Source organism: Flavobacterium longum, from assembly GCF_965137575.1.
Lineage (GTDB): Bacteria > Bacteroidota > Bacteroidia > Flavobacteriales > Flavobacteriaceae > Flavobacterium > Flavobacterium longum.
This window is the reverse complement of the sequence record NZ_CBCRZJ010000005.1, coordinates 114,544-330,374: the sequence shown is the minus strand read 5'-3', so window position 1 is coordinate 330,374 and position 215,831 is coordinate 114,544. Positions and strand designations below refer to the sequence as shown.

The following is a 215,831-nucleotide window of genomic DNA, read 5'->3' as shown; positions in this document are numbered from 1 at the left end:
CACCTACACCATCACCGATCCGGCGGGCTTCGGGGATTATTCGGTGAGGGCGACCACGGCCCTGGGCTGCGTCTCGGTGTCTGACACCTTCACGGTGGTGCAGGCCGGCCCGGCCTCGATAGCGGCGGGCACCAGCGGCTATACGGTGAGCAACGCCTTCGCCCAGGACCAGACGATCATCGTTACGGTGCAGGGCTACGGCACCTACCATTACCAGCTCGACGACGGCCCGATCCTGGACAACGGGGGTGTCTTCACCGATGTGCCTCCGGGCATCCATACCGTGACGATCTACGACATGGAGGGCGATGGCGCAGAGCATTGCGACTCGATCACCATCGGCGGCATACAGACCATCGATTACCCGAGGTTCTTCACCCCGAACGGGGATGGCATCAATGATACGTGGAACATCAGTGGAATTGACCAATTCGCTAAAATTTTCATCTATGACCGATACGGCAAATTGCTCAAGCAAATCAGCCCAATCGGAACGGGTTGGGACGGTACGTTCAACGGACAGGCATTGCCTTCGACAGACTACTGGTTTACGGTGGAATATCCTGAGACGAATACTGCATCTTTGCCGGTGATGAAAGAGTTTAGGGCACACTTCTCTTTGAAACGATAATAGTAATTGGCATTAAAAAAGGCTTCCGAGAGGAAGCCTTTTTTAATTCATTAGTCGCGGCATGTTGAATGATTGACGGATGCCCGCGTTAGCGATTGAAGCGATTGTTTGAGCTCTTTCCCAGGCCTTCGAGGTTTACTTGAGTTAGGATTATTTTGAGGCCTGGAAAAAGCGAGTGCGGAAAGCGCGGCCCGAAGGGACACGAGGCTTGCAAAGCCGACTGCCCGAAGGGAAACGCCCAAAAACTATTTTGAATTGTAAACCTCGAGCGCTTTTTTCAGGATTTCAACCGAACGAACCAAATCTTCCTTTTTAAGGACGTAAGCAATCCGAACTTGATTTAACCCTACATTAGGTGTAGAGTAGAACCCGGCCGCCGGCGCTACCATGACCGATTCGCCGTTGTGGTCAAAAGATTCGAGGAGCCATTGCGCGAAATCGTCGGCGTTGGCGATGGGCAATTCGGCGATGCAATAGAAAGCACCTTTTGGGGTCGGCACTTTTACACCAGGAATTTTGCGAAGTTCGGCGATTAAGATGTCGCGGCGTTCGCGGTATTCTGAAATGACTTCGTCAAAGTAACTTTGCGGCGTGTCGAGCGCGGCTTCGGAAGCGATTTGTTCGAACGTTGGCGGGCTGAGGCGCGCTTGCGCATATTTCATTGCCGTGGCCATGACTTCTTTGTTTTTGGACACGATGCAACCAATGCGGGCGCCACACATGCTGTAACGTTTGGAAACCGAGTCAATCATGATGGCGTGTTGCTCCAAACCTGGCACGTTCATCACCGAGAAATGGGTGTCGCCATCGTAGGTGAACTCACGGTATACTTCATCGGCGATAAGGAACAAATCGTGTTTCTTAACGATTTCGGCGAGTTGCAGGATTTCCTCCTTAGAATAGAGGTAACCAGTTGGGTTGCCGGGATTGCAAATCAGGATGGCTTTGGTTTTTGGCGTAATCAGTTTCTCGAAAGCGGAAATCGGCGGCAAGGCAAAACCTTCGTCAATCGTGGAAATTACTGGCACCACCGTAACGCCTGAGGCCGTGGAAAAGCCGTTGTAGTTGGCGTAAAAAGGTTCCGGGATGATGATTTCGTCGCCGGCATCCATTGTGGTTCCCATAGCGAAAAGCAATGCTTCGGAACCACCAGTAGTGATAATGATATCGGCTGTGTCTACCGGAATACCATGTGCAGTGTAATAGCCGGCAAGTTTCCGTCTATAGCTTTCGAAACCGGCGGAGTGGCTGTATTCAAGGATTTGGACATGGTTATTTCGGACCGCTTCAAGCGCCACTTCTGGCGTTTTTATATCTGGCTGGCCGATATTCAAATGGTAAATTTTGTGTCCTTTTTTCTTGGCGACATCGGCATACGGAACCAATTTCCGGATGGGCGACTCGGGCATCATCTTTCCTTTGTTCGAAACTTTTGGCATGGCATGTTGTTTAAAGATGCAAAGGTGCAATTTTTTGGGATTAATCTTGTCCTTTTTCGGTAGGGAATTTTTGTTACTTTTATGAAAATGCAATTATGAAAAGTACCGGATGGTTGTTGCTTGCCGTGTTGTTCAGCGCGACTGCTTTTTCGCAGGACGGCTTCCATTTTGACAAGCCGGGCAGAAAGAAAGTGACCATTCCTTTTGTGTTGATCAACAACCTAGCGATTGTGACCTTAAAAGTGAACGGCACGGAAATGAATTTCTTGTTGGACACAGGTGTGGATGAAACGATATTATTCAGTCTCGACGACCAAAACAAGTTGAGCCTGAACAACATCGAAAAGATTAAGCTGCGCGGGCTGGGCGCCAACGATGCCGTGGAAGGCTTGAAATCTTCCCACAATAAAATGGCTTTTCCGGGTTATACCGACGACGACCATGAGATATACATCGTCTTGGACCAGAACTTTAATTTTTCGGCCAGTATCGGCATTCCCGTCAACGGGATTTTGGGCTACGATTTTTTCAAGAACAATCTCGTGGAGTTGAATTACGACCGTCGGAAAATAGTAGTTCACAATCGCGAAAGTGTGGGCATCCGAAAAAAGTTAACCAAGCAATTTAAGGCTGCCGACATCGTCATTGAAGGGCACAAGCCTTACATCACCGCCGATGTCTCCATACATGCCGATAACTTTTTTCCGGCCAAACTGCTGATGGATTCCGGCAATACGGATGCGGTGTGGCTGTTTCCGAGTAAGTCTGATAAAATCACGCTGCCCAAGCGTCGTTTCGATGATTTTCTGGGCCGCGGGCTCAGCGGCGATGTTATGGGTTGCCGTGGCAGGATTGAAAAGTTCGCCTTCAACGGCAATGAATTTTCCAACCCCATAGGTGCGTTTCCGGATGCATCGAGTATTAACAACATCACGTTGGCGACAGCGCGTGTAGGTTCGGTTGGTGCTGAAATTATGCGGCGATTCACAATTATTTTTGACTATCGGGACCAGAAAATTTACCTACGGCGAAGCAATCATTACCACCAACCATTTAGTTATAATATGAGCGGATTGGAAGTGCATCACGAAGGTATGTCGTGGGTTCAGGAAAAGGTGTCCGTGGAAGCTTCCCGGAAAAGCGCTTCACAAACGGAGATTGAAATCATTCCCAAGGCGTTCACTTACAAATTCGAGCTTAAGCCTATTTTTTCAATTGCCAACGTGAGGAAAGATTCACCGGCGGATGCTTGCGGAATAAAGAAAGGGGATATTTTGCTCCGAATCAACGGCATGTTGTGTTACCGGCTCACGCTACAGGAAATCAATACGCTGCTGAAATCTGAGGAAGGCAAAACCATCGAATTGGAAATCGAGCGAACAGGGAAGCCAATAAAGTTTTCGTTCAAACTCAAAAACATCATTTAATAAAAAAACCTCCGAATCTGGAGGTTTTCAACTATTGGCTCATCAAGCTTTTCTTTTTTTGTAGTGGGCTTACTTCTTCTTTTACGATGACTTCGCCCTTGATCTTTAAGGGAATTCGCCCTTCAGGCCAGTTGGCCGCATTGGATTCAATTGTAATGGTCTTGCGGATCGGGCCAGGATTCATGTTGTATTTTACTTCGATCTTGTCACTTTTTCCAGGCATGATCGGTTCTTTTGGTTTCGATGGCACGGTGCATCCGCAGGTTGACTTTACGTCGGTGATTACAAGCGGCTCGTTGCCTGTGTTGGTGAATTCGATGCTTCGGATACCATCGTCTGAATCTTTGCTGACCGTTCCATAGTCAATGGTTGTTCCGCCTTTAAACTCAATCTTCGGACCCGATTGTGCGAGGGAAAAACCTCCAGCCATCATCGCGACCAACAGTATGATTTTTTTCATGTTACAACGTTTTGGGTTCGTAAATTTAATTTGTTTTACCACAGCCGCAAATAATAAAACCTTAATTTTTTCTAAGCGACTTAATTCTTTAATTTTGCGGCGCGCGGTTTACAAGAACCAAGCCAAATTCAAAACAATTTTCCATGACGATTCCTGCGCAATTCGAAGCCAAAACGATTGAAGAAAAATGGTACGCCTACTGGATGGAACACAATTATTTCCATTCTGAGCCGGACCATCGTACGCCATATACCATTGTGATTCCGCCGCCGAACGTGACGGGCGTTTTGCACATGGGCCACATGCTCAACAATACCATTCAAGACGTCTTGATCCGTCGGGCGCGGTTGAAGGGTTTCAACGCTTGCTGGGTTCCCGGAACAGATCACGCATCTATCGCGACTGAGGCCAAAGTCGTGGCCAAACTCAAGTCTGAAGGCATCAACAAAAACGATTTGACACGCGAGGAATTCCTGAAGCATGCCTGGGATTGGACCGACAAATACGGTGGTGTCATCCTCGAACAGCTCAAAAAACTTGGCGCGTCCTGCGATTGGGATAGAACCAAATTCACGATGGATCCGGACATGTCTGCATCAGTCATCCGCTCGTTTGTCGATTTGTACAACAAAGGGCTGATTTACCGCGGTTACCGGATGGTCAATTGGGATCCGGAAGCCAAGACGACGCTGTCCGACGAAGAGGTAATTTATGAAGAACAACAAGGGAAACTCTATTTTATCAAATACCAGATTGAAGGCGGATCGGATTTCCTGACCATTGCCACAACACGTCCGGAAACCATTTTGGGCGATACGGCCATTTGCATCAACCCGAACGATGAGCGCTACGCAAATCTGAAAGGGAAACGCGCCATTGTCCCGATTGCCGGACGTTCCATCCCGATTATTGAGGATGAATACGTCGATGTCGAATTCGGTACCGGATGCTTGAAAGTCACACCGGCGCACGACGTCAATGACAAAGCGCTGGGCGACAAACACCAATTGGAAATCATCGACATCTTCAACGAAGACGCCACCTTGAACAGCTACGGCTTGCATTATCAAGGGAAAGACAGGTTCGTGGTGCGTGAGGAAATCTCGAAGGAATTGGAAGCGATGGGCGCGATTGCTAAAATTGAAATCCATCCGAATAAAGTAGGCACCTCTGAACGAACGAAAGCCGTCATCGAGCCGCGCCTGTCAGACCAATGGTTCCTGAAAATGGACGACTTGGTGAAGCCTGCCATTAAATCTGTATTGGAGTCAGACGACATCAAGCTCTATCCGAAGCGTTTCGAGAATACGTATCGTCATTGGCTGGAGAACATCCGCGACTGGAACATCTCGCGCCAACTTTGGTGGGGACAACAAATCCCAGCCTATTATTACGGCGATGGCAAAGAAGACTTCGTGGTCGCCGAAACAAAAGAAGCTGCATTGGAACTGGCGAAAGCCAAGAATGCCAACATCACAGCCGAAACGTTGCGCCAAGACCCGGACGCGCTCGACACGTGGTTTTCCTCATGGCTCTGGCCGATGGCTGTTTTTGGCGGCATCATGGAGCCCGAGAACCAGGATTTCAAATACTACTATCCTACGAACGATTTGGTTACCGGTCCGGATATCCTGTTTTTCTGGGTGGCGCGCATGATCATCGCAGGCTATGAATACGCAGGCGAAAAGCCATTCACAAATGTCTATCTTACCGGATTGGTGCGCGACAAGCAACGTCGTAAAATGTCGAAGTCGCTCGGCAATTCACCGGATCCACTTGATTTGATCGATAAGTTCGGCGCTGACGGCGTGCGGGTAGGCTTGCTCTTGAGCGCATCGGCGGGTAACGATATTTTATTCGACGAGGATTTGTGCGGGCAGGGCAAAGCCTTCACCCATAAAATCTGGAATGCCTTCAGATTGGTAAAGGGTTGGGAAGTCGACCAAAATTTACCGCAGCCCGAAGCATCTGCAAAAGCAGTGGAATGGTTCAATGCCAAGCTGCAGCAGACTTTGCTGGAAATCGAAGACCACTTCGAGAAATACCGTATCTCGGACGCGCTGATGGCCATTTACAAATTGACTTGGGACGATTTCTGTTCTTGGTTCCTGGAAATGATCAAACCGGGCTACCAGCAACCAATCGACGCCCAAACATTTGCCGGCGCTATTGAAGCGCTCGAGAATGTGATGCGTTTATTGCATCCGTTCATGCCATTCCTTACAGAGGAAATCTGGCAGCATATTGCCGACCGCACGCCGAAGGATGCGCTCATCGTCAACTATTGGCCGGAAACCAAGCCGTTTGACGCGCAATTGATCGCCGATTTCGATTTTGCGGCCGAAGTCATTTCAGGCATCCGCGCAATCCGCAAGGACAAGAACATTTCTTTCCGGGATGCGATTGACCTGAAAATCATCAACCATGAAAAGGCATCCGGCCAATTTGATTTGCTGGTCGCCAAAATGGGCAATGTGACCGCCATCGACTATGTGACCGAACAAGTAAGCGGCGCGTTGTCGTTCCGGGTGAAGGCCAATGAGTACTTTATTCCCGTGACTGGTTCTGTAGATGTTTCCGCAGAAATTGCGAAACTCACCGAGGAATTGAACTATACGAAAGGATTCCTGAAATCGGTACAAGGCAAACTCTCCAACGAGCGCTTTGTGAGCGGCGCACCGGCAAATGTCATTGAAATGGAACGCAAGAAAGAAGCCGATGCGCTGTCAAAGATTGCCACAATCGAACAAAGTTTGGCAAGTTTACAGTAAGCTTAATATTACATTTAAAGGAAAAAGCCGCTGATTAAAATCAACGGCTTTTTCCTTTCAGCGAAACGTCCTTTCTCGAACCTAATACTTCTTCGCAATCGCTTCCTCGTATTTTTCGTTGACTTTTTTCCAATTGACGGTATTGAAAAACGCCTCGATGTATTTCTTTCGGCGGTATTGGTAGTTTAAGTAATACGCGTGTTCCCAAACATCGATGGCCATGATCGGCGTGCCTGGAACCGTAGCTTGCGGCATCAAAGGGTTGTCCATGTTCGGCGTACTGGTCACTTGAAGTCTCTTTGCCCGGTCCACCACGAGCCAAGCCCAGCCGGAACCGAATTGCTTTTCGGCAGCATCGGAAAAAGCCGCCTTGAAGTTTTCGAAGGAACCAAAGTCGCGGTCAATGGCTGCTGCCAGTGTGTCTGTCGGTTTTCCGCCTCCTTTAGGGCCCATGCTTTCCCAAAAGATGTTATGGTTGTAATAGCCGCCGGCATTGTTGCGCAGTGCGGTGTTGCTCATGTCCATTTTTTTCAAAATACCTTCAATCCCGGCCACTTTCGCGATGCTGTCGCCCACGAGTTTGTTGAGATTATTGGTATATGTCAGGTAATGTTTGGAATAGTGCAATTCCATGGTGCGCGGGTCGATGCTTTGCGGGAAGGCATCGTATTCGTAAGGCAACTCCAACATTTCGAACGGCCCCGGGTCGGCTTTGGCCTCATCCGGATGAGACAGCGCAGATTTTTCTTCTGCGGTCGGTAGCGGCACTTCCACCACTTCTTTTAGTTTTTTGTCGCGACAGGAAATCATTGCAGCCGCAACAAGGCAAAGCAGGAATGGCGAAATCTTCATGTTATTGGAGCGAATGGATGAGTTCAATATATTTTTCCTTGGCTTCGTCCGGCGATAGATGGCTGATCTGCATCCAGGCGTTGGTCTTGAACGCATTGCGCAAATCGGCATTCGAACTTCCGAAAGACGGCGTCCCGAAAGACGCTTGTTTGTAGAATGCATACAACCGTAATTGTACGTCCTGCGGGAGCTCGGACTGCGTCATACGGTCGGCCAATTCTACGGCTTCCTTGAAACGGGTATCGAGGTCTTTTCCGGGCATCACATTTTGGTGGCGACGATCGTATGGCCGCCCACTGCTTTTTGGTTGAGCTTGACGTTGATTTCAGTTCCGAGCGGCAAATAAATGTCAACCCGTGAACCGAATTTGATGAAACCGGCATCTTCGCCCTGAAGTGCATCGTCGCCTTCCTTGGCGTAGTTCACGATGCGTTTGGCCAGTGCGCCGGCAATTTGTCTGTACAACACTTCACCAAAAACACGGTTCTCTACGACAATGGTCGTGCGTTCGTTTTCGGTGCTTGATTTCGGATCCCAGGCCACAAGGTACTTGCCCGGATGGTACTTGCTGTATTTTACTTTTCCGCTTACCGGATAACGCGTAACGTGCACGTTGATGGGCGACATGAAGATGGAAACTTGTAGGCGTTTGTCCTTGAAATATTCAGCTTCATAGACTTCTTCGATGACGACCACTTTGCCGTCCACGGGCGCAATGACATGGTTGTCGTTGACTTTGGTGACGCGCTTCGGGTTGCGAAAAAATTGTAAAATCATCACCAGGAAGAACAATACCGTCAACATCGCCGACATGCGCAGCCATTCCAAGGTGATGAACTTATCGATCAGCAATAACAGGATTACGGTCGATGTCGTTGCGATAAGGATGATCTTGCCGCCTTCTTTATGAAACATAATACAGGATTTGATAAAACAAAAATACAAAAGGCGCGGCAAAAATCACACTGTCCAATCGGTCCAGTATGCCGCCGTGCCCGGGCATGATGGTGCCGCTGTCCTTCACACCGGCCAATCGTTTGAATTTGGATTCGACCAAATCACCCAGCGTGCCCATAATGCTGACGATGAGCGCGATGGCCACCCAAAAATAGAGCTTCTCATTGGAGAATCTGGTAATGATGGCCGCCACGACAAGCGAAAAGCCGACGCCGCCCACGAAACCTTCAATGGTTTTCTTCGGCGAAATGCGTTCAAAAAGTTTGTTCTGTCCCATGGTTTTCCCAACGATGAACGCGAATGTGTCGTTGGTCCAGATCAAGATGAACATCCCGAAAATCACTTCCGGGTTGTAATAAATGTCCTGAAACGGGATTTTCGTCAGCAAAATGAAGGGCAAAATCACATACCCGATCACAAAGACATATTTAGACATGTCGTCGTCAATCCTGGCCGAATCGTCGAACAGGAAAAAGATGCAACGCGCCGAGACCAACAAGGTAGCCAACAACAGCAAGTGCAGCGTGATAATCGTAGCCGGAAATGTCGCGAACAGCAAATACCCGAAACCTGCGATGAGCAATGGCGCCGTTTTGTTGAGATTGACCAAGTTGCAGAATTCAACCACGGCAATCATCAGGAAAACTCCGAACAAAATCAGGAAACTTTCCTTCGAAAAATAAACAGCCGCCGCCAGCAACACGATGTAAACGATGCCGGACAGTAATCGGGTGAGGGTTTCGCGCATGCTACAAGTCTTCTAAAAGCAAGAGGTAGAGGTTTTTGGGTGCGCTTCCGTATTGCAGGAAATCTTCCTCTTTGGCTTTTTCGAAATATTTTATCGTAGTGATATTGGTAGGATAGTCCTTTTCGTATTTTTTCTTGATGACCCGAAGCCCGTCGCTTTTGCTTTCCAGGATTTGGCTGGTCGTGGCCAGGATGACGATGTTCGACGGCAATTCGTTGGGTTTGTTCTGGCGGATCTGGTTCGATGAAAAAAGCACCGAGCCTTCGTCGGCAATGAGGTTTTCACACGATGCCAGCAAGAATTTCGGGTTGCTCGGACGGTTGTAAGCGATTTTGTTTTCGTCGAGCAAATGATACAATTTCGGCTCAAAACAAACTGCTTCGCTCTCAAACCAATCGTTCTCTTCCAGGATGTTTTCGAATTGTTCCTTTACTTCTTCAAGGTTTTCACAGTAAAGGAATTTTCCGCCGTTTTTCTTGAAATTAAAAGTGAATTTCTCGTCGGCAGGGATGGACAAATCCGAAGGCATGTTGTTATATTCGTTTTGGTTTTCCTCGCCCGCAGGCTCTTGGCTGGAACCAAAAAATTTTCTGAAAAGACTCATACGATGTCACTTTGGGTGATTGACTGAAACCACTCAAAGATAAAAAAAACTTGGTACGGAATAGGTTCCACACCAAGTTTTTTATGAATGTTTTCAACGGGTATTTGTTAATTACGCCGTCTCTTCCTGAAGGTTCTTATCGAACGGTCTTTTGCCGAAAATCGCCTCTAAATCGTCCTTGAAAATGACTTCTTTGTCAATCAGGATGTCGGCCAATTGGTTCAATTTGTCCTTGTTTTCCTCGAGGATTTTGATGGCGCGTTGGTATTGGCCTTCAATGAGTTCCGAGATTTCTTCGTCGATGACCTTGGCCGTTTCTTCCGAATAAGGTTTCGAGAAACTATACTCGCTTTGCCCTGACGAATCGTAATACGTCACGTTGCCGAGTTTCTCGTTCAGGCCGTAAATGGTGACCATGGCGCGCGCTTGTTTGGATACTTTTTCCAAATCACTCAAGGCGCCGGTTGAAATTTTCCCGAAGGTCACGAACTCCGCTGCACGGCCGCCCATGGTAGCGCACATTTCATCAAGCATCTGGTCCGGACGTACGATCAGGCGTTCTTCTGGCAAATACCAGGCAGCGCCCAAACTTTGTCCGCGCGGCACTATGGTTACTTTTACCAATGGTGCGGCATGTTCCAGCATCCAGCTCACAGTGGCGTGTCCGGCTTCGTGGATGGCAATGGCCTTTTTCTCTTCCGGGGTAACAATTTTATTTTTCTTTTCCAATCCGCCTACGATGCGGTCAACGGCGTCCAAGAAGTCTTGTTTGTCAACGGCAGTTTTTTCTTTTCTGGCCGCAATCAGCGCGGCTTCATTACATACGTTGGCAATATCGGCTCCTGAAAAACCTGGCGTTTGCTTGGCCAGAAAATCGGTGTCCAGATTTTCCACTTTCTTGAGTGGTGCCAAATGCACTTCAAAGATTTCCTTGCGCTCCCGGATGTCCGGCAAGTCCACAAAAATCTGGCGGTCAAAGCGTCCGGCGCGCATCAAAGCCTTGTCCAGAACGTCGGCGCGGTTGGTGGCAGCGAGTACGATCACGTGCGAATTCGTGCCGAAGCCGTCCATTTCGGTCAGCAACTGGTTCAAGGTGTTTTCGCGTTCGTCGTTCGAGCCAGAGAAGTTGTTCTTGCCGCGAGCCCGGCCAACGGCATCAATCTCATCAATGAAGATGATGGCCGGCGCTTTTTCTTTCGCCTGTTTGAACAAATCACGTACACGAGAAGCGCCCACGCCAACGAACATTTCCACGAAGTCTGAACCAGATAAGGAAAAGAACGGTACTTTCGCTTCACCCGCAACAGCTTTCGCCAGCAAGGTTTTTCCGGTTCCCGGTGGCCCGACGAGCAACGCGCCTTTCGGGATTTTGCCGCCGAGATTGGTGTATTTTTCCGGGTTTTTCAGGAACTCTACGATTTCCTGTATTTCTTCTTTCGCGCCTTCGAGACCGGCCACGTCTTTAAAAGTGGTTTTGATGTCGGTCTTTTCATCGAACAACCGCGCTTTGGATTTCCCTATGTTGAAGATTTGTCCGCCGCCACCGCCAGCGCCGCCGCCCGACATTCTTCGCATGATGAAGATCCAGACGCCCACGATGACGATGATCGGCAACAGCGTCAGGAAAATATCGGTCCAGTTGTTCTTCATCTGGAAGTTGTATTCCTTGAGTTTGCCTTCTTGTACGGCTTTTTCGAGCTTGGTCTGGAAGATTTCGTCGTTTCCGATCTCAAACGTATAATGCGGCCCTTTGCTTTCGCGGTCGAGCATGTCTTTCGATACTTTTTCGTAGCGTTTGTCGGCCAGTGCTTTCTTGGTCAAGTAAACTTCCGCTTCAGACTTATTGTAAACCACCACGCGATCCACGTCGCCTTGGTCAAGCATGACATTGAACTTGGAAGCGGTGGTCGTGGTTGGTTCCTGAAACGCCGAACCGCCCGTAGCGATACTGATGAAAATAAAAATGAGGACAATGACGCCGTAAATCAGGTACGGGCTCATCCTCGGTTTTGGATTAGGGATATTATCTTTAGCCATTAGGTATTGGTTCTTTAGTATTTATTCTGGATGGTCGTGATTTTGGCATCGCCCCAAAGCCCTTCGATGTTGTAGAATTCGCGGATGTGCTTCTGGAACACATGTACCACGATATTGACGTAATCCATCAAAACCCATTCAGCGTTGTCGGTGCCTTCAACGTGCCAAGGTTTGTCTTTTAGTTGTTTGGAAACGGTTTTCTGTACAGAGTTGACGATCGCGTTGACCTGGGTATTTGAGTTTCCGTTGCAGATGATGAAGTAGTCGCAAACGGCGGTGTCTATGTCGCGCAGATCCAGGATATCAATGTCATTGCCTTTTACTTCTTCTATTCCTTTGATGATGTTGGCCAAGAGCACATCATTGTTGATCGCTTTTTTCGTCATTTAAAATTTCATATTGGGCAAAGTTACCACTTTTTGTATTTATTTTTGAACCTTAACATAAGATTAATCAGCGTAAAATCAAATGCAGACGCCGCCGCTTGTCAAATTAGGTGCCACGACATCCACCAACGATTTCCTTAAGGAATTGTCACAAAATCCGGCTACCGAAAACTTCACGGTCGTAACCGCCGAAAGCCAGTCTGCAGGCCGCGGACAAATGGGTACGACCTGGATGTCCGAAGAAGGTAAAAACTTGATGTTTAGCGTTTTGGTAAAGGATTTCGCTTCTGATGCCAGTCAACTTTTCACCCTGAACGTTGCCGTTGCGCTGGCCGTTTGCGAAGTGGTCGAAAAACATGACATCGAGAGCGTGTCCATCAAGTGGCCGAACGACATTATGTCAGCCGACAAGAAAATCGGTGGGATTTTAATCGAAAACAGCTTCAAGCCAAATGGTGAAATCGTTTCCGTCGTCGGGATTGGCTTGAACGTCAACCAACAGGATTTTTCGGCATTGCCGAAAGCGGCTTCTCTGCACACTGTCAGCGGCCGGACGTTCAATCGGGACGAGTTACGCGAAGGTATTGTGGAACGCATCATCCGCAACGTGCATTTCATCGCCGAACACGCCGATGTTTTGTGGAAGGCATATCACGAAAAGCTCTTTAAGGTAGGCGTTCCTGCTGCGTTTGAACGGGCCGATGGCCATCGGTTCATGGGCATGATTAAAAGCGTCACGCGAGACGGAAAACTGGAATTGCAACTCGAAGACGACAGCCGCAAACTTTTCAATATCAAAGAAATCCAGTTGTTGTATTAATCTTCTGATTCCGTGACCCGAACGCCGATACCGAGCACATTCGGTACAAATTCATAATCAAAGACGTGCGCCACCGAAATCTGGTAGTTGCCGGCTTTGAGTTCTTTTTTGGTGAATACCGGCTCGCGCAAATCACAATAATCGCCGGTGCAGTCGCCGAGTTCATTGCCTTCGCCGTCGCGGAGTTGCATCAGATAATCTACCGTTTCGCGGCTTTGGTCGGGCTTCACGAGTACGACTTTCAGCGGCACGCTTGGGAATTGCGTACCGTAAACATGGCTGAAATCGACTGCGATGTCATACACACCGCTTTCTTCCAGCGTAAAATTGAAGGTTTTCACATCGTTTTTCTGCCAGCGGTTGCCTACCAAGTCGGTTTCGTATTCCTTGTAAACCGTTTCGGTGCAAGAAGCCAACAGCGCACAGGCAGCGAGTAGGAGTAAAGTTCTTTTCATGTCCGTGAATTTGCTGAAAGATAGCAAAAAATCCTACAACATGAATGGCTCACCTTGGTAGAATTTGATAAGCGCGTTCTTGAACATCAAGTCGTATTTGGACTGGATCAATTCGGCCTGTACGTTATTGTAGTTGATTTTTGTCGTGTTCAGCTCGTTGATGTTGATTTTCCCGACTTCAAATTTCAAGAGATCTGCATCATAACTTTTCTGCGAAAAATCCATGGCAATAGAAGAAGCTTCGTTTTTCTTGACGGCGGTTTTCGCATCGTTCACGGCCAGGATGACTTCCTTAGACAGCCGGTTGCGCTCGATTTCGGTCGCCACGACGGCTTGTCGGAACAACATTTTCTGCGTCTTGATCTTGACGTTGTTGCGGAATTGGTTGAAGATCGGAATCGTCAAATAAAACCGGATTTGCTTCGAGGTGTTCTCGTCCAGTTGCTCATCGAACGGTACGGCTTCGCGGATGTTTGAGTCGTAGTTGCTGCGGTACATCAGGCGCATGGTGAGTGTCGGCCAGCGGAGTGCACGCGCCAAAGCCAGTTCGGTACGCTTTTTCTTCATCTCGAGAATGCTCGCCTGAAACGCCGGATGGATGTCTACGGCTTTTTGTGCAATTTCAAACTCATTGCCCGACGGCATCAAGTTTTCGTCCAGTTTCAATTCGGGTTTGAGCAAGATAATTTCCGTATCCAGCGGAATATTCATCAGCTGCTTCAGGCTGATCATATTATCGGTCAGCCGGTTTTTATTGGTGAGCAGGTTTACTTCTTCTGAAGCTTTCTGCGCCTTGATCTTAAACAGTTCGCTTTCCGAAATGACGCCGGCGTTGAATTTCAGGTCGGCCATTTCGAGCTGTTTCGTGCTCGCCGCGATCTGCTGTTCGCCCGCTGCAATGATTTCTTGCAGATACAGGATCGTAATGAACCGCTGCGCCACATCAATCGTAATCTGGTTGCGCAACAATTGGATGTTGGTTCGCGTCAATTCCTTTTCCTGACGCGCCAACTTGATGTTGTTGTGTACGGTCAAACCTTGGAACAGATTGAAATAGGCGTTGAGCGTGCCTTCGTTGTTTCGCAGGTTTTCGCGGGTAAACGTGTTGGTATCCGGGTCAAGTTCCTTTCCCCAGGAATTCCGGTTTTCCCCGTCGGCGGTAATGGCAGGCATCATTTGCCCGTAGCTGCCGCGGTGTTGCGCCAGTGCAATCTTTTCATCAAACGAAGCCGATTTCAATTGAAGGTTGTTGGCCAGGGTCTGTTCCAGGCAATCCGCGAAAGTCATTGCCTTTTGGGCTTGTGCGGCGTAGGTGAAAAAAAGTAGGAGCAGGGCGGTTTTTCTCATGATGTGCTATCGATTTTCGAAAACAACTTCTTCACAATGTATTGGTACAGCGGCATCCGCTCGATGATGACTTCGCCTTTCAGCTTGTAACCTGCTTTGAGGTTGATGTTCTGGTTGTATTGCTCAATGCGCGCCAAACAGTAGAATGTCTGGTTCACATCCGACGGCGACACATACGTGATTTTCCCTTTCACCGCGCCGAAACGATAGTAATTGTAAGCATCGAGTTTGAGGTTGATGGCCTGCCCGTTCTTCACATAAGCCAGGTCTTGTTCGTCGAGTGTTACCTTGGCGTAGAATTTTTCTTTCGTAGGCGCCACGATGGCCAGCAAGTCGCCTTTGTTGATGATCTGCTGGTTCTGTTTGGCGTTGAACAGGTTCGAAATCGTACCGTCATACGGAGACGTGATCACCATTTTCCCCAGTTCATCCGACACATACATTAGGTTTGATTTGGCGTCCTTAATGGCCGTCTCGAGCTCGACGATTTCACGTTTGTAATTTTCGATTTCGTTGTCCACATCTATGATGTTTCGCCTCAAATCGTTGCGCGTACGTTTGTTGTTGTTGTACAGGTTCTGGAAGTCGTAATTCTTGACGTTGTACGTTGACTTTACGTCCACTTCGCCTTTGCGGTCGTTCAGGCTGGTCGCTTTGCTGGCGGTCATTTCGTATTTGGAAATCGCGCCTTTTGCATACAGGAGCGAGTCGGTTTTATACTTGTCCGACAAGATCGATGATTGTTGCGACGACAAATTGAGCTTGTTGTTCAAAGCGGCAATCTCGTACGCGGCTTTCTTGCGGTCGGTCTTGTAGATGTTCGCCTGGATCGACAATAGTTGTTGCAAGGCTTTCTTGCGTTCCATCGTATTGGCCATCAGTTTGTTGATGATGATGACTTTATTTTCCATCGCGGCAATGTCGGCCGTCAGGATTTCATGTTCAGACTGCGTTTTCTTGTTTTCGAGCCGGAACAACGTGTCGCCTTTTTTCACGGCTTGGCCTTCCTTGACCATGACTTGCATGATTCTTACTTCGTTGGGCGCGGTGACTTTCAATTGCGGCGTGTCCGAAAAAATAAGGCCTTCCTTGAAATCCACGGTATCGTTGATGTTCAGCGCGAAGATCAAAATCGTCACGAGCACCACGAACGCCACCAGTATCCGGTTCATGATCCGGATGAAATTAATGGCTTTGGTATTATAGTAGACTGAGTTCTCCATCTGAAATCTTGTATTTCTTGGTAAAATTGATGTTGTTGATCGGTTCGTGCGAAATGATGATGTACGTCTTGTCGTGGTCGGCGTCAATCAATGATTCCACTTTGTTGCGCGATTCGAGGTCCATGCCCGAAAGCACTTCGTCCAGGATAATCAGCTCAGAATCGGCGAACAATGCCCGCAGCAACAGGATTTTCTTGCGCTGTCCGGTAGAGAGGTTTTTGCCGTTTTCGTTGATGATGAAATCCAGTCCGTCGTCTTTGGACGCGATGAAATCGTAGAAGTTGATTTCTTTCGCCTTGTCCAAAATCACGTCGATGGGGATGTCCTTGCCCAGTGCGATGTTGTTCTGGATGGTGTCGTTGAACAAAATGTCTTCGTTGGTCACCAGGATGATTTTCTCGCGGACGGCTTCGGCGTTATAGAATTTCTTGTCGCGGTCGTTCACCAAGACGGCACCCGAATTCGGTTTGTAGAGCGTCGTCAGGATTTTGCTGAACGTCGATTTCCCCGAACCGTTCTGGCCTTCAATCTTGATTTTTTCGCCTTTCCGGATGGTCATGTTGATGTCTTTCAACACGAACTCGTTGGGCAAATAACCGTAGTAAAGGTTCTGGAATTCAATCTTTTCGATGCTGAAATCGCGAATGCCTTTTTTAGACGGCGCCTTCGTGTGCTCGTCAAAATCAAGGTAACGGCGCAAAATCACCTCATTTTCCTGAAGCGTCATGTTGTCGTCCAGGATGCCTTTGAGCGCCGAGAAAATCTTCGACGACAAGGCGATGAACGTCACGATCTGACCCAACGTAATGAGTTGCGTCGTAATGGCCGATTCGGTCAGCAAGACCATAATGGTCACCGAGGAAACCACGACGATTGTGGCCACGACGATTTTGTTGATCAAATCCACATAGCCGTTGCGCATCTGGATTTTCAGGTATTCGTTCGTGCTGGTGAAAATCTTGTTCGAATGGAAATTCTCGATCTTGAAACTCTTAATGACCTGTATGCCTTCGATTTTCTCCATCATCTTCGAGATGAAATCGGCCTTGCGGATGTAACGCAACCTTTCGTTCTGCTTGAGGTATGGCGTAATGATCTTGAACCATAAAGCGAATAAAATCATGACAGCCAATACAATGAGCGTCAGTCCTTTGTCAATGAAGAACAAGATGCCGAGTGAATACAGAGACACGATGACATCCACCAATGTCCCGGTGAAGAACTTCATGAAGAACGTCTTGAGTTTCAGGGAGTCGCTCACGCGTTCCATCAAATCGCCTTTTTTATAGGAATGGATGTAGGCCAAGGACGACCTATTGATTTTCTCATCGAAAGAAAAAAGGAAATGCCGGTCGAGTACATTGCTCAAATGGATCGACACGAAATTCTTGTACACCGTCGTAAACGTGTCGAACATCTTGTATATCCCGAGCCCGATGGCAAACAGGATGAGCGTGTGCAAATTGTATGTCGGCAGGATGTTGTCAATCAATATTTGGTTGGTGAACACCGCAATCTGTGCCGTGGTCGCCGAAAAGAGCGCCGCGAAAATATAGATGTACCACAGTTTTCGGTAAGAACCCAATTGCTTGAAGAGCTGCCAGTACAGGCTGCGCCGTTTTTCTTCGGGATAGGCTGTGGCTTCAGTCGTTTCGGTATCCAACGCCTTGACCGACAAGATCAGCGGCGAGGTATTCTTGATTTTGCCTTTCTCTAATTCAAGGCTTTTGAAATTCTGCGGAATGTTCGAGATGTCCTGGTTTTTGAGCAAATCCAGCAAAAACGCTTTCTCCGCGTCGGCGTCCTTGAACCCGAAATTCCCTTTGATGTATTTAAAGTAGGTCAACTTGTTGAACAGCGCCGCCGGGCCATTTTCCTGTAAGGCTTGTTCGTAGTTGAGTTTGTAGTCGGCCAGATCCTCGGTGCACAGCGACCGGATTTTGTCTTCGGTCTCCGCTAAATCCCAATGGTTTTTGTTGAAGTGCGCCTTTTTCTTGATTTCCTGCAGTGACAGGTAATACTGGCTGCCTTTGGTCGGGTCGTAAATCTTGAGTTGCTTGCCTTTGAGTTGGTCCGCCACCACATAATGCAACCCGTTGTTCTTGTTTTTGATCGGCAAGATAAACGGCAGCATGTCTTCAATGTCTGCCACATTGCCATTCACGTAGTTGGCATCGAGCAACCGATAGCTGGTCTGGAACCCGTGCGAGTTCAGGAAGTCGCCCAAATCGGCCATGCGCGTGCCCTTTTCCTCGATGGGAATGTGCTGCTCAATGTACTTTCGCGAGATGTTCTTACCGTGCAAGTTAAACACGGTCTTTACGGCACTGACGCCGCAATCATTGCTCTTTAATTGTTGATCTGTTCTAGGCATTTTAGGGGCGTTTGAACTGTTTATCAAATAGTTATCAAACAGTTGCTGGATATTTACGACGCAATGTTATTTATAATTTCTTAACATTAAATAAAAAATAGGTAAGAGTAGGGAAAAAGTCGGTAAACGACAGATTTTCTTTTTTTCAGGAGCTGATTCCGGCTATTCGCTCCAATCTTTTACGCCACTCCGCTTCCGCTTCGTGGCGCAAAAGGATTTCCGCTGCTATCCGGGCTAGGGGTTTTGTCGAAGCCGCGACATCCGGCTTTTTTTGGACTTTGTCCAAAACCTGTGTTTCCCGCTGCCGCGGAGGCCTACTTTGCCTGGTCGCAAAGTAGCAAAAGACCGATGCGGCCATGAAATTGGCTAAAAAAATCGAATCGAGCGCGAAAAGAAATTAACTCGCCTACGGCTCAAACAGAATTTCTTTTGAAAGCACGCGCTTTGATACCGATTTTTTCTTCACGCCAATTTCATGCAAGCCGCGACTAAGCGGAATGGGTTTATATTTTCTGCTCGCTGCCGCAGCGCCCGAAATCAAGACGTTTCCATGATTGACTTTCGGTTAGGGAAATTACCGTTGTTTCCAAAATAGTTTCGGTTTGGTTCTTTGGCCTATTTTAATTTGCGTAGATTTTCCGGTTGAAGTTGCGCCCGAAGAAAAATGCTTAAGATTAGTGCGAAAAGCCAGGTGCAGGAGTCGAGGAGTGCGCGACGAGCGGCTCAGCTGGCGTGATGCGCAACGAAACCGCGAAAGTCAAGGAAATTAAAATCAGCCTTGACCTTTTGTTACTTTTGGGTCAAGCCAAAAGTAAACCGCCGGTAGGCAATATTTTGTTTCTTTTTCTAAAAGAAAAAATGCCTCGGTTTGGCCAAAGTCCAAAAAAAAAGCCGGATGTCGCGGCTTCGACAAAACCCTTAGCCCGGATGGCAGCGGCATCCTTTTGCGTAGTGCAACGGAGCAAAAGATACAGCGGACAGCCGGAAACAGCTCCTACAACTTGTTCATGTTGGAGGCCAGCGTCTCCAAAAACTTGGAGATCGGGCCTTTCACCATCATGGCCATCATGGCGTTGAACTCGCCTTCAAAAAATAGTTGTACGTCTGAACTCTCGGCCGATGTTTCGTCTATCTTGGCTTCCAGCGAGAACGGAATTTTGTCGCTGGCAGCGCCCAGCAATACGCGGTTGGGTGCGGTTTTGTCTTTGAGGCGAAGTTTGATTTCGGGCATGCCTTTAAGCCCGAAAATAAAAGAATCGGCATCGGTGACCTCGAACTTGGCGATGCTCTCGGGCATCAGTTTCTCGAAGTTCTTGACGTCGGTAAGTTGGTCAAAAATATATTGTGCGGGTTTTTGTACGGTGGCTTTTGGGCTTGCTAAGTTCATAGTGGCTAGATTTATATATCTGGAGTAGATAAATCATTTTGGATTTTAATTGTCAATTGCGATTCCCCATTCGGAAGGGTTTTTATTCCACTCCAGCAGGGTGTTTTGTTCTTCTTCGGTGATGTATTTCTTGGCTACGGCCAATGACAGCAAGTGCTCGTAGTTGCTCAGCGTGAAGAGGTCGATGTGGGCATTCTTGAAATTTTCATCGGCCACGGCAAAACCATAGGTGAAAATGGCTACCATGCCTTTGACGTTGGCGCCGGCTTCGCGGAGCGCTTCCACGGCCATGATGCTGCTCTTGCCGGTCGAAATCAAATCTTCTACGACCACCACGTTCTGCCCTTTCTGAAGAAAACCTTCCACTTGGTTCTGGCGTCCGTGTTTTTTAGGTTCGGGCCGCACATACACAAACGGCAACCCCATGATTTCGGCCACGAGAATCCCGATGCCTATGGCGCCCGTGGCCACGCCGGCAATCACGTCCGGCTTCCCGAATTGCTTCTCGATGACTTTCTCGAATTCCTCTCTGATATAGTTGCGGATGGGCGGAAAAGACAGCGTCATTCGGTTGTCGCAATAAATCGGCGATTTCCAACCCGAAGCCCATGTAAAAGGATTTTTCGGATTCAATTTAATTGCATTTATTTGCAGAAGCAACTCGGCTGTTTTCTCGGCTGTGTCTTTGTTGAAAATCATACTGCAAATGTATAAAGTTTTTGTAAACGATAAGCCGCTATTCCTGACAAATAAGATACAAAAGGAAACCGATTTCCAGTTGTTTTTGCTGGACAGCATAGACATCAGCAGGCTTGTGGTCAAGATGTTCAACAACAAGGTCAAGAAGGCGTATTTATACCATCCGGACGAGAAGGAAATCATGCGCAAGCTCAAGTCCAAGATGCCAGTGAACAAAGCCGCGGGCGGGCTGGTGTACAACAAGAACGGCGAAGTGCTGTTCATCTTCCGCAACGGGAAATGGGATTTGCCAAAAGGCGGTATCGAAAAAGGCGAGAAGCGGAAAGACGCAGCCATGCGCGAAGTGGAAGAAGAAACCGGTGTCGGGAAACTCACCGTGACCGGGAAACTCACGAAAACCTATCACGTATTCAAGCGCAACGGCAAATACAAGCTCAAGGTGACGCACTGGTATGAAATGAAGTCAAGTTTCTCCGGCGAATTCCAACCGCAGCTTGAGGAAGGCATCGAAAAAGTGGCTTGGCTCAAACCCGAGGAAATCACCGAAGCGCTCCAGAATTCCTACCAGAACATCAAATTGCTCTTCAAGGCCGAAACGGCCAACGGCTAATCTAGAATCCTGTAAATCCGGTACTGCAAATGCGCTTTTTCGTAGTAAGGCGAGTGTTTGTAGACCCAATCCAGTTGCGCTTCCGGGCTGTTGTGCAGTGATTTCGTATTGATCAAATCGCCTTCGTTTTCCCGCAACTTAGATTCGGCCAATGCTGCCTCGAATGCTTTTTTTAGGTCAGGGTTGTCGGCCAACAGTTTCGCGGCTGTGTCCTCAAACACATAATCGGAATAATGTTCTTTTTGTTGCAGCACCGTATCGAAGAAATTCCAGTTGAAGAAGGAATCTACGGCTTCCGGCTCTAGAGTTTCCAACAAATATTTTACGCCGGGCTGGTTGGTCGGGAAAAGCAAATCGCCTTTGGTGAACGTTACTTTTTCAACGGTTTTAGTGACCGATGTATTGCGGTGCAGATAGTGGCCTTCGTACGCATTGGGCGTCGTTTTGTAGTCGGCGATTTTGTAGCTTTCCACTTCTATGACTGTGTCTCGCGCCAATTCGCGAAAAGCCATGCCGTTGGCCTTCAGCAGGTCGATCACATCCCAAAATGCTTTGGGTACGATGTAGGCTTTCGGGATCGTAACTTCCTTTGTCGCTTTGTATGCTTTGTAATACGGAATGTCCTTCTCAAACGGTTTCTTGCGGTCGTAATACAAGCGCTGGCCGTTGGTGACATCGCTTTTCATCATCGCGCCTTCGTAACCGTTGAAGCGCAGTTTTTCCACTTGGGCCGAATCGATTTCCCATTTAATCGGGTAGGCGTTTCCGGGTTGGTAGCTTTCGTGGTTCTTTGCTCTTGATTCCTGTATCGGCTTGACATTCAAATCTGTAAATTCAATCGCCGAAACCATGAATTCATACGTGGCTTTCACCCTTGCCGGATATTTCTTGAGCATGTGCGTTTCCACGACAAACCCAATCGTGTTGAACAAACTGGTATAGCCCGTGGCAAAACGCGGGCTTTCAAAAAACTGCGCAAAACCTTTGTCGGGCGTGTCGCTCCAGGCGTTGACGTAAGGTGTTGACTCGATTTTTTTCCCTTTGAGGTCTTGCACGAGCGCGGGCATCATGTCTTGGTTGAGATATTTGCCCAACACCGGCCCGAGTTTGTGGTGCATCGTCATGATATAGGTGAGCACATACTGGTAGTCTGCGCCGTTGCTCACGTGGTTGTCGATGAAGATTTCGGGGTTTGTCAATCGGAAGATGTCCACGAAGCCTTTGGTGTTTTTCGTGTCCGATTTGATGAAGTCGCGGTTGAGGTCGTAATTGCGCGCATTGCCGCGGAAACCATACGATTCCGGGCCGTCTTGGTTGGCGCGCGAGTGGGAATTCCGGTTCAGCGCACCGCCGATGTTGTAGATTGGAATCACCGCCAGCACAACATTTTTGGGCGCTTTTTTCTTGCCTGTCGCATAATCACGCAGGAGCATCATCGTGGCATCGATGCCGTCCGGCTCGCCCGGATGGATGCCGTTGTTGATCAGGATGACGGCTTTGGTTTGATGGATTTTCCCGAAGTCGAACACTTTATCCGGATTGAAAGTCACCAGATGCAATGGTTCGCCCGAGTCGTCAAACCCGATTTCGCGCATCTCGATGGTTTCAAAAGCAGCGTCAAGTTTCCTGTAAAACGCGATGGTTTCGGCGTAGGTTGCGGTCTGGTTGCCGTTGCCGCTTTCGTAAACGGTGTTGAAATCGTTTTGGGCGATGGCTGAAAATCCGGCCAATAGGAAGAAAATAACCCGCATGGTCATTTTACGCGGACGGCTTCGGGCACCAGCAACGTGTAATCGCCGCCATTGCGGATGACATCGCGTACGATGCTGGAACTGATGTACGAGGTATTCGAGGCCGTGAGCAGGAAAACCGTCTCGATCTTGGAGAGTTTCCGGTTGGTGTGCGCGATGGCTTTCTCGAACTCGAAATCGGCCGGGTTGCGCAGTCCGCGCAGGATGAATTTCGCCCCGAGTTTCCGGCACAAATCCACGGTCAGGCCTTCGTAGGTAATCACCGAAACGCTCGGGTAATCCTTGAGGCTTTCCTCGATGAATTTTTTTCGTTCGTCCAAGGAAAACATGTAACTCTTTTGAGCATTCACGCCAATGGCCACGACAATTTTGTCGAAAAGTGGCACGCTGCGTTTGATGATGTCCACATGCCCAAGGGTAACCGGATCGAACGAACCCGGGAAGACGGCTATCTTTTCCATAGTACTTTGCGTTTTAAGGCCAATTCAATCTCGTTGTCGAGCAAATCTGAAAAAGGCATTCCGGCATGCGCGGCCTGTTGTGGGAATATGCTTTGTGGTGACAACCCAGGGTTGGTGTTCATCTCGATGAAATGTGGTACGCCGTCCATAACGATGAAATCGGTCCGTGAGAAACCGGTCATCCCGAGCGCTTCATATACTTTGGAAGCCGTTTCAATGACGCGCGCTTCCACTTCGGCAGACAATCTCGCCGGTGTGATTTCGTCGGACTTGCCCAAGTATTTCGCTTCGTAATCAAAGAAGTCGTTGTGTGGGACAATCTCCGTAATGCCCATGACTTTCGTCTGTCCTTTGTAGTGGATGACACCCACGGAAATCTCGGTGCCTTTTAAAAAGGACTCGATCAGGATGTCGTCGTCCTCGGCAAATGCAAAATCGAGCGCTTTCTGAAAATCGGCCAAATCATTCACTTTCGTTACGCCCAGGCTGCTTCCGGATTGGTTCGGCTTGACAAAAAATGGCAGCCCGAGTTCGCCCGCGATGGCCTCGCCCGACACGTCATCGCCTTTCGACACGTACACAGACTTGGCCCGCGGAATGTTGAATTTCGACAATACAGACAAGGTGTCGCGTTTGTTGAAGGTCAAAGCCGATTGGTAAAAGTTACAACCGCCGTAAGGGATTTCGAGCAATTCCCAATACGCCTGCATATGTCCGTCTTCGCCCGGTGTGCCGTGGATGGTGTTCAACACGACATCGAAGGTTGTTTTCTGGCCGTTGTATTCAAAGGAAAAATCGGCACGGTTCAACGGGATTTGCTGCCCATCGACCAGCACGTGCCAGCCATCGGGCAAAATATGGACTTCAAAACCTTGGTGTTTAGGGTCGAGATTCTTAAGGATGAGCTGCCCGCTGCGGAGCGAAATGACGGATTCGTCGGAATAACCGCCCATGGCTACGGCTACTTTCATAATGCTTAGTGTTCGTTAGGACAAATGTAGGTTTTTTATTCGAAGAGAAAGTTTCGGGTTTGAAGTTTGAAGTTCAAGGTTCAAAGTTTTATATCTTTGTGCAAACTCAACAAACGCCCATGACTTTCCGCGAATTCATCAAGACCAAAACATTTTTCCTGCAACTTTTTTATGCGCTTTGCATCGTGGTGGCCATCATCCTTGGCTTCATGTACTGGCTTGATTTCACGACCAATCACGGCGAGGAAATCACGGTGCCGAACCTGGCGCGGCTCAATGAAGAGCAGGCCGAGGAAAAGCTGGACGATCTGGATCTGGATTATGTCATCCTCGATACCGTGGATTATCGCAAGGATTTCCCGAAATATAGCGTGGTCGAACAAGATCCGGTGGCTGGTTCAAAAGTGAAGAAAGACCGCAAGATTTACCTGAAGTTGAATGCTTCTGGTTTTGCCTCGGTAAAAGTGCCCGATCTCATCGAAAAAACATTGCGTCAGGCCGAACCAACACTCAAAGCCGTCGGGCTTGAAATCGGGACGAAGGAATACGTGCCGTACTTGGGCAAAGACATGGTGTTGAAGATGAAACAGGGCGGAAAAGTCCTGAAACCGGGCGATAAAGTCATGAAATCCTCAAAGATCGATCTTGTTCTGGGCGATGGCAAAGTAGGTTTCGACGACAGTGAAATAGACAGTCTCGCCAACGAAACGCCCGTGCCTGTGGTTCCGGCCGATGAAGACACCGAATAGCCGATGGAGTATCAGGAACTTGACGACGATTTATTCGAGCATTTCAAATTCACCGTCCCGAAAGGGCAGGCGTTGTTGCGCATCGATAAATTCCTGACGGCGCTCATCCCGAATGCCACGCGCAACAAAATCCAGAACGCGGCCGACAACGGCGACATCTACGTAAACGACATTCCGGTTAAATCCAACTACAAGGTCAAGCCCAACGATACCATCAGGATTTTGCTGGCGCATCCGCCGTTCGAGAATCGGGTAGATCCGGAAGACATTCCGCTGGATATTGTCTACGAAGACGACGCACTCTTGGTCATCAACAAACCGGCGGGATTGGTCGTGCATCCGGGCCACGGGAATTACACCGGCACGCTCGTAAACGCACTCGCTTTCCATTTCAAGGATTTGCCCATGAACAGCAGCGACCGTCCGGGATTGGTGCACCGCATCGATAAAGACACATCCGGGCTGATGGTCATCGCCAAGACCGAACACGCACTGGCACATTTGGCCCGACAGTTTGAATTCAAGACCTCAGAACGCGAATACGTGGCCTTGGTTTGGGGCAATGTCAAGGAAGACGAAGGCACGATTGAAGGCAACATCGCGCGCCATGTCAAAGACCGGATGCAAATGGCTGTATTCACCGATCCTGAAATCGGGAAGCCGGCCGTGACGCATTACAAAGTATTGGAACGCTTCGGCTACGTGACATTGGTGTCGTGTAAGTTGGAAACCGGAAGGACACACCAGATCCGCGTGCATATGAAATACATTGGGCACACGCTTTTTAATGACGAACGTTACGGCGGCCACGAAATCCTGAAAGGCACGACGTTCACCAAGTACAAACAGTTTGTCGAAAATTGCTTCAAAGTGTTGCCGCGCCAAGCGTTGCACGCCAAGACATTGGGTTTTGAACATCCGGTGACGGGCGCGTTCATGCGTTTTGACAGCGACTTGCCAACCGATATGCAGCAATGCATTGAGAAATGGCGGCAGTATTCCAAATCAAAAGATTTGTTCGAAGAGGAAGAATCGTAAATAGATTGCCCAATCCTAAAACCATTAATTATGAAAAATTTCTGTGTCGCCGTGTTGCTTTTGCTCCCGTTGTTAGGCATTGGCCAGTGTGTAAAATGCACCACTTTTACCGATGCACAAAAAGATCCGTCAAAGGTGACATCGATCAAGATGAACTCCTATCTCGCAGATGAGGAAATCACCAAAATCCCAGACAACATAGGTGATTATAGCAATCTTGAAGAATTATTCCTGACCGACTACGGCTTTACCGAACTGCCGGCTTCGTTCGCGAAACTCAAGAATCTGAAGTCGCTCAGTCTGGCCGGAAACGAATTCACGCAATTGCCCGAATCGGTGTTCCAACTTACACAATTGAAAGAGTTGATCCTTTTCAGCAATGCGTTTCCAGATCAATATAAAAAAGACTTGAAAGCACGTATTCAAAAAGAAATGCCGAACACCAAATTGATGATTGACTGATGAAAATCGTTATTTCTCCGGCCAAGACGCTCGATTACGAAACCGCGGTTCCGGTGCAGGAATTTACGGTGCCGTTATTTTTGACGTCGGCAAAAAAAATACACGCGGCACTTAAAAAGAAGAAACCTGTAGAATTGGCGGCGCTCATGGACATTTCTCCGGCGCTCGCCGACTTAAACTGGAAACGCAACCAGGCCAAAGGTTTCGGCGCGAAAGTTCCGGGAGAAAATACCAGACAGGCCGTTTACGCATTCAAAGGCGATGTCTATCTCGGGTTGGACGCTTATTCGATTCCTGCTGAAATGATTGACGTGTTGCAGAACAAACTCCGCATTCTGTCCGGTTTGTACGGATTGCTCAAACCGCTTGATGTGATCCAGCCGTATCGCCTGGAAATGGGTACCGACTTCCCTGTGGGCGAGGCCAAAAATCTTTATGCCTTCTGGAAAGAGAGTGTAACGAAAGCGCTCAACAAGGAACTAAGCAAAGGCGAGTTGTTCGTGAATTTGGCCAGCAATGAATATTTTTCGGCGGTGGATGCCAAGGCGTTGAAAGTGCCAGTCATTACACCGGAATTCAAGGATTTCAAGGACGGAAAGCTCAAGATGATATCGTTTTTCGCCAAGAAGGCGCGCGGCATGATGGTGCGTTACATCATTGACACCGGCGCCGAGACCATCGATGACCTGAAAGGTTTCCATTACGAAGGTTATCGGTTTGATGCCAATCTCTCCAAGGGCAACACGCTGGTCTTTACGCGGTAATCATTTGTTAAACCCATCGGATATCGGCTGTAATACGCTACATTTATCCGTTTAAAAATTGAAAATATGATTAAAAGAAGTCTGGCGCTGTTAGCCATTTTATGTTCACTGCAAGGATTTTCGCAGGATGACCTGATCAAAAAAGTCATCAACAATGCGTCGAGCAACGCAAAATTCATGTTTACCGACATGATTGACCTCGAAGACACATCGGTCAAAAACCAAGGTTCGGCCGGTACGTGCTGGAGCTATTCGGGCAACTCGTTCATCGAGTCCGAAATGATGCGTATGGGCAAGCAACCCGTAGAATTGGCGCCGGTTTACACGGCGAGAATGGTGTATCAGTCCAAGGCACGCAACTATATTTTGCTCAACGGCAACATGGGCTTGGGCGATGGCGGCGAAACGCACGACGCCATCAACATCTACAAGAGATTTGGTGCGATGCCAAAAGTGGCTTACACTGGCGAGGATTACGGCAAGGGTACGGTAAAGTCTGACGAATTCCAGAAAGGTTTTAAGGAAATCCTGGACAAATACCTCAAGAGCGACGACCCGAAAAGAGGCATTTCATGGCAAGAGGAAATCAACCGCTATCTGGATGAGAAACTCGGCAAGTTGCCGGAAACCTTCGCTTACGCGGGTAAAAATTATACGCCGGTGACGTTCTCCAAGGAAGTCGTGGGCATCAACCCGGACGATTATGTCGAATTTTCGTCTTTCAAGGACAATCCGTATTACGAAAAAGTCCTGTTGCCATTCGCCGACAACTGGAGCTACGAAAAAGTATACAATGTCCCGATGACCGAACTTACCGAAATCATCGACAATGCATTGGCCAAAGGTTACACGATTGCATGGTCTTCTGATGTATCTGAACCGTATTTCAGCTGGCGGAATGGTGTGGCAGAAGTGCCCGATCTTGACCTGGACAACATCACGCCCGAGCAAAAGAAGACGTTGTTCGACGGACCGGTCGTAGAAAAGAAAATCACTGAAGACATGCGTTTGGAAGGCATTTATTCCCAGAAAACCACCGATGACCACGCCATGCAGATTGTCGGCATCGCAAAAGACCAAACCGGGAAAGAATACTATAAAGTGAAGAATTCCTGGGGCGAAACCAATGATTTCAAAGGCTATCTGTACGTAACCAAAACGTTTGTGCAGTTGAAGTCCACCGGAATATTGCTCCACAAGGACGGCGTTCCAAAAGGCATCGCCAAGAAACTGAAAAGCTAAAAAAAATCCCGTCAACCGACGGGATTTTTTATTTGTATAAGTATTCGAATTCTTCGTAATCCATATGACTCTCTGAGATGAGTTTGCGTTGGTTGTGCGACAGTTCCCACATGGCATCTACGCCGTTGCGCGCCGTTTGGCTTACCTTGGCGAACCGGGCGGCGAATTCCTCGAGTTTGGTGCTTTCGGCATCGCCCAATTGGGATTTGATGCTTGCCACGAAATCGTTGAATTCCGGCACCACAGACTCATTCGCTTCGTATTCCGAACGGAGTTCGTCCAATTGTTCGTCAATGTCTTTCTTCAGGCCATTTGAGTAGTACTCGTTTTTTTTCTTGAACTGCTCGATAAGCATCTTGGTTTTGTTGCTGAAAAATCCCATGATTTCCAAAAATTGGTTTGACGGATGTGATGCGTAGGGAATCAAATATAACAAAAAATTAATGCGTCAAGCGTATTGGTTACATTATTTTAATGTTATCTTTTTTATTTCAAAATGTTGGATACCAATGGCTTGAGATGTGTTGGGCTGCGTTTTCTCAAGACGAAGTTTTGCTACTCAACCAGTTCTCCAAGATTTTCTTTCCGTCCGGTGTCAGTACGCTTTCCGGATGGAACTGCACCGCACGCACATCAAATTCGCGGTGTTGGAGCGACATGATTTCACCGTTTTCGTCGGACGAAGTCGCCTTTAAAGCCTCAGGAAGGTTTCGGTTGACCGCCCAGGAATGGTAACGCCCGACGGTGATTTTTGAAGGCAAGCCGTTAAAAAGCACGTCGTCACCGAAGATATTGATTGTCGTGGCCACGCCGTGGTAAACTTTGTCGAGATTGGTCAATGCGCCACCGAAGACTTCGGCAATGGCTTGCTGCCCCAGACAAATGCCCAGGATGCTTTTGGTGGCGGCGTATCGGGCAATGAGCGGTTTGAGGTTTCCGGCTTCATCTGGAATGCCCGGTCCGGGCGAGAGCAGGATTTTATGGAATCCATCGACATCGTCCCAGTCAAACGCATCGTTTCGGAGGACCGTGACCTCGGCGCCCAAGTCTTCCAGATAGTGTACGATGTTGTACGTAAAACTATCGTAATTGTCTATCACCAGGACATTCATGGTGCGAAGATAAAAAAACAAAACCCGGAGAAAGCCCCGGGTTCTATGATATTTTTGGTTTAGTTACCAAACCAAGTTTACGCTGACGTCGAAGTCGTCGTAGATGGTTTTGTCGCCCAGGTTTTCAAAGAAACTGCCTGAGCCGTATTTTACGTCGTATTTTGCCCTGTTGATCTTGAAGTCTGTCGTGGCGGCGTTGCCATTCACGGTCATGTCAAAAGTAACTGGGTTGGTTTTCCCTTTAATGGTCAAGTCTGCAGTAACCGTATAAACATTGTTCTTTTTGGCGGCGATGGTCTTGAACACCAAGGTAGCCGTAGGGTATTTGTCCACACCGAAGAAATCTTCGTGCTTCAAGTGGCCTTCGAGTTTCTCTTTGCCTTTTCCGGCTTGTAGGTCGGTCACTTCGATGGAATTCATGTCAACGGTGAAACTGCCGCCAGTGAGTTTCCCGGCTTTGAACACCAACGCGCCGTCTTGCAATTTTACGGTACCGTCGTGCTGGCCTGTTACTTTTTTACCAACCCATTTGATGGTGCTTTTGGTGACGTCAACTTTTTTGGTTTGCGCTGTAACGGCAACGGTAGCGAGCGTGAACAGTGTGAGTGCGATTGTTTTCAGATTTTTCATTTGTAAGTGGATTTAAGCGTGTTTAAAATTTAGTTATTTGGATGAATACGTTCGGAATTTTTCAAGTAAGGTGTTGAGTTGTATCAGTTCGTCGTCGCTGAGGTTTTTGCCGTAGCGGTTTTCGTGGGCATCAACCTGTGGATCGAGTTCGGCCAATAAACCCAGTCCTTTTGCCGTGATCAGGATTTCCATTTTGCGTCGGTTCGCCGGGCAAACTTCCCGGGTGACGAGTTCCTTTAAGAGCAATTTATCAATCAATCTGGTCGTGTTGCTGCTCTTGGCAACCATGCGCTCCTGAAGCGTCGACATGTTGGCGGGGTTGCCTTTTTGCCCGCGTAAGATCCGCAACACGTTGTATTGTTCGCCCGACAAATCATACGGTTTCAGGATTTCGTGGAATTTTTCGGACATTGCATTTTGCGTGTACATAATGTTGAGGACTGTCCGGCGGGGCAGTGGCAGGGGCGACGTCGCTTTTATGATTTCCTCGATTGTCATCTGTATTTACAAAATTTGTAGGTACAAATGTATGATAAATTTCTTCCAAATCGCCACAGCGCTGTTATTTTTTTGTTAAAAGAAAATCAACCCGTAACGATTACTTACCTTTAAGGGTCGAATAAAAATCATGGTGAAGTACTTGTTTTTGTCGGTATTCGTGTGTCTTTCGGCGTTCGCGCAGGAAGCCAAACCATTCGCGCGCAGCCATGCCGGACGTACCGTTTATACCTACAATTTCTCACAGCTCGAAAAGCGGCTTCAGGCGAAATCTGATACGGTTTATGTCGTGAATTTCTGGGCCACGTGGTGCGCGCCATGCGTTAAGGAGTTGCCCTATTTTGACCGCATCGGGACCGAATACAAGTCGCAAAAAGTAAAAGTCCTGCTGGTAAGCCTGGACATGAACAAACAAGTAGAATCGTCTTTGCTGCCTTTTTTGATCCGGAAGAACATCCGACAAGAAGTCATCCATTTACACGAGCCGGATGCCAATGCATGGATTCCGAAGGTAAATGCACAATGGTCCGGCGCATTGCCCGCAACGTTGATTTTTACGGCAGCCGATCGGAAGTTCTATGAGCGAAGTTTCACGTATGAAGAATTAGAACAAGAAGTCAAACATTTTTTAAAATGAACATTATGGTAAAATTAAAGTATGCTGCCCTGTTGGTGGCTTTTGTACTGGTTTGCGCATTCGCTGTTCCGGGCGCGCGCGGTTATAAAGTGGGCGACGTGGCTACCGATTTCAGCCTGAAGAACATTGATGGAAAGTTGGTCTCGCTCAAGGATTTCAATTCCGCCAAAGGATTCATCGTCATCTTCACCTGCAACCATTGCCCTTTCGCCAAGGCGTATGAAGACCGCATCATCGCACTTGATAAAAAGTTCAAGCCGCAAGGTTATCCCGTGATCGCCATCAATCCTAACAATCCGTCAAAAGCGCCGGACGACAGTTTCGAACTCATGCAACAACGCGCCAAGGAAAAGGGATTTACGTTTCCGTATTTGTTTGACGATGGGCAAAAGATCTATCCGCAATACGGCGCTACCAAAACGCCTCACGTATATTTGTTGCAGAGAACCGATCAGGGCAATATCGTAAAATACATCGGTGCGATAGACGACAATTACGAAGACGAATCGGCGGTGAAACAGAGATACGTTGAGCAGGCTATTGAGGCATTGCAAAACGGGAAAGACATCGAAACCAAGGAAACCAAAGCCATCGGCTGTAGCATAAAAGCTTAATCATGAACCTGAATCAAGAGCAATGGGCAGCGCAATTGGCCCACGACGACAATGCGGTAATCCTCGACGTCCGCACCCCCGAAGAATGGTCGCAAGGCATCGTACCTGGCGCAGTGATGATCGATTTCTATACTGGCCCGGATTTCTTGGAAGCCTTGCAGGACTTGGATAAAGACAAAAGTTATTACGTGTATTGTAAAGCGGGCGGCAGAAGCGCGCAGGCATGCGACATCATGAACAATCTGGGCATTATGAAAACCTTTAATCTTAACGGCGGTTTTTCGCAATGGCACGGTGATGTCGCGCAGCCGTAGATCAGGACTCAAATAAAACAAAGCCGTTTCAGAAGGAGCGGCTTTTTTTATGGGAATACTGTAAGGGAAACGTGGAATGCTGTAAACCGCCGCCCGTTAAATTGCGGAACTTTGACAAAAGCCTCCACCATGAATGAGATTTTGTCCGTCCAGACAGATGATTTTGAAACCGGAAATCGGCCGGTAGCCATCAACGATGGATCTTCGGATATTTCGTATGCTGACTTCGAAGCAACGATGACGTATATCGAATACCTCCGGTTCCACGATGACATGTCGTAGAATCGGCTAGGGTTGCCAGTACTGATGGATGTATCGCATCCGAAAATGGGTGTTTTGAATTTTTGTGCTCACTTCGTGATTTTTTTGACAAAAGAGGCTTTTAATACGAATGCCTCTTTTTTTTTTATAACCAAATACAATACAGCGCGATGGAAAAGCCAATTCAACCAGAGAAAGTTACGACACACGAAGGCCGAAAAGCCCTAATCGACCGCTACAACATCAATGATCAGGGGCACGCCAAAAGCAGCCCCGATGATTTCGTGGAGACGGTTTCAGGATTTCGCCACGCCGATGAAAAGCAGGAGACAAATGAACCCTTGCATCCAGACACTTCTAACCAAAAACCAAACGTATGAAAAAGATTCATGAGATGGTTGTGATTGCTTCGCTGATGCTGCTGTCATTCACATCATGTAAAGACAAGCCTGCCAACGACAGCATCGATACCGTACCGGCATAAACCCCAATCGACAATACGGCAACTCCCGAAACTGTGCCGCCGACAGTAGATACCGTTCCGGGCGTAGAATCCGGCATCGGCGACGAGCACGTGCCATAAAAAAAGCCTCTTCATTTGAAGAGGCTTTCCTTTTATTGCCGAAGTAATTAGCGTTTAATCACTCGCAAGGTCTTGGCATTGTCACCTTGGGTAACAATCACGTTGTACACACCTGACGGATAATTTTCTCCAATTTGCAGAGAAGAAACATCGGTTGGTTTTACAGTAGTGTTGCCCAACAGCCTGCCGGTCATGTCATATACTTTCACGTTCACTTCGGCATCGAGCGACGTGGTCACATCGATGTTAAAGTTCTCGGCGAAAGGATTCGGGAAGGCCACGGCGTTGAACACTGCCTTGTTCGCCACGATACGGGAAGCGCCCGGCGTGACAATCGTACAAGTTTTTCCGTAAGGTCCGGCCGGATCAGACAAGTTGAAGATCAAACGCACTTTTACGTTGTACGTTGCACCCGGGATCAATCCGGCGGATGCGAAATCGCTCAACGAGAAGGTACGCACGTTTTTCACGACTTCTACGCCAGCAGGCGGCAAGCCCGGACCAGTCAGCTGAAACGCATAACCAATCGCGCCAGGGTATGAGAAGGCGTACATGAGCGTACTGCTGTTTGGAACGGCGTAGTCATCACACTGTGCATCCTGTAAAGAAGTAGTCGGGAACAAAGGCGTAGTCAATGGACACGCACTTCCGAAACTCATGTAGGTTCCATCGGTGTTTTTCACCGCCACTTCTACATTGTACGTTTTGCCGTACTGGACCACAAAATTGGTGATCATGGTCATCTTGAAATCACGAACCGAACGCTCAAGCGTTTGTGTGTTAATAGGGTTGACCGGATCGGTAATTTTGAAACTATAGCCCGCTGCGTAAGGAACCAGGTTCGCATACACCGCATCGGACAAGTTAGTCAGGGTTCCGCCACATGATGTCAACAATGTTGATGCTGCCGGCGTGCTCACGGTACAAGTCGATGTGGTGAACGGTTGCCAGAAACCGGCAAACAATACGGACAATTCAATTTTGTATTGCGTATTGAATGCATAATTGGTCAGCTGAGTGAGTTTCATTACACGCAGTGCGGTGTCCAGCGTCTGGATTTGACCGTTGTTTGGACCGCTCATCGTAGTTACCCTCCAGCGATAGCCTTGTGCGCCTGAAACGATGTTCGCCACGATTTGCGTATCGATACTGGCCAAGGTCTGGTTGCAGAAGCCACCTTGGATAACTGTCGTTTTTGGCGGGAAGCCTTCGTCGGTCAAACCATCGCAATCGTCATCGATGAGGTTGTAGCCGATTTCGGTTGCGCCTGGATATACGGTGTTTTTCGTGTCATCACAATCGGTGTTGTTCACCGAGTAACCAGACGGAGGCGTTGAAGCATTTACAGCACACAATGTTTGTGGTGCACCGGCGCCAAAGCCATCGTTGTCGGCATCTGCGTAGAACGCGAATGTGGCGTGCTTGGTTATGTCATTGTCGTCACAGTCGGTATTGTCGGCAACATAACCTACAGGTGCGCCTGTACAGCTCAATTGCGTTACGGCAGGATTTCCGTACGTATCACCGTCAGCATCCTGGTAATAGGTCGTGTTTGCAACGATGGTAAAGGTTGCGGCAGTACGACATGATTCGTTCGAGCCACAAGCCGCATAGAACGTAGTAACACCCGGCGTATTGGTATCGGTAATTCCAGATCCAGAAACACCCACAGGGTCAAACGAGTTCGTGGTGGCAATTGGCGACCCGCCCGAAGCAGTAGTATACCAGCTCACTGGAACAGTGCCCGGAAGCATAATCTGGCCACCGCTCGGAGGTGTAACGGTCCAGCCGAAACTTCCCGAATAAGTGCCCGATGAAGCGCCATATGTAGTCGAAACCAAAGTATAGGTCACTCCGGCAGTTAATGTGGCAGTCAGTAAAGGTTCGTCTCCTGCAGTGCCGCTGTCGTCGTCGCCCTTAATCCAGGTGCCGCCGCCCAAGCAGTTGCCCGGAACAAAGGCTCCCGACACAATATAACCCATGCCGTCAAATGAAGCGCTATTGTTCATCTCAAAGGTGTAGCTACCTGTAATGCTTACCTGGAAATTGGTTTTTACATAGTTCCGGGTGATGGCTGCATCAAATGAACAAGTGGCTGTATCCGCGATAGAAGTGGTAGGACGCAAAGCCACTGCGTCTGTACCCGATGCCCAAGCACCTGAAAGGGTTGTGCCCGAATTGACAAATCCGGTACAAGTGCCCGACGCAGTCAAAGCGCCCGATCCGCCAGCGCAGATGCTGATGCTATTTGCTGTTGGCGGAGCAGGATTAACCGTTACGGACACCGCGTTTGATGTTACCGTACAACCTGCTGCGTTGCCGATGACGACATCATAAGAACCTGCATCGGCTTCAGCAGGGTTTGTAATGGTCAGCGTTGCTGTATCTGCACCGCTAAATGGCGCAGTGTTCGAAAGGTTCGATCCGTTTCTTCTCCACTGGTACGTCGTAGCACCAGTCGCAGAAACGCTGATAGAAGCAATGCCCGCTGTTGCACAAACGGCTGCCGGGGCCAATGGTTGCGCAGTGATTATCGGGCGCAAGTCAACAGTGAAAGAAGAACTGCTGGTTGCTGTTCCGCCTGGTGTGGTTACGGAAACGACACCCGATGTGCCCGCGCCAATAACGGCTACCAAGACAGATCCGTTGTTCGAAGTGATCGAGGCGACCGGCGTACCACCAATGGTAACACCGCTTGCCGTAGCGCCATTCAAATCTGTACCGTTAATGGTAATCGATGTGCCTTCGCAGCCAGATGCGCTACCCAGGCTGGTAATGGTTGGTGCCGGCGGCGGCGCGATGTTGACGATATAGTCTTCGGTTTCACCCCAAGTACTGTTCGACGCACCACAAGCCTGTGTGGCAGTAAGTGCGGAATCGTCTCCGCCACGAACACGAAGACGGGTATTACCCAATTCCGCAGTGGCCGGAACGTTGAATACAAGGTTGGCTGTGCCGTTAGATCCAGCATTTCCACCGATTACGGCCTCTGAACTTTCAAACGTACCGTTTTGGTTGAAGTCAATCCAAGCAGCAGAGAATTGGTTGCTGTGCGAGCCCATAGTTACAGAAACCGTCGCGGTGTTGCTCCTGTAAATCGTTGGAACCGTAACCGCATTGTAGAAAGTGTAATATGGAGATGATGACGCGCCAGAAGCGTTAGACAGTGCACCCAAAGTCACATTGGTGATTTGATCTGTCGTGCCAGGACCGTTGCTGTAGGTTGGTGCACAATAATTGAAATTAGAGTTCGTCGTGAAAGATTGAATTACACAACCTGTCGCGTCGCCATTGTTGTTTTTAGGAACAACCTGCCAATAGTACAGGGTATTCGCCGCTAAGGCAGCTGGCGTGTAGCTTGTTGTATTGACATTCGCAACAAACGATGGCGTAGATGAGGTGCCCAAATAAACGTCATAGCTTGATGGTGAACCCGTAGCGGCAGACCAAGTAAGCGTCGTGTTTCTTACGATGTTGGTCGCTGTATCGGCAGGTGTTAAGCCTGTCGCACAATCGGGTGCTACCAATGGAAGCGCTTCAATCGTAAAGTTGTCCACAATGAACTCGATATCGGCGCCTCCGTCAGAGCCACCTTCTACGCCACGGAACGCAAAGTGAACAGTTTGTCCGCTGAGTGAAGACAGGTCAATGCTTTCGGTTTGGCCCAAATGCGAGGGCACGTTGGTATTGTTGTATGTCCTGAGTACCGTCCAGTTAAGGAAATCTGTAGAGTAAAGGACTTCTACGAAATCATCGGCTTCCCAAGGGGTTGTCGGCGGTCCGGTTGAAGTCCACTGGTGTGCAGAGGCGGTATAAGTCATGCGCATGCCCGCGGGAATCGTGTAATACGGTGTAATCATCCAATCGTTATCACCGGTGGCGTCAAGGTTAATTCTTACGGCGCCAGTCGTTCCAACATTTAAAGGGCCATCGGCTACCCAGGCGTCTCCGGCTGTAGTCGATACTGTCACAGGGCCGGCGCTGAGTGTGCCGTTGTTGCCTTCCGTCCAGCACGTTGGCGGATAGCTAGCGAAGTTTTGCGCACTAGGGAAAGAAGTTACAGGTGCGCAAAGCGTCGTAAAAGCCAATACGCTTGAGTTTGCGCTATAGCCACCCAACGGACAGATTTGACGGACATATACTTGATACGCTGTTGAAGCCGACAGTCCAGTAATGGTGAATGGAGAAGTGGTAGAGGCCGAAGCAATGGTTCCGCCTGCGCCAGCTGTAGCTCCGGTTCCAGGTGTGAAGCCTGTTGCGCCATACTCAACAACGTAGTTTCCTGCGCCGGTCCAAGAGATGGTTCCTTTGTCAAATGTGAGATTCGAAACAGTCACGGCAGTTCCGGTGGCACAAACCGTAGCTTGGCTTGACGTGTAAGCCGATGTGCTATAAAAAGGAGCACCGCTACAAGCATCGTTGTAGGAGAAAATATGATAGTAGTAGAGCGTTCCCGCCGTAAGGCCAGTATCTGTGAACGACGTACTGTTGGCCGAAAGCCTGACGTTCGTTCCCGTGCCCAGCGTCGTGTCGCCGATAGCATACGAAGTGCCGTTAACCGGAGTTGGCGGCGTGGCGCTCGTGCTTCTCACCACCAGGTATTTGCTCGGTGCCGGCGAAGCAGCAGTAAAGCTTCCTGAAAGTGAAGTTGTGGTAACCGAGCTGAAAACTGCCGCTGATGCGAGCGCAGACGGTGTTGTACAAGGTGGCAATACCGGAGGCGTCCAGGTAAAGGTCAGTCCGCTGGCGGGTAAAGTTACTGTAGATACGAATGTACAGCTGTCCGTATTGGCAGCGCCAAGTGTTGTTGCAGTCCAATCGGTGGTCGTCGTTCTGCTGTTGAAGTTGGTGTTGGCCGTGCCACGCAAACCAACTTGTGCCGTATTAGATGTTGTCGAAGCGACAACACTGCCATATACAACCTGCACCGTATTGGTGCCTTCGTTCAGGATGTACTGGTAGTCAACGTTATCGGTACCACCGAAACGACGAGAACCAACAAAAGTCATCACGAACTGACGGTTCGGCGATGAACCGAGAACGGCAGCGTAGGTTCCGGTGCGTGGCGTGTAGGTAGCCGATGAGCCGGTAGAACTGGAGTTGATGCTCAAGGTTACCGTACCCGTACCAATGGCGGTGATGATGGCGCCCGAGGTGATTCCGGTGCCGTCAATCCGCATCCCGACTTTAAGTCCTGCCGTTGAGGAAACCGATGTCAATACATTTGATCCACTGGTCCTGTTCGCCGTAAAAGTCGATCCGGTCCTGATCTGTGCGTCCATGTTCCAGGCGGCCACACCGGCATTGGTGACCGTACCGCTGATGTAAACACCATTGGCGTTCGACGTGCCGGCATAAGCAGCGCCACTTCCGTTTCCTGACAATGCCGACCCAAAAACCATGAATCCGTTACTTGAAACGGTCACGGTAGTGTAGTTGGTACCGTCAAAATTGAAGGTAAATGGCAAGGTGTACGTGGCGGAAGAATCATCCCAGCCTGTAGTAAAAATACTCGAGGGAGAAGTGGAAGCTGCGCCCGAAGTGCCAATCAGCCCCGTGGTTGGAGCCGCGAAAGTACCGTTTGTTTGCGCAAAGCTATAACCTGATACTTGAGCTGTTAAATCCTGTCCTGCCAGGATGGAAATTAACATTAAAAGTACGCCCAAACATCGGGCGCGCCAACCCACCGAAAACGACTGCAGGGAGCCGGTTGGATTTTCGGGTCGGGTGTTCCAGGCGGCCGTAAACCCACGGTCACCGGGAGAAGTGTAACTTCTTTTCATACATCAAAATTTAAATTGGAGAGTTCAAGTTAATGGATATTATTTCATCGATTTCCATGCTAAGGCATAAATCCGATGAAAATGAGGTTTCCATCGACCAACGGCGGCACCTATCGAACAAGTGCTACAAAAACGTTATCTGAAAGTTAAGAGATAAAAAAAACCAGCCCGAAGGCTGGTCTCTTTTTCATAGCAAGTTGGGTTAATTTTTCTCGAACGTCAGCAAATCGATGCTGCCATCGCCGCCGCTCACGTGTTCCAGACGCAACTTGGTAGCTGTCCGTTCTAAAATGTGCCAGTCTTCGCTCAGTTCGGCGAAGTTTGCCGGCGAAGCAAACAAGATGTTGAAATCGATGTCGCCGCTGGGGTTGTCGTCATCGCTGCTGTCGTCGCTCGTAACAGACCAATAACCCGTTACAGTGGTGCTGCCATTTACGGCCGTAAGCACGTTAGACGCGCCGAAAGTGAATGCGTAGCCGTTGAAATTGCTGGTTTGGTTGTTTCCGTCTTCGTCAAAAAGCGTTACACGCCAAGTTCCGGAAGACACCGTGTTGGTTACTGCGTTAACATCGTCAGACGACGAAGAATTATCATCTGAGCTACACATCGAGGCCGTATTCAACAGAAAAAGGCACGCGATCATCGGGTAAAAAATGAGTTTTTTCATAACAATTACAATCAATTAGAATTAGTAAGTCCGTTCATTAATAAAACAGGATAAGCCTTAAAAACCCTACCTATACCGGAAAAAAAAGAGGGAAAAAATTCCCTCTTTTCACACAAACAAAACCAACCATTTGTTAGATGGCAAAAAAACTATCTTAAATCGGTATTTCAATTAATAGCACCGCTGCATTTTCTGATTTTGCGATGAACGGCAGGAAATGGATGCCGCTCAAAGTCATGGCATCGCGCGAATGCAACGCCCGGCCATTGAAGTCAAATGAGCCGTTGATGACAAATACGAACAGGCCGTTTTTGCTGTTTTTCAACGTGTATTTTCCATTCCGTCCGTCGTTGTAAACGCCAATGTGGCCAAACACCTCGGCATTGGTCTTCAACACCGGAATGTCATTTTTCCATCCGGCGAAAACCGGAAACATTGTATTGTGTTGCGGCTGTTCAAAATCGCGGGACTTGCACGTGCGGCGAAATTCCTTTTCATCGGCACGCAACCAAATCTGCAGGTAATTCACATGCGCTTCCTCGTATAGATTCATCAGTTCATAGACCATACCTTCCTGAACCGAGAAGATGCCAATCTGTTCGGTCTCGACAATCGCCTGATTGCCCAAACTGTCTTTGTACAGAATGGAACCTGACAAAGGAATGATGACCACATCGGTATAATGGTCAACATGCCGCATGATCTTGTTTTTCGGGCAAAGCGTCTCGTCGTTCATGGCTTCGAGCGCACCAAAGGGCAAATCAGCTTCCTGTTTCGTGTTTTCGAAATTGAAGACCGAGTACCGGCTAAACACCTCCGAACGCACTAAGCCGCGCTCCTGAGATCTGTAAATCTGTGTGTGGCTTTGTAGCATGATTAGAATAGTTTACTGATGAAAAACGTTAGAAACAAAATGGCTCCCCAAATAATGACCTGATTGGCGATATGCTCAGACTTGCTGACGTAAAATTTATCGCCGGGCAGTCGTTTGCGTTTCGGCGCGTATTTCCTCGGGAAAATGGCCATCTGTCAATTCTTTGTAAAATAAATGTACTCGTTGCCGTCGCCGCTGCGCCCATCATCGTGGTCATCCTTCAATCGGAAATTGGTAGGATTGTACTCAGTCACTTTCCAGTAATCATTAGACAAACCTTGCAGCCCGGATTGCGGGAAAAAAAGGTCCATCATGGTGTGGCTGCCGTCTTGGTAAACACTCCAAGTGCCGTTGCTGACGGTATTGTTCTTTACAGCCGTGACCGTACCATTGTCTAAGAAAGTGAAATTGTAACCTTCGTAAATATTCGGTGGCTGCGGGCTTCTAGACATGCGGTCATCACAATACGATATGTGCCAAGTGCCGGACACGGCAATTTGTTCGAGCGTCATCGGTTCCGGGCCTGGGCCGCCCCAATTGTCGTCGCAGTCATCAATGGCGTCTTCAATCGCATCTTCCAGTTCGTGATTGCTGTTAACTGTAATATTCTGGCCCGATGCCAATGTCAGCGTGACCGGATAAACCACAGTAAAAATCTCGGCGCTTGCCAGATTATCAATGAAGTCATAAAAGCCAGCATTGTTGTAGATGGTCACCGTGTTGGCAATCTGGTTGTTCGTGTCGTAGGTGTTTACGTTCACCGGGAAAACAAAGTCCACACAACGGATTTCATGGAAATCGCCATCGCCTGAGCAAGTCAAGGTGTCAAGTTGGGCCTGATTGTTTACGACCAATTGGGCAAAGTCCGGAAATACGACCGTAATCGGAAACTGAAAATGCACGATGTCATCATCGCTCCATGATTCCTGCATGTTTTCCCAAATGTCATGGAAGTCATCTTGGTCTTCCACATTGAAATCTTCGCCATTTACCATGACGTTCACCGGGAGTAAAACACTGTAGCAACTGGATTGGTCAAGGATGTCGTCAACGTGCGTCGGGTTCTGGCACACGCGCGATACCAATGAGGTCAGCGGCGATGTCCTGACGAGCGCATCGCTATTGTTCTGGACGATGGTCGTTTCCTCGCTTTGACAGCCGAAGAGTAACACCCCAAAAAGCACCAGATATATTTTTTTCATTGCCGAATTTTTGCGTAAAACAATTGAGGACAAAAATACCCTACCATGTTTTTTATTTTTATTTTTACCCGCAACTCAGCAGCTCAGTTTTGATGGACAACAACTTCAACGGCCTTTGTGCCGAATCCGTTTTTTCGCATTTTTTTGCCACGCATATCAAGGCGTTGCGGAACTATCTGTACTTCAAATACGGCAACGAGGAGCAAGCCAACGATATGGCGCAGGATGCCTTTATTAAAGTCTGGGAAAACTGCCGGAACATTCCGCAGGACAAAGCAAAATCGTTCCTTTACACGGTAGCCAACAACGCGTCGCTCAATCAGATTGCCCATCAAAAAGTAGTACTTCGGTATGCCCAAACGGGCAACCATGAACACGCAGATCACGTCAATCCAGAATACATGGTCGAGGAAGACCAATTCAAGGACAAACTCGATAAAGCTATCGGAAGCCTGACCGAAGCGCAGCGCACCGCGTTTCTGTTGAACCGCATCGAAGGAAAGAAATACCATGAAATCGCTGAAATGTTAGACATTAGCGTTAAAGCCGTAGAGAAACGAATTTCCGGGGCATTGGCTACGCTCCGAGAACAAATTGAACAAATGAGGTAGGGTTTTTTGCCAATTGCCTGTTTAACCGAATATTGGAAAACATGAAACAACAATACGATTTGGCCAAATGGCTCGCCGGCGAAATGTCCGACACCGAGCGTCAGGCGTTCGAAAAGACGCCCGAATACGCCACGTATGCCAAGATAAAGGACTATTCCGCACAGTTGCAGGCGCCTGATTTCGATCAGGATGCCATCTATCGCAACGTCGTTTCCCGCGAAAAGAAACAGCCTAAAGTAATCCCGTTATACCGTACCGTATTTAGATTTGCGGCGGTATTGGTGATTGCGCTAGGATTGTTTTTCGTTGCCAAGAACATGATGCCGTCCACTGAAACGGCTGAAAATGCGGAGTTCGCGTCTTTTTCCTTGCCGGACGAATCTGAGGTGACGCTCAACGCAGGTTCTGAAATCACCTATAAAAAATGGGGTTGGGACAATCATAGAAGCCTCACGCTTGAGGGTGAAGCGTATTTCAAAGTGGCAAAAGGCAAGAAATTCGAAGTCAATACCTCGCTCGGAAAAGTAACCGTACTGGGTACGCAGTTCGATGTCAAGGCGCGCGATGGACGTTTCGATGTGATGTGTTTCGAAGGCCGCGTCCGGGTAGATTACGGCGAAGCGCAAACCGTCATCACCAAAGGGCAGAGCGTATCTTTCGAGAACGGACAGCCCATCGACGTGCCTCAAAACGACGGCGTCGGTCCGGCTTGGCTGCAGGATAAACTGGTATTCCACAAAGTAAATTTCCCTACGATTGTTGGCGAACTCAACCGCCAATATGACATTAACATTTTAGTGAAAGGTGTTCCGTCGGCGCAGTTGTTTACGGGCGTGCTTCCGCGCAAGAATATTGACGAAGCATTGCAGATCGTAGCGTCAACGTATCACCTGAACCTTTTGAGGCAAGACGGAAAAATCATCCTAGAAGCCCGTTAATGCGCAACACCTGGCTGGTCATCCTTACTGTGTTTTTCAGCATTTCCGCTTGGTCGCAGCAGGGAACGAGGCAGCCTTTGAACCAAATTTTCGAAGTGTTGGGCCAACGGCACCGCGTGACATTCAACTACATCGAAGACGAAATCGTCCTTTACAAGATTGTCCCGCCAAACCCGGATTTGCCTCTGAATGCCGCACTCGATTACATTTCCCGCATCACAAAATTAAAATTCCAGCCCATAGGTGCCTCGGCTTTTATCGTGTCCAACGACGAAAAGCTGGACAAGCCACTTTGCGGTTATTTATTAGACCAAGAAACCAAGCTGCCCATCGAGGCGGCATCGTTGTTTATAAGCGGCACGAATATCTCGGCCATATCGGACGCCCGCGGTTACTTCGAATTGCCCGTCATTTCGCCTGAAGACATTGAAATCAGCCATCAGAACTATGCGCATTTTCGCATCGCACCTTTGGCGTTGTACAAACCCGATTGTCCTCAGATTTTGTTGTCGCCTATTGTCAATGCGCTGGATGAAGTCGCTCCGCAGCGGTTCCTGACGACCGGCATCACCAAGAACGACGACGGTTCATTTAAGATCAACCCGACGAAATTCGGTATTCTTCCCGGACTTAGCGAACCCGATGTGTTGCAGACGATGCAGGAACTTCCGGGTATCGAAAACGAAGACGAAACCATTTCAAACATCAGCGCCCGCGGTGGTACGCACGACCAAAACCTATTTCTTTGGAACGGCATCAGGATGTTCCAGACGGGGCATTTTTTCGGCCTGATTTCGGCGTTCAACCCAGTGTTGCCACAAACCATTTCCATTTCCATCAACGGGACATCGGCGCTTTTCGGCGAAAGCGTGTCGAGTGTCGTGGACATTTCCTCGCGTGACCGGAAGATAGACAAGACGGCATTCATCGTCGCCGCGGACTTGATCAGTTTGGCCGGCTATGCCCATGTGAAAATGTCCGACAACGCGTCGTTTTCCGTATCGGCCAGGCGCTCGTTCACCGATGGTTTTGATTCCCCGACGTACCGCAAGTACCGAAACCGCGTGTTCCAGAATACCATCGTTACCAACAACACGGGCACGGTAAACGTCAATACGGACGAACATTTTTACTTCAATGATGTCACACTGCAATACCGGCAGAAAGTGGCCGATAAGCACGAGTTTTTCATCGACGGCATCGGCATGGGCAACAGCCTGATCATCGACCAATTCCTGGACGGTTCCGGGCAAAACAACGATTTGTCCCAGCGCCACTTCGGGGTGGGCGCAAATTGGACTTCACGTTGGGACGACGACCATGTTACCCGCGTTGAAAGTTATGTGTCCAACTACAAACTCATGGCTTCCACGGAATCTTTGGACAGCAACAATCTCACGACCACACAGGAAAATCAGGTCGTTGGGTTCGGATTTAATTTTTCCCAATCCATGCGGTTGTTGCCCAGTACGACGTTCAACATCGGCTACCAATTCCACGAAACCGGCGTCACGAATATCGATCAGATCGACGCGCCTGCATTCTCGCGGAACATCACCGAAGTCATGCATACGCACGTCGGGATTGCCGAAACGCGCTGGGAATCCGAGAGCGATAAATTCTCGTTGCTGGCGGGTTGGCGTTTCAACTATTTCGAAAGGATCCACGTCTGGCGCCCGGAGCCGCGGCTGCAGTTCGGCTGGCAATTGTCTGGGCCGTTACGGCTTGAAATCCTGGGCGAGATGAAAAGCCAGACACTGGCACAGGTCATAGACCGGCAGCAGGATTTCCTGGGTATCGAGAAACGCCGCTGGACCATGGTTGACGACAACGAAACGCCGCTTCAGGAAAGCATGCAAGTCTCGGCCGGACTGACCTTTAAACGCAACAATTGGCTTTTTACCATCGACAATTATTACAAGAAAGTCGATGGGATTTCCACGGGTTCGCAAGGTTTCCAGAACCAGTTCGAGTTCGTGAAATCGGCTGGCAGCTACCGCGTTTTTGGTTCTGAACTGTTGCTGCAGAAAAACTTCGGTCGGTTTTATTCCTGGATCAGTTACGGGTTCAATGACAACCAATATGATTTTGAGGATTTGACTCCTTCGGCATTCCCGAATAACTTCGAATTGCGTCACACGATGGCAGTGGCCGCCATTTATGAATGGCGCGGCCTGAAACTGGCGCTCGGCAGCAAGTGGCATTCCGGCCGTCCGGTCACGACACCGGCTTCCGAGGAAGTGATCAGTGACAGCAACGGCGATCCGCAAATCCAATACAACGACCCAAACAATACGCGCTTGCCCGACTTTTTCGTCGTGAACTTTTCGGCTTCAAAGTCTTGGGCCATCGGCAAGACAAACCTGCGGGCCAGCGTGTCTTTGACCAACATCTTCGACCGGTTGAATGTGGTGAACCGCTATTATCGCGTAAACAACAGCCAGTCTGTAGAACGCGTCGATACCTACGCTTTGGAACGTACGCCCAACGTCAGTCTATATTTTTCCTTTTAGCATGTTAAAATTGTGAATCGCTATTGCACGGTTCAGTAAAACCAATAACTTTGTAATTCAAAGTACTTTTAAAATTCTAAAAATGTCTTCGAAAAATCACTTTTCATTTTCCCGCCAGGAGCGGAGTAAACTCGTCAAGAATGCTTTGCTGGGGGCAGTCATTGGTTTGGCGTTTATCTCATTGATCATTTTCAACGTCGGTGTACCCAAGCCGGAATGGGGAACTCTCTGGCGCATCAGGCCGATTTTGGTGACTTCGCTGGCGGGTGCTGCAGGCGGTATCTTTTTCTTTTTCATGAATGATTTCACCGCACGACGCGGATGGAACAAAGTCGTCGTGTATGCCTTAAGTTTTTTCGTTTTTACCGTCGGGCTCTGGATTGGCGCCATTCTCGGGCTGGACGGGACGCTCTGGAACTAAATCCTGAAATCTAATGTCATTGCTCGTGAAATTTGACATGTGGCACCGCTGCGCAAGGCAATACCAGTGGTTGTATTATTTTTCGACGTTCCTTAGGATTGTCCTCGCCGTTGGCTTTCTGCCCTCGGGTTTAGTGAAAATCCTAGGTGAGCGTTTTACGGCGCTATCCAACAACCACCCGCTGGGGCATTACCTGCAAGCTTTACACGAGACCGGTTACTATTACACATTTATCGGCATCCTGCAAGTCTTGGCCGCCGTTTTATTGTTGATTCCCCGAACGGCCACAGTTGGCGCATTTATTTATTTTCCGATCATCCTGAATATTTGTGTGTTGTCGCTGTCTGTCGGGTTCGACGGTTCGCTCGTGACGTCGCCTTTGATGGTGCTGGGCTGCCTGTTTCTCATTTGTTGGGATTTCCATAAGTGGAAGTTCATTTTTGGAGGCCCGATTCCCGGTGCAGAAATCTACGCCAAGGAAAACAGGACCAGGCGATTTCCGTGGTTGTTTTTTCTCGGGGTTTTCATTGCGATCTCGCTGGTGTTGGTCTCGGCACGATTTGCCTATACGCTCAAACCGCGAAATACCATCGCCGATTGTATGACGCAATGTGAAGATGCAGCAAACCCGGAAGCTTGTGAAACCTTTTGTGACTGCATCCACGAACAAGGAAAGCCCTATGATGTCTGTCTGGAAGCCTATAAGAAATCATTGAAAAGTCCATCCCATGAGCACTGATCTTTTTGTCCATCAAAATTCCATCGTCCGCCAGATATGGGGAAAGTCGGATACGATTTTATTCATCTTTGCCGGCGCCTCGGCCGAGTTTGCCCTGAACAAAGCCGTTGACTGGCTCTATTTCACTGGGAAATTGCCGTCGGATCCGTTGGGGCGTCTGTTCTCAACGGTTGCTTATGCGCGCACCATCGTTTTTGCCGATACCGAAAAAGCGCACCGTTCCATCGATGCGATGGCTTCTATACATGCGTCGGTAGAATCGTCGCGCGGGATGAAAATCCCCGATTGGGCGTACCGCGATGTATTGTTCATGCTCATCGACTATTCCATCCGGTCCTATGAAGTCCTGGAGCGACCGCTCTCCATGCCTGAAAAGAAAGAAGTATTCGATGTTTTTTACCGTGTTGGCGTGCGCATGGGTTTAACCGGTTTGCCCACCAACTATCAAGATTGGCAACGGTCGCGCGAACGCCACCTGAAGGAGAACCTTGCCCCGAGCCATTACACCGATGATTTGTACAAGCAATACCGCAAACATCTCGGTTTTGTGCGCTACCGACTGCTCTTGCAGGTGCAGGCGCTGGTCGTTCCCGAAACAGTCCGTGAAATGAAGCGATTTCCGTCCGCCATGGCCACGCGATCGCTACTGATGCTGTACCGATGGGGTAAAATTGTCCGTGCCGAAAACGTGCTCAAGGCCTTGTTACTGCCGTCGGCCTATAAGCCGCAAATCAAGGCGATGGATGTTGTTGCCTGATGGTTATTCCCGGCCGATGGCATTTACAAATGTTACCATTTCAGGCGGTGTCATCACGGCATCGGGAGTGAAAGTTTTCAGGGCGTGCGCGGGCATGAACGGAACGTCTGCCGTGTCGGGCGACTGGATGATGGCATAGCCGCCATTTCTGCGGATGGTTTTCAGCCCGATGGTGCCGTCGGCATTTGCGCCCGAGAGTAATATGCCCACGACCTTTTCCCGAAAGGCATCGGCCACGGATTCAAAAGCCACGTCTATGCTGGGCCGGCTGTAATTGACTTTCTCCGAAACATCCAAAGACAAAATATAGTCCTTCTCGAAAAGCAAATGGTAATCCGGCGGCGCCACATGGATCCGGCCGGGTTTGAGTACGGTTTTGTCCTGGATTTCCTTGATGCGCAAACCGCTTTTCATCCGCAGGAGTTCTTCAAGGATGTTGTCGTCGGCGCTGCGGCGGTGCAAGACGATGACGATGGCCAGCCGGTCAATAGGGTCGAGGTTGGGTAGGACTTTCAACAGCACATCGAGGCTCCCGGCGGAACCGCCGATGATGATGATTTTTTGCGGAATCAGTGGAGTTTCTTCCATATTTTTTCCTTTCGAAACTGTTCGTAATTCTTTTGTACCGATGTGTATTTCAGGGTTTCCTTCGTGCCCAGCGCCAGATAGCCCAATCGCGCCAAGCTGTCGTCGAACAACTGGAGCGCGCGGTCCTGCAATTCCTTGTCGAAATAGATCAGCACGTTGCGGCACAAAATCAGGTCGAATTCATTGAACGAATGGTCAGACACCAAACTGTGTTGCGAGAACACCATTTTCCCGGACAGTTTTTCATCGAATTTCGCCAGCCCGTAATTCGCCGTGTAGTAATCAGAAAAGTCGTTCTTGCCGCCTGAATTGCGATAATTTTCAGCGTATTCCTTCATGAGCCGCAACGGGAAAACGCCTTTTCTGGCCGCTTCAAGCACCGAATGATTGATGTCCGTCGCATATATAATGGCCTTGTGCAGCAATCCCAGTTCATGGAGCAAGATGGCCATCGAATACACTTCCTGTCCGGTGGAACAGCCTGCATGCCAAATCCTGATGAATGGCTTGGTGCCCACGGCCGGCAGGATTTCCTCGCGCAACACTTTATAGAATGTCGGGTCGCGGAACATCTCGGTGACGTTCACGGTAATTTCTTCCACGAAATGCCTGAAATAGTCCGCGTCGGTTTTAATCTTCGTCAGGAACGTTGCAAAATCAGGAAATGCATCCAACTGGTACAAACGCTCGATCCGGCGCTTGAACGAAGCCCGGGAATAACCGCCGAAATCGTAACCGTGACGGTCCGACACTTCGGCAATCAGCAAGTCCAGTTGGCTGTCGTCAATCATATCAGATGGATTCTAGTAAGGACAACAAACGGTCAACATCAATGGGTTTTGCCACATAATGGTCTGCGCCCGACGCCAAGCATTTTTCCCGGTCGCCGACCATGGCTTGGGCTGTCACCGCAAATATAGGCAAGTCGCGGCCGGGCGTAATTTCCTTGATCAGCGGAATGGCTTCGTAACCGTCCATTTCGGGCATCATCATGTCGATGAGCACGGCATCGAAAGCGTTGTCCGTTTTGAGTTTGGCCAAGGCTTCGGACGCGCTGGTGCATGAAGCCACATCGAATTGTTTCGCCCGTAAAGTGGCTGCCAGTGCGAAAATATTCCGCGGGTCGTCGTCGATGATTAAAATCCGCTTTTTCATTTCTGGGAATCGTATAGCCAGACGCGCAGCAAAGACAAGAGTTGGTCCACGTCAACGGGTTTGGTGATGTAATCTGAGGCACCGGCGTTGATGCATTTTTCGCGGTCGCCGGTCATGGCTTTCGCGGTGACGGCAATCACCGGAAGCTTCTTTAATTTCTTGTCTTGACGGATGCGTTTGGCCGTTTCGTAGCCGTCCATATTCGGCATCATCATGTCCAGGAGCACGACATCGGTTTGTGGATGCGCGTCCAAAGCCTTGAGTGCTTCGGCACCGTCAATGGCCGTGATGACTTTCATCTGCAACAGTTCCAGCGCCTTGGTCAGCGAATAAATGTTGCGGACGTCGTCGTCCACCACAAGTACGGTTTTGTCTTTGAGTACGTTATCGAGTTGTTTTTTATGGTCGGCGCGTTTAGGCTGGTGCTTTTTGTCTTCCACGATGTGCAGGAACAAAGACACTTCGTCTAGCATGCGTTGGTAGGAATGCGCGGTTTTCACGACAATCGAATCGGCGTATTTCTTGATTTTCATTTCTTCGTTCATCGAAAGGCTTTTTCCGGTGAATACGATGACGGGAATGTGCTCCAAACCCGCATCTCGCTTGATGCCATCCAATATTTCATAAGCCTGTTTATCTGGGATGCCCATGTCGAGGATGACGCAATCCACACCGTCTTTTTGAAGGGTTTCGATGCTTTGCGCGATGTCCGACGAGATTTCAGACTGGATATTGTTGTTGTCCAGGAAAAATGACAGCGCCTGTGCGTGTTTCGAGTTGTCTTCCACGATCAGCACCTTCTGCGATTCACGGTTGACGATGTGCTCGATGCGTTGGAACACTTCCGGGATTTGCTCGAAGGCCACGGGCTTGTCCAGGAAATTCACCGCGCCTTTCAACAGGCTTTCCTGCCGCGCCTTGTGCGATGACATGATGTGCACGGGAATATGCCGCGTCATGGCATCGGATTTCAACTCGTCCATGACTTCCCAACCCGATTTTACCGGCAGTTCAATATCGAGCAAAATCCCGGTAGGGCCGAAGGTTTGTGCCATTCGGAACGCTTCGTCGCCACGCACCGAAACCACACCTTTATAGCCGCGTTCACGGGTAAATTCCAGCAATGATTTTGCGAAATTCGTGTCGTCTTCCACGATCAGGATGACTTTGTCGTTGGCCGAGATGTCGTTGCGGTCATCGGGGACAGCGTCAGGAATGGTAGCGCTGATGAACTTGCGTGAGCTGCCCGTGGCAGATTTTTCGCCATCCTTAGTGACGGAACCAGCCACCGAAGCCGCAATCGGGATGGTCAGGGTAAACGTACTGCCTTTGTCCGGCTCACTTTCAAGTGTGATTTCGCCTTTGAGCAAACGTGCCAGTTCACGGCTGATGGACAACCCAAGCCCAGTACCGCCGTATTTGCGTTTGGTGGAACCGTCGGCTTGCTGGAACGCTTCGAAAATGAGCGGTTGTTGTGCGGCCGGGATGCCGATGCCGGTATCGGTTACGGCAAATGATACGAGTTTGTCCGAATCCGGATGTCGGGCAATGGTCACGGTCACTGCGCCGGCAGACGTAAACTTGATGGCGTTGGAAATGAGGTTTTTCAGGATTTGCTCCAACCGCATGCGGTCGGTCATGATCACCAGCGGTGCCTGCGTCGTATCAATCTCGAAGCCGATGCCTTTTTCCTGCGCCATCAGGGCAAACAGGTTGCGCATGGTCTGGACGATTTCCTCGGTGGGCACATCGACGATTTCGAGTTCCATCTTACCGGCTTCAATTTTCGACAAATCGAGGATTTCGTCGATTAGGCCAAGCAATCCCGTACCCGAACTTTGGATGACTTTCGCGAATTCGACTTGTTCGTCCGTTAGGTTTTTCTCGTTGTTTTCGCCCAAAAGACGGCTCAAGAGCAGAATCGAATTGAGTGGTGTCCGCAATTCGTGCGACATGTTGGCCAGGAACTCAGATTTGTATCGTGTAGAAAGTTCCAGCGCCTCGGATTTTTTCTGGATTTCAACGTTTTGTTCTTCCAGCAGCACGCTGCGTTCGGCAAGTTCTTCGTTGGTTTGCTGGAGTTCTTCCTGTTGTACTTTGAGTTCTTCTTCTGACGCTTGCAGTTTTTCGGTTTGCGCTTCCAGTTCGGCGTTCATGCCTTCCAATTCGGTGTGTTGGGCTTTCAATTCCTCAGATTGCGACTGCGTTTCCTCGAGCAATTCCTGGATGCGACGCCTGTTTTGTGCCGCCCTGAAGGCAATCCCGATGTTGTTGGACACGGCCGCTAGGAAGTTGATTTCCCGCGAGCTGTAGTGGTTTACGGTGCCGAGTTCCACCACGCCAGTAATGCCATTGTCTTCCAACGGCAACGCGACCACATGCGTCGGCTTGGCTTCGCCGAGTGCAAACGAAACCCTGATGCTGTCGTCGTCGGGCATGCGCAACTCGAGCAATTGTCCCGATGCAACGGCCTGTCCAGACAAGCCTTCGCCCGGCTGGATTTGTTTCCTTTCGTTGGATTGGTAGCTGTATCCGGCGGCAAATTGTAACCCGCCATCTTCCAATAAATACAGTACACCGGCTTGGCTGTCTGTATATTTTGCGAGAAAATCCACGACAGATTGGGCCAATTCGTGCACCGATTTTTCCCCGAGCATCGCTTTGTTCAGTTGTGCAACGCCCGATTGCAGCCATTCGTTGTCGGACAATTTCGCAAACGATTCGTCGAGAGCCACGGCCATGTTATTAAGCGATCCGGCCACGCTGCCCAAAGCGTCAGATTCTGTATCGTCAACCCTGACGTTGTAATTCCCGGAGGAAATCTGCTGGGCGATATTGCTGATGACCCGGATGCGCTCGGCGGTTTCGCGGTCTTTGTCCTCGAGTTCGAGTTGCAGATTCAGCCTTGTACGGTAATCGGCCAGGATGCGGAAGAAAAATACCGAGCTGATGATCACGGCAATGAGCGCCGCCACCAAAATCAATATCGAACCGTAGCTGCCGTACTGGCGGGCTTCTTCGGTGCGAAGATGCAGCAACTCGTTTTCACGGGTTTCCATTCGTTTAAAGAGAATCCGCAATTCGTCTGACAATTGCTTGCCGCGGTCCAAATCAAAAACGGTGACCGATTTTTCAAGATCTTTGTCTTCTATGCGTTTCTCCAAGTAGCGGAAAAAGCTGTAAGCCAGCGGGCGGATTTCTTTAATCGTTACCTGTTGCGCCGGGTTGTCCAGCGTAAGTCTTTCCAACTTGTCGAGAAACTCGGCGGTCTTTGCTTCGGCACCCGTGCGTTTGTCCAGGAATGTCCGTTTACCGGTAATCAGGTAACCGCGCATGCCGGTTTGCGCATCGACGATCACGGCCTGCGTCTCGTTGACGTTGTAAATGACTTCCTGCGTATGATTGACCATCGCATTGGTGTCGATCAGGTTTTTAATGCTCAGGTACGACGCCGTGGAACTGATGATTAAAATCAATAACGACGCGCCCGAAGAGAGCAACAGGTTTCTTTTGAAATTTCCGTTCATGTGTTTTTTGGTGTTGCGGGCAGCAGGATGATGAAACTTGCACCGTTGCCCTTGGTGCTTTCGCCCGTGATCAGGCCGTGGTGTTTTTCGATGATTTTCCTTGCGATGGAAAGCCCGATGCCGGTACCTTCATAATCTTCGCGATGGTGCAGCCGTTGAAAAATCGTAAAGATCTTGTCTTTGTATTGGTCGTCGAACCCGATGCCGTTGTCCTTGACGATGATGCGGTGTACGTCGCCGTCGGGATTGGGCGCCGCATCGAAATCCAAACTGGCGATGCGGTCTGTTATGATGTCGATTTCCGGAGCGCGACCGGCCGGGACAAATTTCAGGGAATTGCTGATGAGGTTCTGGAATACTTGCCGCAATTGGCTGGGTACGCCGATGACCGTGGGCAAATTGTCATGGAAACGGATGACGGCGTTTTTCTCTTCGACCAAGTGTTCCAGGTCGGCAATGACTTCGCCCAGGATTTCGTTCAGGTCGCAAGGTTCAGATTCAATCGGCGATGACAGGCGCGAATAGGTAAGCAAATCGTTGATCAAATTGTTCATCCGTTCGGCTGCCGCAATGGTGCGTTTGGCGTACACCGGGCCGTTTGGATCGCCGTTGAGGCAACGCTCTTCCATGAGTTTGACGAAAATCTCGATCTTTCGCACAGGTTCTTTCAAATCGTGCGAAACCACCCAGGCGAATTGTTGCAATTCGTGGTTGGAGAGTTCCAGTTCTTCATTCTTTTCCCGCAATTCCCGCGTGCGTTCAATGACTTTCTGCTCGAGGTTTTCCTGCGCATCTTTCCTTATTTCGATTTCGCGGGCCAGCAGGTCGCGGATGTCCTTGAGCTCGTTTTGTTGCTGATAGAGTTTCAGGAATGTCTTGACCTTCAGGATGAACAGGTCGGGATCGGCCGGTTTGGTGATGTAATCCACGCCGCCGGATTCGTAGCCCTTGGTGATGTATTTCTTTTCCTTGTTGATGGCCGACAGGAAAATGATCGGGATGTCTTTGGTGCGGCTGCTGCCTGCGAGCGTTTCGGCCACTTCAAAACCGTCCATGCCCGGCATTTGCACGTCGAGGATGATCAATGAATAATGTTTCTGGAGCGTTTTCCTTAACGCTTCTTCACCAGACAAGGCCTCTTCCGATTCCAGTCCGTGGAGCGCCAGGATTTTTTTTAACGGCAGTATGTTTTCCCGTTGGTCGTCTACAATTAATATCATAAAAAAACCACCAGCTAAGGCCGGTTGCGTTAATGGTTACGCGTTCTAGGGAAAGTGCGTTCTTTCAAAGTTAGGGAAAAAAAGCTGTACGCACCAAAGGGAAGATGAAAATAATTGGGAGTTTTTGAGCGGTCAATACCCGTATTTGATGTAATCTACGTGAAACACAGCGTATGTGCCGTCGGCTTTGCCCAAATCCCAGGCCGCCGAGACGGTTTCTGGAATCATGACGTCGCCCAGCCGTTTGTAATCAGACAAGAAAGCGACCCAGCGCTTGAGCTTCCTGCCATTGTAGTAGCGGTCGGTTTCCATTTTTTCGATGTAACCTTCGGGGTTGAAATGCACGACATACCGAATAATGTAGCGGTGGTAAAGGTAAACCAATTCGGCCGACGTGTCATCCAGCGGCAGCCACTGTAAATGGTCAGACGGCAGTAAACTCGTCGGGAACCAAACCGCCTCACCCAGCCAACGTTGCAGTTCCGAAACATCGATCTTCGGGCCGCGGCTCAGCACGACACGGATCAAGCCGAGCAACCAGATTTTGAGCCGTCCGTGTTGTTGCATAAAGCTGTCAACGGCGGTGAACCATTTGGTCTTCCCGATCCAGAGGAAACCGGGCCGCGCCGCCGAGAAGTATTCTTCGCCCCGGATGGACATCCAGTTTCCGCCGAAACGCATCCGGAATTTCCCGGTATGCCACAAATAAGCTTTCCTGATGAGTGGTTGTCCTTCCTGGAGCACCAGACGGAAATAGCGTGCGACCGGTTTGGGCAGGCCATCCAATTGGTCGGCATGAAAGGTTTCCCGGTGGGAGCGATGGGAGTTCAACAATGTCTGTCCTTGTTTTCGGAGCCGTTTGTGCAACTGCCGCCGTTCAATGAAGACCAGCGCCGCAAACACGACGATGCCACAACACAACGCGATGACGATCCAAAAAGCCATTTTTCTTAGGTTACGGCAAAGTTGGCCAAACCCAAATCGCTTTTTCCTGATGCGCGTCAGGGAACTAAAATTTAATGGCGTGACGAAACTCATTTTTGCATCGTCTCTTGTCGCGGTACTTTGCGGCATGATGAGGCGTTTCCTTTTTTGTTTCTGCCTGTTGGCGATGGCCGGATGTTCGGCGGTGCATGTGTCAAGAACCTGGCGCGCGCCAGAGGTCGTTCCGCCGAAGAAAGTCTTGGTGCTTGCCGTTTTGCCGACATCCGAACAAGCGTTGCAAGCCAACATCGAGTCGCATCTTGCCGATGACCTGAATTGCATCGGCTATCCTGCGGTGGCATTTCGGGCAGTTAGTCCGGAACTCATCGACCGAAACAACGCATCGGCCACCAAGGCGCAATTGGCCGCCGCCGGATTCAGCGCGGTATTGGTCGTGACGTTGCTCGATGCCAAGGTCGAGAAAAAGACCATGCCGGACGAACTTTGGTGTTCGCAGTACAACAACTACAATCGGGAACTCAATTGTTATTTGGTGTCGTTGCAGCAAAAGACTGCTGATGTTTTAAATCCGAAACGCCGTTACTTGTGGGAAAGTAGTCTGTTCGGTGCCGATTTGAAACTGCTGTACAGCATCCGGTTGTGTCCGGGCCGTCTGGAGAAAGCCAAATCCGACAGATTGGAGTCGTTCCATACGATCATCGCCGATATGGTCTGGCAAGACGTGTTGCCGTTGCCAGCAGATGAAAATGCAAATCTTCAAGACGTGACACATTGATTACAAGCGCATTATCACCGGGGTTATTCCATTATCGCAAAAAGTGCCACAAACGGGCAAACCATCGCCGATACAACGGTTACAAAACCTTATATTTGTGAAGCGAAACCAAACCCATATGGAAAAACTGGCCTTGCTCACCGGTTTTGTCACCAATGCCATAGACGGCATCATCATCATTGACGAGCGTGGCATCATCACGACCATCAACCCATCGGCATGCACGATTTTCGGGTATGAGCCTGACGATGTCATCGGCAAAAATGTTTCTGTTCTGATGCCGCAACCGGACCGCGCACAACACGACAACTACATCGGGCGTTACCAGCGAACGCACCTGCCGCGTATCATTGGCATCGGGCGCGAAGTCATGGGGTTGAAATCTGATGGCACGGTGTTTCCCTTTAGGCTTGGCGTGAGTGAGGTCGAGTACAAAGACCGGCACATTTACGTGGGTTTCATCCATGATTTGACCCAGCAGAAAAAAGACGAAGAGCAGCTCAAGTCTTATGCGTCGCACCTGGAAGAACTCGTGGAAAAACGCACGCAGTCGCTCAACGAATCCATTTCGGAACTGGAAGAAGCCAAGGCAAAATTGACCGAATCGCTTGAACGCGAAAAAGAACTTGGGCAACTCAAAAGCCGTTTCGTATCGATGGCATCGCATGAATTCCGGACACCGTTGCACGCCTTGCAATTGTCCGCATCGCTCATCGGGAAATATGCCGAAAATCTCAACAGTCCGGAGATCGAAAAGCATGTCGGGAAAATCAAGAATTCCGTCGGGCACCTCACTTCAATCCTGAATGATTTTCTGCATCTGGAAAAACTCGAATCTGGCAAAGTGCAAGTACATCTCGCCCCGACCGACATCCGCAAAGTCTCCGACGAAACCGCCGACGAAATACAAGTGCTCGCCAAACCGGGACAAATCATAGCAGTGACGCACAACGGTATCGTTGCCAATGTGCCATCGGATGCCTCACTGCTCAAAAGTTGCCTGCTCAACCTGCTGTCCAACGCCGTGAAATATTCTGAACCCAATACGCCGATTACCATCGTGACAGACGTTGACGATACGCATTACACCATCAGCGTGGAAGACCGCGGTATGGGCATTCCAGAGGAAGATCAGGAACATTTGTTCGAAGCTTTTTTCCGGGCGAACAACGCCAATCTCATTGCCGGAACCGGTCTGGGACTGACCATCGTTACCCGTTATGTCGGGCTGCTCGGCGGCAGCGTCAGCTTTAAGAGCACGTTCGGCAAAGGCACCATTTTCACGTTAAAATTCCCGATTTATGAAGACCATATTGGTGATTGAAGACCACGCTGACATCCGCGAAAACATTGCCGAAATCTTGACGTTGGCAGGCTATAAAGTCCTTTCTGCGCCCAATGGGAAAGAAGGTGTGGCATTGGCGCTCCACCATCCGCCAGACCTGATCCTGAGCGACATTATGATGCCCGAACTCGACGGTTACGGTGTGTTGCAGCAAATCCAGAACAATTCTGACACCAGCGGCATTCCGTTCATTTTCATCACCGCAAAATCCGAACGTCCGGACTTACGCCTCGGTATGGAACTCGGTGCGGACGATTACCTTACGAAACCTTTTGACGACAAGGAGTTGCTGAGCGCGGTGGAAGGCCGTTTCCGCAAAAAGGAAATCCAGCAGAAATATTACAGCAAGGCGCTGAGCCAACTTAATACGCTGATTTCAAAGAAGAAAGGCTTGGATGAATTCCGGGAAATCATCGAGGAAATCAAACCGATGGCGCACAAGAAAAAATCTGTGATCTACGAAGAAGGCGAGCGGATGAAAGGTTTTTACCTGATTGTTTCCGGGCGTTTGAAAACGTCTCGTCTTACCGAGGAAGGCCGCGACATCGTGACCGGGATTTACGGCAAGGACGATTTTGCCGGAATCAACCGTTTGTTTTCTGACGGCCCGTACGCCGAAACCGCAACCGTGCTCGAAGACTGCGAACTCATCTTTTTCCCGAAACAGCAATGTGAAGACCTGATTTCGAAATACCCTGATTTGGCCGGAAAATTCATCAAGATCTTATCGAACGAAATCCAATCGCGTGAAGAACACTTGCTCCAGATTGCGTATCGGTCTGTCCGGCAACGTATCGCCGAGGCCATTCTGCGATACGCCAAACAGCAAGGCAACGCGAACGGCATTTCGGCCAGTCGCGCAGATTTGGCCGCCATGTCGGGCACCGCGCCAGAGACCGTCAGCCGTACGTTGACTGATTTTGTGGATGAAGGCTTGTTGGAAAAAAACGGGAATTTGCTGGTCATCAAGAGCCAGCGCGGGCTTGAGCACGTGTAATCAATGAATCAACAGCGCGTTGCGCACATTTCCCACGCCCGGAATTTCCTGTACGATTTTCTGCGCCAATTGCTGTTGTGCGATGTCGGGCACAGAACCCACGATGATGATGTTGCTGCCGTTGACAATGACATTGATGTCTTCTGAGGTAATGCGATCGTGCGCGCGGATGACTTCAAGGATGTCTTCCTTCCGTAGCATCGTATTAAGCGCATTGTCCACGACCAGATAATCAAGCACGGCACGCGTTTCCTTTAGCGCATCGATGATCTCGAGCGCGGCTTTTTTCTGATAATTCCATTTCACCGTACCGCGTACTTCAATGGTCTTCGGGGTGATGCAAAGCCGGATGCGGTCTGCGGGGATTTCCATTTTCCCTTTGAGCTGGCGGATGATTTCCTTTTTGAGGTTATCGGGAACATCGGTTTCGCCCACCGACAAATTGTCGATTACGGACGTGACACCTGCAATTTTGGACAGTGCCGTTTCGGCCAGCCGCTTGATTTCTTCGTCTTCTACGGTACCGTTGAGCGTCACCACGCCGTCGTTCCATTCAAAACACACGCGGTCATGATAGAGCGGGAGCGCTTGTTCCAGTGCGGCTTTGATTTGACGTTCGGTGAGACTCATGCGGTTCATGATTCGGGAAAGAATTTTCCGGTAAAAATAGCGGCGCAGGTGCTACGCAGAAATGACATTCATCACGGGTTTTCGCAAGTCATGCTTTCCTAACTGACAGCCATCAGTTTCCACGCGGTGTCAATCGGCTAATATTGCGGTAAAATGGTATGGGTATGAAAACAATTGTAATGGGTTTCCTGACGTTGTGGCTTTCCGGTTGCGCGTCGGCCAAAATGGTCGATAGCTGGCACGCGCCTGGGCCGGTGCAGCCGTTTTCCAATGTTGTGGTTTTGGCCATGGTGCCGCCACAAGACACGGCTTTGCGCGAACAACTCGAGAACAGGATGTCTGAACTGCTTTGTAGCCTCGGGTATTATACGCGGTCTGCACAAGAAGCGTACGGCGCCGATGCGTTCTGCAACCTTTGTCGCGAAGAAGTGCTGGCGAAGATGAAAAAAGAAGGTGTGGAAGCCGTTGTGACCGTGTCTTTGGTTGGCATCGCGGCGCAACCCACCAAACACGACACGGTGCAAATTGCCCAGGTCAATCTCTTCGATTATCAGAAAAGCACGACCGCACATCTGAAGGCGTTGGGTTACGATGAGCCACAACGCCTGTACTATTGGGAAACGAATCTTTATCGCGTGACCGACCAAAAGCTTTTGTATTCGGGTAAAACCGAAATCGACGGCCAAATCTCCCCGGAGCAATTCGCCCAAGAATACGGGCCGCTAGTCGTGAACGACATGTTGCAGTCTGGCGTGTTGCAATGGCGTTGACGAAAATCATCCGATATGACATCTGTCATTTCCGCTGGAGCATACCGATTCTAATTTTACGACCTAAAGTGTAACCTAACGGGTTGAGCAAAATGGAAACACTTACCAGAAGATTATCGCGGAAATTTAGGGGAAACCTGCGTGCAGCATCAGTCATTATGCTTATCGTGCTGGGTTGTAGCGCCATGATGGCGGGTTATTTTTTCATGTCCGATCCCACCGGCGCGACCATGGGCTTGACCACCGAATCCTTGCGGTTTTCGCCTTTTCCCGATTACACGGTTCCTGGGATTTTGCTTTTCATCTTCGACGGGATACTTGCCTTGCTGTGCGCGATTTTCCTCATCAGGCGGTTGGCGCAAGGGCCGCGGTTGTTGCTCTTCCAAGGCCTTGTCCTGGCGGTTTGGATCATCGTTCAAATCATTATGTTGCGAGAACTCAATTGGCTGCATGTCATTTGTTTGACAGCCGCTACTTTTTTCATCTATTCAGGAAACCGATTGCATTTCCATTAAACAATCAGGCCATGAAAATCACCACACTATTTATTGCCGGAATGTCTTTGCTGCTGACGTTGTTCACCTGCGCCCGCGAAGCCGAGGACGAAGAAGAAGCGTACCGCGAAGCCCATTTCGGCGCCAAGGCCGTAAGCCGTGAAGCTGCTGTGGCCGATTGGTCTCAATTCATGTCCGATGCAAAAATCGCGTTCCGGCTTACCGAGCGCAACATCGCCCAACTGAACAACGAGGCAGCCAAAGCCGATTTAAAAACCCGCGACAGCATTTGCCATGCAGCCGATATCGCCGAAACCAAACTCAAGACGGCCAAAAAGACGTTGGCCGCGCGCGATGTGGCATTCAAGAAAGAATTGGCCGACTACAGTCAGGAAACAGCCAAGCGAAATGACGCCTTCATGAAGCAATTCAGGCGCGATCTTTTTGACCTGAACATTGAAATAGAAAAACGACTAGACGAATAAAAATGACTACAGACCATTCCCTCATCGAGAAATACAACGTGCCTTGCCCGCGTTACACCAGTTACCCCACCGTGCCGTACTGGGACGAGTCGTTCTTCGGGCTCGAAGCCTGGAAAGGCAGCCTGCACCGTTCGTTTACGGCCAATAACGCCAACGGCGGCGTGAGTTTGTACATCCATTTGCCTTTTTGCGAAAGCATGTGTACGTTTTGCGGTTGTTTCAAAAGGATCACAAAGAACCACAGCGTAGAATCAACGTACATCGCCGCATTGCTCAAGGAATGGCATCTGTACTGTCGCTTGTTCGACGGCAAACCGCTCATCAAGGAATTGCATTTGGGTGGCGGCACGCCCACGTTTTTTTCGCCGGGCAATCTCGAACATCTCATCAACGGGATTTTTGCCCTCGGCGACCGCGATGCGTATTGTGACATGAGTTTTGAAGGTCATCCGAACAGCACGACAAAAGAGCACCTCCAAACGTTGTACGATTTGGGTTTCCGTCGCGTCAGTTTCGGCGTGCAGGACTACAACGAGAAAGTCCAGACGGCCATCAACCGGATCCAGCCTTTCGAGCACGTCGCCAATGTGACGCGCTGGGCACGCGAAATCGGTTATACATCGGTAGGGCATGACCTTATTTACGGCCTGCCGATGCAAGCGCGCGAACACGTCATCGATACCATGCAAAAAACCTACACACTGCGCCCAGACCGCATCGCTTTCTACAGTTACGCGCACGTGCCATGGCTGAAAGGCAACGGGCAGCGCGGTTTTCGTGACGAAGACATTCCGCGCGATGCCGAAAAACGCGAACTCTATGAAACCGGAAAGGCGATGCTGCTGGAGAACGGCTATCACGAAATCGGGATGGATCATTTTGCGCTTGAGAATGACGAATTGTACCAAGCGTTGCACAACGGCAGCCTGCACCGGAATTTCATGGGCTACACCATTTCGAAAACCCAGATGACTATTGGGCTGGGCGTGTCTTCCATCAGCGACAGTTGGTATGGGTTCGCGCAGAATACCAAGGATTTCGATGATTATTACCAGATGCTCGAATGGGACGCGCTGCCTGTCGTTAAAGGGCACATTTTGTCGCATGAGGATTTGATCATCCGGACGCACATCGGCAATCTGATGTGCCGTTTCTACACGTCATGGGAAAACCCGGAGCTGTATATTGAAGCGCTGGACGATGCCGTTGAAGATTTGCGCGAAATGGTGGCCGACGGGTTGGTGGAAATCGGGGAGAAGTCTATCAAGATTACCGAAAAAGGCATCCCGTTCCTGCGGAATGCTTGTATGGCGCTCGACCTTCGGCTGAAGCCGTCAAAGCCAGATGCACAAACATTTTCGCTGACGATTTAAGAGGGTTTTCTCGAATCGCTTCATCCTGAATTGCTGCCAGGTCGGCGGCCATTAATCAAAATCAATGGCATTGCGGATTCGCCTGTACGAACAAATTGGTGTCGGCAGGCGAGAGGTAAGGAATGCCCAAGCCCAAACCGCGGGCAATGAACACCAAACCAATGATGGAAACGGCTATGGGTACGATGGTTTGCATCCGATGGCGGAGTGCGTTGGACACGTTCAATACGAGCAAACTCGTCCCGGCCATCAAAGGAATCGTTCCGACCCCGAATAGCATCATGTACGCCACGCCCATAGACGCATTTTGCATCGCCAGTGCGCCGAACAACGCCGCATAAACCAGTCCGCAGGGCAGGAAACCGTTGAGGATACCGAGTGTCAGCAAGCTTCGCGGAGATTTGTCTCGCAGTCTTTTTCCCAAGCTGGTTTTGATGGATGAAACAATAGCGTTCAGCGGTGTGGAAAGTGTCGCAAATTTCGCGGACAGGAAAGGCGTCGCGACGAAAAGAATCATCATGATCCCGATGATGATGGACAACCGCTGCTGGATGCCGGCAAGGAATAGTCCGCGACCGAAGATGCCGAAGATGCCGCCCAAAATGCCGTAAGACAAAATGCGTCCGCCGTGGTAGGCCAGCAGTTGGATGACTTTGCGTGCGGGGTTTTGACGGTCGAGCGGCAACATCATTGCGATAGGACCGCACATCCCGATGCAGTGGAAACTGCTGATGAGGCCAAACAGTAAGGCCGTGAAGATCATGACCGGTAGATTTTCTTTTTGATGATGTACGTCTTGCCGTTGCTGGTCCACTCTAAAGTAATGTCCCATTGGCCGCCCACCAGACGGGTTGATGGTATGAGCAAATGGCCTCGCGATGAGAAGGGAACCTCAAAGTCGAGTTTGCTGGCAGACGGCCTGTATAGGGACACTTTCCCGACAATGGATGCAAAATCGGGTGTTTCTGGGAACTGGATCTGGATGCCTTGGCCATCGGAACTGATTTCCGGCTTTTGGGCCAGGTCACTGCCGGCCTGTAATTTGGCCAGCTCTTCGCCAAAGCGTGTGTCTTTCTTGTAATATTCTTCTACGACAAGTTCGTTGTCGTACTTGGTGTCCGATTGCACTTCGATGACGAAATACAGGATGAACGACATGAAGAGTGCGAATGCGATGACGATTCCGTGGCCCCAGTTGATTTTCATAATATTAGAATTCTCGCGGCCCCATAAAAGTGGCGGCCTTGGTTTCAATCAATTTTTCTCCGGCGTAGATGCCGACTTTCAGTTTGGTCCTTTCGCCCGTTAAGGCTTTCATCGGCAAATCGATAAATACAGTGCCGTGGATTTGTGTTTCACGCTTGATGTCGAAATTTTTCTTGCCGACCATCGATACCTTGCCGTCGGCGGAAATCAGTCGCAACTCCAAATCGTTGTAATCATTGGCAGTTTTGTTCAAGATCCGGAACGTATAAACATTCCTGATGCTATCGCCCTGGTGCTGGTACAATTGCCCTGGCAGTCGTAAAATCGTGGTGTCCAGGTCGCTGCGCAAGGCCAGCAGCACCACGAACACGCTGATCAGGATACCGAGTACGGCGGTGTAACCTTTCATCCGGAGCGTAAACCGGAACTTCTCCTTTTTCTCGATTTCGCTTTCCGAGGCGTACCGGATCAAGCCTTTCGGCATATGGACGCTCTCCATGATGTTGTCGCAGGCGTCGATACAGGCCGTACAGTTGGTACATTCCAGTTGCGTCCCGTTGCGGATGTCGATGGCCATTGGGCAGACGTGTACACAAAGGCCGCAATCGATGCAGTCGCCTTTCCCGGATGCTTTCCGGTCTTCGTCTTTCTTCATGCGGCCGCGGCCGGTTTCGCCTTCGCCACGCACGAAATCATATGCCACGTTGATGGTCTTGTTGTCGAGCAACACACCCTGCAGCCTGCCATACGGGCAAGCGATAAGGCAAACCTGTTCGCGGAACCAGACGTAAATGAAATAGAACACGCCGGTAAAGATGAGCAGCGCTATGAAGTTGCCCATGTGCGCGGCCGGTCCTTCCTCGACGATCTTGATGAGTTGGTCACTTCCGATGACGTAGGCCAGGAAAATGTTCGCGATCAAAAACGAGATGACAAAGAACACAAACCATTTGAACAGGCGTTTCCGGATTTTTTCACCGTTCCATTCCTGTTTGGCGAGCCGTCGTTGTGCGTTGGCATCCCCGTCAATCCAGTACTCGATGCGGCGGAACACCATTTCGAGGAATATCGTCTGCGGACAGATCCATCCGCAAAAAAGTCGTCCGTAAACCACCGTAAACAAGGCTACGAAAACCACCCCGATGATCATCCCGATGACGACCAGGTAAAAATCCTGCGGCCAAAACGGGAACCCGAAGAAGTTGAACCGGCGTTCCAAGACGTTGAAAAGCAGGAACTGGTTGCCATTGGTTTTGATGAACGGTGCCGAGGCAAGGAAAATCAGGAGCACGTAGCTGACGATTTTCCGGTAGTTGTAAAACTTGCCTTCTGGCTTTTTAGGATAGACGAACTTGCGTTTGCCTTCCTCATCTATCGTGGTTATCGAGTCACGAAACGACTGGTCATTATCCATTTTATTTCAAAGCGATAGGTTTGTCGGCTGGGGCCGGAGTTTCAGTGGTAGCCGGGGCTGGCGTGGCGGTGCTGTCTGGTTTGGCGCCCGCTTCTTTCCAGATGTCGCCTTCAGCGGCTTTTGGCTCTTTCGGGTTGCTGCCCTGCAAAGACAAGACGTAGCTGGCCACTTGCTGGATTTGCGTTGGTTTGAGCGTGGTATTCCAGGCGATCATGCCTTTGCCGTCGCGGCCACCGTGTGTAATGGTATGGAAGACATTCTTGATGCCGCCGCCCAGGATCCAGTTTTCGTCGGTGAGGTTCGGGCCAATCTGTCCACCGCCGTCAGCCCTGTGACAGGCCACGCAGTTTGTTTCGTAGATGGTTTTGCCTTTGGCGATGCTTTCGGCGTCCGTCAATAAGGTTACTTTGTCTTCGCTCATTTGGTCCGGTGCGGTTTTTTTCCATTCTTCGACTTCCTTCTTGGCTACGGCCAATTCGTCGCGCAATTCGTCTTCTTGCGTGTATCCGCCCATGACGTCAAAGCGTACCAGATAAATGGCAGCGAAAATAATCGTGCCGTAGAACAGGTAAACCCACCATGGCGGAAGCGTGTTGTCCAGCTCCTTGATGCCATCGTAATCGTGGTTGAGCATGACTTCACCTTCGGCCTCGATAGACTTGGATTTGGTGAGCCATTGCATGATTTTTTTGTAGAACGGTTGCTGCGAAAGCGGCAGGTTTTGCGTTGCGAGGTATTCGGCGCGTTTGGCTTCGTCCATCATTTGCCAGGACAGGCTGTGGATGGACGACATCATGATTTCGAATGCGAAAAGCACGAAGAGGTAAATCAGCAATACCACCCACAAAATAGGGTATTTGATCACCGCCGGATGGTCTCCGGAATCGATGAAGTATTCCATGGCGCCAAGACCGGCAAAGAATAATATTGGGACGCGTAACCACGCAGGGAAAAATCTATTCATGGCTTATTGTTTTTCGTTAAACGGAATGTTACTCATTTCGGTGATCTTGTTCTTGCTGTATGAGGCTACCCAGAAGCCGAGTAACACAAAGAATGCGAAGAAGATACTGAGTGAAACCACCGGGTAAACGGCCACGCCTGCAATGGTTTCCATGGAGTGTTTGATTTGTTCGAACATGGCGTTTATTGTTTAGGTTTCACTTTAATGTCGGTACCCAGGCGTTGGATGTAGGCGATGATGGCCGTGATTTCACGTTTGCTCATCGGGGTGAATTTTTCCCCTTTGGCCTGTGCCGCTTTTTTACTGTTCTCATAACTCTTCGCGAAGTCCGGATCGTTCATGAGGTTTTTCTCGATGGCTTCGCCTTGTGCGGTCATGGATGTACGCGCCTCTACGATATCTTTTTCGGTGTAAGGCACGCCCAATTGTTGCATGGTGCGCATCTTCGGTTCGATGTCGTCTATATACAGCGGCTTGTTGTCGAACAGCCATTTGTACGCTGGCATGATAGAACCCGGTGAGGTCGTTTGGGGATCGTACATGTGGTTGAAATGCCAGTTGTCGTTATACTTGCCGCCTACGCGGAGCAAATCCGGGCCGGTACGCTTAGAACCCCACAGGAACGGGTGATCGTACACATATTCACCGGCTTTGGATTGCGGGCCATAACGTTCGACCTCGCTGCGGAACGGACGCACCATTTGCGAGTGGCAAGACACGCATCCTTCGCGGATGTACAGGTCGCGGCCTTCCAGCTCCAGTGGCGTATAAGGTTTCACCGTAGAAATGGTCGGGATGTTGGATTTCACCATAATCGTTGGGACAATCTGGATGATGCCGCCAATCAAGATGGCAACGGTAGCCAGAATGGTCATTTGTACCGGGCGACGTTCCAGCCAAGCGTGGAATTTCTCGCCTTTCAGACGGCCGTTGCTGAGCCTTGCCAGTTCCGGAGCTTCGGCCAATTCGTCTTCTACGGCGGCGTTCGCACGAACAGTCATGACAATGTTGTACACCAATACGACGATACCAATCAGGTACATCGTACCACCAACGGCACGCATCCAATACATCGGGATAATCTTATCGACGGTTTCCAGGAAGTTACCGTAGGTCAACGTACCGTCAGGGTTGAATTGTTTCCACATCGATGCCTGTGTAAAGCCCGATACGTACATCGGCAAGGCATACATCACGATACCGAGCGTGCCAATCCAGAAGTGGAAGTTGGCCAGTTTCTTAGAGAAGAGCTCGCCCTTGGTCATGCGCGGGATCAGCCAGTAAATCATACCGAAGGCAAGGAAGCCATTCCAGGCAAGTGCGCCAACGTGTACGTGGGCAATGATCCAGTCTGTAAAGTGCGCAATCGCGTTAACGTTTTTAAGGGACAACATCGGGCCTTCGAATGTGGCCATACCATATCCGGTAATCGCGACCACAAAGAATTTCAAAACAGGTTCCACCCGGACTTTGTCCCAAACCCCGCGAAGGGTGAGCAAGCCGTTGATCATACCGCCCCAAGACGGCGCAATCAGCATGATCGAAAATACAACGCCCAGGTTCTGCGCCCAAGAAGGCAGGGCAGAGTAGAGCAAGTGGTGTGGTCCGGCCCAGATGTAAATGAAAATCAATGACCAGAAGTGGATGATGGACAACCGATAAGAATACACCGGACGGTTCGCCGCTTTAGGGACGAAATAGTACATCAACCCGAGATACGGCGTCGTGAGGAAGAACGCTACCGCATTGTGGCCGTACCACCATTGCACGAGCGCATCCTGTACACCGGCGTAAACCGAGTAGCTTTTTGTAAGTGATACGGGCAGTTCAAGACTGTTGAAGATGTGCAATACGGCTACCGTTACAAACGTGGCAAGGTAGAACCAGATGGCCACGTACAAATGCCTTTCGCGGCGGCGCAGGATCGTGCCAATCATGTTGATGCCGAACACGACCCAGATTAGCGCGATGGCGATGTCGATGGGCCATTCCAATTCTGCGTATTCTTTAGACGTCGTGATGCCCATCGGGAGCGTGAGCGCTGCGGCCACGATGATGAGCTGCCAACCCCAAAAGTGGACGTTGCTCAAAAAATCGCTGAACAGGCGCGCTTTCAGCAGTCGTTGCAACGAATAGTAGACGCCGGCAAACATGGCGTTACCCACGAAGGCAAAAATCACCGCATTGGTATGCAACGGGCGCAACCGTCCGAAAGAAAGGAACGAAATGCCGTCGGTCAGGTTAGGGAATAGAAACATGAATGCGAGGATAAGTCCCACAAGCATGCCGACCACGCCAAAGACGATGGCCGCGTAAAGAAACTTCTTGACGATTTTGTTGTCGTAATAAAATTGCTGGATTTCCATATTAATCGGGTTTGTTCTTGGTATCTGTTTCTTGAAGTTCGTCGTCAAAGAGCATGCGCACCGACGGCGTGTAGTCGTCTTCGAACTGTCCGGAGCGGACGGCCTTGATGAAAGCGGCGATGAAACCGACCGCTACGGCAAGGCTGACGAAGATCAAAAGGTATATTACGCTCATATCCTAAAAGTTGATTCAAATGTACTTTGGTGTGCTTCCTGAAAATATGACGTTTGTCAGCCCGTCGGTTTTTTCGGGCTTTTCGACCGGCAGTGAAACGCCGGTTTTTCGCGCCCAGAAATTGCCCATGATGGTGACAAAGCTTACGATGGTTACCGTGCTCAAAGGCATGATGATGGCCGCAAAAAGCGGAGACATCGTACCGCTAAGCGCGAAGTACAATCCCACGACGTTGTAGAGCAAAGACAGCCCGAAACTCAGTTGCATGATCAGGACAGATTTACGGGCCAGGGTAAGGAATCGGCCAAACTTGTTGAAGATGCCCGCATCGAGAATGGCATCGCAGGCGGGTGAGAAAATGTTGACGTCTTCAGATACCGAAATACCCACGTCGCTTTGGGCGAGCGCACCGGCATCGTTCAGCCCGTCGCCGAGCATGATTACTTTATGGCCGTGTTGCTGGAGCGATTTGATGTAAGCCAGTTTTTCGTCGGGCTTCTGGTTGAAGATCAATTCCGTATCGGGCGGCAAGAGTTCGCGCAGTTTGCTTTCCTCACCCGCGTTGTCGCCCGAAAGCAATACCAGTTTATAGCGTTTGTCCAAGCCTTCGAACAACGATTGCAATCCTGGCCGGTATTGGTTGGCGAAGATGAACTTGCCGATGTGTTGCCCGTCGATCGAGACGTGTACGGCGGTTTGGTTCGGGGTCGGCTGCTGGTTTTCGTCGGTGAACGATGCTTTCCCTACGCGGATGGTTTTTCCGCCCACAACGGCTTCAATGCCTTGCCCCGATATTTCAGAGAAACTTTCGACATCGGTTTGGCCGGACGCGGGTAACAAATCGTACAGCATCCGGCTCAGCGGATGGTTCGAAGCGCGCACGGCCAACCGCAACAAACCTTGTTCTTCGGTCGTCAGCGGCTTTCCTTGATAGGAAATATCCGAAACGCGCGCGCTGGTGATCGTGCCGGTTTTGTCGAAAACGATCGTATCGGCCAAGGCCATTTTCTCGATGACCGAAGTGTTTTTCAGATACATGGAATGGCGTCCCATGATACGGATGATGTTGCCCAGGGTAAATGGTGCGGTCAAGGCCAATGCGCACGGGCAAGCCACGATGAGCACGGCCGTAAATACGTCGAACGCGGTTTTCATGTCGAAGAACAGCCAGTACGTCAGTCCCGAAAATGCCAGCAGTAACAGGACCGGTGTAAAATAACGGCTTACTTTATCGGTAATCGATTTCAGTTTCAAATGCGCGTCTTTCTTGAACGCTTCGTGTTCCCACAATTGCGTCAGGTAACTTTGCGAAACAGACCGCAACGCCTCGATTTCGATGCTGCTTCCGGTTTGGCGTCCGCCTGCGAAAAGTGTTTCGCCCTTGGATTTTGCCACCGGAATCGCTTCGCCGGTCACGAAACTGTAGTCGATATTGGCATCGCCCGAAATGAGTACGCCGTCGCATGGGATCAACTCCTGGTTGCGCACCAGCAAACGTTGGCCTTGTTTGACTTCGTGGATCGGCAGGTTGGTTTCGCTGCCGTCGGGCGAGAGGCAGGTCACCGCTACCGGAAAATATGATTTGTAATCGCGTTCGAAATTCAAAAAGTCGTAGGTCTTGGCCTGGAACATTTTGCCCAGCAACATGAAGAAGATCAGTCCGGCCATCGAATCGAAAAATCCCGGGCCGTGGTTGAAGAACATATCGGTTGCGCTGCGGATGAAAAAAATCACGATGCCAAGCGCAATCGGGACTTCAATGCTCAAGAAGCCGTTGCGCAGGCTTTTCCAGGCCGCCGTATAGTAACCGCTGGCCGAATACAGGAACGTCGGTAAGGCCAATACGAAAATCAGCGTGCGGAAGAAGCCTTTGTATTGATCTAGCCAGAATTCGCTGACCTCAAAATACTCGGGGAACGACAAGAGCATGATGTTGCCGAAACAAAAAAACGCCACCGCGAGCTTGATCATCAGCGAACGGTCGGCGTGTTTTTTCGTGGTTTCGTAATCGCTCAGGGTAATGTTCGGCTCATATCCGATGCGGCACAAAAGGTCCACCACTTGATGTAGATTTGTTTCCTCATTGAACGTGATCCGGACGGTTTTCCGCTGGAAATTCGCACGGGAAGAAACGATGCCTTTGTCCAGCCGGTGCAGGTTTTCGAGAATCCAGATACACGAACTGCAGTGGATGTGCGGCACGTGCAGTGTCACGATGTTGGTGGTGCCTTCCCGGAATTCCAGGAGTTTATCGGCAATTTCCACATTGTCGAGGAAATCGTATTTTCCGGCCGAAACCGGTGTCGCGCCCGGAAATTGCCCGAGACTGTAATAATCGGTCAGGCCGTTGGCCGTGAAGATTTCGTAAACCGTCTTGCATCCGGTGCAGCAAAAAGCCTTGCTATCGAAGATGATCCGGTTGTTATCCGTGGCAGGTTGTCCGCAGTGATAACAATTGGGGTGTGCCATTTTTTGCTCATTTTACCGGTGCTAAATTCCGCATATCCGGTAGGCTGGTGTATGACATATGTCACACAAGCCGAATTTATGCGCCACAAAATGCCGGTTGCCCCAGGAGTTCGTGATATGCACGTGCGATGTGCTCCTGATGGTCCGGATGCGCGATGTCGATCAGCGCCGCAGCCCGTTGTTTCAGGGTTTTTCCGTACAGGTCGGCAATGCCGTATTCGGTGATGATGTAGTGGACATGAGATCGCGTGGTCACCACGCCTGCGCCCTGTTTGAGGAACGGCACGATGCGGCTTTCGCCTTTCTTGGTGACCGACGGCAACGCGATGATGGCTTTTCCGCCTTCAGACAATGACGCGCCGCGGATGAAGTCCATTTGCCCGCCCACGCCAGAATACATTTTGGAACCGATGGAATCTGCGCACACCTGTCCGGTCAAATCCACCTCGATGGCCGAATTGATCGCGACCATTTTGGGCTGTTTGCGGATGACGGCCGTGTCGTTCACAAAGGAAGATTCCCGCATTTCGATGAACGGGTTGTCGTTCACGAAATCATACAAGCGTTGCGAGCCCATCAGGAAAGTCGCCAGCGCGCGGCCTTTCACCGATTTTTTGTAACTGCAATTGATGACGCCGCTTTCAATGAGGTCAATGACGCCGTCCGAGAACATTTCGGTATGCAATCCTAAATCTTTATGGTGGCGCAAATTGTCGAGCGCCGCATTGGGTATGGAACCGATGCCCATCTGAAGCGTGCTCCGGTCGTCGATGAGTGAGGCCACATGTTTCCCGATGGCGGCTTCGACTGCACTGATTGGCGCTGGTTCATGACCGAACAACGGCTGGTCCACTTCCACCATAAAATCGATCTGTGAACTGTGGATGATGCTGTCGCCAAACGTGCGAGGCATCTGCGGGTTCACTTGCGCGATGACGGTTTTGGCGTTCTCGATGGCCGCGCGCGTAGCTTCCACCGACGTGCCCAACGAACAATAGCCGTGCGAATCGGGCGGCGACACATGAATGAACACCGCATCGAGCGGCAACACGTTCTTGCGCAACAGGTGCGGCAACTCGCTCAGGAAAACCGGCGTATAGGAACCGTTCCCGGCGGCCAGCGTGTGGCGTACATTCTTGCCGATGAAAAAAGAGTTGGTGTGGAAGGCTTCCGAAAGCGCCGGATCGGCATACGCGGCGCGGCCTTCGGTGTGCAAATGGCACAATTCCACATTTTGGAGTTCCGGCGCACGTTGGGCTAACGCGTTGGTTAAAACCGATGGCGTAGCGGCTGCGGCCTGTACATAAATCCTTGCGTTGGAGCTGATGGTCTTTACGGCTTCTTCAGCCGTGGTGTATCTGGTCATAAATCTGGGTTTTCATATTTGAGCGCCAGTACCGGGATTTCCGAGTGGAACGCCATTTTGCTGGCCATGCTCTGCAGGAATAACCGCTCGAGCAAACCTTTGTGTTTCACGGTCATGGCCACCATCGAAATATGGTGCAGCTTCATGTAATCCATGATGGCTTTCTCGGTGCCGGCATTGTTCAGGACCGAGAAGGTGATGTTTCCCGAGTGGAATTCGGCTTTCCATGCCAAAAGTTTTTCCTCGTCGGCATGTCCGAAAGCCAATTTCACCTGAAGCACGTCGATGTGGGCTTCAACAGTCTTTGCAAACCCGATGAGTTGGCGAAGGGCTGTTTTGTGTTGTTCTTCGAACTCGGTCAAGAATAAAATCCTAGAGATGTGGCCATGCCTGTTGGACGAAGGCACCGCCATAACCATACAATGCGCGCGGTTCATGACTTTTTCGGTGACCGAACCAAAGAAAATTTCCGTGATGCCGTGTGCGCCGTTCGTACCCATGACAATACAGTCCACTTGGTTGCTTTGCGCCACTTCTAAAATTGTTTCTACGGTGTCGCCGCTTTCCAAGACGTGCGAGATCGGCACATGTCCATAATGGTGTTCTTCGGCGATGCGGTGCCATTTCGGTACGTGGCTTTTGTAGTTCTCGAATTCGTTGAGGTCTTGGATATCATAGTTTTCCAGTACGGTCGTGTAGTATTCGCCCAAAGTGGTCAGGGCAAACGGATACACGTGCAAGGTGATGATTTCCGCGTTGAACCTGTCGGCCAGATGCAATGCATACAGGAAAGCGTGGTTGGCGGCTTTCGAGAAATCGGTTGGGAAGAGGATTTTTTTCATGGCTTTTGGTTTTGACTGCTACAAAGGTATAGCCGCGTTCCGGGCGGAAGTATGACATCTGTCACCTGCCGGAAGATTGTGTCGAAACCTACTTGATTATCGCTACTTTTACGCATGTTTTCTTCCCTGGACATCAGCATCGGTTTTCTCCTGATGGCGCTGTTGGCCGAAGTCGTCGGTACCATCGGCGGGTTCGGGTCGTCGGTGTTCTTTGTCCCGATGGCCGGTTTTTACCTGGATTTCCATTCCGTACTCGGCTTGACCGCGTTGTTGCATGTGGCGAGTAACGCCAGCAAACTGGCGCTCTTCCGCAAAGGCCTAGACCGGAAACTGATCGTCTATATCGGCGTGCCTTCCGTCATCTTCGTCATTCTCGGCGGTTGGCTCACGCAATACATAGACACCGGCGCGCTCAAGATTGTCCTGGCTATTTTCCTGATCGCGTTCAGTTTGTTTTTCCTTATCCGCAAAAACATCGTCATCCAGCCCAACAAGACCAATGCGGCTGCGGGCGGTATTTTTTCCGGGTTTTCAGCGGGGTTGCTCGGTACGGGCGGTGCCATCCGGGGTTTGACGATGGCTTCGTTCAACCTGGAGAAAAGTGTGTTCGTGGCTACTTCGGCTTTCATCGATTTGCTGATAGACACCACGCGGACCGTCGTTTATTACCAAAACGGATATATCAAAAAAGAAGAATGGGTGTATGTACCGTTCCTTTTGGCCGTGGCGATTGTGGGTTCGTACATCGGGAAGAAAATCCTGGAACGGATGCCGCAGCACTATTTCAGGCGCTTTTCACTTGTCTTGATTTTGTTGATCGGCACGCTGATGCTCTTTCAGATCGACGCCTGATTACAATTCCAATCGGCTGCCCAGCATCGGCACGTGGCAATCAAACCCATAGCGTTCGGTGATTTTCAGCCGGAGTTCATCGGCCGCTTCATTCTCGCCATGCACAAGAAAAACTTTCTGCGGTTTTCGTTGCATATCAGACAGCCAGTCCAATAAACCTTTCTGGTCGGCGTGCGCAGACAGACTTCTGATTTCAAGAATGTTGCATCTTACCGGGTAGTATTTCCCGCGGATCTTGATTTCGTTTGCGCCTTCCAGCAATTTACGGCCGCGCGTGCCTTCGGCCTGGTAGCCGGAAAGAATGACGGTTGTTTCAGGTTTGCCGATGTAATGCTCGAGGTAAGCCAATACGCGTCCGCCGGTAAGCATGCCGCTGGCCGCAATGATGACTTTGGGCGCATCATCGAAAATTATGTCGATTGTCTCCTGATAGTCTGACACCATTTGAAATGTTCTCGCAATGGCCTCGCAGTCTTCGCGCCGCCATTTGTGCCATTTCGGGTTGTCGGCGAAAATATCGAATACACTAATGCCCATCGGCGAATCCAAAATGTATGGCACGTCAGGGATGCGGCCTTGTTTTTTCAGTTGCCACAGCAGGTAAACGATGGTCTGGGCGCGTTCCACCGCAAAGCCGGGAATGATGACCGTGCCGCCTTTTGCGATAGTATTATTAATGTAAGTTTCCAATTCCAGCAACGCATCGTCGGCCGGATGCAAACGGTTGCCGTATGTGCTTTCCAGGAAGACAAAATCGGCTTTTTGCGGTTTGGCCGGCGCGTACATCAAGACATCATTTTCACGCCCGATGTCGCCCGAGAAGACCAGCGTTTTTCCCTCGGCTTCCAATGCGATGCTGCACGCCCCGATGATGTGTCCGGCGTTGCTGAACTTGGCGGTGATTTCGGCGTCGAGCAGGACAGGCTCGTTTAATTTGATCGTTCGGAAAAACGGCATCGTCTGTTCGGCTTGCTTGACGGTGTACAACGGTTCCGGGACAACGTGTTTTGAATAGCCGCCGCGGTTGGCCATTTCGGCCTCTTCTTCCTGTATTTTTGCGCTGTCCATCAAGACCAATCGTGCAATTTCCTTGGTGGGCGACGTGCAGAAAATCTTCCCAGAAAAGCCTTGCGCCACCAATCGGGGCAACCAGCCGCAATGGTCGAGATGACCGTGGGTAAGCAACACGAAATCAATGGATGACGGTAAAATAGGAAGCGGTTCCCAATTCAGTTCCCGCAGTGTTTTCAAGCCTTGGAACAGGCCGCAATCCACCAATATCCGGATGCCGCCGGTTTCTATCAAAGTCTTCGATCCGGTCACAGTGCCGGTGCCACCCAAAAATTGTATGTTCATGTCGAGAAAAGATTGCAAAGCCCGGCGGCTTCGTGGAGTATTTTTTTGTGTCTGGCTTCGCCGATCGCCACCTGCGCCAAGGTTTCCGGTTGCGCGATCAACTGGGTTACCAGGATGACGCCCAGGATCAATAGCTTTTCTTTTTCCAGCATGGTCAGCGTCGTTAAACAGGTTACGGGATACAGCCTTTTGCCATCGACTTTGTTTTTCAATCCTTCAGTGGTGGGATAGTCCCAGCCGAGGAGTTGCAACCCGCTACAGGAAGCAAATTTAATCGCGTCGGCCGTGAACCGGTTGTTGGTCACGATGAGGCATTTGGATAGGATATCGGTTGAAGTAAAAATATCATGTGTGTTGTTTTTCAGGTCGTTGAACCGCGACAGAATGTACATCGGCACTTTCACGTCTGAAACTGTGTTCTGATTGCCGTGGAATTTGCACTCCACCATCGTCAGGTCTTCGTTCCGGATGACCACATCAACTTCGTGGTTCACGCAACGTCCGCTGAGCGTGAGGTTTTTCCGGGTTTGATAACCTTCGGCCTCGAAAACCAGTGCCACGAATTGTTCGAAGAAAAACCCCGCCGGCCCGAGTTGCCTGATTCCCGCCTTGAGGTTGTAACGCGCGGCATGCGAAGCGGAAAGTTTCCGGAGCATTTTTCCGGCCATTTTGTAGATGTGTTTCGTCGGGATGCCATCGTACAATCGCGAACGGATCACGCCGATAATATCGGTGGCATCTGGTTCGGACGCGCCCGATTTCAACAGTGAATGGCGCAACTTGTCTGGGTTGAAGGCCACGACTTCGCCTGAATTTTTGATGACTTTCATATTTTTATTCTGGAAGATCGATGTATTCGCCCGAAAAACCCATTTCGTTCACTTTCACGTTTTCAAACCGCCATTTGGTTTTGTCGATCTGCGCCGTGTCTGCGGGCGCAATCAAATCCAGATAGGGCAGGATGCTTTTGCGCTGCACAATCTGCCGCTCAAAATCAAAACTGTATCGCTTCGTACGCATGCGGTATTCGATGGTTTCCGATGGGTTTTCGTTGTTCCGATACAGTATCGTCTGGGTTTTCCAGACGCCTTTCCAAGTGATGACGGCCACGGCAAAACAGCCGCCGAATACCGAAAGATAAATCAGCAAAACCACGGCCTTGCTCAATCCGCCAAGTAGGTATTGGCCTACCAGCAACAGCATCGACGACACGGCCAGGAATACCAGCAGGAAAAAAATTGGCGTACTGTTGATGTCAAGCGCGGTGGTATGGTGCAAGACAATCTGTCCGGCGGAAAAAACCAGCAACAACAAAAGCAGGGTTCGTTTGGTATTGGCAAGGGCAGGCATAAAACCGATGTGTTTCGTTAAAGATACGAAGAAGTTGGTCGCCTTAAGTTAAATTCCTGAAAATCAGGAAATGTGCTCCAGGATTCGGGCGATGATTTCGTCCTTGCCCATCAGTCCGGTCTGCCGCCACAACAGCCGTCCTTCCTGGAACAAAAGCAGCGATGGGAAATAGCTGATGCGGTATTGGTGTGCCAGTTCAGGATTGGCATCGGCATCCACGCGAACCACTTCAATCCGTTTCTCTAGTGTGTGCTTCACTTGTTCAAGGACCGGATCAAGGAGCGAGCACGGTTCGCAATCGGTTTTGCGGAAGTCAACTACGATAGGAATTTCGGACTGTATCAAGGCATCAAAGTCTGGGTTCATAGGCAACGATTTTCGGATGGTTCGTCAAATTTCAAGGAAAAGCCGTTGCGGAAATGTGACATTACGCACCGACAAAAGTGATTTCGCGCATTTTTTTGTTTTCCGTTGGCGGCGATTCTGTATTTTTGGTTCTGCAAGCCAACCCGGAAATCCCTCATGAACAAAATCTTGGTCATCGAAGACAATGACGACATCCGCGAAAACGTCAAGGAAATACTGACACTGGGCGGCTACAAGGTTTTTGAGTCGGACAACGGGAAAACTGGTACGGAACTGGCCATCCGGGAAACACCAGATGTCATCCTGTGCGACATCATGATGCGCGACCTCGATGGATACGGCGTGTTCCATTTGCTGCAGAAGAACGCGGTTACCAAAGCGATTCCATTTATTTTCATGACGGCCAAGACCGAACGTGCCGACATCCGCAAAGGCATGGAACTCGGCGCCGACGATTACCTTACCAAACCGTTTGACGACACCGAATTGCTCAACGCCATCGAAACGCGGCTCAGGAAAAAGCAGTCGCAAGTGGAGTTCTATAGCAAGAATGTCGGGCAACTCTCGGCCCTTGTTGCCCAGAAAGAAGGCTTGAAGGAATTGAAAGCCGCGCTCGAGGAACGAAAAGTCAGGACGTTCAAGAAAAATCAGGAAATTTACTTCGAAGGCGACCGCGCGGGCGGGATTTGGCTCGTGCTCGACGGCCGCGTCAAAACCACCAAAATGGCCGAAGACGGCCGCGAACTCATGACCGGTATTTTTGAAGCCGAGCAATTCCTGGCGACCAATACACTGTTTTCAGACGGCAATTATGTGGACACCGCCGTGGCCGCCGAAGAAAGCCATCTGGTGCATTTCCCGCGGGAACAGTTCGAGGATTTCATCAACCGCTACCCCGATGTAGCCGGCAAATTCATCAAAATCCTGAGCAGCCAAGTGCGCAGCCAAGAGGAACAACTCATGCAATTGGCCTATCATTCGGTCAGGAAGCGCATCGCCGAAAGCATCCTACGGCTGTACCGTCAAGACAAGGGAAAAGGTTCGGTGAGCATCAGCCGAGTTGATCTCGCCGCGCTGTCGGGAACCGCACCCGAAACTGTCAGCCGCACCCTGTCTGACCTGAAAGACGAGGGCATCATCGGGAAAAAAGGCAGCGCCATCACCGTACTCGATGCCTCGAGATTGGAGAAGGTCAAGAACTAGTCGCGAAGCTTGCCCATGCAAAACCTCGGTCATTGCGTCGTTTTGTGGCTTATGATGCGTGTCATTTTGTTTCCGCCCGCGATGCCGGAGTTTTGTACCGATGCCAACAACCCAACATAAACCGCAGGCCAAAGTTTCGGCACTCCGCAGACAGGAATCCGTTTTCGGCCTGATCCGCAATTTTTTGATTGAATTGGGCGAACTGGTGTATTTTGCGCGTCGTTTCTTCGCCGAAGTATTCAAACAGCCTTATGAATTCAAGGAATTGCGCCGCCAATGTTTTTATATCGGCAACCGGTCTTTGGGATTGGTCGCGGTCACGGCCTTTATCATCGGAATGGTTTTAACCTTGCAATCGCGGCCTACGCTTGAAGAATTCGGTGCTGTTTCGTGGATGTCATCTATGGTGAGCATTTCCATTGTGCGCGAAATCGGACCGATCATCACGGCGCTCATTTGTGCCGGCCGGGTGTCATCGGGCATCAGCGCCGAAATCGGGTCGATGCGCGTGAGCGAACAGATCGATGCCATGGAAGTCTCGGGTACGAATCCGTTCCGGTACCTTGTGGTGACCCGGATCGTGGCGTGTACGTTTATGCTGCCGCTGCTGGTGATCATCGGAGACGCCATAGCCATTTACAGTTCTTTCCTGGTGGAACATGTAAAGGGCAATGTCTCGCTGGTGCTGTATTTCAACGAAGTGTTCGAGGCGCTCAAGTTCAGTGATATTTTGCCTGCCACGATCAAGACGTTTTTCTTCGGCTTTGCCATCGGGTTGGTCGGGACATTCAAAGGATATTTCTGCAAAAAAGGTACGGCCGGCGTCGGCGTCGCGGCCAATTCTGCCGTCGTGGTTACCTCAATGCTGCTGTTCTTCATCGATTTCATCGCCGTACTGGCGGCCAATATCATTTACCATGAATAAGTTGCCTCCACCGGTCATCGACATCAGGAAACTGTGCAAAAGCTATGGCTCGCACACCGTACTCGATGGGTTTAACCTCACCTTGTACGAGGGCGAAAACCTGGTGGTCATGGGCAAATCGGGTTCGGGTAAATCGGTGATGATCAAATGCATCGTCGGGCTCGAAGATTACGACGCCGGGACGATTACCGTCATGGGGAAAGAAGTTTCCAAGCTCGAACACGACGCACTCGACGCCTTGCGCACCGATATTGGCTTCCTGTTTCAAGGCAGCGCTTTGTATGATTCGATGTCGGTTCGGGAAAACCTCGAATTTCCGTTGCGCCGCCACCGCGAGAAGTTCCGCGATGCGAAAGATACGACACCCTTGGTCATGGAAGCCTTGGAAAATGTAGGTTTGCCCGATGTCATCGACTTGATGCCCGAAGAACTTTCCGGTGGTATGAAACGGCGCGTGGCGCTGGCCCGGACGCTCATTCTGCAGCCTAAGATCATCCTGTACGACGAACCGACGACCGGCCTCGATCCGATCACCGCGAAAGAAATCATCGGCCTGATCGAGTCGGTCCAGGAAAAATACCGAACTTCGTCCATCATCATCACCCATGATGTAGATTGTGCACGCGTCATTGCCGACCGCATGATCTTGCTCATCGACGGCGTTAACTACGCCGAAGGCACGTTTACTGAGTTGTCTGCGTCCGAAGATCCAAAAATTCAAGCCTTTTTTAAATGACATGAAAGAAACCGCTTCACAGAAATTCAGGCTTGGCCTTTTCACGGTACTCGGCACGTTGGTTTTCGTGGCGGCCATTTATTTTATCGGAAACAAGCAGGATCTTTTTGGACGGACGGCTGAACTGAATGCGATTTTCAACGATGTCAACGGCCTGCAACCGGGCAATAACGTGCGCTATTCGGGTATCGACATCGGGACGGTGCGGCATATCGAAATGGTGAATGATTCGGCCATCAAGGTCGAAATGGCGATAGACCGTAAGATTTTACCGCGCATCAAGACCGATGCCGTGGCCACGATCAATTCCGACGGATTGGTAGGCAGCATGATCGTCAACATCATTCCCGGGCGCGGGCGCAAACCTTCTTTGCAAGAAGGTGCTACCATTGCTTCTTACAGCCGTGTCCGTACCGACGACATGCTCAAGACCTTAAGCGTCACGAACGAAAACGCCGCCTTATTGACGCGAGATTTGCTCAAGATCACCAACCAGATTACGCAAGGTCAGGGCAGCGTAGGGGTATTGCTCAATGACCAACAACTGGCCGCCGACATCAAGGAAACCGTGCGGTACCTCAAGATCAGCAGTCAGGAAACGGCCGCGTCCATGGCGCAAGTCAACAAGTTATTGGCTTCGCTCGATAGAAAAGACAATGCCATTGGCGTGCTGAAAGATACCGCTGTGGCCGGGCAACTCAAACGCACCGTGGCCAACCTGGAACAATCGAGCCGCGCGGTGAACCAGACGCTCGGGAAGTTGGATGCCGCCGTGGCTGAGATTAAAGACGGCGAGAGTGCCGTTAACTATCTGACGAAAGACCCGAAATCGGCGCGCCAAATCGACTCGATGATGACCAACATCAACAAGGCGGCCATTTTGCTCCAGCAGGATTTGGAAGCCTTGAAACACAATTTTTTGTTGCGCGGGTATTTTAAGAAACAGGAGAAGAAGGCGAAAAAGCAGCCGTGATTACAGAAGCATAGTGTTCTTTCGGCTCAAAAAAAACCGGGAAGTTGTCCCGGTTTGTCTTAACGAAGTATTTCCTGCAATGGCCGTTTGATGGTGGCATTTTCGGACTTGTGCAGTTCGCGCCTAAGTTCCAGCAACAGGAAGTCACTTTCATCGTCATTGAGTTTTTTGACCTCGTCCCTGATGCGGCTCGCCAAAGTGAACTTATAGGGCGTGGCTTTGAGTTTCTGTACAATTTCTTGCGCTTCCATCTCAATTTGGGTTTGGTTTCCCATAAAGTTAAGGAACAGACTGTGAATCGGCTGTTAAGTCTTTGCTAATGAAACGCAAAATGAAGGCTAGAAATCGTCAATTGCTCTTCCGGCATTTGTCGCTGCAGAATTTCACCGCTTCCCAAACCTTCTCCCATTTCTTCCGCCACGTGAACGGACGTTGGCACCGCGCACAGATTTTTTGCGGCAGGTGTTGCTTTTTTACGCCTTTCATCACTTCATGACGCTGCCCATGCCACCATTGATGCCAATGATTTGTCCTGTCATCCAATGTGCTTCGGTGAGCAGGAATTTGGCGATTGCGGCAATGTCTTCCGGCGTGCCGATGCGCTTGAGCGGATGCCGGTCTGCGTTGGCCTGTCTTTTCGCATCTGAATTCAGTAGCATACCCGCCAATGGCGTATCGGTGAGCGATGGCGCGACGCAGTTTACCCGTATTGTCGGTGCAAGTTCAGCCGACAGGGATTTGGTCAAACCTTCCACACCAGATTTCACGATGCCGACGCTCGTATGGAACGGCATACCGGTTTGGGCCGCCACGGAACTGAAAAACACAATGTTAGGATCTTCGGCGCTGCGCAGGTTTGGCAGGTATTTCTGTACCATCGCCAATCCGCCCAAAACACTGACACTGAAATCGTCCAAGATGTCTTTTCGTTTGAGCGCATTTAGCGGTTTTAGCGTAATGGTTCCGGGGCAATACACCAGTCCGTCGAGGGTTTCGCTCCAATCGGGTAGTGGCGCATCGTCCAGGAAATCATGTCGGAGAAAGGTCATTTCCGGCCCAACATGTTCCGCGTTACGACCAATTGCGACGACTTTGTGGCCATCATGCAACAATTTCTGGGCGAGGGATTTTCCGATGCCGCTGCCGGCGCCGGCAATGAGGTAAGTTTTTGTACTCATAGGTATTTCAGGCATTTTTGATAGTATTTTGAAAACGATGGGAAAAAGCCCGTGACTTCGGGAACAATCCAGTCGCGCGGTTCGGTTTCGGCATCGGTAAAAACCAGTAAGGGATGCTCTTTGGAGATGAAAAGGTGATTCGGATACGCCGCTTTCAGCTGGGAGAATGCGCCGCAATAAATGATGAGGTTTGGAATGTTCGTGGCGAGTTTTAAGGTGAATTCCATTACTTTTTCGCTCACCGGGAAACGCCTGAAATGCGACGGTTCCAGAATGAGTAAGCGGTGACAATCGTCGTCCCTATGCCACAATGGATCGAGGTTGTAAAACGTGTAAAGCAATACGGGTTTGCCGCTTAGTTTGGGTAATGGCGTCTCGGGAAGCAAGGTTTCTAGGATGGGCGCGGTGTGTTCCTTGAGTATTTCCGGAACGGGAAGTTGGCCCAACTTTTCATAAGTCGTGTCCAGGAACGTCCGGTGCTGTACGCTTCGGCTGTAATGGTTTATGTTTTCCTGATTGGCAATGTAGTTTTTCCCGGTGAGATGGCCGGCTACCCATTGCCAACTCGCATAGTTGCTCGCAATGTCTGCATCCAGTAAATGATAATACATCCACCGCGCGGGGATTTGAAACCCACATTTTGCGATATTGCAACACAGCGCCGCGACATACATCCGGAAATGGTTGTGCATGTATCCGGTTTCGTACAGCGATTCAATGGCTTGGTCGATGGCCGAAATCCCCGATGCGGCGTTGAGTACGGCAATCGGGATTCCGTTGCGTGAAGATATCCAGTCTTCGGGCCGTACAGGTTTGTCGCACAAATCGGGCTTGTCCTGCAATAACCTTTGGAAATAGTCCCGCCACAACAGTTCCTGAATGAATTTCCCTTTTGCCGCCCCGGGATTTTTGGCGACGATGGTCTCAAAGACGAATCGCGTGGAAATGCATCCGCGCGAAATGTATGGCGACAATCGGGAAACCGCGCCATCCGCGAAATTCCGTGTTTCGGCGTAAGCCTTTTCGTCAAAAGCATTAACGGCGGCCAAAATGTCCTGAAAAGCAGTGAATGGCTTGTTCATGGTATAATTTCTACGGCTAAAAGTAGCGATAAAAATTAAAATGTTTAACTAATTTTAATAAAAGTTAAACAAAATGGCTAAAAGTAGCTTTTCTATAATGGCTATCGAAAATTCCGTCCTTTGTAAAATACATTTTCCAAGTCGCTCTTTTCGTCGCCTCGTGCGAAAGTACCCATCGCCGAATCTGCACACACGGTGTCATTCAACCCGCGTAGCAGATGGGAAATGTTATGGCATTGGTGTGCCACCACATGGATGACTTCCCGTTCAACCTGAAGTTTGCCTTCCACCATGAGCAGCCGCGCCTGAATGATGTCCCGGCGGTGTTTCTCAAATACTTTTTCCCAAACCACCAGATTCGCGAACCCGGTTTCATCCTCGATGGTGATGAAGAGCACGCCTTTGGCTGTTCCCGGCCGCTGCCTGACGGTAATCAGCCCGGCGACTTTTACAGGATCGCCATTCTTAAGACGCGGCAAATCACCGGTTGGTGTCATGCGCAACCGATCCAGTTCCGGACGCAGGAAATGGACCGGATGTGCCTTTACAGACAAACCTGTTGTGGCGTAGTCTTCCACGACATGAGCGGCATCGGTCAAAAAAGGCAGCGACAATTGCGGTTCATGCACGCTCGCAGACGGCTGTCCTTCAAACAACCCGATAGGATTGTCAGACAACGCCGATACTTCCCACAGCGCCCGCCGACGGTCTAACCCGATGGAGCGGAATGCATCGGCATTGGCCAGTTTTTCCAGCGCTGACATGGCAACACCCGCATCGACCAATTCATTGATGGAAGTAAAAGTTCCCTTTCTTGCCGAAACCAATAAACCAATGTCTTCGGCCTGCAATCCTTTGACTTGCCTGAAACCCAGCCGGAGCGCGTGGTAATTTCCTGACTTTTCTTCCAGGACATTATCCCAAAAAGAATGGTTGATGTCTACTGGACGCACGTTTACGCCATGTCTGCGCGCATCGATGACGATCTGGGCAGGCTGGTAAAAACCCATGGGCATGCTGTTGAGCAAGGCCGTGGCAAATACGTCGGGATAGTAGCACTTGATCCAGGACGACACATAGACCAATAGGGCAAAGCTGGCGGCGTGACTTTCGGGGAAACCATAAGACCCGAAACCTTCCAGTTGCCGGAATACACGCTTGGCGAAATGTTCCTCATAGCCTTTCTGCACCATGCCGTCCACGAGTTTTCGTTCCCAATCGCTGACTTTTCCTTTGGCTTTGAACGTGGCCATGCTCCGGCGCAAACCATCGGCTTCAGCTGGCGTAAAACCTGCGGCGACAATCGCGATTTCCATGGCTTGTTCCTGGAACAACGGCACGCCCAACGTCCGGCCCAGGATTTCTTTGAGTTCTTCCGACGGAAATTCCACCGGATCGATCCCGTCGCGGCGTCGCAAATACGGATGCACCATGTCGCCCTGGATGGGGCCGGGCCGCACAATGGCTACCTCGATCACCAAATCATAGAAGCATTTCGGCCTCAATCTCGGCAGCATGGACATCTGGGCACGGCTTTCAATCTGGAAAACACCAAGTGTATCAGCGGCGCTCACCATATCGTACACCGCTTTGTCTTCCTGCGGGATGTTGGCCAAGGTCAGATGCAATCCGTAATGGACTTTGGCCAAATCGAACGCCTTGCGTATACAGGTCAGCATCCCGAGCGCCAACACATCGACCTTCAGAAAGCCCAGCGCCTCGATGTCGTCTTTGTTCCATTCCATATTGGTACGGCCGTCCATACGCGCATTCAGTATCGGGCATAAGTCCGACAATTTTCCTTGGGTAATGATGAAACCACCGGTATGTTGCCCCAGTTGTCGTGGGAAACCTACATATTCCCGTGTGAGTTGCAATACTTTCATCAGATGCGGATCGCTGAGGTCAAAACCTTCGGAAGTGACGCGGCCATCGTCCAACTCATCGCGGAATTCCCAAACTGACGCCGCCAAACGGTCCACGGCATCAGCAGACAACCCCATGGCTTTCGCCACATCGCGGATCGCGCCTTTCCAATGGACTTGCGTCACGGTAGCCACGATGGCAGCCCGGTCCCGACCATATTTTTCATAGATGTATTGGATGACTTCCTCCCGTCGTTCGTGTTCGAAATCTACATCGATATCGGGCGGTTCGTCGCGCGCGTCGGACATGAACCTGGCAAAAAGCACCTTGAATCGCGACGGGTCAACCGAAGTAATTCCCAGACAATAGCACACCACCGAATTCGCCGCCGAGCCACGTCCTTGACACAAAATGTCCCGGCTTCGGGCAAACCGCACGAAATCGTGGACGGTCAAAAAGTAGGAAGCGTAATTTTTCCGTTTGATGAATTCCAGCTCGTAATCAATCGTATCTCTTACCTTTTCAAAACCTTCAGCGGTAAATTTTTCCCTTGCGCCTTCCCACGTAAGCAATTCAAGTTCTTCCTGGGGCGTACGATTTTCCGAGGTCAATTCTTCGGGATAGACATATTCCAGGCTGTCGAGCGAAAATTGGCAGGCGGCGGCAAATGTTTGTGTGGCCGACAAAGCATCCGGGTATTGCCGGAATAACCGCTGCATTTCATCCATAGGTTTGAGATGGCGTTCGGCATTTTGGTGCAATTTGAAACCGGCCGTGTGGATGTTGCATTTTTCACGTATACAGGTGAGCACATCCTGTAGTGCCCGGCGCTCCGGCGCGTGGTAATAAACATCGTTTGTGGCCACGAGCGGGATTTCCAACGATTCCGAAAGCTGCCGGAGCCGATGCATCCGTTTGTGGTCGTTGGCCTGATACGAACGGTTTATACCCAGATGAAGCGACAGGCCCAGTCGCTCTTTGTATTCACGTAAGGTTGATTTAAATTCCTGATCGAAATCGAAATCCGTGTTCAGCGACAACGGTGCCAGCGCGATGAACCGAACGCTGTGCGCCGAAGCGAAAACATCACTTTTATACAATAGGCATTGGCCTTTCTCGGCACGCAGGTTTCCGACGGACAGCAACCCGGACAAGTTGGCATATCCTTGCTTATCGGTTGGATAGGCGAGCAGCGGTGGCCCGTCGCACAGTTCCAGCCGACAGCCCACGATTAAACGGATGCCAGCCTTCTTCGCCGCGACGTGGGCCCGGACGATACCCGCCAAGGTGTTATAGTCGGTAATGGCGATATGCGGATAACCTAACAATGCCGCCTGCGCCACGATTTCTTCGGGGTGCGAGCCGCCGCGCAGGAAGCTGAAGTTGCTGGTGACTTGTAATTCGGTGTACATCAGGCAAAAAATCCGTGGATGAACCATTGTGGCGCACCCGGTTGGTATGGGCCGGAGCGGAAAAGCCAGTAACGCGCGCCGTTTTCGTCTTCCACGCCGTAGTAATCGCGATAAAATCCGTCGGAAATCCACCATTCCTGTTCGATGCGTTCCGGCCCGTCGGACTTGACGATGTGGTGCACGTCGCCTTTATACCGAAATACCATCGGCGGATAATCCGGCAAGGCCGCACTGACTTCAATGGCTTCGGGTTTGGCTAACAAATGCACAGGGCGCGGCCAGTCCTCGCGCCATTTTGCTGTAGGTTTTTCCCACAAGGGCGTGGCCGGTTTGGCCGACCGTTCGGGCCAATAGTGTTCGGCCGGAAGGTAACGCCTGATGTTCACCTGCCCGATGCGTGCCACGATACGATCCAGCAATTCGGCGATTTTTCTGTTGTTTTGCCCCGAAGCATCCCAGATCGCGGCTTGTTCGTGGGCTACGCTTTCCACTTTGGGCGCTTCCAGCACAAACATCTCAAAGCCTAGGTCGGGTTGGAATTGCCCGATTTTGTGCTCGAAAAGTTTAAGGAGGTGTCCTATATTTTGCGATGGCTGCCCAGTGCCGATCTCGATTTGTTGTACTTGTCCGTCTACCCGGAACGCCTTGAAGACGGCTTGTCGTAACCCGACGCCTTCGGCTTTCATCCGCAGGCAAAGGTTTTCAAATAATTGTTGCAGGGCAATCCGTATACCGGTGGCCGTAACGATGTGTTCCATACAGCACAATTGTTCGCGGTAAGGCGCAACAGGTTTTATCGGGCACATGGGCTCGATTTCCTGTCCTAATGCTTGGCGGATGCGTTGGGGCAACAACGTCCCAAACCGTCTTCGCAAACTGGCGGGCGGCATATCGATGAAACTCCCGACGTGGGTCAAACCCAATTTCTTCAACCGGTCCAGCAGCACCTCATCGAGCCGCAAAGCCGCTGCAGGCAAGCGTTTCATGAAGTCGTATTGGCGGTTTGGCTTGACCACTACCGGCGACGGGCCGAAACGCGCCGCTGCCCAAGCCGTGCCAATGGTGTCGGCCATGCCCAACTGGACGCTGTAGCCGTAGCTGTTGAGCCGGGACTTGATATGCTCCAGATACGGCTTTTCGCCGCCCCAAAGATGTGGGCAGCCGCTGGTGTCGAGCAACAGGCCATCGGGCAAATCAACCGCAGCAACAGGCGTGTAACCGATGCACCATTCGGCCAACGATGTCAGGATTTTTTTTGCCTTTCCGGGTGCTGCTTCCAATACCTGTAAATCAGGGAACAACGCTTTGCAATCGGCCACAACCATTTGGGGCGCAATCCCTTTTTGTACCGCCAGCCGGTTGGCCGATTCCACGACCATGCGTCCGCGTTGCCGGGAAGCGATCACAAACGGCATGTCGCGGTATTGCGGTTTGCGCCGCACGGTATAATCGGGCAACAGGAAAGGAAACCATATGGAAGCATAGCGAGGCATTATCCGGCTTGTTTTTCTGGATTTTGGATGTTTGAAGGCGCGTCGTACAAGGTTTGGAAACCGTCGTCAGCCCAACGGATGCGCCAGGACTTGGGTTTCCCGTTTTTTACTTTCAGCAGTTGCACTTCCCAGCAGTAGTAGCCGATGCCGGGCAAACCGTCCGGGGAAAAGCTGGGTAGCGGCGTGATTTTCCAGCGCGTCGTACAGGCCACCGCATTTTCGGTTCTTGGGGAATGGCGATGGATGAAGCCTGTAACGCCGCTACGCTCCATGGCGAGCAATAACCTTCGCGATTCGGTAAAACCGAGTTCCTTGGTATCTGCCACCACCGCCGACAGCACGTCGCATTTCAAGGCTTCTTCGGTTGTCCATAATATATCTTTGAGTTTGGATGTGTTGACAAAAACGATACGGTCGGGGTTGATTCCGAAGTGTTTCAATCCCGGCGGATAAACATTCCTGTTTCCTACCCAAAGACAAACCCCGTTTTCCTTAGTGAATTTACCTGCCAAAGCGGTGATGAATGCGCTGGTGGCTGCGGCCTGGTGCGGCTCATGACTGATGAATTCATGGATGGCCGTCTTCGGGAAAACCCCATGTGGAAAGGCTTCGTTGAAAGGTTCGAAACCTTTAGGAACCAGTCCGTCGGAAGGTTTCCCTAAGCCTTGCATCAAGTTGATTTTAGACTGGAGTTGCCGCGCTATCGCTCGTTTGTTTGCATCCGGTAACACTTTTATAGGGATTTAATTGTAAGATACAGCAAAGTTACATACATTTGTTGTTGTAACTTACAACATTAACACATGTCGCTTTTTTCAGACAACCTCCGTTACTTGCGTGAAGGGCGCAAAGAAAGTCAACAGCAAACCGCTGAAAATCTTGGGATTAAGCGTGCGCGGTATGAGCCGTACGAAAGCGGGAAAATTGAGCCACCGTATGATATATTGAAAAAGATTTCGCGGCATTTCAACATCAGTATCGACCTGTTGTTGTCTGTGGACATCCGCAAATACCAGCTTCAGGATTTGCTCAAACTAGAGGACAACCGCATTGTCCTGCCCATTAAAGTGGATAGCAAAGGCCGCAACCTGATTGAAGTGGTGCCGCACAAGGCGCGCGCGGGTTACCTGACGGGCTATTCGGATCCGGAGTACATCGAAAGCCTGCAACAAATCGCCTTGCCGTTCCTTGGGCCGGGTAAATTCAGGGCTTTCCCGATAGGTGGCGATTCGATGCCGCCGCACGACGACCGCAGTTTCATCGTAGGCCGGTATGTCGAAAACCTCGGCGAAATCAAAAAAGACAAAACCTATATTCTGATCACCACCAGCGAAGGCATCACCTATAAAAGACTGGGCGGGAAAAACCCGGATTCCTTGACGGTGTTGCCCGACAACATCATTTACCACCCGTACGAAATAAAGCTGTCGGAAATCCTTGAAATCTGGGAATATGTGGCGCACATCGGGCAAAATGATGCTTTGCAGGAATCGCCAGACCAAACCCAATCCATGCTGCGCAACCTCATGCTGGAGTTACAGGACATCAAGAAAGGAATGGGCAAAGCGTAAACGCGCCGGTAGCAGAAGTTGGGTTTTCCACGTAAAAAAATGCGAACGAATAAAAAAATGTATTACATTAGAAGCCAGTGTTTTATATTTACTTCGCATTAATAAACCAAAACAAACGCTATGAAAAAGATTTTTACCTGTGGCCTTCTTTTGCTCTTTTTTCTGGGATTTTCACAAGATGACAACCGTTTCGAGCGATACCGCCAAGTTCCTGCGCAGTTCCAATCGCATCCTGAATTGGGTAAAACCAACTACGCATCGGTGCTCAATCAGGTCGATTACGAGCTCATCCAACACCGCACAGCTTATTCCCGGACATTCCTCAACACCAATACGACAAAAACCACGGTACAATCTTCGGTGCCGTTGCATTACAAAGACGCCGACGGTTTATGGCGTACGATTGATTACCGCCTGACGCGTACGGCCGGGAAAATAGTCTATCCTGCGCAGGAGCCGTTTTTTGAATGCGATGCGTCCGGAAGTAGGATTGTGGTCGGTGATAAAACCATAGGAATGGAGGGAAAAAGCCGTTTCATTTTTATGGCAAACGGCGCCGAAGTGTCCAAAAAGACCGCGGCCAAAACTTCGCCTGAAATGACCACCGGCAACAAAATCGTATTCAGCAATATCGCGCCGCACCTCGACAAAGTCATGACGGTTTACGCACAAGCCGTGAAAAGCGACTATAAAATCAACGATTCCGCATTTTTCCCGGGCCAATTTGACCAGATGATTGTCGAAGAAACCATCGCGCTGCCGGATGGTTTTTCGATGTCCGAAGAAAAAGGCGCCAACCGCATCGTTATCCACGACGCGAATGGGCAACCCGTGATGGTATTCCAGCAGCCCATCGTGACCGATGCGAAACCGGTAAGCGAAAAATACCGCCATTTTTCAACGCCTTACGAGGCGACGTATCGTTTGGTGAAAGTGACCGACCGCCAATACAAGATCCAAATCCAGATTGAAGGCTCTTGGCTGTCTGCGCCAGACCGCGTGTTCCCGATTACAGTCGATCCCGTGGTCACGGTGAGCAATACCGATGTCATTGATTCGTGTTTTTTCCCGAGTTACCAACAAGCGCCGTTGCAAGTGGCGGTGCCGGCCGGCGAGACGGTGTTTTCGACGAACATCAGTTATGATTTCGTGGCGCTGGAAGCCTCGGTGGCCTGGATGTCTGACCAACGCAGTTATGTTTCCGGGCCAAACGGGCAAACCGCAGTACTGGCCGGCGTGGGTAATACCGAAGGAACTTACACCTATAACATCACCAACAGTGAAATCGGCAACGTGACATCGACGGGGCAAGTTGACTATGTTTTTCATTTTGCCAGGAATTGGGGCGGAAGTGGCTGTAATGCGACGTTTAATTTCGTCAACAGGCGTGAGGTTGCCGTCACCTACGGAACCATTGAATTTGGCGACGGGCCGCTGGTCATCAATGAATATTCTGCGTCAAACCGAAACTTCAACGACGCGTTTGACCGCAATGAAGATTGGATCGAGTTGTACAACGCCAGCCCAGATACCTATTTCAACCTTGCGGGCTATTATTTGAGCAACAATGAGAATAACCCGACCAAATGGCAAATCCAGAGCGGTGTTGTGCCGCCAAACAGTAAGGTATTCGTTTTTTGTTCGGGTCGAAATATTTCTTCCGGAACCGTACTGCACGCCAATTTCGACCTGACGCAAACCGATGGTGACGAAGTCGTTTTGGCCGACCCAAGCGGGAACATCGTCGAGTCACACGAAATGTTCGTGACCCAGACGAACCATTCCTACGGACGTGCGACGGACGGCGCGTCTGAGTGGAAAGTATTCGCCACGCCTACACCTGGGCAACCCAATGCAAACGGTGCGGCGAACTACGCGACCAAACCTACTTTCAGCCTCGCTCCGGGGCGTTATCCGGGCGCGGTAACAGTTTCCTTGAGCACGACAGGAGCAAATGAACAAATCCGCTACACGACCAACGGCGCCACGCCAACCGCAGGCGCTACGTTATATACGGGCCCGATTTCGGTGACGCAATCCACCGTCATCAGGGCGCGTTGTTTCAGTTCGTCACCCGATATCCTGCCGGGTTTTATCGAAACCAATACGTATTTCATCAACGAAAATTCAACGTTGCCAACCGTATCGGTATCGGGCGATGCCAATCTTTTACAACTGTTGAACGGCACCATCCTCGAACCGACGGGTTATTTCGAATATTTCGAGACCAACGGAACGTTCATCGATGAAACCATGGGCGATTTTGATGCGCACGGCAACGATTCCTGGGCGTACAACCAGCGCGGGATCGATTTTGTGGCGCGCGATGACCACGGTTACAAGCGGCGTTTGCAGCACCAATTTTTCCCGACCTCGGACCGCACCAACTTCAGGCGTTTGATCCTGAAGGCAGCCGGCAGCGACAACTTTCCGGGCCAAACCGGAGGTGCGCACATGCGTGATGTTTTCGTCCAGACGTTGTCGCAAACGGCCAATCTGGAACTGGACGAACGTCGGGCGAGATTCGTTTCACTCTTCGTCAACGGGCAATATTGGGGTATTTATGATCTTCGAGAGAAAGTGGATGATAACCAATACACCGACTACTATTACGGGCAGGATTACATTTACCGGGATTCAGACAATTACATCCAATACCTCAAGACATGGGGCGGCACCGAAGCGGAATTCGGCAACCAACCTGCGCTCGATGCCTGGACGGCGTTGACCGATTTCGTTCAGAATAATGACATGGCCGACGAAGCCAACTACAATTATGTGGTTGGCCAACTCAACATAGACAGTTTGATTGACTATTTCGTGCTGAATTCCTTCATGGTAAACCGCGATTGGCTGAACTGGAACACGTCATGGTGGCGCGGACTCGATCCGTCGGGCGGCGCGCTTAAATGGCGTTATGCGCTTTGGGATACCGACGGCGTACTCGGGCATTACATTAATTATACGGGCATTGAAGACACATCGGCCAATGCCGATCCGTGCCAGGCAGAAACCATTCCTGTTGGCGTAGGCCATACACAGACCATCGGGAAACTCATTGAAGAAAACCCAGTGGCGCGGCAAAAATACGTCACGCGTTATGCCGATTTGCTGAACACGCATTTTTCGTGCGAACAAGTGACCGCGGTGTTTGACAGTATCGTAGCGGTCATTGCGCCCGAAATACCCCGACAGGTGCAACGTTGGGGCGGCAACGTGGCCGGATGGCAGGCCAATGTACAGGCTGCCCGCGACTTTTTGCTGACCCGTTGCGGCGAGACCGTGAGTTCCGGCTTGGTGGATTGCTACCAGGTTTCCGGGCCGTTTGATGTGACTTTTGAAGTGGAACCCGTAAATACCGGCAAAATCAAGATGAACTCGGAATGGTTGGTCAACTTCCCTTATACGGCGCAAGTTTTTGGTGACATCGAAACCTACTTGTCGGCCGAAGCAAACGCCGGATGGGAATTCAGCAGTTGGGAAGTGGACGGGGCCGAGATTTCGCCCAATGCCCAAGTGGCCGACATCATGCTTTTAATTTCGCAGGCCACATCCATAATCGCGCATTTCAAACAGTCGCCCACCGGTGGCGAAACTGCCATCCATTATTGGCATTTCAACACGCTCGACACGCCGTCGGATGTCACAAGCATCGTAGCCGATAACACATTGATTGTAGGAGCAAATCCTACGATGACCTATACTGGCAGCGGTCCGCGCGACATCGATGCCAACAGCAACGGATCGGATTTGAACCTGCATTTTGACCAATCTGCCGGGAAATGTGCACGTGTGAGAAATCCGTCCGATGGGCGTTCGCTCGTCTTTGACCTTCCAACCACGGGTTACAAAGACATCAAGTTTGCATACGCCGTGCAACGTACCAACGAGGGGCAACTCACGAATCATTTGTCGTACAGCACCGACGGCGTGACCTTTACCGAGGCCGGTTTGGCGCAATCCGCATTCAATGTTGATCTTGCTTTTGGCTTGGTTTCCGTTGATTTGAGCGCGATTACGGCAGTGAATAACAACCCTGATTTCAAGATAAAAATTACGTTTGAGGGCAACACGTCCGCCGACAACGGAAACAACAGGATTGACAATGTTACTTTAAAAGGAACACCATTCACGCTTTCGACGCCTACGCAAAACTTGATTACGTATCAAGTTTATCCGAACCCGGTTTCAAGTACAGTACACGTGGTTTGCAGTGCACCAATGACTGAACTCTCAGTGTTTGATATGGTCGGAAAACGAGTCGCCACGAAGTCTATTGACAACGCAAATGCGGCATCGGCAGATTTAAGTATGCTGGGCGCGGGCGTATATCTGTTGAAGATCAAAACCGAAAACGGAATGGTGACGGAAAAGCTGGTGAAGCAATAAGACTAAGAACCGAGAAATGTGCGGATACGAAGTGTTCGCGCTTTTTGTTCTTGTACTTTTTGGATAAAGAAATCCGTTGGAGAAAAAGGGAGCGTTGCTTCGCGCGTTTCCACCTTTCCAAACCTGCAAATGCAGGTTTTCGGCCGTTTGCAACGGCCGGCGTCTTGAGCGCAATAAAAAAGCCGCTCAAGTAAAACTTGACGGTTTTTTTATTGCGCTCAATTCGCGAACGCCGCGCTTGATGTGGAGTCGGGGAGATTACGTTTACGCTATTCTAATATTTGATGAAAGCCGTGTAAATTTGCGAAACATTCTTTAAATACCGAGGTCTTATCGGATTTAAGTCGATTTTAAAATTGTATAGAAATTCTATGCGTACATGAATTCAGGCCAAGGCACGACTCCCTAAAATGAAATTTTTTCCGCCTGGGCTATCGCACAAATAGACAAAAGTTGTCGGTGAAACGTATGAAGTAAGCGTTAGAAGGAACGCTAAGGCTAAAACTTTATTCCTGTTTGGTCATAGGAATTTAAATGTAAAGAATAATGTCGATTACCCTTTAACTTATCGGCTAAACGTATAGAATTCCGGTTAATTACTTTTTGCTTGGATACATTGAAATTTTCATACTTTCAAAATGCCATCAAAACCTATTGAGTGAAGCAATAAAGTATAGGAATTCCATCAGGAAATTATAGATTTGAACTTTTTCTAACTTACGAATGGAATTGAAAAGTCCCAATTGGGGACTTTTGTTTTTTTACGTCATCCAATAGGTTTCGACCGTAAAATGTCGTTTTTTGATAAGCGGATTAAGCTAATTCATGTGAATTACTGCACATTAATTCGCATGAAAGTGTTTAAATTTCTTACCGTACAAAAACTATACAAACACGTTAATACGGTTTAATTAACTTATTGAAAACAGAATATATATTATTCGAAGAGTGGAGCTGAGGCAAACAATTTATTTACTTTCCATCAATTTAGTATTTCTTAAAAATAGAAATCAATATTTAGGCACAGTCATTATGCCTTGACCAGTGGTTCTCCTCATTTCAGCATCAAGTTTGCCATATTGGTAGAGATAGGAACCAACAGCACCAGGATAGGCTATGTCAATCACAAAATATGCGGCAGATCCGACGGCAACGACCGGGTTGTACATTGCGATCACTCCAATACTTAGATTGAGAGTCGCTTGTACAGGATGCACAATATAATTACTCGGATCGTTGCCGAAATAGTTAATGACACCATGAACGTCTAAAGCGGTCCCCACACCAAGTGTCGTCCAACCTAATATGCTGCCAATTTTACTTATTTTTATGGTAGCTACATATTGATTTCCTCCCCATCCGCTTTGATAGAGTTTAAAGTTGTTGCCGATGGAAGCTTTTGTGAAATCAAACGGCGTTGTCGCAACGCCGACCCATCCTCCCGCATTGCTTACACGATCTTCCCATCCATTTTCTCGTTTTTTGGGTGTGTAAGTGCGAAATGCTTTGGCTAATTCATCATAGGAGCGTGGCGCAGGATCAAATAATGGATCTGATTCACAACGCGGCGCATATTCAAACAACGGATCTGATTCTGTCATCCTGCCATCAGGATCGGTTACTTTCACCGGATTATTCAATGAAAAATTGAATGGGCTTTTGCCGGTATATTTTTCAGCCATTGGGTCAATGCTGAGCCACAGATAAGTTTGTGGATCGTAATAACGCGCACCATAGTAAGCAAGGCCGGTTTCTTGGTCTGTCTCTTTGGCGTTGAAGGTAAACTGGCTGCTGTAATCCTGACGTTGCTCCATAAAAACTTCACCAAACGGCAAGTATTCAAGGTATTGCAGTACTTTGCCGTCTTTTCCGGTTACCATGTTTATATTTCCAACATTTCCGCTGTGGTAAAAATACCGTAAATTTTCATCTTTTGTCACCGCAGTCGATACGTTTCCTGCATCTGGTTTTCCTGGATTCGACGCCGGTTGATAGAACACCGCCGGCACCGTTTCGAAGGCATCAGGTTTCAGGAATTTATGCGGTAAATCAAAATCGTCATAATAATTATTGACCAACTGGCCTGCAGTTGTCATTTTTTGTTTGTAATCTACAATTGAACCGCAGCCTTTTCCAGGTTCTCCGCATTGTACTTGTTTTGGGACATCATCCTTAAGTACCCAATTCTTCATGTCAGTCAATTGGCTGGCGATGCGCTCGATCCCTATGTAGATGTGTTTTGTCCCGATTCCGGCAACTTTATTTTTGTCTTTGTCAGATACGGTTGTATTGCGCATCGAAAAATAGGGGTTGGCATACAGGCTAAAAGTCAAGGCGCTGCTTTGTTCATTGACCAGTTTTCCGCTCATGTAAGTTCCGCTTGATTGCGTACTCATTTTAATGGTGCGGGCACCGGCGGCATCATAAGTGTAGCTGCTCACATAGCCATCATTACTTACGGCACGCACCCGATTTTCCTGATCCCAGATTATTTTACGTTCACTGACGCCCAGCTGTGATTTATTACCCATTCCGCGGTAATTGTTGTTGCCATTTTTATCATAATCGAATATGTAGGTATTATTGTTTTCATTGTAATTGATTCCTGATACGGTTTTTCTGGTAATAGTCTCACCGATATTGGTAACGCGCATCGGAATGGATGCGTCGCGGTATCCATAATCGTCAGTAATATCACGGTTAACCGTTGGCGATGTCAGTTGCAATTTTTTCCGGCTGATATTGCCGTAGTTGCCATAATCCATATGAAGTTCATAGGTGTGCGAATTCTTATTCCAATCACCTGTCCCGGTCTTGAGTTGGTTCATGTTGTCGTAGGTATAGGAATGTTGCATTACGACGCCCATAAGTCCTTCGGGCGTGGGTTTTGAATTTCTTTTGATTAGCGTCACGTTATCCTGATCGTCATAGTCATAAGTGCAGTTGCTGAATTCAACGCCCGCTTTTGAAGTACTCATGCTTTTTAATGTTTGCCTTGCCGGATAATAAGCATACTTTGTTGTAACCCCATTTCCCAAAAGCATGGTTGTCTTTTGCTCAAACTTATTGTAGGTTATTTTTTCTACGTATGGATAATCGGGTTTCTTTTCTTCGCCTCTTACATATCCATTTACACTTTCGAGAAGCCCGCCTTTGTTGTATTTATAAACTACTTTTTCCTCACCGGGATAAGTCATATGCTGCAACCTTCCGAAACTGTCATATTCGAATTTGGTAGTAAAAGTATAAGTTTTGTGGAACGGCGCAATGATCGTTCGGGTATTCTCGACAACATTTCCCAAAGGATCATACCTGAATGATTGCGCACCCGTGGCGTCTTCCTGAAAGATAATTTGGCCAATGCCGTTACTTTCTTTACCGGCAGTTTTGGTTCCATAGGTATATTTGACATTGTCTTCAGGATGTCCTTGGTATTGTATTTCGGTGAGGCGCCCATAATGGTAAATATAATCTGTCACGGCATCGTCGGGCATGGTTTTTTTGTCAATTTGTCCTGAATTATTGTAATGGTATGTTGTTGTTCCACCATTGGCGTCATAATGTTTTATTCTCCATCCGGCAAAATCATACCTGTTTCTCATTACAATGACATTATCGGCTAGGACATCTTCGAGTTGGTGGAAGTCGTCATATTTATAAGAAATGGTTACCGGTTTTTTCGCCGGTTTTTCAAGGTATTCGATTTCGGTTGAGGCCAATCCCGAACCATTGCGGAAAACGTCTTTACGGCTTGAAGCTTTGTCATCGGTAAACGTTTCAACCGTCACGCGCGAAAGTTCCCCGAAAGCATCCGTACCCAGTTGGTAACTTATGGTAGAAAATACTTTTTTGTCTGGAAGTTTGGTTTCGGTCACACGATCCTGAATATCATAAGTTGTCACAGTAGGTGTAATAGAGTCAAAATCTTGGTTGAAAGTGAGTCCGGTATTTCCGACAACATCATTATTGACGTCATATTTTTCATCTGTCGGATAGTAGGCCATGATTACCCGCCCAAATGCGTCATAAACTTGCCTGCCGCTGATGATCCATTTTTCAACACCTTCGACGATGCCTGTTTTCTTTACTTGGACAGGCCGTTTAAAACCATCACTGAATTTAATGGTGTAAATGCCGTCTGCTTTATTCTGGACATCATAATGGCGTGTCAGAGCGTAAGCGGTTTTTCCTGAATAGCCATACCTGAAAGAAAGCGTAAACGTGTTTTTAACATCGCCCTTGATAGATTCCAATCCGCCGATTATTGTCGTGGCCCTGCCAAATTGATCGAATTTGTAACGTATGGTATTGCCGTTGGTCAGCGTGGTTTTTTCGGCAATTCCGTAGCGATAATCGAAGTCTGAAAAGAAGTTGTCAAGAGCAAATTGATTATCAGAAATTTTGCTGATGTGCGAGAATAACCTGTTTTCATACTCATAAGTATATCGGATGCCGTTTGGAAGCGTTTTGGTTTCGACATTTCCATATCGGTCATAGGTGAACGTCGTTTCAGACACCTCTGGTTCGCGCGGATTCCCATAAAAAAGTTTTAAACTTTTCAGCTTTCTCCTGTATTTCTCTCCGTCTTGCCCTCCATCAACGCCCCAATCATAATATTCTGCGGTACTACGCCTGAATAGTTTGTCTTGGACGGGATTCTCGGTCAGTACTTCAATAGGCAATCCGATGATATAATGAGTCAGGTCGTCGAGGTATTTTACCGTCGTTTGATAGTCTATTGTACTATCACTTTCCCTAGATGGGTTTTCCTTATAAGTGAATTTTTCAAGATCGCCGTTCTTATTGTATTTGTACGTACTCTTGTTAAACCAAAGCACATTGTTGGTTTTTTCAAAAGTTCCGTTGAGTTTATAGTCGAGGGCCACGAAAACAACGCCGTCGCCTCCGCCCGGGCCATTGACGACGGCGTATGCTTGGTATTTGTTCTTAGTAGTACCATACTTATTGGCAGGTTCGGCGCTATCCTGTTGTACTTCTTCTTCCAACATTCCTGCGAAGTAGTAATTATTGGTGTTGTAAGACGTTATCCTGTCACGGTATTTTTTGCCGTTAAAACCCAGGTCTGTGGTTTTTACCGTCCCAAAACCCAGAAATTCCCGTTCGAAACGATCATAATGCCCTCCTTCATAAGAGAATTGCTGGCGGCTGTCGAATTTAACACCTTTAGAATCTCTGTCTGAACTGATTCCATCGTCAATAACAAGTTCACTCATAGCCCATTTGCCGCCCGGATGTTCAGGGCTTGGCGTTGTATGTGCATAATCAAGCGTAAACGTACCATTCAGCGGATTGGTAACTGTTTCGAGCTTGTTCGTTTTTCCGAGATTCGAAAATTGCACTTCGATTTTGTCTTCGGTGTTCGAGTAAACATGGTCTAAAAAACCATCGCCGTTAACATCGATGAACTGCCGTGTCGTTTTTCCGATGCCGGTAGCAGTATTTGCCGATGGGTTGAAGACGACTTTGACCGGGATGATTACTGGCGAAAATCCAAATGTGGTACTGAATCCTACCGATACTCCTACGGATGCATTGGTTTTTACCTTTTCAAAACCAAACCATTTGCTGATTATGCTGCCGCCAACCTGAGGCAAATAACTGATGTCGAAGGAAGCAAAATTCCTAATGCTTGGCAAATCATCGCCGCCTTTCGACGACGAAAGCCAATCGATAGGCTTCATGAAAGAATCCCCGGTGTTGATTTCAACCGAAACTGATCCGTTGTAGTTGGTGGTTACTTTATCAGCCAACCCGTCGCCGTTCATGTCTTGTATGTTGTAAAGCCCGGCAACATCAGAAAATGAAACCGCCACGCCTGCGGAAAAGCTATTTTTCAAAAATGAAAATCCGGTAGAAATTCCCGGAGAAACAGAAATGTTTTCAACTTTTGAAAGAAAGGATGTGTTGTCTTTTTGAAAAGATTGCGTAATCGGTTTATACTGGCCATAGCCAAGGTTGAGTTGGACCGATGAGCCTGAAACACCATCGGGCAGTCCATCAGAATTCACATCAATCCAGGTTGCGGAAGTGCTTTCAGAACCTTGGTTAAAGGCAACACTTTTTCCGATGCCCGAATCGGCATTTGCCATTGAACCTTTTGCACTTTCACCGGTATGTTCAGTGGCCGAAGTGGTTCTGTTTCCGCTTGCCTTTTCAGAATAATAATGTTGCGGAGAAGTATTCTTTCCGTCAGTGCTCATGCCATTGCTCTCGCTGTCACCTTTATGCGCGCATGAGTTGGTGCCGGTCATACCCAAAGATCCGTCGGCGTTGGTGAACTGGATTTTTGACTCGTTCAGGACATCGGGATAACGATCGCCATTCATGTCGATAAAGTCTGAGACCATCTGAAAATCACCCCAGGATTTGTTACCGGAAACCCCATATGATGCCGTAATGGTATGCATGGTCGATTTTGATACTTTCGGGACACCGTAACCATATGAATTTACCGCACCTGTAACAGGTTGAAAAGGGTCTATTTTTTTGACATCGTCTAACCCAAGCCTGGATGCGCCTGCTTTGTCTTTATTGAGGTAAATCTGTTTTTCTCCGCCTACCCAATTTCTATGGTCTGCAAACGCCTTGGGCAGCATGATAGAAAAAGTCGCCTTCCCTGAAGAAACTTTATCGAGGACTGCGGTTTTCGAACGGTCCATGGCTTGTCCGGATGAGACCGAAGTATTGACGTCGGCCTTGAAAGTGTTCACTTCATCTTCACTTACCTTGGCAATCACAAGGTCGTTTTCTACGATTGGATTTTTTGCCCGATCATTCATTCCGTTATAGACAAATTGCCCCCAGTTGCGGTACATAGGGCCAAAAGTTTGATTGCCCCGGTTGGTTACCAAATCTGCCTTTTCAAAAAGATTCGCAGTAAAGCTGCCTTTGAAATCGGGGTTGAAGAGCAAAGTTTCATCCTTGCAAATCAACTGGACGCATAATTTTTGGTTGGCCAACATATCGACACTCAGGTAATTGATCGGGAGCGAGAAGCTATTGTTGTCATAAGTGATGGTCGTTTCGGTTTTCATGACGTCATTTACCCAAACCTGCATTTTGATGTCACCTTTTTGGGTGTTGTTTTTTACCGATAGAGAAGGAATGATTTTATACGTGCCGCTCGTTGGAACAATTGTCGTCCGGTTGGCGTTGATACTTGGCGTCTCGACTGGCGATTTTTCAAAGTATACAAGGGCGCCATTTCCCGGATAGTAATAGCCGGCAGCAGTAATGTTTGCCGCGAAATTGTTGTTTGGTTTTGAATTGAGCGGCAGGTTTGGGCCTTCGATGCTCACGATGAAAGGCGTGTCGGCCTTAAGATTAAACTCCAAAGGAAGGTTTTCCTGCAGTTGACCATTGGCATATACAATCTCTTTTTTAGCAATTACGCGCTGCGGCGTTTTGACCGATACCGTAAAGCTGCCATCGCATTTATCAACTTGACTGAGATCCAGCACCGGATGGATGCTGATGTCTTTGTCGGCGGAAAATTTATGGTAGTTGCCTTTAAAAATAAGGCTGTCTTTAAAAACGTAATACGGTATTTCAAGTAACTTTTCATTTACTGTGATAAACTCAGGCGGTGTGCATGGAACGGTTTCGGTTCTATCGAAGCAGCTTTTTTCAATTCTTTTCTCATATTCAATTGTTGGCTCCCAAGTTACATTGTGTAAGTCGATATTAACATCAGACTTAATGACGAACTGGATTTTTTGCCCTGCGCTCAAGGCTTCATTAGGGTTGGTTACATCAAGCGTATTTGGGGTGTCGCCTGATTTGAATGTCTGTTCAAAATGCACTTTGTCTACAGACATGTCGGTGTCTTTCAAAACCAACACCTGAACTTTGATGTCGTCCATCGTTGCCAACTTTTGGAATGATCCGGTAATCCGGATATTTGTGGCATCTGCCGGGATTGTTGCGGCCATTTTGTTGGAAAGCAGGAAATCTTTTGAAGCTTCAAAGGTTTTTCTGTCTATGGCGGGACTGGTGAATCCCTCATCGGCAATTCCGTCATACTGTGTGTAGGTGATAATCGGGTTCCAATTGACTTCGTCATAAGCGCCGTTGTCCTCTCGTTCGTGCCCGGCGCGTAGCCTGAAATAAATCTTTTTCCCTTTTGTTACCTGCAAATCGTTTTTGATAAGGTTTTTGATCGCGTTGTCACCTTTTGCCATTCCGATTTCCATTCCCGGGAGCGTTTTGCCTTCATACTCGACAGAAGCAAAAGTGGTGTCGGCAGTGTCATAATCTGATGAAGGAAGGGCAGGGACAATCCTTGAGATCGGAGCTTTGATATTGACTGTGCCGTCATAAGGCACTTCCCAGACACGGACGGTTTCGTTAAGCGGATTGTCTTCAATAAGATCTTCATCGTCCTTGGCGTTCCCCGAATAAGTTAAAATTGTTCGGGTAACTCCATTGGCGTTGATGGTAACAGGCGTATCTGAGCTTAATGGAGAAAACTTTAATCGGTCTGAGGCGTCTTTTTTTCCGGTATTGAACAGCACTGAGTTTCTATTGATGATATCCATCAGGCCGTCACCGTTGGAATCGGCAAAAAATCGTTCTGTAACGCTTTCCGTGGTTGCTCTTTCATAACTGATAACAGGGCCAAAATTCGATTCTCCGCCCCAGCCGGACGTCCTGGAACTTTCATTAAAAAAATCTTTTGCACCGATAATCTCAGTACCCGCGGCAAATTTCAAGATATCGTTTATGGATTCATTCTTTTCATAATTCAGCTTTCCGTTTTTAAGGTAAACCCGGTCGGGCCTGGCATCGCCGTCGATGTCAACAAATGTGTTGATTCCTTCTGACGAAGACATGGAGTGGCGGTAAATTACGCCGGCTGAATTGTCAACCGAATAAACATCGACACCGGGCCCGGCACCGACATATATCCCGCCGCTGATTGAGGAAGATTTACTGCCGCCGATGGCACTTGTTCCGTTTGTCTTGATTAACGTACGCGTATCGAGGCCGCTGATGGCATTAATAGGGTTTACGTCAAAAGACTTGGGTGCGCTAAATTTTTCGGACGTTCCTTTTTCATTATGATAAGTGAATTGATGGGCAGCGAACTGCGTTTTTCCATCACTTCCAAACTGTGTTATGCTTTTAAGCAGGGTTTTACTGAAAGCACCGGTTCTATAATCAAAGCTGTATTTCCGGGCGAGTTCTGCAGGTTTATTCGCATTAGCATACTGGTAGGTAATGGTTATTGTATTCAGTTTTAATGCGTTGGCGTTGGTTAAGAAGCCGTATCGACCATTCAATGAAAGTTTATCTTCGCGATCTGTGCCATATTCGAAATGAATTCTGTAGTAATCATTAATATTTGGATTCGTTTTGGTGTATTCGATGGTTTTCGGAAAAATGTAATTGTCATTCCCGGTTGTTTTTAGATACTTGTAATCTACAATATTACCGTGTACATCTTCTACGCGGGTAATTTTCCATTCTGCGATATTGTTGTTGCCTTCATTTTTTAAAACCGCATCAGGATCAACCTGCCCGTTGCCGCCATAAAAATATTTCGTGCCTGATTTGTCGGTCACTACCCAGTGATAATTAGATGGGCTGTTGCCTTCGCGTTTGATGTGCTTAAAGCTGCTTTCCTTGCGAAAACGGAATTCACTGACCTCCGTTCTTGGCATATTTAAATTTATATGGGCCAATTTCGCTTCGCCCTTATGTATGGCTGCGAGCATTTGTCCGTCAAGCAAATACGTCTCCGTTTCGTTATCTTTCTTGTCATTGCTATATCGCGCAGCGCCCCATCTGGTGTCTACAGATATAGAGGAAATACCGCCGATTGACCAGCCTTCACCGAGCATACCGTTGCCGTTGTCGCTATTGTAATTGACATTGATTGTGGGTTGCATGCCGTTTCTGCCCGGAGGCAATTCGATAGGGTAGGACAGGTTAGCCGTACCTTGATTGTTTGCCGTCGGAGGCGCAATTATGTTGATCTTCGCTGCCGGATCGGCAAATTCGATTCCTGACATCTGTGTTGGCGCATAACCTTTTGTTTCAGGCGACTCGGGTGCTTTTAGTATAGCGCTAATAAAATCACCGTCCTCAGTAGACGTTGCGTAAAGTGTTTTCTTTTCAATACTGATGCTGTCACGTTTTATCTCTGTCCAATGATTATTTTTTTTGTCGAACCAATAGATGTTTATATCTGTAGGCAGATAACCGGCGGGAATTTTATCGGGGTCATATGCCATGCTGATATGCTGCTCATTATGCATTGGATTAATCAGGCTATACCAACCTTCATTTGCGGTTACGTTGGTCATGCCATATTCCAGCTCGGGCAGTACTTTTTTGCGAAGTGTAAAAAAATCCGGTTTTATAGAATAGGTTATCGAACGTATCGGCGCAGCGGCCGGTTTCCGGTTTATGGATGCAAATGAGAATGATTGGATGATTGAAGATTTGTTCGGTATCGCATCGGTTGTAAAATGCGCTTTTTGATTTCTTGCAAAATGAAACTTTAATCCATTGATCCGACTCAAACCCAAGAAAAGCAAAAGTAAGATCAGTATCGCGAGCGCAGGTTTTACAATGCGTATTTGACTTTTTATACTTTTCATGGTGTTCTTTTTTTTCTGGGTGCGGCCGGCAATTTCGTATTTGCCGTAAACTTGATTTCCTGTCCTACTTTGTCGGTAATTGTGATTACATAGGTTTGATTCGCTTCAAGATTTGGAGTGGTGTATTGGCAATACCTGTCGTCCTTAGGGAATTTTATAGTGCCGTTATCCTTCGGGTCGTCATCCTTTGTTTCATCAATATCGGATGTTGTATTATCAAATGATTTGTCATTTTTATCTTCGATTTTTGACGATAGGTTAACAATTGTTGTCTTACCGGCAGGCACTATTTTCTCGACAAGGATTTGATAGGGTGGAATTCCCGGTGTAAATTCGATGTCTATCTTGATGTCATTAGGGTTCTGATAGGTGAAATCATATGCCTTGTAGTTTATTTTACAGGTAATGGGCTTGTCTCGGTCTATTAGCGGAAACCTGATAGTGGTATTGTTCAGCGATAAGAGTTTTAATATCGGTACAATCCCGAATGTGAAATAATGCATGGTATCATCCGCCGCATTGTCCCAATAAATGTCATTCCAGATAATTTTATTGTTGTAAAACTGATACTTCATTTTATCTTTGGAAACCTGCCTTCCGAAATAACTGAAAAGGGTAAGGCTTTCGATTTGATCGGTAGCGCCCTTGAATTTTAAAAGCACGTACCGTTTTTTCAGATAGTCATACGGGTCATAAATTTCGTCATGCAATTTGCCCGAAACCGAAATCTTGGTTGGAAGTTTAATATTGTCCTTATTGTAAACGAGCCATTTGCGGCCGATGGCTTCCAGTCCTTTGTAATTTACCTGGTCGATTTTAGCCGGTGCTATTTCTCCGGCATTGTCGCCAATGAACAGAAAGGTATTGTCGTCTGAAGGAAGTTTGTCATTTTCGAATCCTACTGTCAAAGAGCGCTGTATAGATGTTCCGTCTTTATCGGGGACAAAATGCAATCCTGTCAAATCTCTGGCACCGTCGGCATCATTGTGGTAAGCGCTGTATTCATTTTCCTCATATTTTTTGTCGTACTCTTCATAAGTCGTGGTTGATTTTGGCTGTTTCAAACCAGACTGGTCGTCTCTTCCGATTGCGATTAACCTGTTGTTGAAATTTTTGAAAACCGGCAAATCAGGATTCCAAAGTATTTTTATTTCGTTGTATTTTTTGCCGTAGCTGCTTATGATAATGGTATCTGGAGTAAGCGCATATTTGATGTCGAAATAGCTTTTCACTTTCCAGGCTTCCAAGCGCGTCAGCTTTCTTTTATAGATTGCCAGTTCGGGGATGTAGCCCTGAAAGTTCACTTTTAATTCGGGGTCGCTGGTACTGCCCCAAACAGAATAGTTGTCAAGCGGCGCAGCATTGATGTAGTGCCAGGAATGTATCATTTTATTCGCCGGATTTTGCAAGCCCACAGTAATCCTGTTTTGGGTTATTGCAAAAGAATTTTTCACGGTATTGATATTTGGGTAAAATACTCCAAAGACTGTTGCTTCGGAAAGATTGATGTTGCTGAGATTGAATTCCTCGTTAGTTTCGAATAACGCCGCATCGTTGAAATTGATATTCCTGCCGTTGGTTTGCCATGTATTTTTTATTGCTTCGGCGTCACATCTTTCAATCCATTGGTAGGTGTTTTCCGAAATTTTCCGACTAGTATACCATGCTATTGGGCCGTTAACGCCACCGGGCTGCGATATTGCCGAAAATTGAAATGCGCATAGTAATGTGAAAATGTATATCTCTTTTGCTTTCATACAATAATAGAAAGTTGATAAGAATGATTCGAGTTTTTTCTAAGAGGCTTATTACCAACATCAAGTACGAAATATTTCGACAAACAATATAATTTTACCGACTAAATGCGTTAAAATCTGTTAAAACACTTGACAAACTAAAATTTGCTTTATAAATCTCAAAAATTAACATACGGATACCCTCGAAGCCAACGAAGTTTTTACTGCGTTGATTGCCCATGGGATGTAATTTGGAAAATAGTAAGCTTTAAGATAATAACTACCGTACAATGACTGCACAATTCCCAAACAAAAAAACCGCCATCCCTTACCAATAAAGAGATGGCGGTTTTTGTTGGTGGAGTCGGGGAGCGTTGCTTCGCACATCTCCTGCAAATGCAAATCCGTATAATAAAGCGGGAGAGTTGCTTCGCACATCTCCACCGGTTCCGCTCCTGCAAATGCAAATCCGCTGTCTTCTGGCGAAGACAGGCGTCTTTAAACAGAAAAAAAACCGCTCAAGTAAAACTTGGCGGTTTTTTTTCTGTTTAAATCCGCTTGCCGGATTTGCGCTTGATGTGGAGTCGGGGAGTATTGATTCTTTTATTTCTTAATATAATGTTGAAAACGTTTTTGATATGTAATTAGTTGATAATAAAGGAAGTTTTATATTTGTTATAGTTTCACGATTGTACTTAAATATAAACTTTCTGTCAACTAAACTGTCAACTGAATGAAATATACATTCTATTTAAAAGAACCAAACGCCGTTTCGGAAACGCTTATAATGTTTTCATGTTTTTTTAAAAATGAAAACCGGAAGTTTGTTTATTCAACAGGCGAAAAAATTCAGCCTTTACATTGGGATAAACAAGCCCGTCAGCCCAAAACAAACGGAAAGCATAAATCTAAGTTTGCAGATGCCATTAAAATGCAACTCAACAGATATTCTGATTTGTTACTTCAAACAGAAAGTCTGTACAAAAGAATCAATGAAGAATTAACGAGCAATATTCTCAAAAAAGTTTTCGACGAGGAGTTTAAGAAATTAGCCGTCGGGAGAAATGTATTTTTTGATGCATTTGACGAATTTGTATTGGAAAAGGTAAAAAGCAAAGATTGGTCGGCTGCGACGGAAAAGCGATATATCAACATTCGGAATATCTTAATGGCTTTTCAAGACTCAAAGAATTATCCGCTTACATTCAATTCCATAAATAAAAAATTCCATACTGATTTTACTTCTTATTGTATGGACGATTTAAAGCATATCAATAATACTTATGCGCGAAACTTAGGATTGTTTAAATCGTTTCTTTATTGGAGTTTGGATAAAAAATACACTTTCAATACCGAATTTATGAAATTCAAAAAAGTTGAAAGAGTTGTGACGAATCAAATCGCCCTGACGATTGACGACCTCAACAAGATTTTGACGCACAATTTTGAAAGCAAAAGATTAGAAAAGGTAAGGGACGTTTTTGTTTTCGCTTGTGTAACCGGGATGAGGTTTGGCGAACTTGCGACAATCAAAAAAAGTAATGTAACGACGACTGACATAATTCTAAAAGAAGAAAAAGAGAAAGGAAAGGAAGCCCGAAAAATTCCACTAACCACGATCTCAAAATTTTTGTTGGCTAAATACAATTATGAATTGCCATTAATTGCCAATCAAAAGCAAAATAAATATCTCAAAGAAGTATTTAGGGAACTCAACTATTCGCAATTAGTTCAAAAGGTCACCACTCGCGGAAAGGAAAATATCAAAGAGGAAATGTTTTTTTATGACCGGATAAGTACCCATACGGCAAGAAGAACTTTTATCACTATGATGAAAAGGCAAGGAAAAAGTGATAAACTGATTGCGTCAATTACAGGGCATTCCGATATGAAAACCCTAAACCAATATTACCAAGTCGATAACGATGAGAAAAAAGAAGCAATGGATGAGGTTTTTGCCTTAGAATTGCCAATGAGGACAGCATAAAATAAGATAAATGAAAAAGCCGATAGGATTTGAAATTAAGTTAGAGCCGGGAAGTAAAATTGTTACGATACCGATTGCAGATGATTTAAAGGAATATTTGCAAAGCCTTAGTAGAGGAAAGTCGCATATTGATTATCTCAAAGAGTTTTTAGGTAGTGAACACAATTACAACGTTGCTGAAAAAGCAGTAACTGAAGCAATGCATAAATCTTTGCCTGAAGATGCGGTTGCTAATTGTCAGTTCTGTAACGGAGATAGTAAGGATGAAAGTGATAAAGCCTGTACGGTATATAAAATGCAAATGGAATTTACATTTATGATTGCCGCGCAAGAATTTATCCGAATAGTTCTTTCAAACAAACTCATTTACGATCATAAAGCTGCGTTGCAAAACTTAACTATAAATTTTTACGATTCTTTGGAATTTATTGCCGGAAAAGGGCTGATGTTCTTAAACTTAGAAAAGCTGTGTCGATTTGCATTAAGCGCGAATTTTCAGGCTATAAGTAAGAATTTTGCGGAGTCGGAAATTTTACAAAATCTACAGATCATCAACGAGACATTAAATGTTTTGGACGACGAGGATATTCAAAACCAAGTTTTGCAACAAGAGGACGAAAACTATTTGGATTTGCAAAAGCGTTTCTTTGAAAACAAACAACGTTATTATAAAGAAAAACTTTCACAACAGGAAGCAACAAAAGGGAAACATAAGAGCCGGCAACGTAATGCTATGTCTATTCCGCAACATGCACTATACTACTACTATTTGCAGGCAGCGGGAGAATTTCCATACTTTGAAAACCATCCTGACGGGAAATTAAAAGCGATTGAAGAACTTGTAGAAATCGAACAGATTCCGACAACGCCAAAACATTTTCAAATGAAATATAATTTCATTAATAACCATCAATCGAACAGGATAGCTAAGAATCAAGTTGCTAATATTTCCTATGTAATTGATAAACTTTCCAATAATCTGAAAGCCAAAGAAATTGCGGTTTCAGAATTAAAACAGGCTCAAACTAAAACGAAGTAACTATAATATGTAACGGTTACAAAAGGGTTACCTCAAAATACTGCTATTAGGTTTGCTCAAACTTTAAAGCAAGTATTATGAATAATCCATTTGAGACAATCAACCAAAGATTGTCGAATATCGAAAATATCCTATTAGGGATAAAGCAGACGCCAGTCGAAGAACCAAAATCCGAAAACCTAACGGTAAAAGAAACCTCAGCACTTCTAAAGGTTTCAGAACAATCGGTTCACAACTACATCAAAAAAGGATTTTTGCCAGCGTTGAAAGTCGGCAGGATTCTACTAATTAAGCGATCTGACATAGAAAACTCATTGAGGGAAGTCAAATCTTTGAAGTACAAAAGAAATTAACTCAAACATAGTTTCTTATGGAATTTCAAAATAGGGTTGTTGATACATTAGTGGAAAGCAGGACAAATAAAACGGGACAACATTCGGTAATTGTTAACGGTGAAGGCTCAGACCTCAACAAATGCGATGCTTTAAAAGGTAGAGCGAAACGCAAAACAATTACTCAAATGATGATGCTAAAACTCATTGAAATAGCGCAGCAAGACGAGGAGCGCGAACTGGAAAAATCTTATTGGAACACATATTATTGCCAACAAAATCTATTATCTGCCGATGGGAAATTATACGGCAAGTATTGCAAAAACAGATTTTGTACATTGTGTTGCAGCATACGTAAAGCGGAAATGATTAACAAATACTATCCGGTACTGAAACAATGGAAAGAGCCATATTTTTTAACGCTAACGGTTAAGTCATGCAACGCGAAAAATTTGCCACTCTATATTTCAAAATTTATAGAGGGCTTTCAAATAATTACTGAACGTCATAGGAAACGATACCAACGAGGCAAAGGCAAAAAACTAACTGGAGTGCGTTCTTTGGAGTGTAATTTCAATCCAATAAGAAAAACATACAATCCGCATTTTCACATAATTACAAAGGACAAAGCAACGGCGGAAATACTGCTTTCTGAATGGCTAAAATTATGGACTCCCAAATTTGCGAAAAGACCAGCTCAAAATATTAAGATGGTTAGCAATTTAGAAACCGGATTAATCGAAATAATCAAATACGGAAGTAAGATTTTTACAGAACCTGACCTAAAGAAAAGGAACAAAGAAACCGATACCGTTCAGATTTATGCTAAAGCCTTAAACACTATCCTGATCGCAATGAAAGATAAAAGGATTTTTGACAGATTTGGATTTAACCTACCACAGCAAACAGCCAATAAGCGAACACCCGCAAAACTACTGTCTAACTTCAACGAATGGGAATACAATTTAAAAATCGGGGATTGGGAAAATGTGTTAACAGGCGAAAAATTAAGTCACTATGAAATTCCCTCATATTTGCACGCAATTCTAACTAATAACATTAATTCGGAGATTTGTTGATACTCAAACCCGTAACGTTACAAATTTTTATCCTAAGTTCTTAACATAGCATTTTAAAACTCATACGGGAATTTTAACTAATTTTGAAATTCCAATGAAGAAATGGCATTTCATATTACTTTTGGTCGCAGTCTTTGCATTTGCTCCGAGCGAAGCATTGGCGTGCGGCAAATCGTGCAAGAAAGAAACGTCAGCCCCTAAAAAGGAAAAAAGCTGTTGCGGTTCGGGCGACCATTCAAAACGCGACCACAGCGGCTGTAATGGCAAATGCGGAAATTCTTCGTGCGTCAATCCTGTCGCTCCGTCATTTGCAAATATTACCTCAGCCATAGAATTTGACGTTAATCGATTTGAAACTACAATCGAAAAGCCGCAGTTTTCATACATCCAACCCCGACTTTCTTCGGGTTATTATACAATTTGGCTCATCCCTAAGATAAGCATGGCTTAAACTGCCGATAGCCATAGGTGCGCCTTTTTCGGAAACGACTGCTTCCGATTTTGTATAATTTTAAAAAATAATCATGAAATCACTTTTAAACATAGTGGCTGCAATCATCGCATTGCTGTCAATCAATCTTTGCGGTGCTGCCACACAAAACACTCAGGGACACGACGAACTCGCTCCCGTATTTGCAAAATATTTTGAGGTCAAAGATGCTTTGGTACAGACCGACGGGAAATCAGCCGCCGCAAAATCAAAGGAACTTACAGCTGCAATTAACAATGTCAGTATGGATAAATTGACGGCAGAGCAACACGCAGTTTGGATGAGCGTAAAAGCCGACCTTGCCGAAGATGCGGAACATATTTCAGACACCGGAGACACAAAGCACCAACGCGATCATTTCGTTACGCTTTCGTCAGCCATTTATAAACTGCAAAAAGTTTCTAAAACCACCACGCCAGTCTATTACCAATTTTGCCCTATGGCAAACGGCGGAAAAGGTGCGAACTGGCTGAGCAAAGAAAAAGCGGTTAAAAATCCGTATTACGGTTCGCAGATGCTTAGTTGCGGCAAAACAGTCGAAACAATCAATTGATGACGCTGTATATTAAAAATATGGTTTGCCGACGCTGCAAAATGGTCGTCGCTGCCGAACTCGAAAAGTTGGGTATAAAAACCCTGTCTGTCGAATTGGGCGAAGTCGAGTTATTACATCCGATTGATGCACCTGAAAAAGCAGCGTTGGCAGCCAATTTATATGCGTTGGGTTTTGAACTCATCGATGACAGAAAAAGCAAAACCATCGAACGCGTTAAAAACCTCATCATCGATTTGGTTCACTCCCGAAACAACGATTTGAAAACAAACCTGTCGCAATATCTTTCGTCCGAAGTCGGTCAAGAATACAGCGCACTAAGCAATTTGTTTTCAGAAGTCGAGGGAACGACCATCGAGCAGTATTTCATCGCTCAGAAAATCGAAAAGGTCAAAGAACTGCTTACTTACGATGAATTGTCGCTGAGCGAAATCGCATATCAGTTGAATTACAGCAGCGTCGCTTACCTCAGCAATCAGTTTAAGAAAGTTACGGGATTAAGCCCGTCGCATTTCAAAAACCTGAAAAGCAGAAAACGGAAGCAAATAGAGGATTTATAAAACCTTACAAATCACATCCATAATTGTACAACACTTCGGTTGCAGCAATTCGGAACTTTGTCTTATAAATCCAAAAAAACAATTATCATGACACATACGTATCAAGTTATAGGAATGACATGCGGAAACTGCGAAGCAAAAGTAAAATCCGCTTTGATGACGGTCGAAAACGTCACGTCGGTCGATGTTTCCAAAGACGCCAATACCGCAACGATTACGATGGATAAGCACGTTGCGCTTTCAGACTTTCAAAAGGCATTGGGCGGCGACGAAAGCCGTTATCATATTTCAGCTATTGAACATAACGAAACGGCAGAACAGGCGAAAAGTTGGTTTGTGACTTACAAACCCATCCTGACGATTTTCATGTACATTTTAGCTGTAACTTTATTAGTTCAGACTAAGAATAATGTATTTGACTGGATGGAATGGATGCGCCACTTTATGGCGGGTTTCTTTTTGACTTTTTCGTTTTTTAAAATGCTGAATCTGCAAGGCTTTGCCGAAAGCTATGTGATGTACGATGTAGTTGCCAGGAAAATACCTGCTTGGGCGTATCTGTATGCGTTTATCGAATTGGGCTTGGGTTTGGCAAACCTCATCGACTTCAATCCGCTTGTCACTAATTCCGTGACATTGGTTGTAATGTCTATTAGCATTGTCGGTGTGCTGCAATCCGTGTTGAATAAAAAACGGATTCAATGCGCTTGTCTCGGAGCGGTGTTTAACCTGCCGATGAGTACAGTCACCATAATCGAAGATGCTTTGATGATTGCCATGAGTGGCGCGATGCTCGTTGCCATGTTATAAATAAAAAATCATATAATTTAAAAACACTATTATGAAAAATTTCATTTTTTTAATGCTTACCGTGCTTTCATTGACTGCCTGCAATTCAAAAGGCAGCAAAACCGAAAGCACCGATCAAACTGAAACTACTACGGAAACTTCGACAAACGCTGTCGATACTACTGCCGTTAAAGAGCCAGTTGCAGAACTTTATTCATGTCCGATGCATCCCGAAGTTAAAGGGGAAAAAGATTCTGAATGTCCGAAATGTGGAATGAAATTGACAGAACCCGTAAAATAATCTGATTATGGAAAATCACATGAAACACGGACACGAAGAAATGCACCATTACAGGAAATTGCTGATTATGACCGTTCTTTCGTTTATTGCCATGTATATACTGATGTATTCGATGGTTGACCGATTGGAAAACGTCATTCCGAACATCAACCAAATTTATATGGCGGGTTTGATGACGATGCCAATGGTTATCATTGAACTTTCGATAATGGGTGCAATGTATAAAAACAAAAAAGCCAATCTTGCAATAATGGCAGTCAGCGCAATAGCGTTGATTGCTTTCTTTTTTGCAATTCGCGTGCAAACTGCGGTCGGTGACAAAGAGTTTCTTAAATCGATGATTCCTCACCATGCGGCGGCTATATTGATGGTTAAAGAAGCTGAATTGTCCGATCCCGAAATTCAACAACTCGCTAAAAATATCATATCCAGTCAACAAGCCGAAATTGAACAGATGAAAGCGAAGATTGAAGAACTGGAAAACAACAAGCCATAATGAGAAAGACAATTTTTATAATTTTTCTCATTCTCCTGCCGTCTTTGTCACAGGCTCAGGCAATTAGCTATACTTGTCCGATGCATCCCGAAATTCATGCAGCTAAGCCGGGTAAATGCCCAAAGTGCGGAATGAATCTCGTCAAAGAAAAAACCAAAGTAAAAAAGAAAGTAGCCAAAACGCCTAAGCCGAAAAATGACACCGTTACGGCTGTAAAAGCAGAGCAAAAAACTGCTGAGGTTTACACATGCCCGATGCATCCCGAAGTTATTTCAGATAAGCCGGGCAAATGTCCGAAATGCGGAATGAACCTCGTAAAAAAGGCAAATGAGGTTGAAGCGATTGAAGAAAATAAAGCAGATTCTGAAAATCATGAAAACCATGACGTGCAAGTGATGAACATGGAAACGGACGACCTCAGCGCAAACATTACCACCGCGAAAAAGAATTTGGGTAAAATTAAGACTGTTGCTGCTTCACAGCCGCCGCGTACCGTTCGCTACGATTTGCATATCCGTGATACGGTCGTGCTATTTGGTAAAAGGAAAAAGCGAGCCATTGCGGTTAATGGGCAAATTCCAATGCCTACGTTGACATTTACTGAGGGCGACATTGCGGAAATCCACGTTTACAATCATCTAAAAGAGGAATCCTCGTTGCATTGGCACGGACTTTTTCTGCCTAACCAAATGGACGGCGTGCCATTCCTGACGCAAATGCCGATTAAACCCGGCGCAGAATACGTTTACAGGTTTCCCATAGTACAGCATGGTACACATTGGTATCACAGCCATAGCGGATTGCAGGAACAAATCGGGATGTATGGTATGTTTATCATGAATAAGCGGGAAGAATGGGACATTCCGACCGTTCCTGTATTGCTCAGCGAATGGACGGATATGAAACCCGAAGAAGTACACCGCAGGCTCAAAAACGCCAACGATTGGTTTGCCATCAAAAAAGGTACGACGCAAAGCTACACCGAAGCGATAGCTTCCGGTCATTTGGGAACGAAAGTAACCAACGAATGGAAGCGCATGACCGCGATGGATGTCAGCGATGTTTACTATGAAAAATTCCTCGTCAACGGGCAAAACCAAGACGAACACCCGCAATTTAAGGCTGGCGGCAAAGTACGACTGCGAATAGCCAATGGCGGCGCATCAACTAATTTTTGGTTAAACTATGCAGGCGGGAAAATTACAGTCGTCGCAAGCGACGGGAACGATGTCGAACCTGTTGAGGTTGATCGTTTGCTGATTGCCGTTTCAGAAACTTACGATGTGGTTGTTACCGTGCCTGACAATAAAAGTTATGAGTTTTTGGTTACGCCCGAAGATCGGACGAAATCAGCGTCGTTATGGCTTGGAAGCGGTGAAAAGGTTTCAGCGACCAAATTACCGCGACTGAAATATTTCGAGGGAATGAAGATGATGAACAACATGATGGACATGAACGGCAACATGGTCGAAATGGACGGCATGAAAATGCAGAACCAAATCATGGACATGAATACCGTTATGTATCCTGAAATAACAGGCGCGGAAAAATCGACGCAAAAAAACAAAGAGCAGACAGGCGACCACTCAGGGCATGATATGTCAAAAATGAATACAACAAGTCAAAACATAGTAACGCTCAATTACGAAATGTTGCGTGCGCCCAAAAAAACGACTTTGCCCGATGGAAACTGGCGCGAGTTGAAATTTGAGTTGACAGGAAACATGAATCGGTATGTTTGGAGTTTGGATAACAAGGTCGTTTCGGAAACGGATAACATCCTAATCAAAAAAGGAGAAAACCTAAGAATCATCCTGTACAATAACAGCATGATGCGTCACCCGATGCACTTGCACGGTCATGATTTTCGTGTTGTTAATTCTCAGGGAGAATATTCACCGATGAAAAACATCATCGATATTATGCCGATGGAACTCGACACGATAGAATTTGCAGCGACAGAACCGGGCGGCGATTGGTTTTTCCATTGCCATATCCTGTATCACATGATGAGCGGAATGGGACGCGTTTTCAGCTACGAAAATCCTTCAGTCAATCCCGAAATTCCCAACGCAAAACTGGCAAGGCGCAAACTTAATTCAGATGATCGCGAATTTCACATTATGGCTGAAAACGACTTTGCTACCAATGGGAACGATGGTATGGCGATGCTCGCAAACACGCGTTGGAGTGTTGTTTCCGAATGGCGTTTGGGCTACAACGACATGCACGGTTATGAATCCGAAACGCATATCGGGCGATATGTTGGACGAAATCAATGGTTTATGCCTTTTGTCGGATTTGACTTTCGTTATCGGAAAATGGAGCATGGAGAAGCCGAAGAAAATCTGTTAGGTCAGGTGAACACCAAAGACAAACGGGCGCAAGTAAGCATTGGTGCTGCTTATACGCTGCCGATGCTCGTCATTTTGCAGGGTGAAGTTTATCATGATGGAAACGTTCGGTTTCAACTAATGCGCGAAGATATTCCCATATCACCGCGAATACGCGCAGGCTTTATGGTAAACACCGATAAAGAATATATGGCAGACTTACGATATATTTTAGACAAGAATTTCAGCGCGAGGATTCATTACGATAGCGATATGGATTTTGGGGTTGGTTTGACAATTAATTATTAGGCTAAAAATAGTTATGAACAGTTGAAAAAAATCTAAAATGTCAACTAAACTGTCAACTAAAAAACAAAAACCCTGTAATTCAAATAGTTACAGGGTTTTTTGTGGAGTCGGGGAGAGTCGAACTCCCGTCCAAACAGGGAACCAAAAGGCTTTCTACACGCTTATCTGCAGATTGGGTTTTCGACGACGTGCTTGGCCTACAGCCGCCACACGGCGCTTAGCTTCTTAGGTTTTCGTCCCGGGCGCGAAGCCTTACCGGGCTTAGTCCTGTTTTACGGTTCCCCAAGACCGGACGCCACAAGACGAGGGCTTCCGAGGAGAATCCTGCTTTCCTACCTTGTAGGAGCGAGGCTCATCTTACTATGATTCAGATTAAGCAGCAAGAGCGTAGTTATTTTCGCCGTTTAAAGTGTTGTCGCATTTGATGACGGGATTTGCGACCGTTCCCGGCGTGCTTACATTTCAATCCGGCCTGCTGTCAAAACCAGTCGACCCCGGACTCAATTGACAATTGATAATGGACAATTGACAACTGAGCTGCAAATATAACCTAAAAGTAAACTTGGAAGTAATAAAGAAATTTTAATTTTTTGGGCGTTGCCTTCGGCCGGGCTTTCCGTTGCAAGTCCTCGCTCGTGCCTCGCTGTGGGCTTTCCACTGCAATCCCTAACGCAATCGTTTATGTGCGCTGCACGGAACCAGCGGCCAATCAATCACCAGCCACCAATTACTCCAACATCTCATCCGCCTTGTCCTTCTTAAACGGATAATCCCCAAAACTCGGCGCCAGTTTCCTGACCATATACGTCTTTTTCGTGTATTTGTTCGAAAGCGCGATGATCGTCACCTTTTCCTTCCGCAAGGTTACATAACTCGACGTGTTCCCGTGCCACCAGCCGTTGTGGAAATAGAATTTCTGCCCGGTTTTCCATTCAATCATCCGCAGCCCAAGCCCGTAATTCTTTTCGCCCTTACTTTCGTAACTGTAACCTTTGAACACTTGGTCAAACAATGCTTTGTCCAGGAAATCCGGGTCGTAGGTCGCCAGGTCAAATTTCATCAAATCGCGCGGCGTCGAATAAATGTTCTTGTCGCCGTACACCGCGTCCAGATGGTCAAACGCCAATGGCATGTTGCCTTTGTAAGTCAAAGACACGCGCGCTTTGTCTTTGTGGATGTCGAACACGAACGTATTTTTCATACCCAGCGGCTTGAAGATCATCCGGTCCATCGCTTCGCCATATTTTACGCCGGTCACTTTCTCGATGATGAGTGCGAGCATCGCATAATTCGTGTTGCAATACGCAAATCGTGTATCGGCCCTTGATTCCCGCGGGATATTCTTCTCACCGAACAACCGCAGGATATCTGCATTGGTCACCGTGTCTTTCCGGTTCCAGATTTCAGGGCGGTCGCAGAAATAAGCGTAATTTTTCAGTCCGCTGCGGTGGTTCAGCAACATCCTGATGGTAATGTCATCGTAGGGGAAAGTCTTCAGAAGTGTATTGACTTTCTGGTCCAGCGTGATTTCGCCGCGGTTCACCAGCTGTAAAATGGCCGCCGCCGTCAATGATTTGGACACCGATGCAATGTGGATCGGCGTTTCGGCACCAATCTTTTCATCCTTGTATTTATTTGCAAAGCCGTTGTAATCTTCGTAAATGATCTGGCCGTTCTGCGCCACCAGAAACGCATAATTGTCATAATCGCGCCAGAGCTTCTTTGCAAAATGTTCCACTTTGTTGCGTTTGCGTTGCAGCTCTGCTTTAGATAATTTGGGCAGGTTGGCTTCGCAAGGGAAAATGCAGGCCAGCGGGTCGTCGCTGTGGTGTTTTTCGGCTTTGGTGGCTTTTTCCTTTCCGCAGGACGCAGCGAAAATGGCGGCAAAAAGGATGAGACAGGTCTTTTTAATCCGGAGCATGAGGTTCTAATTTGGGCGAAAATGCCGTCGGGTTTGCGTTGATTCAAAGATTCCAAAGATAGCCAACCACGCCAAGAATTCCGCCCAGAACTTATCAACGGTTGTTCAAAAGTCAAAAGAAGAAAGAGGAAAGANGAAAGAAGAAAGNGNAAAACTTATATTGTCTATCACAAATTATCAAATGTCAATTACCAATTGTCAATTTTACACTACTTTTGGCACGCTAAAAATTCCCCGAATGAAATTCGCCATCATCAAAGAGAGAAAAAATCCGCCAGACCGCCGCGTTGTTTTTACACCAGAAGAACTCGTCAGGCTCAAAACGGAACATCCCGAAGCCGAAATCAAGGTAGAAAGTTCGGACATCCGCGTGTTCTCAGACCAGCAATACCGCGACGCCGGCATCGAAGTATCGGGCGACGTTTCAGACTGCGACGTGTTCTTCGGGGTAAAAGAAGTGCCGGTTGACGCGCTCATTCCCAACAAGAAGTATTTTTTCTTTTCGCATACCATCAAGAAGCAGCCGCACAACCAGAAATTGTTGCGTGCCATCCTCGACAAGAATATCGATTTGTACGACCACGAAACCATCGTGGACAAGAACTTCAAACGCTTGATCGGGTTTGGCCGTTACGCCGGAATCGTGGGTGCGTACAATGGCATGCGGGCGTTCGGGCTTAAATACGAATTGTTCAACTTGCCCAAGGCAGAAACGCTCAGCGGCAAGGACGAGCTCATCCAGAGACTGCGCCGCCACACGTTACCGCCTATCAAAATCGTCTTGACCGGACACGGGAAAGTGGCCAACGGCGCCATGGAAATCCTCGACGGGATGAAAATCAAGAAGGTGTCCATCGACGACTATTTAAACAAGAAGTTTTCGGGCCCGGTATATACGCAAATCGACGTGCTCGACTACAACAAACGCACTGATGGCCAAAAACTTGACAAATACGATTTCTACAAGCACCCCACAGAATACGTTTCAGACTTTGCGCGTTTCACCAAAGTGTCAGACATTTTTATGGCCGGGCATTTTTATGGCAACGATGCGCCCGTAATCCTGACCCGCGAAATGCTGATGGCACCAGACAACAACATCCGTGTGGTTGCCGACATTTCCTGCGACGTCGAAGGCCCGATTGCGTGTACGATCCGCTCCTCGACGATTGCGGAGCCCATCTATGGTTACCTGCCGTCCGAAGACAAGGAAGTTGAGGTGTTCCATCCGGGTGCTATCGTCGTAATGGCCGTAGATAATTTGCCGTGCGAATTGCCCAAAGATGCCAGCGAAGGCTTTGGGGAAATGTTCATGGAAAATGTAATTCCGGCTTTTTTCAACGGCGACAGGGACGGCATCCTTGAACGCGCCAAAGTCACCGAGAATGGCCGGCTCACCGAGCGCTTCAAATACCTTCAGGATTATGCGGACGGAAACGTTCCGGCACATGCTTAGGCACGGGTAAATTCCTATATTTGGGGATAATTCCCAAACGTGAGAAAGGCTTTTGTCTTACTGCTTCTTGCTTTCCTGCCACTACGCGGCCAGGAACTTTTGCCTTTTGTCGAAAACTTCACCAAGGCCGAATACAATGGTGACAACCAGGTCTGGAATGTCGCCCAGGGCAATGACAACGCCATGTATTTTGCCAATAATCATTATTTACTGCGTTACAATGGCGTAGTTTGGGAAAAATATTCGCTGCCCAACAAAACCATCATCCGCTCCATTTTCGTGGATGGCGACCGGATCTACAGCGGTTCCTATAAGGAGTTCGGCTATTGGAAACGCATCGGTGGCCGCATGCGTTATTTTTCGATATCCGAAGGCAAGCGCTTGTTCGAAGGCGTGTCGGACAACGAGGAAATCTGGAAAGTATTCAAACACGAAGGCGAAATCTATTTCCAATCGTTTAATGAACTTTTCATCTTGGGCCGGAACGGCGTACGGAAGATGCGGCTGTCTTCCCAGATTTCATATTGTTACGTCATCGAAGGCCGGGTGTACGCGGCGTCGGTAACGCAAGGCATCTTGGTGCTACAGGGCAATCGGTTTGTTCCGGTTCCGGGCACCGACGTGGTGAAGAACAACGTCATCCACCATATTGAAAAGGCAGGAGATCAACTTTATGCCTTGACCAAGAACAATGGCATTTTCGTTCAAGATCACCGCGGTTTACAACCTTGGCGGCATCCGCTCAATGAGGTGTTGAAAAGCCAAGTCATCATTACGGGGAAGTTTATCGGTCCGGCAAAAATGGCCGTGGGTACGGCCGTCAGTGGACTGTATCTGATCGATCTGGCGAGCGGCGATTGGATTAATCTCAATCGGCAGAATGCCATCAAGAACAACGCGGTGTTGTTCATCGCGACCGACAAGGAGAACGATCTCTGGCTCGGATTGGACAATGGTATTTGCCATGTTGAAGTCAATTCGCCCGTGTCGATCCTAACCGACAATTCCGGTATGTTGGGTTCGGTGTATGCGCTGTCACCGTATCAAGGCGGGCATTTGCTCGCCACGAATCATGGGATTTTCAACAGCCAGAAAGGCAAATTACAAGTCGTTCCGGGTTCGCAAGGGCAGGTTTGGGATATTTTTTACGCCAACGGCGGTTACGTCATTGGTCACAACGACGGTACGTTCAAGTATGTTTCGGGTAACTATGCGAAGGCAAGTCCAGTAAATGGCGGCTGGCAGTTCATGAAAAGCTCGTACGACGACGTGTATTTTCAGGCGAATTACTCGGGAATAGCAGTGTATCCGGACGTGAACGACATGTCGCGTTACAAAACATTGTCCGGCATCACCAAACCCATCCGCAAGATCAGTCAGGAAAAACCGGGCGAACTTTGGGCCGCCGACAATTACCGCAGCCTCTATCGCGTGCGCTACGATCGAGATTTCAACACCACAAAGATTGAAAACGTCTCCCAAAACAGCGGTATCGTCAACGACTATGGTGTAAAGATATTCGGGTGGCGCGGCAAGACACGGTTCCTGATCAACAATGCTTGGTATCACTATGACCAGCAACAAGAGAAGCTTACGGTGGATGCTAGGTTCAATGCCGTCTTCAGCAATGTGTCCGAGATTGTTCCCGTGGACGAAGCTCATTTTATTGTAGTAAAATCGGGAATTTTATATCTCGTCAACGCGTCTCGCGGTAGCTACATCTGGCAGCTTGTTCCGGAGAAGTATTATCAAGGAAAGATTATTTTCGACAACATCAGGGCGTATGTCGATGGCAACAACCTGCTGCTCAATCTGGATGACGGCTTCTTGTCCTTCAGGCGCAATAAGGGGAAGACTTTCTTACCTAAAGTGACCATTGAGGCTTTTAGGAAGGATCAATTGACTGACAGCGATATAAAACTAAAGTACAATGAACCGATTACCATTCATGCTGTCCCCGAATATTTTGGTTTTTCTCGCCCGGATTTATTATACAAATTGGATGGCGAAGCGCGTTACACCAGATTGAAATCGGGCAGTGTCACGCTCAATAATCTTGAGAGCGGTGCGCAACGGATTGACTTTTTTTACAACGATGGCTCCCGCTTGGTCAAGATCGGGGAATACCGTTTCAGAGTTGGATTCCCATGGTATTTTTCGATTTGGATGATCCTACTTTATGTGGCTGTATTGGCGTTGATCTGGTTCATGTATTATAGATGGAATTCCTTTCGTTACCGTCAAAAACTGGCCCTGCGGGAGGAAGAGATGCGCCACCAGCAAGACATGGTTGAAATGGAAAATGAACTCCGCATCCAAGAATACGAAAAGCATATCCTCGAGCTCGAGATCCAGTCAAAGTCTACGGAAGTGGCTGGAAAGTCTTTTTCCATCGCGAAACAAGGCGAAGTCATGGACAGCATCCGAAAAATCCTCGACAACGAATCGGACCTCAATAAAATCAAGACCGACATCAAGCGCGCCATACGGACCAATACCATTGAAAAGCACGAGTGGGAAGCGTTCGAGACCAACATGAAGCAAATTCACAGTGAATTTGTATCCCGACTGCTGGCCAAGCACCCCGATCTTTCTTCCAAAGACATCCGATTGTCCATTTACCTACGCATGAATTTATCTTCAAAGGAAATTGCGCCGCTTATGAATATTTCGTTCCGAGGCGTCGAATTGCACCGTTACCGCTTGCGGCGTAAACTCGCCCTGCCGCAGGAAACAAACCTAAACAAATACATGATGGATATTTGAGTTATTGTTTGGTTAAAATCGCGGTTTTTGCACTACATCATTAATACATCATTCTGAATTTTATCTTTTGTAAATATTTGTAAATCAATTATTTAATTTACTACTACGTTTTCGCCGTTTCATCCGATGTGTTTTGTGTACTACAACGTTGTAATTTTAAAAACACAAAAGCAGCATTTTAAGCAAATCAATAAAGATGAAACAGTTTCTTTACCTTATTATTACGTTATTTTCATTTTCGTGGGCAGGATATTCACAAATCAACGGAAATATTACGGACGACAAATCGCTGCCACTGCCAGGCGCTAACGTAACGGCGGGAACTGTAACGGTTGCCGCCGATTTTGAGGGTAATTTTTCCATCGACGTGCCGCCGGGAACCATGTTGACTTTCTCGATGATTGGGTACAAAGACGTTACCGTAGCCGCCTTAGACGGCATGAAAGTCACGATGAAAGAAGACACGAGCGAACTCAATGAGGTCGTCGTTATTGGGTACGGAACCAAAAAGGCGGGGAGCATTACCGGTGCGGTTACGCAACTAAAGGCCGCCGATATCGTAAAAACCCCGTCGCAGTCCGCGATACAGGCCATTCAAGGTCGTGCCGCCGGCGTCAATATCGTGGCGAGTGATGAGCCGGGCGCGCAGCCTACCATTCGCATACGTGGCATCGGTACCATTCTGGGCGGTCGTGATCCGCTCTTTATCGTCGATGGCGTTGAAAGTGGTGCGTTGCCAAGCCCAAATGAAATCGCCACCATCGACATATTAAAGGATGCGTCTTCGCTCGCGATTTACGGCCAGAAAGGAACGAACGGTGTCGTTATCGTCACCACTAAAAAAGGTAAATCGGGAAAGCTGACCGTCAATTATGATACGTATTACGGCCAGAAATTCATACAGAACAAAGTCGAAATGGCAGATTCCTTCAGGTTTGCCTACTACAATAATTACGTTCAGGGTTCCACCACATATTTCAGTCAGGAGCAACCGTACAATACAGATTGGTTTGATGAAATTACCGGCGTCGGCGAAGTGGCAAGTCATTACCTTTCGTTGGCGGGCGGAAACGAAAACGCCACCTATTATTTCGGGGCTACCAACTACAAAGAAAAGGGTATTCTCAACGGTACCGAGTTCGAACGAACCAATCTCAACAGCCGCAACGAGTTCAAGATTTTGAACGGCCGCGTCAAGATCAACCCGAACATCAACATCGAAATCACGAAAGCGACAGACAAGCCGAACAGTGCCTTCACGACGGCTTACAAGCAATCCCCAATTGTTCCGGTGCGTTTCGCCAATGGCCGTTGGGGCGTTCCGTTGCGCAATCCTGACACGGGTTTGATCGACATCAACGGAAGCGATCGTTTCAACAACGTCGGCAACCCGGTCGCGCAATTGTATTACACAAATGACCAAAGCCGCGGCGTTCGGTTGTCCGGCTCGATGAATGCGGAGGCGAAAATATTCGACTGGCTGAAATATACTTCGAGTTTTGGTGCTTCCTATTTCGTCGGAAAGAGCTTCAGTTTTAATCCGAGTTCCGACATCTGGTTGTCGCAGAATGCCACGCAGGATCTCGAAGATTACGAAGCCACCTTTGGCAGCAATGAAGTCATCTACAATGTGCTCACGCAACGTCGGAATGATGACTATCTCTGGAACTGGGACAACTATTTCACGTTCAACAAAGTTTTCGGCAAGCATGAGGTGACCGCTACACTCGGTATGTCCCGCACCACGAAGAATAACGGCGAAGTGTTAAACGGAACGCGTCGCAACGTGCCCGATCAAACCAATTATTGGTATCTGGATTTCTCTTCCTATAACACGGTCACTGCACCGGGCGATGTCGTGAGAAATTCCCACACGACACCTATAGTTTCGATCGCGTATTTTGGCCGTGCCGAGTACGAGTATGACAACAAATACCTTTTGTCTGCGGTGTTGCGTCGCGAAGGCGTCAGCACGTTCCAGTCTGCGAAACAGTGGCAAATATTTCCAGCGGTTTCCGCCGGTTGGGTCATCAGTAATGAATCGTTCCTGAAGGAATCAAAATGGATTGATTACCTCAAATTGCGCGGCGGCTATGGCGAAGTGGGGAACGGCTATACGCGCGATGCCACCAACGGCGTTGTATTCGCTGCCGGGCTCAACTACGCGTTCGGTGCAGACCAAGCGATTTTCCCAGGCAGCGCACAACCTTACGAAGTCGATGAGAACCTCACTTGGGAAATCATGCGCGAGATAGACTTAGGTATCGATTTCAAGGCATTGAACAACAGGCTTTCCGGCACCCTTGAAGCGTACAACCGTCAATCCACCAAGCTTATTGTACCGACAGACGTAGCAGACGTGATTTCACCGGACAGGGTTGTCGTGAATGCGGGCGAGGTTGTCAACAAAGGTTTCGAGGCTTCCCTGCGCTGGGACGGCAAGATAAACGATAGATTTACGTACTGGGTTTCCGGAAACTATTCCTACAACCACAACGAATTGACCAAAGTCGAGAATTCCAATTTCGCCAATTATATCGGTGGCGGACTGGGCAACGGCGCGTTCACCAAGCAGGTTTTGGTAGGTCAGCCACTGGGTTCCTTTTATGTGTTCCAGGTCACCGGATTCGACAGCAATGGTGCATTTACGTATTCCGCGGAAAGGGTAGCCGCCGGTTCTTACCTTCCGAAATACACGTACGGCATAAGTCTGGGCTTCAACTACCGCAACTTCGACTTCTCGACAGATTTGTACGGTGTGGGCGGAAACAAAGTCTACAATGGCAAGAAGGCGCAACGTTTTGGCGGCGAAAACGTTGAATATGATTATTTGGATAGTTTCTGGACGCCGTCAACCCCAAATGCCGAGAATCCTTCGCCATATAATGGCATCCCGGTGGCCTCCACGTATTTCATCGAAGACGGTTCTTACTTGAGGGTCAACAATATTACTTTGGGTTATACGCTTCCGAAACTCCTCAAACCGATCGACAAATTAAGGATTTACGCCACGGCCATTAACCCGTTCATCTTCACGAAATACTCCGGCTATTCACCGGAAGTACTCAACGACGGCGACCCATTGGGCAGTGCCGGTATCGAACTCGACGCGTATCCAACCAACAAAACTTTCCTGCTCGGGCTGAATGTTAGCTTCTAAAAATGACTGTTATGAAATATACTTTTAAAAATATTGTTCCTGCATCGGCGCTTTTACTTTCCTTTTTCGCCTTGGTTTCCTGCGAAGAAGACCTTAAAGTGGAGCCCAATGACGTCCAGACGGAACTGGATTTCTTGAACAATCCAAACAACGCGATCCAATTGGTCAACGGTGTTTATAACAAACAGTTGGACTATCAGATGTATTCGTTTTCATGGATTGGGATTACCAGCATCACATCCGACGATGCAGACAAAGGCTCTACGCCAACAGACTACGGATCAGACAAGCACAAGTTGGATGCACTGACTTTCGATGCCAACGATGTGTCTTTCCTCGATGTCTGGAAAGCGCATTACCAAGGCATCTATCGCGCCAACAGCGCCTTGTTTTACCTCGAGCAACTTTCCCTGGACCCGACACTCCGCGACCGATTGATCGGCGAGGTCAAGTTCCTCCGCGCTTTGTATTATTTTGATTTGGTCCGGTGTTTCGGCGGCGTGCCGGTAGTAGTGACCAAAATCGACCTGAATGACGTAGCCGCCATCAATGCCGGTGCGTACACCCGTAAAACCAAAGAAGAGACTTACGCCCAGATTGAAGCTGATTTGGCTGATGCCATTACCAAGCTGCCGTTGAAAAGCGCTTATCCCGCGAACGATTTGGGTCGTGCCTCCAAAGGCGCCGCGCAAGCATTGCTGGCGAAAGCCTATTTGTACCAGCAAAAATGGCAACAAGCCTATGACATGGCCGGCGAAGTAATCACTTCCGGGCAATATGGGCTGCTCCCGGATTATGCGCAGGTATGGCGCGAAGCCGGAGAGAACGGCAGTGAATCCATCTATGAAGTGCAAGCCACTTTAACCAAAGGAATCATTGAATATACTGACGTTCAAGGGCCGCGCGGCACGCCGGATCTGGGATGGGGTTTCAACACGCCGTCACCGTCACTGGCCAACAGTTATGAGCCCGGCGACGTGCGTAAAGCGGCTACCATCATGAATGTTCCGGGCGTATTGTGGGACGGATTCATTGCCCCGACTACCTGGACTAACCCGAGATACAACTATAAAGCCTATCAAAGCAGCATCGCCGAATCTTGGAACAACAACAAAGCGGAGACGGCTAAAAACCTTCGCATCCTGAAATATTCAGATGTACTGTTGATTCGCGCGGAAGCCGGCTTCCATATCGGCAGCGGCGAAACCGTGGGGCTGATCAACCAAATCAGGTCGCGCGCCGGGTTGCCCGACGTGACTTCGGTTACCCTGGAATCCATCCTTACCGAGCGCCGGCACGAAATGGCCATGGAGCACGACCGTTGGTTTGACCTTGTCCGCACCGGTACAGCGCAGGCTGCCATGGCAGCGAACGGAAAGACCTTCATCGTTGGTACGCACGAAGTGTTTCCGATTCCGCAACAGGAAATCATTAAAAGCGGCGGGTTACTACTTCAGAACCCGGGCTATTAATCGCATTTAAAAAAATTACTAATTCAAATACTAATTTTAATTTAATTCTTGATTATTATGAAAACAAACAGAATTTTTCTTTCGGCACTTGCTTTAGGTGTTGGAATTTTTGCCTTCAATGGTTGCGGCAGCGACGACGACGGTAATGATTTGCCACCAATTGGCGGTTACAACAGTGCCGACGAAGTAGGCGCGGCCGATTTGCTTGCATACTGGCCACTGAATGGCAACGGAAAAGAGTCGATTTCGAATACTTCGCCGAGCAACACCGTAAACGTGTCGTGGGTAAATGCGGTGAAAGGGCAAGGTGCAAAGATGACTGCGGGTTTCCTGGATTACCCTTCAATCGGTGCCATAAGCTCGAACACTTCGGGCAGCTACACGGTAAGTGCTTGGGCCAAAATCAGTAACACGAAACTGGTCGCCGGTGGCCCAAGTAACATTTCGCCAATCATTTCATTTACTGGCGGTTTGAACGCAAACGTCGGTAACTTGGCGTTGTTCGGGAACACGCATGGATTGACTTCAAGCGACTCTATCCAGATGAAAGCAGAATTCCACTTCAAGCGTACGCCAGATGACGGAACTGATTTCGGTGGTGATGCGGTTAACATGACCAAGATGGAGCAATGGATGATTGACGATAACGCAGCAGGCGCGACACCGGGCCACGCGGCATTTGCGAACAAGATCGGCGGCCAATGGGCGCACATTGTTTATGTATACGACGGAACAACGGCCAACAACAGGCTTTATGTTAATGGTGTAAAAATCTCTAACCCGCAATGGGAAAGCCGTAATGGCGGTGCTGCCATGCCAATGACTTTCTTCACGCCATCGCGTCCTGTCATCGGAGCGTTGTGGTCTGTGGCGGAAGGCACGAACGTGGACGCCTGGAATGCGCCGTTAACTGGCGAAGTGGACGAAATCCGCGTATGGAAAAAAGTGCTGTCACAAGCCGACATCAACGCTTTGTACCAGTTGGAATCTGCCGGCAGATAATATTTCCTAAGATGAAAGCTCCCGGTTTTCGCCGGGAGTTTTCTTCTATTTTTACCCGATTTCCCTCACCCGAATCTTTAGCCTACCACATCAATCATAAAATCGAACACCGTGAAATTTCTCTCATTATTCATTGTTTTTTCGCTGTTCATGTCTTGTTCTTCCTGCAACAAGGCCGAAGATGAAAATACAACACCCACGGAACCCACATTAACAGACCAACAACTGCTAGATCTCGTGCAGAAGGATGCCTTGAAATACTTCTGGGACTACGCAGAAACAAATTCTAAACTGGCACGCGAACGCTACCACACAGACGATCCTTCCAACGACGCCCAAATCGTGACCACCGGCGGAACGGGCTTCGGCATCATGACCATATTGGTGGGCATCGAGCGCGGGTTCGTGCCGCGTGACCAAGCGATTGCACGTTTACAGACCGGACTTGACTTCTTGGAAAATGCCGATCGTTTCCATGGTGCATGGCCACATTGGATGAACGGCGCCACGGGCAATGTAATCCCATTCGGTACCGTTGACAATGGCGGTGATTTGGTGGAAACCTCATTCTTATGCCAGGCGCTGATTTGCCTGCGCGAATACTTCAAGAACGGCACGGCAGCCGAACAGGCCTTGGCGCAACAAGCAGACAACTTGTGGAAAGGCGTGGAATGGAGTTGGTACACCAAAGGTGAAAACGCCTTGTATTGGCATTGGTCGCCCCAGTATGAATGGCAAATGAACTTCAAGCTGACCGGATACAACGAATGTCTAGTTACGTATGTGATGGCCGCGGCATCGCCAACGCATCCGGTGGGTGCAGAAGCCTACCATCAGGCCTGGGCGCGCAACGGGAGCATCGTCAACGCGGCGCAGCGCTACGGCATTCCGGTGATCTTTGATTACAATGGTGCTTCGGGCAATGTCGGCCCAATGTTTTGGGCACATTATTCGTACCTCGGACTTGATCCGCGCGGACTAACGGACCAGTATGCCAACTATTGGGATTTGGTCAAAAACCATACGGATATCATGCACAAATACTGCGAAGCCAATCCGCATCAATACAATGGCTATAGCGACAAATGCTGGGGCTTGACCGCCAGTTACACCCGCAACAACGACGGCTCGGTAGGCTATAGCGCACACCAACCCAACAATGATCGTGGCGTCATTAGCCCGACAGCGGCGTTGTCATCATTCCCGTATGCACCCGAGAAGGCGATGAAAGCCTTACGGTATTTTTACGAGGAGAAACACGACCAAGTCATTGGCGTCGCTGGGCCTTACGATGCATTTTCGCCACATTACAACTGGGTGACGCGCCGGTATCTGGCCATCGATCAGGGCACAATTGTCCCGATGATTGAAAATTACCGCACGGGCATGCTATGGAATTTGTTCATGCAAGCGCCCGAAGTGCAACAAGGCTTATTGACGTTGGGTTTCCATTCGTCCCAACACGGTATCTGATGAAACGGTTTTTTATTTTCGCAGCGATCCTCTTAGGCTACGGTAATGCCGTTGCGCAGGACTTCGTGGGTGATTTTAAAACCGAGGTGTGCCAGGATGTCGATTTGGGTTATCTGTTGCATCGTCCTTCCGACCTGAAATCGAAAAAGCCGCTCATTGTCTTCCTGCACGGTTCAGGCGAGAAAGGCACCGACATCGAAAAAGTAAAAGTGCACGGGCCGTTTAAATATTTGAAGACCGCAAGCATCGACGCGTATATCCTTGCGCCACAATGCCGGGAGAACGAATATTGGGAATCCGAATCAATTTACCTGCTGATTCAAAGGATACTGAAGGAAAACAAAAATATCGACACCAAGCGCATTTACCTGACCGGCCTTAGTCTTGGCGGTTGGGGTACGTTCAAATTAGGAATGGCGCATCCGGAGATGTTTGCGGCGCTTGTCCCCATCTGCGGCTTTACCGATCGGCTCGACCGCGATGATGCCTGCAAAATCAAGGACATCCCGACCCGAATTTACCATGGTGTCCTAGACGATGTCGTGTCGCCGGACTACGCCATGAGCATCTATAAAACACTGAAAGCTTGCGGCGGTAACGTGAGCCTGACGCTTTTTGACGACGCCAATCACGACAGTTGGAGCCGCGTTTATAATGGCTCGGAAGTATATGCTTGGATGTTGTCGCAGACCAAACCTTAAACAAATGAAACACAAACTGACCCTTTTATTGCTGTTGTCTTTTTCACTGGGCATCGCACAAAAAAATAAAACCAAGCTCAAGCCCAAGGCCGAATTCGTGTCGGATTTGATGAACCAGATGACCGTCGATGAGAAAATCTACCAATTGGTGCAATTCACCTCAGACGGTACGGTTACCGGCCCGAAAACAGGCGACAACTACATCACTTGGATCAAGCAGGGCAAAGTCGGTTCGGTGCTTAATTGTACCGGCGCGCAGGCCACGCGTGAAGTCCAGCGGATCAACTTGGAGAATTCCCGCCTGAAGATTCCCATTCTTTTTGGGCACGATGTCATTCACGGCTACAAGACGATTTTCCCGATCAACCTCGGTTTGGCGGCTTCTTTCGATATGAAAGCGATTGAACGTGCCTCGCAGATTGCTGCGGCTGAGGCCTCAGCGGGCGGTGTGCACTGGACGTTCGCCCCGATGGTCGATATTGCCCGCGATCCGCGTTGGGGCCGAATCTCTGAAGGCTCTGGAGAAGACACGTATTTGGGATCACAGATCGCCATGGCCAGTGTCCGGGGCTTCCAAGGCGACGACTTATCAAAAACCAATACCATACTAGCCTGCGCCAAGCATTTCGCGGCGTATGGTGCAGCCGAGGCAGGAAGAGACTACAATACCACAGACATGTCTGAACGCGTCCTGCGCGAGGTGTATCTGCGTCCGTTCAAGGCCGCGGTTGATGCCGGGGTGAAAACCTTTATGACTTCGTTTAATGAAATAGCCGGGATTCCTTCGACGGCAAATAAGTATCTGCTCCGTGACATTCTCAAAAGTGAATGGAAATTCGGCGGCATGGTCGTTTCAGATTATACCGGCGTCAATGAAATGATCGCCCACGGTTTTGCGAAAGACGATCAGGACGCCGCACAACTGGCGCTGAACGCAGGCCTGGACATGGACATGGTCGGCGCGACTTTTATGAAAACCCTTCGAAAATCTTATGACGAAGGCAAAGTGTCGATGGCGGTCATTGACGATGCCTGTCGCCGTGTGCTCGAATTGAAATACGACTTGGGCTTGTTTGAAGATCCGTACCGCTACTCAGACGAAAAGCGCGAAAAGGAAACGATCTACAAAAAGGAATATCTTGATGCGGCGCTCGATATCGCCAATAAAACCTTGGTATTGCTCAAGAATAAGAACAACGTGTTGCCGCTCAATGCCAGCCAGAAGATTTCGTTCGTCGGCCCGTTGGTGTCTGACGAGAACCACATCATCGGTTCATGGGCAGCACTCGGAGACCGCGGCGGTGTTGCCGTCAGCGTGAAAGAAGGTGTCGAGAAACTGCTCGGTGCGAACGCCAAAGCCACGTTTGATAAAGGCGTCGATTTCGATAAAGCCGACCCGTCTGAAATGAATCAGGCATTGGCCAACGCTGCAAAAGCCGATGTGGTTGTGGCCGTGATGGGCGAGCGCGAAAACCAGACCGGTGAAGCGGCGTCGCAAACGAATATTGATTTGTCTGTCACCCAGAAGAACTTCCTGATGGAGCTCAAGAAAACGGGTAAACCCATTGTCTTGGTCCTGATGAGCGGCCGTCCGATGACCATTTCCTGGGAAAACGAAAACCTCGATGCCATACTCGACGCCTGGTATCCGGGCACGCGTGGCGGCGACGCCATTGCACAGACCTTATTCGGGCAGAACAATCCGAGCGGAAAACTGCCCGTAACCTTTCCTAGAAGCGTTGGCCAAATCCCGATCTACTACAACCACAAAAATACAGGTCGTCCTTATCTCGGGCCAACCGATCCGGAGCAAAAATACAAATCGCGCTATACCGATTCGGCCATTGAGCCCTTATATCCGTTCGGTTACGGATTGAGTTATACCGCCTTTGCATATGACAATTTCAAGTTGTCATCTAAAACTATACGGTTCGGTGAGAAACTTAAGATTTCCATTGACGTTGCCAATACCGGGAGTTACGACGGTATCGAAGTCGTGCAATTATACCTCCGCGACTTAGTGGGTTCGGTAACGCGTCCGATGCGCGAACTGAAAGGCTTTGAAAGGGTTTCGCTCAAGAAAGGCGAGAAGAAGACCGTGGTTTTTGAGATTTCTTCGGACGATTTGAAATTTTACAACATCGATATGAAAAACGAGGCTGAAGCCGGTGATTTTGAAGTATTTGTCGGCGGAAATTCTGACGCGCAATCAAGAGGATTATTTGGGTTAGTTAAATAGTCCAGAATTTCAAGCTTTGTTTCAAACCCTTCGGGCAACTCCCGAAGGGTTTTTTAAAAAACGCTACCTTAGCGCAAAACAACATTTATGAAGGGTTTCATTACATTTTTCCTGACTTTCGTGGTCATCGGTGCCATTGCGCAAACAATCCAGTCGCCGTCTGGCGAAGTGTCGCTCAACTTTAAGTTAGACAACGGCAACCCCGTCTATTCGGTTTCGTATAAAGGCAAAGCCGTTATCAAGGACAGCAAACTTGGTGTTAAGCTCAAAGACGCCGAAGGTTTGACGTCTGGGTTCAAGATCGAATCGGCCAAAGACCGTAAAGAAAACAGTAGTTGGCAACCCGTCCTGGGCGAAGTGGCTACCATTGCGAACAATTATCATGAGTTAGCCATAATGTTGGTCCAGGAAAAGGGCGATCGTCGGTTGAACCTCATTTTCCGGGTATTCGATGAGGGCGTGGCGTTCCGTTACGATTTCCCGAAGCAACAAAACCTGAATTATTTCATTGTATCCGAAGAAGTTACCCAATTCAACCTCACGGCCGACCATAAGACATTTTGGATTCCGGGCGATTTCGATAGCCAGGAATACGTATACAATGAAACGAAATTTTCGCAGATCGACACCGACAAGCTCAATCTCAACAATGGTATCGCACTCAAATCCATCGGCGGAAAATACGCGGTACAATCGCCGCTGCAGATGAAAACCGACAACGGTTTGTATCTCAATATTTTCGAGGCAGCCACCGTGAATTATCCAGTGATGCATTTAACAGCCGACGTCAAGAATTTTGGCCTGACATCGTTGCTCGTCCCGAATGCCATCGGCGATAAAGCTTATCTGCAAACACCCTGTGTGTCACCATGGCGGACCATTATGGTATCTGACGATGCCCGCGATATCGTCGGGTCGAAAATGATCCTGAACCTCAATGAACCGTCTAAAATAGACGACACGTCCTGGATCAAGCCAATGAAATATGTCGGTATTTGGTGGGAAATGCACATCGGCAAATCAACCTGGGATTATGCCGGTTCGCAGAATGCACAGAACGCCGCTACAAAAGATTTGATCCCATCCGGAAAACACGGCGCGACTACTGCAAACACCAAGCACTACATTGATTTTGCGGCCAAGCACGGGTTTGACGGCGTACTGGTGGAAGGCTGGAACGTCGGCTGGGAAGATTGGTTCGGGAACTGGAAGGAAGAAGTCTTCGATTTCGTGACACCATACCCGGATTTCGACATCAAGGCCGTGACAGACTATGCCAAATCAAAAGGCGTGAAGATGATCATGCACCATGAAACTTCTGGGTCTGTCGCCAATTATGAACGAAGGCTGGATCGTGCGTTCGAGAACATGATCCAGTTCGGGTACCCGGCCGTAAAATCGGGTTATGTGGGCCGGATCATTCCTCGCGGGGAATTCCATGACGGGCAGACCATGGTGAATCATTTCAATTTCGTCGCCAGGCGTGCCGCCGATTATAAACTGATGGTCAATTCGCACGAATCGTCCAGGCCAACCGGTTATAGCCGCACTTATCCGAATTACATCGCCGCCGAAGCCGCCCGGGGCAACGAGTTCAACGGCTGGAGCTCGGGCAACCCACCGATGCACGAAACCATTTTGCCTTTTACACGATTGCTGGGCGGCCCGATGGATTACACACCGGGCATTTTCGAGATTAAGATGAATGTGTACGACCCGAAGAAAACCGAACAAGTACACACCACTTTGGCCAAGCAATTGGCGCTTTATGTGACGATGTATTCGCCGCTGCAGATGGCCGCCGATTTGCCGGAAAATTATGAGAAACACCTCGATGCCTTTCAATTCATCAAAGATGTCGCGGCAGATTGGCAAGATTCCAAATACCTGGAAGCAGAACCGGGAGATTACCTGACGGTCGTCCGGAAGGCGAAGAACTCAGAGAAATGGTTCTTGGGCGCCATTACCGACGAGAACGCACGAGCCACGACGCTGGCGCTTAATTTCCTTCCGAAAGGGCAGAAGTTCAAGGCCATCATCTATGAAGACGGGAAAGACGCCGATTGGCAGAAAAACCCCAAATCGTACAATATCCGCACGATTGAAGTGACCTGGAAATCAAAAATCAAACTCGCATTGGCACCGGGCGGCGGCGCGGCCATCAGCTTCGAACCGATGAAATAATTCAAGGTTTAAAGGTCAAGGTCGGTAACTTTAAACTTTGAACTTTGAACTTCAAACCTTTAACATCCATGCGTTTACCGGTTTTATTTTTAGCCTTATCGCTTGTCGGGACACTACATTCGTCCGCCCAGCAAAAAACCTATTGCAACCCGATCAACATCGATTACGGGTATTGCCCGATCCCGAATTTCGTCGAGCAGGGCAAACACCGCGCAACGGCCGATCCGGTCATTACGTTTTTCAAGGGCGAATACTATTTGTTTTCCACCAACCAATGGGGTTACTGGCATTCCAAGGACATGCTCAATTGGCGCTTCATCCCGCGTAAATTCCTGCGTCCTGAACACAAGGTTTACGACGAATTGTGTGCGCCGTCGTTGTCTTTCGTCAATGACACGCTGATTGTCGTAGGGTCAACGCACAGTAAGGAATTCCCGATTTGGATGAGCACCGAGCCGTCAAAAGGCGAATGGAAAGAACTCGTGCACAAGTCTGAAGCCGGCGCCTGGGATCCGCAGATTTTCTGGGACAAAGAAAAAGATGAATTGTGGGAATACTATGGGTCGAGTAACACGTATCCGTTGCACGTGGTCAAACTCAACCGAAAGACGTTTCAACCCCAAGGCGAAGTGTACGATGTTTTATCGCTCAACGATCATGAACACGGCTGGGAACGTTTCGGGGAAAACAATGACAATACCTTCCTGCAGCCTTTTACCGAAGGCGCGTTCATGACCAAATACAAGGGCAAATATTACGTGCAATACGGCGCACCCGGAACGGAATTCAGCGGATATGCCGACGGTGTCTATGTGGGCAGTTCACCCATAGGGCCGTTCCAATACCAATCGCACAATCCGTTTTCTTATAAACCCGGCGGTTTTGCCCGTGGTGCAGGACACGGTGCCACGTATCAGGACGCAAACGGCGACTACTGGCATACCTCGACCATCGGCATTTGTGTGAAGAACAATTTTGAGCGTCGCATCGGGATTTGGCCAGCCGGTTTCGATAATGACGGCATTTTATATTCGAATACGGCTTACGGCGATTATCCGACGTTTTTGCCGACTGAAAAAAAAGACCATTTGACGGGCAGTTTTGCCGGCTGGATGCTGCTCAACTACAACAAACCGGTACAGGTTTCATCGACGCTTGGCGGTTTCCAGCCGAATTTCGCCGTCGATGAAGACATCAAAACGTATTGGAGCGCGCAATCGGGAAAGGATGAATGGATGATTTCCGATTTGGGCGAGAAGAGTACAATTCATGCGGTACAAATCAATTTTGCCGACCAAGATGTGGAGCTGATGGGCAAGCCCGAAAAAACTTCAGGGCATCAATATAGATTATCCGCATCCGACGACAACCGGTCATGGAAAGTCATCGTTGACAGAAGCAAGAGCGACAAAGATGTGCCCCACGAATACATCGAGTTGGAAAAGGCTGCATCCGGACGCTATATCAAACTCGAACTTTTGGGCATGCCCACAGGAAAGGCCGCGATTTCGGGATTCCGCGTATTTGGTAAAGGCAATGGAAAATCACCCGGGGCGGTTGAGCGTTTCGTGCCGCTTCGTACCGAGCGCCAAAAAGAAGGCGAGCGCCGAAATGTCTGGTTCAAGTGGCAGCAAAATCCGCAGGCCGATGGGTACGTGATTTATTTCGGGAAATCGCCCGAGAAAATGTACGGCAGTATTATGGTTTACGGTAAAACTGAGTATTATTTCAACGGATTGGACGCTTCCGATACCTACTATTTTGCCATCGAGGCGTTCAACAACAATGGCATCGGACCGCGTTCGGCGGTTAAAAAATCAGAATAATCTTTCAGCGCAAACGTTGTAATCCAAATAAAATCGCATTTAAGAAATCGATTTCGTTGATAAGTTCCAATCGGCGAAAACGGTTTCGTAACTGAATAACTGTATTTTTAGCGCATTAACTAAATCAACCACTATGAGTTCCGAAAATCTGCAAACCCGCTGGGGCGCGTTCATTCCGCTGGTCACCGTATTCTTCTTCTGGGGATTTGTCGCTGCCAGTAACGACATCCTGATTCCTGTTTTCAAAAAAGAATTTGACCTCTCGCAAGGGCAAAGCCAGTTGGTTTCCGTGGCGTTTTACGTCGCTTACACCGTCGGTTCCTTGATCTACATGGCGATTTCGTATTTTATGAAAAGCGACATCATCAACCGCATCGGTTATAAGAACAGTCTGGCGTTGGGCTTGTCGATTTCCGCGTTGGGCACATTGCTGTTTTATCCGGCGGCCAACAACGGCTCGTTTCCGCTGATGCTTTCCGGATTGTTCATCGTAGGGCTCGGATTTTCATTGCAACAAACCGTCGCCAACCCGCTGGCCATCGCGCTAGGCCCAATTACTACCGGGTCGCAACGATTGATTACGGCGGGCGGCATCAACAATCTCGGAACGACCATCGGCCCATTGATCGTGACTTTTGCGATTTTCGGATCGGCGACTTCTTCCAATACCGACGCCAGCATCGAAAGCGTAAAGATTCCTTATCTCGTGTTGGGCGTTGCCTTTCTGGCGGTGGCGGCTTTGCTGAAAATGTCATCGATTCCTGACCGCGTGGTGAGCGATGATGTCCAAACCGAAGAAGTCAGCCGTGAAACCAAACATGCGCTCAGTTTCCCGCAACTCGTGTTGGGGATGATTGCGATTTTCGTATACGTGGGCGTGGAAGTCTCTACGGCGAGTAACATGCCGGCCTATCTCGAGAGCGATCTCGGTTTCACCACCAAAGACATCGCGCCGTACATTTCATTGTATTGGGGCAGTTTGATGATTGGTCGCTGGACGGGCGCTGTTGGGGCATTCACCGAAAACAAAGGGGCACAAATGGTTGGGCGTTTCATTGCGCCGTATCTGGCCTTTGGCGTGTTTTTGCTCGTCAACTGGATTGCCGGCCACGACTTGGCGCCGTTCTATGTTTACGCGGCCATTATCCTTGTAATGGTTTTCGCTGACATCCTGAGCAAGGGCAACCCAGCCAGAATGTTATTGTTGTTTTCTGCACTGGGCATTGTCGCGCTTGCCATCGGGATGGCGACAGATGGTATGGTCAGCGTGTACGCCTTTACGAGCGTCGGGTTGTTCTGCAGCACTTTGTGGCCGTGTATCTTCACGCTGGCCATCGCCGGCTTGGGCAAAGCCACGAACCAAGGCAGTAATTTCCTGATCATGATGATTATGGGCGGCGGTATCGTAAGTTGGCTGCAAGGCTATGTGGCCGATTTGTCCACCATCCATTTCAGTTATATCGTCGGCATCGCTTGTTTCGCTTACCTCGCTTTTTATGCGTGGCGCGTGGCGGGGATCCTCCGCAGTCAGGGGATTTCGTTCGACAAAACAACCGGCGGCGGACACTAAAACAAAAACAAAGGCAAAGGCGCTCTTCGGGGCGCTTTTTTTATGCCGAATATTTATCTTTACCAGATGAAAAAACTTCTATTTTTCCTTTTGGTTCCCATGCTCGCCCTGGCGCAGTCCGGTGATGAGAAAATGTTGCGTCAAATCCACGACCAAGCCTTGACGCAATCCAAGGGCTACGGCTGGCTCGACCATCTGTGTAACCAGATCGGCCCGCGGTTGTCGGGTTCTGAAGGTGCCGAAAAAGCGGTGCAATACACCAAATCCGAAATGGACAAACTCGGTTTCGACAAAGTGTTTTTGCAGGAAGTCATGGTTCCGAAATGGGTTCGCGGCAAGAAAGAATCTGCATTTATCCTCAACGGGAAAAGCAAAATTTCCGTTCCCATCTGCGCACTCGGCGGCTCGGTGGGCACGCCAAAAGACGGTTTGACGGCGCAGGTCATCGAAGTGAAAAACCTAAGCGATTTGCCTGCCTTGGCCGACCAGATCAAAGGCAAAATCGTGTTCTTCAACCATCCGATGATCCCGGAAAACATCAACGCCTTCCATTCGTATGGCGAAGCGGGGCGCGTCCGTTGGATGGGGCCGAGGGAAGCCGCAAAGTACGGTGCCGTCGGGACGATTTGCCGTTCGCTCAATCTTCGGTTGGACGATTTCCCGCATACGGGTTCGATGGGCTACGGCGACTTGCCTGTGTCGCAACACATCCCTGCGGCCGCCATCAGTACCAACGGCGCGGAATTGCTCAGCAAAATGTTGAGGGAAAACCCAAATCTGAAGTTTCGTTTTTCACAAGATTGCCAAAGCATGGGCGAGGTCTTGTCTTACAACGTCATCGGAGAAGTCAAAGGCAGCGAACATCCAGACCGCATCATGGTTGTGGGTGGGCATCTTGATTCCTGGGACTTGGCCGACGGCGCACACGACGATGGGGCAGGCGTGGTGCAAAGCATGGAAGTATTCCGCATTTTTAAATCGATGGGTTATAGGCCGAAAAACACCTTGCGCGTGGTGCTCTTCATGAACGAGGAAAATGGCGGACGCGGCGGCAAACAATACAACGATGATGCACAAGCAAAAGGCGAGAACCACATCTTTGCGCTGGAGAGTGACTGCGGCGGTTTCAGCCCGCGTGGGTTTTCATTCCAAGCGAGTGACGCCAATTTCGAGAAAATGTCGGCATATCGGGATTTGCTCTCGCCCTACCTGATACACGTTTTTGACCGTGGACACTCTGGTTCAGACATCGAGCCCTTGCAATCCGCCAATATCGTAAAGGCTGGGCTCATGCCCGATACGCAGCGGTATTTCGATTATCACCACGCAGCCACCGATACCTTCGATGCCATCAACAAACGCGAGCTCGAACTGGGCGCGGCAGCCATGGCGTCGCTGGTATATTTGATTGATCAACACAGCATCGCACCATAAAAAAAACCGGGAATTTCCCGGTTTCATTTTTTTTATTTTTTGACAGTCGTGGTCTTTTTTGTGGTCGTCTTGGTTTTGGTCGCCGACTTATTTTCTTTATAACGCATGTCTGGCGTTCCATCCTTCTTCAGCATTTTCGACTCTTTGTAACGACGATCCGGCGTGCCGTCTTTCTTGAGTACGACGCCGCTCTTGGTCGTGGTTTTCTTGTCGGCGGTGACCGTCGTGGTTTTCTTCTGTACGTTGGTTTTCCCTTTTTCTTGCTTTACCGTAGTGGTTGTATTTGAGGACTTTTTAGTTTCCTGCGCCTGTGCGGTCAGCGAAAAAGCCAACACGGCCATCAGGCAGCGCATTACATTTTTCATGGTCTTGATTTTTAGTTACCTAGCTAAGGTAGCAAAGAATCCGATTCGAAAACGCATCAATTGCATAAAAATATGCGCGGAAAAATTCTGTTTACACCCTAAAAATACCACCTACGACCAAGTTCCACTGCACGAAATTAAAATGCTGGCTCGCATGGTCGTCTTCGCTGAACGTCGTCCTGATGTCCGGCATGTTGATGTAGCCGCCTTTGATTTCAGTCTGGATGAAATAATGCTTGAAGAAAGTAACATTCAGTCCGGTCTTGATGTCGGCACCGTAACCGGCCACGTGGAATTGGTCGTGGCGTTCCAATCCCATAAGTGTCGTATTGGTCTTCGGATAGAGCAACCCGACGCCGGCGCCTAATACCGTGTTAAGCTGGATTTTGTCGATATCCCAGCCGAGGAAATGCGTAACGTCGTCCATTCGGGTGAGTTCGGTGTTGATGTAATTCAACCCATCGGTATGCTCGAATTTCAGGAACTCCTCGGTCAAGACCATTGGGTGATTTTGGTATTGGCCATTGTACGGGCTGTGTCCTGAAATACTTCCGGTCATTTCCGCAACCTGATTTTGGGTCATCACGTATTTCATGTGATCAACACCAATGGAAATGTTGTATTTGTCTGTAAAATAGTAACCGATACGCAAATTGGTCTGCGGAATGGTCATGCGTAGCGGATCAATGTAATCCACATGCATGCCTTTGGGTTTGTCGTGCGCCCGGACATTGTTTAGGGTAAAGTCATAACCGTTGCCCCAAAACCGGATGTCCGATTTAGAGTAGGCTTCACGATTGCCGCCCCAGTTGATAAAGAATTTTCCTTTGTTGTGCGCCGCATATTTTTCGGGCGTCTTTTCCTGTGCGATGCCATGCTGCATAAGGGCGCAGGAAATGGCAAGCGTCGTCAATAACGTTTTCAAGTGTAGGGATTCGAAAAAAAGTTAGAATTAGAATTGGTTTATGGTTTTCCGGATGGCGACCAGTTTGGTCATCAAGCCTTCAAAATAATTGAGGTGCAACATATTGGCGCCGTCGCTCTTGGCATTGGCCGGGTCGAAATGGGTTTCTATGAAGATACCATCAACGCCTACCGCAATGCCGGCTTTTGCGATGGTTTCAATCATGTCTGGCCTGCCGCCGGTCACGCCTGCGGTCTGATTCGGTTGCTGAAGCGAGTGCGTTACATCCAATACAGTAGTTGCAAATTGTTGCATGGTAGGAATGCCGCGGTAATCTACGATCATGTCCTGGTAACCGAACATGGTGCCACGGTCGGTAGCCATGACATTCGGGTTGTTGCAATCGAGCACTTTTTGTACGGCGTGTTTCATGCTTTCCGGGCTCATGAACTGGCCTTTCTTGAGGTTGACGGTTTTACCTGTATTTGCGGCCGCCACGACCAGATCGGTTTGGCGCACCAAAAACGCGGGAATCTGCAACACGTCCACATATTCGGCTGCCATGGCCGCGTCTTCATTGGTATGGATGTCGGTCACGGTAGGCACGTGGAAAGTTTCGGAAACCTTGCGCAAGATTTTCAACGCTTTTTCGTCACCAATCCCGCTGAAACTGTCAATCCGGGAACGGTTGGCTTTTCGGTACGAACCTTTAAAAACGTATGGAATCTGGAGTTTGTCGGTAATCCCGACGAGTTTCTCGGCAATGCGCAAAGCCATGTCTTCGCCTTCAATGGCGCACGGCCCGGCCAAGAGAAAAAAGTTGCCGCTTTGCGTATGTTTAATTTGGGGTATGTTGTTGATATCCATCGCTTTTGTTTTGCGCGACAAAGATAAACAATAATTGTCTTACAAAATTGACGGCAATTCTTATCGGGGCATTAAATTTTTAGTTGATTTTCTTGGCCGAAAACCCAACCGGAACCATGAGTTTTCCTTTCTCATAAATGTTCAGATAAAGCGTAATAGGACGTTTCAAGCCCACCCAAGTAATTTGATACACGTCCAGGAAACCGGCGCCGATAGGATCGCGCTTGGTCGGGAAGGGGCAACAACTTTCCATTTTCTTGTAAAACACTTTCTCGCCGTTCGGGCCAGCCAGCGCATCAAGGAAACGCTTGGCATTCAGGTCTTCGCCCTTTGTGTCCTTGTAAAATACATTTACCGGATAATCTTTGTTGTAGCCGTATTTTTTGTCCTGGCTGTATTCGGTCAAAACAAAGGTATTTTGCTTGGTGAGTTGTGGCGTGGGTGCGTTGTCGTCGACATTTTTTAGCGTCGATTTTGTGCTCACGCAGGACAAAATGGTAAAGGCCAATAAAGCGGCTGCAAAACGTGTTTTCATTTTTTCTTTGTTTTTGACGGCGGCGTTTCGGGTTGGGGCTGTGTCGTTTTGAGCACTAACGCCAAAATCGCCGAAAGTAATACACCGATGGAAATTCCGTTGGAAATGGATTGCAGGACAAGACTTCTGAAACTGAAAAACATCCGCGCGTTTTCTTCGGACATCTTCCGGACGTCCACAAAATAACGGATGGCGTTCTTGATGTAATCCGGGCTTACGACATGATTGCTGATGTATTGCGCCAGCGGGCTCATCAACGCCACAAATACCGACACGATGACGCCAGACAAGAACAGTTGCCGCCAGTTCGCGATGCCGCCGAAAAAGTTGTTGCGCTTGTCTTTCAACGCGAAGAAGTAGATTACGATGGCCGGAACGCCGAACAGCCACGAGAAAATCATCTGGCTGCCGATGCGCGCATCGTGGAAACCCAGCGATTTCTCCAAAACCGTCCAGAGCAAGGACGCCAAAGTGAAGATGACCGCCCAGGTAAATTCGATGGTAAATTTCTTCATATGCCCGAATTTGCTGCCAAATGTAAGGTTTATTTCGTGTCGATAGTTTCCGGCCGCGGTGTTTTCTTTACTTTTGCGTAAAACAGGAACTATGGAAATCTTATCGCAAACCTGGCCATGGTATGTTGCTGGGCCGCTCATCGGGCTGGTCATGCTGGCGCTTATTTATTTCGGGAAAGTCTTTGGCATGTCCACCAATTTACGGTCGTTGTGTTCGATGGCCGGTGCCGGAAAATATGTGCCGTTTTTCCAATTTGACTGGCGCGGCCAAATGTGGAATTTCGCGGTCGTCATCGGGGCAATGCTCGGCGGATTCGTAGCCGTCCACTTTATGTCCGATCCATCGAATGTGGCCATCAACGCACAAACCGTCCAGGATTTACAGCAGCTCGGGTTCGCTGCTCCGGAAGGAAAATTACTGCCCGAAAGCTTGTTCGGAAACGAAGCGTTCAATTCGCCCAAAGCCATTTTCATCTTGACCATCGGCGGTGTGCTCATTGGTTTCGGTAGCCGTTACGCCGGCGGATGTACATCGGGCCACGCCATTTCCGGATTGAGCAATCTCCAGGTGCCGTCATTGAAGGCTGTTGTCGGTTTTTTCATTGGCGGATTGATCATGTCCTGGTGGATTTTGCCGATGATTTTTTAAGGAAAGTGGCTAGTTGCTAGTGATAGTGGCTAGAAGAAATGTAAAAACGAGTTAGAATTATCGTTCAGTAATTCAAATATTGTCGGCAGTGTCTTTACTTGCAGCTTCTAGCCACTAGCCACTAAAAACTAACAACTAACATGAAAGCACTCAAATACCTTCTCGTCGGATTCCTCTTCGGCATCATCCTGACCAAATGCGAAGCCGTGTCGTGGTACCGCATTTACGAAATGTTTCATTTCCAGTCGTTTCATATGTACGGCATCATCGGTTCTGCGGTGGCCGTCGGGATGGCCGGTGTACAGCTCATCAAACGAAAAAACCTCAAAGACATCAAAGGCAACCACATTGTCATCGCCGATAAAGAACCGGGCTCATACCGCTATTGGATTGGCGGACTGTTTTTTGGCTTGGGCTGGGCGTTGGTCGGTGCGTGTCCGGGCCCGATATTTATCCTGATCGGCGCGGGTTTCCTGCCCGTGGTTTTCGTATTGGCCGGAGCGCTCATCGGAACGTTCATCTACGGCATGGTCAAGGATTTCCTGCCGCATGGCTACTATCGCAAACACCTGAACAAGTGAAATACTGTTGATAATTTATTCTTAAAAATACGCTAAGCCTGATTTTTTGCGTTATCCATTGTCTATTTTTGAACTTTAACTAACCCGAAGCGCAGCCACATCACCGGCGTGCAACGGAAAAAACTAACTCACATGAAGAAGATTAAATTTTTGGTTGCCGCCTTTATTGCCGTCGCATTGTCGGCATCGTGCAGCAGCGACGACAGCGAAGACCTTTTGGGCGGCGACTTGACCGCGCGTTGGAACCAGACCAAGACCGTCATCAAGATTTCCGAAGAATCATTCACGCAAGATTATGATTCCAATGAGCCTGGTTGCGACAAAGACTACATTGAATTCACCGATGGCGGCCAACTGAACGACGTGATATTTTTTAGGAATGCGTCTGATGTTTGTACGGAAGACGCTTCTACACCGCAAACTTATACGCGCACAGACAATACACTGGTCATCAGTGGCGGCGAGTTCGGCGGAACTTATGAAATTATCCGCCTGACGAATTCAGAGTTGCGTATCCAGCAGTCTTCCAGTAGCGCGGGCATCACAACCACGACTACGGTTTACTTCTCCAAAGCAGCGATGTAAAAAGAGAATATTAAAAGAAAAAGCCCTCAAATTGAGGGCTTTTTTTATACGATTTCAGCGCTAAGTCCGGCTTCGAGGAGTTGCGTACATTGCGGTACCAACTCTTTGAGCGGGCCGGTCTTCACCGTGCACTTTCCGGTGTAATGGATGATGATGGAACATTGTTCGGCCTGCTCGGATGTATGGTTGCACACCCTGATGAGCGTTTCAATGACGTGGTCAAACGTGTTTACGTCGTCGTTGTAGATGATGATTTCATTCTGGAGCGCGATTTCCTCGGCGAGCAGGACTTCTTCCTGTATTTTCTCTTTCGTTGACATAGACTTGGTTTAAACGCAGTTACGAATTTACGTATTTTAGAGACACCCAATTGTTGCGGGCGTGTTTTTTAACAAAGCGTAAACCTTTGCCCACGCACGACGCGTCGATGGCCGGAATGTCTTCTTCGTAAAAACCGCTAAGGAACAAAATACCATTCGGATTCAGGCAGTCGACGTACTGTTGCATGTCGTTCAACAAGATATTCCGGTTGATGTTTGCGATGATGACATCGTATGATTTCCCCGCCAACATTGCGGCGTCGCCTTCGTATACGGTGATGTATTGGCACCCGTTGCGCTCGGCATTTTCGATGGAATTCAGATAGCACCAATTGTCGATATCGATGGCATCGATGGGTTTGGCGCCTTTCATTTCGGCCAGTATGGCAAGAATCGCGGTGCCACAGCCCATGTCCAGGGTTTTTTTGCCGGCTACATCGGTCTCCAGCAAATGCTGGATCATCATGTGCGTGGTTTCGTGATGCCCGGTGCCGAAGCTCATTTTTGGCTCAATGACGATATCGTATTCGGCGGCGGTTTTCGGATGGAACGGCGCGCGTACATGGCAGCGGCCGTCCACGTCGATCGGTTCGAAGTTCTTTTCCCATTCTTCGTTCCAGTTCACCTGTTCGATTTCCTCGATGTTGTAGCTGATGGCAAATTCCGGCGATTGCAGGATGAACAAATCGTCGAGCAGATCCTCGGTCCAGAATTCTTTCTTGATGTAGGCCACAATCCCAAAGTCACTGTCGATGAAACTTTCGAAGGGTTTTTCGCCGAGTTCGGCTACCAGGATTTCCGCGCCAAGTTCTTTAGGTTCAATCGTAAAATGGTAACCGAGATACGTATTTTGCATAACCAAAAATTTCCGCAAAGGTAATATTATCTTAATATTGGCCTTTGGAATTAACATTAGTTTTGCCGCAACCTAACACACAACTAATGTTTTCTTAACATGAGCCGAATTTCCTTATTCCTGCTGTTGTTTTTCCTAACGATTTCCAACGCGCAGGTGACCATTCACCAAACCCATTCAGACAACGACCTCAAGCTTTCTGCTTTACCCTATTACAGCTACGGCAAAGGTTTGGGTTTGACCTCGCCCGACAGTTTGTTCCAGCTCAACATCCGCTTCCGGATGCAGAACCGTGTCACCTACATCGATACCGAAGACGAAAAACCCGCCTATGACGGCCAAATCAGGCGTTTGAGGCTTCGGTTCGACGGTTATGTGGGAAATCCTAAATTCCTGTACGCCATACAATTGTCGTTCGCGCCGGGCGATGTGGGCGAAGTCAGGGAAGGCGAAAACATCAACATCATCCGTGACGCCGTGGTTTTTTACCGGCCGAACAAGCGTTGGAATTTCAGTTTCGGCCAAACCAAATTGCCGGGCAACCGCCAGCGCGTGAATTCATCAGGCGGTTTGCAATTGACCGACCGCACCATCAACAACGCGAAATTCACCATTGACCGTGATTTCGGTTTTCAGGCGCACCAGATGAATGAGTTCACCGATAAGTTCTCCTATAACTTTAAGGGCGCAGTTTCTACGGGCGAAGGCCGCAACGTGACAGGCAAGGCCGATGATGGCGTGGCCGTGACCGGAAAAGTGGAAGTGTTGCCCTTCGGTGCTTTTGCCAAGGACGGAACGTATTTCGAAGGCGATGTCGTCCGGGAAAAGAAGCCCAAATTGATGATTTCCGGCGCGTTCCAGCAAAACAATCAGGCCCGGCGCACCGGCGGCCAGTTGGGAGACGACTTGTTCGAACCCCGAACGATGAAAACCCTGATGTTGGACGGCATGTTCAAATACGATGGCTGGGCGGCGATGTGTGCGTTCATGTCGCGGACGACGTCAAAAGATCCGGTGACCGTAAACCCGGACGACCCGACGCAAACCAAATATGTATTCACCGGAAGTGGTTTCGATTACCAGTTGAGTTACAATTTCAAGACGAATTATGAAGTGATTGCGCGTTATTCCTTACAGAAAGCGCATCCCGAAGTGCATGATTTTGCGCCGCACACCAAGCAATACAGTTTGGGTGTCACCAAATACATTTGGGAACACACTTTTAAATTGCAGTCAGAATTGACGTTCGATACGCTCGATTACGCCGACGGCAGTTCGCGCAACAATTGGTATTTGCGCTTCCAGGTTGAGATCGGGATTTAATTCTCGGCCTTGTCTTCGTTGGCCTCAGGCTTCAACTTAAAGATGAAAATCTTGTTGTAGCGCTTTTCATCGGCTTCGTACAAATACGTGAAAGAATGTTCTTCAGGATTGTAGGTCAGTTTTGACTTGAGCGTTTTGGAACGCAGCTGCCACGTAGGCTCGTTTTTGGTGTTGACCGAATAGGCTGTGATGGAACCGTGGTAAAGCCTTGCGATGCCGTCGTCCACCAAACTGATGGAGATATACCCGTTGCTGCGCGAGCCGATTTCCCGGATGTCAATCACCGAGTTCTCCAACTCATTCTCTTTCATGATGTAAGATTTGCTGGCTTCGCTCCACACGTAATATTGACGCGTGTCAGACGTGTAGCGGGTCTGCGAATCGGTCTGTGCAGACAGCGCAGCGGTAAAGAGCAATACGGTAGATAAAATCAACTGCTTCATCACATTTTTGATTTAATTGGGCAGTGACAAATATAATGTGCTATTTCGATAAAAAGCAAAAAAAACCGACAAAATACACTTTTTGTCAAATTTTCTTCTGGTTTTTCTTACATGTAAGCTATGCCGACGCCACAATCGCGGCAAAATCGGTCGCTTTCAACGCCGCGCCGCCAATCAGTCCGCCATCCACATCGGGCTTCGAGAAAATCTCACGCGCATTGTCCGGCTTTACGCTGCCACCATATAAAATCCTGACATTTTCGGCGATGTCGCTGCCATATTTCTGGCGTACGGTTTCGCGGATGAACGCATGCATCTCCTGTGCTTGGTCCGGCGTGGCGGTTTCGCCGGTGCCGATTGCCCAAACGGGTTCATAGGCTAGGATGATCTGTTCCCAATCTTTCTCTTCCAGATGGAATAAGCCATCGCGCAATTGGTTTTCGACGATGTTGAAATGGTTGCCGGACTGTCTGTCTTTCAATTCCTCGCCAAAGCAGAAAATCACTTCCATGTCGTGCTGTAACGCCGCGTCGGTCTTGAAGGCAATCGTGGCGTCGGTTTCATGGAAATAGGAGCGGCGTTCGGAATGCCCAAGAATCACGATGTTGACACCCACACTTTTGAGCATGCCCGCCGAAATCTCGCCGGTATACGCGCCGCTTTCGGCCTGGTGCATGTTCTGCGCCGCGACTTCAATCGGGGTGAATTCCAAATGATCGGCCGCGGAAGCAAGGTTCACGAACGTCGGTGCCACAATCACCCGAACGTCTGTATCGCCCGGAATCCGATCGATCAATTCATTGAGCAAATCTTCGGTTTCCTCAGCATTCTTGTGCATTTTCCAGTTTCCGGCGACGATCTTGGTTCTCATTTCTTGGCGGTTTGTTGTTTGAGTATGGTGTTGATTTTTTCGAAGTCTTTCTCGATGGCGCGATACACGATGACTTTTCCGGCCGCATCTACAATGATGTAGCGTGGAATCCAATCCACGTCTGCTGCTTTCCCGAAAGCGCCTTTCATACCGTCTGGCGTCCAATAATGTTCGCCGGTAAGCGCGTGTTTTTCGATGCCTTTCTTCCAAGCATCGGCGGTTTTGTCCATCGAAATGAAGACATAATCTACGTCGGGGTTTTTAGATTGCGTGTCTTTCAAAAGCGGCATCGCTTTCACACAATCGCTGCACCACGAAGCCCAAACCTCAATCAGGACTGTTTTGCCCTGATGCCGTTTGATGATGCTTCCCAGGTCAACGTCGTTTCCTTCCAATGAAACCAATTTCTGCGACAATGCTTCTTTGGAAAATTGCTTGTCCTGCGCCTGACATGAGGCGAATAGGATTACCGAAAAGATAAGGGCTATGTTTTTCATTTTTTTTGCGGATGTGTTGTTTTCTGTTGGGCACTGTTTTTCTCTACGTCTTTTAAAAATACCGGACGGCTGCTTTTGCGCCTTTTCTTCTTTTTCGGAAAGAACCGTTTTTTCAAAATGGCCAGCAGAATGATTCCTGATACGGCAATCAGCGCACATCCTGTGAGAATGTAGAACGTTTGCCCCAACGGCATTTTCTCTCTTTTGGCCAGATCTTCGAGCAGGAAAATACCGATGGCCAATCCAACCACCGCGGCAATCGCAATCTTGTTGAAATGTTTCTTCGAGTCTATTTTTAAATCGGACATGTTGGTACGTTTAGCAATTTATTTGGGTTTGCAATGTAACAAATTGTCTTTACGGATTTGTGTTTTTCAGTTCCGCAAAAGTTTTTTTGGTGATTTTGTGGTATTCGGCCGCATTGAATTTGTTCTCGGAAATGCCCCAATAATAAACATAGGAGTTGCCATTCCACAAATATTTTACGCCCGGCGTGTCTTTCCCTTGGCCGAGTACCTTCCAAAACGGAATAATCTCGATAATCTTATACGGATATTCCGCGCCGGCAAATTCAAAGAATGCAGGGATTTTTTCCGGTTCTTCGTTCATGAAGACAATATTGATCTCAGGGAAGTTCTTGTCTTTCTTTCTCAATTCCGTCAGTTCCTTGGCGGCTTCCATACAATGGTCGCAGCCGGGAACGAAGAAGCACAGGGTTTTACGGCCTTTGTCGATCGACGGGAAAAATTGCGCGTAACCCGACTTGGTTTTAGGCGGCTCAACGGCTTCTGGCTGGGCTGTTTGTGCAGGAATCACTTCGGCAGGCTTGGCCTGTAACGTGTCGACTTTCGGCGTTTCCGCGACAGGTGGTTCGATGGCCTGCACGGAATCAATGACAGCTGTTTCTACATCGCCCACGGTAAATTCAGGCGTCGCTGGCTGTATCGGAGCGGCCATGAAAACCATCAGGACCGAGGCAAACAAACCGGCCAGCAAAATCCAGATGTTGCCATTCACCGACTGGCTTTTCGGCAAAACCTTCAGCAGGTAAACCAGCAACGCCATCGCCACGACATTCTTGATGATGGCTTCAATCGGCGTCATCGGGAGCAAACTGCCGAAGCAGCCGCAATTGCCCGTGTTGCCGCCTTGCATAAAAGTTTCGATGGACAAATGCGTCGTAAAAACGGCAAGCATCAGCAATGTGGCCGGAATCACGATGTTCCTCAGGAAATGTTTTTGAAGGATGAGCAAGCCAAGGGCAAATTCGATCCCGATTAAAATCCGCGAGAAATAGGGTGCGAAGCTTTCCGAAAAACCCATCGGGTACAATTGCTTGACCTCGAAGGTCGAAATTGCAAAATAGGGCGAAGGATACATTTTAGCCACGGCCGAAAGCAGGAACAAAAAACTGATGATGATGCGGATGCTCCAGGCCAGGCTGCTCTTGGTGTTGTCGGTCATAATATTCTTTTTTTACAAAAGTACGGCGTCGGTGTTCCTTGAGTTGTTAATGAGTTGTTATTTGCCGAAACCACTTAAGATCAAAGCGAAAACGGCATAATTGATCATGTCCTGATAATTGGCTTCGATGCCTTCAGACACGAGCGTTTTCCCTTTGTTGTCCTCGATTTGTTTCACGCGGAGCAGTTTCTGCAAAATCAAATCGGTCAGCGAACTCACGCGCATGTCGCGCCAAGCTTCGCCGTAGTCGTGGTTTTTGGCCAGCATCAGATTTTTGGTCACGCCGATCTTGGCATCGTACAAGGAAAGCGCGGTGCCCGCATCGAGGTCTGGCTGGTCGGCCACGCCCAATTCCAGTTGAATGAGCGCCATGATGCAGTAGTTGATGATGCCGATGAATTCGCCGGTTTCGTCTTCATCGACTTTCCGAATGGCATTTTCCTGCAAACTCCGGATGCGTTGCGCCTTGATGAAAATCTGGTCGGTCAATGATGGAAGCCTCAGGATGCGCCACGCCGGGCCGTAATCTTTCATTTTGTTGGCGTACAGCGTGCGGCAAATGGCGATGACGCTGTCGTATTCCTTGGAAGTTTTCTCCATCTAATGGCTATATTTGTAGTCGATTTTTTAGCGAGCGCTCGTCTGGCGTTTCGGCTTCGCGTCAAAAATAGGAATATTAGTCGAAAGTAGAAAGTCAAACGTTGAACGTCAAACTAACAAATACGTAACCCATGACCATCAATTGCAAAGGCAGGCTTATCGATGTAAACACACCAAAAGTGATGGGCATTCTTAACGTCACGCCCGATTCATTTTTTGATGGCGGACGCTACAACAATGACATGGCCGTGTTGCGTCAGGCGGAATCGATGTTGTCTGACGGCGCTGATTTTATCGACATTGGCGGTTATTCGTCCCGGCCCGGCGCGTCTGAAGTGGCAGAAACCGATGAAATCCGGCGCGTCGTTCCTGCGGTTACGGCCATAGTCAAGGAATTTCCGAATGCCGTTGTCTCGGTGGATACATTCCGGAGCAGCGTGGCGCGGGCGGCCATTGAAAGCGGCGCGGCCATCGTCAATGATATCTCTGCCGGAAACCTCGATGCCGATATGATGGAAACCGTCGCGGCTTTGCAGGTGCCGTACATCATGATGCACATGCGCGGCAATCCATCGACGATGCAAACGCTTACTGATTATGATGACATCGTAAAGGAAATGTTGTTGTATTTCGCCGAAAAAACCACTGCGGCCAGAAGCTTCGGCATCAACGATGTATTGATCGATCCTGGGTTCGGATTCGCCAAAACGCTGGAACAGAACTACGAAGTATTGCGCCGTCTTGAGGATTTCTCGATTCTGGAATTACCGCTGCTCGTGGGCGTTTCCCGTAAGTCAATGGTGTATAAACCCCTGGGAACGAGCGCCGCAGAGGCCTTGAATGGCAGCACGGTTTTACATACGATAGCGTTGTCTAAAGGAGCCAAAATCCTCCGCGTCCACGATGTGAAAGAAGCCGTTGAAGCTGTGAAGTTATTCCAACTGTCCCAGTAGATCATTAGCTATTTTTCAATTGTAAATTGTGAATTGTGAATTGAGAATTGAGAATTGTCAATTGTGGTGGTAAGGTTCGCCGCGCAAAATCGTAAATGCACGGTATACTTGTTCAATGAAAAACAACCGCACCATCTGGTGTGAAAATGTCATGGCCGAAAGCGAAATCTTCCCGCTGGCTTTGGCGTAGACGGCCTCCGAAAAGCCATACGGCCCGCCGATGACAAATACCAAAGTCTTGATGCCGGCGTTCATTTTTTTCTGCAACTCGTCCGAAAACGCCACGCTTGAAAAGGATTTCCCGTTTTCGTCCAGCAAAATCATTTGCTCCGACGCCGTGATTTTCGACAAGATCAGTTCACCTTCTTTTTCCTTTTGCTGCAACTGGCTCAGGTTTTTCGCGTTCTTGAGGTCAGGGATGATCTCCAGCTCGAATTTGATGTAGAACGATAAGCGTTTCGTGTAATCGTCAATGAGCGACTGCAGTGCTTTGTTGTCGGTTTTTCCGATGGCCAGTAGCTTGATATTCATAAGGTGTGGAAAAAAAGCCGCAATCGCGGCTTTCATTTATTTCATTGGGTTTTCGTCGAAATTGACCATCCAGTGGATGCCGAACTTGTCGGTGAACATCCCGAAGTATGCGCCCCAAAAAGTTTTCTGTAGCGGCATGGTTACTTGTCCGTCGGCAGAAAGCCCGTTGAACAAACGGTCTGCCTCTTCGGTACTGCCCGTATTGATGGAAACGGCGAAATTGCTGCCTTGGACCGTTACTTGTCCCCAGGATGCCAGACTGTCGCTGCCCATAAGAATGGTTTCCCCTGAAATCGGGAGCGAGACGTGCATGACTTTGTTGCCGTCTTCTTCCGACATCGGGCCGCAGTCTTCACTGCCTTCCATCGGCGGCATTTCGTTGAAACGCCCGAAGTAGGCGAATTCACCGCCAAAGACCGATTTGTAAAAATGAAACGCCTCTTCGCAGTTTCCCGCGAAGGTCAAATAAGGATTGATTGATGCCATGTTTTTAGGTTTATGTGAACGCCAAATATAGCGATTTTACCGTTCCAGTTCCGCCCGCAAATGATCCAAGTCGAGTGCCTTGGTGTACATTTCCAGCGAGCCGTCGGGTTTTACCGGCCATTGGTCGCGCGGTTTGTCCCAGTACAATTCCACGCCGTTGCCATCTGGATCGTCGAGATACAAAGCTTCTGAAACGCCGTGGTCGGCGAACCCGGTGAACGGATAATTGGCTGCGCGGACGCGTTCGAAGATTGCCGCGAGGTCTTTTCGGGTCGGATAGAGGATGGCCGTATGGAAAAGCCCCGGACTGTGTACGCCTGGCCTCGGGCTATCTTTGCTGTACCAGGTATTCAATCCGATATGATGATGATAACCGCCTGCCGAAATGAAGGCGGCGTCCGTGCCGTACATCGTCGTCAATTCAAAACCCAATACGCCGCAGTAAAAGTCGAGCGAACGCTGGAGGTTGGAAACCTTTAAATGGACATGGCCGATGCGGGTTTGCGCCGGTATTTTATATTCGTTTTCCATATTTAGTCTTGCTGTTCGTCTGTTTCCACTTGAAGGATGTGGAGCAATCGATGGATAATCGGGGCGAAGAACACGGCCGTGATGCTCAGGAACGCCACGCCGCTGTACAACGCATATGCAGAGGAGAACAGTTTGGCCGATGTGGTGGTCATCTCCACATTCGGGATCGGACCCATTCCCGTCAAGATCATGCTCGACATGTACAAACTGTCGATGAAATCCAGCCCGCAGAAATGTTCATAGCCCAAAATGCCCATGCCCAGTGAGAATGCAATCAACAACGCCGCAAAACCCGTGTAACGCAGCAAGCGCTTCGCGAACAATTGCCACGGAATGACTTTCTGGGAACGGTGTTCGAGTTTCATGGCATCTGTTTTAGGACTTGCTCCAGCCGGTCAAAATTCTCTTCATTGGCCGCCGGTACAAATTGGATGACCTTCGCACGACCTTCTTCGGACGGGAAAATCATCCGGAAGACCAATTTCGTATGGTCGTCGTCGACTTTTTCAAAAGTAACCACTACATTAAAATACGGTTGTGTAAGCCGGTGCCAGTAAATCAATTCGCCGGGAATGATTTCCTGGAAGACCGATTCGTTCTCGTAATTTCCTTTCTCCGGGCCGTGCATCGTGAGTTTCCAGTGGCCGCCGGGCGTGAAGTCAAAAACATGGAACGTATTGGTGAAGCCTTTCGGTCCCCACCATTTTTGCAGCCAGTCCGGGTCAGACCAAGCGGCGAAGATTTTTTCCTTCGACCAATGGAATATGCGGCTGGAGATGATTTCCCTTTCAGGCGACGGCAACGGAATGGGTACGGGTTGGTGCATATCCAAAGATAAACAACCGCAGGGTTTTTCCAAATGGGTAATTGTTGCTAATTTCGCGTCATAATATCAAGTCATGATCAGCGAAGCACAATTCAACGAGGAATTACGTTTAATCATTGCCAACGGCATCCGCGAGGACATCGGCGAGGGCGACCACAGTTCCTTGGCGTGCATTCCGGCAACGGCCAGGGGCAAGGCCAAATTGCTGGTTAAGGACAACGGCATCATTGCGGGCGTTGGTTTCGCGAAGATGATTTTCAACTACGTTGATCCGGGCTTGGTCGTGGAAACGTTCATCGAAGACGGTACGCCTGTAAAATACGGCGATGTCGTGTTCCATGTTTCCGGCAGTTCCCAATCCATTCTCAAGGCCGAACGGCTCGTGCTGAATTCCATGCAACGCATGTCGGCCATCGCCACCAAAACCAATTCGTATGTGAAATTGCTCGACGGCACGAAGACTAAAGTGCTCGATACCCGCAAGACCACGCCGGGTTTCCGCGCGGCCGAAAAATGGGCGGTGAAGATCGGCGGCGGCGAAAACCATCGTTTTGCCTTGTACGACATGATCATGCTGAAAGACAACCACAACGATTTTGCGGGCGGCATTACGGCGGCCATCGACAAGACCAAAGCGTATCTGGCAGCGAACAACCTCGATCTGAAAATCATCGTCGAGGCGCGCAACCTCTCAGAAGTCGAAGAAATCCTTGCGGCTGGCGGCGTTTTTCGTATTTTGCTGGACAATTTCGATTACGAGATGACGCGTCAGGCCGTGGCCATCATCGGCGATCGGTGCCAGACCGAATCGTCGGGCAACATCAACGAGAAAACGATACGGGCATATGCCGAGTGCGGTGTAGATTGCATTTCATCGGGCGCGCTGACGCATTCCGTATATAATATGGATTTAAGCCTCAAAGCGATCGACAATTAATAATTGATAATGAATAATTAATAATTTAATTTTCGGTGGAGGCTGCGTTCAGGCATTTCCAAATTTCCAAATTTTCAAATTCCATTGTCACAAGAAATAGAAGACAAACTCGCCACAATCCCGGTCGTCAAGTACGCCGTCCGGCCGTTGAAGAAAGTCAAATTGGGCTTTCTGGGCGGGCTGTCGTTGTATGAACTGCTGGAGATTTATTTGGTCGGGCTGGCCGAAGGCGCGGTGACCTATCGCGCGGCGGCCATTGCCTTCAGTTTCTTTATGGCGCTGTTTCCGTTTGCGCTGTTCGTGCTCAACTTGGTGCCGTACATCCCGATCGATAATTTTCAGGCGGATTTCCTGAAGTTCGTGGAAGACAGCGTGCCGCCCAAAACCTATTCGGCGGTGTTTACGATCTTGAGCGACATTATGAACAATTCGCACAGTGGCTTGTTGTCATCGGGTTTCTTGTTGTCGATTTTCGTGATGGCGAACGGTGTGAATTCCGTGCTCGGCGGTTTCGAGACTTCGCACCATGTCATCGTCAAGCGCGGTTTCGTCAGGCAATATCTGGTGGCGTTGGCCATTTCACTGTTGCTGTCGGTCATCTTAATTGTCACCGTGGCGACCATTGTCGTCTTCGAAGTATTCATCCAGATGACCAAAATCCAGGACGTGCTTAGCGACAACATCCCGATTTTGGTCTGGAGCCGTTACCTTTTCTTGTTGTTGATGATCTTGATGACGACTTCGCTCATGCTCAAGTTCGGGACGAAACACACCGGGAAGCGTTCGTTTATTTCGATCGGATCGGTTTTTACGACCATATTGATTGTCATCTCGTCCTATTTCTTCGGAATTTGGGTCGTTAAATTCGCCAAATACAACGAGTTGTACGGTTCCATCGGGACATTACTTATCCTGATGTTCTACATCTGGCTCAACTGTGTCATCCTGCTGTTGGGCTTCGAATTGAACGCGGCCATCAACCGTATCAAGCACAAAAACTTATTCACAAAATAACGCGCGCATCTTTTTTTCGCTATTTTAGGGCGACTAAAAAGCAGTATATGAAGCCGTTTGCGCTGTGGTTCTTGCTGATGACTTCTGCGGCGTTTGCCCAAAAATCAAGTATTGTCGGCCGTTGGAAAACCATCGACGACGAAACGGGCAAAGCGGTGTCCATCGTAGAGATTTACGAATCGAAAGGCAAAATCTTCGGTCGCGTAGCCGAATTGCTCAACCCTTCAGACCGCACCAAGACCTGTTCAAAATGTGATGGTTCAGACAAAGACAAACCCATTATGGGGTTGGTCGTCATCAAGGGATTGTTACGCGATGACAACGCGTACAAAGGCAAAATCCTCGACCCGAAGCACGGCCGCATCTACGAATGCATTGTCAAACTCGAAAACAAGGACAAACTCAAGGTCCGCGGCTATGTGGGCATTTCGCTGTTCGGACGCACGCAATATTGGCATCGGGTCAAGTAAAGTTTAACGTTCAACGTTTGATAGCTGTAGGCCGTAACCTTACCCCTTGAACCCTGAACCTTCCCTAAAAGAAAACTATCTTTGCCATCCAGATGTCTTATTTCGCCGAAATCATCCTGCCGTTATCGCTCGCCCGCACGTTTACCTATAGTATTTCGCAGGCCGAATCCGCCTATCTGAAACCGGGTATGCGCGTGGCTGTGCCCTTCGGTAAGCAAAAGATCTATACGGGTTTGGTGCTCGAACTGCACGAGCGGCAACCTGAATTGTATCAGGCGAAGGAAATCCATCAAATCCTTGACGAGAAACCAACCGTAACGCAAACGCAACTCGAACACTGGCAATGGATCGCGTCCTATTATATGTGTAGTCTGGGCGATGTATTCCGCGGGGCGATGCCGTCTGCACTGTTGTTGGAAAGCGAAACCATCATTTCGCTACAGCCTGAAATGCCAGAAATGCCAGAAATGCCCGACGAGGAATTCCTGATCTACCAAGCCCTGCAACAACAATCTTCTTTGCGTGTGCAGGAGGTCATGAGCGTACTCGGTAAAAAAAGCGTATTTCCGGTGTTGCGGCAGATGATGGAGAAAAACATCGTGACCTTGCAGGAAGAGATTTCCGAGACGTACAAGCCAAAATTACAGCGTTATGTGCGGCTTTTCCCGGAACTGGAAAGCCAGCAAGGCTTGTCGGAATTGCTCGATATCCTGAAAAACGCACAGAAGCAGAAGGAATTGGTGCTGGCTTATTTCCAGTTAAAGACTGCGCGCAAGCCGATTTCCGTAAAAGAACTGGTCGAAGCCGCCGGCGCGACGTCAACCATTTTGAAAGCGCTTGTCGATAAAGGGATTTTCGAGGAATATTACATCCAGCATGATCGCGTGAACTTCGACGACGACGGCTTGTCGCAACCGGAATTGAGTGCAGCCCAGCAAAAGGCGTTCGATTCCATCACAAGTAATTTTGAGGAAAAAGACGTGAATCTACTGCATGGCGTGACTTCCAGCGGAAAAACGGAGATCTACACACGGTTGATCGATGTGGTCGCCGAAACCGGAAAGCAGGTGCTGTATCTCGTACCGGAAATCGCCTTGACGGCACAACTCGTCGGTCGATTGACCAAATATTTCGGGAATAAAGTTGCGGTTTTCCATTCCAAATACAGCAACAACGAAAGGGTGGAAGTGTGGCAAAACGTATTGGCCGGTTCCGAAAATGCACAAATCGTCATCGGGGCGCGTTCGGCGCTGTTCCTGCCGTTTCAGGATTTAGGATTGGTCATCATCGACGAAGAGCACGAGCAGCTGTTCAAGCAACAAGATCCGGCGCCGCGTTACCATGCGCGCGATGCAGCCATCGTATTGGCAAAAATGCACGGCGCAAAAGTCTTGCTGGGTTCGGCCACGCCGTCTATCGAATCCTACCACAACGCCGAAACCGGCAAATACGGCCTGACCGAACTCACCGAACGCTTCGGGAGCGTACTGCTTCCCGATGTAGAACTCGTCGATTTAAAGGACAAATATTTCCGCAAGCAGATGAACGGTCATTTTTCGGACGTGTTGCAAGAACACATCGGCAATGCGCTTTCGTTGGGCGAGCAAGTGATTTTGTTCCAGAACCGCCGCGGGTATTCGCCGGTGCTGGAATGCCTGACCTGTGGGCACGTGCCGCAATGCCAACACTGCGACGTCAGTTTAACGTACCACAAGTTCAAAAACCAGTTGCGGTGCCATTACTGCGGCTACACGATCGCCAAACCCACGCACTGCCATGCTTGCAATAGTGTCGATTTGACCACCAAGGGTTTCGGTACCGAACAAATCCAGCTGGAGTTACAGCAATTGTTTCCTAAACATACCATCGGGCGTATGGATCAGGACACGACCAAAGGCAAGTTCGGTTTCGAGAAAATCATCGACAGCTTCAAGAACCGCGAAGTCGATGTGCTGGTCGGGACACAGATGCTGGCCAAAGGATTGGATTTCGACAACGTTAGCCTTGTAGGCATCATGAACGCCGATAACATGCTCTATCATCCGGATTTCAGGGCTTTCGAGCGCAGCTACCAGATGATGGCGCAGGTTTCGGGCCGTTCGGGCCGTTCGTCCAAACGCGGCAAAGTCATCATCCAAACGTACAACCCGATGCACAATACCATCCAACAGGTCACGCGGAACGATTACGCAGGCATGTTCACCGAACAATTGTACGAACGCCGCATCTACAAATACCCGCCGTTCTTTAAATTGATCAAACTTACCCTACGCCACCGTGATTTCGACCGGCTGACCGAAAGCGCGAGATGGTTGTACAATGTCTTCTCGCAGCATTTGAATATGCCCGTACTCGGCCCCGAAGAGCCAGCCATCGGGCGTATCCGCAATGAATACATCCGGACCATCATGGTGAAAATCCCGCCGGAAGCCAAATTGGACGGCACAAAAAAAACTGTCCGGAAAATCCTGGACAGTTTTGAAGCGATTCCGCAATACCGAAACGTTAAAGTAACGGTGAATGTGGATTTCTATTAACGAAGATTAGGCAATCGCCAGCGCGCGGACAAGATCGTCTTTCTTGTTGCGGCTCAAAGGTATTTTTGTAATCCCGATTTCGGCAAATTTACTGTTAAACCTTTCGACTTTGTCAATGTTGATGATGTACGATTTGTGTACCCGGATGAACTTGTCCTTAGACAAATCCTTCTCGAAAGACTTCATCGTAGAAAGCACCAAGTTGGAATCTTCTTCGGTCACTACCTTTACATAGTCGCCGAAAGCCTCGATCCATTTGATCTTGTTGGTGTAGACTTTCAGTTTCTTGAGGTTAGACTTGATAAAGATGTGTTCTCCTTCTTCCTCGTGGTTTTCACGCTTGAGCATGTGGAAATCCATCGCCCTTTTTACGGAAGCATTGAAACGGTCTAAGGCAATCGGTTTTTGTAGGTAATCCGTAGCATCGTAGTCAAACGCCTTGAGCGCGTACTCGGCCTTAGAAGTGATAAAGATAATCTGTGGCTTTACTTTCAATCCGTCAAGGAAATCAAAACCAGAGATCACGGGCATTTCGATATCCAGGAATATCAAATCGACCGTGTGAACAGACATGCAATTCTTTGCTTCGATTGCATTAGAAAAATCGCCCACAAGATGTAAATTGGGGTGATTATTCACTAACTTTGCGATGATCATTCGTTGGATCGAACTATCATCTACAACAACACAATTTAGTTTCATAACTCACATTTATTAATAGATTTGGTGAGACAAACATAAATAGTTTTTTTGAACCAACCTAACGATTATCGGATTTTTTTGCATTTGAACGAATAAAGTTTGTTTTTACTTGTTTATTAAAATTTATTTACTAATTTTGCGCACATTTTGAAATTCTAAACATTAATTTTTATGAATCATTACGAAACTGTTTTCATTTTAAATCCCGTTTTATCTGAGGTTCAGGTAAAGGAAACAGTAAGCAAATTCGAAGATTTCCTTACTTCGCGCGGTGCCACTATGGTATCGAAAGAAGATTGGGGCCTGAAGAAAATGGCTTACGAAATCCAAAACAAGAAGAGTGGATTTTACCATTTGTTTGAATTCACGGCTCCGGGCGAAGTGCTCGCTCCGTTTGAAACTGAATTCCGTCGCGACGAGCGCGTGATGCGTTTCCTGACGGTCAGCCTTGACAAACATGCCGTATCTTGGGCAGAAAGAAGAAGAGCGAAATTAAAAACTGAAAAAGCTTAAGCACATGTCAACAATCGAGCAATCAGCTAAAGGAAAGAAAGACGGAGACATTAGGTATTTGACTCCGTTGAACATCGAGACCAACAAAACAAAGAAATACTGCCGCTTCAAGAAAGCCGGTATTAAATACGTAGACTACAAAGATCCTGACTTCTTGTTGAAGTTCGTGAACGAGCAAGGTAAAATCCTGCCACGTCGCTTGACCGGAACTTCTTTGAAATTCCAAAGGAAAGTATCTGTAGCCGTAAAAAGGGCGCGTCACTTGGCCTTGATGCCTTACGTTGCCGACTTATTGAAATAATTTATAAACCTGGTTGTTGGTTTTCGGTAAGCGAAACCTAACTTCTCTAAAAAGGACATCAACATGGAATTGATCTTAAAACAAGACGTTCAAAATTTAGGATTTAAAGACGATATCGTAACGGTTAAGCCAGGCTACGGACGCAACTTTTTGATCCCACAAGGTTTGGCCACCATGGCTACGCCGTCAGCTAAAAAAGTTTTGGCTGAAAACCTCAGGCAAAAAGCGCACAAAGAAGCCAAATTGGTTGACGACGCCAAGAAACAAGCAGAAAGCTTGAAGGCTTTGGAGATCAAGATTACGGCAAAAGCCGGTGGCGACAAACTGTTTGGTTCAGTGACCAATGCAGACATCGCCGAGTCTTTGGCAGCTGCCGGGCAAAACATTGACCGCAAGTACATCACTTCGGGCATCGTGAAGCGTACCGGAAAATACACCGCCAACGTGCGTTTGCACCGCGATGTGGTCGTTGAGCTTCCATACGAAATCGTAGCCGAGCAATAAGTCTTGCTTACTATAAAATAAGAATCCCGGTTTTGCGCCGGGATTTTTTATTGGCAGCTTATCCGGCTGTTCGCTCCAAGTCCTCGCGGCGCAAGCCATTTTTATAAAGCCCGTGTTTGGCTTCCGCCGGTCGCCACACGCGTCTTTTAAAAATGTTGCTTTTGTCGCTGTGGGCTTTCCGCTGCCATCCGGGCTAGGGAAGAAGAAAGAAGAAAGACCGCTACGCTGAAAGAAGAAAGAAGAAAGAAGAAAGAAGAGGAAAGAAATGGCTAAACGTCTCACAACCAACAACCAAACACCAAAGACTAAAGACCAACCAGCCACCAGCCACCAACTAACAACTAACAACTAACAACTAACAACTAACAACTAAGAACAATGAAATACGCCCGCCTCACCGCCGAACAATTCAACGAACTCCACCAGGAATTCGCAACTTTTCTCGCCTCACAATCCATCGACAAAAAAGAATGGGATGATCTAAAATCCCAAAAACCCGAAGTCGCCGAGCAGGAACTGGATGTTTTCTCCGACCTGATTTGGGAAGGCGTGCTCAATCGGGCTGAATTCCTCGAACACTTTTCAAAAGACTATATCTTCCTGTTCCGTTGTTCAGAAAGCTTCATCCATTCCATCGTCATCAAATCGCTCGACCCATCGGTAGACTTCTTGTCGCGCCCGGGCATCGAATGGTTGTCGGACCATCTTTTTACAGACAGCGTTGAAATGAAAGTGGGCAAAAAACCTTTTGGCGATGACCGCAATGGCGATGTCTTCTCGCTCATCAAACAAGGCGCGTTCCTCAGCGGCGGCGAACTGTACAAACAAATCGATGCCGCGCTTCAGGCGTGATGTTATTAACCAAATGTTTATAAAAACCACGTTTTACAAGGCGTGGTTTTTTAGTTATCAACAACGCGGTTGGTTTTGAATGGCTATTTTAGTCGCTACGATACCGGAAAACCAAACCGCCTTTCGCTTCTATGGAGATTCAACAAGAGATTGCGTCGTTGCGCGAAGAACTCAACCAGCACAACTACAATTATTACGTCCTTGACAACCCGACGATTTCAGATTTCGAATTTGATCAGAAGTTAAAAAAACTCCAAGCGCTCGAAGACGCACATCCCGAATTTTTCGATGAAAACTCGCCTACGCAACGGGTTGGCGGCGCGGTCACCAAGAACTTCAACACCGTTTCCCACGAGCAGCGCATGTATTCGCTGGACAATTCCTATTCAAAGGAAGACGTACTCGATTGGGAGAAACGTGTCGAAAAAGCCCTCGGCGGCATACAACCCGAATTTACCTGCGAACTCAAATACGACGGCGCGTCCATCAGCATCACCTACGAGAACGGCAAATTGCTCCGTGCCGTGACGCGTGGCGACGGTTTCCAGGGTGATGAGGTCACCACGAATATCAAGACCATCAAATCGTTGCCGTTGCAAGTAAAAGGCGAATTCCCGCCCAAGTTCGAGGTGCGTGGCGAAATCATCCTGCCGTTGGCCGGTTTCGAAAAGATGAACCAAGCGCTCATAGACATCGGCGAAGCGCCGTACGCCAATCCGCGGAACACGGCTTCCGGCAGCCTGAAATTGCAGGACAGCGCGGAAGTAGCCAAACGCCCGTTGGAATGTTTGGTGTATAACCTGTTGTCCGATCAATACCACACGCATTTCGAGAGCCTCAATGCCGCACGCGCGATGGGTTTCAAGGTGCCGCCGCAAACCAAAATCTGTAAAACGGTGGGCGAGGTGTTTGAATTCCTGGATTATTGGGATGTCCATCGTCACAGTCTTCCGTATGAAACCGACGGTGTCGTCATCAAAGTCAACAATTTCCACCAACAGGAAGAATTGGGCTACACCGCCAAGTCGCCGCGTTGGGCGATTGCTTATAAATTCAAGGCCGAACAGGTTTCCACGCGATTGAATTCCATTTCTTATCAAGTCGGGCGCACCGGAGCCATTACGCCCGTGGCCAATTTCGAACCCGTTTTATTGGCCGGAACCATCGTCAAACGCGCGTCGTTGCACAATGCCGACCAGATCGAAAAACTCGACATCCGCATCGGCGATGAAGTCTTCGTGGAAAAGGGCGGCGAAATCATCCCGAAAATCATTGCGGTAGATTTGAGCAAACGGCCCGCTGTATCAGCGCCAACCCAATACATTACCAATTGTCCGGAATGCGACGCCGAACTTGTCCGTACCGAAGGCGAGGCGCAACACTATTGTCCTAATTATTATGGCTGCCCGCCGCAGATCATCGGGCGCATCCAGCATTTCATTTCCAGGAAGGCGATGGACATCGAAGGACTGGGCGGCGAAACGGTCGCGCTATTGTACAACGCCGGATTGGTGAAAGATTACGCCGATCTCTACGAACTCACCGTGGAACAAGTCATTCCGCTGGAACGGATGGCGCAGAAGTCGGCAGAAAACCTGATCAACGGCATCGCAAAATCGAAGGAAATCCCGTTTGAGCGCGTGCTGTTTGCCCTCGGGATCCGCTACGTAGGTGAAACGGTCGCCAAGAAATTGGCCAAACACTATAAGCGCATCGAAGCCTTGGCCAGTGCATCGCTACTCGATTTGATGCTCGTGGAGGAAATCGGGGAACGGATTGCCCTGAGCGTGATTTCGTTTTTTGAAAACCGCGACAACCAGATCATTGTTGAACGATTGAAATCGTACGGCGTCCAGCTGGAAATCGTCGAGGTATTCAACCCCGACGCCACCGACAAACTGGGCGGCAAGACGTTTGTCGTGTCGGGCGTGTTCTCGCATTTCTCGCGGGACGGCATCAAGAAAGCGATTGAAGACAATGGCGGCAAGGCAGGAAGTTCGATTTCAGCCAAGACCGACTATGTTGTCGCCGGAGAGAATATGGGTCCGGCAAAATTGGAGAAAGCCGTGAAATTAGGCGTGCCCGTCATCTCTGAAGTGGAATTCATGCAAATGCTCGAATGAAAGACAGCAGGCCATCGCTCATATTGTTCATCGTAGCCGGAACGCTGGCGCTGTTGGCAAAAATCCTCGACATGGAAATGTTGATGATTGTCGCCAAACCCATGGTCATTCCGGCCATTTTCTACTATTACCTGCAAACCAAGACGCGACGCACCAATTTACTGTTTTCGATGGCTTTGTGGCTGTTTTTCGTGTCCGATATGATTATGGTGCTGTTTCCCGTGAGCGGCATGCCCTGGATCATGATTACGAGCATGGGCAGTTACCTCATTCTGTTGAAGTTTGCGGTAGCCGATCGTGCTGCGCTAAAATTTAGTGCGTTCAATGTCATTTTCATCACATTATTGTTAATTTTACTGGGTTACATCCTGTTCACCATACTGAATCTCAACATAGACAGCATCGTCACCAATTATGTGATGTATCTGTCTTACGGGATTGTCCTGATTATGCTGGTCGCGGTTTCCGCCGTCAATTATTTGTCGGACAACAGCGCGGTTTTCCTGCATTTGAGTTGCATGGCGACGTGTATTCTGGTGTCTGATTTATTTTTTTGCATCAACAGGTTCATGATCCAGTTGTCCATCATCGATGACATCAACCTGTTTTCGCAATTTATGTCGTACTTTTTTATGGTGAAATATTTTACGGCGCGGAGAAAATTGCCGCAACGACAGCCGGAATTGAAGTAAAAAATCCTTTTGTGCCGAGGCTTATGATAGAAAGAATGACCGAACTAAGATTGACTACCGCGTATTTTGCCGTCGCCCTGATTGAAATCGTGGCCGAGTATTTCCGTGACATTCACCCGTATGCGCTGTATGTCATCTATGCGATGAAACCTCTGATTTTGATCGTGTTGGCTTTGCTGTATTGGAAAACCTCGCCGAATGTCAACCGCCTGTATCTGGCCGCGTTGTCTTTCGGCTGGCTGGCCAATTTGTTCTTCATCTCGCAGGATTTTAACGACATTTTTGTTGGCGCGCTATTGTTTTTTGTGTACCGCGCGCTGTCCATCTTTATCGTGATGAAACACATCAAGTTGCCCGGTATTTTCCCGATTGTCATCGGGTGCGTTCCGTTCTTGTTTATTTACATGTATCTGGTGAATCTCACTTACGATACCATTGGCGAAGGTTTGGTGATTTTCATTGTGCAATGCATCATGGTGTCGTTCCTCGGCGGGTTATCGGTCGGGAATTATATGTTGCGCTCCAACCGTGCGAGCACACTTCTTTTGATGAGCACGTTGTTTTTTGCCGTGACGCAATTCATCTTCGTGGTCAGGTTGTACTACGTCAATGTCAACATCTTCCAGCCTGTGGCCATGGTACTTTACGTGATTGGGCAGTACATGTTCTACAAGTTCCTGGTGCTGTCCGAAGACAAAAAGGCGAATGTCCACATCATGAACCACTTGGTCAAGGATTCCGAAATCGTGTAGCATGGACGAGCATTACAAAAGCGGCAACAAGTTGGTCACCATCCTTACGGTTGCTTATTTTGTGGTGGCAATTTCAGAAGTCGTTTCGGAGCTCTTTTCCCACAAGCCGTCCATCATCGTACTCAAACCCATCATGCCGCTGTTGTTGCTCTTGACGTATTGCATTGCGTCAGACAAGCGAAATCCTTTATATATAGGTGCGATGTTGCTCTCGGCGGCCACCAATGTGCTGTTCATCCCGAATGATGCACAGATGTTGTTTTTCGGGCTCGTGGTGTTCACGGTGCACCGCATTTTGGTGATCGTGCTGGTGTTCCGGTTGGCGAAGGTTCGCGATTTTATTCCCGTGGCCATCGCAACCGTGCCGTTCCTGCTGATTTTCTTCTACATGCTGGCATCTTCCGACGTGCCCGCGCAAAGTTTCGCGGTCATGGTCATGCAGAATATCTTGATTTCATTGCTCGGCGGTGCGGCGGTATCGAACTACGTCATGAACGACAACCGTCGCAATTCGTGGCTCTTGATCTGCGGGCTGCTATTCGTGGCCTTGCAGTTCATCGTCTTTATCGAAAAATACTTCTTGTTTGGGTTTTCGCCAGCCATACTGCGTCCGATCGCGATGGGCTTGAATGCCTTTGCGTTCTATACTTTCTACGAATTCGTGATGGCTGTTGAAAAGTCAGACGACAATACTGCGGCCTGACGTTGATTTTTGATCGTTGTCCAAATAGAAATCGACGCGCCCGAGGTTGATTCCGTAACAGCCGGTCTGGTTCACCAATACATCCTTTCCTTCGGCATTTTTTACGACAGTGGGTTTGTCGAGGAACGTATGTGTGTGTCCGCCGATGATCAAATCGATGTCTTTGGTGGCAGCGGCCAGTTTCAGGTCGGAGACTTTCGCAGGATCGTTTTTATAATCGTACCCGAGGTGCGAAAGGCAAATTACCAGGTCACATTTTTCTTCGGTCTTCAAAGTCCGGACGATGTCCTGCGCCACGGCAATCGGGTCATTATAGATGGTTTCCTTGTAGTTTTTTTTGTCCACTAATCCGGCCAGTTCAACACCCAGCCCGAAAACGCCCACTTTAATGCCGTCTTTCTTCAGGGTTTTATAAGGTTTCACGATACCGTCCAGAATGGTGTTCCGAAAGTCGTAGTTGGCCGAAACGAAATCAAACGTGGCATTGTGCAATTGCGCATGGAAGCCATCGATGCCGTTGTCGAAATCGTGGTTGCCCATCGTGGCCACATCGTATCCCATCAAACTCATGAGCTTGAATTCGAGCGCGCCGCCGTAGTAGTTGAAGTACGGCGTGCCCTGGAAAATGTCGCCGGCATCGAGCAGCAAGACGTTCGGATTTTCCTTGCGGATACTTTCTATCAAGGCCGCCCGCCGCGCCACACCGCCTTTGTTCGGGTTTTTCGGATGGTCGGCCGGAAACGGATCGATGTAACTGTGTACGTCGTTGGTGTGCAAAACGGTTAAATGCTTGGTTTTCGTCGCGGTATCGAAACTGCTCAGCGACAGTCCGCCGGCCAAAAGGGCAGAGGAAGCGGCGGTTTTCTGGATGAAGTCTCTTCTGTTCATAAATGATTGGCGGCTAACGTAACCTGATTTTAATTTGATGCTTTCTTNCTNTCTTCTTTCTTCTTTCTTCTAGCCACTAACAACTAGCCACTAATCCTCACATCACGCACCACGGGCACGGTATCCACTTCCTTAAAATAATCAATCAGCACATTCCGCAATTTATAGTCAATGTCGTAGGTCTTGACGGCTTTCTTGAAAAACTCCATTTTGTCGCCGCCGTTGATGAGATAATCCGAAGTAACCACAAAATAGCTCTGGTCTGGCGTCACAGGTTTTTCCTTGATGGAGATGTCGGCAGGTTTGCCGTCATTTGTTATCGTGAAAGTCAGCCCCGAAATAGGATGCGCTTTCTTTTCCGTGACGATGTAACTTGCCATTTCAAGGATTTGTTCGCCTTTGAGCTCGGCTACGATCAGTCGGTTCTCGAATGGCATGACTTCAAAAGCCGTCCGCGTCGTGACGTTGCCCTGCGGAATGATGGATCGGATGCCACCGAAATTCAGCAAACACATATCGATTGACTTTCCTGCGCGCTTATTGAACACGCGGTTGCCGAAATCGAGCGCGACGTCGGCCATCAGGTTTCCAATGGTGCATTGCCACTGCCCGGATTTATCGAGCGTCTGCGGTGCAAAGGCGAGCACGACATTCATGTCTTTGTCGATGTTCTCCCGATAGGGTTTGATGACGTTTTCGATGTTGGCATCGGCGCCCGCGGCTTCCGTAATGGCGATTTCTTTTCCTTCAATGCTCCGAACCTGGTAGTGTTGCCCGCCGCAGGATACGAGCAAAAGAAATGTTAAGAATAAACCAAATTGCTTTAGGGCGGAAGGATACTTTTTTAGATTTACCATCTCGAAAAAACGCGAGCGTTTCATTACATTTGTTGCAAGTAAAAATAAGATGTTTTTAAATCACCTCAAGGATTTCGTCGCGAAAAAAATCGTTAAGAAAGAACTGGCAAGCGCGGCATCGGCGCCGGCAGACGGAAAGGTGAAAACCGTTGGCATCTTATTCGACGAAACGTATTTCAAGGAGCGCGAAGCATTGGTGGCCGAACTCGTTGCGAACGGCATCCAGCCCGAAGACATCACCGTATTGGTATTCAAGGACCGGATCAAGAAAAACGAAACTTTCGATTATCCGGTATTCAGCCACAAAGACATCAAGTGGACGGCGGCCATAGACAACGTTGATATCAAGGCGTTTATCTTTACCGAATTCGATTTATTGATCAATTACTACGACACCGAGAAGGCGGCGTTGTTGCTCGTGTCGCACCTGTCAAAAGCCAAATTCAAGGCTGGTTTCTCGTCGGTCGACAAAAGGCTTCACCATTTCATGATCGACACGCACGCCGAGAATTACAAGGTGTTTTCTGACGAATTATTCAAATATCTCAAAATATTAAACAAACGCTAGCATGCAATCACTCATCGGAACCGGTGTCGCGCTCGTGACGCCATTCAAAAAAGATTTTTCGGTGGACGTTGACGCCCTGACACGCATCGTCAATTACCAAATAGACAACGGCATTGATTATTTGGTCGTACTCGGGACAACGGCTGAATCGGCAACACTTTCTGCCGATGAGAAACAACTCGTCATCGACACCATCGTTGAAGCCAACAACAAGCGTTTGCCATTGGTGCTCGGCGTTGGCGGAAACAATACGGCAGAAGTCGTCCACGAGTTGAAAACCAAGGATTTGTCTGCCTTCGAGGCGGTGCTTTCGGTGTCACCATACTACAATAAACCTACGCAGGAAGGTATTTACCAGCATTTCAAGGCCGTGGCGGAAGCATCGCCAATTCCTGTTATTTTATACAACGTCCCGGGACGCACGGCAAGCAACATGTCACCGGCAACGGTTTTGCGGCTTGCAAAAGATTTCAAGAATATCGTGGCCATCAAGGAAGCGGCCGGCGATATCGTCCAAGCCATGAAACTTATTCAGGGAAAACCTGATGGTTTCCTGGTGATTTCCGGCGATGACATGATTACCCTGCCCATGGTATTGGCGGGCGGCGCGGGCGTGATTTCGGTGATAGGCGAGGGCTTTCCGAAGGAATTTTCCCAGATGGTACGCCTCGGCTTGGATCGGAAGGTGGATGAAGCCTACCGATTGCATTACTTATTGGCTGACAGCATCGACATGATTTTCGAACAAGGAAACCCTGCCGGCATCAAAGAAGTTTTCAAGGTTTTGGGGTTGTCCGAGCATACCGTCAGACTTCCGCTGGTGAACGTCGATGCCGACCTGGCCAAACGTCTGGAAGCCTTTACGCAAAAATTGATGAAATAGACGGATTGATTTTGCCGGAATTGTCTAGGTTTTAACGTTCGGCATTTGACACTCGAGATTATACTAAATTATTTTTCCACCGTAACCAATTAATAACTAAATTTGCCGTTGGTTTTTTCGTGGCCTAAACGCCGTGAAATCAACGACCCGAGGCGCAGCGGAATTGTTCTGAAGCGCAGCGAAAGAAAAAACCATTCATCATAATGACGAGATTTTTAGCCGTGTTGCTTTTCGTTGGATTGTGTTTCTCATGCAGTCCGTACCAGAAAGCGCTCAAGTCTGAAGACATGGGCATCAAATACGAAGAAGCGACCAAGCAATACGAAAAAGAAAAATACGCCAAGGCCATCAGGCTTTTCGAGCAAATGGCGGCCACATATCGTGGAAAGCCGCAGGCCGAAAAAATGTATTACATGTACGCGATGTCTTTATACAAGACCAAGCAGTACTATTCTGCCGGTTACCAATTTGAGAGTTTTGTGTCGGGTTACCCGAAGAGCGAAAAATTGGAGCAGGCGGCTTATCTCGGTGCAAAATCGTATTCTGAATTGTCGCCGGTGTACAGCCTCGATCAAGTGGATACGTTCAAAGCAATCGAAAAATTGCAAGTGTTTATTGACCGTTTCCCGGATTCGGAGTACTTGCCAGAAGCCAATGAAACACTGAAGGGTTTGCGCGAGAAAATCGAGAAGAAGGTTTTTGAGGCCGCCAAAGGATACAACACGATCTCGGATTTCAAGTCGGCATTGGTGGCGCTGGACAATTTCCTTTCGGACTATCCGGGAACGCCTTACAAAGAAGACGCTTTGTATTACAAACTCGATTCGGCCTACAAACTGGCCATCAACAGTGTTCCGGGCAAAATGGAAGAACGCCTGCACAATGCAAAAGTGGCCTACAACAAACTCATGCAGTTCAAGGCCGACACTAAATACAAGAAAGACGCCGACGACATGCTGGCGCGCATCGATAAGGATTTACAACAATATAATAAATAGAAGACAGTCACATGGATTTGAAAAAGACGAATGCTCCGGTAAACACGGTTACGTACAGCAGGGCGAAGATTGAAGAACCAACCGGCAACATCTATGAAGCCATTACGATCATGGCCAAACGGGCCAACCAGATCAACGCAGAAATCAAGAAGGAGTTGACCGAGAAGTTGGAAGAATTCGCTACGTACAACGACAGCTTGGAGGAAATCTTCGAAAACAAAGAACAAATCGAGGTGTCGAAATTTTACGAGAAACTTCCTAAGCCACATGCACTTTCTGTGCAAGAATGGGTTGACGGCAAGATTTACCACAGGGACGCCACAAAATAAGGACAATGTCTGTTTTAAGCGGTAAGAAAATAGTACTTGGGGTTTCCGGAGGCATCGCCGCTTATAAGACCGCCTCGTTGGTCAGGCATTTCATCAAGGCTGGCGCCGAGGTTAAAGTGGTGATGACGCCCGCGGCCAAGGATTTCGTCACGCCGCTGACGTTGTCTACATTGTCAAAAAATCCGGTTCATTCTTCGTTTTACGACGAAAACGACGAGAATGCCGAGTGGAACAACCACGTGGAACTGGCCCTTTGGGCAGACATAATATTGATTGCGCCGGCAACGGCGAACACGCTTTCCAAAATGGCGACGGGCAATTGCGACAATTTGCTCGTCGCCGTTTATCTTTCTGCGAAATGCCCGGTGTATTTCGCGCCGGCAATGGATCTGGACATGTATAAACATCCGTCAACGCTGGAGAGTTTTCGTGCACTGCAGTCTTTTGGAAACATCATGATTCCGGCCGAAAGTGGCGAATTGGCCAGCGGTCTGTCGGGCGAAGGACGCATGGCCGAACCCGAACACATCGTCGCGTTTCTAGAAAAAGACATTGCCGGAAAGTTGCCCCTTCGCGGAAAAAAAATCCTGATTACCGCCGGCCCGACATACGAAGCCATCGACCCGGTGCGTTTCATAGGAAACCATTCCACCGGAAAGATGGGTTTCGATATTGCCCGGTGCGCCGCAGATTTGGGCGCGTCGGTGGTTTTGGTTTCCGGCCCGACACATTTACGGTTAAACCACAACGGCGTGCAAACCATTTTTGTAACTTCGGCTGCAGAGATGTACGCCATTTGTCATGAATATTATGATGGCGTTGATGTCGCGATTGCGGCCGCCGCGGTAGCCGATTACCGGCCGAAGCATCCGGCGGGGCAGAAGATCAAGAAAACGGAAGCCAATTTTACCATTGAATTGGAAAAAACGACCGACATCCTTGCTTCGCTCGGCGCGATTAAGAAACATCAGTTCCTGATTGGTTTTGCACTGGAAACCGAAAATGAAATTGAACACGCGAAGGAAAAAATCCGGAAAAAAAACCTAGATTTGATTGTCCTGAATTCGCTCAACGATGCGGGCGCAGGTTTTGGTAAACCAACCAATAAGATTACCTTTATCGACAGCCGATTCAAGATCGAGCCGATGGATTTGAAACCGAAGGAAGCCGTGGCCGCCGATATCATGGGCAAGGTCATCGAACATTATAAAACATCATCACGTGAAGCGTAGATTTTTTTCTTTTTTACTGTTGTTGCTGGCCGGTTTTGTACAGGCGCAGCAATTCAATTGTACGGTAACGGTCAATGCGAATACCATCGCCAACGCCAATACGGCCACATTCAAGACCTTGGAACGTTCCATCGCCGAGTTCGTCAACAAGACGGATTGGATCGGAACCGAATTCAGGCAGGGCGAAAAAATCGAGTGTTCCATGTACATTACCCTGACCAGTTACGACAACAACAATTACGCGGGAACGATACAAGTCCAGGCCGCGCGCCCGGTGTTCAACTCTACGTATTCATCGCCGATCTTCAATTACAACGACAAGGATTTCACCTTTAGTTATGTGGAGTTCCAGAACCTGAATTATGACCCGACGAGCTACAGTTCCAATCTCGTGTCTGTCATATCTTATTATTGTTTTATGATTTTGGGCATTGATGCCGATACGTTCTCTGAGAAAGGCGGCACGCAATGGCTGGAAACCGCTCAGGAAATCTGCAATGTTGCGCAGCAGGGCGGAAGCAAAGGTTGGAAGCAGGCCGATGGCAACCAGAACCGTTTTTTCCTGGTCAATGACATGTTGTCGAACACGTTCAGTTCATTCCGCGAGGCGATGTTCCAGTACCATTTTGAAGGTTTGGACAACATGGCCAAAGACCAAAAGAAAGCCAAGGAAAATGTCGTGGGCGCCATCAAGACATTGTCGAAGATTTATAATGTTCGGCCGAATGCATTCCTGACGCGCGTGTTCTTCGATGCGAAGTCAGACGAAATCGTATCCATTTTCTCTGGCGGCCCGGCCATTTCCATGAACGAGCTTTCCGATCATCTCAATAAATTATCGCCGCTGAATTCGGGCAAATGGTCATCGATTAAGTTTTAATCGCAAAGCCATGATTACCGCACTGCATATCGAAAATTTTGCATTGATCGAAAAACTGTCGATGGACTTTTCATCAGGTTTTTCCATCATCACGGGCGAAACCGGTGCTGGAAAATCCATTTTGCTTGGCGCCCTCGGATTGGCTTTGGGCAATCGGGCCGATTTGTCTTCGTTGAAAAACAAGGAAGAGAAATGCATCATCGAAGCCGAGTTCAACATTTCCGACTACAACCTTCAGTCTTTTTTTGAGGCCAATGACCTGGACTACGAACACCAGACCATCGTGAGGCGCGAAATCCTCCCGTCTGGAAAGTCGCGGGCGTTCATCAACGACAGTCCGGTCAATCTTCAGGAATTGCAGGAATTGGGCAACCGCTTGATCGACATCCATTCGCAACACCAAACCGGCGAGCTGTCTGAAGAACGCTTCCAATTCGCCATCATCGACGCCATCGCAAACAATACCAGCTTGCTCGACCAATATGGCGCGGCGCTCAAAGCCTACAAACAGCGGCAGTCCGATCTCGCGCAGGCGGTGCAGCAACGAAACGATGCCTTGAAAGAGCAGGATTACAATAGGTTTTTACTGGACGAACTCGTTGCCGCCAACCTTCAACCGAACCAACAAGCAGCACTTGAGGCCGAAGCCAGCAAATTGGGCAACGTGGAAATCATCCGCGAAAATCTGGAAAAGGCGCTGGCATTGGCGCACGATGACCGCTTCGGTTTTTTGCTTCAACTCAAGGAATTCCGTGCGGCGTTGCAGAAAATCGGGCCGTTTTCAGCAGATTATCAGGATTTGGCCCATCGCGCAGACAGCGCATTGATTGAACTCATAGACATTGGCCATGATTTGCAGCGCGCCGCCGACACACTTTCGGGCGATCCGGCGCAACTCGAAATCGTCAACGCCCAATTGCAGGTGTTGTACGGCTTACAGAAGAAACATCAGGTCAACGACGTCGAGAGTTTGCTGGCCATCCGCGACGATCTGGAACAAAAAGTTGTTTCGGTGACTGACTTGGAAATGCGCATCGAAACCCTTGAAAAAGAAATCGCTTCAGACGAGAATAATCTCGATGCGCTGGCCGAGAAAATCCACGACAACAGGCGTATGGCGGTTCCTTTGCTCACGTCGCAAATGGTCGAAACCTTGTCCATGTTGGGCATGCCGAACGCGCGGTTCCATGTAGAGATAACGCCGTCAACCCAGTATTTTTTGCATGGGAAAGACCAATTGCAGTTTTTGTTTTCAGCCAACAAAGGTTCCGATTTCGGGCTCTTGAAAAAAGTGGCATCCGGCGGTGAACTTTCCCGCATCATGCTGGCCGTAAAGTCAATATTGGCGCAATATGCCAGTTTGCCGACGATTGTGTTCGATGAGATCGACAGCGGCGTATCGGGCGAAATCGCCAATAAGATGGCCGAAATCATGAAAGGCATGAGCGCGACGATGCAGGTTTTTGCCATCACGCATTTGCCGCAGGTGGCCGCGAAAGGCGATGCGCATTACAAAGTGTTTAAGACCGTGCAAAATGGCACGACACATTCTGAGTTGACGCTGCTGACCGGTGAGGAGCGTGTCATTGAAATCGCGCAGATGTTGTCTGGCGCTGCGGTTTCCGATTCGGCGATTAATCACGCCCGCGCGTTGCTCAACTGAAAAAAGCAGGTTATATTTGTTCAGTCGCTAGTGGCTAGTTTTTAGTCGCTAGAAGATTACAGAAAATACTTGATAAACTGGAAAACATTGTTGCCACTATAGACTTGCAGCTTCTAGCAACTAAAAACTAACACCTATTGATATGATCATTGAACCAAGAATGAGAGGATTCATCTGCCTTACCGCGCATCCTGATGGTGCGGCGCAGTCAGTGAAAAACCAGATAGCGTACGTAAAATCGAAAGGGAAAATCAACGGCGGAAAGAAAGTGCTGGTCATTGGCGCATCCACCGGATTTGGCTTGGCATCGCGTATCGTGAGCGCGTTCGGAAGCGACGCTGCCACGATTGGTGTGTTTTTCGAAAAGCCACCAATGGAAGGCAAGACGGCTTCTCCGGGTTGGTACAATTCGGCTGCTTTTGAAAATGAGGCCAATGCCGCAGGTTTGTACGCCAAGAGCATCAACGGCGACGCATTTTCAAATGAAGTGAAGCAGCAAACCATCGATATGATCAAAGCCGATTTGGGCCAGGTCGATTTGGTGATTTACAGTTTGGCATCGCCGGTGCGCACCAACCCGAATACCGGAGTTACGCACCGCTCAACACTTAAACCAATAGGTTCAACTTTTACAAATAAAACCGTTGATTTCCATACGGGTAAGGTTTCAGAAGTTTCTATTGAGCCTGCAAATGAAGAAGATATTGCCAATACGGTAGCCGTCATGGGTGGCGAAGATTGGGCGATGTGGATCGAGGCCATGAAAAGTGCGGGCGTGCTCGCGCCAGGAGCGATGACTGTTGCCTATTCCTACATCGGGCCGGCGGTGACCGAGGCCGTTTACCGCAAAGGAACCATCGGCCGTGCCAAGGACCATTTGGAAGCCACGGCTTCGGACATTACAAAAAATCTCGAGTCGATAGGCGGGAAGGCTTATGTGTCGGTCAACAAAGCGTTGGTAACGCAGGCCAGTTCTGCGATTCCAGTGATTCCGCTTTACATTTCGCTGTTGTACAAGACGATGAAATCTGCGGGAACGCATGAAGGCACCATCGAACAAATCCAGCGTTTGTATGCCGATAGGCTGTACAATGGCAGTGAAGTGCCGACCGACGAGAAAGGCCGTATTCGCATTGACGACTGGGAACTGGACGACAAGATACAGTCTGAAGTGGCGCGGCTTTGGGAAGTGGCTACGACCGAGAATTTGCCCGAAATCGGTGATTTGGAAGGCTATCGAAAAGACTTCTACCACTTGTTCGGTTTCGAGATCCCGGGTGTTGACTATCAGGCCGATGCCAACGAAATGGTCGCTGTGAAAAGTATTGCGAATAGCTGATTTCCGGGGTTCATAATTTTAGGGAATCACGTTAAATCCGACAAAGCACGTAAAAATAATTTGCGTGCTTTTTTTTTATTTTTATCTTTATGGGATATTAACTTAAACAATCTCTTACATGAAAAAAATTACTATGGTATTGGCTTTCTTGTTGGCATTTGTCACGGAAGGTTATGCACAGTTCCCTGAAGATTTTGAAGGGGCAACTTTTCCGCCTGCGGGGTGGGCTTCGTTTGGTGGAGCCAACGCGCCGGCGCTACCGTAAACTGGGCGCAAGATGATCTTTATGCTGCCAGTCCGATTTATTCCGCTTTCATCAGTTATGATGCGGCGAACCCTGGGCAGACAAAAGAAGATTGGCTGGTTACCCCGGCGGTGACCATTTCTGCCGGTGCGCCAGCATTGACATTCCAGCAAAGACAGCAATATACTGTCGCTTACAATTCAGTTTATACCGTTCGCGTATCAACTACTTCTCAAACAGACATTGCAACATTTACCACAGTTTCCAGCGAAACGGAGGCTACGATGCCGCTGGGCGCTTTCGGTGCCAAGATGGTTGATTTGTCTGCCTATGTCGGACAGACGATCTACATTGCATTCGTAATGGCAAATGACGACGGCGACAACTGGTTCATTGATGATGTGGCTTTCACGACCTTGGTGCCGGTTCCAAGTTGTGCTTCTGCACCTTCGCCTGCTGATGCTGCAACTGCGGTGCCTTACGGCCCAATCACGTTATCGTGGACAGCACCAACGGGTGAGCCAGCTACTTCTTATGACCTTTACGCCGGTGCCGCACCAGACGCGCTTAATTTCGTTGGCAACTATACGGACACCAACACGGGAGTCGGTCTCGAAATCAATGCGTACAATGCTACCGTTTACTGGCAGGTTGTTCCTAAGAACGGCGGTGGATCCGCAACAGGTTGTGCTGTTTGGAGTTTCACGACAGAATCTTCTCCAGGCTATTGTTTGAATGGAGATATTTATCCAGCCGACCCTGCAACACTCGACACTTGCGATGGTGTTACCGAAAACTTGGTGGTTGACGATGCTTACGCGGGCGAGTACAGCGTGATTCCTGTTTCTAGCGGTCAACAATATGTGTTCAAAAGTTCTATCGGTACAGATTTTATTACAATCAGTGACATCGACGGTTTGACTTCTTTGGCAGCCGGAACAACGCCACTTTCTTGGACTTCAAACTTAGATGGTGAAATCCGTTTTTACATCCACTTGGATGATCAGTGCGGTACCGAAGCAGAACCAAGGGTAAAAACGGTAATCTGTGGTACGCCATCAGCCGAAGCACCAGATTACGCTGCGTTGCAATGGCCACCTACAATGACACTCGTTGAAGGCAACACAGGTGATGTTTATGGTCAAGTGTATGAGCCAGGTGTAACTGAGCCAGAAGGTCAGGGCGCTGGTATTACGGCTTGGGTTGGCGTAAATGACAGCAACACAAATCCAAATACATGGGCTGAGGCTTCATGGACTGAGATGGCATACAACGCAACATGCGGCGGTTGTGGCAACAACGACGAATATTTCGGGGCTATCGGTGCAGGTCTTGCGCCTGGAACTTACTACTACGCGGTTCGCTTCCGTTTGAACGCCGGCGCTTACGTGTATGGCGGTCACAATGGTGTGAGCGGCAACTTCTGGGATGGCACGACATTCATCAGCGGTGTATTGACGGTTAATCCAGCTCCGGCACCGGCGAACGACGAATGTGCGGGCGCTATTGCATTGACACCGGGCGGCGACTTCGCTGCGGGCGCATTGACGACAACCAACGTGGGTGCTACAAGTACTGCTGCGGCTTCTTGCCAACTTTCTTCAGACGAGAGCGTTTGGTATTCTGTAGTGGTTCCTGCTTCAGGAAGTATTACCATCGAGACAGGTGATGTCGCTGGTTCTCTTTTCGATGACAGTGTGGTAACAGTGTTTTCTGGAGACTGTGCAACTTTGACAGAAATCGATTGTGATGACGACTCGTCAGATAACGGTTTGTTCTCGTTAATTGAATTGACGGGAAGGACGCCAGGTGAGACACTTTACATCAGCGTTTGGAGGTATACCGGTGCTTTCGCTGGCGGCGACTGGGGTCAATTCCAGATCTCTGCTTACGATGCTTCATTGGGTATCGACCAATTTAACAGCAACGACTTTGCAGTTTATCCAAATCCTGTGAAAAACGTATTGAACTTGACCAGCAACTTGACCGATATTACCAGCGTAGCGGTTTACAATCTGCTCGGTCAGCAAGTAGTTGCCAAGTCAATCAACGCTTCACAAGGTCAGATTGACATGTCTTCGTTGCCACAAGGTACATACATGGTTAAGGTAACAGCCAACAACCAAGTGAAGACCATGAAAGTGATCAAAGAATAACGATTCAAATTCTTTATAAAAGCCACCTACTCGGGTGGCTTTTTTTTTACCCGCGATTCTTTTTTTACTACTTTAGAACGGAAATTAAACAACCTGCCTATATGAAAAAAATTACCCTTACTTTGTTACTGCTTTCTTGTTGGTTGATCCAAGGGCAAGCAGTTTCAAGTTACCAGTTTTCGCAAGCCTCTGAGGTTTACAGCGCGGTCAGCGGAACAAACTCTACCGCTGTCGGCGACGACGGAACCGAGAATGACATTCCCATCGGTTTTACGTTTCCCTATGGTGGAACTGACTATACCACGTTCAGCATCAGCACCAACGGCTTTATCAGGCTGGGCGCAGCCATCGGCGGAAACAACTGGCTGAACGCTTTGTCTAATACTGCCGCCCAAGCGCCACTTATCGCAGCTTTTTGGGATGACAACAACCGGAACGGCGGCTCGATACAGTACGCACTTTCGGGTGCTGCACCAGATCAAACGCTGGAAATCGGCTGGAATCAGGTCAATATCGGCAACAACGGGCAACCCAATAACACCGTTTCGGCGTCTTTTAAGATCAGGCTTCACGAGTCAGGAACGATAGAGATTGTTTACGGTCCACAGATGACTTGGACGGGCGGCGTTACGGCTTCAATAGGATTGAACGACGCCACGTCATTCTTGAGCGTGACACCAGCGGCAACGGGAGCAACGGCATCATCCGCAACGGCCAACAACGCCATTTTGGCCACCACGGACATCGCTGGAAACAAATATGTTTTTGCACCGCAGTCATGCAGCGGCACGCCAATTCCAGGTGCTACGTTGGCATCGGCTACGGCCATATGCGCCGGTTTTGATTTGGTTTTGAGCCTTGAAAACGAACAAATAGGGTCGGGCATTTCATACCAATGGCAGTCTTCCGAAGACGGCGTTTCGTTCTCGGACATTGCCGATTCAAACGCGCCCGAAATTACAGTAACCCAAACGGTGGTGACGACTTATCAATGCATCGTGACCTGCGCGTTGGGCGATTCTGCCGTGAGTACGCCTGTGACGGTTTCCATCACGACGACAGGATGTTATTGCGTGCCGGGCTATACGTTCGGCAAGACGGACGGCGACTTGATATCCAATGTGTCCATCACGGGAACCACGCTGTCCAACAATACAGGAACAGTAGAGGAAAACCCTGCATATACTTACTTTACCGGTCAACCGAATTATACCGCAACGCTCGAGGCGGGCACGTCATACCAAATTCAAGTGACGGTAGGCAGTTTCGGACAACAGAACTCTGCGGTATGGATTGACTATAACGATGATGAAGTATTTTCAGCCGACGAGCGCGTGGGCTATACGATTGCCCAGACGGGTTCATTCGGTACGGCCATCTACACCATCCAACTGGGTTGTGACGCGCCTACAGGTTTACACCGCATGCGCGTCCGCGACGTCTGGAATACTGATGGCATCGATATCGACCCATGTGCAACCTATGGCTACGGGGAAACGGAAGATTATGACGTCACCATCGTACCGCAAACCACTTGCCCTGTGGCTACCGATGTATCCGCTACCGCGATAGCTGCTTACTCGGCGCAGTTAGAATGGGCATCTGGCTGTGGTCACGTGAGCTGGGATGTTTTCGTGACGCCAGCCGGCGGATCGATAGGCGCGGCCACGCATCCCAATGTAACGAGTCCTTTAATTGTCATGGGGTTAGATGCTTTCACGAATTACGAGTTCTATGTACTTGCCCATTGCGAGACGACAGGAGACAGTATTTGGGCCGGGCCATTCGCCTTTACCACAGCGCCTGAACCGGTCGAAAACGATGAGTGTGACACCGCATTTTCCCTCACCGTAGGCGGAACTTTTGACGACAACGCGGTGTTGGCTACGAATGCGGGCGCTACGCAATCCCTTGGGCAGCCTACGCCGGATTGTGCCGCGTTCAATTTTGGTGGCGACATCTGGTACAGTATCGTGGTTCCAGAGTCGGGAAGTGTAACAGTAGAAACGCGTCAGGAAACGGGTTCATTGGTTGCCGATACAGGCCTGTCGCTATATTCGGGAGGTTGCGAGTTGCTCACGGCTTTGGGTTGCAGCGATGACGAAGGCGAGGGTGCATTTTCGCTTTTGTCCGTGACTGGTTTGATGCCGGGAACAACTATATATGCCCGGGTGTGGGAATACGCAAACGACGCTTTGGGCACGTTCAAGATCTCTGCATATGACGCGTCGCTCGGTAGCGGCTCGGTCACTCAAAGTGTTTTTGTGGCATACCCGAATCCAGTTCGGAATATCCTTAATGTGGCTGCGCAAACCGATATCTCTCAAGTAAGCGTTTTCAACCTGTTAGGCCAGCAAATCTTGTCTCAGAAATTCAACGAAGCTTCTGGCCAGTTGGACATGACGCCGCTGCCTGCCGGTACTTATTTGGTGAAGCTCACTTCAGGAAATCAAGTCCAGACGGTAAAGGTCATTAAAGAATAACACCAACAATTTGATTTTAAAGCCGCCTTTTGGGCGGCTTTTGTTTTTAAAGTATCTTTGTTAAAATTTTCCCGATGTATTTTTCGCTGATCGTTCCCGTTTACAACCGGCCGGAAGAAATCAATGAATTGCTTGAAAGCCTTTCGCAGACCGATTACAAGCAACCTTTCCAAGTGGTGATTGTAGAAGACGGTTCGTCTAATCCTTGTCGCGACGTCACCGATTCATACAGACTCAAGCTTAATATTTCTTATTATTTCAAGGAAAATGCCGGTCCGGGCGATTCGCGCAATTTCGGCATGGAAAAAGCCAAAGGCGATTATTTCCTGATTTTTGATTCGGATTGCATCGTCCCAATGCATTATCTAAGTGAAGTGGACAAGGCTTTGCGCGAGGATTATTGCGATTGTTTCGGCGGCCCGGACAAAGCGCTCGGCTCGTTTTCGGACGTGCAGAAAGCGATCAACTTCGCCATGACATCGTTCCTGACCACGGGCGGGGTACGCGGCGGTTCGGAGAAAATCGACAAGTTCCAGCCCCGGAGTTTCAATATGGGATTGTCCCGAAAAGCCTTTGAACAATCGGGTGGTTTCGGGAATATCCATCCGGGCGAAGATCCGGAATTGGCCATGCGCCTTTGGCGGATGGGCTTCCAGACACGACTGATTCCGTCGGCGTATGTCTATCACAAAAGACGTGTCGATTGGGAAAAATTCACGACGCAAGTCAACAAATTCGGGAAGGCAAGGCCAATCCTGGACAGCCGTTTCCCAGAGTATGCGAAGTTGACTTATTGGTTTCCGTCGGTATTTATCCTCGGGTTTTATGCTTCGTTGTTACTGCTCATTTTCGCGCAGGATTTTCCGTTGAAAATGTATTTCCTTTATTTCTTTTTGATTTTCTTGGTCTCGACGTTCCAGAACAGAAGCTTTCGCATCGGATTTTTGTCCATCATCGCCGTTTGGCGCCAGTTTATGGGATACGGGCATGGTTTTTTGGAATCGTTCGTCAAAATAAAATTGCGCAAACAGAAACCCGAAACGGCATTCCCGGAACTATTCTTTAAATCATGACCAAGATCATCGGCTTAACGGGCGGAATTGGCAGCGGAAAATCTACTGTGGCTGCGCTTTTTACCGAAAAAGGCATTCCAGTTTATATCGCCGATGACGCCGCAAAAGCCATCTTGGACCAACCGGATGTCACAGCGCAAGTAGTTGCAGTTTTTGGCAGCGGCATCACAAACGGCGCTGTCATCGACCGAAGAAAACTGGCCGCTATCGTGTTCGATCATCCTGAAAAACTGGCGCAACTCAACGCCATTGTACATCCAGCCGTGCGTCGTGATTTTGAAAATTGGGTCGCAAAGCATCGCGATAAGTCGTTTGTCGTCAAGGAAGCGGCCATTTTGTTTGAGTCCGGAACCGACAAAGATTGCGATGCCGTCATTACGGTTGTTGCGCCGGAGGAAATACGGATCGGACGCGTGATGATGCGCGATGGGGTCGGTCGGGAAGAAGTCTTGAAACGGATGCAAAGGCAATGGACTGACGCGCAGAAAGTTGCCTTGAGCGACTATGTCATCGAAAATACAGACCTGCAGTTTACGCGCCGCCAAGTCAATGAAATTCTTAAAAAACTGCAGAAAATTTAAAATAAACAATTCGTGTTAATGTTTGGTTAATGCAATCATTACTCAAATGTTAAAATGATAATTTTGTGTAGATGAACAAGTTATTCTTTAGGCTACTTGTATTGTTGATGAGCCTTTCCCTGATTGGGATTATTTTGGTGCAAGTCTATTGGTTTAACTCTTCGTTCAGGAATAATGATGAGCAATTCCGCTTCCATGTCAAACAAATCATCGGCGATGTTGCGGAAAAACTCCAGAAGCAGGAAGAATTCAGTTATTTCGACAATTTCGAGAAACTGAAAGACAGCACAGGTCGCGATCCGGAAAATGAGGACATTCTTGAAATGTATTATGTCCGGGCCAACCAGCGCACCAAGCAAACCATCATTTATTCCAACAGCATTACAGCCCAGGACTACGGTTCTCCGTTCTTTGATAAAAAAGGGGACAGCGTATTTGGCCGCGGCAGAAGCTACGTCGCCAAACGCACAACCAAGATATACAACCACAACACGCTCGAAAATGCGGGCCTCCAGCATGATTTGATGCCGGATACGCAAATCGAGAGAAGTGGCGAATTGGAATCGCTCAAGAAAGCGCAGTACGAAATCTGGCAGAAAGATATTGCCGTAAACATGCCCATCCAAGAGCGTGTTTCTACAGAGAAATTGCAGTCTTTGCTGGAAGCCAAAATGGAAGAATATGGGGTAAAAACGCCGTTTGAGTTCGGGGTTTACAGCAATGGGCTCGCCACGAAAGTGCGTTCCGAACGCTTTGTTTACGACAAGTACGCCACGTATTCGCATCCGATTTTTAGTGACAATGAAGGCAAGAGCCGATACCAATTACTCGTGTCGTTTCCGCAGAAGAAGAAATTCCTTTTTTCGGAATTGGTGGGCATCACGGTATTGTCTATCGTCTTTACGCTGATCATCATCATTGCGTATTCGAGCGCGCTCAACCAGCTCATCAAGCAACGGCAGATTTCGCAGATCAAGACGGACTTCATCAACAACATGACGCACGAGTTCAAGACGCCAATCGCTACAATCAATCTTGCGCTGGATGCCATCAAAAGCCCGAAAGTTTCATCGAATCCGGAAACCATGGCGCGTTACCTGCAGATGATCCGCGATGAAAACAAGCGCATGCATGCCCAGGTTGAAAATGTCCTCCGGATCTCGAAACTCGAGAAGCGCGAACTGGAAATCACCAAGGAATCCAATGACATCCACGACATCCTTGAAGATGCCATTGAACACGTGAACCTGATCATTGAAGACCGCGAAGGAACAATCAGCACGCATCTCAATGCCACGCGCACGACCGTTTTGTTGAACGATGTCCATTTTACAAACGTATTGGTGAACATTTTGGACAACGCCATCAAATATTCGCCAGAGCGGCCGAAAATCGATGTATATACTGAAAACGTTAAAGATTTCGTTATCATCAAAGTGAAAGACCAAGGTGCCGGAATGGGCAAGGTCGCGCAGAAGCGGATTTTCGAGAAATTTTACCGCGAACACACCGGCGATGTGCACAACGTAAAAGGGCACGGTCTCGGTCTGGCTTACGTCAAAAGGATTGTCGACGATCACAACGGACAAATTTTCGTCGAGAGTGAAAAAGGTAAAGGCAGTACCTTCATCATCAAACTGCCATTGATTAACTGAAACAACAACGATATAACATAAATGCTATGGAAACTGAAAACAAGAAAATACTACTGGTTGAGGACGACCAAAACTTCGGTGCAATCTTGAAAGATTACCTCATTCTCAATGACTTCGATGTCACGCTCGCAAAGAACGGCATGGAAGGATTCGAGAAGTTCAAGAAAGATACCTATGATTTGTGCATCCTCGACGTTATGATGCCATACAAAGACGGCTACACGCTGGCCAAGGAAATCAGGGATAAGAACAAAGATGTTCCCATTATTTTCCTTACCGCGAAATCCATGAAGGAAGATGTGCTCAAAGGCTACAAAGTGGGCGCAGACGATTATTTGAACAAACCGTTCGATTCTGAAGTCTTGCTCATGAAAATCAAGGCCATTATCCAGCGCAAAGCCAACGACACCAAAAATGATCACGTCAAGTTTGAGTTCCAGGTCGGGAAATTCCACCTCAATTCAAAACTTCGTTTCCTGACGTTCTGCGAGGACGAGCCGATCAAATTGTCTCCTAAGGAAAACGAACTGTTGAAAATGTTGGTGCTCCACGAAAACGATTTGATGCCACGTGAACTGGCGCTCACCAAAATCTGGAGAGACGACAATTACTTTACGTCACGAAGCATGGACGTTTACATTGCCAAGCTCAGGAAATACCTCAAGCGTGACGAAGACGTAGAAATCCTCAACATCCACGGCGAAGGTTTCAGGTTGGTCGTGAAGAACAAGGAAAAAGAAGCCCAGAAATAAGTAGGAGAACCCGGTGAAAGCCGGGTTTTGTTTTTATACCGAGTTTGTAAACCAGACGTTTTCCTTTCAATCGAGTTGGATGCCGGCCGATACTTGGAGCTGATTTGCTTTACCGAAATAATCCCGATACGCTTCATTGGTGGCAATCTCAAAAGTGTTGTAGATGTAATGCGCGCCGATAAAAAAAGAAGTCTTTTTCGAAACGCGATAATTCGCCGTAAATCCTAGCCGGACTTCAGTACCGTCCTGATGCCCGAATTTGCGCCCGTCGCTGCGCTGTTTCAAAACCACATAGCCCAAGCCAAGGTCAGGGTACAGCTCGATTTTTTTGGACACCGCCAGTTTGTAGACGATGGTTCCGAAGAAAGCGGAGTAATTTGTCCGGTCAATGTTCCCAATCTTGGTGTAATCGGTTACTTTATATTGCAGGAATTCGCAACCGGCGAATAGGCTGAAGTTGCGGTAGGAAAACGCGCCCAACGTCAAACCAAGTCCCGGATTGGCGCTGTGTGCGTCCGCGAGCGAATGGTCGCCGAATTGGATCGGGTAAACCAAATAACCCCTGAAAGTCCAGTCTTCCTTCAATCCTTCCGGTGCTTTTTTGATGCTGTCGTTTTGTGCGGATGCCACGCCATAAACCAAAAAGGCGAGGCATGCGAATACTATTTTTTTGCCCATTGTCTGTAGTGTTTGGGAAGTTTGATGACGGTTTAATAATTCAGCGTGTAGGAAGTACTGGTGTTCCCGACAGGAACAGCAACGGATTGCGTTGATTCCACACCGCCGGGACTGCGTACGGTGTACACCAAATCTACCGTCGAATTTTTCAACACCTGGAAATAGGTTTGCGGTTCCGATTGTTCCGCTGATTCGTTGACGTAAACAAAGTCCGCGGCGCTATTGTTTTCGAGATACAGCGCGGTCAAAGTGCCGCCCGATGTGTTGAACAAGTCAACGAGCAAATACGTCAAATCTTCCAGCGGATACAGCACTACGTTGTTGAGCGTGTATTTGTAGTCGGTGAAATCGGCGCGTTTGATTTCCATGAAACGCTTCTCTTGGAAAGCACCGTTCTGGGGAAACCTGATTTCGATCCGGCCGTTTTCCAGGTCGTTAGGTGCGGGAAAAATTAGAAGACTTTCGCCGTTGGCGTTGGTAACGGTATTGGAAATCATGTCGGATGCGCCATTGTCGGAAACCCAAACTTCTACCGGTTGGCCGCCAATAGGGTTGCCCAGTTTGTCAACGATTCTTGTTTCGGATACAAGCCGCGTTTCGGCGTCGTATTCCACGCCGCAGGACAAAAATAGCAGTGGCATGGCCAATAATAGTATTTTTCTCATATTGTTTTTTTGAAGACACCAAAAGTCATAAAGGTTGCGTGATTTGTTTGTTAATGTGGCAAACTATTTCCGCGGGGTCAGCCTCGAAATCAAACCATGTAATGGCTTCGTTTTTCCTGAACCACGTCATCTGTCGCTTCGCGAACCGGCGCGTATTTTTCTTGATGTCGGCTATTGCCGTATCCAAGTCGGTTTTTCCGTCGAAATAGTCGAACAACTCCCGATAGCCCACAGTCTGCAAAGCATTCAGGTTTTTGTGAGGAAGCAATGCACGCGCTTCATCAAGCAAGCCTTCCCGCATCATGACATCCACACGCTGGTTGATGCGGTCGTACATCACTTCGCGGTCTGCAGTAAGGCCGATAACGACGGGCGTGAAATGCCGCGTATTTTCTTTTCCCGACAGGTAACTGGAATAAGGCTTCCCGCTGCCGATGGATACTTCGAGCGCGCGCATCATCCGCTGCGGGTTTTCCGTATCGACGACGGCAAAATACTCCGGGTCGATCCGTTGCAATTCGTCCTGTAAATAGCCAATGCCCTGTTTTTCGTAAGCCTTCGTCAACGCCACGCGCACCGCGGAGTCAATGTCCGGAAACGCATCGAAACCTTTCAAGACAGCATCGACATACAGGCCAGAGCCACCGACCATGACGGCCACTGGGTTTCGCTCGTGCAATAGGGCCAATCGCTCCAATGCTTCTTTTTCGAAATCGCCCACGGTATAAAGTTCGAAAATGGATTTGTTGTGAATGAAATGGTGCGTGGCAGCCGCCAATTCTTCCACCGATGGAACAGCCGTACCAATCCGCATTTCCTTGAAAAACTGACGGGAATCACAGGAAATGATGTCACACCCGAAGTGTTGTGCGAGTGCTATCGCGCGCGCGGTTTTCCCGATGGCCGTTGGGCCAACCACGACAATCAGGTATTTTTTTCCGTCGTTCATTTGTGTAGGTTTTTGCCGCAATGGTAACAAAAATTCGCGCCGTCCTTATGATCGTTGGTGCTGCAATCCGGACAAGATTGGGTATTGGTGTCTGGGCTTTTGCGCGCAATGAATTCCGAGGTCACGATTCCTGTTGGTACCGCAATGATGCCGTAACCCATAATCATGATGATGGAAGAGATGAACTGACCCAGCGGCGTAACAGGCGTGATGTCGCCAAAACCGACCGTGGTCAGGGTGACGATTGTCCAGTAAATGCTTACCGGGATGTTCGTGAAGCCGCTTTCCGGGCCTTCCACCATATACATAATCGTCCCCAGGATGATGCAAAGCACCAAAACCGTAAAGACAAACACCAGGATTTTGGCGCGGCTTTTCCGCAAAGATACTATGAGCAAATTGCCCGCGCCCACGAAATGAACGAGCTTCAGGATGCGGAAGATGCGCAGCAAGCGGATGGCACGCAGCGCCAACAGGAAATGCCAACCCGGAAAAAACAGATCGATGTAGCCGGGTAACGTCGCCAGTAAATCGATGATTCCGTAGAAACTGCAGGCGTATTTCAATGGCGAGCGAACGCTCAGCAACCGTCCGATGTATTCCAGCGTGAAGAAAATCGTGATGATCCATTCCACGACAGACAATATGTTGCCGTATTCGAGCCGGATGCTCACGACGCTTTCCAGCATGACGGCTATGATACTGATGACAATCAGCGCCAATAGGATCAAATCAAACGCTTTCCCCGACGGCGTGTCTGCCTCGTGGATGATGGTATGCAGTCTGTGTCGGAGTTTTTCGGGTATCATCAGCTTTATAAAAGTAGTGAAACTAAGCCAATGAAACCACTTTTACTTTTCTGTTCCTGATGAGATATGTAGTTAAGGCGTGGAGCGTTTCCCTACGGTGCGGCATCGGTACAAGTATATTTTTCAATACGGCGCGGTTGGTGATCTGGTAATTCAGGTCGAAGAATGCGTAGCCTTTCAGTTCGCCGTTTTCCACCAGAAGCGCACACCTTTCGCTCATCGTACGGCCACGGTCAATCAACAACACGCTGCGCCCGACCAACGAAATGTGCGACAGGAATTCGGACACGCGCTCGTTGTATTCTTCCGGGGCGATTTTTCCGATGCAAGCGCCGTCGCATTTCCCCGACGGATAATCGGCGCACGGGCCAACATCGTTCCCGATGTGCAAACCGTTGAGTTTCCGGCACAAGTTGTAGTCTGTCGTGATGCGCGAAATCAGATTTTTGCCTTCCTGCGGCGAGATGAATGCGGCCAGTTCGCTCGGGTTGGAAGAATTTCCGAGGAAAAGATTAAAATAACCTTCTTCATCGGTTTCCGCGGACAAACTCCAGTAGCGGCTGCTGCCTTTGCGCGGCCTGCGGTTATACGCCGGACGGTTGATCCTGATTTCTTCGTATTCCTTGAGTTGCGCCACGAGTTCGCTGCCCGTTTCCTCGAACGTCACCCGGAATACTTCGGCAGTAATTTTCTTGGAAACCCGCGCGTCGCCGGTAAAATGCTGGTTGAGGTGTTTGCGCATGTTGCGGCTGCGTCCGATGTACATCATGGTGCCGTCTTCGCGGTATACGTAGTAAATCCCGGTGCGCGACGGCAGGCTTTCCACCAAATCGAGCAGCTTGGGTTCGATGCCTTTTTCGATTTCAGTCTTGATGAGCTCGCCGATGATGATTTTCTGTAAATCCTTGGTGAGCAGCAATTGGAAGAGCTTCAAAGTCGCCAATGCATCGCCGCTCGCCCTGTGGCGGTCTGCAATCGGGATGCCCAGTCCGCGGACGAGTTTCCCCAAGCTGTACGACGGCTGTTCCGGGATGAGTTTCTGCGCCAATTCTACCGTACACAAGGTCTGCATCTGGAATGGGAATCCGAGGCGTTTGAACTCGGTGCGCAAAATCCTGAAATCGAACGAGGCGTTGTGCGCCACCAAAATGCAATCCTGCGTGATTTCGATAATGCGTTTGGCGATTTCATAGAATTTCGGTGCCGATTTCAGCATCGCATTGTTGATGCCGGTCAATTTCACGACGAACGGCTGGATCGGGATTTCCGGATTGACCAATGTAATGAATTGGTCCACGACCTCGTGGCCGTCAAAGCGGTAAATCGCGATTTCCGTGATGCCTTCTTCGCCGAATTGGCCGCCCGTGGTTTCTATGTCTAATACTGCGTACAAATTGTGTCAAAAGTCGAAAGTCGAAAGTCGAAAGACCAGACAGACGTGTTAGTGTTGGATATAATTCCGCTCGCCAAAGATACTGCTTCCAATCCGAACCATGGTACTGCCGCACGCAATTGCCATTTGGTAGTCTCCGGACATGCCCATCGAAAGAATGGTCATCCCTTGATTTTCGGCGGATGCCCGGTCGAAAATCGACTTTAGGTGCCGAAATTCTTTCTCAATCTGGTGCTGGTTTTCAGTAAACGTCGCCATGCCCATCAGGCCTTTGATGTTGGTATTTTTCAGTGCGCGATAGGCGTCCGAATGCAGCAGTTCGAAAAGTTCGTGCTCGTCCATCCCGAATTTGGTTTCTTCTTCCGCGATGTGGATTTGTAACAGACAGTCAATCGTTCTGTTGTATTTCGCAGCCTGTTTGTCTATTTCCTGTAACAATTTCAGGCTGTCTACGCCATGCACCAACGACACGAAAGCCGCCATGTATTTCACCTTGTTGGTCTGCACGTGCCCAATCATGTGCCACTGGATGTCTTTGGGCATTTCCTCGTACTTGGCCGCCATTTCCTGGATTTTATTCTCTCCGAAAATACGTTGGCCGGCATCATAGGCTTCCATCAAGTCGGCCACCGGTTTGGTTTTCGATACGGCCACAAGCGTCACATGCGGCGGAAGCTGCGATTTGATGTTTTGTATGTTGATTGCAATAGACATTACAATTCGTAGACAACTAATCCGCTCCGGAATTTGGGTTCGATGTACGTGCTTTTCGGCGGCATGATCTGGTGCGCATCGGCAATCGCCTTGATTTCGTCAATGGCCGACGGGAACAGGATGAAGCCGAGTTCAAATTCCCCGTCATCGACTTTCTTCATGATTTCGGTCACGGGCAATTTCCCGGGAAGGTATTCAATCCGTTCGTCGTTGCGCAGGTCAGCAATGCCGAGGATAGGCGAAAGGACTTTGTTGTAGAGGATTTGCGCGTCTAACCGGTCCAGTGGCGATTCAAATCCGCATTTTTCGGTCATGAGTGTCAGCGCGTAGAATTCCCCGTCGAGATACATCCCGAATTCGTGCTTGCGGTTCGGGTGGAACAATTGCTGCGACTTGATTTCGATCAGGAAATATTCCGAGAGTTTCTTCAGGAATTCCGACTTGGAAAGCCCGTTCAAATCCTTGATCAGCCGGTTGTATTCGTAAATCTTCACATTGCTGTCGGCAATCAGGAAACTCATGAAGTAGTTGTGGTTTTCGGCCGACGGTTGCTCATCGTATAGCATTTCCGCGGATGCCGACCGGTGGTGTCCGTCCGCGATGTAAATGTTCCCGATGTCCGAAAAAGTCTTTTGCAGCAGCGCGATGTCGTTTTCATCGTCGATCTTCCACAAATAATGGACGTCTTTCCGCGTGGTTGAAAACTCGAAGTCGGCCAGCGTCTTGGTCTTGCGGTCAAGCCAGTCAGAGAGCTTGTCGTTGTCCGGATATGTCATCAAGACCGGCTCGGTATTGAACCCCGAAAACTTCAGGTAATCCTTAAACAATTCAACGCGGTATTGCAACGTATCTTCATGTCTTTTAATGACATCACTTTTGTAATCGGCAATGCTCGTCCCGACGATAATGCCGGTAAAAGTATGCGTTTTCGACACGATTTTATGGATGTACACCGCCGGCTTTTCATCCTGCACCAAAATACCTTCCTGCTTAAATTCCGCGTATTTCTGGTGCACCAACCTGAACCTTTTTTCAAAGGCTGTTTTTTGTTGGTTGGTGTACGCCGGGTTCAGTACGTGCAGGAAAGACAGCGGGTTGAATTCCAATTGTGCCGCCAGTTCCGCCGGGGAATACTCGTCGTATGACCGAGACGTCACCAGGCTGACTTTGTCTCGCGTGGGCCGGACGGCTTGGAATGGGATGATCTGCGCCATAATAATGAATAATTAATAGTTAATAATTAATAATTGACCGAACCGGTTGTTCATTATTCATTATTAATTATTCATTATTAATTGGAAAACTGTTTCGCCACTTTCTCTGCTTTTTTGCTTTCCGAATAATCGTAGAAACCTTCGCCCGATTTCACGCCCAATTTCCCGGCGCGTACCATGTTCACGAGCAATGGGCAAGGGGCGTATTTCGGGTTCTTGAAACCGTCGTACATCACGTTCAGGATGGCCAGACAAACGTCGAGGCCAATAAAATCGGCGAGTTGCAGTGGTCCCATTGGGTGCGCCATGCCGAGTTTCATCACCGTGTCGATTTCATAAACGCCGGCCACGCCGTTGTAAAGCGTTTCAATAGACTCGTTGATCATCGGCATGAGGATGCGGTTGGCCACAAAACCCGGATAGTCATTGACTTCAACAGGAACTTTGCCGAGTTTTACCGACAGGTCCATGATCAGTTTGGTTACCTCGTCGGTCGTGTTGTAGCCGCGGATGATTTCGACCAGTTTCATGATGGGGACCGGGTTCATGAAGTGCATGCCGATGACGCGCTCCGGGTGCGATACCACGGCAGCAATCTGCGTAATGGAAATAGATGATGTATTTGTTGCCAGAACCGTGTTGTGCGAACAGCATTCATTTAACTGGCGGAAGATATTGAGCTTTAATTCAACGTTTTCGGTGGCGGCTTCCACGACCAAATCAACACCAGTAACACCGTCTTTCAGGTCAGTATAGGTGATGATGTTGCCGATGGTTTTGTGTTTGTCGTCTTCCGAAATCGCGCCTTTGGACACCATACGGTCTAGGTTGGCGGCGATCGTGGCCATGCCTTTTTCGATGGATTTTTCAGAGACATCAATCAGTTTTACGGTAAAGCCGCTTTGGGCGAAAGTGTGTGCGATTCCGTTGCCCATGGTGCCGGCCCCGATTACTGCTATATTTTTCATTTAGGTTTAGTTTTTCCGCGAATTCATAAGTTTTTTAATCCCAAAAACCGCGGTGTTTGTATTTGTTTTTCGACCACGAATTCACGAATTTTTTAGGCTTTGATTCACGAATTTGTGGCGTTTCGTTTTATTTTTTAAAGCAATCGATAATCTGGTGTGCCACCCGCAAAGCTTCCGTGCCGTGTTCCAAGGTAACGATAGGCGAGGTGTTGTTATTGATGGCGTCGGCAAAGGTTTCCAGTTCGTCCAGGATGGCGTTGTTCAATTCCACTTCCGGATTCGCGAAATAAATCTGTTTTTTTACACCCTCGGCATTTTGCAAGATCATGTCGAAATCACCCGGCTGTTCCGGCGCGTCTTTCATCTTCACGACTTCGCATTTTTTCTCGAGGAAATCCACAGAAATGTAGGCATCTTTCTGGAAGAAACGCGACTTGCGCATATTCTTGAGTGAAATCCGGCTCGCTGTTAAATTGGCCACGCAACCATTTTCGAATTCAATGCGCGCGTTGGCGATGTCCGGCGTGTCCGAAATCACCGAAACGCCGCTGGCATTGATATGCTTCACGGGCGATTTTACCACGCTCAAAATCACGTCGATGTCGTGGATCATCAAATCCAACACGACCGGAACGTCCGTGCCGCGCGGGTTGAATTCGGCCAAACGGTGTGTTTCGATAAACATCGGCGTCTCAATCATCTCGCGCACGGCCTTGAACGCCGGATTGAACCGTTCCACATGGCCCACTTGGCCTTTTACGCCAAATTCCTGTGCCAGAGCGATGATTTCCTCGGCTTCTTCAATCGTATTGGATATCGGTTTTTCGATAAAGATGTGCTTGCCGGATTTGATGGCCACGCGCGCACATTTGTAATGCGAAAGCGTCGGTGTCACAATATCGATGACGTCAACGGCGTGGATCAAGGTGGCAATGGTATGGAAGTTTTTATACCCGAATTCGCGGGCAATCTTTTCGGCGTTTTCCTGATTCTCGTCGTAAAACCCAACGAGTTCGTATTTTTCCGACTGCTGTAGCAAACGCAGGTGGATTTTTCCTAAATGGCCCGCGCCCAGAACCCCAACTTTTAGCATAAGGTTGTATTTTAAGCAAAAGTAAGAATTGACAATTGATAATTGATAATCGACAATTGTTTTTTTGGGCATCCTTTCGAGATGTTCCTTCTGCAGTAAACGAGGGCTTGCTTCCGACCGTAACGCAGAAAAATGCATGCGGGTCAAATACCCATTGTCAATTGTCAATTATCAACTAATTTTACGCAAATTCCTGCCCATTGAAAGACACTGCAAAACACCAAGGCCTGCGCAACAAACTCGCTGCTTCACTTAGGGAGAAAGGCATTACGGATGAGCGCGTGCTCGATGCCATCCGACGCATTCCGCGCCATTTGTTCCTCGAATCCAGTTTTGAGGATTACGCTTACCAGGACAAACCCTTTCCCATCGGGGCAGGCCAGACCATTTCGCAACCCTATACCGTTGCCTTTCAGACGCAGTTGCTCGAAGTGAAAAAAGACGATAAAATCCTGGAGATCGGTACCGGATCAGGTTACCAAACTGCGGTGCTCGTGGCCTTGGGCGCCAAAGTCTACACGATTGAAAGGCAAAACGAATTGTTCAAGAAGACTTCTTTGCTGCTGCCTAAAATGGGCATCAAACCCAAACACATGTCTTTCGGCGACGGCTACAAAGGCTTGCCCAACTACGCGCCGTTTGACAGCATCATCGTGACGGCCGGCGCGCCCGACATCCCGAACGCGCTCATGGCGCAACTCAAGATCGGTGGCCGTTTGGTCATTCCGGTCGGCGAAGACGTACAGGTCATGACGTTGCTGATCCGGAAAAACGAAAAACAATTTGAGAAACACGAACTCGGCAACTTCCGTTTCGTACCTTTATTGGAAAACAAGAATTAAATGGTCAAGAAATTACTGCTGGTTTTTTTTCCGATTGTGGCCGCCGCACAAGGCTACACGAGTTATTTCACCGGAAACCCGACCAATATCACAACAACGCCTGAATTCGGTGTCTGCATGATGGGCGGCGCGACGGAACACGACAACGCCATGATTTGGCTACTGGAAAAGGCCAACGGCGGCGATGTGGTGGTTCTGCGCTCCTCGGGCAGCAACGGCTACAACGATTATTTGTATTCGGAATTGGGCGTTGATGTCAATTCGGTGGAAACACTCGTCATTACTTCGGTGGCAGGCGCAACCAATCCGTACGTGCTCGACAAAGTGGCCAATGCCGAGATGATTTGGTTTGCCGGCGGCGACCAGTGGAATTACGTATCTTTCTTCAAAGACAATGCGCTTGAGGATTTGCTCAACGCACACGTCAACATCAAACAAGCCCCGATTGGCGGTACCAGCGCCGGGATGGCCATTCTCGGTGGAAAGTACTATTCCGCACAGAACGGAACCATCAGTTCGACTCAGGCCACAAACAATCCGTTTCATGCCAACATGACCATCGGGCAAGACGATTTTCTTCAGATTCCTTTGTTGGCCAACGTCATTACCGATACGCACTATGATAATCCGGATAGGCGTGGCAGGCATGCTGCTTTTTTGGCCAGGCTGAAAGTCAACAATTCGCGTGTTTTCGGGATTGCTTGCAACGAGTACGTCGCGGTCTGCATCGGTACAGATGGCATCGCACGTGTCTTCGGCGACTATCCCGCATATGAAGAATTTGCTTATTTCATTCAGAGCAATTGTAACCTGGCGACTGATTCGGTTCCCGAGGTATGCGCGCCCAATACGCCATTGACCTGGGACTTCGACGGGCAGGCGCTTCAGGTGTACAAAGTTCCCGGAACGATGCACGGCTCGAACTTTTTCAACATAACGGATTGGAATTCGGGTTCCGGCGGTTCGTGGCAAGATTGGTCCGTACAGTCCGCATCGCTCGTGGGCGTAAATGCAGTTGCGCCGCAGTGTGAATTGGGGATTGCCGACTTTGCAGACGATATTGTATTGTCGCCCGTACCTTTTAGGGATTATTTCGCTATCGCTGGCATCACCGGCGCCCGCGTTTCGGTGTATGATGTGCAAGGCCGAGTTGTTTACGAAAAAGATCACGATGATGCGATCTCGATTGAAACTTCGGAGTTTCCATCGGGTTTGTATCTGATTTCAATTGAAAAAGACGGTAAAATCCTCAATAAAAAAGCCGTCAAGAATTAACGACGGAATTCTTTCTTGATGCGGTCCAGGTCGCGCTTGGTGTCGGCTTCCTTCAGGGATTCGCGCTTGTCGTAGGTTTTCTTTCCACGGCACAACCCAATGTCCAGTTTGGCCAGTCCTTTTTCGTTGGTGAAGAGTTTCAGTGGGATAACCGTCAATCCTTTGGTCTGTACATTTCGCTCCAAAGATTTCAACTCGCGTTTGTTCAGCAGCAGTTTCCGCTCGCTCTTGGCTTTGTGGTTGAATTGGTTCCCGAACGCATATTCCTCGATTTGCGTGTTGATGGCGAAAAGCTCGCCGTTGCTGAATTCGCAGAAACCTTCGGTGATGTTGGCCTTGCCCAAACGGATCGACTTGATCTCGGTTCCCGTCAACACCATGCCGGCCGTGTACGTCTCGAGTATTTCGTACTCGAAACGCGCGCGCTTGTTCAGGATGTTGATCGTTTTCAGCATGGTTGCAAAGATACTACTATTTGCGAATCAAGTTTGCGGTTTTCCCGTAGTTGAAAACTATTTATACGTTGTTGATTTGCAGAAGCTTAATTTATTATTTTAGTCTTGCTAACCTTAACACCTAAAAACATCATGTCAAAAAAACTTCTTCAGCTTTCGGCCATTGCCTTGCTGGTTTTCGCATCTTGTTCGCGTGATGAGTCTTTCGACGATGACATCGTGATTCCGACGGCGCAACGCCAGCCACTTTCCGCACAGGAAATCAACAACAGGATCGACAATGCCATCCAGACCAAAGGCAGTTTCAATTGGAAACAATTTTCAGGATACGAGTTGTGGAGCGCGACCATGCATGGCAACCATATCGTTTCCATCGGGTTTGGCGCATCAGCCAACGATTTTGAGCGCGCCAAATCGCCACGCGCCACGCAAACCGAAAATGACCTGCTCGATTTCATCGCGGCATCCGAAGGCGCAGACCGCAAGGCCATTCTCATCGAGTCCGATCCGTTTCTCAACACCGTGGATGTCGTTATTGAAAAACAGGAAACGATTTTGGGATTGCTCAAGAAAAAGAACATCCGCTACATCGAACCCGGCGACTACCGTTATTTCTCGGTTGGCAATGGCATGATGAAACCTGGCGATCTGTCGGAAACCTCTAGTTCGGTCAGTTCGGGGTCGGGCTGTGGCTATGACGCCGTTGCGCTCGCTGCCGCAGATTACACGACCATCGCCCCAAATGCGAAAGCAGGTTGGAGTTTGTACCAACACAATATTCCGACAGCTTGGAATTACAGCACGGGCGCCGGTGTTACGATCGGCATCGTCGATACGGGATTGTCGCCGGAGCAGACTTTGCTCGGCAGCAGTTTTAACGACGGCTATTCTTCCGGGCGGACGCTTCAGAAATTCGGTGCCTATGTAGACTCGATCTGGCCTTGGTCAACCGGAACCGATGGCCCGAATGACGGCTGCGGTCACGGAACAAGCATGGCGTCGGCGGCTGCGGCACCACGGAATGACAACGGAATGCCGGTTGGTGTAGCGTACAATGCAAATCTGTTAACGTACCGGGCGGCTTCCAATGTTGTTTTGGATGGTTATCACGAACAAAATGGCGTCAAGAACGCCTTCACGGCTTTGGGCAATAACGCATCGGTAAAAATCATTTCCATGTCTATGGGCCATATATTCTCCGTCGGCAAGATTTCGGACGGTGTAAAATACGCTTATAATAAAGGAAAGTTGATTTTCTGTGCAGGCGGTACATCAACAAGTTTCACGAATTTCGTCGGGGTGATTTTTCCGGCATCGATGGCTGAAGCGGTAGCGGTGACCGGTGTTAAGGAAGCTACAACCCTGCAAAAATGCGACGATTGCCACAGCGGAAGCAAAATCGAATTCACGGTCGTGATGCAACGCGCCGGCACCGGAAACACCTCGCCGGTGCTCAGCTATTACAACAATGAGACAGATTATGTTGGCGGTTCCTCCGTAGCCACGGCGACCACGGCGGGTATTGCAGCGCTGGTTTGGGCAAAAAACCCGACCTGGACGCGCGCCCAAGTCCTGGACAAGTTGCGGAGATCCGGTAGCAGTTACCCGAACCGGAATGCGGAGTACGGCTATGGCAACATCAATGCTTTGGCCGCCGTGCAATAACATTTCCAATAGATTTTTATCTAAAGCCGTCTTTTTTAGGACGGCTTTTATTTTATACGGCTAAAATAAAATCCGGATGCTGACATTTGTCACTTTAACTAACGGTTGTTAGTCTTAGTTTTGACCTGTAATTTTAAATCCAAACCAAAAATGAAAAAAATTTTATTGATTGCAGGTTTATCACTTTTAAGCTTTGTAGGACAAGCGCAGGAAAAAGAAAGCAAAGGCCTTGAAGGCGCATGGTTTGCCACTTCTCAGTTTGGTTACCAACAAAGCAAAACCGCCGATGTCAAACATACCAATATGTCTGTCATTCCAATCGTAGGTACTTTTGTTACGCCTTCGGTTGCCGTTGGTGCAGGTGTGGGTTATGTGAACATCAAGTCTGACAGCGACGCAGGAACTGCAGCAAATACCGGAATCCTCGTTGTTGAACCACTCGTAAGGAAATATTGGAACATCGCAGGAAACTTCTATTTCTTTGGTCAGGTGGCCGCTCCGATTATGTCGGGCAAAGAAAAAGAGAGCGATCTTAAAGTAACGCAGTTCGGTGTATCCATGTCTGGTGGCTTTGACTTTTTCGTGACCAAGAATTTCTCAGTGGAATTCTCTTATGACTTGGCCAACTTTACTTCGACCACATTGAAACCAGATAGCGGCGATAAAACAACCGTAAATAACTTTTCGGTAGCCCACGTAGCAACAGTAGATCCGGTTTACGTTGATGCCCTTGGCGGTAGCATGCCAAACCTGACTTCCCCATTATCATTCGGATTTAAGTTTGTGTTTTAAAATTAAAGATTCGGACGAGAGCCGCCATCCAAAAGATGGCGGTTTTTTTATTCCTTTTCCTTGTCGTCGAAGCTGAAATTGCGCAACTGCGGTGCCTTGAAGAAAGTGAAAGCCACGACGCCCAGCGTAATGAAACCGCCGGTTACAACGGCACGGACGGTTCCGAGCCAATGCGCCATGACACCGCTCTCAAAGTCGCCCAACTCATTGGAAGAACTCACGAACATCGTATTTACGGCGGCCACACGGCCGCGCATGGCATCCGGTGTAACCAATTGCAGGATCGTACTTCGGATCACCACGCTCACCGCATCGAACATCCCTGAAAATAGTAACATCAGTACAGAAAGGTAGAAGTTTTTCGATATGCCGAAGATGATGATTGAAATGGCAAAACCGGCCACGCATGCGAACAATTTCTTCCCCGGGTTGGTCTTCAACGGCAAAAATGCGAGCAGGCCTAAAGTGATCAGTGCGCCAACACCGGGCGCAGCGCGCAATATCCCGAAGCCCATTTCGTTGACCTGCAGGATTTCCTTTTGATACACGGGCAGCAATGCCACCGCGCCGCCGAACAGCACCGAAAACATATCCAGGCATTGAGCGCCAAGTAAAGCCGGGGTTTTCCAGACGAATTTCAGTCCTTCGGTGACGCTTTTCAGCACCGGTTCTTTTTCTTTCTTTAAAATCGGTTTTATACCGATGGCCAGCAACGGCACCAAGAGAATCAGCAATAGGATGACCACCGCGAACAGTCCGTAATCAATCCCGACCAGCGCAATCAGGAAACCCGCTGCCAATGGTCCGAGCACGGCACCGAATTGCCACGACATGCTGCTCCAACTCGTCGCGTTCGGATAATGATGCCGCGGCACGACAAGCCCAAACAGCGCAAACATCGATGGGCTGTAAAAGGCGCGCAACACGCCGCCCAAAAAGACGAGCACGTAAATGATGCAGAGCAAAACTTTGAATTCCAAGGATTGTTGCACGCGCGGCAAGGCCAGGAAAAATAGCGCCGCCGAAATGACGATGTAGCCCAATACGCACCACAACACCATTTTCCGTTTTTCGTTATGGTCCACGACATGGCCTGAGAACAGCGAACACGAAATGGCCGGAATCACTTCGGCAAGCCCGACAAAGCCCAGCGCCAACTTGTCTGTCGTGACATGATAGACCCAGTAATAAATAATTGTCGATTGCAGGTTCAGTCCGAAAATAACACCAAAGCGCACGAGCAAGTACAGGTTGAATTCCCTGATTTTCAACGCAGGGTTTTTTCCGAAAAATCCTTTGGTGATGGATTCCTGTTGTTCAGATTCGGTCATGGAAGCGGTTTGTCGCCGTAAATGTACGGTTTGGCATCGACATTTCTTTACAAAATATCCATGGGGAAAAGCGTATTTTTACACCGATGGGCGCATACATTCTCCAACAGGAATTCAAAGGAATCCAATACAGCCGCGAAGACTTGAACCTGAAAGAGTTCGAGCGTTGCATTTTTGATCGGTGTGACTTTTCGGCCTGCAATTTCATCGGGGTAACATTCATCGATTGCCATTTCAAGGACTGCACTTTTACGGGCGCGAAAATCAATCACGTGGCTTTCCGTACGGTCCATTTTGAGCATTGCCTCATGCAGGACATCAACTTTTCGATGTGCGACAAACTCATCTTCGAAATGCACTTTTCCCATTGCGTACTCGATTTCAGCAAATTCTACACATTGAAAGTGCGCTGCATGTCGTTCATTTCCTGCAGCATGATTGCCGTAGATTTCATGAAAGCCGATTTGACCGAAGCCATCTTCGACCATTGCGATCTCTACAAAGCGGTATTCAGCCAGACGGTTTTGGAAAAGGCCGATTTCCGCACGGCGTCGAATTTTTCCATCGATCCGGAAAGGAACAAGATCAAACGCGCGATGTTCGCCATCGGGAATGTCAAAGGATTGCTCGAGACCTACGGGATTGTCGTCTCGGATTAACGCAACGGTTTTTCCATGATGTAGTCTTCCATCAAATAGCCACGGCCAATGTTGATGTCGGTTTTGGCCACGATTTCGAAACCCAGATGCTGGTAGAAAGTGAGCGCCTTGTTGAACCGATTGACGTTCAGGGTCAGTTTTTTCGCGCCGTGTTGGCGGGCTTGGTGTTCGATGGTTTCCATCAGTTTCTGGCCGATGCCTTTGCCCTGCGTCTGCGGAAGGACGTAAATCTTCGGGATTTTAGTGGTGGATTTCTCCGGCTGATCGTGGACAAACGATGCAAAACCCAGCATTTCATCGTTTTCTCTGGCGAGCAGGAAATGATGGCCGTCGTCCAGATTGGCGTTCAACGATTCGGTCGAGTAGAAGCGCTCCAGCATGTACGCGATTTGTTCCGCACTCAAGATGTCGCCGTAGGTTACCGGCCAAGTGCGTCGGGCGATGTCCTGGATAATGTTGAGTTCGTTGGGCTGGACTTCTTTGATTTGGATCATGTCATTCATTCGCTGATGGTTTCTCTTCTCAATTCGGCCCTGGCATGCGCGGTCAAATGTATCCGGAATGCTTTTGCAGTAAGGAAATGGGGCTTTTCACGGCTTTGGAAAATCTCTTCATCATAGCCGTACAGATTTGGTTCAAAGCGGATTTTGTGCGAGAACATCCACAGGTCTTTCTTTTCCTGTCCTTGCAGTTCGTTGACTTCCGCCACTTTTATCTCGACGATGATTTTGTTTTCGTCCCGCAAGTCGCGCTTCATCAGCGGCACTTTCAACCACAATAAGTAAAGGAGGAAAATAATGGTGGCGACGGGCAACACGATAAACAACAGCACGTTCATTGCCCCGAACTCAAAGAACAAAAATGGCGACTGGCGTTCCAACGGCCGCGACGACCGGCTGCACATATCCAAAATGCCAATCGGTACGAAAAGCGGAAACCCAAAGAATATGGCGGCGTACTTGACCATTTTCCATGTCCAGCGCTGGTTTCTGTCCACGAGCGCATCGAGCGCCATGTAGTCTTCATGGGTGAACTTTTCGGTTGCGGTTTCCATCGGAAATTAACCGTGAATGGTTTCCCGCGTGCCGTATTTTGCAATGACCGACGCCTCGAAATCCAGCCATTCGCGCCAGCGTTTTTCCACATCGATGTTTTTGCCGTATTTTCTGGCGTAACCGATAAACGTCGTGTAATGGTTGGCTTCGCTTTCCATGAGTTCGCGATAAAATTTGGCCAGTTCCGGATCTTTGATGTTTTCAGACAATACTTTGAAACGCTCGCAGCTACGGGCTTCAATCATCGCCGAAAAAAGCAACCGTTCCACCAAACCCGATTCGCGGGTGCCATTAGAATTTTGCTTCATGTACTGCGCCAGTTCGCCCACGTATTCATCCTTGCGCTCACGGCCTAGTTTCAGCCCGCGTTGCTGGATGATCTGATGTACCATTTCAAAATGTTCCAATTCTTCCTTGGCCAGCGCCAGCATGTCGGCGACCAAATCTGGATATTCGTTGTTGACCGTGACCAGCGTAATGGCGTTCGTGGCGGCTTTTTGTTCGCACCAGGCATGGTCGGTCAGGATTTCCTCGATGTTGCTTTCCACGATGTTGACCCAGCGCGGGTCGGTCGGCAATTGCAGTCTGAAGGTTGACATAAACGGCTTTTTTCGTGCTTCAAAAGTACAAATTAATTTTCCTTTACGCGGTTTTTCTCGCTTTCGGCTCCGCTGGCATCGTGCTGGTCTTTGGGTTGGAAAGACTTTCCGAAACTGTAGGTGAAGGTCAGTGCGACGAATCGGCTGTCGGGTTTGTTGACCCAACTGGCGTCGGTAAGCCTCAGGTTGTTGATGGTGCCCGTGCGGATCCCGGAATAGAAAATATCGTTGCCCGACAATTTGACGCTGGCTTTGCCGTCCATGATTTTTTTCTGGATGCCCACGCTGATTTGACCGATGTCGCCCAACACAAACTGCGTAGAGACGACTTCCGTCTGATAAAATCCGGAGGCTTCCGCGGTCCAATCTTTTGAAATCTTGATTTGGTTGTTGACCGAAATATACCACCAGTTACCGGCCGCATTCAGTGATTCGGTGTACAATTTACTCTCATATTCACCGCGCGTGATTTCGGTGTAGAGATTTGTCGTCAGCCATTTCGCGAACGGGATTTGTGCGTTCATGTTCCAGCTGTAGTAGCGGCTTCTGCCTATGTTGCCTGGGCGGCTGTAGTATACGCCATCGGTGATTTCGATGGTTTCGTTGATATCGTCTTTTGAATGGCTGTAGCTCAACGTCGTCGAAAAATAGCCTTTGTACCGATAGGATAGTTCGTAGTTCTGCGAAAACGAAGGGTTCAGGTAAGGGTTGCCGGCGTAAAACGTAAACTTATCCAGTGGGCTGACGAAAGGATTGAGGTCTTCGTAATACGGCCGGTTGATGCGTCTGCCATACGACGTTACCAATGAATGATCGCCGATGGAGTCGAGCTTATACTGAACATAGACCGTAGGGAAGAGATTTGTGTATTTTTTGGTAAAGCGGGATTCAGGCTTTTCCGGATTGCCCAACTGGTGGCCTTTCGATGTCGTATGTTCCAATCGAAGCCCGGTTTGGAGTGTCCAACGTCCGTAGCTGGTGTTGAAGTTCACATAGCCGGCCTGGATGATTTCATCGTATTTGAAATGGTTGCTCAAGTCGTAATCAGGCGTTTCGATGCCGCCCGCAATGTTGCGGTAATCGGCGGTATTGTCCGTTTTCGACACGCTCACTTTGTATCCGGTTTCAATAAGGCCATCGTTTTTTATCGGCTGCGAATAGTCGGTCTTGAACGAATAAATATCAATATCCGACGGAAGGTAGCCGGTAGATTCATCTTGTCCGCTCAAGGATTGGTCGGGCTGGTAGATGAAATTCCGGAAGCGTTGGTCGGCTTTGCTGATGTAACTGAGATAATCTGCATCGGCAGTGATTTTGCCTTTCTTGAGATTGTGGCGGAAATTCAGGTTCGCGCCTACATTGCTAAATCGGCTTCGGACGGTATTGTTGGCAATGATGGTCGAGTCAAGCACGCGGTTGGCATCGCTGATGGTGCTTCCCACGTCCGACACCGTACTGCGCGCACGCGAAACGCCGTTGATATTCACCCCGAACGTGGTGTTTTCGGTGGCATAGTAATCAAGCCCGGCCAAAGCGTTGACGGCATTGGCCTTCCCCGTCAGGTCGCTGTATTGGTCAAAGTAACTCTGCGTGGTACCATCTTGATTGCGGAAACGACGGTAAATGTAGAGGTCGTTTTTATTTTGGTTGTGTGCATAGCCGATGTTCCCGAAAATCCGCACATTGTCGTTAAGGTAGTTGATGTTAATGCCTTCACGCGTGTTCGGGCGTTTTCCCAATGAAGCGCGCGCCGAAACGCTGCCGTTGAAACCGCGCGCCTTGGATTTCCGCGTTACGATGTTGATCACGCCCGCGCTGCCGGCCGCATCGTATTTCGCCGGTGGATTGGTCATGAGTTCGATTTGGTTGAGCGTGCTGGCGGGAAGAGATTTCAGGTAGGCTTCAAGATCGGCGCCCGAAAGGTACGTCGGCTTGTCGTCGATGAACACGGCAACGCCCGACTTTCCTTTGTAGGTAATCGTACCGTTTTGATCGACGACGATGCCGGGTGATTTTTCCAGGACATCCATCGCATCGCCGCCGGCTGCCGTAATCATCGCATCCACGTTGACGACGGTTTTGTCGATTTTATTTTCCACCATCGGTTTTTTCTTCTCGACAACCACTTCACCCAGTTGGTTGACGGTAGGTTGCAATGCGATTTCGGGAACTTTGACCTCGGTTTGCCCCGACAGGCGGATTAAGTCGCTCTTGTACGGGACGAATCCAGCGTCGTCTATCGCAATGAGATAATCGCCATCGGCCACATTCAGGAAACGGAAACTTCCGTTGGTTTCGCTGAGCTGTGTCTTGACCAAGTTGGCGCCATCGGCCGATAACAATTGTACGAGCACGGTTTCCGTCGTCGTCGGAAACTTAACTTGTCCATTAATGGTGCCCGACTGGGCCATCGCAAAGGCCGGTAACAGCCAGAGTGCGACCAGTAGATTGAAAAGTCTGATGTGCATTGATTGATGATTGATGACGATAAGTTTACGCAAACAGGAAATCGTTACAAATCGATGGTCATTTGCATAAAAAAACCTGTAGCGTTTTAGGCTACAGGCTATTTCATGTGATGTTCAGCTCTTTTTTAGAACACAAAAATTGCCCGTTCACTCATCATCTCAAAAACCGCTTCCCCGACCGATTCAATCACGGCTTCGTCGTTGATGTTCATCAACACACGGTCAATGTATTCCACAACCGTATCCATGTCCGACTCCACCAAACCGCGTGTGGTAATCGCGGCCGTTCCTACGCGGATGCCCGAGGTAACAAACGGTGATTTGTCGTCAAAAGGCACCATGTTTTTGTTTACGGTGATTTCGGCTTTCACCAATGCGTTTTCGGCTTCTTTGCCCGAAATGCCTTTGTTGCGCAGGTCAATCAACATCATGTGGTTGTCCGTGCCGCCGGAAATGATATTGTAATCGCGTTTCACGAAAGCCTCGGCCATCGCGGTCGCATTTTTTTGCACCTGCATGGCATAACGGAAAAACTCGTCGGACAAGCATTCACCGAACGCCACCGCTTTCGCTGCGATGATGTGCATGAGCGGGCCGCCCTGGTTGCCCGGAAAAACGGCCATGTCCAACAAGTTTGACATCATTTTCACTTCGCCTTTCGGGGTGAGCTGGCCAAACGGGTTCGGGAAATCCTTGCCCATCATGATCATGCCGCCGCGCGGTCCTCGAAGGGTTTTGTGCGTGGTTGTCGTGACGATATGGCAATGCGGAATCGGGTCGTTGAGCAATCCTTTGGCAATTAGTCCTGCTGGGTGCGAGATATCGGCCATCAATATCGCATCGACGCTGTCTGCAATTTCGCGGAAACGCTTGAAATCCATGTCACGCGAATAGGCCGACGCACCCGCAATAATCAATTTCGGACGTTCTTTGGTGGCCACTTCCTGAACTTTGTCGTAATCGATACGTCCGGTTTCCTTATCCACGCCGTAAAAAACGGGTTGGTAGAGTTTTCCGGAGAAATTCACCGGTGAACCATGCGTCAAATGTCCGCCGTGCGACAAATCGAACCCAAGGATTTTATCGCCGGGTTTCAAACAAGCGGCGTAAACGGCCGTGTTGGCCTGAGAACCAGAATGTGGCTGGACGTTGACGTACTCGGCACCGAACAGCGCCTTGGCACGGTCAATCGCGATCTGTTCGACGATGTCAACGACTTCGCATCCGCCATAATAACGCTTGCCGGGATAACCCTCGGCGTATTTGTTCGTGAGTACCGAACCGGCAGCCTCGAGCACGCCGTCGCTCACAAAATTCTCAGAGGCAATAAGTTCAAGTCCGTGGATTTGCCTGTCTTGTTCGTCAAGGATCAGGTCGAAGATTTGTTCGTCGCGTCGCATGTGGTTTTTTCGTTAAATTGCTGTCAAAAATACGAAAAACGTTTTGTACAACGAATGTTAATTTTATATTTGGACACCATTCAAACCAAAAAAATCCAATCCTAGAAAATGCCGATAACCGCCAATAATTCCAGCCGAAAATCATGGCTCGATGTCTCAAATGACAGCGATTTTCCGATACAGAATATCCCGTTCGGGGTTTTCCTCACCAAAGACGATGTGATCACCATCGGTACGCGCATCGGCGACTATGCCATCGATCTTGGCGCGTTGCAGCAACTCAACTATTTTGATGGCATCGAACTCACCGACGACATGTTCATGCAGGACACGCTGAACGATTTTATTTCGGACGGCAAAAAGACGTGGCGTTTGGTGCGCAACCGCATCGCTGATATTTTCGATGAGCGCAACCCGCAACTCCGCGACAATGCATCGCACCGCGAAATCGTCATCTTCAAGATGGACGAAGTGGAAATGCAATTGCCCGTGATGATTGGAGACTATACTGATTTTTATTCCAGCAAGGAACACGCGACCAACGTCGGGAAAATGTTCCGCGACCCAGAAAATGCTTTGCTTCCGAATTGGCTGCATATTCCCGTGGGTTATCATGGGCGCAGTTCGACGATTATTCCGTCGGGCATTTCCATCCACAGGCCAATGGGACAAACCTTGCCGAACGGACAAAAGACGCCGGTATTCGGGCCTTCGCAACTCATCGATTTCGAATTGGAGACGGCGTTCATCACCACCGATGCCAACATCATGGGCGAGAACATTCCCGTACACGAAGCCGCCGATTATATTTTCGGTATGGTGTTGATGAACGACTGGAGTGCGCGCGACATCCAGAAATGGGAATATGTACCGCTCGGGCCGTTCCTGGCCAAAAATTTTGCGACGGCCATTTCACCCTGGATCGTAACGATGGACGCTCTCGAACCCTTTAAGACCAAAGGACCAAAGCAGGAACCGATGCCGCTGCCTTATCTGCAGATCAAAGGAAAACAAGCCTACGACATACATCTTGAAGTTTCCATCGAACCCGAAAACGCCGCGCCCACAGTCGTATCAAGATCGAACGCGAAGTATTTATACTGGAGCATGAGCCAGCAGTTGGCGCACCATGCTTCCAACGGATGCCGCATCAATTCTGGCGACATGATGGGCTCGGGGACGATTTCCGGGCCAACGCCTGAAAGTTTCGGCTCGATGCTGGAGCTTACCTGGGGCGGCAAGAATCCAATCAAGATGAGTGACGGCACAGAAAGGCGTTTCATCAACGACGGCGATACGGTAAGCATCAAAGGTTGGTGCGAAAACGAAAAAGTACGCATCGGATTTGGCGAAGTATGCAACAAATTGCTGCCGCCATTCTCCGGAAAATAAAATAAAGCCCCGAATAGTACGGGGCTTTTTCTTTGGCACATTGCTTGGTTGCGGCCGGAAAACTATCTTTGTACCCGATGCCGCAAGGCTGAACCGTACGTAAACACTTTCCACCATGAACAAAATTACTTCCGCCGTCCTTTTGCTATTGGTCATCGCTGGTTGCAGCGGTGTCAAGCAAGCCCAAAGCGAACTCTCTTCCGGCAATTACGACGAGACTATCGCCATCGCCACAGACAAACTCCGAAACAACAAAGACGCGAAACGCAAACAAGAACACATTTACCTGCTCGAGGAAGCCTTTGCCAAGGCCAAGGAACGCGACCTTTCCGCCATCGCGCTTTGGGTGAAGGAAGGAAATCCCCAAAACTACGAGCAGATTTATGAAACCTATCTGAAACTCAACCGCAGGCAAGAGCAAATCAAGCCACTGTTGCCGTTGAAACTGCTCAACGAAAACCGCAACGCCAACTTCGCATTCGACGATTATTCAGACCAGATCGTGAGCAGCAAGAACGCCCTTTCCAAATTCCTTTACGACAATACCAAGTCGCTTATGAAAAACCCGGACAAGATGATCGTGCGGCGCGCATATGACGATTTGGTCTATCTCAACACCATCAATCCCGGTTATAAAGACGTGTCCAACCTTATGCAGGAAGCGCTCGCCAAAGGAACCGATTATGTGCACGTTTATACCGAGAACGAAAGCAACGTCATGATTCCGTACCGTCTTGAAGGCGATTTGCTTGATTTCAGTACGTTCGGGCTCAACGACAAATGGACGGCCTACCACAGCACCAAACAGAAAAACATTAATTATGATTATGCGATGATGATTGGGTTCAGGCAAATCAATGTCTCGCCGGAACAACTCCGAGAGAAAGAGTTTTCACGCGAAAAAGACATCGTTGTCGGGAAAAAGAAAAAGCTGGACCGCAACGGAAATGTCGTCCGGGACAGTCTGGGCAACGCCATTATGATTGACGATGTGCGTCACGTAACGGCCACGGTCTTGGAAGTAAGGCAGTTCAAATCCTGCCAGGTAACAGCCAAAGTGGATTATCTCGATTTGCGGACCAACCAATTGATCCAGACTTTCCCCATCACGAGTGAGTTTGTCTTCGAGAACATTTATGCCCGATGCCGCGGCGACAAGCGTGCGGTGGAACAGGAATACCATCAGTTTTTCGAGCACCGCGCCGTACCGTTCCCGAGCAGCGAGCAAATGGTGTATGACACAGGCGAAGACCTGAAGGCCAAAATCAAGGACATCATCCAGAGGAACAAGTTCAGGCGATAGTCTTTTCAAAATTAACTAAGCCACGAATTCACGAATTGCCTGTGAGTTCGTGGTTTTATATTTTGTCTTGCAGGGCAATCGCGTCGATTTCGTGGTGCGACGCGTCGAAAACGCATTTCTCGCTCTTGATGACCAGGATTTGCGGCGACTCATGTACAACCGAAAACCGCTCGGCGATGGCGTTCGAGATGTCCCGATGGTTCAATAAGTCCAGAAAATAGGGTTGGAGTTGGCTTTCGTCAAAATTATATTCTTTCTCGAATTGCTTCAATACCATCCGGCTGATGCCACAACGCGTGGAATGCTTAAAGATCAGTACCGGTTGGGCTGCGGAAACCAACGCCAAGTCTGCCAACTGCGCTTTATCTGTTAAATTTATCCAGGGTATCGCAGATTCCATCGTACCTTTATTATTCCCCAAAAGTTTATCGAAAATCCCCATTTCGTCATGTTTTAAGACATTTTGTCTGTGAAAGTTACGGGCAATCCGCCATTCCGTCAGCGGTTTTCCGTTGGAATGTTAATTGACTGGCCCGCCGCAAAATTACACAATCAAATCCCCAAAACTGAAAAACTTATTTTAAAATGAACATCAACAATTTTACAATCAAGTCGCAGGAAGCTTTGCAGCACGCCCAACAGCTCGCGCAAAGCCTCGGCCAGCAGCAGATCGAGAACGAGCACTTGATGCAATCGATTTTCGAGGTCGACGAAAGCGTTGCGCCGTTCCTGCTCAAGAAACTCAACGTCAACGTGCCGCTGTTTAAGCAAGTGTTGGACAGTACCATCAATAGTTTCCCAAGAGTCTCCGGTGGCGATCTGCAATTTTCCCGTGAAGCCGCAAAAACTTTGAACGAAGCGAGTATCGTTGCCAAGAAAATGAACGATGAATTCGTCTCGATTGAGCATTTGGTGCTGGCAATCTTCAAATCGTCGAGTAAGGTCGCCCAGATACTGAAAGACCAAGGTGTCACCGAAAAAGGTCTGATGACGGCCATCCAGGATTTGCGGAAAGGCGAACGCGTGACGTCGGCTTCTGCGGAAGAAACCTATAATTCGTTGTCCAAGTACGCCAAAAACCTCAATGAATTGGCGCGCAACGGCAAGCTCGATCCGGTCATTGGCCGCGACGAGGAAATCAGGCGCGTGTTGCAGATCCTGACGCGGCGCACCAAGAACAACCCCATGCTGGTGGGCGAGCCGGGCGTTGGTAAAACCGCCATTGCGGAAGGTTTGGCGCACCGCATCGTGGACGGCGACGTACCGGAGAACCTCAAGGATAAAATCATTTATTCGCTGGACATGGGCGCGCTCATTGCCGGGGCGAAATACAAAGGAGAATTCGAGGAACGCCTCAAATCAGTGGTGAAGGAAGTGACGACATCCGAAGGCGACATCGTTTTATTTATTGACGAAATCCACACGCTGGTTGGAGCGGGCGGTGGCGAAGGTGCGATGGATGCCGCAAACATCCTCAAACCGGCATTGGCCCGCGGGGAATTGCGCGCCATTGGTGCCACGACGCTCGACGAATACCAAAAATATTTCGAAAAAGACAAAGCGCTCGAACGTCGTTTCCAGAAAGTACTGGTGGACGAGCCTGATACCGAAAGCGCGATTTCGATCCTGCGCGGCATCAAGGAAAAATACGAGACACACCACAAAGTACGCATCAAGGACGACGCGATCATTGCCGCCGTGGAACTGTCGCAACGGTACATCACCAGCCGATTTCTTCCCGATAAGGCGATTGACCTGATGGACGAGGCGGCTTCTAAACTCCGGATGGAAATCAACTCCAAACCCGAGGAATTGGACGTACTGGACCGTCGTATCATGCAATTGGAAATCGAAATCGCGGCCATCAAACGTGAAAACGACGAAAGCAAACTCAAGACGTTAGGGCTGGAACTTGCAAACCTGAAGGAAGAGCGCAACGAGATTTTCGCCAAATGGAAGTCTGAGAAAGATGTCGTGGACAATATCCAGAACGTCAAGACCGATATTGAAAATTTCAAGCTTGAAGCCGAGCGTGCCGAACGCGATGGCGACTACGGGAAAGTGGCCGAAATCCGGTACGGAAAAATCAAGGAAGCGCAGGAAAAGCTAGACATGCTGCAGCAACAACTCGCCGAAAATCAAGCTGGCAAGTCGTTGATCAAGGAAGAAGTCACCCGTGAAGATATTGCCGAGGTCGTAGCCAAATGGACCGGCATCCCAGTGATGAAAATGCTGCAGGGCGAACGAGAAAAACTGCTGCATCTGGAAGAGGAACTCCACAAACGCGTGGTCGGGCAGGAGGAAGCCATCGAAGCCATTTCGGATGCCGTACGCCGTAGCCGCGCCGGATTGCAGGATGTCAAGAAACCGATTGGATCGTTCTTATTCCTCGGAACAACGGGCGTCGGCAAAACGGAGCTGGCCAAGGCGCTGGCCGAATATTTATTCGACGATGAAAACGCCATGACGCGCATTGACATGAGTGAATACCAAGAACGCCACAGTGTGAGCCGTTTGGTGGGCGCGCCTCCGGGCTACGTAGGTTACGATGAAGGAGGCCAACTCACTGAGGCGGTACGCAGGAAACCGTATTCCGTTGTACTGTTGGATGAGATTGAAAAAGCGCATCCGGACACGTTCAACATTTTGTTGCAAGTGCTCGACGAAGGCCGTTTGACCGACAACAAAGGCCGTCTGGCGGACTTCAAGAATACGATCATCATCATGACGTCGAACATGGGTAGCGCCATCATTCAGGAAAAATTCGAAAACTTAAAAGGCGGCGTTGAAGCGGCAACGGAAGCAGCGAAAAACGAAGTTTTGGGCTTGCTCAAGCAAACGGTTAGGCCGGAGTTCATCAACAGGATAGACGAAATCGTCATGTTTACACCACTGACCGATGCAAACATCAAGCAAATCGTCGGCTTGCAACTCAAGTCTGTGACCAAGATGTTGGCGCAGCAGCACATCACGCTTGACGCCACGCCGGAAGCGATTGACTACCTGGCCGAGAAAGGCTATGACCCGCAATTTGGCGCGCGTCCGGTGAAACGTGTCATCCAGCGCGAGGTGTTGAACCAGCTGTCGAAGGAAATCCTGGCCGGGAAAATCACGACGGACAGCATCATTTTGCTGGATAGTTTTGACCGACAACTCGTGTTCCGGAACCAGGCGGAATTGGCGCAGTAAGAAATAGGATTAGATAGGAAGCCCACGTTTTGTGGGCTTTTTTTTTGGTTGTTGGTTCACTTGTTTGTTCGAATTGCTGGGTTGATGAAGATTTTCGTTGCGTTAGGGATGGAAGTATAAATCCTTTTTTGGCCGGCCGAGTGCGGCGGTAGCCGTATATCGAGGCCACCAAAAAAGATTGTAACGGACAGCCCGACGGCGGAAATGGCGTATCGGCGGATTGGCATAGTTGGATCCGCCGGAACGCCCCACTTAACAAAACCTTGCCGAAACTTTAATATTGCCTTGGCAGCGCGTCGCGATTTTGAAGGGTAACTTTATGTAATAACCTTAAAAACCACAGACATGGAAAAGAGAATCGCCATTTTGGCCACCGACGGATTTGAACAGAGCGAATTGCTTTCGCCAAAGGAAACATTGGAAAACGAAGGCTGGACGGCAGAGGTCGTGAGCTTGAAGACAGGCGAAATTAAGTCTTGGAAAGATGGAAATTGGGGCGATTCGGTTGTCGTGGATCGCACCGTTTCTGAAGCCAATGCGTCAGATTACGACGCACTTGTGTTGCCCGGTGGCGTGATCAACCCGGATTTATTACGTGTTAACGAAGATGCCGTGGCGTTCGTCAAGGCATTTTTCGACGAGAAGAAACCAGTAGCAGCCATTTGTCACGGGCCGTGGACGTTGATCAATGCAGATGTGGTTTCAGGCCGCGAAATGACGTCTTACCAATCCATCAGGAAAGATTTGGAGAATGCCGGCGCCATCTGGACCGATGCAGAAGTGGTCGTCGATCAGGGTTTGGTGACGAGCCGTTCGCCGCAGGATTTGCCTGCCTTCAACCGTAAAATGGTAGAGGAAATCAAGGAAGGCGTCCACGCCAGGATGTAAGAATGCTGTAAACATTAGCAAATACGCGAACGGTAAGGTTTCACTTGTCGTTCGCGTTTTTGTTTTATGCTTTTGGAAATTCTAGGAAAGTTAACGCGCAACAAAAAAATATTTCTATCTTCGGCAATTCCAATGTTTTGCATTACCCGATGAAAAAAATACTCATTGTATTGGCGTTCTTTTGCGCGTTGAATGCCGTAGCCCAGGATGATAAAGTTTGGCGTACGCCAGATGTAGATACCAAGCCGGATTTGGCCAAAGGCATGTACACGCTCAGGATGTTCGTGGCCGATAACTTCCAATTTCCGGAACTCAAGAACAAGAAAGTCACCGTATTCACGAGTTTTATCATTGAACCGGACGGCAGCATGACAGACCGCAAAGCATTTTACGTCACGGCCAAGGAAATGATTCCGTCCGAAACGGTAAAAATCCAGACCGAGGAAGAAAAAGCCGCCGAAGCCAAAGCCCTCGAAGCCATGAAAACAGAAGCATCACGCGTATTGGCGTTGTTCCAAGAAAAATGGATACCCGCGCAAGTGGCCGGAAAGCCCGTTCGTTGCCTGTACAATTACCCGATTACTTTCGCGCTCGAATAATCAAAAGACGCGACATCGCAGACAAAAGCCGTGACATCGCGTCTTACGCCGGTCAACTGGCCGTGTAGATCCTGTTGATGGGAATCCCGACACCTTTCTTTAAGATAATGGCATTGTCGGTGACACCCCAAATGGTGGTTTCTACCACTTTCTTGGATTGATTGTCCTCAAAGAAAATACGTGTTTTTCCGTGCTCAAGATTGCCTAAGGCAAGCGCGCGGTTGAGGTCTGAATTGCGTTGTGAAATGGCTTCCCGGTCGTTCAATACATCGGCAGTCGGGAAGTGCAAGGAGTGGATGGATTCCTTTTCGATCTGTTCAAAATGGGCATTCATAATAGTAGGTTTTAAGATTTGTGGGACGATAAAATTAAAGAAATAAATGAACCGGCCAAGAAAAAGGCCGTTTTTTTACCCTGACTGTAAACGATTTACGCCATGCTTACCCTGAATTTTAGCCCATTTCCCGTTCTGGAAACCGACCGATTGGTTTTGCGGCGCATCACCAAAAACGACGCGCCGGCTGTGTTTGCGCTGCGTTCCGACCCCGAAACCATGCGGTACGTGCCGCGTCCGTTGGCGCAAACCCTTGACGATGCCCTGGCGCACATTGCGCTCATCGACGAGAAAATTGAGGCCAATGCCGGCATCAATTGGGCAATCACCTTAAAAGGGAACGATGATTTCATTGGCATCATCGGGAATTTCCGCGTGGAATTCGAAAACTACCGTGCCGAAATCGGGTACATGCTGCTGCCGGAATTCCAAGGCAAAGGCATTGTCTCCGAAGCGATCGAACGTGTCGTGCAATATGGATTCAACGAAATGAAATTACATTCCATAGAAGCCATCATCGACCCCGAAAACATCGCGTCCGCACGTGTCCTTGAAAAAAATGGCTTCGTCAAGGAAGCGCATCTTCGCGAAAATGAGTTCTGGCAAGGTAAGTTCCTGGATACGGTCATTTACGCCATCATCAATCCGAACGACACGAATACCTACCAATAAAAAAAGGTTTGGGAAAACGGACTTCCCAAACCTTTCCACCAAAACAAAATAAAACCAAATTGTGAACCCTTACGGGCTCGGAGTAGTTGGCGTCGTAGTAGTCGTTCCCGAGCTACCAGACTTCTTGTTGTATTGACTTTGCCTACTGTTGTCACGGCTATTGGCACCATGGTCAGGTACGTCATTTGGCCGAACTGTTCCTACCGAATCCGTAGAATTGTTGGTGTTGGTTGTACCTGATTTTGCCCTTCCGTCAATACGTTGTTTATCCTTTTGAACTTTATCAAGGCTGTCCTGCTGTTTTTTCTGCAATTCTACCTTTGTTTTGTCTTTCTTCTGACGCGTATCGGTTTGGCCGGATGCCAGGCCAAATGTAAAGATGGCGCACAGCAATAAGATGATCTTCTTCATAGTAGTTGTGTTTATTAGTATGCGTCAAAGGTAGGTACACACCAGCAGTTGCCGCACCTCTTTGGCGTTTCCTTTAGAGACATTTAACGCCCGCTTGTGAATCCCTATTAATTAATGGTTAAACGGCGTTCGGGGCTTGTTAATAAAAGGCTTTTTGGTTGGGCGTGTCCCTGCGGGCCGGGCTGTCCACTAAATCTTTCGCTCGTGGCCTCGCGAAAGGATATCGTTTCCATCCCTCACGCGGGCAATCGTTTAGCGACAATGTATTTCCATCACCATGAATGTCCCGGATTTCACAAAGGGAAAAATAATTCGTGTATTCGTGGTTTAGAAAAAGTTTCGGACAGAGGGCAAGAGCTCGTGATTGTGATTCGACTGGATTTCGCTGGGCGTGACAGCCAGTAAAGCTCCGTAGTCTACATGTAAAGCCGTTTGGATTGGAGCCTCTTTCTATTACACGAAGCAGCGTCATTGGGATTATCGACTGGATTTCGCTGGCGCGACATCCAGTAAAGCTCCGTAGTCTACGTGTAAAGCCGTTTGGATTGGAACCTCTTTCTATTACACGAAGCAGCGTCATTGGGATTATCGACTGGATTTCGCTGGGCGCGACATCCAGTAAAGCTCCGTAGTCTACATGTAAAGCCTGATTCGATTTGCAATCGAATCGCTTTTTCTATTTAAAGTCCGAATTTACGAGCAAGCTCGACATCGGACTTTAAATAGAAAAAGCCCGCACTTCCGTGCAGGCTTTCCATCCTTAAGTGACCTCGACTGGATTCAAACCAGTAACCTTCTGAGCCGTAATCAGATGCGCTATTCAGTTGCGCCACGAGGCCTTAATGCGGGTGCAAATATAGGGTTTTAGATGAATTGGAAGCAAGAAAAATTTACATTATTTTTCATCGAGTGCGCGGGCGGTGACATAATACCGCCAGGCGATGAGCGCCAGTTGCCACTTTTTCGCTTTGCTCACATCGAGCCCGCGCTTGGTTAACGAGGGCAGGATCAATTTGTTGAGACGTGCAAGGAGCTTAAACATGCGCAAATATAAAAAAGGCTGCGCAAACAGCCTTTTCCAGATTGATGATTTAATTTTGGGGGCTTATTTTTTGGCTTTCGCTTT

The 215,831-nt window shown here is 48.7% G+C and carries 200 protein-coding genes, 1 tRNA gene and 1 other RNA gene (1 of these 202 running past the window's edge); 100 read left to right on the top strand and 102 right to left on the bottom strand.

Annotated elements, in window-relative coordinates:
* Positions 1-43: 43 nt before the first annotated feature.
* Positions 44-631 carry a T9SS type B sorting domain-containing protein gene (locus ACM9J1_RS11085; RefSeq protein ID WP_415582112.1) on the top strand — a complete coding sequence of 196 codons (588 nt, stop codon included), beginning with the start codon at positions 44-46 and terminating at the stop codon, positions 629-631.
* A gap of 245 nt (positions 632-876) precedes the next feature.
* On the opposite strand, the gene ACM9J1_RS11080 is transcribed toward ACM9J1_RS11085, so the two are convergent.
* Positions 877-2,070 (bottom strand): pyridoxal phosphate-dependent aminotransferase, encoded by a 1,194-nt coding sequence (locus ACM9J1_RS11080; protein ID WP_415582111.1) that lies wholly within the window; start codon positions 2,068-2,070, stop codon positions 877-879.
* 95 nt (positions 2,071-2,165) lie between these two features.
* On the opposite strand from ACM9J1_RS11080, the gene ACM9J1_RS11075 reads away from it, so the two are divergent.
* On the top strand, positions 2,166-3,497 hold the full coding sequence (locus ACM9J1_RS11075; RefSeq protein WP_415582110.1) for a retropepsin-like aspartic protease: 1,332 nt from the start codon (positions 2,166-2,168) through the stop codon (positions 3,495-3,497).
* A gap of 31 nt (positions 3,498-3,528) precedes the next feature.
* On the opposite strand, the gene ACM9J1_RS11070 is transcribed toward ACM9J1_RS11075, so the two are convergent.
* A complete protein-coding gene (locus ACM9J1_RS11070) occupies positions 3,529-3,957 on the bottom strand; it encodes a DUF1573 domain-containing protein (RefSeq protein ID WP_415582109.1) in 429 nt (142 codons plus the stop codon).
* Positions 3,958-4,100: 143 nt separating this feature from the next.
* On the opposite strand from ACM9J1_RS11070, the gene ACM9J1_RS11065 reads away from it, so the two are divergent.
* Positions 4,101-6,728 carry a valine--tRNA ligase gene (locus tag ACM9J1_RS11065; RefSeq protein ID WP_415582108.1) on the top strand — a complete coding sequence of 876 codons (2,628 nt, stop codon included), beginning with the start codon at positions 4,101-4,103 and terminating at the stop codon, positions 6,726-6,728.
* An 81-nt stretch (positions 6,729-6,809) separates the two neighbouring features.
* Here ACM9J1_RS11065 and ACM9J1_RS11060 read toward each other — a convergent pair whose 3' ends face one another.
* From ACM9J1_RS11060 to rsfS, 7 genes are all read right to left on the bottom strand, one after another.
* On the bottom strand, positions 6,810-7,580 hold the full coding sequence (locus tag ACM9J1_RS11060) for a superoxide dismutase (RefSeq protein ID WP_415582107.1): 771 nt from the start codon (positions 7,578-7,580) through the stop codon (positions 6,810-6,812).
* Between the two features lies 1 nt (position 7,581).
* The gene (locus tag ACM9J1_RS11055; protein ID WP_415582106.1) at positions 7,582-7,842 is read right to left on the bottom strand and encodes an acyl-CoA-binding protein; all 261 of its coding nucleotides are present in this window, start codon (positions 7,840-7,842) and stop codon (positions 7,582-7,584) included.
* Positions 7,842-8,495 (bottom strand): phosphatidylserine decarboxylase family protein, encoded by a 654-nt coding sequence (locus ACM9J1_RS11050; protein WP_415582105.1) that lies wholly within the window; start codon positions 8,493-8,495, stop codon positions 7,842-7,844. The genes ACM9J1_RS11055 and ACM9J1_RS11050 overlap by 1 nt, the downstream gene beginning before the upstream one ends.
* On the bottom strand, positions 8,485-9,285 hold the full coding sequence (locus tag ACM9J1_RS11045; protein WP_415582104.1) for a phosphatidate cytidylyltransferase: 801 nt from the start codon (positions 9,283-9,285) through the stop codon (positions 8,485-8,487). Before ACM9J1_RS11045 ends, ACM9J1_RS11050 begins: the two co-directional genes overlap by 11 nt.
* Before the next feature lies 1 nt (position 9,286).
* Positions 9,287-9,889 carry a lactate utilization protein B/C gene (locus tag ACM9J1_RS11040; protein WP_415582103.1) on the bottom strand — a complete coding sequence of 201 codons (603 nt, stop codon included), beginning with the start codon at positions 9,887-9,889 and terminating at the stop codon, positions 9,287-9,289.
* Positions 9,890-10,000: 111 nt separating this feature from the next.
* Positions 10,001-11,926, bottom strand: a complete 1,926-nt coding sequence (ftsH, locus tag ACM9J1_RS11035; protein ID WP_415582102.1) for an ATP-dependent zinc metalloprotease FtsH — start codon at positions 11,924-11,926, stop codon at positions 10,001-10,003.
* Positions 11,927-11,940: 14 nt separating this feature from the next.
* The gene (rsfS, locus tag ACM9J1_RS11030; protein WP_415582101.1) at positions 11,941-12,312 is read right to left on the bottom strand and encodes a ribosome silencing factor; all 372 of its coding nucleotides are present in this window, start codon (positions 12,310-12,312) and stop codon (positions 11,941-11,943) included.
* 82 nt (positions 12,313-12,394) lie between these two features.
* On the opposite strand from rsfS, the gene ACM9J1_RS11025 reads away from it, so the two are divergent.
* Positions 12,395-13,132, top strand: a complete 738-nt coding sequence (locus tag ACM9J1_RS11025) for a biotin--[acetyl-CoA-carboxylase] ligase (RefSeq protein ID WP_415582100.1) — start codon at positions 12,395-12,397, stop codon at positions 13,130-13,132.
* Here ACM9J1_RS11025 and ACM9J1_RS11020 read toward each other — a convergent pair.
* The 6 genes from ACM9J1_RS11020 to pyrE form a co-directional block, all read right to left on the bottom strand.
* Positions 13,129-13,587, bottom strand: a complete 459-nt coding sequence (locus tag ACM9J1_RS11020; RefSeq protein WP_415582099.1) for a gliding motility lipoprotein GldH family protein — start codon at positions 13,585-13,587, stop codon at positions 13,129-13,131. The genes ACM9J1_RS11025 and ACM9J1_RS11020 overlap by 4 nt on opposite strands.
* Positions 13,588-13,620: 33 nt before the next feature.
* Positions 13,621-14,934, bottom strand: a complete 1,314-nt coding sequence (locus tag ACM9J1_RS11015; RefSeq protein ID WP_415582098.1) for a TolC family protein — start codon at positions 14,932-14,934, stop codon at positions 13,621-13,623.
* The gene (locus ACM9J1_RS11010; RefSeq protein WP_415582097.1) at positions 14,931-16,157 is read right to left on the bottom strand and encodes an HlyD family secretion protein; all 1,227 of its coding nucleotides are present in this window, start codon (positions 16,155-16,157) and stop codon (positions 14,931-14,933) included. The genes ACM9J1_RS11015 and ACM9J1_RS11010 overlap by 4 nt, the downstream gene beginning before the upstream one ends.
* Positions 16,135-18,531: an ATP-binding cassette domain-containing protein gene (locus tag ACM9J1_RS11005; protein ID WP_415582096.1), complete on the bottom strand. Its 2,397-nt coding sequence runs from the start codon at positions 18,529-18,531 to the stop codon at positions 16,135-16,137. The genes ACM9J1_RS11010 and ACM9J1_RS11005 overlap by 23 nt, the downstream gene beginning before the upstream one ends.
* Before the next feature lie 994 nt (positions 18,532-19,525).
* Entirely contained in the window at positions 19,526-19,918 is a 393-nt protein-coding gene (locus ACM9J1_RS11000) for an SRPBCC family protein (protein ID WP_415582095.1), read from the bottom strand.
* A gap of 45 nt (positions 19,919-19,963) precedes the next feature.
* Positions 19,964-20,617: an orotate phosphoribosyltransferase gene (pyrE, locus tag ACM9J1_RS10995; RefSeq protein ID WP_415582094.1), complete on the bottom strand. Its 654-nt coding sequence runs from the start codon at positions 20,615-20,617 to the stop codon at positions 19,964-19,966.
* Positions 20,618-20,624: 7 nt separating this feature from the next.
* On the opposite strand from pyrE, the gene ACM9J1_RS10990 reads away from it, so the two are divergent.
* Positions 20,625-21,227 carry an NUDIX hydrolase gene (locus tag ACM9J1_RS10990; protein WP_415582093.1) on the top strand — a complete coding sequence of 201 codons (603 nt, stop codon included), beginning with the start codon at positions 20,625-20,627 and terminating at the stop codon, positions 21,225-21,227.
* On the opposite strand, the gene ACM9J1_RS10985 is transcribed toward ACM9J1_RS10990, so the two are convergent.
* The 3 genes from ACM9J1_RS10985 to ACM9J1_RS10975 are packed head-to-tail and all read right to left on the bottom strand — an operon-like array spanning position 21,224 to position 24,410.
* Positions 21,224-22,984 (bottom strand): M14 family metallopeptidase, encoded by a 1,761-nt coding sequence (locus ACM9J1_RS10985; RefSeq protein ID WP_415582092.1) that lies wholly within the window; start codon positions 22,982-22,984, stop codon positions 21,224-21,226. The genes ACM9J1_RS10990 and ACM9J1_RS10985 overlap by 4 nt on opposite strands.
* Entirely contained in the window at positions 22,981-23,439 is a 459-nt protein-coding gene (gene coaD / locus ACM9J1_RS10980) for a pantetheine-phosphate adenylyltransferase (protein ID WP_415582091.1), read from the bottom strand. Before coaD ends, ACM9J1_RS10985 begins: the two co-directional genes overlap by 4 nt.
* Entirely contained in the window at positions 23,427-24,410 is a 984-nt protein-coding gene (locus ACM9J1_RS10975) for a D-alanine--D-alanine ligase (protein ID WP_415582090.1), read from the bottom strand. Before ACM9J1_RS10975 ends, coaD begins: the two co-directional genes overlap by 13 nt.
* A 119-nt stretch (positions 24,411-24,529) precedes the next feature.
* Here ACM9J1_RS10975 and ACM9J1_RS10970 point away from each other — a divergent pair, with 119 nt between their 5' ends.
* The 5 genes from ACM9J1_RS10970 to ACM9J1_RS10950 all read left to right on the top strand — a co-directional run bounded on the left by ACM9J1_RS10970 (position 24,530) and on the right by ACM9J1_RS10950 (position 28,665).
* The gene (locus ACM9J1_RS10970) at positions 24,530-25,159 is read left to right on the top strand and encodes a PASTA domain-containing protein (RefSeq protein WP_415582089.1); all 630 of its coding nucleotides are present in this window, start codon (positions 24,530-24,532) and stop codon (positions 25,157-25,159) included.
* A gap of 3 nt (positions 25,160-25,162) precedes the next feature.
* A complete protein-coding gene (locus tag ACM9J1_RS10965) occupies positions 25,163-26,197 on the top strand; it encodes an RluA family pseudouridine synthase (RefSeq protein WP_415582088.1) in 1,035 nt (344 codons plus the stop codon).
* A 30-nt stretch (positions 26,198-26,227) separates the two neighbouring features.
* Positions 26,228-26,659, top strand: a complete 432-nt coding sequence (locus ACM9J1_RS10960; RefSeq protein WP_415582087.1) for a leucine-rich repeat domain-containing protein — start codon at positions 26,228-26,230, stop codon at positions 26,657-26,659.
* Positions 26,659-27,423: a peroxide stress protein YaaA gene (gene yaaA, locus ACM9J1_RS10955; protein WP_415582086.1), complete on the top strand. Its 765-nt coding sequence runs from the start codon at positions 26,659-26,661 to the stop codon at positions 27,421-27,423. The genes ACM9J1_RS10960 and yaaA overlap by 1 nt, the downstream gene beginning before the upstream one ends.
* Before the next feature lie 66 nt (positions 27,424-27,489).
* Positions 27,490-28,665 carry a C1 family peptidase gene (locus tag ACM9J1_RS10950; RefSeq protein WP_415582085.1) on the top strand — a complete coding sequence of 392 codons (1,176 nt, stop codon included), beginning with the start codon at positions 27,490-27,492 and terminating at the stop codon, positions 28,663-28,665.
* A gap of 28 nt (positions 28,666-28,693) precedes the next feature.
* Here ACM9J1_RS10950 and ACM9J1_RS10945 read toward each other — a convergent pair whose 3' ends face one another.
* From ACM9J1_RS10945 to ACM9J1_RS10930, 4 genes are all read right to left on the bottom strand, one after another.
* Positions 28,694-29,047: a hypothetical protein gene (locus ACM9J1_RS10945; protein WP_415582084.1), complete on the bottom strand. Its 354-nt coding sequence runs from the start codon at positions 29,045-29,047 to the stop codon at positions 28,694-28,696.
* A 157-nt stretch (positions 29,048-29,204) separates the two neighbouring features.
* Complete coding sequence (locus tag ACM9J1_RS10940; protein ID WP_415582083.1) at positions 29,205-29,777, bottom strand: anthranilate synthase component II; 573 nt, start codon at positions 29,775-29,777, stop codon at positions 29,205-29,207.
* A 63-nt stretch (positions 29,778-29,840) separates the two neighbouring features.
* Entirely contained in the window at positions 29,841-30,407 is a 567-nt protein-coding gene (locus tag ACM9J1_RS10935) for a YceI family protein (protein WP_415582082.1), read from the bottom strand.
* Between the two features lie 33 nt (positions 30,408-30,440).
* Positions 30,441-30,905 carry a MarR family winged helix-turn-helix transcriptional regulator gene (locus tag ACM9J1_RS10930; protein WP_415582080.1) on the bottom strand — a complete coding sequence of 155 codons (465 nt, stop codon included), beginning with the start codon at positions 30,903-30,905 and terminating at the stop codon, positions 30,441-30,443.
* A 130-nt stretch (positions 30,906-31,035) separates the two neighbouring features.
* On the opposite strand from ACM9J1_RS10930, the gene ACM9J1_RS10925 reads away from it, so the two are divergent.
* From ACM9J1_RS10925 to ACM9J1_RS10905, 5 genes are all read left to right on the top strand, one after another.
* Positions 31,036-31,542, top strand: a complete 507-nt coding sequence (locus tag ACM9J1_RS10925) for a TlpA family protein disulfide reductase (protein WP_415582079.1) — start codon at positions 31,036-31,038, stop codon at positions 31,540-31,542.
* A gap of 5 nt (positions 31,543-31,547) precedes the next feature.
* Positions 31,548-32,156 (top strand): thioredoxin family protein, encoded by a 609-nt coding sequence (locus tag ACM9J1_RS10920; RefSeq protein WP_415582078.1) that lies wholly within the window; start codon positions 31,548-31,550, stop codon positions 32,154-32,156.
* A gap of 2 nt (positions 32,157-32,158) precedes the next feature.
* Positions 32,159-32,470, top strand: a complete 312-nt coding sequence (locus ACM9J1_RS10915) for a rhodanese-like domain-containing protein (protein WP_415582077.1) — start codon at positions 32,159-32,161, stop codon at positions 32,468-32,470.
* A 129-nt stretch (positions 32,471-32,599) separates the two neighbouring features.
* Positions 32,600-32,752 (top strand): hypothetical protein, encoded by a 153-nt coding sequence (locus ACM9J1_RS10910; protein WP_415582076.1) that lies wholly within the window; start codon positions 32,600-32,602, stop codon positions 32,750-32,752.
* A gap of 149 nt (positions 32,753-32,901) precedes the next feature.
* The gene (locus ACM9J1_RS10905; protein ID WP_415582075.1) at positions 32,902-33,111 is read left to right on the top strand and encodes a hypothetical protein; all 210 of its coding nucleotides are present in this window, start codon (positions 32,902-32,904) and stop codon (positions 33,109-33,111) included.
* A gap of 250 nt (positions 33,112-33,361) precedes the next feature.
* Here the strand turns inward: ACM9J1_RS10905 and ACM9J1_RS10900 are convergent, their stop codons facing one another.
* The 4 genes from ACM9J1_RS10900 to ACM9J1_RS10885 form a co-directional block, all read right to left on the bottom strand.
* Complete coding sequence (locus ACM9J1_RS10900; protein WP_415582074.1) at positions 33,362-39,097, bottom strand: GEVED domain-containing protein; 5,736 nt, start codon at positions 39,095-39,097, stop codon at positions 33,362-33,364.
* A 202-nt stretch (positions 39,098-39,299) separates the two neighbouring features.
* Entirely contained in the window at positions 39,300-39,764 is a 465-nt protein-coding gene (locus ACM9J1_RS10895) for a hypothetical protein (protein ID WP_415582073.1), read from the bottom strand.
* 154 nt (positions 39,765-39,918) lie between these two features.
* Positions 39,919-40,638: a pirin family protein gene (locus ACM9J1_RS10890; protein WP_415582072.1), complete on the bottom strand. Its 720-nt coding sequence runs from the start codon at positions 40,636-40,638 to the stop codon at positions 39,919-39,921.
* 155 nt (positions 40,639-40,793) lie between these two features.
* Positions 40,794-41,840: a hypothetical protein gene (locus ACM9J1_RS10885; protein ID WP_415582071.1), complete on the bottom strand. Its 1,047-nt coding sequence runs from the start codon at positions 41,838-41,840 to the stop codon at positions 40,794-40,796.
* Between the two features lie 92 nt (positions 41,841-41,932).
* Here ACM9J1_RS10885 and ACM9J1_RS10880 point away from each other — a divergent pair, with 92 nt between their 5' ends.
* The 6 genes from ACM9J1_RS10880 to ACM9J1_RS10855 all read left to right on the top strand — a co-directional run bounded on the left by ACM9J1_RS10880 (position 41,933) and on the right by ACM9J1_RS10855 (position 47,819).
* Positions 41,933-42,451 carry an RNA polymerase sigma factor gene (locus ACM9J1_RS10880; RefSeq protein ID WP_415582070.1) on the top strand — a complete coding sequence of 173 codons (519 nt, stop codon included), beginning with the start codon at positions 41,933-41,935 and terminating at the stop codon, positions 42,449-42,451.
* A 41-nt stretch (positions 42,452-42,492) separates the two neighbouring features.
* Positions 42,493-43,389: a FecR family protein gene (locus ACM9J1_RS10875; RefSeq protein ID WP_415582069.1), complete on the top strand. Its 897-nt coding sequence runs from the start codon at positions 42,493-42,495 to the stop codon at positions 43,387-43,389.
* A complete protein-coding gene (locus ACM9J1_RS10870; RefSeq protein WP_415582068.1) occupies positions 43,389-45,902 on the top strand; it encodes a TonB-dependent receptor in 2,514 nt (837 codons plus the stop codon). Before ACM9J1_RS10875 ends, ACM9J1_RS10870 begins: the two co-directional genes overlap by 1 nt.
* Before the next feature lie 82 nt (positions 45,903-45,984).
* Positions 45,985-46,323, top strand: a complete 339-nt coding sequence (locus ACM9J1_RS10865) for a potassium transporter KefB (protein ID WP_415582067.1) — start codon at positions 45,985-45,987, stop codon at positions 46,321-46,323.
* A 13-nt stretch (positions 46,324-46,336) separates the two neighbouring features.
* Entirely contained in the window at positions 46,337-47,062 is a 726-nt protein-coding gene (locus ACM9J1_RS10860) for a DoxX family protein (protein WP_415582066.1), read from the top strand.
* Positions 47,052-47,819, top strand: a complete 768-nt coding sequence (locus tag ACM9J1_RS10855; RefSeq protein WP_415582065.1) for an oxygenase MpaB family protein — start codon at positions 47,052-47,054, stop codon at positions 47,817-47,819. The genes ACM9J1_RS10860 and ACM9J1_RS10855 overlap by 11 nt, the downstream gene beginning before the upstream one ends.
* A 3-nt stretch (positions 47,820-47,822) precedes the next feature.
* Here ACM9J1_RS10855 and ACM9J1_RS10850 read toward each other — a convergent pair whose 3' ends face one another.
* The 6 genes from ACM9J1_RS10850 to ACM9J1_RS10825 all read right to left on the bottom strand — a co-directional run bounded on the left by ACM9J1_RS10850 (position 47,823) and on the right by ACM9J1_RS10825 (position 55,254).
* Positions 47,823-48,407: a chemotaxis protein CheB gene (locus ACM9J1_RS10850; protein WP_415582064.1), complete on the bottom strand. Its 585-nt coding sequence runs from the start codon at positions 48,405-48,407 to the stop codon at positions 47,823-47,825.
* A complete protein-coding gene (locus ACM9J1_RS10845) occupies positions 48,389-49,198 on the bottom strand; it encodes a CheR family methyltransferase (protein WP_415582063.1) in 810 nt (269 codons plus the stop codon). The genes ACM9J1_RS10850 and ACM9J1_RS10845 overlap by 19 nt, the downstream gene beginning before the upstream one ends.
* A gap of 1 nt (position 49,199) precedes the next feature.
* On the bottom strand, positions 49,200-49,562 hold the full coding sequence (locus tag ACM9J1_RS10840; protein WP_415582062.1) for a response regulator: 363 nt from the start codon (positions 49,560-49,562) through the stop codon (positions 49,200-49,202).
* A complete protein-coding gene (locus ACM9J1_RS10835; RefSeq protein WP_415582061.1) occupies positions 49,559-53,089 on the bottom strand; it encodes a response regulator in 3,531 nt (1,176 codons plus the stop codon). Before ACM9J1_RS10835 ends, ACM9J1_RS10840 begins: the two co-directional genes overlap by 4 nt.
* On the bottom strand, positions 53,086-54,309 hold the full coding sequence (locus tag ACM9J1_RS10830) for a hybrid sensor histidine kinase/response regulator (protein WP_415582060.1): 1,224 nt from the start codon (positions 54,307-54,309) through the stop codon (positions 53,086-53,088). The genes ACM9J1_RS10835 and ACM9J1_RS10830 overlap by 4 nt, the downstream gene beginning before the upstream one ends.
* Before the next feature lie 132 nt (positions 54,310-54,441).
* Positions 54,442-55,254, bottom strand: a complete 813-nt coding sequence (locus ACM9J1_RS10825) for a DUF6544 family protein (protein WP_415582059.1) — start codon at positions 55,252-55,254, stop codon at positions 54,442-54,444.
* 79 nt (positions 55,255-55,333) lie between these two features.
* Between ACM9J1_RS10825 and ACM9J1_RS10820 the strand changes: the two genes are divergently transcribed.
* From ACM9J1_RS10820 to ACM9J1_RS10810, 3 genes are all read left to right on the top strand, one after another.
* Complete coding sequence (locus ACM9J1_RS10820; protein ID WP_415582058.1) at positions 55,334-56,029, top strand: hypothetical protein; 696 nt, start codon at positions 55,334-55,336, stop codon at positions 56,027-56,029.
* Between the two features lie 118 nt (positions 56,030-56,147).
* Positions 56,148-57,353 carry a PAS domain-containing sensor histidine kinase gene (locus ACM9J1_RS10815; protein WP_415582057.1) on the top strand — a complete coding sequence of 402 codons (1,206 nt, stop codon included), beginning with the start codon at positions 56,148-56,150 and terminating at the stop codon, positions 57,351-57,353.
* The gene (locus ACM9J1_RS10810) at positions 57,331-58,371 is read left to right on the top strand and encodes a response regulator (protein WP_415582056.1); all 1,041 of its coding nucleotides are present in this window, start codon (positions 57,331-57,333) and stop codon (positions 58,369-58,371) included. Before ACM9J1_RS10815 ends, ACM9J1_RS10810 begins: the two co-directional genes overlap by 23 nt.
* On the opposite strand, the gene ACM9J1_RS10805 is transcribed toward ACM9J1_RS10810, so the two are convergent.
* Positions 58,372-59,001, bottom strand: a complete 630-nt coding sequence (locus ACM9J1_RS10805; RefSeq protein ID WP_415582055.1) for a BON domain-containing protein — start codon at positions 58,999-59,001, stop codon at positions 58,372-58,374.
* Positions 59,002-59,165: 164 nt separating this feature from the next.
* On the opposite strand from ACM9J1_RS10805, the gene ACM9J1_RS10800 reads away from it, so the two are divergent.
* The 4 genes from ACM9J1_RS10800 to hemN all read left to right on the top strand — a co-directional run bounded on the left by ACM9J1_RS10800 (position 59,166) and on the right by hemN (position 62,123).
* Positions 59,166-59,771: a hypothetical protein gene (locus ACM9J1_RS10800; RefSeq protein WP_415582054.1), complete on the top strand. Its 606-nt coding sequence runs from the start codon at positions 59,166-59,168 to the stop codon at positions 59,769-59,771.
* Positions 59,772-59,863: 92 nt separating this feature from the next.
* Positions 59,864-60,286 carry a hypothetical protein gene (locus tag ACM9J1_RS10795; protein WP_415582053.1) on the top strand — a complete coding sequence of 141 codons (423 nt, stop codon included), beginning with the start codon at positions 59,864-59,866 and terminating at the stop codon, positions 60,284-60,286.
* 11 nt (positions 60,287-60,297) lie between these two features.
* Positions 60,298-60,750, top strand: coding sequence for a hypothetical protein (locus ACM9J1_RS10790; RefSeq protein ID WP_415582052.1), 453 nt, complete (start codon positions 60,298-60,300; stop codon positions 60,748-60,750).
* Positions 60,751-60,752: 2 nt separating this feature from the next.
* Complete coding sequence (hemN, locus tag ACM9J1_RS10785; RefSeq protein WP_415582051.1) at positions 60,753-62,123, top strand: oxygen-independent coproporphyrinogen III oxidase; 1,371 nt, start codon at positions 60,753-60,755, stop codon at positions 62,121-62,123.
* Between the two features lie 61 nt (positions 62,124-62,184).
* Here hemN and ACM9J1_RS10780 read toward each other — a convergent pair whose 3' ends face one another.
* The 10 genes from ACM9J1_RS10780 to ACM9J1_RS10735 form a co-directional block, all read right to left on the bottom strand.
* Positions 62,185-62,886, bottom strand: a complete 702-nt coding sequence (locus ACM9J1_RS10780; protein WP_415582050.1) for a sulfite exporter TauE/SafE family protein — start codon at positions 62,884-62,886, stop codon at positions 62,185-62,187.
* Positions 62,883-63,329: a FixH family protein gene (locus ACM9J1_RS10775; RefSeq protein ID WP_415582049.1), complete on the bottom strand. Its 447-nt coding sequence runs from the start codon at positions 63,327-63,329 to the stop codon at positions 62,883-62,885. Before ACM9J1_RS10775 ends, ACM9J1_RS10780 begins: the two co-directional genes overlap by 4 nt.
* Positions 63,330-63,333: 4 nt before the next feature.
* On the bottom strand, positions 63,334-64,743 hold the full coding sequence (gene ccoG, locus ACM9J1_RS10770) for a cytochrome c oxidase accessory protein CcoG (protein WP_415582048.1): 1,410 nt from the start codon (positions 64,741-64,743) through the stop codon (positions 63,334-63,336).
* A gap of 1 nt (position 64,744) precedes the next feature.
* Positions 64,745-65,707, bottom strand: a complete 963-nt coding sequence (locus ACM9J1_RS10765; protein WP_415582047.1) for a cbb3-type cytochrome c oxidase N-terminal domain-containing protein — start codon at positions 65,705-65,707, stop codon at positions 64,745-64,747.
* Between the two features lie 3 nt (positions 65,708-65,710).
* The gene (locus tag ACM9J1_RS10760; RefSeq protein WP_415582046.1) at positions 65,711-65,884 is read right to left on the bottom strand and encodes a CcoQ/FixQ family Cbb3-type cytochrome c oxidase assembly chaperone; all 174 of its coding nucleotides are present in this window, start codon (positions 65,882-65,884) and stop codon (positions 65,711-65,713) included.
* 5 nt (positions 65,885-65,889) lie between these two features.
* Entirely contained in the window at positions 65,890-68,073 is a 2,184-nt protein-coding gene (gene ccoN, locus ACM9J1_RS10755) for a cytochrome-c oxidase, cbb3-type subunit I (protein WP_415582045.1), read from the bottom strand.
* Position 68,074: 1 nt separating this feature from the next.
* Complete coding sequence (gene ccoS, locus ACM9J1_RS10750; RefSeq protein ID WP_415582044.1) at positions 68,075-68,248, bottom strand: cbb3-type cytochrome oxidase assembly protein CcoS; 174 nt, start codon at positions 68,246-68,248, stop codon at positions 68,075-68,077.
* Positions 68,249-68,263: 15 nt separating this feature from the next.
* Positions 68,264-70,717, bottom strand: a complete 2,454-nt coding sequence (locus ACM9J1_RS10745; RefSeq protein ID WP_415582043.1) for a heavy metal translocating P-type ATPase — start codon at positions 70,715-70,717, stop codon at positions 68,264-68,266.
* A 76-nt stretch (positions 70,718-70,793) separates the two neighbouring features.
* Positions 70,794-72,083, bottom strand: a complete 1,290-nt coding sequence (locus ACM9J1_RS10740) for an acetyl-CoA hydrolase/transferase family protein (RefSeq protein WP_415582042.1) — start codon at positions 72,081-72,083, stop codon at positions 70,794-70,796.
* The gene (locus ACM9J1_RS10735) at positions 72,080-72,925 is read right to left on the bottom strand and encodes a universal stress protein (RefSeq protein ID WP_415582041.1); all 846 of its coding nucleotides are present in this window, start codon (positions 72,923-72,925) and stop codon (positions 72,080-72,082) included. The genes ACM9J1_RS10740 and ACM9J1_RS10735 overlap by 4 nt, the downstream gene beginning before the upstream one ends.
* A gap of 114 nt (positions 72,926-73,039) precedes the next feature.
* On the opposite strand from ACM9J1_RS10735, the gene ACM9J1_RS10730 reads away from it, so the two are divergent.
* On the top strand, positions 73,040-73,777 hold the full coding sequence (locus tag ACM9J1_RS10730; protein ID WP_415582040.1) for a sulfite exporter TauE/SafE family protein: 738 nt from the start codon (positions 73,040-73,042) through the stop codon (positions 73,775-73,777).
* Here ACM9J1_RS10730 and ACM9J1_RS10725 read toward each other — a convergent pair whose 3' ends face one another.
* The 4 genes from ACM9J1_RS10725 to ACM9J1_RS10710 form a co-directional block, all read right to left on the bottom strand.
* Positions 73,778-75,133: an MBL fold metallo-hydrolase RNA specificity domain-containing protein gene (locus tag ACM9J1_RS10725; RefSeq protein ID WP_415582039.1), complete on the bottom strand. Its 1,356-nt coding sequence runs from the start codon at positions 75,131-75,133 to the stop codon at positions 73,778-73,780.
* A complete protein-coding gene (locus ACM9J1_RS10720; protein ID WP_415582038.1) occupies positions 75,130-75,963 on the bottom strand; it encodes a restriction endonuclease in 834 nt (277 codons plus the stop codon). The genes ACM9J1_RS10725 and ACM9J1_RS10720 overlap by 4 nt, the downstream gene beginning before the upstream one ends.
* A 4-nt stretch (positions 75,964-75,967) precedes the next feature.
* Entirely contained in the window at positions 75,968-76,483 is a 516-nt protein-coding gene (locus tag ACM9J1_RS10715; RefSeq protein ID WP_415582037.1) for a hypothetical protein, read from the bottom strand.
* 63 nt (positions 76,484-76,546) lie between these two features.
* Positions 76,547-76,849, bottom strand: coding sequence for a thioredoxin family protein (locus ACM9J1_RS10710; protein ID WP_415582036.1), 303 nt, complete (start codon positions 76,847-76,849; stop codon positions 76,547-76,549).
* 156 nt (positions 76,850-77,005) lie between these two features.
* On the opposite strand from ACM9J1_RS10710, the gene ACM9J1_RS10705 reads away from it, so the two are divergent.
* From ACM9J1_RS10705 to ACM9J1_RS10690, 4 genes are all read left to right on the top strand, one after another.
* The gene (locus ACM9J1_RS10705) at positions 77,006-78,052 is read left to right on the top strand and encodes a response regulator (RefSeq protein ID WP_415582035.1); all 1,047 of its coding nucleotides are present in this window, start codon (positions 77,006-77,008) and stop codon (positions 78,050-78,052) included.
* Between the two features lie 100 nt (positions 78,053-78,152).
* Positions 78,153-78,977 carry an MlaE family ABC transporter permease gene (locus ACM9J1_RS10700; RefSeq protein WP_415582034.1) on the top strand — a complete coding sequence of 275 codons (825 nt, stop codon included), beginning with the start codon at positions 78,153-78,155 and terminating at the stop codon, positions 78,975-78,977.
* The gene (locus ACM9J1_RS10695) at positions 78,970-79,713 is read left to right on the top strand and encodes an ABC transporter ATP-binding protein (RefSeq protein ID WP_415582033.1); all 744 of its coding nucleotides are present in this window, start codon (positions 78,970-78,972) and stop codon (positions 79,711-79,713) included. The genes ACM9J1_RS10700 and ACM9J1_RS10695 overlap by 8 nt, the downstream gene beginning before the upstream one ends.
* 1 nt (position 79,714) lies before the next feature.
* On the top strand, positions 79,715-80,686 hold the full coding sequence (locus tag ACM9J1_RS10690; protein WP_415582032.1) for an MlaD family protein: 972 nt from the start codon (positions 79,715-79,717) through the stop codon (positions 80,684-80,686).
* A gap of 59 nt (positions 80,687-80,745) precedes the next feature.
* On the opposite strand, the gene ACM9J1_RS10685 is transcribed toward ACM9J1_RS10690, so the two are convergent.
* From ACM9J1_RS10685 to ACM9J1_RS10655, 7 genes are all read right to left on the bottom strand, one after another.
* The gene (locus ACM9J1_RS10685; protein WP_415582031.1) at positions 80,746-80,937 is read right to left on the bottom strand and encodes a hypothetical protein; all 192 of its coding nucleotides are present in this window, start codon (positions 80,935-80,937) and stop codon (positions 80,746-80,748) included.
* 97 nt (positions 80,938-81,034) lie between these two features.
* The gene (locus ACM9J1_RS10680) at positions 81,035-81,172 is read right to left on the bottom strand and encodes a DUF2256 domain-containing protein (RefSeq protein ID WP_415582030.1); all 138 of its coding nucleotides are present in this window, start codon (positions 81,170-81,172) and stop codon (positions 81,035-81,037) included.
* Positions 81,172-81,864, bottom strand: a complete 693-nt coding sequence (locus ACM9J1_RS10675; RefSeq protein WP_415582029.1) for an SDR family NAD(P)-dependent oxidoreductase — start codon at positions 81,862-81,864, stop codon at positions 81,172-81,174. The genes ACM9J1_RS10680 and ACM9J1_RS10675 overlap by 1 nt, the downstream gene beginning before the upstream one ends.
* Positions 81,861-82,946 carry an FAD-binding domain-containing protein gene (locus ACM9J1_RS10670; RefSeq protein ID WP_415582028.1) on the bottom strand — a complete coding sequence of 362 codons (1,086 nt, stop codon included), beginning with the start codon at positions 82,944-82,946 and terminating at the stop codon, positions 81,861-81,863. The genes ACM9J1_RS10675 and ACM9J1_RS10670 overlap by 4 nt, the downstream gene beginning before the upstream one ends.
* Positions 82,947-83,047: 101 nt before the next feature.
* On the bottom strand, positions 83,048-86,224 hold the full coding sequence (locus tag ACM9J1_RS10665) for an error-prone DNA polymerase (protein WP_415582027.1): 3,177 nt from the start codon (positions 86,222-86,224) through the stop codon (positions 83,048-83,050).
* The gene (locus ACM9J1_RS10660) at positions 86,224-87,717 is read right to left on the bottom strand and encodes a Y-family DNA polymerase (protein WP_415582026.1); all 1,494 of its coding nucleotides are present in this window, start codon (positions 87,715-87,717) and stop codon (positions 86,224-86,226) included. The genes ACM9J1_RS10665 and ACM9J1_RS10660 overlap by 1 nt, the downstream gene beginning before the upstream one ends.
* A complete protein-coding gene (locus ACM9J1_RS10655) occupies positions 87,717-88,448 on the bottom strand; it encodes an ImuA family protein (RefSeq protein WP_415582025.1) in 732 nt (243 codons plus the stop codon). Before ACM9J1_RS10655 ends, ACM9J1_RS10660 begins: the two co-directional genes overlap by 1 nt.
* Positions 88,449-88,520: 72 nt before the next feature.
* Between ACM9J1_RS10655 and ACM9J1_RS10650 the strand changes: the two genes are divergently transcribed.
* Together ACM9J1_RS10650 and ACM9J1_RS10645 are read left to right on the top strand one after the other, a co-directional pair.
* The gene (locus tag ACM9J1_RS10650) at positions 88,521-89,288 is read left to right on the top strand and encodes an XRE family transcriptional regulator (protein WP_415582024.1); all 768 of its coding nucleotides are present in this window, start codon (positions 88,521-88,523) and stop codon (positions 89,286-89,288) included.
* A 120-nt stretch (positions 89,289-89,408) separates the two neighbouring features.
* Complete coding sequence (locus ACM9J1_RS10645) at positions 89,409-93,677, top strand: CotH kinase family protein (RefSeq protein WP_415582023.1); 4,269 nt, start codon at positions 89,409-89,411, stop codon at positions 93,675-93,677.
* A gap of 1,010 nt (positions 93,678-94,687) precedes the next feature.
* Here ACM9J1_RS10645 and ACM9J1_RS10640 read toward each other — a convergent pair.
* Both ACM9J1_RS10640 and ACM9J1_RS10635 read right to left on the bottom strand, forming a co-directional pair.
* Positions 94,688-104,224 (bottom strand): SpvB/TcaC N-terminal domain-containing protein, encoded by a 9,537-nt coding sequence (locus ACM9J1_RS10640; protein WP_415582022.1) that lies wholly within the window; start codon positions 104,222-104,224, stop codon positions 94,688-94,690.
* Between the two features lie 74 nt (positions 104,225-104,298).
* Positions 104,299-105,690 (bottom strand): hypothetical protein, encoded by a 1,392-nt coding sequence (locus ACM9J1_RS10635; protein WP_415582021.1) that lies wholly within the window; start codon positions 105,688-105,690, stop codon positions 104,299-104,301.
* 1,081 nt (positions 105,691-106,771) lie between these two features.
* Here ACM9J1_RS10635 and ACM9J1_RS10630 point away from each other — a divergent pair.
* From ACM9J1_RS10630 to ACM9J1_RS10615, 4 genes are all read left to right on the top strand, one after another.
* Positions 106,772-108,025, top strand: a complete 1,254-nt coding sequence (locus ACM9J1_RS10630) for a tyrosine-type recombinase/integrase (protein WP_415582020.1) — start codon at positions 106,772-106,774, stop codon at positions 108,023-108,025.
* Between the two features lie 10 nt (positions 108,026-108,035).
* Positions 108,036-109,064: a hypothetical protein gene (locus ACM9J1_RS10625; protein WP_415582019.1), complete on the top strand. Its 1,029-nt coding sequence runs from the start codon at positions 108,036-108,038 to the stop codon at positions 109,062-109,064.
* 77 nt (positions 109,065-109,141) lie between these two features.
* Entirely contained in the window at positions 109,142-109,417 is a 276-nt protein-coding gene (locus ACM9J1_RS10620; protein WP_415582018.1) for a helix-turn-helix domain-containing protein, read from the top strand.
* A gap of 17 nt (positions 109,418-109,434) precedes the next feature.
* On the top strand, positions 109,435-110,475 hold the full coding sequence (locus ACM9J1_RS10615; protein WP_415582017.1) for a protein rep: 1,041 nt from the start codon (positions 109,435-109,437) through the stop codon (positions 110,473-110,475).
* A gap of 60 nt (positions 110,476-110,535) precedes the next feature.
* On the opposite strand, the gene ACM9J1_RS10610 is transcribed toward ACM9J1_RS10615, so the two are convergent.
* Positions 110,536-110,805 (bottom strand): hypothetical protein, encoded by a 270-nt coding sequence (locus ACM9J1_RS10610; RefSeq protein ID WP_415582016.1) that lies wholly within the window; start codon positions 110,803-110,805, stop codon positions 110,536-110,538.
* Between the two features lie 194 nt (positions 110,806-110,999).
* On the opposite strand from ACM9J1_RS10610, the gene ACM9J1_RS10605 reads away from it, so the two are divergent.
* From ACM9J1_RS10605 to ACM9J1_RS10580, 6 genes are all read left to right on the top strand, one after another.
* A complete protein-coding gene (locus ACM9J1_RS10605) occupies positions 111,000-111,518 on the top strand; it encodes a DUF3347 domain-containing protein (RefSeq protein ID WP_415582014.1) in 519 nt (172 codons plus the stop codon).
* Entirely contained in the window at positions 111,518-112,078 is a 561-nt protein-coding gene (locus ACM9J1_RS10600) for a helix-turn-helix domain-containing protein (RefSeq protein WP_415582013.1), read from the top strand. The genes ACM9J1_RS10605 and ACM9J1_RS10600 overlap by 1 nt, the downstream gene beginning before the upstream one ends.
* Before the next feature lie 87 nt (positions 112,079-112,165).
* Positions 112,166-112,888, top strand: a complete 723-nt coding sequence (locus ACM9J1_RS10595; protein ID WP_415582012.1) for a heavy-metal-associated domain-containing protein — start codon at positions 112,166-112,168, stop codon at positions 112,886-112,888.
* Positions 112,889-112,919: 31 nt separating this feature from the next.
* Complete coding sequence (locus tag ACM9J1_RS10590; RefSeq protein WP_415582011.1) at positions 112,920-113,168, top strand: heavy metal-binding domain-containing protein; 249 nt, start codon at positions 112,920-112,922, stop codon at positions 113,166-113,168.
* A 19-nt stretch (positions 113,169-113,187) separates the two neighbouring features.
* On the top strand, positions 113,188-113,664 hold the full coding sequence (locus ACM9J1_RS10585; protein WP_415582010.1) for a DUF305 domain-containing protein: 477 nt from the start codon (positions 113,188-113,190) through the stop codon (positions 113,662-113,664).
* Positions 113,664-116,306, top strand: a complete 2,643-nt coding sequence (locus tag ACM9J1_RS10580) for a multicopper oxidase domain-containing protein (RefSeq protein ID WP_415582009.1) — start codon at positions 113,664-113,666, stop codon at positions 116,304-116,306. Before ACM9J1_RS10585 ends, ACM9J1_RS10580 begins: the two co-directional genes overlap by 1 nt.
* Before the next feature lie 99 nt (positions 116,307-116,405).
* On the opposite strand, the gene ssrA is transcribed toward ACM9J1_RS10580, so the two are convergent.
* Together ssrA and ACM9J1_RS10570 are read right to left on the bottom strand one after the other, a co-directional pair.
* Positions 116,406-116,802: a transfer-messenger RNA gene (gene ssrA, locus ACM9J1_RS10575) on the bottom strand.
* Between the two features lie 231 nt (positions 116,803-117,033).
* Positions 117,034-118,227, bottom strand: a complete 1,194-nt coding sequence (locus tag ACM9J1_RS10570; protein ID WP_415582008.1) for a serine hydrolase domain-containing protein — start codon at positions 118,225-118,227, stop codon at positions 117,034-117,036.
* Positions 118,228-118,465: 238 nt separating this feature from the next.
* On the opposite strand from ACM9J1_RS10570, the gene ACM9J1_RS10565 reads away from it, so the two are divergent.
* The 12 genes from ACM9J1_RS10565 to ACM9J1_RS10510 all read left to right on the top strand — a co-directional run bounded on the left by ACM9J1_RS10565 (position 118,466) and on the right by ACM9J1_RS10510 (position 139,510).
* Positions 118,466-119,683, top strand: a complete 1,218-nt coding sequence (locus ACM9J1_RS10565) for an NAD(P)-dependent oxidoreductase (RefSeq protein ID WP_415582007.1) — start codon at positions 118,466-118,468, stop codon at positions 119,681-119,683.
* A 39-nt stretch (positions 119,684-119,722) separates the two neighbouring features.
* The gene (locus ACM9J1_RS10560; RefSeq protein WP_415582006.1) at positions 119,723-122,449 is read left to right on the top strand and encodes a histidine kinase; all 2,727 of its coding nucleotides are present in this window, start codon (positions 119,723-119,725) and stop codon (positions 122,447-122,449) included.
* 196 nt (positions 122,450-122,645) lie between these two features.
* Complete coding sequence (locus tag ACM9J1_RS10555; RefSeq protein ID WP_415582005.1) at positions 122,646-125,609, top strand: SusC/RagA family TonB-linked outer membrane protein; 2,964 nt, start codon at positions 122,646-122,648, stop codon at positions 125,607-125,609.
* Positions 125,610-125,620: 11 nt separating this feature from the next.
* Positions 125,621-127,081 (top strand): RagB/SusD family nutrient uptake outer membrane protein, encoded by a 1,461-nt coding sequence (locus ACM9J1_RS10550; RefSeq protein ID WP_415582004.1) that lies wholly within the window; start codon positions 125,621-125,623, stop codon positions 127,079-127,081.
* A gap of 57 nt (positions 127,082-127,138) precedes the next feature.
* The gene (locus ACM9J1_RS10545; RefSeq protein ID WP_415582003.1) at positions 127,139-128,083 is read left to right on the top strand and encodes a LamG-like jellyroll fold domain-containing protein; all 945 of its coding nucleotides are present in this window, start codon (positions 127,139-127,141) and stop codon (positions 128,081-128,083) included.
* A gap of 150 nt (positions 128,084-128,233) precedes the next feature.
* Entirely contained in the window at positions 128,234-129,556 is a 1,323-nt protein-coding gene (locus ACM9J1_RS10540) for a glucoamylase family protein (protein WP_415582115.1), read from the top strand.
* Positions 129,556-130,257, top strand: coding sequence for a carboxylesterase family protein (locus ACM9J1_RS10535; RefSeq protein ID WP_415582002.1), 702 nt, complete (start codon positions 129,556-129,558; stop codon positions 130,255-130,257). Before ACM9J1_RS10540 ends, ACM9J1_RS10535 begins: the two co-directional genes overlap by 1 nt.
* A 4-nt stretch (positions 130,258-130,261) precedes the next feature.
* Entirely contained in the window at positions 130,262-132,496 is a 2,235-nt protein-coding gene (bglX, locus tag ACM9J1_RS10530; RefSeq protein WP_415582001.1) for a beta-glucosidase BglX, read from the top strand.
* An 87-nt stretch (positions 132,497-132,583) separates the two neighbouring features.
* On the top strand, positions 132,584-134,680 hold the full coding sequence (locus ACM9J1_RS10525) for a glycoside hydrolase family 97 protein (RefSeq protein ID WP_415582000.1): 2,097 nt from the start codon (positions 132,584-132,586) through the stop codon (positions 134,678-134,680).
* 68 nt (positions 134,681-134,748) lie between these two features.
* Positions 134,749-136,506, top strand: a complete 1,758-nt coding sequence (locus ACM9J1_RS10520; RefSeq protein ID WP_415581999.1) for a discoidin domain-containing protein — start codon at positions 134,749-134,751, stop codon at positions 136,504-136,506.
* A 133-nt stretch (positions 136,507-136,639) separates the two neighbouring features.
* A complete protein-coding gene (locus ACM9J1_RS10515) occupies positions 136,640-138,076 on the top strand; it encodes an MFS transporter (RefSeq protein ID WP_415581998.1) in 1,437 nt (478 codons plus the stop codon).
* A gap of 66 nt (positions 138,077-138,142) precedes the next feature.
* Positions 138,143-139,510 carry a M28 family peptidase gene (locus ACM9J1_RS10510; RefSeq protein ID WP_415581997.1) on the top strand — a complete coding sequence of 456 codons (1,368 nt, stop codon included), beginning with the start codon at positions 138,143-138,145 and terminating at the stop codon, positions 139,508-139,510.
* 32 nt (positions 139,511-139,542) lie between these two features.
* Here the strand turns inward: ACM9J1_RS10510 and ACM9J1_RS10505 are convergent, their stop codons facing one another.
* From ACM9J1_RS10505 to ACM9J1_RS10485, 5 genes are all read right to left on the bottom strand, one after another.
* A complete protein-coding gene (locus ACM9J1_RS10505; RefSeq protein ID WP_415581996.1) occupies positions 139,543-139,875 on the bottom strand; it encodes a hypothetical protein in 333 nt (110 codons plus the stop codon).
* A gap of 91 nt (positions 139,876-139,966) precedes the next feature.
* Complete coding sequence (locus ACM9J1_RS10500) at positions 139,967-140,800, bottom strand: hypothetical protein (protein WP_415581995.1); 834 nt, start codon at positions 140,798-140,800, stop codon at positions 139,967-139,969.
* A gap of 27 nt (positions 140,801-140,827) precedes the next feature.
* On the bottom strand, positions 140,828-141,646 hold the full coding sequence (gene kdsA, locus ACM9J1_RS10495; RefSeq protein WP_415581994.1) for a 3-deoxy-8-phosphooctulonate synthase: 819 nt from the start codon (positions 141,644-141,646) through the stop codon (positions 140,828-140,830).
* A 79-nt stretch (positions 141,647-141,725) separates the two neighbouring features.
* Positions 141,726-142,181, bottom strand: a complete 456-nt coding sequence (locus ACM9J1_RS10490; RefSeq protein WP_415581993.1) for a 2-dehydro-3-deoxyphosphooctonate aldolase — start codon at positions 142,179-142,181, stop codon at positions 141,726-141,728.
* Positions 142,178-142,696 (bottom strand): DUF4199 domain-containing protein, encoded by a 519-nt coding sequence (locus tag ACM9J1_RS10485; RefSeq protein ID WP_415581992.1) that lies wholly within the window; start codon positions 142,694-142,696, stop codon positions 142,178-142,180. Before ACM9J1_RS10485 ends, ACM9J1_RS10490 begins: the two co-directional genes overlap by 4 nt.
* Positions 142,697-142,787: 91 nt before the next feature.
* Here ACM9J1_RS10485 and ACM9J1_RS10480 point away from each other — a divergent pair, with 91 nt between their 5' ends.
* The 3 genes from ACM9J1_RS10480 to ACM9J1_RS10470 all read left to right on the top strand — a co-directional run bounded on the left by ACM9J1_RS10480 (position 142,788) and on the right by ACM9J1_RS10470 (position 144,511).
* A complete protein-coding gene (locus ACM9J1_RS10480; RefSeq protein ID WP_415581991.1) occupies positions 142,788-143,345 on the top strand; it encodes a YeeE/YedE family protein in 558 nt (185 codons plus the stop codon).
* Positions 143,346-143,485: 140 nt separating this feature from the next.
* A complete protein-coding gene (locus ACM9J1_RS10475) occupies positions 143,486-143,926 on the top strand; it encodes a DUF6691 family protein (RefSeq protein ID WP_415581990.1) in 441 nt (146 codons plus the stop codon).
* A gap of 132 nt (positions 143,927-144,058) precedes the next feature.
* The gene (locus tag ACM9J1_RS10470; RefSeq protein ID WP_415581989.1) at positions 144,059-144,511 is read left to right on the top strand and encodes a hypothetical protein; all 453 of its coding nucleotides are present in this window, start codon (positions 144,059-144,061) and stop codon (positions 144,509-144,511) included.
* Positions 144,512-144,555: 44 nt separating this feature from the next.
* On the opposite strand, the gene ACM9J1_RS10465 is transcribed toward ACM9J1_RS10470, so the two are convergent.
* Positions 144,556-144,831 carry an ATP-dependent Clp protease adaptor ClpS gene (locus ACM9J1_RS10465; RefSeq protein WP_415581988.1) on the bottom strand — a complete coding sequence of 92 codons (276 nt, stop codon included), beginning with the start codon at positions 144,829-144,831 and terminating at the stop codon, positions 144,556-144,558.
* Positions 144,832-144,850: 19 nt separating this feature from the next.
* Positions 144,851-145,687 carry a 50S ribosomal protein L11 methyltransferase gene (gene prmA, locus ACM9J1_RS10460; protein WP_415581987.1) on the bottom strand — a complete coding sequence of 279 codons (837 nt, stop codon included), beginning with the start codon at positions 145,685-145,687 and terminating at the stop codon, positions 144,851-144,853.
* Positions 145,688-145,786: 99 nt separating this feature from the next.
* Here prmA and ACM9J1_RS10455 point away from each other — a divergent pair, with 99 nt between their 5' ends.
* Positions 145,787-147,010 (top strand): porin, encoded by a 1,224-nt coding sequence (locus ACM9J1_RS10455; protein WP_415581986.1) that lies wholly within the window; start codon positions 145,787-145,789, stop codon positions 147,008-147,010.
* Here the strand turns inward: ACM9J1_RS10455 and ACM9J1_RS10450 are convergent.
* The 6 genes from ACM9J1_RS10450 to ACM9J1_RS10425 all read right to left on the bottom strand — a co-directional run bounded on the left by ACM9J1_RS10450 (position 147,007) and on the right by ACM9J1_RS10425 (position 150,885).
* Complete coding sequence (locus ACM9J1_RS10450) at positions 147,007-147,453, bottom strand: hypothetical protein (protein WP_415581985.1); 447 nt, start codon at positions 147,451-147,453, stop codon at positions 147,007-147,009. The genes ACM9J1_RS10455 and ACM9J1_RS10450 overlap by 4 nt on opposite strands.
* 118 nt (positions 147,454-147,571) lie before the next feature.
* Positions 147,572-148,324: a triose-phosphate isomerase gene (gene tpiA, locus ACM9J1_RS10445; protein ID WP_415581984.1), complete on the bottom strand. Its 753-nt coding sequence runs from the start codon at positions 148,322-148,324 to the stop codon at positions 147,572-147,574.
* Positions 148,321-148,821 carry a TlpA family protein disulfide reductase gene (locus tag ACM9J1_RS10440; protein WP_415581983.1) on the bottom strand — a complete coding sequence of 167 codons (501 nt, stop codon included), beginning with the start codon at positions 148,819-148,821 and terminating at the stop codon, positions 148,321-148,323. Before ACM9J1_RS10440 ends, tpiA begins: the two co-directional genes overlap by 4 nt.
* Positions 148,818-149,129 (bottom strand): hypothetical protein, encoded by a 312-nt coding sequence (locus tag ACM9J1_RS10435; protein WP_415581982.1) that lies wholly within the window; start codon positions 149,127-149,129, stop codon positions 148,818-148,820. The genes ACM9J1_RS10440 and ACM9J1_RS10435 overlap by 4 nt, the downstream gene beginning before the upstream one ends.
* Before the next feature lie 49 nt (positions 149,130-149,178).
* Entirely contained in the window at positions 149,179-150,285 is a 1,107-nt protein-coding gene (locus tag ACM9J1_RS10430; protein ID WP_415581981.1) for a MauE/DoxX family redox-associated membrane protein, read from the bottom strand.
* A 57-nt stretch (positions 150,286-150,342) separates the two neighbouring features.
* On the bottom strand, positions 150,343-150,885 hold the full coding sequence (locus ACM9J1_RS10425; protein WP_415581980.1) for a DUF1599 domain-containing protein: 543 nt from the start codon (positions 150,883-150,885) through the stop codon (positions 150,343-150,345).
* A 131-nt stretch (positions 150,886-151,016) separates the two neighbouring features.
* Between ACM9J1_RS10425 and folP the strand changes: the two genes are divergently transcribed.
* Positions 151,017-151,838, top strand: coding sequence for a dihydropteroate synthase (folP, locus tag ACM9J1_RS10420; RefSeq protein WP_415581979.1), 822 nt, complete (start codon positions 151,017-151,019; stop codon positions 151,836-151,838).
* 57 nt (positions 151,839-151,895) lie between these two features.
* Here the strand turns inward: folP and rlmH are convergent, their stop codons facing one another.
* Genes rlmH through ACM9J1_RS10395 form a run of 5 tightly spaced genes read right to left on the bottom strand, consistent with a single transcriptional unit; the run spans position 151,896 to position 154,212 of the window.
* Entirely contained in the window at positions 151,896-152,369 is a 474-nt protein-coding gene (rlmH, locus tag ACM9J1_RS10415; protein WP_415581978.1) for a 23S rRNA (pseudouridine(1915)-N(3))-methyltransferase RlmH, read from the bottom strand.
* Between the two features lie 36 nt (positions 152,370-152,405).
* Positions 152,406-152,855 carry a VOC family protein gene (locus ACM9J1_RS10410; RefSeq protein ID WP_415581977.1) on the bottom strand — a complete coding sequence of 150 codons (450 nt, stop codon included), beginning with the start codon at positions 152,853-152,855 and terminating at the stop codon, positions 152,406-152,408.
* Positions 152,856-152,891: 36 nt separating this feature from the next.
* A complete protein-coding gene (locus ACM9J1_RS10405; RefSeq protein WP_415581976.1) occupies positions 152,892-153,386 on the bottom strand; it encodes a VOC family protein in 495 nt (164 codons plus the stop codon).
* Positions 153,387-153,388: 2 nt separating this feature from the next.
* Positions 153,389-153,751, bottom strand: a complete 363-nt coding sequence (locus ACM9J1_RS10400; protein ID WP_415581975.1) for a hypothetical protein — start codon at positions 153,749-153,751, stop codon at positions 153,389-153,391.
* Positions 153,748-154,212 carry an SRPBCC family protein gene (locus ACM9J1_RS10395; protein ID WP_415581974.1) on the bottom strand — a complete coding sequence of 155 codons (465 nt, stop codon included), beginning with the start codon at positions 154,210-154,212 and terminating at the stop codon, positions 153,748-153,750. The genes ACM9J1_RS10400 and ACM9J1_RS10395 overlap by 4 nt, the downstream gene beginning before the upstream one ends.
* A gap of 73 nt (positions 154,213-154,285) precedes the next feature.
* Here ACM9J1_RS10395 and nadC point away from each other — a divergent pair, with 73 nt between their 5' ends.
* The 4 genes from nadC to priA all read left to right on the top strand — a co-directional run bounded on the left by nadC (position 154,286) and on the right by priA (position 159,170).
* The gene (gene nadC / locus ACM9J1_RS10390; RefSeq protein WP_415581973.1) at positions 154,286-155,149 is read left to right on the top strand and encodes a carboxylating nicotinate-nucleotide diphosphorylase; all 864 of its coding nucleotides are present in this window, start codon (positions 154,286-154,288) and stop codon (positions 155,147-155,149) included.
* Between the two features lie 84 nt (positions 155,150-155,233).
* Positions 155,234-156,163: a YihY/virulence factor BrkB family protein gene (locus ACM9J1_RS10385; protein WP_415581972.1), complete on the top strand. Its 930-nt coding sequence runs from the start codon at positions 155,234-155,236 to the stop codon at positions 156,161-156,163.
* 47 nt (positions 156,164-156,210) lie between these two features.
* A complete protein-coding gene (locus tag ACM9J1_RS10380) occupies positions 156,211-156,633 on the top strand; it encodes a DUF2147 domain-containing protein (RefSeq protein ID WP_415581971.1) in 423 nt (140 codons plus the stop codon).
* Positions 156,634-156,725: 92 nt separating this feature from the next.
* Complete coding sequence (gene priA, locus ACM9J1_RS10375; protein WP_415581970.1) at positions 156,726-159,170, top strand: replication restart helicase PriA; 2,445 nt, start codon at positions 156,726-156,728, stop codon at positions 159,168-159,170.
* Between the two features lie 6 nt (positions 159,171-159,176).
* Here priA and ACM9J1_RS10370 read toward each other — a convergent pair whose 3' ends face one another.
* A complete protein-coding gene (locus ACM9J1_RS10370; protein ID WP_415581969.1) occupies positions 159,177-159,872 on the bottom strand; it encodes a LytR/AlgR family response regulator transcription factor in 696 nt (231 codons plus the stop codon).
* A gap of 171 nt (positions 159,873-160,043) precedes the next feature.
* Here ACM9J1_RS10370 and rpsF point away from each other — a divergent pair, with 171 nt between their 5' ends.
* The 8 genes from rpsF to ACM9J1_RS10330 all read left to right on the top strand — a co-directional run bounded on the left by rpsF (position 160,044) and on the right by ACM9J1_RS10330 (position 166,312).
* Positions 160,044-160,385, top strand: coding sequence for a 30S ribosomal protein S6 (gene rpsF / locus ACM9J1_RS10365; protein ID WP_415581968.1), 342 nt, complete (start codon positions 160,044-160,046; stop codon positions 160,383-160,385).
* 4 nt (positions 160,386-160,389) lie between these two features.
* A complete protein-coding gene (rpsR, locus tag ACM9J1_RS10360; RefSeq protein WP_143374229.1) occupies positions 160,390-160,686 on the top strand; it encodes a 30S ribosomal protein S18 in 297 nt (98 codons plus the stop codon).
* Between the two features lie 63 nt (positions 160,687-160,749).
* Entirely contained in the window at positions 160,750-161,190 is a 441-nt protein-coding gene (gene rplI / locus ACM9J1_RS10355) for a 50S ribosomal protein L9 (RefSeq protein ID WP_415581967.1), read from the top strand.
* 378 nt (positions 161,191-161,568) lie between these two features.
* Positions 161,569-162,042 carry a DUF6495 family protein gene (locus ACM9J1_RS10350; protein WP_415581966.1) on the top strand — a complete coding sequence of 158 codons (474 nt, stop codon included), beginning with the start codon at positions 161,569-161,571 and terminating at the stop codon, positions 162,040-162,042.
* Between the two features lie 131 nt (positions 162,043-162,173).
* The gene (ligA, locus tag ACM9J1_RS10345) at positions 162,174-164,165 is read left to right on the top strand and encodes an NAD-dependent DNA ligase LigA (protein WP_415581965.1); all 1,992 of its coding nucleotides are present in this window, start codon (positions 162,174-162,176) and stop codon (positions 164,163-164,165) included.
* The gene (locus ACM9J1_RS10340) at positions 164,162-164,857 is read left to right on the top strand and encodes a hypothetical protein (protein WP_415581964.1); all 696 of its coding nucleotides are present in this window, start codon (positions 164,162-164,164) and stop codon (positions 164,855-164,857) included. The genes ligA and ACM9J1_RS10340 overlap by 4 nt, the downstream gene beginning before the upstream one ends.
* A gap of 35 nt (positions 164,858-164,892) precedes the next feature.
* Positions 164,893-165,609, top strand: a complete 717-nt coding sequence (locus ACM9J1_RS10335; RefSeq protein ID WP_415581963.1) for a lysoplasmalogenase family protein — start codon at positions 164,893-164,895, stop codon at positions 165,607-165,609.
* 1 nt (position 165,610) lies between these two features.
* On the top strand, positions 165,611-166,312 hold the full coding sequence (locus tag ACM9J1_RS10330; protein ID WP_415581962.1) for a lysoplasmalogenase family protein: 702 nt from the start codon (positions 165,611-165,613) through the stop codon (positions 166,310-166,312).
* On the opposite strand, the gene ACM9J1_RS10325 is transcribed toward ACM9J1_RS10330, so the two are convergent.
* Together ACM9J1_RS10325 and ACM9J1_RS10320 are read right to left on the bottom strand one after the other, a co-directional pair.
* Positions 166,289-167,200 (bottom strand): bifunctional metallophosphatase/5'-nucleotidase, encoded by a 912-nt coding sequence (locus tag ACM9J1_RS10325; RefSeq protein WP_415581961.1) that lies wholly within the window; start codon positions 167,198-167,200, stop codon positions 166,289-166,291. The genes ACM9J1_RS10330 and ACM9J1_RS10325 overlap by 24 nt on opposite strands.
* Positions 167,201-167,283: 83 nt before the next feature.
* Positions 167,284-167,994, bottom strand: coding sequence for a 5'-nucleotidase C-terminal domain-containing protein (locus tag ACM9J1_RS10320; RefSeq protein ID WP_415581960.1), 711 nt, complete (start codon positions 167,992-167,994; stop codon positions 167,284-167,286).
* A gap of 112 nt (positions 167,995-168,106) precedes the next feature.
* Between ACM9J1_RS10320 and ACM9J1_RS10315 the strand changes: the two genes are divergently transcribed.
* The 15 genes from ACM9J1_RS10315 (at position 168,107) to ACM9J1_RS10245 (ending at position 184,893) form a co-directional block, all read left to right on the top strand.
* A complete protein-coding gene (locus ACM9J1_RS10315; protein WP_415581959.1) occupies positions 168,107-168,625 on the top strand; it encodes a DUF6913 domain-containing protein in 519 nt (172 codons plus the stop codon).
* Position 168,626: 1 nt separating this feature from the next.
* Positions 168,627-169,508 carry a 4-hydroxy-tetrahydrodipicolinate synthase gene (dapA, locus tag ACM9J1_RS10310; protein ID WP_415581958.1) on the top strand — a complete coding sequence of 294 codons (882 nt, stop codon included), beginning with the start codon at positions 168,627-168,629 and terminating at the stop codon, positions 169,506-169,508.
* A 203-nt stretch (positions 169,509-169,711) separates the two neighbouring features.
* Positions 169,712-170,506 (top strand): outer membrane protein assembly factor BamD, encoded by a 795-nt coding sequence (locus ACM9J1_RS10305; protein ID WP_415581957.1) that lies wholly within the window; start codon positions 169,712-169,714, stop codon positions 170,504-170,506.
* Between the two features lie 11 nt (positions 170,507-170,517).
* A complete protein-coding gene (locus ACM9J1_RS10300; RefSeq protein ID WP_415581956.1) occupies positions 170,518-170,835 on the top strand; it encodes a DNA-directed RNA polymerase subunit omega in 318 nt (105 codons plus the stop codon).
* A 5-nt stretch (positions 170,836-170,840) separates the two neighbouring features.
* The gene (gene coaBC / locus ACM9J1_RS10295; RefSeq protein WP_415581955.1) at positions 170,841-172,067 is read left to right on the top strand and encodes a bifunctional phosphopantothenoylcysteine decarboxylase/phosphopantothenate--cysteine ligase CoaBC; all 1,227 of its coding nucleotides are present in this window, start codon (positions 170,841-170,843) and stop codon (positions 172,065-172,067) included.
* Positions 172,057-172,947, top strand: coding sequence for a type IX secretion system protein PorD (porD, locus tag ACM9J1_RS10290; RefSeq protein ID WP_415581954.1), 891 nt, complete (start codon positions 172,057-172,059; stop codon positions 172,945-172,947). The genes coaBC and porD overlap by 11 nt, the downstream gene beginning before the upstream one ends.
* Before the next feature lie 10 nt (positions 172,948-172,957).
* On the top strand, positions 172,958-174,610 hold the full coding sequence (gene recN / locus ACM9J1_RS10285; RefSeq protein ID WP_415581953.1) for a DNA repair protein RecN: 1,653 nt from the start codon (positions 172,958-172,960) through the stop codon (positions 174,608-174,610).
* Between the two features lie 142 nt (positions 174,611-174,752).
* Entirely contained in the window at positions 174,753-175,949 is a 1,197-nt protein-coding gene (gene fabV, locus ACM9J1_RS10280) for an enoyl-ACP reductase FabV (protein WP_415581952.1), read from the top strand.
* A 118-nt stretch (positions 175,950-176,067) separates the two neighbouring features.
* Positions 176,068-176,214 (top strand): hypothetical protein, encoded by a 147-nt coding sequence (locus tag ACM9J1_RS10275; RefSeq protein ID WP_415581951.1) that lies wholly within the window; start codon positions 176,068-176,070, stop codon positions 176,212-176,214.
* A complete protein-coding gene (locus ACM9J1_RS10270) occupies positions 176,172-178,349 on the top strand; it encodes a choice-of-anchor J domain-containing protein (RefSeq protein WP_415581950.1) in 2,178 nt (725 codons plus the stop codon). The genes ACM9J1_RS10275 and ACM9J1_RS10270 overlap by 43 nt, the downstream gene beginning before the upstream one ends.
* 101 nt (positions 178,350-178,450) lie before the next feature.
* On the top strand, positions 178,451-180,832 hold the full coding sequence (locus ACM9J1_RS10265; RefSeq protein ID WP_415581949.1) for a T9SS type A sorting domain-containing protein: 2,382 nt from the start codon (positions 178,451-178,453) through the stop codon (positions 180,830-180,832).
* Between the two features lie 74 nt (positions 180,833-180,906).
* Positions 180,907-181,905, top strand: coding sequence for a glycosyltransferase family 2 protein (locus tag ACM9J1_RS10260; protein WP_415581948.1), 999 nt, complete (start codon positions 180,907-180,909; stop codon positions 181,903-181,905).
* The gene (gene coaE, locus ACM9J1_RS10255) at positions 181,902-182,486 is read left to right on the top strand and encodes a dephospho-CoA kinase (protein ID WP_415581947.1); all 585 of its coding nucleotides are present in this window, start codon (positions 181,902-181,904) and stop codon (positions 182,484-182,486) included. Before ACM9J1_RS10260 ends, coaE begins: the two co-directional genes overlap by 4 nt.
* 71 nt (positions 182,487-182,557) lie before the next feature.
* Positions 182,558-184,141: a sensor histidine kinase gene (locus ACM9J1_RS10250; RefSeq protein ID WP_415581946.1), complete on the top strand. Its 1,584-nt coding sequence runs from the start codon at positions 182,558-182,560 to the stop codon at positions 184,139-184,141.
* Between the two features lie 26 nt (positions 184,142-184,167).
* A complete protein-coding gene (locus ACM9J1_RS10245; protein ID WP_415581945.1) occupies positions 184,168-184,893 on the top strand; it encodes a response regulator transcription factor in 726 nt (241 codons plus the stop codon).
* A 66-nt stretch (positions 184,894-184,959) separates the two neighbouring features.
* On the opposite strand, the gene ACM9J1_RS10240 is transcribed toward ACM9J1_RS10245, so the two are convergent.
* From ACM9J1_RS10240 to ACM9J1_RS10200, 9 genes are all read right to left on the bottom strand, one after another.
* Positions 184,960-185,571 (bottom strand): outer membrane beta-barrel protein, encoded by a 612-nt coding sequence (locus ACM9J1_RS10240; protein ID WP_415581944.1) that lies wholly within the window; start codon positions 185,569-185,571, stop codon positions 184,960-184,962.
* A 32-nt stretch (positions 185,572-185,603) separates the two neighbouring features.
* Positions 185,604-186,236, bottom strand: coding sequence for a hypothetical protein (locus tag ACM9J1_RS10235; protein WP_415581943.1), 633 nt, complete (start codon positions 186,234-186,236; stop codon positions 185,604-185,606).
* Between the two features lie 25 nt (positions 186,237-186,261).
* On the bottom strand, positions 186,262-187,185 hold the full coding sequence (gene miaA / locus ACM9J1_RS10230; RefSeq protein ID WP_415581942.1) for a tRNA (adenosine(37)-N6)-dimethylallyltransferase MiaA: 924 nt from the start codon (positions 187,183-187,185) through the stop codon (positions 186,262-186,264).
* Positions 187,182-187,994 (bottom strand): ion transporter, encoded by an 813-nt coding sequence (locus tag ACM9J1_RS10225; protein ID WP_415581941.1) that lies wholly within the window; start codon positions 187,992-187,994, stop codon positions 187,182-187,184. Before ACM9J1_RS10225 ends, miaA begins: the two co-directional genes overlap by 4 nt.
* 22 nt (positions 187,995-188,016) lie before the next feature.
* Positions 188,017-189,387 (bottom strand): exonuclease domain-containing protein, encoded by a 1,371-nt coding sequence (locus ACM9J1_RS10220; protein WP_415581940.1) that lies wholly within the window; start codon positions 189,385-189,387, stop codon positions 188,017-188,019.
* A gap of 48 nt (positions 189,388-189,435) precedes the next feature.
* Complete coding sequence (locus ACM9J1_RS10215; protein ID WP_415581939.1) at positions 189,436-190,101, bottom strand: YggS family pyridoxal phosphate-dependent enzyme; 666 nt, start codon at positions 190,099-190,101, stop codon at positions 189,436-189,438.
* Positions 190,101-191,315, bottom strand: a complete 1,215-nt coding sequence (locus ACM9J1_RS10210) for a DUF1015 domain-containing protein (RefSeq protein ID WP_415581938.1) — start codon at positions 191,313-191,315, stop codon at positions 190,101-190,103. Before ACM9J1_RS10210 ends, ACM9J1_RS10215 begins: the two co-directional genes overlap by 1 nt.
* A 77-nt stretch (positions 191,316-191,392) precedes the next feature.
* The gene (locus ACM9J1_RS10205; protein WP_415581937.1) at positions 191,393-192,283 is read right to left on the bottom strand and encodes a 3-hydroxyacyl-CoA dehydrogenase family protein; all 891 of its coding nucleotides are present in this window, start codon (positions 192,281-192,283) and stop codon (positions 191,393-191,395) included.
* A 127-nt stretch (positions 192,284-192,410) separates the two neighbouring features.
* A complete protein-coding gene (locus ACM9J1_RS10200) occupies positions 192,411-193,376 on the bottom strand; it encodes a Gfo/Idh/MocA family protein (RefSeq protein ID WP_415581936.1) in 966 nt (321 codons plus the stop codon).
* Positions 193,377-193,576: 200 nt separating this feature from the next.
* Here ACM9J1_RS10200 and ACM9J1_RS10195 point away from each other — a divergent pair, with 200 nt between their 5' ends.
* Positions 193,577-194,218: a protein-L-isoaspartate(D-aspartate) O-methyltransferase gene (locus tag ACM9J1_RS10195; RefSeq protein ID WP_415581935.1), complete on the top strand. Its 642-nt coding sequence runs from the start codon at positions 193,577-193,579 to the stop codon at positions 194,216-194,218.
* Positions 194,219-195,493, top strand: a complete 1,275-nt coding sequence (locus ACM9J1_RS10190; protein WP_415581934.1) for a T9SS type A sorting domain-containing protein — start codon at positions 194,219-194,221, stop codon at positions 195,491-195,493.
* On the opposite strand, the gene smpB is transcribed toward ACM9J1_RS10190, so the two are convergent.
* Positions 195,490-195,948, bottom strand: a complete 459-nt coding sequence (gene smpB / locus ACM9J1_RS10185; RefSeq protein WP_415581933.1) for an SsrA-binding protein SmpB — start codon at positions 195,946-195,948, stop codon at positions 195,490-195,492. The two genes, ACM9J1_RS10190 and smpB, sit on opposite strands and share 4 nt — an antisense overlap.
* Before the next feature lie 132 nt (positions 195,949-196,080).
* Between smpB and ACM9J1_RS10180 the strand changes: the two genes are divergently transcribed.
* Both ACM9J1_RS10180 and ACM9J1_RS10175 read left to right on the top strand, forming a co-directional pair.
* Positions 196,081-197,613 carry a S8 family peptidase gene (locus tag ACM9J1_RS10180; RefSeq protein ID WP_415581932.1) on the top strand — a complete coding sequence of 511 codons (1,533 nt, stop codon included), beginning with the start codon at positions 196,081-196,083 and terminating at the stop codon, positions 197,611-197,613.
* Between the two features lie 150 nt (positions 197,614-197,763).
* Entirely contained in the window at positions 197,764-198,405 is a 642-nt protein-coding gene (locus ACM9J1_RS10175; RefSeq protein WP_415581931.1) for a hypothetical protein, read from the top strand.
* 47 nt (positions 198,406-198,452) lie between these two features.
* Here ACM9J1_RS10175 and ACM9J1_RS10170 read toward each other — a convergent pair whose 3' ends face one another.
* Entirely contained in the window at positions 198,453-199,736 is a 1,284-nt protein-coding gene (locus tag ACM9J1_RS10170; protein ID WP_415581930.1) for an MFS transporter, read from the bottom strand.
* A gap of 86 nt (positions 199,737-199,822) precedes the next feature.
* Here ACM9J1_RS10170 and ACM9J1_RS10165 point away from each other — a divergent pair, with 86 nt between their 5' ends.
* Positions 199,823-200,395: a pentapeptide repeat-containing protein gene (locus ACM9J1_RS10165; protein WP_415581929.1), complete on the top strand. Its 573-nt coding sequence runs from the start codon at positions 199,823-199,825 to the stop codon at positions 200,393-200,395.
* Here ACM9J1_RS10165 and ACM9J1_RS10160 read toward each other — a convergent pair.
* From ACM9J1_RS10160 to glyA, 5 genes are all read right to left on the bottom strand, one after another.
* Positions 200,392-200,898 (bottom strand): GNAT family N-acetyltransferase, encoded by a 507-nt coding sequence (locus tag ACM9J1_RS10160; protein ID WP_415581928.1) that lies wholly within the window; start codon positions 200,896-200,898, stop codon positions 200,392-200,394. The genes ACM9J1_RS10165 and ACM9J1_RS10160 overlap by 4 nt on opposite strands.
* A complete protein-coding gene (locus ACM9J1_RS10155) occupies positions 200,895-201,449 on the bottom strand; it encodes a hypothetical protein (protein WP_415581927.1) in 555 nt (184 codons plus the stop codon). The genes ACM9J1_RS10160 and ACM9J1_RS10155 overlap by 4 nt, the downstream gene beginning before the upstream one ends.
* A gap of 6 nt (positions 201,450-201,455) precedes the next feature.
* Positions 201,456-202,049, bottom strand: coding sequence for a MiaE family protein (locus ACM9J1_RS10150; RefSeq protein ID WP_415581926.1), 594 nt, complete (start codon positions 202,047-202,049; stop codon positions 201,456-201,458).
* A gap of 32 nt (positions 202,050-202,081) precedes the next feature.
* Positions 202,082-204,517: an outer membrane beta-barrel protein gene (locus tag ACM9J1_RS10145; protein ID WP_415581925.1), complete on the bottom strand. Its 2,436-nt coding sequence runs from the start codon at positions 204,515-204,517 to the stop codon at positions 202,082-202,084.
* A 125-nt stretch (positions 204,518-204,642) separates the two neighbouring features.
* Complete coding sequence (glyA, locus tag ACM9J1_RS10140; protein WP_415581924.1) at positions 204,643-205,917, bottom strand: serine hydroxymethyltransferase; 1,275 nt, start codon at positions 205,915-205,917, stop codon at positions 204,643-204,645.
* Positions 205,918-206,025: 108 nt separating this feature from the next.
* Between glyA and fahA the strand changes: the two genes are divergently transcribed.
* The gene (fahA, locus tag ACM9J1_RS10135) at positions 206,026-207,309 is read left to right on the top strand and encodes a fumarylacetoacetase (RefSeq protein ID WP_415581923.1); all 1,284 of its coding nucleotides are present in this window, start codon (positions 206,026-206,028) and stop codon (positions 207,307-207,309) included.
* 115 nt (positions 207,310-207,424) lie between these two features.
* Complete coding sequence (locus ACM9J1_RS10130) at positions 207,425-208,612, top strand: hypothetical protein (RefSeq protein WP_415581922.1); 1,188 nt, start codon at positions 207,425-207,427, stop codon at positions 208,610-208,612.
* Between the two features lie 55 nt (positions 208,613-208,667).
* Here ACM9J1_RS10130 and ytxJ read toward each other — a convergent pair whose 3' ends face one another.
* On the bottom strand, positions 208,668-209,054 hold the full coding sequence (gene ytxJ, locus ACM9J1_RS10125; RefSeq protein ID WP_415581921.1) for a bacillithiol system redox-active protein YtxJ: 387 nt from the start codon (positions 209,052-209,054) through the stop codon (positions 208,668-208,670).
* 143 nt (positions 209,055-209,197) lie between these two features.
* Here ytxJ and clpB point away from each other — a divergent pair, with 143 nt between their 5' ends.
* The 3 genes from clpB (at position 209,198) to ACM9J1_RS10110 (ending at position 213,288) form a co-directional block, all read left to right on the top strand.
* Positions 209,198-211,801, top strand: a complete 2,604-nt coding sequence (clpB, locus tag ACM9J1_RS10120) for an ATP-dependent chaperone ClpB (RefSeq protein ID WP_415581920.1) — start codon at positions 209,198-209,200, stop codon at positions 211,799-211,801.
* A gap of 345 nt (positions 211,802-212,146) precedes the next feature.
* Positions 212,147-212,689 (top strand): type 1 glutamine amidotransferase domain-containing protein, encoded by a 543-nt coding sequence (locus tag ACM9J1_RS10115; RefSeq protein ID WP_415581919.1) that lies wholly within the window; start codon positions 212,147-212,149, stop codon positions 212,687-212,689.
* Between the two features lie 149 nt (positions 212,690-212,838).
* Positions 212,839-213,288 carry a hypothetical protein gene (locus ACM9J1_RS10110; protein ID WP_415581918.1) on the top strand — a complete coding sequence of 150 codons (450 nt, stop codon included), beginning with the start codon at positions 212,839-212,841 and terminating at the stop codon, positions 213,286-213,288.
* A 52-nt stretch (positions 213,289-213,340) separates the two neighbouring features.
* Here ACM9J1_RS10110 and ACM9J1_RS10105 read toward each other — a convergent pair whose 3' ends face one another.
* Entirely contained in the window at positions 213,341-213,622 is a 282-nt protein-coding gene (locus ACM9J1_RS10105; RefSeq protein WP_415581917.1) for a hypothetical protein, read from the bottom strand.
* Positions 213,623-213,724: 102 nt separating this feature from the next.
* On the opposite strand from ACM9J1_RS10105, the gene ACM9J1_RS10100 reads away from it, so the two are divergent.
* Entirely contained in the window at positions 213,725-214,294 is a 570-nt protein-coding gene (locus ACM9J1_RS10100; protein WP_415581916.1) for a GNAT family N-acetyltransferase, read from the top strand.
* Between the two features lie 69 nt (positions 214,295-214,363).
* Here the strand turns inward: ACM9J1_RS10100 and ACM9J1_RS10095 are convergent, their stop codons facing one another.
* From ACM9J1_RS10095 to ACM9J1_RS10080, 4 genes are all read right to left on the bottom strand, one after another.
* Positions 214,364-214,705 (bottom strand): hypothetical protein, encoded by a 342-nt coding sequence (locus ACM9J1_RS10095; protein WP_415581915.1) that lies wholly within the window; start codon positions 214,703-214,705, stop codon positions 214,364-214,366.
* 765 nt (positions 214,706-215,470) lie between these two features.
* Positions 215,471-215,544 (bottom strand) — tRNA-Arg (locus ACM9J1_RS10090).
* Between the two features lie 56 nt (positions 215,545-215,600).
* Positions 215,601-215,747, bottom strand: a complete 147-nt coding sequence (locus ACM9J1_RS10085; protein ID WP_415581914.1) for an SsrA-binding protein — start codon at positions 215,745-215,747, stop codon at positions 215,601-215,603.
* A gap of 63 nt (positions 215,748-215,810) precedes the next feature.
* On the bottom strand, positions 215,811-215,831 hold the 3' end of the coding sequence (locus ACM9J1_RS10080) for a M56 family metallopeptidase (protein ID WP_415581913.1). 1,842 nt of this gene lie beyond the right edge of the window; only the last 21 of its 1,863 coding nucleotides appear in the window; its start codon lies beyond the right edge, outside the window; it ends in the stop codon at positions 215,811-215,813.

Coding starts and splice junctions, on each gene's coding strand:
- ACM9J1_RS11080 (WP_415582111.1), bottom strand. CDS start 2,070: ATGCCAAAAGTTTCGAACAAAGGAAAGATGATGCCCGAGTCGCCCATC.
- ACM9J1_RS11075 (WP_415582110.1), top strand. CDS start 2,166: ATGAAAAGTACCGGATGGTTGTTGCTTGCCGTGTTGTTCAGCGCGACT.
- ACM9J1_RS11070 (WP_415582109.1), bottom strand. CDS start 3,957: ATGAAAAAAATCATACTGTTGGTCGCGATGATGGCTGGAGGTTTTTCC.
- ACM9J1_RS11065 (WP_415582108.1), top strand. CDS start 4,101: ATGACGATTCCTGCGCAATTCGAAGCCAAAACGATTGAAGAAAAATGG.
- ACM9J1_RS11060 (WP_415582107.1), bottom strand. CDS start 7,580: ATGAAGATTTCGCCATTCCTGCTTTGCCTTGTTGCGGCTGCAATGATT.
- ACM9J1_RS11055 (WP_415582106.1), bottom strand. CDS start 7,842: ATGCCCGGAAAAGACCTCGATACCCGTTTCAAGGAAGCCGTAGAATTG.
- ACM9J1_RS11050 (WP_415582105.1), bottom strand. CDS start 8,495: ATGTTTCATAAAGAAGGCGGCAAGATCATCCTTATCGCAACGACATCG.
- ACM9J1_RS11045 (WP_415582104.1), bottom strand. CDS start 9,285: ATGCGCGAAACCCTCACCCGATTACTGTCCGGCATCGTTTACATCGTG.
- ACM9J1_RS11040 (WP_415582103.1), bottom strand. CDS start 9,889: ATGAGTCTTTTCAGAAAATTTTTTGGTTCCAGCCAAGAGCCTGCGGGC.
- ftsH (WP_415582102.1), bottom strand. CDS start 11,926: ATGGCTAAAGATAATATCCCTAATCCAAAACCGAGGATGAGCCCGTAC.
- rsfS (WP_415582101.1), bottom strand. CDS start 12,312: ATGACGAAAAAAGCGATCAACAATGATGTGCTCTTGGCCAACATCATC.
- ACM9J1_RS11025 (WP_415582100.1), top strand. CDS start 12,395: ATGCAGACGCCGCCGCTTGTCAAATTAGGTGCCACGACATCCACCAAC.
- ACM9J1_RS11020 (WP_415582099.1), bottom strand. CDS start 13,587: ATGAAAAGAACTTTACTCCTACTCGCTGCCTGTGCGCTGTTGGCTTCT.
- ACM9J1_RS11015 (WP_415582098.1), bottom strand. CDS start 14,934: ATGAGAAAAACCGCCCTGCTCCTACTTTTTTTCACCTACGCCGCACAA.
- ACM9J1_RS11010 (WP_415582097.1), bottom strand. CDS start 16,157: ATGGAGAACTCAGTCTACTATAATACCAAAGCCATTAATTTCATCCGG.
- ACM9J1_RS11005 (WP_415582096.1), bottom strand. CDS start 18,531: ATGCCTAGAACAGATCAACAATTAAAGAGCAATGATTGCGGCGTCAGT.
- ACM9J1_RS11000 (WP_415582095.1), bottom strand. CDS start 19,918: ATGAACTTAGCAAGCCCAAAAGCCACCGTACAAAAACCCGCACAATAT.
- pyrE (WP_415582094.1), bottom strand. CDS start 20,617: ATGATTTTCAACAAAGACACAGCCGAGAAAACAGCCGAGTTGCTTCTG.
- ACM9J1_RS10990 (WP_415582093.1), top strand. CDS start 20,625: ATGTATAAAGTTTTTGTAAACGATAAGCCGCTATTCCTGACAAATAAG.
- ACM9J1_RS10985 (WP_415582092.1), bottom strand. CDS start 22,984: ATGACCATGCGGGTTATTTTCTTCCTATTGGCCGGATTTTCAGCCATC.
- coaD (WP_415582091.1), bottom strand. CDS start 23,439: ATGGAAAAGATAGCCGTCTTCCCGGGTTCGTTCGATCCGGTTACCCTT.
- ACM9J1_RS10975 (WP_415582090.1), bottom strand. CDS start 24,410: ATGAAAGTAGCCGTAGCCATGGGCGGTTATTCCGACGAATCCGTCATT.
- ACM9J1_RS10970 (WP_415582089.1), top strand. CDS start 24,530: ATGACTTTCCGCGAATTCATCAAGACCAAAACATTTTTCCTGCAACTT.
- ACM9J1_RS10965 (WP_415582088.1), top strand. CDS start 25,163: ATGGAGTATCAGGAACTTGACGACGATTTATTCGAGCATTTCAAATTC.
- ACM9J1_RS10960 (WP_415582087.1), top strand. CDS start 26,228: ATGAAAAATTTCTGTGTCGCCGTGTTGCTTTTGCTCCCGTTGTTAGGC.
- yaaA (WP_415582086.1), top strand. CDS start 26,659: ATGAAAATCGTTATTTCTCCGGCCAAGACGCTCGATTACGAAACCGCG.
- ACM9J1_RS10950 (WP_415582085.1), top strand. CDS start 27,490: ATGATTAAAAGAAGTCTGGCGCTGTTAGCCATTTTATGTTCACTGCAA.
- ACM9J1_RS10945 (WP_415582084.1), bottom strand. CDS start 29,047: ATGGGATTTTTCAGCAACAAAACCAAGATGCTTATCGAGCAGTTCAAG.
- ACM9J1_RS10940 (WP_415582083.1), bottom strand. CDS start 29,777: ATGAATGTCCTGGTGATAGACAATTACGATAGTTTTACGTACAACATC.
- ACM9J1_RS10935 (WP_415582082.1), bottom strand. CDS start 30,407: ATGAAAAATCTGAAAACAATCGCACTCACACTGTTCACGCTCGCTACC.
- ACM9J1_RS10930 (WP_415582080.1), bottom strand. CDS start 30,905: ATGACAATCGAGGAAATCATAAAAGCGACGTCGCCCCTGCCACTGCCC.
- ACM9J1_RS10925 (WP_415582079.1), top strand. CDS start 31,036: ATGGTGAAGTACTTGTTTTTGTCGGTATTCGTGTGTCTTTCGGCGTTC.
- ACM9J1_RS10920 (WP_415582078.1), top strand. CDS start 31,548: ATGGTAAAATTAAAGTATGCTGCCCTGTTGGTGGCTTTTGTACTGGTT.
- ACM9J1_RS10915 (WP_415582077.1), top strand. CDS start 32,159: ATGAACCTGAATCAAGAGCAATGGGCAGCGCAATTGGCCCACGACGAC.
- ACM9J1_RS10910 (WP_415582076.1), top strand. CDS start 32,600: ATGAATGAGATTTTGTCCGTCCAGACAGATGATTTTGAAACCGGAAAT.
- ACM9J1_RS10905 (WP_415582075.1), top strand. CDS start 32,902: ATGGAAAAGCCAATTCAACCAGAGAAAGTTACGACACACGAAGGCCGA.
- ACM9J1_RS10900 (WP_415582074.1), bottom strand. CDS start 39,097: ATGAAAAGAAGTTACACTTCTCCCGGTGACCGTGGGTTTACGGCCGCC.
- ACM9J1_RS10895 (WP_415582073.1), bottom strand. CDS start 39,764: ATGAAAAAACTCATTTTTTACCCGATGATCGCGTGCCTTTTTCTGTTG.
- ACM9J1_RS10890 (WP_415582072.1), bottom strand. CDS start 40,638: ATGCTACAAAGCCACACACAGATTTACAGATCTCAGGAGCGCGGCTTA.
- ACM9J1_RS10885 (WP_415582071.1), bottom strand. CDS start 41,840: ATGAAAAAAATATATCTGGTGCTTTTTGGGGTGTTACTCTTCGGCTGT.
- ACM9J1_RS10880 (WP_415582070.1), top strand. CDS start 41,933: ATGGACAACAACTTCAACGGCCTTTGTGCCGAATCCGTTTTTTCGCAT.
- ACM9J1_RS10875 (WP_415582069.1), top strand. CDS start 42,493: ATGAAACAACAATACGATTTGGCCAAATGGCTCGCCGGCGAAATGTCC.
- ACM9J1_RS10870 (WP_415582068.1), top strand. CDS start 43,389: ATGCGCAACACCTGGCTGGTCATCCTTACTGTGTTTTTCAGCATTTCC.
- ACM9J1_RS10865 (WP_415582067.1), top strand. CDS start 45,985: ATGTCTTCGAAAAATCACTTTTCATTTTCCCGCCAGGAGCGGAGTAAA.
- ACM9J1_RS10860 (WP_415582066.1), top strand. CDS start 46,337: ATGTCATTGCTCGTGAAATTTGACATGTGGCACCGCTGCGCAAGGCAA.
- ACM9J1_RS10855 (WP_415582065.1), top strand. CDS start 47,052: ATGAGCACTGATCTTTTTGTCCATCAAAATTCCATCGTCCGCCAGATA.
- ACM9J1_RS10850 (WP_415582064.1), bottom strand. CDS start 48,407: ATGGAAGAAACTCCACTGATTCCGCAAAAAATCATCATCATCGGCGGT.
- ACM9J1_RS10845 (WP_415582063.1), bottom strand. CDS start 49,198: ATGATTGACGACAGCCAACTGGACTTGCTGATTGCCGAAGTGTCGGAC.
- ACM9J1_RS10840 (WP_415582062.1), bottom strand. CDS start 49,562: ATGAAAAAGCGGATTTTAATCATCGACGACGACCCGCGGAATATTTTC.
- ACM9J1_RS10835 (WP_415582061.1), bottom strand. CDS start 53,089: ATGAACGGAAATTTCAAAAGAAACCTGTTGCTCTCTTCGGGCGCGTCG.
- ACM9J1_RS10830 (WP_415582060.1), bottom strand. CDS start 54,309: ATGATATTAATTGTAGACGACCAACGGGAAAACATACTGCCGTTAAAA.
- ACM9J1_RS10825 (WP_415582059.1), bottom strand. CDS start 55,254: ATGGCTTTTTGGATCGTCATCGCGTTGTGTTGTGGCATCGTCGTGTTT.
- ACM9J1_RS10815 (WP_415582057.1), top strand. CDS start 56,148: ATGGAAAAACTGGCCTTGCTCACCGGTTTTGTCACCAATGCCATAGAC.
- ACM9J1_RS10810 (WP_415582056.1), top strand. CDS start 57,331: ATGAAGACCATATTGGTGATTGAAGACCACGCTGACATCCGCGAAAAC.
- ACM9J1_RS10805 (WP_415582055.1), bottom strand. CDS start 59,001: ATGAGTCTCACCGAACGTCAAATCAAAGCCGCACTGGAACAAGCGCTC.
- ACM9J1_RS10800 (WP_415582054.1), top strand. CDS start 59,166: ATGAAAACAATTGTAATGGGTTTCCTGACGTTGTGGCTTTCCGGTTGC.
- ACM9J1_RS10795 (WP_415582053.1), top strand. CDS start 59,864: ATGGAAACACTTACCAGAAGATTATCGCGGAAATTTAGGGGAAACCTG.
- ACM9J1_RS10790 (WP_415582052.1), top strand. CDS start 60,298: ATGAAAATCACCACACTATTTATTGCCGGAATGTCTTTGCTGCTGACG.
- hemN (WP_415582051.1), top strand. CDS start 60,753: ATGACTACAGACCATTCCCTCATCGAGAAATACAACGTGCCTTGCCCG.
- ACM9J1_RS10780 (WP_415582050.1), bottom strand. CDS start 62,886: ATGATCTTCACGGCCTTACTGTTTGGCCTCATCAGCAGTTTCCACTGC.
- ACM9J1_RS10775 (WP_415582049.1), bottom strand. CDS start 63,329: ATGAAAATCAACTGGGGCCACGGAATCGTCATCGCATTCGCACTCTTC.
- ccoG (WP_415582048.1), bottom strand. CDS start 64,743: ATGGATAATGACCAGTCGTTTCGTGACTCGATAACCACGATAGATGAG.
- ACM9J1_RS10765 (WP_415582047.1), bottom strand. CDS start 65,707: ATGAATAGATTTTTCCCTGCGTGGTTACGCGTCCCAATATTATTCTTT.
- ACM9J1_RS10760 (WP_415582046.1), bottom strand. CDS start 65,884: ATGTTCGAACAAATCAAACACTCCATGGAAACCATTGCAGGCGTGGCC.
- ccoN (WP_415582045.1), bottom strand. CDS start 68,073: ATGGAAATCCAGCAATTTTATTACGACAACAAAATCGTCAAGAAGTTT.
- ccoS (WP_415582044.1), bottom strand. CDS start 68,248: ATGAGCGTAATATACCTTTTGATCTTCGTCAGCCTTGCCGTAGCGGTC.
- ACM9J1_RS10745 (WP_415582043.1), bottom strand. CDS start 70,717: ATGGCACACCCCAATTGTTATCACTGCGGACAACCTGCCACGGATAAC.
- ACM9J1_RS10740 (WP_415582042.1), bottom strand. CDS start 72,083: ATGACCAGATACACCACGGCTGAAGAAGCCGTAAAGACCATCAGCTCC.
- ACM9J1_RS10735 (WP_415582041.1), bottom strand. CDS start 72,925: ATGAAAAAAATCCTCTTCCCAACCGATTTCTCGAAAGCCGCCAACCAC.
- ACM9J1_RS10730 (WP_415582040.1), top strand. CDS start 73,040: ATGTTTTCTTCCCTGGACATCAGCATCGGTTTTCTCCTGATGGCGCTG.
- ACM9J1_RS10725 (WP_415582039.1), bottom strand. CDS start 75,133: ATGAACATACAATTTTTGGGTGGCACCGGCACTGTGACCGGATCGAAG.
- ACM9J1_RS10720 (WP_415582038.1), bottom strand. CDS start 75,963: ATGAAAGTCATCAAAAATTCAGGCGAAGTCGTGGCCTTCAACCCAGAC.
- ACM9J1_RS10715 (WP_415582037.1), bottom strand. CDS start 76,483: ATGCCTGCCCTTGCCAATACCAAACGAACCCTGCTTTTGTTGTTGCTG.
- ACM9J1_RS10710 (WP_415582036.1), bottom strand. CDS start 76,849: ATGAACCCAGACTTTGATGCCTTGATACAGTCCGAAATTCCTATCGTA.
- ACM9J1_RS10705 (WP_415582035.1), top strand. CDS start 77,006: ATGAACAAAATCTTGGTCATCGAAGACAATGACGACATCCGCGAAAAC.
- ACM9J1_RS10700 (WP_415582034.1), top strand. CDS start 78,153: ATGCCAACAACCCAACATAAACCGCAGGCCAAAGTTTCGGCACTCCGC.
- ACM9J1_RS10695 (WP_415582033.1), top strand. CDS start 78,970: ATGAATAAGTTGCCTCCACCGGTCATCGACATCAGGAAACTGTGCAAA.
- ACM9J1_RS10690 (WP_415582032.1), top strand. CDS start 79,715: ATGAAAGAAACCGCTTCACAGAAATTCAGGCTTGGCCTTTTCACGGTA.
- ACM9J1_RS10685 (WP_415582031.1), bottom strand. CDS start 80,937: ATGGAAGCGCAAGAAATTGTACAGAAACTCAAAGCCACGCCCTATAAG.
- ACM9J1_RS10680 (WP_415582030.1), bottom strand. CDS start 81,172: ATGAAAGGCGTAAAAAAGCAACACCTGCCGCAAAAAATCTGTGCGCGG.
- ACM9J1_RS10675 (WP_415582029.1), bottom strand. CDS start 81,864: ATGAGTACAAAAACTTACCTCATTGCCGGCGCCGGCAGCGGCATCGGA.
- ACM9J1_RS10670 (WP_415582028.1), bottom strand. CDS start 82,946: ATGAACAAGCCATTCACTGCTTTTCAGGACATTTTGGCCGCCGTTAAT.
- ACM9J1_RS10665 (WP_415582027.1), bottom strand. CDS start 86,224: ATGTACACCGAATTACAAGTCACCAGCAACTTCAGCTTCCTGCGCGGC.
- ACM9J1_RS10660 (WP_415582026.1), bottom strand. CDS start 87,717: ATGCCTCGCTATGCTTCCATATGGTTTCCTTTCCTGTTGCCCGATTAT.
- ACM9J1_RS10650 (WP_415582024.1), top strand. CDS start 88,521: ATGTCGCTTTTTTCAGACAACCTCCGTTACTTGCGTGAAGGGCGCAAA.
- ACM9J1_RS10645 (WP_415582023.1), top strand. CDS start 89,409: ATGAAAAAGATTTTTACCTGTGGCCTTCTTTTGCTCTTTTTTCTGGGA.
- ACM9J1_RS10635 (WP_415582021.1), bottom strand. CDS start 105,690: ATGATACATTCCTGGCACTACATCAATGCTGCGCCGCTTGACAACTAT.
- ACM9J1_RS10630 (WP_415582020.1), top strand. CDS start 106,772: ATGAAATATACATTCTATTTAAAAGAACCAAACGCCGTTTCGGAAACG.
- ACM9J1_RS10625 (WP_415582019.1), top strand. CDS start 108,036: ATGAAAAAGCCGATAGGATTTGAAATTAAGTTAGAGCCGGGAAGTAAA.
- ACM9J1_RS10620 (WP_415582018.1), top strand. CDS start 109,142: ATGAATAATCCATTTGAGACAATCAACCAAAGATTGTCGAATATCGAA.
- ACM9J1_RS10615 (WP_415582017.1), top strand. CDS start 109,435: ATGGAATTTCAAAATAGGGTTGTTGATACATTAGTGGAAAGCAGGACA.
- ACM9J1_RS10610 (WP_415582016.1), bottom strand. CDS start 110,805: ATGGCTGAGGTAATATTTGCAAATGACGGAGCGACAGGATTGACGCAC.
- ACM9J1_RS10605 (WP_415582014.1), top strand. CDS start 111,000: ATGAAATCACTTTTAAACATAGTGGCTGCAATCATCGCATTGCTGTCA.
- ACM9J1_RS10600 (WP_415582013.1), top strand. CDS start 111,518: ATGACGCTGTATATTAAAAATATGGTTTGCCGACGCTGCAAAATGGTC.
- ACM9J1_RS10595 (WP_415582012.1), top strand. CDS start 112,166: ATGACACATACGTATCAAGTTATAGGAATGACATGCGGAAACTGCGAA.
- ACM9J1_RS10590 (WP_415582011.1), top strand. CDS start 112,920: ATGAAAAATTTCATTTTTTTAATGCTTACCGTGCTTTCATTGACTGCC.
- ACM9J1_RS10585 (WP_415582010.1), top strand. CDS start 113,188: ATGAAACACGGACACGAAGAAATGCACCATTACAGGAAATTGCTGATT.
- ACM9J1_RS10580 (WP_415582009.1), top strand. CDS start 113,664: ATGAGAAAGACAATTTTTATAATTTTTCTCATTCTCCTGCCGTCTTTG.
- ACM9J1_RS10570 (WP_415582008.1), bottom strand. CDS start 118,227: ATGCTCCGGATTAAAAAGACCTGTCTCATCCTTTTTGCCGCCATTTTC.
- ACM9J1_RS10565 (WP_415582007.1), top strand. CDS start 118,466: ATGAAATTCGCCATCATCAAAGAGAGAAAAAATCCGCCAGACCGCCGC.
- ACM9J1_RS10555 (WP_415582005.1), top strand. CDS start 122,646: ATGAAACAGTTTCTTTACCTTATTATTACGTTATTTTCATTTTCGTGG.
- ACM9J1_RS10550 (WP_415582004.1), top strand. CDS start 125,621: ATGAAATATACTTTTAAAAATATTGTTCCTGCATCGGCGCTTTTACTT.
- ACM9J1_RS10545 (WP_415582003.1), top strand. CDS start 127,139: ATGAAAACAAACAGAATTTTTCTTTCGGCACTTGCTTTAGGTGTTGGA.
- ACM9J1_RS10540 (WP_415582115.1), top strand. CDS start 128,234: ATGTCTTGTTCTTCCTGCAACAAGGCCGAAGATGAAAATACAACACCC.
- ACM9J1_RS10535 (WP_415582002.1), top strand. CDS start 129,556: ATGAAACGGTTTTTTATTTTCGCAGCGATCCTCTTAGGCTACGGTAAT.
- bglX (WP_415582001.1), top strand. CDS start 130,262: ATGAAACACAAACTGACCCTTTTATTGCTGTTGTCTTTTTCACTGGGC.
- ACM9J1_RS10525 (WP_415582000.1), top strand. CDS start 132,584: ATGAAGGGTTTCATTACATTTTTCCTGACTTTCGTGGTCATCGGTGCC.
- ACM9J1_RS10520 (WP_415581999.1), top strand. CDS start 134,749: ATGCGTTTACCGGTTTTATTTTTAGCCTTATCGCTTGTCGGGACACTA.
- ACM9J1_RS10515 (WP_415581998.1), top strand. CDS start 136,640: ATGAGTTCCGAAAATCTGCAAACCCGCTGGGGCGCGTTCATTCCGCTG.
- ACM9J1_RS10510 (WP_415581997.1), top strand. CDS start 138,143: ATGAAAAAACTTCTATTTTTCCTTTTGGTTCCCATGCTCGCCCTGGCG.
- ACM9J1_RS10505 (WP_415581996.1), bottom strand. CDS start 139,875: ATGAAAAATGTAATGCGCTGCCTGATGGCCGTGTTGGCTTTTTCGCTG.
- kdsA (WP_415581994.1), bottom strand. CDS start 141,646: ATGGATATCAACAACATACCCCAAATTAAACATACGCAAAGCGGCAAC.
- ACM9J1_RS10490 (WP_415581993.1), bottom strand. CDS start 142,181: ATGAAAACACGTTTTGCAGCCGCTTTATTGGCCTTTACCATTTTGTCC.
- ACM9J1_RS10485 (WP_415581992.1), bottom strand. CDS start 142,696: ATGAAGAAATTTACCATCGAATTTACCTGGGCGGTCATCTTCACTTTG.
- ACM9J1_RS10480 (WP_415581991.1), top strand. CDS start 142,788: ATGGAAATCTTATCGCAAACCTGGCCATGGTATGTTGCTGGGCCGCTC.
- ACM9J1_RS10475 (WP_415581990.1), top strand. CDS start 143,486: ATGAAAGCACTCAAATACCTTCTCGTCGGATTCCTCTTCGGCATCATC.
- ACM9J1_RS10470 (WP_415581989.1), top strand. CDS start 144,059: ATGAAGAAGATTAAATTTTTGGTTGCCGCCTTTATTGCCGTCGCATTG.
- ACM9J1_RS10465 (WP_415581988.1), bottom strand. CDS start 144,831: ATGTCAACGAAAGAGAAAATACAGGAAGAAGTCCTGCTCGCCGAGGAA.
- prmA (WP_415581987.1), bottom strand. CDS start 145,687: ATGCAAAATACGTATCTCGGTTACCATTTTACGATTGAACCTAAAGAA.
- ACM9J1_RS10455 (WP_415581986.1), top strand. CDS start 145,787: ATGAGCCGAATTTCCTTATTCCTGCTGTTGTTTTTCCTAACGATTTCC.
- ACM9J1_RS10450 (WP_415581985.1), bottom strand. CDS start 147,453: ATGAAGCAGTTGATTTTATCTACCGTATTGCTCTTTACCGCTGCGCTG.
- tpiA (WP_415581984.1), bottom strand. CDS start 148,324: ATGAGAACCAAGATCGTCGCCGGAAACTGGAAAATGCACAAGAATGCT.
- ACM9J1_RS10440 (WP_415581983.1), bottom strand. CDS start 148,821: ATGAAAAACATAGCCCTTATCTTTTCGGTAATCCTATTCGCCTCATGT.
- ACM9J1_RS10435 (WP_415581982.1), bottom strand. CDS start 149,129: ATGTCCGATTTAAAAATAGACTCGAAGAAACATTTCAACAAGATTGCG.
- ACM9J1_RS10430 (WP_415581981.1), bottom strand. CDS start 150,285: ATGACCGACAACACCAAGAGCAGCCTGGCCTGGAGCATCCGCATCATC.
- ACM9J1_RS10425 (WP_415581980.1), bottom strand. CDS start 150,885: ATGGAGAAAACTTCCAAGGAATACGACAGCGTCATCGCCATTTGCCGC.
- folP (WP_415581979.1), top strand. CDS start 151,017: ATGACCATCAATTGCAAAGGCAGGCTTATCGATGTAAACACACCAAAA.
- rlmH (WP_415581978.1), bottom strand. CDS start 152,369: ATGAATATCAAGCTACTGGCCATCGGAAAAACCGACAACAAAGCACTG.
- ACM9J1_RS10410 (WP_415581977.1), bottom strand. CDS start 152,855: ATGGCATCAATCAATCCTTATTTGACCTTCGCGGGAAACTGCGAAGAG.
- ACM9J1_RS10405 (WP_415581976.1), bottom strand. CDS start 153,386: ATGGAAAACGAATATAAAATACCGGCGCAAACCCGCATCGGCCATGTC.
- ACM9J1_RS10400 (WP_415581975.1), bottom strand. CDS start 153,751: ATGAAACTCGAACACCGTTCCCAGAAAGTCATTCCGTGGCAATTGTTC.
- ACM9J1_RS10395 (WP_415581974.1), bottom strand. CDS start 154,212: ATGCACCAACCCGTACCCATTCCGTTGCCGTCGCCTGAAAGGGAAATC.
- nadC (WP_415581973.1), top strand. CDS start 154,286: ATGATCAGCGAAGCACAATTCAACGAGGAATTACGTTTAATCATTGCC.
- ACM9J1_RS10380 (WP_415581971.1), top strand. CDS start 156,211: ATGAAGCCGTTTGCGCTGTGGTTCTTGCTGATGACTTCTGCGGCGTTT.
- priA (WP_415581970.1), top strand. CDS start 156,726: ATGTCTTATTTCGCCGAAATCATCCTGCCGTTATCGCTCGCCCGCACG.
- ACM9J1_RS10370 (WP_415581969.1), bottom strand. CDS start 159,872: ATGAAACTAAATTGTGTTGTTGTAGATGATAGTTCGATCCAACGAATG.
- rpsF (WP_415581968.1), top strand. CDS start 160,044: ATGAATCATTACGAAACTGTTTTCATTTTAAATCCCGTTTTATCTGAG.
- rpsR (WP_143374229.1), top strand. CDS start 160,390: ATGTCAACAATCGAGCAATCAGCTAAAGGAAAGAAAGACGGAGACATT.
- rplI (WP_415581967.1), top strand. CDS start 160,750: ATGGAATTGATCTTAAAACAAGACGTTCAAAATTTAGGATTTAAAGAC.
- ACM9J1_RS10350 (WP_415581966.1), top strand. CDS start 161,569: ATGAAATACGCCCGCCTCACCGCCGAACAATTCAACGAACTCCACCAG.
- ligA (WP_415581965.1), top strand. CDS start 162,174: ATGGAGATTCAACAAGAGATTGCGTCGTTGCGCGAAGAACTCAACCAG.
- ACM9J1_RS10340 (WP_415581964.1), top strand. CDS start 164,162: ATGAAAGACAGCAGGCCATCGCTCATATTGTTCATCGTAGCCGGAACG.
- ACM9J1_RS10335 (WP_415581963.1), top strand. CDS start 164,893: ATGACCGAACTAAGATTGACTACCGCGTATTTTGCCGTCGCCCTGATT.
- ACM9J1_RS10330 (WP_415581962.1), top strand. CDS start 165,611: ATGGACGAGCATTACAAAAGCGGCAACAAGTTGGTCACCATCCTTACG.
- ACM9J1_RS10325 (WP_415581961.1), bottom strand. CDS start 167,200: ATGAACAGAAGAGACTTCATCCAGAAAACCGCCGCTTCCTCTGCCCTT.
- ACM9J1_RS10315 (WP_415581959.1), top strand. CDS start 168,107: ATGTTTTTAAATCACCTCAAGGATTTCGTCGCGAAAAAAATCGTTAAG.
- dapA (WP_415581958.1), top strand. CDS start 168,627: ATGCAATCACTCATCGGAACCGGTGTCGCGCTCGTGACGCCATTCAAA.
- ACM9J1_RS10305 (WP_415581957.1), top strand. CDS start 169,712: ATGACGAGATTTTTAGCCGTGTTGCTTTTCGTTGGATTGTGTTTCTCA.
- ACM9J1_RS10300 (WP_415581956.1), top strand. CDS start 170,518: ATGGATTTGAAAAAGACGAATGCTCCGGTAAACACGGTTACGTACAGC.
- coaBC (WP_415581955.1), top strand. CDS start 170,841: ATGTCTGTTTTAAGCGGTAAGAAAATAGTACTTGGGGTTTCCGGAGGC.
- recN (WP_415581953.1), top strand. CDS start 172,958: ATGATTACCGCACTGCATATCGAAAATTTTGCATTGATCGAAAAACTG.
- fabV (WP_415581952.1), top strand. CDS start 174,753: ATGATCATTGAACCAAGAATGAGAGGATTCATCTGCCTTACCGCGCAT.
- ACM9J1_RS10275 (WP_415581951.1), top strand. CDS start 176,068: ATGAAAAAAATTACTATGGTATTGGCTTTCTTGTTGGCATTTGTCACG.
- ACM9J1_RS10265 (WP_415581949.1), top strand. CDS start 178,451: ATGAAAAAAATTACCCTTACTTTGTTACTGCTTTCTTGTTGGTTGATC.
- ACM9J1_RS10260 (WP_415581948.1), top strand. CDS start 180,907: ATGTATTTTTCGCTGATCGTTCCCGTTTACAACCGGCCGGAAGAAATC.
- coaE (WP_415581947.1), top strand. CDS start 181,902: ATGACCAAGATCATCGGCTTAACGGGCGGAATTGGCAGCGGAAAATCT.
- ACM9J1_RS10250 (WP_415581946.1), top strand. CDS start 182,558: ATGAACAAGTTATTCTTTAGGCTACTTGTATTGTTGATGAGCCTTTCC.
- ACM9J1_RS10245 (WP_415581945.1), top strand. CDS start 184,168: ATGGAAACTGAAAACAAGAAAATACTACTGGTTGAGGACGACCAAAAC.
- ACM9J1_RS10240 (WP_415581944.1), bottom strand. CDS start 185,571: ATGGGCAAAAAAATAGTATTCGCATGCCTCGCCTTTTTGGTTTATGGC.
- ACM9J1_RS10235 (WP_415581943.1), bottom strand. CDS start 186,236: ATGAGAAAAATACTATTATTGGCCATGCCACTGCTATTTTTGTCCTGC.
- miaA (WP_415581942.1), bottom strand. CDS start 187,185: ATGAACGACGGAAAAAAATACCTGATTGTCGTGGTTGGCCCAACGGCC.
- ACM9J1_RS10225 (WP_415581941.1), bottom strand. CDS start 187,994: ATGATACCCGAAAAACTCCGACACAGACTGCATACCATCATCCACGAG.
- ACM9J1_RS10215 (WP_415581939.1), bottom strand. CDS start 190,101: ATGTCTATTGCAATCAACATACAAAACATCAAATCGCAGCTTCCGCCG.
- ACM9J1_RS10210 (WP_415581938.1), bottom strand. CDS start 191,315: ATGGCGCAGATCATCCCATTCCAAGCCGTCCGGCCCACGCGAGACAAA.
- ACM9J1_RS10205 (WP_415581937.1), bottom strand. CDS start 192,283: ATGAAAAATATAGCAGTAATCGGGGCCGGCACCATGGGCAACGGAATC.
- ACM9J1_RS10200 (WP_415581936.1), bottom strand. CDS start 193,376: ATGCTAAAAGTTGGGGTTCTGGGCGCGGGCCATTTAGGAAAAATCCAC.
- ACM9J1_RS10190 (WP_415581934.1), top strand. CDS start 194,219: ATGGTCAAGAAATTACTGCTGGTTTTTTTTCCGATTGTGGCCGCCGCA.
- smpB (WP_415581933.1), bottom strand. CDS start 195,948: ATGCTGAAAACGATCAACATCCTGAACAAGCGCGCGCGTTTCGAGTAC.
- ACM9J1_RS10180 (WP_415581932.1), top strand. CDS start 196,081: ATGTCAAAAAAACTTCTTCAGCTTTCGGCCATTGCCTTGCTGGTTTTC.
- ACM9J1_RS10175 (WP_415581931.1), top strand. CDS start 197,764: ATGAAAAAAATTTTATTGATTGCAGGTTTATCACTTTTAAGCTTTGTA.
- ACM9J1_RS10170 (WP_415581930.1), bottom strand. CDS start 199,736: ATGACCGAATCTGAACAACAGGAATCCATCACCAAAGGATTTTTCGGA.
- ACM9J1_RS10165 (WP_415581929.1), top strand. CDS start 199,823: ATGGGCGCATACATTCTCCAACAGGAATTCAAAGGAATCCAATACAGC.
- ACM9J1_RS10160 (WP_415581928.1), bottom strand. CDS start 200,898: ATGAATGACATGATCCAAATCAAAGAAGTCCAGCCCAACGAACTCAAC.
- ACM9J1_RS10155 (WP_415581927.1), bottom strand. CDS start 201,449: ATGGAAACCGCAACCGAAAAGTTCACCCATGAAGACTACATGGCGCTC.
- ACM9J1_RS10150 (WP_415581926.1), bottom strand. CDS start 202,049: ATGTCAACCTTCAGACTGCAATTGCCGACCGACCCGCGCTGGGTCAAC.
- ACM9J1_RS10145 (WP_415581925.1), bottom strand. CDS start 204,517: ATGCACATCAGACTTTTCAATCTACTGGTCGCACTCTGGCTGTTACCG.
- glyA (WP_415581924.1), bottom strand. CDS start 205,917: ATGCGACGCGACGAACAAATCTTCGACCTGATCCTTGACGAACAAGAC.
- fahA (WP_415581923.1), top strand. CDS start 206,026: ATGCCGATAACCGCCAATAATTCCAGCCGAAAATCATGGCTCGATGTC.
- ACM9J1_RS10130 (WP_415581922.1), top strand. CDS start 207,425: ATGAACAAAATTACTTCCGCCGTCCTTTTGCTATTGGTCATCGCTGGT.
- ytxJ (WP_415581921.1), bottom strand. CDS start 209,054: ATGGGGATTTTCGATAAACTTTTGGGGAATAATAAAGGTACGATGGAA.
- clpB (WP_415581920.1), top strand. CDS start 209,198: ATGAACATCAACAATTTTACAATCAAGTCGCAGGAAGCTTTGCAGCAC.
- ACM9J1_RS10115 (WP_415581919.1), top strand. CDS start 212,147: ATGGAAAAGAGAATCGCCATTTTGGCCACCGACGGATTTGAACAGAGC.
- ACM9J1_RS10110 (WP_415581918.1), top strand. CDS start 212,839: ATGAAAAAAATACTCATTGTATTGGCGTTCTTTTGCGCGTTGAATGCC.
- ACM9J1_RS10105 (WP_415581917.1), bottom strand. CDS start 213,622: ATGAATGCCCATTTTGAACAGATCGAAAAGGAATCCATCCACTCCTTG.
- ACM9J1_RS10100 (WP_415581916.1), top strand. CDS start 213,725: ATGCTTACCCTGAATTTTAGCCCATTTCCCGTTCTGGAAACCGACCGA.
- ACM9J1_RS10095 (WP_415581915.1), bottom strand. CDS start 214,705: ATGAAGAAGATCATCTTATTGCTGTGCGCCATCTTTACATTTGGCCTG.
- ACM9J1_RS10085 (WP_415581914.1), bottom strand. CDS start 215,747: ATGTTTAAGCTCCTTGCACGTCTCAACAAATTGATCCTGCCCTCGTTA.